Here is a 178,974-nt window from a genome sequence, read left to right on the forward strand (position 1 = left end):
GGCTGCCAACTCCTCGTTACATATATTATAATATGTAACGAGGATAAAGTCAATAAAAAAACCGCTGTATATAAGTGTTTTCGGCAGTTTTAAGTAGGATTATCGTTACACTATATGGGAATGCAGGATTCATACGTGTTCTTTGCTCGATCAACAACCAGACTGTCATGCTCAACCCCACGGTAATATCGTCCGCTGACCCGCTCCAGCGGGTAGCCATTCTGCGCGCAAAAATCGACAATGTCAACGTCCTGAGCGCGCCGAATCGTATCCTTGTCCAATAATGCCATAATGATTCGCTCTCCTTTTTTAACGCAAAAAAAGACCGGCACAAGGCCCGTCTCTTTGTACGATCATTTATTTTTCTGTCACCGATGTTGTTCCATTTCCCACTGCAGCTCTTCATACTTGCGTCGATTCTTCCGGCTCTGCAACTCATTGTCCAGCGCCCGTCGCAGCCGGCGAAGATCGCGTCGGGAAATGCTTCTGGGCGAAGAATAAGAAGCTCCCGAAGCATATCCGCCGCTTTGCCGGCGCTGCTGCCATTCTTCATTCTTCTGCGCTCGTTCCTCCTTCCGGATCGTTTTCATTTCGCGAAGAAGCGCATTGCCCAACTTGCTGTAAAGCTCGTGCTGCCTATTGTCGTAGTAATCCTTATAGCGCTCTGTTTCTTTTGGACCGTCTCCATACAGTGTTTTCCGGTAATTCATTTCGCTTTTCAGCGCTTCGTCCAGCTGTTTCAGCTCTTCCGGATGCTCATGTTCCAAATAGTTTTTCACGGCCTCGTCGATCAATGGACGGATCCCATTCATGGCATTGTTATTATATTTCCACAACCGCATATCACCTGGAAGCTGGGCATAAATCTGATTAAACAGCTGTAAGCTTTCGCGATCATAAGCAAAATTAATCGCGACCTTTGATGGTGCCATGCGCTGTTGGATAAGTTCAGAGATCCGCGCAAGTTCCTGGTCACGATTTAGAAGCGCATTAGCCACCGTGCTTTTCATTTTATCGAGCGTCGACTTCTTTCGGGAGCCGCGGCGCGCTTCATACATCTCTCCAGTTTCCTTATCTTTAAAAACCTGCTTCGGGCGCGTCGGCTGCGGTTCCACCATCGCAACGTGTATATGGATATTATCCGTGTTGTAATGGATCGACGCCGTCCAAATCGCGGAAACTTCAAGTCCCTCCGCATGCATCATCGACCGCATTCCCGAACGTATCGACCGCTGAAGCGCGCCTTTATTCAACCACCCCGTTTGCGAATTGTAAAAACCGTTCGCCGCCAGCCAGGCGTTGTCAAAACTGATCACGTCCTGCCACATGCATGATCCGTTTTTCTGTGCGATTTCAAACTGCTTTTTGATAGCCTGCTTTTCTTTAAAGTTCAGTGCATCTTCGTCTGCAGTAAAAATCCCTTCAGACTTCAAGGGATTGTTCATGTACTGATTGTAGCCGTCGAAGGACAGGGCATTAAACTGCTTAAAATGATCGTTTCGTACAGCTTCACTTCGATCTACATAGTCAATGTAATTCTTAAATTTCGCGGACCCGGCTTGAACAAATTTTGAGACAAGCACAATGCCAGGCCGGGTCACGATTCAACCGCTTTCTGAGCGGACTCGCGCTGCTTCTTTTTCTCCGCACGTTCCTTCATCTTAATTTGCTGTTCTGTGATGACATTGGAAACGGTCGCCGTCGCCTGCTCCAGAATCGACGACTTGAACATCGTCGTTGGGATGAAGTTTTCTTTACCATCTTTCGGTCTCTGTCCCATCAGCTGATTGTTCCAGAGCTCCATCAAAATGCGGACATTTTTATCGACATATCCGCTCCGAATGCGTAACACATCCAAGCTCGTTCTGAACCGATCATAGACCTTTTCAATCCACTCGTCTTGGGACGCAATCTGAGTGCGTAGCCGGTCATGTTCCGCAAGCACTTTCTCAATCGTATCGGACAGGCTCTTGCCGCCAAGACGCTCCTGTTGCGCCTCAAGATAGGCGAGGCCATACCTAGATTCTTTTTCTTCCTTCAGTCGAATGTTTTTTCGGATCATTGACTCACCCCGCTGCTCTCAGTTAAACCATTCAGGTCTTCCTTCATGTCTGAAGAAACGTCTTCTAAAATTCTCTGAGCACCATTTAGAATTGCCGTTGTCTGATCGAAAAGTTCATTTCTTTCTTTCAGCAGACACTCATGTTCTCCTAAAATTATTTCAATTAATTTTGATTGGCTATCGATCATTTCCGCCGACATACCTTCGACAAGATAGCGTTCATGCTGTGCCGATAAATAATCAATCCCCCATCCCTTCTCGCCAGACTCTTTAAAACTAATCTTCTGAGCGATCATCTCAACAAACCCTCCCTTTCTTGTTTTACTAAGCCGCCCACAACTTCCGTATTTTCACGAATGGTCATGGCACAAATTTTCATTGTCTCTTCCATCCTTTCCAGCAAGTCGGTGATTTCCGGCTGGGTCAAATTCAGGACAATCAGGCGACGCAAATATTCTTGCTGAGACATATGATTATGGCTGGCCCGCATACTCAGCGCGGCCAACGTTTCTTTTGAAAGACCATGGATTGTAACGCCTGGCATGATAACCACCTCCGATTATGGCAAATTCTGGGGCAAGAAATTTGTAAGAGCATAAGGGGAATCTGTAACCATTTCATGGTTAAAACCGCAGTGCGGTTTGATTTCTCGTGGTTATGCTTTTACTAAGGAATGTGCCGTTTTTAATCATTTTGGCACGCCATTTTCTGGTATATGGCACGATTTCCCCTCATTTCTGTGTCCCATTATTTCCCTTTAAAAACTAAACAGCCCAAAATGTGCCGTATTCTGCCATTTCAGCACACCATATTTTGGGAGTGTGCCACTTTGGCACGCCATTTTCTTCCTTTTTTAAAGCTCATTGAGCCATTTTTTTGAGCTTTTTTTGTAATAAATCAATCTCCTGACGGTTATCCTTGGCTCTGATCTGGCTCTGCCGGATGTCGTTTTCGAGGCTGACAATCTGCGATTGATAGCTCATAATATTGCTTTCCGTGTCCTGTTTATCGCTGCCGGTCTGATAGCTGGCCTGATCCTTCAGTGCACGAATCTGGCTGTTAAGTGCGCTGATATTTTTCCGGTAGCGGGCTTGTTTCTCTCCCTCTTTTGCCATCGCCCGATTGCAGTCGCCGATCAGCATCCGATAATAGCGGGCGGCGTATGCGGATGCCTGAAGGCTCTGAAAGTGTTTCTTTTTAACTGCGGAAGGCTCAGAAACATAGAGCTTCTGATTCGAAGAAAATGACGATTCACCGGACGAACCTGCGGCATGGACCAGTATGGAAACATTCGTCCATCCGGCCGGCAGGCGGTGAATATAGAGCAGGTAATAGTTATCGACAATCTTAATCAGCTGCGTCTTGTAATGCGCTTTTAGATTCGTTTTTTCGGCGACGTCGACTGAATAACCGGTGGGAATACTATTTGCATTGTTGTCGATCATCAGCCCGACTTCTAGCAAATTCCGGTCGGCATAAAATGTCTTACTGGTCATCTGGACGGTCAAATCGCCGGTATTCACTTTCGCGCGAAGTGCGGTGTTCTCATAATCGTCAGGGACATGCACGAGCAGCCGACTGAGAAACAAAAATGTGTACACTGTGATCAGGATGATCGCGAGTGCGCGATAAATATTCTCTTTGTGATCAAAAAGCTGTTTGAGTTTTTCAAGTAAACGTTTCTCCATTTTGACCTCCTTTCTACTGTGCGAGTTGCACGACGACGCCCTTGAAATGGCTCTTCCAATAGCTGTTTGACAGACTGGAGATCGTAACGCCATGACTATCGTTGCAGTTTAAAAATTGATCACCGCTGCCCATCCAAATGCCGACATGCCCATTCGTTTTGTACGTATCGAAGAAAACCAAATCCCCGGCACGGATCTGGCTGAAGGAAACACGGTGACCTTCTGTGACAAGTTGATCCGTTGTCCAGCCGACATTCACGCCGGCCTGTGCGAAGGCATAATGCACAAAGCTAGAACAGTCAAAACGACCAGCTGCAATGTCACTCTGATTCCGCCCACCGCCAAATACATAAGTACTTCGACCGATGTATGTCTCGCCAGCAGCAATTGCCGCAGCGACCTGCGGTGTGCTGGCTAAGATGGGACTGCCTTGACCAGCCGTGGGAACCAGGTAGCGCTCGACATGAGGCACGTAATCTTGATCCCCGTAAGCATAGGTCCCGTCTTTCCGCATCCGACCGTTGCTATAAATACTGGCGAAGGCAATTGCCGTACTCTTCGAATAGCCCCCGCTTTGTTTGATCGCATAGTCAATAAAGCCGTAGCCAAAGTTGTATGCCTGGAGAGCTGTTTCCAGCCGGTTCTGCTCGGCTTTTTGCGCAGCCTTGTAGTCTTTCGCGTACTCCTTAACACCGTTAATAATCGAGTCTGTTGGATTACTTGCTCCGTCTTGCATCACATCGCTCCTATCTCCGCCGGACTCTTGCATCATGATCGCAAGCACGACATTGACCTGATCGGGAATGCCGTTCTTCTTGCAGTTCTGTTCCACCAGTGCTTTGTAGCGAAGAACATCTGGAGAGACGTTCAATGTGCCGTCTGTCGTTCCAGTATCAGGTGAAGAGAGGATGCCGGTCAGCATTGCGACCAGGGCAAGAACGACCACAAGAATAAATACACCAGAAAAACCGGCACCACCGAGCAACCAGAAAAGCAATTTACGGCTCACGGCTTTTCGGATAGCTCCTGCGGCTGGTGCAGCCATAACACACCCCTCCCTATTCTTCTAAGCTTGACGCGAAGTAGGCCACTTTCAGCGCGCCGTTTTCTTGTTTTAAATCGACGCTGACTGTTTCCGTCTGGCTCCCCGTCGGTTTGTTTTTTGAGTCAAAAGTCTGAACGTTCATCGATGCCTTAACGCTCTCCACGGCATCGTTTTCACTTACCGTTTGGACCGCAATTTTTGAAATTTTCCGGAATCCGTAGGATGGTACATGTGTGTCATTCGTCTGCGACTCGGACAGCTCTTTATAAAAACCGGCGTCCGTAATCGACTGCACATCAGCCAGATGCTGATAGGGATTGGTTCGGTCATAAGCGAAATACTCGCTAATGAATTGCGTGACCAGTGCTTTGGCAGCTTTCGCATCCACAGGAACATGAGCAGCCGAAGATGAGGATTCGGAAGACGCAGCTGACGACTCTGACGCTATACCGGACAGGCTGCTATCGTCCGCAGGCCGCTCTCCGGCAATCGTTACCGATTGGTCAGAGGCCTTAGATGACGTTTGAGCAGGTGCTAAATGTTCCCATACATATACCCCACCAATCAGCAGAAAGCTGGCAAGAAGCAAACAAAACAGGAGCTGGCTACGCCGAAGCTCCTGTTTTGAAGGCTGTGGGTGATTCGCCTTCGGATGTTTGTTGAACACAATTAAGCCCCTCCTTTAAAGAGATCTAATTCGTCCTGGGTGACTTCCACATGAAAGATCAGGTTCTGATCGCCGCTGATCGACAGCAAGCAATCGCCCTTTTCAAACTGCGGTAACATCTGATATTCGTTTTCGGTAATCTGATCGCCGAATAGCCGACGGACGAGATCCATCGACGACTGGTCCATCTTCATGATGAGCTTGTATTGCGTGAGCCCGAAGATCTCGGCGAGCTTATTAGCCGCCTGAACCATCTTCGGATCGCTGACGCCGCTTGCTTTCGGAAACATGCGCTCCAGTCGCTGCGTGGCCAAAACCACGCCGCCGAAAAATTTTCGAGCTTCTGACTCCAGCGTGACAAAAAAGTCCGCTGCAAACGCCTTTTGGATGTTCAGGATGTTGTGGCATTCATCGACCATAATGAGGAAACGGACAATGTCTTCCCAACGTTTTTGATGGTTGTCGTAGGCTTCCTTCTCAGGCCTGCCAATGCGCATCATATCGCCCCAGATCTGTGTCAACGCATTGTAAACCTGAATATCAAAAATCCGGCTGTCAAACTGGCTAAGCACGCCGATGTCGTAGAAAACGACCTGCTGACCGCTGAGATCTGGGATGGTCGTCACGCCTTCAAAAATATCGTTATAGTTAAGCACCAGAACCTTCAGCTGTTTCGCAATGTCGCCGATCCGTCCTTTAAAGCGGACATCTGTTTCTTGAGCATAACGTTTTTCGCAGAAGACCATAAACTGGCCAAGCGTCGGATAGGCCTCAGCACCGAGATCGGTAACATGCGTTTGCCCGTCTCCCCACAGGCCGATTTCCTTGTAAAAGTCATACACCAATTCGTCAAATTGGCTGAGGTCATTGCTGTCGGCTTCCTTGTTCAGGATGCGATAACACATATCCAACTTGGAAACGTGCTGCCGGAATGAGCCGGCTTCATCGATCGCGACATTGTCTTCTCCGGATTGCGTCACAGTTGGAAACACTTGCATGAGATTGATTCGCCCACCGGTGCCGTCCAGGTTAATCGTCTGCCCGCCAAGATCCTCCGTGACGGCCAGGAATTCACCGGACTTGTCAAACCCGCGAATGAAATTACCTTTTGCGGCGTTCTCGCGTAATATTTTTTTGATCGTGGTCGATTTACCACCGCCCATGTCCCCGGTAATAAACACATTGTAGTAAAGCCGCTTTTTTGTTTTATGGAACATGTCCCAATAGACCGTGCCCCGGGTGCGCGTCAGTCCATAAAACGAAGCCGATGGATCGCGCAGGCTCGTCACGTTATGCGCAAAACCAATACCCATCACTTCGGCCGGAATTTCCACCCCTTCCCGGTGCGTTCGCAGAATTTTCTGCGTCGGTGCATCCAAAAACAGCGACTGCCATTCTTCTTTCGCTTCCGAGAGGAAGACCTGGCTCTTGTATCCATCGCTATCGAGCTTCTTCACGATCTCGCTGACTCTTTTTTGCAGATCCACCCGGGTGGCCGCATGAAGAAAGATGCGCGCCTGTACGCGTTTAATGACTTCGCCGTTTTGCCGAACGTCCAGGCCGAGCTGGCGGAGCGTGGTAAGCTCTTCACCAGCGACATCGGCGTCCTGCTGGTGCGCGGCGTCTTTGACCCGTGCGGCCAATTCGTCGGTGGAATATTTGATCTGCGCGCCATAATCAATTTCTGATTCCGTCATCGTATCGACGGTAACAATCGTGTCCGGTAAACTGGTGATGACGTTTAGCCAGTAAGCCGAAAACTGAAAGGGAAAGCGATAAATATGAATGCAGCCTTCATAGCCAGTGCCGCGGCAAATAAACGCCTCGTCCTTGAAAGAAAGCCCGCCCTGAGGCTGCGTATCGTAAACAAACTGCAGTTCCTGTTCAATGGAAGGCATGGCAAATGCCCCCTTTCTTTTCGTCCGTGTCCTGCGAAAACGCAACGTTGTCGCAGGGACTGAATGCATAGGCAATATACTCAAAATAAGCGTTCCGATCGGTAGGCATTTCTCTGGACAACAAAGTAAGAAAATTCGAGAAGGGTGTGCTCTGAAAATCTTCTGCATTATAGACCCGCGGGCTGATGTGCCGGCCTTGTTCTTCGGACTGCCGCAAAACTGCGCAGCGGCAGTCCTTTCCTTGAAGCTCTCGCATGCGTCCGCCGCGTTTTAGGTAACAAAGCCGGACATGGACAGGGTCGAAAAAAACACTACCCAGATTTGCATTCCGCGCATACTGATTCACCACATCGCCGGCCGTTGCTTCAACCGTTTCTACGGGTACTTCGATTTCAAATCCTTCTCGTTCAAAAAAACCGGAAATTCTAAATCGCAAAAATCTCACCTTCCTGGTTTGAGTATTAAAAAAAATGATCCGCCAGCTGCGGATCTCATCACCCCCTTTCCATATGTAAAAAAAGGAACGACCTAAGCCGTTCCTCCATGATCATTAGGTTATTAAAGAACATGTTCTGCCGCGGCTGCCCGGCTATTGCCTAAGGACGAACGAGTGGCCGAGTGCGGTGGCAATGTGTAGGATGGCCCTGCTTTTCGGTCCGGCGTTTGCTGGCCTTTCTCCTGAATCTGTTCACGCAAAACGCGGACATCAGGGGCGCAGTCTCCTAAATCCTGATCGAGAAAAGCTTGGCGCTTCGCTGGTGAGGCAGAAAGGGTATGTCCGTTTTCTTCCAGCGCCGCATCACGTTGAATCAGGTATTGCCGAAACTGCTCTGCCTGCCGATCTTCTGGACGGCCGTGACCAAGAACAGGTCCCTGCTTCAGCCAAGTGCCCAATGCTTCTCGGCGTAATTGAAAACGCGCTTCCGGAGAAAACATCGTGTCACCGGCAGCGAGCGCTGAATTGTTGACTTTGTAATATTTACCGCCGACAAAATCGTTAAAAACAGCCTTTTGATAATTGAGCTTATACGCTGAGGCAATACGCTCATCTCCCGGTAGTAGCGTTTCCTTCGGGACGCTGCGATGCAGAGCCAAGCGTCGCGCCGCCGCATCCGCATGGGCGGAAATCCGCCCATTCAGGCTGACAAAGCCATCAATTACTTTATCTTGCAGTGCTCTCTTTAAGCGCCCAGGTGCGGCTTTGAGTGATCTTATTCGATTGTCTACTTGATTTTTCAAGCTTTCCATTCGGCTGCCCAGGCCTTGTTTGTAATCCCCAAGCCGACTCTTCCAGCTTTTACCTTGAACGGGCATTTCTCGGTCAGCAAAATATTGATCTAAAAGATCATGAACCTGCTTCAGATGATTATCCAGAAGTTGTTTCACGTCCTTTTCTGAAAGTGTCTGGCTCTTGACCTGGTCGATCTTCCTTTCCAAATGACGTTCGAAGTGCCGGTAGACGTTGAGCAGATGACGACTCGTCAGATTCTTTAATGCCAGATCTTCCAGGTGTGGGCTGGGCTCGCGACGCTGCTCTGCGTGCGCGTTCGCTGCCTGACGAGTCTCAGTTGCGTGTTGCTCTTCCTCTTTCGACTCGTGCACTTGTTCACTTTGTTTTTTCTCCGTTTCGGCTTCGGTATGCTCATCTGCATGTTCCTTCGTAGGAAGAGTCATATCCATCTCTTCCCGGGCGGCAAGTTCCTTCTCCGCCTTCTCATTTTTTTCGAGAAATTTCTGCATCTCTTCAATGGAGAAAGAAGGCGTTTCATCTCTGCGCTTATCTGCAGGATAATCTTCGGGTGGCAAATTATCCTGCAGGTTATCAAAATCTGAGCTCATGGGTTCACTCCCTTTATTTGTTTTAAAACAAAATATTTAAGTAGCTGCGTTCTTCACCTCCAGACTCCTGAAATAAAAAAGATCCGGCAATAGTGAGTCTCATCACCTCCCTTTCTTTTCTTGCCAAGCTACAAATCAGCTCGGTTATGTATAAAAAATAGAGACCCTGAGGGTCTCTAAGTAGTTCTTTATGGAGCGCTGGTCAGTTGCCAATTCAACTTTGTAGTATAAGTACCGGCAAAAGCTGATGCCGGCACATTGATCTCCAGTGCATCGGTACTGTCAAGACTGACCGTCGCTGATCCTCCGGTTGGGGTAATTGCCGCAGTCACGCTCGATCCGGTGTCAATCGCCGAATATCCAGAGTGCGGTGTAATGCCGCTTGCACCGGTCAAAGACGGCGTCCCCAGCAGAATGGATCCAGTCGGAAGGCTGTGTCCACCACTCGACAGCGGGCTCGCAGCGATGCTTAAGGACCAGCCGGATGAATTCAGCTGATTATCCTGCACACGAAATGTGCAATTTGCCAAACTTAAGGATTGCCCAACACCAGTCAATGTTGAAGCGACAGCTACAGAGCTGACCGGATTATCATCCCCTGGAGAATCTCCACCACTGCTGATATAGAGCAATGACCCGATATTGCTCACCGTCACGCTACTTGCCATCGTATTTCCGGCGTTGTCTTTCACATGAAATACATACGTCCCGTTAGCGTCCGTCTGATAAGTAGCCGTGCTGCCGTCATGCCACACGCCGTCCGGAGTTTCAACTTGATCAACACCGGAATCTGCATCCATTCCTTTTGCCGTCAGCGTCACCGGGGTATGAACCGTGTTGGTTGGGTTACCTGAAACGCTCAGCGAAGGCGCGGTCGTGTCGATGTTGGATACCGTTTTTGTCACTGTGGCCAGATTGCCTGCATTGTCCGTGACTTTAAATGTGTACGTTCCATTCGCTGACACCGTCTGTGATGCCGATGAACCAGACACAACGCTGCCATTTGGCAGCGTAATTGACTTAACCCCGCTACCGCCGGTATCCGCAGCCGTTGCCGTCAATTTTACTGAACCGTTCGTCCAGGCCGATGTTGAGGGTGTCACGGAAAGCGTCGGGGCCTGAGCGTCCGTAATAATCAACTTTGTCCGGCCGTCCAGGCCATCTGCCGCCTTCGCGCTTGAGCTGAATGTAATTTTGCGCGTGCCGCCGTCAGCAGCTTTGAACGTCACAGTCGGCAACCCTCCGGACGGATAAATCAACTCGTTGTTTGATACGGATGGTGTTCCGTTTGAGCCGCTTACTTCCGTCAGATCATATCGGAACAAATACGACGTGCCGAGCGACAGGTTCTGAAGCGTGGATAGAGGGATTACAATGTTCTTTTTTCCAAAGCTGAAACCATCTGAAACACTGTATTCCGTGCCTGATGACGTCGTATATTTAGTGATATAACTGCTTTGCGCTGAAGCTGACTGAACAACGGATGTCGTCAGCGAAATATTGGATAAATTGCTGACACCGGGTACAAGAGGATTGCCGCTCGTATCCCCCTGATAAAAAGATGTGTTTTTAAGGAGTTCTGAGTCAGATGTTTGATCCGTGTTGGGAACAATAGCAGTCCCATGCATATCCAGATGCAATCCATCCGAAGATATAGTTGCACTGATCTGATTGGCAATAGCCTTTATACTGGCCAATGTCAGCGACACTTTATGATCAGCGTTTGCCGATTGATAGATACGCCCGACCCAGCCATGCGCATTATTTCCAATCGTTACCCACCCCGTATCGCTCACAGACGAATTGGGTGAATTGAAATACGTATTATTCGAGTTTCCGGAAACAACGGCGTTGTGGAAAAACAGATAATGCGTCCCTGCCCCACCGACGGACCAGGAAGCAATCGATCCTTCCCAGGAAAACGACTTATGATCGCTTCCAACATTGGTTGATAGATTTTTATAGAGCGTTGGTGTGTCCGAACTGTGGTTATAAACTGCCAGTTGAAACGTGCTTGGGGCCGGTGGACTCGACGTATAATAATGCTGACCATTGATGTATATATTTTCTGTTCCGTTGACGTTGGCAAAGCCAATACTTGAACTCGACAGCGTCCAGGTTACAGCCAATGCCGGATGTGCTGTCATGCCAAGAATAATCAAACCTGCAAACAGGGCGCCGGCAAAATGTTTCCGACGTGCGCGGATCCATTGCTTGATCATCGTTTTCTCTCCTCTCGTTCTTAGTTTTTAAGTGAGGATTCAGCTGAATCTTTTTCCTCTTCCTCTTTCTTACGCCGTTTAATGAATATAAAAAATATCAGGAAAACGATCAGACCGCCCAACGCAAAAGCGCCGATGAGCCATACCCACCAGTGAATACCCGGAGCAGCGACGGGACGCTCTCCCGTTTCACTTTGATAATTTCTAACGGTCTGATCCGGAACGACAAAATTAAAGGCTTTGCTGAACTTTTTCCCATCGATGGTGCCTTGCATCAAGAGTCTGTACTGGCCAGGAGCAAATGTTTTCGCTCGCCAAGGAATCGAATAATAGACTTCAGAGGAAGGGGCCATTTCCATGTCCGTTGATTGTCCTTTAAAAATAAGCGTACCGTGCGCATCTAATACTTTGTAATTGAAAGAAACATGTTTGACAATGATCGGCGAAACATTTTTAAGCATTGGAAGCACAAGTGGTCCCGACGGCGTGGTTCGAACAGTCGGTTGATTGATCAGGACATTTTCTTTTGGCTGGTTTTTATAAATTCCTTCAATACCAATGACCCGCTGCGGCTGATTGATCAGCAGTTCAGTTAGCTCGCCGTTTTTCACTTTGGTCTTTAATTTACTCGTGGTGCGATCCAGGGGACTGCTAAACCCAAGGGCGCCGACGATCAACCCGTTTTTAATATTCTTGGGTGTTTCGAATGTATAAGTGACAACCTTCCGCTCCTTTCCCTGAAGCTTAATGTTTGCCGGTCCGAAAATGTATTGCGACGCAGCACGATTCATATCAATCAACTTAGAATAGGGTTGCTTCGTCTCTGGCTCATACGCAATTCTGCCGCCATTGCTTGAAGTCAGAGCGTTCAGTTTCTGTACGGTAACAGTCGTTGATTTTGTGCTGCCGTTTTCAAGCAAGAATGAGGCTTTGTACGTGCGGCCAGGGCCAACGCGATATTGATAATAGCCAACCTGATTCGCTTGCTTCGATGCAGGCTCAACGCTGAAACTTGGGCTCTGCGCATGGGCGGAAAATCCCGAACCAACTAAAAAACATCCGGCCGCAATCAGTGTGATAAACTTTTTATGCACAATAAATACATCATCCCTTCTCAATTTTTTTGCCTTTCAATTAATTTAAAAGGCTATGTATGGAGGGCTTTTCAGCCCTCATCAAGAATCAAATCAAGGAGCGGTAGACAGATTGTAGGTCAATGTAGTTGTATAGGTCCCGGCATAAGCAGACGCCGGAATGATCACCGTCAGATTTTTCAGCGCCGCGCTATAGCTGCCCATCCCGTCACCAGCTGCTGCATCAAGCAGAGTCACCGATCCGGTATCCACTGGTGCAACGGAAGATGTGCTAATTGCTGGTGTCGCAGAAGAAGTGGTGTCCACTTTGCTGACGGACTGCACTGGATCGAGTTGCACACTGCCGGCCGGCAATGTTTTGGATCCTGCCGAAACCTGTGGCGCATCAACCGTCACATGCCAACCAGCCCCACTGCCAGACGCATCAACAATTCCCAGATTGCTCAGTGCCAAAGCGGTCGTCTGCTGAGCTCCGTTCAGGGTATCCGCGGGAAGAGTGACATCACCGCCGGAGGTTATCGTACGCGAGCCTGGATTAATCGTAATGGTCGCCTGTTGGCTCGCGGTCGGATCGGCCGCGTGGCTCGTACCCCAGAATCCAACAAAAAGCAAAGCGGCCACAAGTAACGTGACCGCCATTTTAAACCAAGTGTTCGGTTTGGTTAGAGCGTACATGCAAAACACCTCATTTTATTTTTTCACCGGCTGGCCAACGGGAAACGATTCCTCACCTCCTTTAGCGACTCCGTGTCAACGACGTTGATTTTGATAAGCCGGTAGGCTTGAGCGGTCGTGTTGGTAAGGAATAAACAGGCGCGCCCTCAGTTTTAGATAGAGTATCAGTCTGCTGATGTTCACCGGCAAAGCAAGCACCCTTATAAATCCATTCACCGTCTTCTTTTGCAAACGTGATGAACGTGTTTTTGCCGTCCTTCATTCCATAAGGCTCCCCGCACTGCATGACTTGTTCGTTATTCACGCGCGGAGGCAACACGTGCATCAAATGTTTTTTTAACGCATCATCAACGCGATCCCCAACCTGTAAATAGTCAGTCAGACTCCCTTTTTCCCATTGATCAAGTGTCTTCATCGGTTTTTGATCGAGTTTCTCACTTATGTTTCGACCCTCCTCCTTTCCCTTGGCCAGTTCGCTTTCCAAGGTCGTGATAAAGCTCAGTGACGTCTCATGGACTTCGCCGATTAGTCTCTTTTTATCGGCCAATGTTTTATTTTTCGTCCAGCTGGCCAGATAGTGCAGAGACTCATTCTGAGTGTCAATGCCAAAGTGGGCATGCACGACATATGCAGTCATCTCTGCCTGAAACTCTCTTTCTCTAACGGTCGTTTTGACTCTTTTATCCTGTGGATGAAGCGCCGCATGTGCCAGTTCATGAGTTAAGACGGTGGCGTTTTCAAACGACGTGTTCCGAGGGTTCAACTGGATCTTATTAAGTTTTGGAATAAAAACGCCTTTAGCTGCACCAAATGTATAGGGGGTGGTCTCATCAATCGTCACGCCCAGGTTTTTTGCCACCTGGCGCAAACCATGCGACCAAAGATCAAAATTTTTGATTTCCCCTGTGATATGGCGGTTAGGAAAAAGCTCCGGCAACTTCTCAATCGGGCAGGTTGTTTGAGAAATATCAAAAACCGTTCCGATCGTGTAACTTCTGTGCGCCTCAATTTGCCGGAGTGTGCCCTGTTCAAGCGCAACCCGCTCAGTCTCTGTTGCCTGACGGATAGGTTTCCACTCGCCTGTCTTAGTCTGAAATTTGGCCGGCACCTGAATCGGCACCCAAATTTTCTCGCCATGTTCTCCTTTTCTAACGGTGTAGTCCTTGGACTTCCAAAATTGAAATGAACCGACCGCTTTTGCACCAGGAAACTGCTTTTCAATCAGTGCAACATTGGCTGGCGAATAGCGATGAAACTGGCTCATAAACGAAAGATACTGTTTGAGCTTCTCCGGGTCGACAAAATAACTGTCCACAGCCTGATCCATCTGGCTGACCAGAGCTTGAATCTCCGCTTGTTTTTGCTTAAACGTTTTTTGATGGGAACTTTTATTTGGCATCGGAAAGTTCCTCCTCTGCCTTGACCAGTTCCGGAAGCTCGGGCTGGTTCATCCACGCTTCTGGCTGCTCGTACGCGTCAAGTGTCACCGGTGCATCGTGGTCAGGCTGGCTATTCGTCTTCATTGATAAGTCCCCTTTCATAACTGATTGTTGAGACTGGAGAGTACGCGTTTTTTATCGCTTAACGAGAGTGCTTCTTGCCCCAGGTGATCTTTAAAACGTTCCAGATCCTGCAGGCGAGACTTAAGTTCCTCTTCGGTCTTTCCAAAAACGCAAAGATAGACATTGCGCATACGATGCTTCTTTTCAATGTAGCGTAACTTTTCCAATTCAAAATTCTGAACACGCAGCCGGTTCGGATCCGTCGTATGCTCAATCTTATATTTCCAATAGTTCTGCTGCTCCTGATTGTCCTCCGGAAAATTGAGGTAGACCTCTTTAAGCGGCGGCGCATACAGTTTGTTTAGATTCCACTGCCCAGACGTCAGCGCATCATACTGCGCGGCGTCGAGTTTATAAAGATCGTACTGGCGGACTTTTAAGATCTCGAAAAATCCATCAATGAATCCAAGCGCCTTCGTCCGAACAAATCCCTCATCGGTATAACCACAAACCGGGTAAATCCGATTAATTCCGTTCAACTCGGCAAGTGCTTTCTTCTCGCGACGATTCTTCGGTTGTCGCGCCTTCTCGCGCTCTTCGATCGCATTAAACGGCATGATCTCTGCCCCCTTCCGCGGATTCCACTTTGTCCGGCGGTAGGACGGAGCGGTACACCCCGTGATCGCGCAGCAGCACAATCACCATTTCCTGCACCATTGACTTGCCCGCAGCATGCCGGCTGGGCATCAACAGCACGTACAGCGTAATAGGCACTAGGAAAACATAGAGGTACGAAAATCCGGGCAACACGAGAAATTTCGTTAAAAAAGCCATCCCAGCGCTGGCAAAGACAAACAGCCACTGCGGAATCGAAAGCCCATAGAATCCTGGCTTGACCTGCAGATTGTGAGGCGTTTGAATGAATGTGCGCATTTGGCTCACGGTTTATCTCCCCTTTTTCTTATTTTGAGAAAGCCATCCTGGAACGCTCGCAGCGGGCATTGTGGTCTGGCTAATGTCGTAGACTTCACCAGAATCAAACCCTGTGACCTTTCCTGCGGCATCCTTGACAGGTACAGAAACAGAGATCGGCCGCGCATCGGGTTGAATGGCCACACCATGACTGCGCCAAAAACTAGCCGATCCTACCGCCTGCGCGCCAGGATACTGCTCTTGAACACTGTTCCAGTTGGCCTTTGAGTATTGATGCAATTCCTGCGGAACGGACGGAACTGCGGACGACTGGAAATGTGCAACCGAGCGCGACGCATCCGCCATAGCCGGAATTGAGAGAGATGTCGGCATAACCGGTGGACCGGCCGAATGACTGGACGAACCCGCAGAACCTGAAGTGGACGACGAACTACCTGAACTGCCCTCATCTTGCACGGGAACACTCTCCGGCGGCGGTCCCGCGATTGAGTTATACGTTAAATCGCGGCTTTTACGATAGGCCTGAAAGGGCGCAGAATCGGAAACACGCTGGGCCATGCCAGCATAGCCGTCAGTCAGCTTTCTGCGCGCTGCCTGGCCCAGGGTTTCGCGCGTCGTAGGTTTCGGTGCGGAAGCCGCGATTGCTTGCTTGCCCGCAGCGGCGCGTTGAGCAATTGAAGCCGGCAGGTTCGCATGTGTTGGTAACGGTGCGGATCTCATAGACTGGGGCGAAAATGATGAATGACCAAATCCCGCAAACGCCCCTTTTGCTGCTGAAGCTGGTGTCGAGAGGCCATCAGAAGATGAACTACCCGTGGCTGCGTCTGGCGAGGATGTGGGCGCGTCAGATGCCCCCAGGCTTTCATCAGACGACTGATCAGACGGCACCGCACCAGTGGATGGCCCAGCCGAGGATTGATTGCTTCCTTGAGACGCGTCTAAGGCCTGACCGGCGCCACCTCCCGGAACGCCTAATCCCGATCCCTGAACCGCTTTGGCAATCTTGTCTTTCGTTCCCTGTGCTGCTGCTTCGTTGGATAGGGGTGCCTTCATTCCAGACAGGCCTCCAGACGAATCCTGCCCGGAAGACTTGCCAAGTGCACCTCCGAGCTTATCCGCAGCAGTTGAGAAATTGCCGGCATCTCCGGATGCAGTTTTGTCTTTGAAACCATCCAGTGCGCCTTTCCCAGCACCAAGTGCTGCACCACCAGCAGTCGCTGCATGCCCGGCCATTTTTTTGCCGACATCCAACGCCTTTTTACCGGCACTCGCCATACCACCGGCCGCACGGGAAGCCAAGAAACCGGCGCCCATGAGGCCCATTGCTCCTTTGATCGCGCTACCCATGCCGGCATTGACGCCAAAGAGCTCCTCAATGATATTCGGACCGTCAATGACAAAAAAACCAGCCGCCACTGTAAAGATCACGCGTACCAGATCGTTTATACCGCCGACACTGCCGATATAATCCAGAAAAACAAAATAAATCTTCAAGGTCAGTGCCATTAAATAAAGGACAATGAAGATGTTCCGGATCTTAAGGATCAGCTTTTTTGTCCGCTGCCCGCTCTCAATATCCGTAAATGAGCTGCCGATGGCAATCGCTTTGACAAGAGCGAGCTCCATGCTCAGTTGGGCTACCTTGAACATCGTGCTCAGGACCACCACCATTGTCATCAGCAGGCTGATAATCATGAGAAATGGATGCCAGGAATACCGGTAGTACGCTTCGTCTGCAGTAAACCAGTGCGTCTGCATGTCTGCCAACTTTAATTTGCCGGAAGAATTGCTCAATTTTTTGGCAAGGATCTGTTTGCCGTCGTCCGACAGTGGCGAATCACTGCCGGTGTCCACAGCCTCATTGATGTCCATGACTGAAACATCACTGTCGTTTGTGATGTAATTCTTACTGCTCATCTTGTTCGCCTTGAATTTTGCCTTATCCAGCAGATAAAGATCGGTGATATTGGACTTAATCGCCTGCGTCCCGTCACCCATATGGCTGCTCAGGCTTTTGGCTGAACTGAGATCTTTTTGCCCGGCGTCGACCATTTTGTACATTTGCTGCATGCCCCAGGGCATTGCAGCAAAAAATGTGATGACGACCAGGCAATTAACAATCAGACGGTTATAATCCGTCCGGTGCCGGATGATGATCGTCCAGCCCAGATAGGCAATGGCAAGTCCTGCCATCGTAAAAAAAAATCCCATATAGGGATTGATGAAGCTCTTGAATGCAGTTGAATCGTAAAACGCCATCAGTTTATAGGCCATCGTGACCCCGGCACTCAACGTATTATCGACCGTGGCAAGTCCTTTAATGATTTGCCATCCCATCCAGCGCAGAATATCCGTTCCAGGCGAGTTTAGACTCAGAAAGTCTAGGATACTTTTCAGCTTAGAAATAATCTGGTCGTCGCTTAAATCCCCCATAGTCAGGCCTCCTTTCGCTCAGGCAGCAGGCTGAGGATCTGCCGAATGCCGTCCGCCTTACGCAGAGCAGCATTGGCCTCATAACCAAAAAACTGCTCAACCGCCTCGACGGTGTCCAGTCGATTAAAGGTTTCCGCGCGATCAGGATCCAGCCGGGCAAAAGACCGTCGGAGCAGTTCCAACTGATCGCCCGTCAGGACAGTCAGAATGCCGGTTTCCGTCCCAGGGATGCCTTCGATATTTCTGTTTTCCAAAGGATCACCTTCTTTCGTTTTGGAATGGTCTTCGGCAACCGGAGCAGATGAAGGCTCCGCAACCGCTTCCGGATGCTGAAAGTCAATAACCAGTTTGTTAAGATCAATATCCTTGTGCGCTCCCCACAAATCCATTTCCTCAAACGTGCTCGGATGATTGAAGCGGTGCATCAGATACTCGTGTCTGGCCAGCATCTGCGTCCCATTGGCCACATTCGCAAAAACCGGATAGGGCTTAATCCGCCGGCCCTTCAAATTGCGCCGATGTTTTGTACGGATCAGAACCCACTCACCATCCTGAAGTGTCATTAGCTCGTCCGGCATGAGCAAGGGACGCGGGGCCTCGCGTTCGGAGTACACCTTGTCAATCGCGAGCGGATCGCCCTGACGATCAGGAGCAACGACCGTCTGCGTACCAAGCAGTTTGGAGAATTCCTCGGCGTCTTCCTCTCCATCGGACATAATGAAGTACCGATTGCCGCAGGCACCTATAATCGCCGCGGCCAGTTCCTTCCCATACTTATCCTCAAGCTGAGCCCGGCTTTGAATGACCAGATGATAGAGGATATTGCGGCTGAGACCGACATTCATCGCCCTCGAAAGTCCCTCAATCGCTGGGATGTTCGCTGCTTCCTCCAGCACATAGTGAATGCGCCGGGGCAGGCAGCTGTCTTTCGAGAGCGTCGCCTTTTCACTCAATACGGCGTTGGCCTGACTGAGGAAAGTTGAAATCAAACTGTAGTTGGAGTCGTCCCAATCGGGATAGACGATAAAAAGCGCAACGGGTTTCTCTCCATAGGCCATATCTTCAAAGTTCAGATCATTTGCCGAAGTCATGCGCGCGATCGTGTCATAAGCATAGTTTTTCAGCTTGGCCATCGTACCGGTGAAGATACCGGACCGCGTGACGCCCTGGCTGAACTGAACGGTGCCGTATTGCAGCTTCGCCGGATCGTTGACCGGAAGACTGCTGAAGAAGTTATCCAGATCAGTCATGCCATCTTCGTCCGGGTTGCTGCCAAGCTCGTTGAGCATGACGGTCACGGTGTACATCGTGATGCATTCCGGATGGCCGATCTTCTTACAAATGCCGCAGACGGCTAAAATCAGCGCGTTCGTCAGTGAGATGCTCGACTCCTCCCACATCGGATCTTTCGCGTTCGGATTATGGAAAAGCGAATAGGAAAGCGTGTTGCAAAGCATTTGTGCCTTCGCGTAATCGCCCTTCATGTACGCCTTTCTAACGAGCTCCAAAGGGTTATACGCGATCCCCTGATACGGCAGAAGTAGGTTAAATACTTTCACGTCATAACCGTGCGCAACAAACTCCGCGCGGGTGTTTTTCAGAATATCCCCCTTGATGTCCGTAATGAAAACCGAATCTTTTATCTCGGCGCGCATCAAGGCGTCAAGGAAGGGATACGTGAACGATTCCGTCTTGCCGGACTGCGTTGAAGAATCCAGAACAGAATGTGTGTTCATTGTTTCGATGTACAACCTGTGTTCATAATGCAACACAGGATAGCCGGACTTACCGGGATATTCTTTATCATCATCCGCAATCGACGTGTATTGTTCCTTAATCTCCTTTAGCGTCGTCCAGCGCCGAGTGCCCTCCGTACCCAGGTTGATGTCCCGGTAGGCGATTCGCATTTTATACAGCCGAATCGGCAGTAAAATGGCTAAAATAATCGCCACGATCACATAGACAGGAAGGAATGAGGAAATCGGCGTGATCAACCAGGCCGCGCAGCCTTCAAAGAAAGACGGACGATGGGTTGCCTGGTCAGCCGCGGTCTGCAGCGTCGCATGCCAATAGCTTGGTAGGCGAACGATCATGTTCAGAACAAAATTAACAGCCAGAAAAGCGAATACAAACATTCCAATCGCATATGCCGCAAGAAACCACGACGTAGCGAGCACTTTCTTCCATTGCTTGTAGCGCCGATTCATTGTCGCGCACTCCGTTCAATTTGATCGGCGGCACGGCGAAGCCGGTTCAGTATCTTAAGAATAAAGACACCGAGTGCTATGGCAGCCAAGCCATAAGCTGCCCAGATCGACGGATGAGGAGTGATAAGCCAGGAAGGCGTAAAACCTGAAAGTAAATTGGGCAACCCACTCCGTCCCAGTGATCCGCCATGTGTCTGAGTAGTCAGCGTGTGCAGCGTAGCTGGTAGCCGGCCAATCAGCGTCAAACAGAAATTTGCGGCTGCGTAAGCCAGAATTGCGGCAGTCACAGTCCAAAATGGCCACACATAGGGCCGCAACAGAAAAGCGGCCCAGTTCATGACTTTTTTCTTTTTCTCCACTTACCTCGTCCTCCTCTCAATGCAGCCCGAAGTGGCCAAAGAGCTGGTTTTTAAAGGTCAAAATCGTTTCTAGCGTTTGATGAGCCGTAGCCGGATGTTGCCACAGCCATAGACCACCGAAAAGCATCCCGGCAACCATCAAGGTTCCGGCAAATGCCTTTCCATGCCCAGAATGCACGCGCGCACCCCGGGCTTTCTTCAGCTCTTGAGCTAGCCGTTCCTCACGCCGGGCATCTGACTCCACCTGTTTTTTGACCCGGTTCCGGTCCGCCGCCAACTCCTCATAGAGCTTTGCTTTCTGCTTCTCCTGTTCCAGTTGCACGTCCAAGGCCTTGGCCCGACGTTCTTCACGATGCAGTCTTGCCGCCTGATGATGCTGAATCGCACTTTTAATGCCCCGCATCATGAATTGAATGAAATATTTAGCGGCACGCTTCAGCTTCGGTACACTTTTCCGCCAGGAAGCTCGAAAGGATGCGAACACTTTGGCAAGGCTGCCTGTTCGGTTCCATTTTTCCTTACCAGAATCAGAAATACGGGAAGGTTCCCCGCGTTCCTGATTCGGTGCCTGAGAAGCAGCGGGTTCCGGCTGCTGATGTGTCCGTTCGTTTTTAGTCGACCGATCATTTGGATCAGGCGCCGGCTCACTCTTTTTCTCATGGGGACTCTTTGGAGGTCTCGGTTCCTGGACTGTACGCTGAGCACGCATCCAAGATTCACGCTTGAGTACCCGGTAAAAGAAAGGACGCCTTCCTGTCGCGCGCGGCAGGCTGCCCGTTTGTTCCGGTTCATCTGGATCTCGAATCGCTTCAGCCAGCCGCTGAAGCAACCGGTTTTTATCTGCCTCTGGCTCGCTGGCAAACACTGTCGTGAGTGCCTCCTGTACAAGAAACAGCAGATTTGTAGGTTGTCCAGCGCCAATCGGATGACGGTCTTTAAAGAGTGGACGCTCTCCGTCGTAGATCGTGTAGACGACCGCCTCAGTAAATCCAGCAGTTTGCGCACGTTCCTCCATTTCTTTTAAAATATCGCTCGCCCGATGTGCGGAAAATGGCTGATTTTTTTTTGCCAATTTCCGCAAGCGTCGGCTGGCCTCAAAATAAACAGTTATCAACTCAACCCACCTTCTTTTAGAATTTCAGGTTGCCCTGAAGCCACTGCGAGATTGTCAGTGAACTCAGACAAACGGCAAGTCCAATGGCTACGTTGATCATGCCGTCTTTGGCTTCCTGGATCTTCTGTGGATTTTTCTGCATATAGCCAATGGCATAGATGGCCAGTTTTAATGCAGCGTACGTTCCGCTAATTGTGGTGACAAAATTCAAACAAGCAGTGAGCACATTAACAACGCCACTCGGCATAGTCAGTCACGTCCTTTTTTTCTGATTTTCAATGAATAAATTCAGCGCCGCGTCCACCGTCGGCGCACCTTCCTCAATGACGGCGCGGTGCCGCGCGTCCAGCCAGTCCTCATACGCGAGGCCTTGAGCCGCCAAAATTTTAACGGCCATTTCCTTCCGTTTGCGCCGCTCTGCGCGTTCTGTCTTCTCAGACATTTGCTGCCTCCTCTCTTACCACTTCAGGCCAGCTGTAGCTCAATGCCTTCATCCCTGGGTATAAGCCGCAGAAGATGAAAAACGCGGAGCGAATTAATCGCGCCGCAATAAAAAACGACCGGCAAGCACTCCATCTTTTCGCTCGTCGGCAGCTGGTGAACCGGAAAGGTCCGCTGATCAGAATGCCAGAGGAACCGCTTTTCCCGGTCAATCTTTTGATACTCTGTGAAATTGACATCAATCGTCAAAACCGACCTCCTCATTTTATTGTTCCCCCTGACTGATCACCCTTGCCATATCGTATTAAACCACGTCCACATCGACCCAAGCTCAGTTCCTAGATGCCCGGTCATGGATTGATAAACAATGAGGGTCGCAGCAAGACCAACAACGACTGCCGCTACCTCCATTATCCAAGTTCGCATGAAATTCACCTCCTTAAAAGGGATATTTAAAAATCTATAAAAGGCCTTTAAACAGGGCTTTTTATACATGAAAATTAGGAACTCTCGCCACGCACCAGCGAAACAGCCGATCCACGGATCGTGAGTGGAGTCAGTTTAATGTTCAGCAGCGTCAATCGCTCCGGGACCTTAACCTGATAATTGATCACTGTCCCATAGGGTTTTGTTCCGTTTCCGCTCTCACTCTCCAGTTGATAACGGCCGCCATATTTTTGCTGGTTATAGGCGTTAATTTCAGTAAGCGCATCCGCTGTAAGTCCCCCATTACGCTGAATCTGGTAGTCGACATACTGCCGAAAATCATAGGCCTGACTGCGCTGTGCCCAATAAGCTGCGGATGCGGCCAGTGCGGCAATTAAGAGCGCAAAAATAATCAGCGTTGCGATATTAAGTATCCAAGATCGCATAGTTTTCCTCCTTAACCATGAAAGGCCATGATTTTGCTAAAATTCGATAGGTAACTGACGAGCGAACCGGAAAAAGGAATCAGCATGCCAAGGAAAATCGCAAAGGCCAGATAATTAAATTTGGCGATTCTCATCTCACGAATTTTTTTCCGGTTACGAAACAACTCATCGCTGGCTATTCTAGCCAAATTACGTAACACTTTTGGATCCTGGGTATTCTGTTGAAACTCAAAAAGCGCCGTACAGAGTGTACGTGCCTGATCGCTGCCCGCTCCGGCATGCTCACCAAATTCCCAAAATACTTTGATGTCGTTTGGCTGCTCAATCATTCGGTCAACGAGCCGGTGCACGTCATCCCGGATGGGAATTTCCGGATTTTGCTTTAGCGCCTGTTCCAAGGCGTTGGTAAAGGATGTCTGTTCTGCAATCGGCGTGAGTACCCGGAAATACAAGGCAAAGTTCACGCGTCGTTTAATCACTGACAGCTGGGCAAGTTGCCGGATGTTCACATAGTGAAGTTTCCAAATCAGAAAAGCGACGCCCAGTGCAATAATCACCGGAAGTACTGATCGCATAATTAAAGCAAAAAAACAGGCAAGCAGAATCAGTAAAAGTGGCACCAGCAGGCGACGGTTCCTTTCCCGTTGCCGTCCTTGCTCTGATGCATACACCGTTTTCAACAACTCTTCATAATCCGGCTCCGAGAGTTTTCCGGAAAACCAGTTCAAGATGCTCAATAGTTAATCTCCTCCACCTCGTCATTGACGTAATTTTTAAAGAAAATGCGAAAAACAAGGCTAATATAGACGAAGTACAGCGTGTTGCAAAACCACCCTATCGGCTGATGGCTGTACAAATTAATCCAGTTCTGCAGCGTGAATACATAACTGAGTACAAAAAAAGCAAAGAAGGTCATAAAAAGCATGATTAAAAGCTCGCTTCTTGGCCCTCTTTTCTCCTCAATATAAATCTCGCGCTCTACAAGAACTTCATTGTGCTGCCGAGTAATCTGATCAAGCACATCTGTGTTGATTCGGCCAAAGGCAAAGATTGTCGCCACCTGTTCCAGATAGTGCACAAAGGAAATGTCTTTCTTATATTGTTTTTTTAGTCCATCAACCGCTGCGATACCCTCCTTTTCGTTCGCCGATCGCAGCTTAGCCGTGAGCGTCGTCAGCTGCTGACCCAGCTCCCCCAACGTGATGCTCGCAATTTCATGAAGACAGCTAAGAAAGGACCGGGATGGATTTTTAATCATCTGTGTGAATGTGTTTGTGAAGCGGTCTCGCTCGCGATAGGATTGCATCTCATAGATGCGGCGCGCTTCGGCCGGAAGCACCCACAAATATGTGCCCAAGATCCCTATCAGTCCATATATGACAGAAAGCCACCAATAGCGATACAGAATGTAAGACATGATATAGAGTGCAAGAAAGGCAATAACAAACCGGCCCAGAAGCTCACGAGTTCGGATCTTGTGTCCGTACTTCTCGCGCCAGACATTTATTTCCTCAATTGTCCATGTTCGCCGCTTAAACATTGCCAAACACCTCCTTCAGCTCGTCCGTATCCACTTCGTCCACATCCTCAAAGTGCTCCCGAAGCCGGCCGCTGAATGGGTAAAAAGTATCTATGAATTGGTTATTTCGACGTTTTCGTTGAAAAATGGGATGTGCCGTGCAGTCCGGGTAAAACTCAATGAGTTCAGCCAACCAGCGGATCGTCTGTCCGTTTTCCTTCTTTTTTTTCAGGTAGCCGCCAATCGGAAAGGCAGAATAAATATCCTTCAGCATCCTTTCCTCATTCACACTGTGGTACTTGGTGATCATGCTGAGCAGGCGATCGGGGATCATTGGCGCGCTAAGGACGTGCATCGTCGTAAAGACATGCGTGCCCCCAATTGCGCCTTCCACCAGCGTTCCGGTTTCCCGACCGCGAATCTCAGACGGCATGACCCACACGGCGTCGTTCCGAAAGGCGTCTTCAATGCTTTCTTCATAATTTGCGCCCGGGCCGACCAGCCACTCATAAATGTTCAAGTCTGGAAACAACGTCTTAGCATGGGTTTCGTCTTCATCTTCTAGCAGAATGATTTTTTCTTCCGGGTTGGCCTTGGACAAAACTAGTTTTTGAAAAGATGTCTTGCCAGTGCCCATGTCGCCAGCCAGGAGCATATTAACGTGTCCCCACAGGTTAGCGGCACAGAATTTAAAAATTGACGGCGGGCAAAACGCATCTATATTCTTCTCCGTCATGACCAACTCGGGACGTGACAGACGAATAGAGAAGGTCGGACCGCTGACCGTCATCGTCTGATGACGCGATGAGAGACGCATGTTTTCAATCTGCCCGGAGAGTCGTGGCTCTTTCCTGCTGAAGTCTTTTTTTACCCGTGATGCCATCCGCTGAAGCAAACGATTGATATAGTCATCATTGATCCGGGAATCGTCAATATAATGAAGCCCCTCGTTGGTCTTCCGGAACAGACGGGATCCATGATAGCCAATATCCGTATTCTCTGGATCCTGTTGCAATTCCTCAATGATTCCTAGACCGACAATCTCTTGCACAGCATAGGCAGCCTGCGCCTCTGTTTTGACCAAATCAGGAAACCGTTCTTTGATGACCGGTCCAAGAATGGCCCGAGCCTCCGGCCGTGCTACCGGATCGTCGGAGTAGCAAGCGTTCAATAGTTCGGCGTGGGAGGAAAATAGACTCTCCTCAATGGCTTTTATAGTTGTAGGCAGCAATCGCCTGCTCGGTAAATCTTTAACTGTTTCCATTTAAATCTCCTTTCGTTTTAATCGGATGTGGTGATGTTAGGCACATACGTGGTATGGTAATCATTACCTTTACCGTCGTGAATTTTGATTTTAACTGCTTTGACCGCACCGGTTTGGCTGTCATTCCGGAAGTCAAAGGTGTATTGCACATTCGTCAGATGAATCTCCATGTTCCTCTGAAACAACTGCTCAAAATTTTGTTTAAATGTGCCTTCGTCCACGATCATTTGGCCAGAGTCGATGCGCGAGCGCGAATTAGCTGCCAGAACCGATGCAACATTTGCGGATTCAGTCATATCCGCAATGACTTCTTTATGCTTGTCATCGTAGGAGAGCCAGGTGTTGAGCATGACCATCAGTCCGGCCCAGATAATAAACATAAGAAAGAAGCGTGTATAGACATTCACGTTTTTCCCTCACCCCCTTTCTTGTTTTCAAAATAAAAAAAGGCCATTCAAAAAGGGTTGTTTTGAATGGCCTTGTTCATCTTTTATTTAGTTGATTGCGTGCTGCCTCTTAATCATTCTTAATCCATTGCTCATCAGCCTTTGTGAATCCAGCCGGCAGACCGTCCGGAAACGGATTGTCGGTGTTTACCGGTTCCATGAGTAGTTCATCTTTGCTGATTGTCGGGCTGCCCATCCAGGCATACATATAAGCAACCAGCCGCAGCCGATCCTGAATCTTCAGCGTCACTTTATTGACGCCGAGTGGATTCGTAGAATAGTCAACGGCGTAGGTTGCAGGGATTTTCTGAGACTTATCCGGCCAGATGGGCGTATAGAACTGATATTTCCCATCATACAATTTATTCTTAATTCTGCCGTCATGATCGCTTACTTGTTGGTCGGTGAACAGCTTCCCCGTTTTATCTTCCACATTGACATGCGGAAAATTGAAACTTTCACTCTTTTGGTAAACCGAAGCCGAATCGTTTATATTCCGGTGTGACAGCATGGGCACATTAACCTTCCCATTCTTCGTCGGATAGTTCAAATAGGAAGTATCCTGAAGTACCGAAGGAGCCTGGAAAGTAAAGTTGTCTTCAGCGACACCTGTTGCATAATTATAGTCATGGCCAAGTTCATTGCTATAGTTGAGCGTGACATCGGCCGCAAAGCCGTATCCCGTTTTCATTTTTGGTATGGGCCGGGCATAATAGTTAAAAGTCTCGTAATGCGTCTCCATCGGTTGACCAACGGCTATCTCTGTCATAACCACCCGTTTCTGCAAATCTTGATGCGAGGAATTGCTGTTTACATTAAATTCGACCGTTTCTTCACTGCTCGTATACCCCTGAGTCGTCAGCTGGCCGCCAGCCGGAGAAACGTCAAAATCATTGGCGCTGAAACCGTCTAATTTAACGGTATAAGGCTTATTTGTATTTCTCGTAAGCACGCTGTTCGGGATTGTAAAGGTGAGATTGGTCGGTATGCTTTTGGCCGCATACTGATGCGTCGCAATGCGCGTACTCCCTCGGTAAAGCGAAACGCTGATTTTCTTAGTGCTCATATCGTTGATCGAGGTCGCATAATTATAGAGCACTTTGCCCATAGTCACCTTGACCGGCAGCCCTTCGGAAGCCGGTGCCGTGTAAATCTGAAGTTTCTTTAAATTTACTTGGGCAAGGGGAATGTCGTAATAATAGTTGATTACAATGTTTCCCGTACCCACGGTTCCCTTCTGCGTATTCCCAGTGGCTTTGACAAAGCGATAGGCATAGCTTTTCCCGTTCTTGGTAGTCGTGATTCCTGGGTGATTCTCCTGGTAGGAATCACCCTGATGAAGTGTATAAACCTTGCTTGTCTGGATTTTCTTTCCCGTTCGGTTATCGTAATAATTGACCGTGACATTGCGCCTTAAAATATAGAGGAAGGTTTTACTTAAATCTTTGTCTGGCTGCTTGCCGGTATAAGTGTAATTTACGTTTTGAAGGGAACCGTTATTATATAGGTCGTAAGTGTTCCCTCCGGTCGTCACGGATTTGGGAATCGTCCACAAATACGCATTGCCTACTTTTACCTCTTTCGATGCCTGATTGAAAACTTGATGATTCGGATACCTGTTTTGATAGACAACCTTGTTATTCCGGTAACGGTCGTAATAAAACTTGACGTACACGTCCGTACTTCCGGTCTTTCCCGTGACCGTGCTTTTTCCAGTTTCTTTGTATGTGGCCCCCTTGGCCCCTTTTGTTCCGTTTCCCGTAAACCCACTTGTTGAAGCCGTAACGCTGTAATTACTGCCTATCGTTGATTTCCCTTTGGACTCCTGCCACATAACGCTGTTGTCGAACGTATCAATGTATTGGGCGTAAACGTTGACTGTGCGAGGGTAAAAGTCAGCACTGATGCCCTTCTCTTTTGGAGGATCGGTCTTTTGAGCAGTTGCAATAGGCTGATAATCATTATTTACAAATTTTAAAAGCATCGGCTGGTACGTAGGAATACTTCCCTGCAATTTGCCACTAGACCAATTATTACTATAGTCTGCATCAGCCCAAAGATAAAATGAATCTCCACCATGAATAGTTTCTTTGCCAACACCATCTGTTGAACGACTTAAGTTCTTCAAGTGTAGACCCGTCGGAAGATTAATCGTTACATGGTTCCTAGAATCGCCATTGAGAGTCGTTGTCTGAGAAATTTGCTTCCCATCTTTGAAAGAAACTGATAAATTATTATCTGAAAAACTAAATTTATGTTGCGGTGCATTTGCTTGTTGTGCCAAGTTCCACAGTTTACTATACCCTGAAATATTTTCACCACCAGCATCCGCACCATTTCTTAATCTAGATAATACTAAAGTTGTCACGACAATACCCCTACTTCTGTCATTGCCAAAAATATTTTTGGGGCCTGCCCACCCATAATAAAGAGCCGTTCTAATTTTAGCATCACCATAGTCATCGTAGCCTTCTTGGGCTGCTGCACTTGGTGGCGTCGTTCCATCATGCCATACGCAAAAAGCCTGCTGACCACCTATTGTAAAGTCTCCTACAGTGTGTTTGTACCCTAATGAATCATATACAGAAATGGAGCCATTATATGAATAACCGGCTGCGTTAGCAATATTTGTATGGGCTTCCCCATAAAACATACTGACAAGTAATGCAAAAATCAAAGATATTGGCAAAATTATTGAGCCTGATTTATTTTCTTTTAACAAAATTAAACACCTCCTCACTAAATTAAAAAGCCTGTCAATTCTAAACTGCTAGAACTGACAGGCTTCAATTTCACACAATGCTTTAATTTACTTATCACTTATAAGGATTACTTGAATTTTCAGGATCACTCTTACTTGTGGTTCCTTCATAAGTAGATACCCAAGTGTTACCTTCTTTGCTTCCATCACGATTTGTAATGTCACCACTACCCGTAACAGTTCCAGGTTTCATGCTAGACCCCGAACTCTTACCGCTAGAACTCTGCGCCTTTGTCCCAGCGCTTTTTTTCTTTGTTGTACTGCTCGTTTTTAGGGTACTCGACACTGTTGACGCACTTGAATGAACCGAGCTCTTTGGATGACTTGCCGTTGATGAAGAAGCTGTCGATCTGCTCGAATGAGAACTCGTCGAGCTTCTTTTAGTCGGCGTGCTTGATGTCGCTGCTGTTGCTGTAGAACTGCTTGTTGCGCTTGAATGGTCTGTTGAAGAATCTTTTGCTGTCGTTGAACTCGATGCCGAAACAGGTGCAGAACTTGAGCTCGTCGCAGTGCTGGAATCAGAAGCAGGACTCGAACTGCTGGAATCGGATGACGAAGATTGCGCCTGCACATCAGTTCCTGATTGAGATTCATTTTTATGCGCTGCACTGGTCGAAACTTTTTTCAGATGAGTGGGCTGTGAAGCTGCATACGCCAGTGCACCACCGCCAATTCCGATAACGAGCACTGCAGCCAGCACAGACATAAGTACAGGACATCTGATTTTAGTCCTAAGGTTTCTCACCTGATCCACCATCCTTTCTTAGGTTTTTTTATATGTTATGTGTCGGACACTAGGAAGTCTGATTCAGGTCTTTTATAACTGCATTATACCATGATTTTCCTGAGCGCAGACACCTCTCGTGCCTATAATAATCGCCACAATCAGATAGCGAATAGACGTGTGGCGTATGTACGGGTTTCTAGCAGTGGTTTACCCGAAAACTCTATCTCAGTACAGTATCTGATAGCGCCGGAAATCGGCAAAATCACAAATGCGTATCAAATCTGAGAATGCGCAGCCAAACCTGCTTTAACGCTCTTCTTGCCTCCCACCAGGGGGGAGCTGACTCACCCAGACGCGTTGCATGGCCGCATATTACACGTCTAGAGGGACCGCTACGTCCCTGTTATTTGCCCGACGCTTCGCCGGGTTGCCGCTCCATCACCTCCTTAAATATTGATTCATTAATGAATCATTGTGTATTTTTCCTTTGTCAGCCGAGGATAGGCACCCTCAACCGCCCATAGTTTCTCAAAACGTTTGCCAATACGCTTGGCAATGACTCGGCCGTCCTCATCGCGTACATTCCGTATGTCTGGATAAGCACTGGCTATGGATAGAACGGCCCCAGAAGTTAAAAAAACAATATACTTCCCGTCGACTTCTCCGAGATTTCCATTCATCATGCGAACGCTGTGGCCAAAGTGCTCAATTTCTCTTGGTGTAAACACGTGTCGAATTGGTGCTCCTGAACGCATCGTTCTCTACATCCTCCTTATAGCTAATTAAAAAGCCATTCAGATCCTGTTTGCGATCCGAATGGCTCCATCAGTTGCGCGGGCATCTTGCAACAAACTACAACCTCTACTGCTTTATAACCAACCGGTTTTGATTATAGTCAAAATGTCGGTTATAATTTGGTTGCATGGTTTGTACGGCCGTGCACCTGAGGGCGGGTTCGTAAACAGTTGCTGCTGCTTATCGAGCTTTAGCCTCTTCGACGAGTTGGCGCTCACCGAAGGGCTGCCCTCCTATTTTTTTGTCCTCACAAGTCAAGATACACCCACACACGTTCGGTTGTAAAGAGAAAAATGCAATTTAATTTATATTTTTTTCAATTGTCTAATTTTTACTTCGGATAAGTTTTTTTAAGTTTTAATAAGTTTATTTTTCCTATATTACCGGGGAAAAATTGATTTTCAGAATTAGCAGCAAACTAAATGATAAATACAAATAAAGTTGTTTACCCAGAGACGAGTTGTCAACGAGCTTTCATCAAAATAGTAAAAGCTCTGCAGCCATACAGCATTGATAATGAATTTTACGAAATAGATATCATGACATCATTTCTATTCTTAATTTTCACTGGTTCCAGAACCCTGTATTCATTAAGAATATCCTCATACAAATTACCTGTATACTTGGGAACATCAATCGTCACAACTACTGCATAATCCATTCGATCATTACTACCATCTCTTCCAAGGGCGTGTAAGACGAGAAAGGGGTTATGCAAAGATATTGGGCGCATACTCTTCCATCTTTTAACAACAGTATCCCATTTTAACTCTTCTCGTCTTGCAAGTTCAGTCTGATATTTTTCAGGAGTTTTTGATACAGGAAGAGTACTCAATTTGTATCCCTTTTGGATGTATTCTTCTATTGTTGTCGAATCGGTATCAATGTTTACTTCAATTGACTTATTTATTCCAGTATTACTTAATTTATATTTCCTATCATGAGGATAGAAAGTATCCTCAATAGCTGATTCAGTGTAATCTTCAGTATGAGAGTTATTGGTTTTAGATAAAATCGCAATAGTCCAAGAAATCTTTATCGTTGTCGTTATATTCGCATTTAAAGGTAATGGAATTGGAAGTTTTGCAAGACCCTTAGGGTTCATTGAATTTGAGTAAATAATATTTACCCTATTTCTATCACATCTCAAAATATCATCAACACTTTGATTTAAAAACCCATAACCAATTTCTTTATCAACTTTATTTGGGTTTATTGCAGAATTTATCAGTAAAGCTCTTGCAACTAATGGATTAAATCTTGGACATCTCCCCAATAATTCAGCTGCTTTTGCTGCAACTATTGGGGCTGCAAAACTTGTGCCTGCTGCCAACCATTTAAAATTAGAATCGCTCGCATTTAATAGATGGATTGGAAAATGTTGATCCCCGCCAAATGCACATAAATCAGGTTTTACTTTACACCCTTCTCTGCCATCTCCAACACAGCTATAACTTGCCCTTTCCAATTTCGATGAAGTCTGATTAAATGTATAAGCTCCAACACTCAGACCATTTACAATATCCGATGGAGCTTGAATACGATTGAGAGGAGCTGGCCTTTCTCCGTCATTTCCAACTGCTACAACAAACAATTTACGGTCATTCCAAGCTAAGGTGTCCAAAGAGAAAGTAAATCTCGTAATTTCATCATCAAGAATTGGACCAACAGGGCCAAATGATAGATTATAAACATCAATATCATGTCTTTCTGGTACAACTTCCTCAATGAAATCAATTGCTTCATACAAATCAAAATCAGTAGGGTCGCTTACTGGTAATACTCGAAAACTTTCTACATAAACAATCGGATCAATTAGTCTTGATTTTGCTTCATACTGATTTAAATCACCATATAAGGCGACCCCTGCAACTGCAGTTCCATGTTTTATGCCATCCTTGATTGCAAATGAACTGATCGATTTATTTTGATGAGTAAAACCTTTCAAGAAAGGATGGCTCTCATCAATTCCGCCATCAAATATTCCAACTTTGATCTGCGATACTCGTTCAGCTTTAGGGGGATAAAGTAAATTTATATCCGCCACATTGGATCTTAGCTCTGGGAAGAAGTTAACTTTTAATGGATGAACTGTTCTTAGAGGATTGAAGTCTGCTATTCCATTAATTACATTCTTTTTCACCTGTGCGCTTACAAATGTTGGACCTCCAGCATAAGTCTTTATTTTTAATCTATCTGTATCTACTCCAAGTTCTTGTAAATTTAGTTTAAATTTATATATCATTTTATCAGTGTTTTTTCCGTAAGGATGAAGAACAAATTCAACTGTTCCTTCGTCCCATTCTCCACTAAATCCTTGAATAACTTCATTTTTTGAAAGAAGTGAAATTTGTTCTATTTTTCTAATGTCATTTTTAAATTTATCTGAAATTTGACTTTCATTCGTATCAAGTATTTGCTCAAATCGAGTCAAAACATTATTATTTAGCATTAAAAAATGAAGTTTACTATATTTTTTTTCTTCATTTTCCTCAAATACCCAACGCCTCGAACCAATGTTCTCGAATTTTGCTTGTTTGAATAAAGTTTCAGGTACATAGGACTTAGCTAAAAATTTCTCATTCAACCTTAATGTAATTACAAAGTCATCCATTCTCTTTTCCATAGGAACATTAGCTAAACTCCTTCTAACTACGCTCAGTTGAGTTTTAATTCTATTCTTAGCTTCACCATAAGTTCTTGGATATGCAGGTTGTCCTCCAAAGAATGTTTTACTAATGGGCTCAATTAAATTTTCCCCACTACCTATTATTGGTAAGTAATCATTTGTATCATCCGCCATAATACCCCTCTTTTCTAGATGTAATTTTACTTACTCTTTAAATGGTGGCTAACGGTCGATGGACTTATTCCTAACATCTTGGCTATTTTTGCCTGTGATATTTTGGCTTTATATACCTCTTTTAAATTCTTAACCATTATTTTATTGAATAATGTACTGTCTTGCTTACCAAGTTCTTTAAGCTGTGATATCAAATTTTCGATGGGATCTACATTTTCCACCAAAACTTGTCTTAAAACTCGTTCAGAAATTTGCTTAATATCTGACGGGCTTAGTTGTTCAAATGATTTAGCAATTGTAGTTAAGAATAAACTATCTATTTTAATGACATTTTTCTTGTTCAAATAAACGTCCCATAATTTTATTCTTTCCCCTTCATCAGGGTAGGAAATTTCTATTTTAATATCGAAACGTCTCCAAATAGCTTTATCTAAAAATTCTGGGTGATTTGTAGCGGCAATGATAATTGATTGATATGGCCATTCTTCAAGTTCCTTAAGTAACACATTAACAATTCTTTTCAGTTCACCTAAGTCAGAAGGATCATCTCTTCTTTTTGCAACAGCGTCAAATTCGTCCAATAATAACACCGATGGTGCACTCTTTCCATATTCAAGAACTTTTTTAAGATTTTTCCCTGTCGAACCAAGATAACTTGATATAGCTGATGATAAATCTAATGATATTAAAGGTAATCTAAGTTTATGGGCTATATACTTAGATAATAATGTTTTTCCTACTCCTGGAGGACCGTAGAACAAAATACTATTCGGTGGCTTAACATCATTAGCTATTAATTTGGCTATCGCCTCTCTCTCTTTTAGGAAATTCGATATGAGATTATTCAATGCTGGATTAAGCACAACAATCTCATCAAACTCAGACTGATCGCTAATATTTACTAAAGACATAAAAGAGTCCTTATCAACTGGGGGGGGATCTATTCCCATTGATCTTGTCATAGGTGCACCAGCATTATAGGTTGCCAATATTTTTGCCAATTCTGAAGACAATTGTGGCTCTTCTTTTTTTAGTTTTCTTATAATGGACAAGGTAGATAATTCAACAGTTCTTTTTTCTCCATCTAAAGATGCTCTAATTAACGTCGGCAAATGTTTTAAAACTGTGTTCATTCGATGACGTCCTTTCTTTAGTTTCTATCGAACGATATTATTATAGCTATAATAAAGGATTTTAGTCAATGTAATTCGATGCATATATTTTTGTGTGTTTCGTCGAATTTTTACTCAGAAAAATTTATTCTTCATAAATCAAAAAAATTCCCTGTGGGTATTCGGGAACAGGGAAGAAAAATATTAAATGTGCTGATTGGATGATTATCTATATTCCAAATTAAATGTTTTTCAGGTCAACCTCATTAAGAATGTTGTCAAGTTCACTTGACTTTGAACCTGTGCCATCAAAACGTACAGGTGGAGAAGAAGATAGTTTTTCTCTCGACTCTGTCAGATTTTCTGAAGACGACTGCGAAAGATTAAGTACATCTGCATAGAGTTGTTTCTGCACATCATAGTCCATAACATTTTTATTGCCAAACCGATCGGCGAAGTACAGAACAAGCATTTTCAAAGAATTCCTAACATTGCTCTGCTGATCCATCCAGATATTTATGCGTTGCCGGGCATCAGGGTTCCCGTCGTAGCGCCAGAAATAGGTGCTTCGGTCTTTATTTTCCATTCCTGTCTTCGCCCCCTCAAACAACCATTACGGCGACATCTTTATAGAACAGATGCCGATTCAGAATGTCCATGCCTTTTGCATTCATAGTAACGGCGTACTTTTTGGGCACCCACAGCAGATTCGTATTGACACGTTTGGCGAAGATCTTCAGTCTTTCATACAGCGGATCATAAAAAGCAATACTGCCACCGCCGTAGACCATGATATAATCCAACGAGGCCGACAGCTCCATGAACTTTTCCTCTAAATCCTGCTGAATCTGTTCCGCCTGAGTAAGCAAGGTTTCAGAAAAATATTCCTTAGCATCTGAATAATAGTTATTTTCGGGATCTGCAAGGACATCCATGTACTGCTGGCGTGTCAGCTTGACATACCCATCGGTTTGATGAGATAGCATCTTGATCGCCTCTTCAGTCGCATGTCCCACGCCACGACGGGCGCCGCTACATTTATCCGGCACCGGGTTGACACCTTCCGTATAGATGTACTCCGTTGTTCCATCACCAATGTCTACGTGCAGCGCACGTTTATTTTTAAAATCCATAGGTAACTTTTCCGGCCCTTCGTAATCATTAAGAATGTCCTTATCGGCCTGCAACAGGGCATAAAGAGCCGGAATACCTTCCTGAGTGATCTTTACTTGTCTAAAAAAATGAGTCACAGTGACAATCTCATTGAGCACATGGACAGTGACAATATGAGGCGACGCCATGTATTTTTCTTCAAGAGCTCTGGCTATTCTTGGAGTGTATTCGCTGGCCGGAATTGCCCCCGTCATATAATCTTCTACCGTAAGCGTACTGGGCAGCTCATGCATTTGAAAAAAACTCTTCTGAACCGCTTTGGCCGCCGTCATGCCCAGTGTCGTAATCACCGGAATGTCACTCTCGGCTTTCCGGCCGACGTGAATGTTCATGGACTCTGATCGCGTACTTGAAGCTTTCGCTCGTTGACCAATCATATAGAGTCCATTTCTCCTAAGCGCCGGTGATGAGAGATCAACAAGCAGCTGGTTCATTAATCCACCCACCACTTCATTCATTGTACCTTCTGAGCCATTTGGAGTTGAGGGCAGATGTCGAACCGTGGTCGGCTGCTGAAGTAGTTCGCCATTCAAAATCATTTTTGTCGTAGAGTTGCCGTTGTCATCTGCAATCATCATTTTCATTTTCTATCTCTCCTCTATCTAATAGATAGTTTTTTTATATCACGTTATCTTACCTATAGCTTGACCAGCAAATAATCACACATTTTTATATCTCTCAGCTATTTATTTGATATATTCTTGAATTAAAAGCATGAAATAAATCTTTTGAATACCATTTATATATCTTCGGTCGGGATGGCTTAATGACGATATATAAATAGCGTATCTGCTGGACTGTTACTAAATTACAATGCATAATCCGGTGTTCAACGTGACGATTACGCTTGTATCAATCTGGTAGTGTTAAAAAATGCTGTTATGCAAAAGATCAAATCTATATTTCTTCGCCTAATAATTTCATATAAAATAAATAATGTGTCTTAATACATACCCTGAAGGGACTGTCTCAAGTGGCAACTATTCTTTCTATTGTGATGTATTCATTAAACATTGTATTTACCATTCTTCAGATTTTTAAAAGAAATAAGCAGGATCGCCCTACAAACCAAACCAGCATAAATAACTACGTCAATGGAAACGGAAATAATATTTCAAACTACAATCAAACTACATCAAATTATCAAACCACCAACGTTCAAATAGTACCTGCTCAAAATAATGAAAATGACGAATGGTGGAAAGCATTACTTATTTTCATCCTTGTCTTTGCTGTATACGCTCTTTTTTACAAATTTATCCCTCTATTTATGTCAGTGCTCCTCACAATTGTATTAATTGTGACATTTTTTTATAACAAAACGACCTCTGTTAATAGATACGCTTCAATATTTTTTTCTATTTATGCTTTGTGTATTTGCTTTCTCTCCTTTTCCACTCTATCAATGCCTATATCCATTGAACACATGATTGAACAAGTATCTCATTCTTATAACTGGCAGCAGCCCTTTTCTTCCGCAATTCAAAATTATCTTTCGAATGTTGGTGCATTCATCGTCAAAATTATCTTCAATCGCAATCATTTTTTAATTTTCTATATAGTTGCACGTCTTTTTGCCCTTTCATTTATGGCATGGAGATTAATCACTTATCTTTTTCCCCGTACATACAAAGCCGATCTTCTGCATTGGAATAATTTATCGACACCGCAAATGGTTTTTCATTTACTGAAAAATGGTGTGGCATTTGTATTTTTGTTCTTCTTACTGCATCTGACAATAGTCTGGCCATATATTAATTATATCTTAAAAATGATCATGCATCAGTAATAGAGGCCAACGATCCTACTTATTAACACGAATAGCGTTTCTGTTATTAGAGTCAGTAAGCAAAATGCCAACGCATAAGTCATGATCAAACACTTTATTTTGCCGATTTCTTTACGAAAATGAATAGCGTTGCCGATCATTATCTCAATTTTTATCTTCTTTTTGTGCTCACTTTTTTTGTACTTAATTATTTGAGCCACAAAAATTAATAGCATCATGATGTAGAGAGACATCGCAATCATTCCGGCTGCGATCGCAAGTTGTCCCAAAACGTATTTCACACTTTTTCCCGTCCTTTCTGCACAAGCCTATTCGTTATATTCTCTAATGTTTTCACTGAATGATGTGCCGGTTGTTTTCAACCTTTCTTTGATTTAGAACGGCAGATCATCGTCCGAAATATCGATCGGCTGGCCGTCGTTTGCAAATGGATCGTCAGCGGATGCGGAAGAGGCAGCGCCTGGCCCAGCTGTGCCGACATGATTAGAAACAGATCCATCCTGCTCTTGCCCTGCACCATGCCGGGTTCCTTTTGGCTCAAGAAATTCAACTTGACGGGCGACCACCTCTGTCACGTAAACGCGGCGACCTTCGTTATTTTCATAGTTTCGCGTCTGCATTCTCCCTTCAATGCCAGCCAAACTGCCCTTTTTCAAATATTTGGCCGAGCTTTCGGCCGTACCCCGCCAGGCAATTACCGAAATAAAGTCTGCCTGTCGCTCACCATCCTGCCCAGAGAATGGCCGATTCACCGCCAACGTGAATTGAGCCACTGCAATTCCATTCGGCGTGTAGCGCAATTCTGGGGCCTTTGTCAGTCGTCCAACCAGTGTCACATGATTAATCATTTGAATCCTCTCCCTTGCCCTGTTTTTTTAAATGCTCAAATTCCCGATGCTTCTGTTCCAAAATCAGCTCAAACTCGCTGATGCCCTGCCGGATCTCCCGACGTTTTCCCTGATACTTCCTGGCAAATTGTCGATCAGTCATATGCATTTCTCCCTGATGAATGGCAATGAGTGTTTCCGTAATTGGATTCATGAGCTTCTCATCCTACAATTCACTGGTTTTCTGCGGACTTTTTTCTGACGAAATTTGCTCTGGTCAAACTGAAAAACCAATTTCCCCTCCCGGATCGTCAAAACTGCGTCAAAAGATTTGCCGGCTTTGCTTTTAAAGCCTTTCAGTTTGTGTGTTTTTCCACCAGAAAGCAGCGTTCTAATGATTGACGGATCCAAGTCTTTTGAGAGTAATTCTTTCGGCAGCGTAAACTTGCATCCGCTGACATAGCCCGCACAACCGTAGAAATTCCCTTTATCAAGAACTGGCTGGCCACAAAGCGGGCAGCGGCCCATCGACTGCGCGGTTATCAGCTCCTCCAGCTGCTCTGTGGATGCTCGCAGGGCTTTGGGGGCTTCGTCCAGTAAATACCGGATAAACCGCTCAATACCGCTGAGAAAGCGCTCCTGGGTCCCTTCATGAAGTCGGATTTTTTTCAGGTATGTCTCCCATTCAGCCGTAAAAGCAGGACTGGTAAGCTTGCTGCCGGAAAGCACATCGCAGAGCAGCATGCCCTTCTTCGTGACCGCTACCGTGCTCTTCCGAACCACAATGTAATTCTGCCGTTTAAGCGTTTCAATAATGCCGGATCGCGTTGCCTCTGTGCCGAGCCCTTCCGTCTCTGCCAACGTCTTGCGGGCCACTTCGTCGGCTACATCTAACGTGCGCCCTGCGGTTTTCATGAGCGTAATCAGCTGACCTTCCGTATAGGGCTTAGGCGCTGTGGTCACACCCTCTTTCTGCGCAAGCATCGCGGTTACTCCTTGTCCCTTGTTGACCGGGGGCAAGGGCCGATCCTTGTCCGGTTCGGATGAAAAAAGTACCTTCCAACCCGGATCCCGTTCGACTTTCCCTTGAGTTTTGAAGATGAGACCACCAGCGTTCGTCAGAACGATCGTTTCCTCAAAAACATGCGGTGGATAGAACATGGCGGCGGTATTTGCCAGGACGTCCTGGTAAATCGTGCGCTGCGTCGCTGGAAGTGCATCGAGATCCGCCGCAGATGGCAAGTTTCGAGTGGGAATGATCGCGTAATGCTCCTGGACTTTCTTCCCGTCCACGTAGCGTTTTTTTGCATTCATTTCAGGATGCTGCAGCTGCGCCCCGATCACCTGCAAATAGCCTGAAAGATTGGCTGCTAAATAGGCAAACTCACCATCCGTGATGAAGTTACAATCCGTCCGCGGATAGGACAGCAGCTTAGCTTCATAGAGTGCCTGCACCGCGGCCAGCGTACTTGCTGGCCCGATATGATAGATTTTATCAACCCGTGCCTGCAGGTCGCTCAGACTGTAAAGCCGCGGGGAAGCCTCTCGTTTTTCTTTTTTGGCTACCGATTGAACGGTTGCCGGCGTCGGTCGGCCGATTGCTAAACTGTGCTGGTCAAGCAGCGCTTCCGCCTTACCCGCAGAGGGAAAACGTTGATCCAGCTTTCCGGAATAACCCCCAGTATCCGTTTGAAAATCACCATGAATCTCCACAAAATTTTCCGGCTTGAAATTTTCAATCGCCCGCTGACGGGCGGCGATTATGGCTAAAGTCGGCGTCTGAACACGACCAACAGAGTAGGTGCCCTGCAAACCTTTTTGCCGGAGAAGCAGCGTAAATAGCCGGGTGGCGTTCAACCCCACGAGCCAGTCTGCAATTTGCCGGGACTGGGCCTCCCAATAACTGGATACAAATTCCGCACCGTCTTTCAGTTCTGCAAAACCACGGCGAATCTCATCCGTTTCGAGTGAGTTGATCCACAATCGCCGGATGGGCTTATCTGCATTTCCGGACTGGGCGATGATGGATCGGGCAATGTTTTCCCCCTCGCGATCACTGTCCGTAGCAACAATGATCGCGTCTGATCGATCCAGTAACCGTTTGACGATCGCAAACTGCTTCTGCTTGTCCGTCGGTACGCAAAAGCGGTAATGAGACGGCAACATAGGCAACGTGTTCAGCGACCATTTTTCCCAGGCTGGATCATAGACAGCTGGTTCGACGAGTTCCACTAAGTGCCCAAAGCCGTAGGTTAAAAAAACAGGTTCGTTAAAAAGGTCGTCGATGACTTCAAAGTAGCCGTCCTTACGCGAAGCGCGGTCGAACGCCGCTGCATAATGGCGTGCCTGATCTGGTTTTTCCGCTAAAATAGTGATCATGTGATCACCTCCTATCCTCGTTGTTTATCGTTTTAACTTCCCCGCCTTGACCTTTCTTTTCTGACTTTCGACCCAATGATAGCCCCGCGCATAAACCAGGCGTTCGGGATATTTAATCATTCCGGGTAGGCCATACTTACGGTGCACATCCGCCAGTTCAGCCGATGTCAGCTGGTAGGTGATGACTTCACCGCTCGCGGGTTCCTGACTGCATATCTGTTTTTTCCTGGCGAGCGTGTGCCTCGTCAGTGCCTGACCTTGTGCCATTGGCTATCCCTCGCTTTGGTCTTTGCCTGCCCTTCCGCTTCGCAGAAGGCCCACCAGATACTCTGCAAACCGCCGAGCCATCCGAAGGCCTCCAGCACACCTGCGCTAAAACGCTCACGCCGATACTGTGCCCAAGCTTGTCCGGTTAGACGGTCAAGTTCGGAGGCCACCACCTGCTCAAGTACCGCAGCCTGTTTGTGCTGCAAAGCAATCCACTCAGGTTTTTTCGCCTGTCTTGCGGCCACCGGCTGAAAAAGTTTATAAAGAGCCTGAGCCTCATGCGGCAGACTGTAGAGCAACTGCATCATGATTTCTGCCTGCACCGCAGTCATTTTTACCCGAATCCCAGAATCTGTTTGCCTCTTGCCGTTTCTGATTACCTGTGGTGCGCGATTGGGCGCTTTGCCGTGTATCATGACTTAATCCATCTCCCATACGGTCGTGGCTTTTTCCTGTAAAGGTCGAGTCATTCCTCGCTTTTTGTTGAGCCAATTCATAAAGTTGACCGCCTGCCCTAAGGCCTCGGAAAACGAGACGTCTTTTGCCAGGACGGTTATTTTCGAGCTGGCTTTGCGCCCCGGTGGGTAGTTCTCCCGCCAGGCACTCACACTCTCCAATCCTCCCGGTAAAGGAAAGCGTTCGATATACAGGAACGATCCCTTGCCGTATTGCTGTTCATAGAGCATGCCGTGCGCGTAGACGAGAAATCCTGATCGCCGAGCCTCCGCGTTCTCCAGATAGCGCCGCGTGAGATCCTCTCGATTTACGCGAAGGGCTTCTTTGAACGCAAAAGCGAGTTTTTGAGAAGAGAAAAACTGATAGCTTTTATTCTTCTGAATCATTTTGATGTTTTTTTGATACACCTGATCAATAAGAGCAGTATTCATAAACAAACCACTCCCTATTTTTTCTAAAAGTTACTAAGTTACTGAAGTTACCGATTTTCCCCTATTACCTCTATAAAAATTTATATAGAGGTATATAGGTTTTTTGGTAACTTTGGTAACTAAGTAACTCCTGTTTCTTTAAAAAGTTACTAAGTTACTGTTTTTCCCCTATTACCTCTAAAAATTTTATAGAGAGGTATATAGATTTTTTAGTAACTTTGGTAACTAAGTAACTGGAAAAGCTTAAAAGGTTGCACGAAATTAAGAGAACTGACTAACCTGGGCAGGCTCTTCATGGGCTAAGGTGATGCCGAAGAAGAACATCTTATTACCCGATCCCCGGCCCTTCACAAACCCACGCATCTCCATCTTGGTGTTAAACGCACGCTGTTTCATTTGAAATTCGCTGTTCTCTTCTGCCCAGCGGATGTACGCCTTGTGCAATACACCGGCCAGCACTTTGGCCGAATCACTAACCACGCAACAATCTGCGATGAAGTTGTGAAGTAAATCCATCTCTTCCTTGTAGTCGGCTGTGGCCTTTCGCACTTCGTTAGGTGCCTTTAAGCCATCTTTCTGCCATTTCAGACAACCTTCAATTGCCCAGTTCAGAATGCCCGGCAGCTCTTTTATCAGCTTGTCTGGTAGTTCTTTATCCACGTGTTCCGGACTGACCTTATGATCAAAAGGAATCAGCCGGATGCGTCGCCAAATACCGTCGTCGCTGCCCCGAACAATGGGCTTGTAGTTGGTGGCGAAAAAAATCTTAAATTCCGGCGTATACTCAAAGAACTCTTTTCTTAAAAACCGTGCTGTGACCGCCTCGCCACCGGTTAGTTGTTTGACTAACGCTTCAGACAGCTTTTTGCCCTCTTCTGATTCAGTCGCTGAAACAAATCGTGCACCGTTCAGACGGGCAATATCATTATTGATGGCGTTGCCGGTGTCGGCCTTAAACGTAAATGTTTCCGAATTGGTCTGCATGGCGTAATCGCCCAGCATGGCCTTAATAATATTAAGCAGCGTTGACTTCCCGTTATTGCCCTGGCCCCAAAGGAAGAAAATCACCTGTTCCCGCGTGTCACCGGTCAACGCGTACCCAATGGCGCGCTGCAGGAAATCAATCAAAGCCGTTTTCGGGGTTCCGTCTGCCGTGCATAAAATACTTTCTAAAAAAGCAATCCAGGTCGGGCATCGCGCCTGAGCGTCGTAACTGACATGGGTGTTCATTGTCATCAAGTAGCGCCGTTCCGGATTCAATAATTGCCCCGTGCGCAGATCCAATATGCCGTTCTGACAATTAAGCAGAAAATGATCGGTGTTTAGCTGCCGTTGACTGATGGGCAGCATGGCCTCCGCACGGTGGATGCTGTTAAGAAAGACATTGCTTTTCTCGCTTGTCTTCGCCCATTTAAACAGCTCCTGCCGGCGCGTATCATCATGTAATTCCGAAGCTTCTTTATACATTGCCCGAAACGTGCTGAGGGCCACACGTTCGATACGTTTCATTTTGTCTTCAATCCACGTATGCCCGTCCCACAGTAACCAGGCTTCAAATTCGACGCAGTACCGCAAGTTTGGGCCGTTAAAATGCACCAATCGCTCGGCATTACCGACTTCGGTCAGCTTAAAACTTTTGGTTGCTTCCTGATCCACAGCAGCAGTCTGTTTCTCTGGAGGCGATCCGGCATAGATTTTGCCGCTCGCCTGTTTATTCAGTGCACTGTCTATTGAGTGCGCGACTTCATCCGCCGGCAGTGCCGGGGAGAAAAAATAACGATTCATAAAGGTTGTGATCTGCCGAATCTGGTCGGCTGTATAACCAAGTTCCACCAGACGGCAAGCGTGCTTGTAAAGTGCATCATTGCGTCCGCCCTCAGTGATTGGCAACTCAAACGGCCGAGGCTGAGTGTTGACGCTGAATAGCCGGTAAAAATACACCGGTACTTCTGACAAAGGGTCTCTTTCGGTGCGCACCCAGGTTCTGTCCAGTGTTTGCACTGAAGGCAAAACGATTTGTCCACGATCAGCGGTCCGATAATCACCGGCACAACCACAGGCCATGAAAAGCTTAGTGCCTTGCTTGCGGATGGCTGCGGCGCTGTCCTTAAAAATAAACTGACAGCCATGCGGCGTTCGGATCGCATGAAATTTCAGGCCTTCTTCAGTCAAGGCGTGAAGAACCAGTTCGCCCTCATCTTTGTCATCAATATCAATGACAACATATCCGGCAGGGATGACCATTCCGGTCCATCCCTGCTGTTCCAGCCATTTTTGAGCGGCTTCGGGGCTGAGCCCAGGCTTTTGATGATTCGACCAGTCGCGCATGCAGGGCCTTTTTGCGGCCTGATAACGCGCACTGGGAGTCGGGGCCTTGTTCTGTCGCCTGTACCCCATTAGGCGAATGATTTTAATTGACGTTTGCGGAAACATTTCCGCGAGATTAACTCTTTCCACGGGCCCTATTCCTTTCTCTATAAAAGTCTGTTAAAAGAAAAGAAGCAGGCATCGTTTCCGGGATGGAAACCGAAAAATGGCCTCTTGATCGAGCCGGGTCGGTGATATAATTACCGGATTGTATTGTAATAACGCATTCAGCATTTTCTTAATCTGATCGCGTTCCTGCTCAGTAAAGGTTTCTGTTGCTGTTTCACACTTCTGTTTTGCTATCAAGCGATTAAGGGTTTCAACCGTCTCAGCCACTAGAGATTCTGCCGTCTTCAGATCATTGTCCACAATGGCAGTTTGAAAATGGCAGACCGTTTTGATTAAATGAGCTTTCAATTCATCCATGACTTTCAACTCCTCGCCTGGTAAATTTTTAAAGTGATAGACTACCTACAAATAGGCAAACCGATGGATCCTTAGTAATAGCTGTCATCTTTCCAGCTCATGTACGTACGTTGAAAATACCGGTCGGCCAAATCTCGTTCATCACTGCCGTTCGTGCGATTGGCAGTACCTAACAGGTCGTGACAAAAATTCCCGAGGATTTCAGCAGGCGTGCAGTGATAAAGCTTGGCAAAAGCCTTTAGCTTCTCAAATTCATCACGATCAATGTCAACGGACAGCTTCAACCCAATCCCTCCTAATTTATCTGGCTTGTTTCATCTGATGGAAATACCGCGACTTCATCTTCAGGGCAAAACGGGCAGCTCCCTGGCAGTGTTTGGCCACCATTTGTGTTTGAAAATCTGCAAAGAAAAGGAAAAGCTCTTCAGGCGTTTTCATGCCTCTCACCCCCTTTCAGCTGTGTACCGTTATCTGACCTCATGTAGGCCTCTAGATCAGATCTCCAAAATCTTATAAACCGACTACCAATACGTTTGTACGGTATTGCTTCCTGGCGAACGAGACTGTAAACATGACCTTTCTTCATACTTAAAAATTCTGCTGCTTCTTCCACTGTCAGCACTGATTTCCTATCTTTCGTTTTGCGACTTGGCACTGAATTCGCTTCCTTTCGATGATTGCTTATGCGGTTTACAATTAAGGCTAAAGCAATCTATATTTTTTATTAATTCTTTAATTCTAAGAAGTTATCATCAAAAAAATATGAAGTGGGTAACTCAAGAACCTTGCATATTTTTTCATATTCGTCAGTTTTGATAGCTTGCTGGTTAGTCATCATTCTCGAAAATTTGGAGTCATCAATAGATGCCCGCTCAGCAATAAAGCTAAATTTCAAGCCTCTATTCTCAATATATTGGCGGATGCGATTATTGATCTTCATTTTTAACACCTCTTTTTTTCTTAGTAATTAAGAACTTCATGTGAATAATATACTTCTTAAAATCTAAGATGTCAACATATAATTCTAATTATCTAAGAATATTTTCTTTAATATTAGGAATCAGGATATAATCTAAGAAACGAGGTGAAACGAATGTCTGTTCTATCAGAACGGCTGAAAGAAGCAAGAGAATGGAGCAATCTTAAACAAACACAAGTAAAAGAAAGAACGGGAATAAATAATAAAACCTTAAGCGGTTATGAGAATGGGGTAAGTGTACCCGATCCGGATACTCTATCCAGGCTTGCCGATCTATATGATGTATCTGTTGACTATCTTTATGGTCGCACTGACAAAAAACATTATCATGAATTCACTGAAAAAGATGAAAAAGATGTAGCCAAGCGTCTTGAAAAGGTAAAAAAGGATCTTGAAGATGCTGGAGATGGGGATGGATACATGCTACTCGGTGAGCCAATTAGTGAAGAAGCTAAGCAGTCGATCATCGAAGCGATGGAGTTTGCAATTCGGCAATCAAAAAGAATTAATAAAAAATACACTCCAAAGAAGTATCGCAAGGAGTGATTCTATTGAGTAGCCGAATAGACCAAATTGTTGCCGCTCATATCAAGAGATTTAAAACGAACGATCCTTTTAAAATTGCTGCGGCAAATAACATAATGGTGAAATTTTGGACTTTCAGTAACAACGAAGTTTTCGGCATCTACCGATATGAGCGCCGAAATCGTTTCGTATTTATCAACCGCAATCTTCCGATAAGCCAACAAATATTCACATGTGGCCATGAAGTTTTTCATGCGCTCTACCATACAAGAATGAATACACTGTTTTTAAGTAAAAATACCTTGTACCCTGTCGGTAGGTTTGAGCGTGAAGCCAGTGAATACTCCACGAAGTTGCTGCTTTATGGAATCTCAAAAAATAGTGATATGACCAAGGAGAGTGTTTGCAAAGAATACGGCATTCCTTATGAAATGCAACAATACATGTAAATGCCTGTACCCCAAGAACTGGATACTTGTTTATTAATCCGGTATTTTAATTATCAAAATGCAGAACATACGTTCTTTCAGAGAGGATGATCTTAAATGCAATGCGAAGCTCAATGGCTGAGTAAAGGCACTTATAAACTTATTATTTCACTCGGCAATGATGGTTCCGGACGTTATCCACGAAAAACCAAACAAATAGAGGGTATAAAAAATAAAGGACAACTTGAAGAGGCGAAAGCTGGTTTCATCTACGAAGTTTCTCATGGATTAATTGATGATCAAGGAGCGATGCTCTTTCGCGATCTCGTTAAAGATTGGTACACGAATCATCTTAATGATAAGTCACCAAGAACGATTGAAGGCTATGAGTCTAACTTACGCTTGCGAATCATTCCGACCTTTGGATTGATGCGCACTGACAAAATCGAAAAATATCACATCCGGCGATTTTTTGATAAGCTGCAGCAACCTGACTGCGAATTTAACAGCATTTTAATGAATCCGGATATCAAATCCAAAGATCGGACGGGTGATTATTTTACTTCGACAGATCAAAATGACTTTATTATAAAAAAGCAAAAATATAATTTGTCTGCAAAATCAATTGACAATCACAAGATTTGTATGAATAGTATCTTTTCATATGCAGTTTATAAAGGCTGGCGCAAAGACAGTCCTATGAAGGGTGTTAAAACACCAAAAATCAAGAAGATGCGGCCTGAAATTTACGACCGTAAAGACCTTGCGGCACTCTTTCAGGTCCTTGAGAGCGAGCCGCTATTGTGGAGAACTATCGTATGGTTTGCAATTGGTACGGGCGCGCGTGAAGGAGAAATTGCGGGCTTTGATCGACGATACATGAATCTTGATAAGGGCCTTGCCCTTATCTGTCAGGCAGCCATACGCGTGAAAAAACAAGGTGTAAAGATAAAATCAACAAAAAGTGGAAATGAACGCATAAATAATCTGCCATCCTTTGTGATCCAGTTGCTCGAGCTGTATGATGCAGCACATGAAGCGGACAAAGATGCAGCAGGCGATACCTGGATAAAAGAATGGAAAGGAGAGCCGTGTGACTTTCTTTTCACTCCAGACGGCTCCTTTGGCCGTCCAATGCGTCCTGAAAGCATCTCACAATGGTGGCGCCGGTTCTTGAAAAGAAAAAATTTAAAACATATCAAATTTCACGCGCTGCGGCATACCTCCGTTTCCCTGCTGATTGATGAGGGCGACAGCATGAAGGCCATCAGCGAGCGCGTAGGGCACGCAAAGATTGACACGACGATGGACATCTACGGTCAACTTTTCGAGACCGGTAATGAGCGATCAGCACGGCTGCTCGACAAAGCCATCAGCGAAATCAAAAAGGTCCCGATTAAAAAATAAAAATGACCATTTTTGCACCCGATTTGCACTTGACGCTTTTGCTGCTATCTAACCCACAACCAACACCGCTGATTTTTCCTATTATATCAATGTTTTTCTAATGGCCCTGGGGGGAATCGAACCCTCGACGCACGGTTTAGGAAACCGACGCTCTATCCACTGAGCTACAGAGCCAAAATCTTCAGCCGCTTTTTAGGCGACAATAAGTATTATACAAAAAAAACGACCCTTTGAACAGGGGAGCAGCCGGTTCATCTATAATACACCCAACAAAAAAACAAACAGCGCTGCAACAAGGCTGAATCGGCACAAATAAAAAGCAGCCCTTGTTTAGAGAGGACTGCTTCCGCATCAACGGCTATGGCCGAAGAATCACAGCTTCGTAACGTTTGCTGCCTGAGGTCCGCGGTTGCCTTCGACAATGTCGAAGCTAACTTCCTGACCCTCTTCAAGCGTCTTGAAACCGTCACCTTCGATTGCAGAATAGTGTACGAATACATCATTTCCGCCGTCGACTTCAATGAAACCGTAGCCTTTTTCTGCGTTAAACCACTTTACTTTACCACTCTGAGCCATAGTATAGCTGCCTCCCTAAAACCTTGCGCTGCCCGCGCTTGAAATAATACCATTCACCATCTAACAGTTGAATCAGAACATAAAAAGCAAACCCTTCCAGAAGTAAAAACTACTACACTTCAGGGAAGGGTCTTCATTCTTACATCCGAATCATATATTAAGTAGTAAAATGGTTTATTACAATATAGCACACTGAAGTATTTGTGTCAAACTTTCCGCAATTTTTGTAAACGGATACGTTATTGTTCTGACAGCATTCTTATCTCCAAGAGCCGGGTCTGCAGTCCGTCTTTAAGATCCTTCCTGCCCTTTTCAAACGCATGATCCCATGATAGACTTGAAACAATATACATGTTCTTATTTTCGGCCGTCTGAATTATGAGTAACGGCTATTTTTATTTTAGAAGGGCGATTGATTACACGATGAATGACAGCCAGAAATCCTCAAAACGTCTGATTACTATCGCGGGCATGGTCGGTATCGGCAAAACGACCTTCACAAAATCGCTGGCCGAGCGTCTCCATTATCGGACTTCTCTTGAAAAAGTCAGCGGCAATCCCTATCTCGAGTCCTTTTATAAGGATTTCAGCCGCTGGGTTTTCCATCTGCAAATTTATTTTCTCGGTGAACGTTTCAAAGAAACCAAAATCATTGACGCCTCACCGGACGGATTCGTCCAGGATCGCTCGATTTATGAAGATACAGGCATCTTTGCCCGGATGCATTATGAAAAGGGGACAATGTCCGAAGCAGATTACCGGACCTATACCAGTCTGTTCGACGCTATGGTGATGACCCCCTATTTTCATCATCCCGATCTGCTGATCTATCTTCACGGATCGCTGGACGCCACAATCCGCCGCATTAACCGCCGGGGACGTAATATGGAAAAAGAAACCCCTGTCACTTACTGGGAAGAGATGCATGACCGTTATGAACGATGGATCAGCCAATTTAACGCTTGCCCTGTATTGAAAGTTAATATAGATGACTATGATCTGCTGGACGACCCGAACTCTCTTGAACGGCTCATTCCTCTCATTGAGGATAAGCTGTCCGACAAAGTGGAGATCCGATAAATAAATCAGCCGTACGGTGCAAAAGCTTCTGTACCGTACGGCTGATTTATTTTTACTCATTTTTCCGGTTTGTTTCTTTCTGATCAGGCTTTTCTTTCCCCTCTTCTTGTTTTTCAGGTTTAACAGGATTCAGCGTAATACCCATATCTTCAATCATGCGGGTCAGCCTAGCTTCGGTATCAACCTTCTGGTGAAAAGGCATGGCATTTCCCTCCTCAGAAAAAGTTATAACTGCGGCAGTTTTTATTCTGCCGGTGTAATCTTGTCATGATTTCTCATATACGGACGGAGCGCTTCGGGGATGACGACGCTGCCGTCTTCCTGCTGGTAGTTCTCCAAAATCGCAGCGACCGTGCGTCCGACGGCAAGGCCCGATCCATTCAGTGTATGAACGTATTCCGGCTTCGCTTTTGGCGTGCGCCTGAAACGGATATTGGCGCGCCGTGCCTGGAAGTCTTCAAAATTGCTGCACGAGGAAATCTCGCGGTACGTGTTCTGGCTTGGGATCCAGACTTCAAGGTCATATTTCTTAGCCGCGGTGAATCCGAGATCCCCCGTACAAATGCTGACGACCCGGTAAGGAAGATTGAGCAACCGCAGTACTTCTTCAGCGTGACCCGTCAGTTTTTCCAATTCATCGTACGAATCTTCAGGCTTGACGAAGCGGACAAGTTCCACTTTATTAAATTGATGCTGGCGAATGATGCCGCGGGTGTCGCGGCCGGCAGACCCGGCTTCAGAACGGAAGCAGGCGCTGTACGCCGCGTAAGCAATTGGAAGCTGGTCTCCACTGAGAATTTCATCACGATAATAATTCGTTACCGGTACCTCAGCTGTAGGGATCAGGAAGTAATCCCGGTCATCGGCAATTTTAAAAGCATCTTCCTCAAACTTCGGCAACTGGCCTGTCCCTGTCATACTGTCTCGATTGACCATGTAAGGCGGCATAATAGTGGTATAGCCATGCTTTTCCTCATGGAGATCAAGCATGAAACTGATCAGGGCACGTTCCAGACGAACACCGAGTCCTTTGTAAAAGACAAAGCGGCTTCCGGTGACTTTGGCTGCCCGTTCGAAATCCAGAATATCCAGATTTGTCGCAATGTCCCAGTGCGGTTTCGGCTCATCGTCAAATTTTTTCGGTTCGCCCCAGAAACGGATCGGTTTATTATCATTTTCATCCGCACCGACCGGGACGCTCTCGTGAGGAATATTAGGGATTGACAACATCACCTGGCGCAGCTCATCCTCAATCTGATTCAGCTCGCCATCAAGTGTCTTAATGTTCGCGCTGACCTCGCGCATGGATTCGATCAAGTCCTGAGCATCCTCTTTTGCGCGCTTCTTTGCCGCCACGTTTGCCGAGACTTCATTTCGTTTCGCTTTCAGGACTTCGGTTTGACTGATCAGCCCGCGCCTTTTTTCATCAAGTTCCGGAAACCTTTTAAAATCGCTGAGATCTTCACCCCTTTTATTCAGTTTTCCCTTGATTTCATCATAATGATCCCGCAAAAATTTCATGTCAAGCATAATCATTGCCTCCAAATATCTCATAAATAAATAAAATCCCGTCCCTGAAAATAAGGGACGGGATTTAACCCGCGTTGCCACCCAAATTGCCGAAGATCCTTACAGAATCTGCCCGGCCGCTTTGCCATTGATAACGGATTTGATCCGTCTATGTCCGGAACCTGTCCGGTTTTTCTCTCAGGAATGGATTCACCGTATGTCCCTCACCGCTTCCCACCTGCCGCGGCTCTCTGCACAGAGACTTTACGACTACTGTTTTCCATCATCGAACCTACTATTCATTAACTAAAAATGTACAATAATCTTCATCAAAAAGCAAGCGGTCAAATACTTTCCTCAACAAGGTGAACAAAATAGCGGTGCAGGCTCAGATCGTCTGTTAGTTCCGGGTGAAAGGCACAGGTTAAAAACCGCCCCTGCCGGCAGGCCACAATATGATCTTCATAAGTCGATAGAATTTCCACCTCAGGACCGACGCTTTTAATATATGGAGCTCTGATAAAAACTCCGTCATAGTGATCACTGACATGTTTTATTGTCAGGTCTGCTTCAAAGCTGTCCACCTGGCGCCCGTACGCGTTGCGCTTCACATCGATATCGAGAATCCCGAGATGGGGACCTGTTCTTCCTTCAATTTTCTGAGCCATAAGAATCAGACCGGCGCACGTGCCAAAAACCGGTTTTCTTTCCGCAAAAGACTTGATCGCGTCGAATAACTCGTATTTGTCCATCAGCCGGCGCATGGTTGTGCTTTCACCGCCCGGAAGCACAAGTCCGTCAAGATCTTCCAGATCGTCTGTATGCTTCACTTCAGCCGCATCAGCTCCCGAAGCACGGAGTGATTTGACGTGTTCACTGACCGCGCCCTGGAGCGCGAGAACACCTATTTTTACTGTCATGATCTCACCTCCGCCTTATTTCCCGCGATCCTGCATTCGGTCAGCCGGCAGAAGTGTTCCTATATCGATACCTTTCATTGGATGACCAAGACCCTTTGAAAGTTCGGCAATGCGTTCATAGTCTTGGTAATAAGTTGTTGCTTCAACAATCGCGCGCGCAAATTTCGCCGGGTTTTCAGATTTGAAAATACCGGATCCGACAAAAACCCCGTCTGCACCGAGTTCCATCATCAAAGCGGCATCGGCAGGCGTCGCCACACCGCCAGCGGCGAAATTGACGACTGGCAGACGACCGGCTTCTTTGATCTGAAGCAATATTTCATACGGAGCGCCCAGCTCCTTGGCAAATACCATAATTTCATCCGGTGACATGCTCAGTACTTTGCGTACCTGACTGTTCACCAAACGCATATGCCGAACAGCTTCCACAATATTTCCAGTGCCCGGCTCTCCCTTGGTGCGGAGCATCGCCGCACCTTCGCCGATTCTCCTGGCCGCTTCGCCAAGATCCCGGCAACCACAGACAAAAGGTACGGTGAATGTTTTTTTATCTATATGATAAACGTCGTCAGCAGGCGTTAATACTTCACTTTCATCAATATAATCAACTTTCATGGACTCTAGTACGCGCGCCTCAACAATATGTCCGATACGCGCTTTTGCCATAACTGGAATGGTGACCGCATTCTGAACCTGCTCAACAATAGTCGGATCTGCCATTCTTGCGACACCACCGGCTTTTCTTATATCCGACGGCACCCTTTCAAGCGCCATGACAGCCGTAGCGCCGGCTTCTTCAGCAATTTTGGCCTGTTCAGCATTGACCACATCCATGATCACGCCGCCCTTTTGCATCTCGGCCATTCCTCTTTTTACAGTATCCGTACCCTTCTGAGCCACTTCTATCCCTCCAATTTTATCTCAATCCATATTCATGTATTATTGGAATAGCCTTAGTGTACAATAAATCTCAGTAAATAACTATTCTTTTAGGTATATTTATTTTTTTATAAGAAAACCGATCAATCGACTCGCTAATCTTGCAAGGTTTTCGACCCTTCGCGTCCGCATCTTGGGTGGTATGCTTAAAAGCAGGTGAATATGATCGGGCATCATGTGTCCCTCAAGGATTTCGACACCTTTGTATCGGCAAAGGTGTCGGATGATCTCCTGAATACTTGCCCGATATTGATTGTAGATGATTTTTCGTCTATACTTCGGTGTGAATACGATATGGTATTTGCACAACCACTTTGTATGGGCTAAACTGTTTGTTTGATTAGCCATTCTGCTCTTCCCTTCTTTTAGCAATATAGCCTGAACACCTATATTCTATCGAAGGGAAGATCTTTTTGTATAACGGTCTTGGTACTCCCCCCGCATAGCGGGGGGTTTTATGTTTCGCACGCTACGCGTACTCAACGGACTAAAGTCCATAACAAAACCCCGGAATGAGCATTCCGGGGTTTAAGATACTGCTTTATGAAATTATCTTTTCTTAGAATAATCCGGCAATCCAAGAGAAAATTCCGGCAAAAAATCCGCCGATCGCTTTGAACATGCCGATAAACCAGCCTACTCTGTCAACCTGTTCTGCTGCAACAACCGGAATCTGATTTTCATTTGGATTCAAATAGCCATAAACGCCATCCTTTTTAACGACCGTTGCATAACCCACTTTTTCACCTTTTTTGATCGGGGCTTCCAGCGTCCCGTCCTTGTTCAGTTTCGAGCTGTCCAGAGTCACCTTGAAACTTGCATTAACTTTCCCACCGTTCAGCGCCGTAACGACCACCGGCTGACCGAAGGCAAGTTTCACGCTTCCCTGCTTGCCGTTATTCACCGGAACGGCTTTTTGGCCCTGTACCAGCTGATTCTTTTTTGCAACCGTCTTCTCAGAGAACTGCTGATATCCATAATCAAATAATGTCCGCGTCTGTTCAAAACGCTGGCCGTCTGATGACGTTCCCATCACAACACTGATCAAACGATGACCGTTCCGGTTTACTGTGCCGGTGAAGCAATAGCCGGCCAGATCGGTATGTCCTGTTTTCAGACCGTCCACACCATCGTACTTGTAACTGTTCATATTGGCACCGAATCCGGGGAGCATGTAATTCCAGTTAACCATCTGTATCGGGGTAGTCACACCGGCTGTAAAATTCTTCAGCGGTATCTTTGAGATAGTCAACGCTTCAGGGTAATCTTTAATCACATGGTAAGCCAGTTTTGCAAGATCTCTCGCAGACAATTCATTTCTGCCATTTTTGTCGGCATATCCGCCATACGAAGCAAATTTTCCGAGATCGACGTTTTCAAGACCCGTACTGTTGATATAATGCGCACCGGTCATTCCGAACTTTTTGGCTGTCTGGTTCATCAGAACAACAAAGTTCTTTTCTGATCCACCCACTTTTTCAGCCAGAGCAATCGCCGCGCCGTTTGCCGAGTAAATGGCCATAGCTTCATACAGATCCCGTACTGTGTACTGATAATCTTTTCTGAGCGGCACATTGGAGAATCCTCTGTTCTGGGATATCTGATAAGCGTAGTCACTGATTGACACTTTAGTATCCCATGTCAGTCTCTTTGAATGGAGCGCCTGCATGACCAGATATTCTGTCATCATCTTGGTCATGCTTGCCGGCGGATAAACCTGATCCGCATTTTTTTCATACAGAATCTGCCCGCTGTTATAATCGACGAGTATCGCAGACTTTGCCTGTAGACCAAGCGTGTCTGCTGCCTCAGCTTTTGAAGCAAAAGATCCTTGAAAAGTAACTGTCAGAGCCAGTACAAAAGTAAGCCCCGTCACTGCAAAGAGCCGCAGCCTTTTTCTGAAATTCAACCCCTACACCCCCGAATAATTTACTGCGGCCGAAAGAAAAAAACAGCCGCAGACATAGAAAACCGAGGCGAAATGAATCGTCCCGTAAACAAAAAGACTGAAAAATATTGATTCTGGAAAGCCTGAGGCCAATTAATAATTATTTAATAGAATAGTTCGGCGCTTCTTTAGTAATCTGAACGTCATGGGGATGGCTCTCTAGTAATCCTGCATTAGTAATTCTTGTAAATTTTGCATTCTCGCGCAGATCCCTGATTGTCGCTGTTCCGCAATAGCCCATGCCGGACCGGAGACCACCGATCAGCTGGTAAATCGTGTCCGCGAGCTTACCTTTATAAGGTACCCGTCCTTCAATGCCCTCCGGAACCAGTTTCTTCTGATTTTCCTGGAAGTAACGATCCTTGCTGCCATGTTCCATCGCACTAACTGAACCCATGCCACGATAAACCTTGAACTGACGGCCCTGATAGATTTCTTTTTCTCCAGGTGTTTCATCAACTCCGGCAAGCAGTCCTCCAAGCATTACCGCGCTTCCGCCAGCTGCAAGGGCTTTGACAATATCTCCGGAGTACTTAATACCGCCATCAGCAATAATCGCTTTACCATGCTTGTCCGCTTCATTGGCACAGTCGTAGACTGCGGTGATCTGAGGAACCCCAACACCGGCAACAACACGGGTTGTGCAAATTGATCCGGGACCAATTCCGACTTTCACCACATCGACGCCGGCATCAATCAACGCCTTTGTACCTTCAGGTGTCGCCACGTTCCCGGCAATCAGATCGACACCGGAGAACCTGCTTCTGATTTCCGCAACTTTATCCAGAACACCTTTTGAATGGCCATGAGCTGTATCAATCACAATCGCGTCGGCACCGGCGTCAACCAGTTTTTCAACCCGGAGCAGAGCATCCGCGGTCACTCCGACAGCCGCAGCTACCAGCAGTCTGCCATGTTCATCCTTGGCCGAATTCGGAAATTCAACGACTTTTTCAATGTCCTTAGTTGTAATCAAACCTTTCAGCACACCATGATCATCAACAAGCGGCAGCTTTTCGATCCGGTTCCTGTTCAGAATCTCTTCAGCTTCCTTGAGGCTGGTTCCGACCGGAGCTGTGACCAGATTGTCCTTGGTCATCATATCGCCGATTTTTGCTGAATAATCTTTGACGAAACGCATGTCGCGATTCGTGAGAATACCGACAAGATGCTGTTCTTTATCGTTGTCTACGATAGGAACACCGGAAATTCTGTATTTATTCATCAGATGTTCCGCGTCAAAAATCTGGTCTCCCGGTGTCAGGAAAAAGGGATTGGTAATAACGCCGCTTTCAGATCGCTTCACCTTATCAACCTGTTCTGCCTGCTCCTCGATAGACATGTTCTTGTGAATAACGCCCATACCGCCCTGCCTGGCCATAGCGATTGCCATCAAGGCCTCCGTTACCGTGTCCATGCCTGCGCTGATAATCGGAATATTGAGCTTCAGACCGGCAGTCAGTGCGGTCTTAACGGATACGTCACGTGGCAGTACCTCTGAAGCCGCCGGAATCAACAATACATCGTCAAAAGTCAAAGATTCTTTCACAAACTTATCTTCTCTCAACGTTTTTTACCCTCCATTAAAGTTTGTTTATTCGATGATCCGAAAATTTTATTGATAGCGTAACAACTGGACACAGGGCTGTCAAGAAATCGAGCCAAAGTAACACTATTCTAAAAAAAGCCTTCTTTTTTGCCTGAATATTTGATTGGAAAATTCAAGGAATCCGGCAGTCATCCAGTACGTGTTATTTGTCCATTATAAACCGGTTCTTCAGTTTTGGAGAATGAATTGTTTTCCAATTTATAACTGATTTCATGCTTATTTTGTGGCAGCACGATTATAAATTCTGGTGATCTGTATCGCCCGGTTTGACGCCTGCGAAAAAATTTCATTATTTTCTAGTCGGATAACCGGTTTGGTTGGATTTTTCTCCGGAATAAATACGATTGTTCCCGTCAGATTATTTGAAAGGATTACGTCCATGCCAATGAAAAGAGTCATCAACTCATTGCAGAACTTGTCCAATAAATAGTTTGAAAGTTTTCCATAATATTTTTCCCGAATTCGATCCAGTACCTCGATCGGCCAGCGCGCTTCTGAAGACTTGGTGGCATTATGAAGAAAACAGTCACAGATTGCCAGAATCTTCCCAAAGAGACTGAGCCGGTCACCAGTCAGATGCAATGGAAATCCGCTTCCGTCCTCACGTTCATGGTGCTGAATCACAGCAAGCATCGTATCTTCTTTCAAAGTCGGAACGCTTTTAACCATTTTATAGCTGTCGAGAACATGTTTTTCATACAGTGCCCGCTCGCTACCCACATAATTTCCATCTTTATTCATCAGGGAAGGCGGCAGTTTGGCCATACCGCAGTCAGCAAGCATTCCGGCAAGTCCGATCTGATACACATCTCCCTGGGAAAAGTTCATTTTCTTTCCCAAAAAACCGGACAACAGGCCAAGTGTAATATTTCTGTCCGCACGGCTGCGGACCATCGTTTTTTTTAGCAAAAAATCTGTCATCCAGATCGGATCATTAAGGGATTCTTCTAAAATCGGCATCATTTCTTTTCGGAATTCGCCAATGTTCAGCGATGCGCCAGACTGCCAGTGCTCGAAAAAAATTTTATAAGCGTCCACTGCCTGCTGATAAACACTGTTAACAGGACCTGATTCCACTTCCAGACGTATTCCATGATCAGAATGTTCATCCGGGTGCACGGAGGGTTGGGCCTTGATCCGGTGTCCGTCAGCCCGGACTGACTCAATTTCAACTTCTTTGATCAGGAAAGCCTTCAAAAATGCGAGATGTGTTTCATTCAGTATCGTTCCCGATTTTATCAGCGGCCTGACCGCTTTGACGTGAACGTCTTTCTTCAGCACATATCCGGGTTTCAAAGACTGGACTGCAAGCTGCATCGTTTCTTCCCCTCACATTTCTCCGGTACAAATCAGATCAGTGTCACGATTCTTCATCATCACTATCTTCGTCATTGCTCTGAATTCGCGCAACAGCCGCTACACTGTCGCCTTCATCGACACGGATCAGCGTCACACCCATCGTGTTCCTTCCCAGTCTGGAAATTCCAGAAACAGGCATCCGGATAATCACTCCGTTTGCCGTAATGATCATCAGGTCTTCGTCTTCTTCAACTGTACGAAGCGCAATCAATTCGCCATTTTTCTCTGTGATATTGCAGGTTTTCAGCCCCTTGCCGCCACGCGTCTGCCGACGATATTCACTGCTTGGCGTCCGTTTACCGAAACCATTTTCCGTGACAATCAGGACATCGTCCGTGTCTCCGGCAATGCCCATTCCGACTACCTCATCATCCGCGTCCAGAGAGATAGCTTTGACACCCGCTGCTGTCCGCCCCATCGGCCGGACATCGTTTTCATCATAACGGATAGCCATTCCCTTTTTTGTGCCAACGATCAGATCTCTTTTCCCGTCAGTCAGACGGACAGCCATCAGTTCGTCTCCGTCACGTACAGTAATGGCAAACAGGCCGCCTTTTCTGATATTGGAAAAGTCAGTGAGAGGCGAACGTTTTGTGATTCCCTGCCTGGTCAGAAAAACAAGATAATGATCCTCATCAAATGATTCTACCGGGAAGAAAGCAGCAATAAATTCATCTTTTTCTATCTGGATCAGATTAATAATCGGCATACCCTTTGCCGTCCGGCCCAGTTCAGGAATTTCATAGCCCTTCAGCTGGAAGACCCGTCCCTTATTCGTGAAAAAGAGCACATGGTGATGTGTATTTGTCTGAAATAGATGTTCAACAAAATCGTCTTCATTGGTCCCCATGCCCTGAATACCGCGCCCACCGCGATTCTGGCTTCTGTAGGTATTCACAGGCATGCGTTTGACATATCCGTTATGAGAGACCGTAATCACGATATCCTCTTTTTCAATCAGGTCCTCGTCTTCAATCAGATCCAAGCCGACGGTAATTTCTGTCCGCCTCTTGTCATTATATTTTTCTTTTATCTCCCGAAGTTCTTCGCGGATAATGTGCAGTACTTTCTGCTCGTCGGCAAGAATTGCTTTCAGTTCCGCAATGCGTCTGACGAGTTCTTCATATTCCTGCTGGATTTTTTCCCGTTCGAGTCCCGTCAGCCTCTGCAGACGCATATCAAGAATCGCCTGAGCCTGTACTTCTGTCAGCGAGAAGTTTTCCATCAGTCCGCTGCGCGCGATATCCGTCGTTTTGGAATTGCGGATCAGGGTGATGACTTCATCCAGATGGTCAAGTGCGATGCGCAGTCCTTCCAGAATATGGGCCCTTGCTTCCGCCTTTTTAAGCTCGAACGCGGTGCGGCGCCGAATAACGGTTTCCTGATGAGCCAGGTAATAGTGAAGGCACTCTTTCAGGGTAAGTATTCTCGGGCGTCCATCAACGAGCGCCAGCTGGTTGATGCCGAAGCTCGTCTGAAGTCCGGTGTGTTTATATAAATTGTTGAGGAGCACGTTCGCATTTGCGTCCCTGCGGACATCGATAACCATGCGCATACCCCGGCGGTCCGACTCGTCACGCAGGTCGGTAATGCCATCCAGTTTCTTATCCTTTACCAGTTCGGCAATTTTTTCGATCAGCTTCGCTTTGTTGACTTGATAAGGAAGCTCTGTGACAACAATGCTTTGTTTCCCGTTTGCCTGTTCTTCAATCTCTACCCTGGCCCGGACGATAATTGATCCGCGGCCTGTCCGGTAGGCTCTCTTAATCCCTTCGCGGCCGAGAATCAGGCCGCCTGTCGGAAAATCAGGTCCAGGTATGTACTGCATCAGCTCATCAACACTGATCTCTGGATTTTTGCTCAAAGCAAGGACCGCATCAATCACTTCGCCCAGCTGATGTGGAGGGATATTGGTCGCCATTCCGACGGCAATGCCTGAGGCGCCATTGACCAGAAGGTTCGGAAAACGTGATGGCAACACTACCGGTTCCTGTTCTGAGCCATCATAATTATCTGTAAAATCTATGGTATCCTTGCGAATGTCACGAACCATTTCCATTGAAATTTTTGACATTCTAGCTTCGGTATAACGCATGGCAGCCGCCGGATCTCCGTCGACCGAACCAAAGTTTCCGTGTCCGTCAACCAGTTCATAACGGTAACTGAAATCCTGAGCCATGCGCACCATTGATTCGTAAACGGCCGAATCGCCATGCGGATGATATTTACCGATGACTTCACCGACAATTCGTGCCGATTTCTTATAGGCTTTGTCGGCGGTAATTCCAAGCTCATTCATCGCAAAAAGAATGCGACGATGCACAGGCTTCAGGCCGTCACGGACATCGGGAAGCGCCCGGCTGACTATGACACTCATTGCGTAGTCCAAAAAGGAATTACGCATTTCATGCCCGATATCGACCGGTTTGACTCTTGATTCATCTTGCTCTGCCATTTTTTTTCCTCCTTACGGAATAAAACTCATCATTCAAGGCCCAATTAATATCCCTGTTAACTCGATTCAGACATCAAGGTTCTGGACATAGTGGGCGTTTTCCTGAATAAAGTCACGCCGTGGTTCGACACGGTCGCCCATCAGCATTTCAAAAATCTGATCCGCCTCGATGGCGTCTTCCAGGTTAACGTTCAGTACCACGCGATTCCCTGGATCCATAGTTGTTTCCCAGAGCTGTTCAGGATTCATTTCCCCAAGACCCTTATAACGCTGAAGCGCGGGCTTAACATTAGCCGGAAGGCTGCCCTGAATTTTTTCAAGCTCTTTGTCATCGTAGGCATACTGCAGTGTTTTTCCATATTGCACCCGGTAAAGAGGGGGCTGCGCTATATAGACATATCCGTTCTCAAGGAGTGGACGCATAAATCTATAGAAAAACGTTAACAATAACGTCCGAATATGAGCTCCGTCCACATCAGCATCAGTCATGATGATGATCTTATGATATCTTGCTTTTTCCAGTTTGAACTCTTCACCGACGCCGGTGCCGAGAGCGGTAATCATAGCACGGATTTCAGCGTTCGAGAGAATTTTATCCAATCTCGCCTTCTCAACATTCAGGATCTTGCCACGCAGAGGCAGTATGGCCTGATACATTCTGTCGCGTCCCTGTTTGGCCGAACCGCCCGCCGAATCTCCTTCGACAATGTAAAGTTCAGAAATACTGGCATCCTTGGACGTACAATCAGCCAGCTTACCTGGCAGCGATGAGCTTTCAAGACTGCTCTTGCGTCGGGTGAGTTCACGCGCTTTTTTAGCCGCTGAGCGTGCCCGTGAGGCAATCGTTCCTTTTTCAACGATCAGCCTTGCTACATCAGGGTTTTCATAAAGAAATCTGGAAAACGATGCGGAAAACAGATTGTCGGTAATTGTCCGGACTTCCGGGTTTCCCAGTTTCGTTTTTGTCTGGCCTTCAAACTGGGGATCCGGATGCTTGACGGACACAATAGCCGTCAATCCTTCACGCACATCTTCCCCCGAAAGGTTCGGATCCGTATTCTTCATCAGTTGACTCTTCCGCGCATAATCGTTGATCACGCGGGTCAGGGCAACTTTAAAACCGTATTCATGGGTTCCGCCTTCGTGGGTGTGAATATTGTTGGCAAAAGAATAAAGCTGGCTGGCGAAACCATCGTTGTACTGCATCGCAATCTCGACTTTAATGCCGTCCTGTTCCCCTTCAAGATCAATCGGGGAATGAAGGACATCCTTCGAACGATTCAAAAACTCAACGTATTCACGAATTCCGCCCTCATAATGAAAGGACTCTTTTTTATCCTTCTCCCGCTTATCCTCGATTGAGATACGAATATTTTTATTAAGAAAAGCGAGTTCCCGTACGCGAACGCGCAGTGTCTCATAATCGAAATGCGTTGTTTCCCTGAAAATTTCCGGATCAGGTATGAAATGAGTGGTCGTTCCCGTACGGTCCGTGTCCCCAATCACTTTCAGATCCGCCGCCGGTTTTCCACGATGGTACTCTTGATAATAGATGTGTCCGTTTAAGTAAACTTTGACCCACATGGTTGTCGAAAGTGCGTTGACGACTGAAGCGCCGACACCGTGGAGACCGCCCGATACCTTATATCCGCCACCGCCGAATTTTCCACCGGCGTGAAGGACCGTCATAATGACTTCTACAGCTGGCCGGCCGACTTTTTTCTGGATATCAACCGGGATACCGCGGCCGTCATCCATAACGGTAATGCCGCCGTCGTTTTCAATGATGACCTGTATATGGTGAGCAAAACCGGCCAGTGCTTCATCAATTGAGTTGTCGACCACTTCCCAGACAAGATGATGCAGGCCCTTTTCCCCTGTTGTACCAATATACATACCCGGCCTTTTCCTGACCGCCTCCAGCCCTTCAAGCACTTGAATCTGGCTGGCATTATAAGACTGTTTTACTTCTTGTTGATCACTCATCATACCCCACCTAACTTGGTGTCATTCGACACAAAATGTCACTTTGAACCGACATACTTTGGAGATATAGCCCGCTTTTCTTCCCTGGACCGAAACAGCATACGCTTCGTCGCCAGCCTCATTCCTTCACTAATTCTACTTTCCCCTGCTGAATATGAAAAAGGGTTGCGTGGTCGAGTAAATGATGATCCAAGCCGTCCGTAGATGTTGTCGTGACAAACGTCTGCACTTTTTGTTTGAAAACGCCGAGCAGGTGCGTTTTTCTAATATCATCCAGTTCACTCAGTACATCATCCAGGAGAAGAAGCGGATATTCACCCACTTCATGGTGTATCAGTTCAATTTCAGCGAGTTTCACAGAAAGCGCTGCAGTTCTTTGCTGACCCTGTGAACCAAACAGTTGCACTTCCCGTTCATTTACGAAAAACTGAAGATCATCCCTATGCGGTCCGATCAGAGTCGTGCCTCTCTCAATCTCCCGTTGCCTCTGCCGGCTGAAAGCTATTTTATATACTTCTGCTATTTTTGACGGATCACTGCCATCTGATACCTCCCGCACAGAGGATTGATAGGCCAGCAGGAGGCTTTCTCTGCCCTGGCTGATTTCTGAATGGATCGGAGCGGCCCATTGATTGAGCATGGAAACAAACTTCAGTCTCCGATGAACAATTTCCGCAGCAAGCCCTATCAGTTTCTCCGTCAATATATCCAGAAGAGGCTCTAGATTGGCTGATCGGCGCGAAAAATCCCTCAACAGGGCATTTCTCTGCAGCAATACTTTCTGATAGTCGCCCAGAGTATGGATATAGACAGGTGCAATCTGGCCCAGTTCCATATCGGTAAACCGTCTCCGCAAGGCGGGACCGCCTTTGACTAGGCCCAGATCTTCTGGAGCAAACATCACCACGTTGCAGAGTCCTACGTAATCGCTGAGCCGGCGTTTTTCAAGATGGTTTGCTTTCGCTTTTTTTCCTTTTCTGGAAATAATTAGCTCCAGCGGAAGAGGGGTGCCGCGTCTTGATATTCTACCTTTTATTTTACCATAATCCTCATCCCATTTGATTAAATCTTTGTCGTGGGATGTCCGTGATGATTTTGCGATAGCAAGTACATAAATCGCCTCAAGCAAATTAGTTTTTCCCTGGGCATTCTCTCCCATAAAAACGTTGACAGAATCAGAAAAATCCAGAGATAACCGGTCATAATTTCTAAAATTCGTTAACTCGATTGACTCCAGTTTCAAAACCGGGCGCCCCCTTATGAGCGGGTTATTAAAAATTCACCCGTCCCGGCTATTTTTATCTGATCGCCTTCACGCAACTTTTTCCCCCGGCGTGATTCAGACTGATCATTGACAGCTACCTTGGTGCTATTCAGGAAGTATTTGGCTTCCCCGCCTGTCTGGATAATTCCTGCCACTTTAAGGAGCTGGCCGAGTGTGATATAGTCCTCGCCGCTCTTTATTTTAATCTTTTTCATCTGTTTGCCTCGATTCAGCCGTTCTTTTTGATCCTGCGTTTATCAGAATGTCCTGATCGGAAGAATCAGCATCAGGATATTCTCGTCGCCAACCGGCCGGATGATAATCGGACGCATCGGGCCGATGAAATAAATTTTCACATTCTCAGCATCTATTTTACCAAGCGCATCCATCATAAATTTGGCGCTGAAAGAAATGCGCAGTGCGTCGCCTTCAAATTTTTCCGCACGCAGGGTTTCAAAAACCCGTCCAAGCTCAAGTGACTGGGATGAAATTTCAACCTCATCAGCCTCCGCTCGAAGTTTCACGACATTATTCCGCTCTTCTTTTGCAAGCAGAGAAGCGCGTTCGATCGCGTGGTATAGATCTTTTGTGGACAAAGTCAGAACCGTTTTGCTTTCCGTTGGAATCAATCGGCTGGTATCCGGGTAATTTCCATCGAGAAGGCGTGAGTAGAATTGAACATTGCTCGATTTGAACAGGATTTGATTTGAAGTCATGACAATATCAACGACCTGATCGTCGTCGTCATCAAGAATCTTGGAAAGTTCATTCAGGCTCGAGCCTGGAACGACCATCTCCCTTGTATCTTCTGTGTTTCCATTTTCAACCGGAACAGAACGCTCAGACAAGCGATGGCTGTCCGTCGCAACGCATTCCAGTTTACCATCCAACAGTGTCCACTTGACACCTGTAAGAACGGGCCGCGTCTCCGACAGGGATACAGCATATACAGTTTGCCGGATCACGTCTTTCAGGAGGTCCTTCTTGATGCTGAAAACGTCCTTCTCATTGATGACGGGAAGATTAGGATATTCATCCGGATCAAGTCCGTTCAGCGTAAATTCTGAGCGGCCCGATGTTATTTTGGCAATCAGCCGTGCGTCCACTTCAATATTAATGTTTTCATCAGGAAGTTTGCGTACTAATTCAGAAAACAGCCGGGAAGGAAGGATAATGCTGCCTGCAGTCTCAACGACCACATTTTCTCTGTCGTCCTCAAGTTTTGGAATATAAGATTTTATTGAGATGTCAGAGTTGCTGCCGGTCAATGTAAGGCCGTCCATTCCGGCTGTAAGTTTTATTCCTGTTAGGATGGGAATTGTAGTTTTGGTCGAAATGGCTTTCATAACCTGATTTACTGATTCGGCAAGTTTATCCTTTTGAACGCTGCATTTCATTGCGAGCGCTGAGCTGTTTGTGTCTTGCATTTCCTGCATGATTCTTGCCTCCAAATATATATTTATTATTTAAAAAAATAATAATCATAGTAATAGGTCCGGTGAATATGTTAATAAGTTAGTCTCTGCCATGAAAAAACTGGTTGTCCACATGTTCATAACCTGTGAACAAGATTGCACTCTTAAATAATAGTTGTCCACATCCTGTGGAAGGCGGATGATCCTGTCTATCAATTATTGAGTTTTAATTGGTGATTTCAGCTGGTCGATCAGCCCATTGATTTTTTGCTGCAGGCTGCGGTCGGATGCCAGCTGTTTCGTAATTTTCTCATGGGCGTGGATCACGGTTGTATGATCCCGGCCACCGAATTCCTCGCCAATTTTAGGAAGTGAATAGTCCGTCAGTTCCCGGGCAAGATACATCGCGATCTGCCTTGGAAAAGCAATGGATTTGGTGCGCCTTTTTGCTGAGAAATCTTCAAGTCTTAGATTGTATTCTTCGCCTACGGCAACCTGAATATCTTGTATGGTGATGGTTTTAGGCTTGGACGATGGAATGATATCTTTAAGCGCTTCGGATGCGAGATCGACATTTATATCCTGATTATTAAGAGATGAAAATGCGATAACCCGTATTAGAGCGCCTTCAAGTTCACGTATGTTGGTGTCAATCTGGTTGGCAATATAGATCATCACTTCATTCGGAATATCCAACCCCTCCGCTTTCGCCTTCTTGCGGAGAATAGCGATACGTGTTTCAAGATCCGGAGGGGTAATGTCTGTAATCAGACCCCATTCGAAACGGGAACGGAGCCGGTCTTCCAGTGTCGGAATTTCTTTAGGCGGCCGATCGCTTGATATGACGATCTGTTTATACTCTTCGTGGAGAGCGTTAAACGTATGGAAGAACTCTTCCTGTGTCTGTTCTTTTCCAGCAAGAAACTGAATATCGTCAATAAGCAGGACATCGACACTTCGATATTTATTTCGGAATTCAACCGTTTTATTATCTCTGATCGAATTGATGAATTCGTTTGTGAATTTCTCTGAAGACAGATACACGACACGGGCGGCGGGATTGTGCTCGATGACATAATGGCCAATGGCATGCATCAGATGCGTTTTTCCGAGACCGACGCCTCCATAAATGAACAATGGATTGTAAGCTTTTGCCGGCGCTTCAGCGACAGCCAATGACGCTGCATGGGCGAATCGGTTCCCTGAACCGATAACAAATGTTTCAAAAGTATTTTTGGAGTTGAGCATGCTGTTATTGATATCTTCAAGATGTCTCGATTGCGTCTGGTTTGCGCGGGGGGTTTCACTGCCGGGATGATTATATTCTGGATTGAAGTTCATGGGATCACTCTTTCTTGTTTTCTGTGCCGCAGGTCCGCCCGCTCCGCCTGCTTGTTTTTTGGGGATGACAAACTGTGCATTATATCGGACACCGGTTATGTCAAAAAGAATGTCTGATATAAGCCTGGAGTAATGTTCTTCCAGCCAGTCCCGTGAGAATTCATTGGGGACGCTGATGATGACGGTCTGCCCGCTGATCGACAGTGCCTCTGTTTCTTTGAGCCAAGTTTCAAAACTGGGCTTGCTGAGTTTTTTCTTTATTATTGTGAGTGCCTGATCCCACATTTCCTGAAGATTGTTCAATGCTAAGCGGTCCTCCCTTGCTTCTATGCCGCAACATAAAAGAATTTCTGTAAGAAATAAAGTTAATAAAAAAAATAAATACAGCAATATCGACATTTTTCCGTCTCGGATAAATTAAAGAATATAATATTTATCCACAGATAGAAAAAAATCGAAAGCTGTTTGTATCGGGAAAAATGAGGAGTTATCAACAGAAGTTAATAATCTGTGGATAGTCCAGATCACAAAGGTGAGCAACTGTCCACAGACTTATCCACAGCCGGTGGAAAAATGGACTGGAAGTGATGCTTTTTCACTGTTTTGAGCAATATGATCATATCAAAAAAACGTATAATAAGCAATGTATCTCAAACGTTATCCACAGTGGATAACTTATTAACCGCGCGCTTATTCACAGCATGCGGTTTTGTTGGAAACCTGTCGACAATTGGTGGAAAAATGCGGATAGAGACGAAAAACTGTCCACAGTGGATAAGGCTATTTACCAAACGGAGAATAGTTGACTTATTGCCGATAAATTCATATAATTAGTCAGACTGGTTTTTCAAAACAAGTAAATTTTCCGGAATCAGAATCGGCACGGCAATTTTTAGCCGGCAAGGGTTTCTTTTTCGAATTGCTGGGAGGTGTATGACAATTGAAACGTACTTATCAACCGAATAAGCGCAGCAGAAAGAAAGTGCATGGTTTCCGTGCTAGAATGGCAACTGCTAATGGCCGCAAGGTATTGGCGAATCGCCGGCGCAAGGGAAGAAAAGTTCTGTCAGCATAAGGCCACTGCGACAAATGCAGTGGTTTTTTTAGAATGGATTTGGGGTAAAAAATTTCTTGCCAATCACCGGCGTTACTCTATACTTAAATTTGGTTAAACTGTCATTGGCTTTTCTGGGTTTTGTTTGAATGTTTGGTGAGTGGTGTCCCATTGTGGAGGGACAAAATGAGGACATTAAATAGATTAAAGAAAAACAAAGATTTTCAAGTGGTTTTCAAGAAGGGCAGATCTTTTGCCAACCGCCAGTTCGTCGTTTATGTCCTGAAGCAGGAGGGACAGTCGTTTTCGAGGCTTGGCTTGTCAGTCAGTAAAAAAATGGGTAACGCAGTGATGAGAAATCACATTAAAAGGTTCATTAAGGAAATTTTCCGAGACCTTTCGGACAAGCTGGAGCCGGGCATTGACTATATCATTATCTCACGTCGTCCGGTGCGAACGATGACCTATCAACAAATGCAGAACAGCCTGATTCATGTCCTGAGAAAGACAGGTTTGATGACTGAACATAAGGACATTTGATAATGAAGTATCTGTTTATATTTCTCATACGCTTGTATCAGAAATTTATTTCTCCTCTGACTCCGCCGTCGTGCCGGTTTTATCCGACCTGCTCACAATATGCGGTTGAAGCTTTTGAAAGATTTGGCGTTTTCAGAGGGGGATGGCTGACAATAATGCGTCTTTTAAAATGTCAGCCTTTTCATCAGGGCGGATTTGATCCGGTTCCCGAAAAAAAAACCAGAAAGACGAAACGGGCATAATATCACATCGTTCGGACCGATCGAGGAGGTAACGATTTGCGTAAAAAATTTTTTGGCGTCGGGCTATTAATATTCCTGGTGGCTCTTATGTCAGGCTGTTCAAATCTCAATCAGCCGATCAACAGCCAGTCTACCGGATTCTGGAGCCACTATTTCGTGTACCCGCTGTCATGGTTTATCACAACAATCGCCCATTTGTTCTGGGACAGCTACGGGATTGCGATTATTATCACTACGATTATCGTGCGTCTCGTGATTATGCCGCTAATGGCAAAACAGGTAAAGAGCTCCCAGGCGATGCAGGAACTGCAGCCGAAAATTAAGGAACTGCAGCAGAAATACAGTTCCAAGGATCAAAATACACAGAAGAAACTCCAGGAAGCACAAATGAAGCTTTTTCAGGAGAATCATGTCAATCCGCTTGCCGGCTGTCTCCCACTGCTGATTCAGATGCCAGTCCTTTTTGCTTTTTATCAGGCGATTATGAGGACAGAAGCGATTAAGGGTCAGTCCTTTTTATGGTTCCAGCTGGGACATGCCGATCCGTTTTATATACTTCCTGTGATCGCCGGGCTGACGACATTCCTTCAACAGAAGATCATGATGGGACGTATGGGAAACAGCAACCCACAGATGGCGATGATGATGTATGTGTTCCCTGTTATGATCGCAATTCCTGCGTTCTATTTCCCTTCGGCGTTGGCACTTTACTGGGTTATCGGTAACATATTCATGATCTTCCAGACTTATATCATTTATGAGAAACATGAAGATCCCGCTAAGGCCGGTGCCAAGAGCGCCAATAAGAAGTGAGGGAAGTCAGCAAATATGGAAGAACCGTCGCTGAGGCGGTGTCTTTCGCACTCGAAGAATTAAACGCAACCGAAGACCAGGTCGGAACAGAAATTCTGATTCAGCCGCGTTCAGGTTTCCTGGGAATTGGTGCAAGGAAAGCCTTAGTCAGAGTAAAGCTGAATGAAACGTCTTTTGATGAAGGAATCCGTTATCTGGAAAATATTGTTCATGAAATTGGATGTTCCGCGCATATTCAGGTGATGGATAAATCCAAGCGGGTTTGGCGCTGTGTTTTGTTCGGAAAAGATGCTTCCCGTTTGATTGGGAGACATGGAGAGACACTGAATGCACTGCAGTTTCTCGCAAATAGAGTGGTGGCCAGACATTCGGATTTCAGGATGAAGCTGCTGCTTGACGCAGAAAACTATCGTGAAATAAGGAAGAAAGCATTGATCAGTCTTTCTGAAAGGGCTGCCGCTCAGGTTGTTCGGTCGGGAAAAGTGTACCGGTTCAAATCGATGCCTGACTTTGAGCGGAAACTGATACACGTTGAATTGGCGAAAAACGATAAAGTGAAGACCCAATCAGTCGGCGATGAACCGTACCGCTATGTAACGTTGACCCCAAGATCACGTTGATCCGGAAGCCAGTCGGGTCAAAAGTTTTAATGGCACGATTCAATGACTGACTGAAGAAAAAAGCACGCAGGCGGCGCGCTTTTTTCGTATCCGGTGATGAAACATGCGGTAGTGATGAGACTTATCAGAGATGGGGTGATAGAATTGTACTGCGAGGATACAATTGCCGCGATCTCGACACCGGTCGGCGAGGGAGCGATCAGCATTGTCCGCTTGAGTGGTCCGGAAGCCATTCAGGCTGCGGATCGTCTTTTTGCAGGCAAGAGGACATTGTCCGAAGTCCCGAGCCACACCATGCATTATGGTAGAATCGTGGATCCCGGGACAGGCAGGACGATTGAAGAGGCTATGGTTTCGGTGATGAAAAAACCGAAAACATTCACGCGTGAAGACGTGGTTGAAATTAATTGCCATGGTGGTCTAACAAGTGTGAACAGGGTGCTTGAACTTGTGCTGGATCAGAATGTGCGGCTTGCGGAACCCGGGGAGTTTACAAAACGGGCATTCTTGAACGGAAGAATCGATCTTTCTCAGGCGGAAGCTGTTATGGATCTGATCCGGGCGAAAACGGATCAGGCGATGGATGTGGCGATCGGACAGGTGGAGGGTACCTTGTCCAGACTCATTCATCAATTGAGACAACAGTTGTTGGATATTCTTGCGGCTGTTGAAGTGAATATTGATTATCCGGAATATGACGATGCCGAGGTCGTGACAGGCCGTCTGCTTCGCGACCGATCAATTGCCGTCAGGAAACAGGTCGATCATGTGCTTTCAACAGCCCGTCAGGGAAAAATTCTCCGTGAAGGCTTATCAACAGCGATCATTGGCCGGCCTAACGTCGGAAAATCGTCCCTGCTGAATCACCTGATTCATGAAAATAGGGCCATTGTTACGGATGTTCCGGGGACAACGCGTGATATTATTGAGGATTACGTGAATATTCACGGCATTCCGCTGAAACTAATTGATACGGCAGGTATCCGTGAAACAGAAGATACTGTTGAAAAAATCGGCGTAGAGCGGTCACGTACCGCTTTAAAAAAAGCCGACCTGGTTCTCCTTCTGATAAATTATCATGAAGAATTGACTGAAGGAGATCGGCAGCTTTTTACATTGATCGGAGAAACACCGGCAATTATTATTCTGAATAAAACGGATTTGTCCGGAGGCGTTTCCATTGATGCAGTGGAAAAACTCGCGGCAGGACGGCAAATTGTCCGGATCTCTCTCTTGAACGAACAGGGGATTCCTGAACTTGAGGAAAGTATCGCGTCACTTTTCTTCAAGAACGGAGTGACGCAGAATGAAGAGGCCTATGTATCAAATACGCGTCATATTGCTTTACTGAAAAAGGCCAGATCTGCCATTAGCGATGCAATTGAGGCTGCAGATCAGGGACTCCCCGTCGATATGGCCCAGATTGATATCAAAAGGACTTGGGACATTCTGGGTGAAATTGTCGGCGATACGGTATCCGACAGCTTGATTAACGAGCTTTTTTCAAAGTTCTGTCTAGGAAAATAACGACACTGATGTGATTGTTAATATATGGAAAATTTTGATTGAGGAGGATGAAAAATGAAGGGATATCAGGCCGGCACTTATGATGTTATTGTAGTCGGTGCCGGGCACGCCGGGGTTGAAGCCGGCCTTGCGTCGGCAAGGATGGGCGCAAAAACGCTGATGCTGACAATCAGCCTGGAAGGTGTTGCGTTCATGCCGTGCAACCCGTCTGTTGGCGGTCCTGCAAAGGGCGTGGTAGTTCGTGAAATAGACGCGTTGGGTGGAGAAATGGGCCATAATATTGACAAAACGTATATTCAGATGAGAATGCTGAACACACGCAAGGGTCCAGCGGTACGCGCGCTTCGTGCTCAGGCGGACAAACAGTTGTATCAGCGGGCGATGAAGAAAACAATTGAGGATACCGAAAATCTGACCCTTCGCCAGGGGATGGTTGAACGCCTGATTGTGGAAGACGGTGTATGCCGTGGCGTTGTTGTCGCAACGGGCGCGGAATATCGCGCGAAAGCCGTTGTGCTGACAACCGGCGTCTATCTCAAAGGTAAAATTATCATTGGTGAGCTGCAATATGAAAGTGGGCCGAACAATATGCAGGCATCAGTCAGCCTTTCTGAGCATCTGAAGGAACTGGGCTTTGATCTGGTCCGTTTCAAGACAGGAACACCTCCCCGTGTGAACGGCCGGACAATTGACTACTCGAAGACGGAAATACAGCCGGGTGATGAGGAACCTCTTGCTTTTTCATATGACACAAAGGAATTTATTAAGGACCAGATTCCTTGCTGGCTGACTTACACGAATGACGAAACGCACAAAATTATTAATGAAAATCTTGACCGTTCGCCCATCTATTCTGGCGCTATAGTTGGTACCGGACCGAGATATTGTCCGTCTATTGAGACAAAAATTGTACGCTTCAGTGATAAGAGTAGGCATCAGCTTTTTCTTGAACCTGAAGGCAAGGAGACAAAGGAAGTCTATGTTGACGGCCTTTCTACGAGTATGCCGGAAGAAATCCAGCGGAAAATGCTGGCTACGATTCCCGGCCTTGAGCAGGTGGAAATGATGCGTCCAGGCTATGCTATTGAATACGATGCGATGGTGCCGACGCAGCTCTGGCCTTCCCTCGAAACCAAGAAAATAGAAGGTCTTTTTACTGCGGGACAGATCAATGGGACATCAGGTTATGAAGAAGCTGCCGGACAGGGGTTAATGGGCGGTATCAATGCCGCAAGGAAGGCGTTAGGAAAGGAACCGGTTATTCTCGACCGCGCCCAGGCGTACATTGGTGTGTTAATCGATGACCTGGTGACTAAGGGAACGAAAGAGCCTTACAGACTGCTGACTTCGCGTGCTGAATACCGATTGCTGCTGCGGCATGACAATGCAGATCTCAGGCTGACAGAGCTGGGACATAAAATCGGATTGATCCGTGAAGAACGGTATCAGCGGTTTTTGGTTAAGAAACAACTAATCGAACAGGAACGGACAAGGCTAGCTGTAACCACAGTAAAGCCTTCTGAGGAAGCGGCTGAATTACTGGAACAGAGAGGCGCAGCGCCGATTTATGAGCCTCTTAAGGCGGATCGATTGCTCAAAAGGCCAGAATTAAACTATCATGATGTAGCGTCATTGCTTCCGGACAACGGTACCGCTGTGCCTGATGATGTTGGTGAGCAGGTAGAGATACAGGTTAAATATGAAGGTTATATAAACAAGCAGCTGCAGCAGGTTGAAAAAATGAAGCGGATGGAAAAGAAAAAAATTCCTCAGGACCTGGATTACAGTGTGATTGACGGAATTGCAACTGAGGCCCGTCAGAAACTGGACAAGGTCAGGCCGATATCTGTCGGTCAGGCCTCACGGGTTTCCGGAGTTAATCCCAGTGACATCGCCATTCTGCTTGTTTATCTGGAACAGGGCAAACTGGCAAGGAAAACAGGGTGAACATTTTTTCCAGGAGGCAGTCATGAAGATACTTGAGACTCTGTTAAAGGAAAAGGGTATTTATCTTTCCGAGGTCCAGAGCAGGCAATTTGATATTTACTATCACGAATTAATAGACTGGAATCATAAGATCAATCTAACTTCAATCACAGAGGAAAATGAAGTTGCCGTCAAACACTTCTTTGATTCTATAACTCCAGCCTTCCATTTCTCTTTCAGCAAGGGGACGAAGCTGTGCGATGTGGGCTCCGGTGCTGGTTTCCCCGGAATTCCCCTGAAAATTCTTTTTCCTGAGATTGAGCTGACTATTGTTGACTCTTTGCAAAAACGGCTTAACTTTTTACAGTCGCTTGCGGATACACTGGGACTTGATCGGGTCCATCTGTTCCATGACCGCGCAGAATCCTTTGCACACAAACCAGAGGCGCGTGACAAGTTTGATGTTGTTGCTGCCCGGGCCGTGGCAAACTTGTCAGTGCTCAGTGAATTTTGTTTGCCTCTTGTCGCCAAGGGCGGCACATTTATTGCGTTAAAGGGTGCTAATGCGGCTGAGGAAGTGACACAGGCCGGGCGTGCAATAAGTATTTTGGGAGGATCGTTTGCTGGACAGATTGATCTGGATTTGCCGGATCGGATGGGTGCCCGGTCGCTTGTCTTCATCAGGAAAATCAGAAATTCACCTGATAAATATCCTAGAAAACCAGGATTGCCGGCAAAAAATCCGATATAAATGAGCTGACGGGCTTTGCACTTTACTCCACAATGTTGAATCCAAATGTTTCACGTGAAACATCCTGAGGTGCGAATTTGGAGGAGTTGGGACTTTTTAGTCGAAATAATATATTAGTGCATAGTGCAGACAACAAAGGCGGTGGTGCGAAAATGAAGCATTCTTTTTCAAATATTTTCAATCAAGGCGAATCCGAGGAAGTCAAATCAGATCTGGATGACCAGGACAATCGAAAGATACAGGAAATACCTATTTCAAAGATCATTCCAAATCAGTATCAGCCCAGATCTGTATTTAATGAGGAAAAGCTGCATGAGCTTGCTGAGACGATAAAAAGTCATGGCGTGATCCAACCGATCGTCCTGCGCCCACTGGACGACAAATTTGAAATCATTGCCGGTGAACGTCGCTGGCGCGCCTGCACATACCTAGGCTGGGAAAAGATACCTGCAATTGTAAAAAACCTGGATGATGATCAAACAGCTTCCATCGCTTTGATTGAAAATCTGCAGCGTGAGGAGTTAACAGCGATTGAAGAAGCTATGGCTTACTCCCGTCTGATTGATATTCATGGCCTGACACAGGAAGGTCTCGCGCAAAAACTGGGGAGAGGGCAGTCGACGATTGCAAACAAGCTCAGACTGCTTAAACTCCCATCCGCTGTACAAAGCGCCATTCTCGAAAAGAAAATCAGTGAACGTCATGCCCGAGCACTGATTATTTTAAAGGAACCTGAAAAGCAGGAAAAGCTGCTGCATGAAATCGTCGAAAAGCAGTTGAATGTCAAACAGACAGAGTCGCGTGTTAAGAGTATGCTGGAGAGAAAGAGCGGCGCTGATTCCAGAGAAGGAAGTAAAAAAAGACGGATAGCCCTTAACAGGGACACACGGATCGCTGTAAATACAATAAGACAGTCTGTCAGCATGGTCACAGATTCAGGACTCACTATTGATACAAAAGAAGAAGATCTGGGAGACTATTATCAATTTACAATCCGAATTCCAAAAAAAAATTAGTTATGCAATGGTCAGGCTGGTGTCAGTCAAGGAATGGTTCACGATCCGGTATTTATGCGGAAACCGGGAAGTCCGCGTGAATACCGGATTATTTGATTTGAGCTTAAATTTAAGAATATTTTTCTATGATGAATGAATTCATGATAGAATGAAAAATAGCATTGAAGTTTGAGAGCAGGTGAAAGTGTGAGTAAGATATTGGCAATAGCCAACCAGAAGGGCGGCGTCGGTAAAACGACAACGGCCGTCAATCTGAGCGCCTGTATGGCGAATCTGGGCTGCAAAGTTCTGCTGGTGGATATTGATCCTCAGGGGAACGCGACCAGCGGATCAGGTGTAGATAAAGGCGAAGTTGATGAATGTGTTTATGATGTTCTGGTGGAGGAAACAGAAGTTGCAACGGTTGTGAAAAGTTCCGCCATTGAAAATCTCGATGTACTCCCTTCTGCGATTCAGCTGGCCGGTGCTGAAATTGAACTTGTGCCGACGATTTCAAGGGAAGTAAGACTGAAGCGCGCATTGGAAAAAGTAAAAGATACATATGATTATATAATCATAGACTGCCCTCCTTCTCTGGGGCTCCTGACCATAAATGCGTTGACGGCTGCCGATGCGGTGATAATTCCTGTTCAATGTGAGTATTATGCGCTCGAGGGGCTGAGTCAGCTTTTGAATACAGTCAGATTGGTGCAAAAACATTTGAATCATCATCTGGCGATCGAAGGTGTGCTCCTGACAATGCTAGACGCCAGAACAAATCTCGGACTTCAGGTAATACAGGAAGTAAAAAAATACTTTCAGGACCGTGTTTTCCATACAATCATTCCGCGTAATGTCCGGTTAAGCGAAGCGCCGAGCCATGGACAGCCGATCATCCTTTATGATTCAAGATCCAAGGGAGCAGAAGTATATCTTGATTTTGCAAAGGAAGTGATGACAGGTGACTAAAGCATTAGGCAAGGGACTGGATGCCTTTTTCCCGTCTACATTTTCTGATGAACTGGATAATGCGGTGGAGAGTGTCCCACTTGATGAACTTAAACCTAATCCGTATCAGCCCAGACAAAACTTTGATGAGGAGAGCCTGGAAGAACTTGCAGGATCAATCAAAGAGCATGGTATTATCCAACCTTTAGTGGTACGAAAGAGTATCAAGGGATACGATATCGTTGTCGGTGAACGGCGATTCCGCGCCGCGAAACAGGCGGGGCTCGCTAAAGTGCCCGTAGTGATTAAAGAGCTTTCCGATCGTGAAATGATGCAGATCGCGTTAATTGAAAACCTGCAGCGTGAAGATCTTAACCCTATTGAAGAAGCAACAGCCTATAAAAAACTGATGCACGGACTACAGCTGACCCAGGAAGAGCTGGCAAAGAAACTTGGGAAAAGCAGACCACACATTGCAAATCATCTGCGCCTGCTTCAACTGGATCCGGAAGTCCGAACATTGGTTGAGGACGGAAAACTATCGATGGGGCATGCACGCGCACTTGTCGGTCTGAAAAACAAAAAACAGGTCATCCCAATCGTTGACAAAGTGATTAGAGAAGAAATGAATGTCCGACAGCTGGAAACACTCATTCAGAAACTAAATCATCATGTTCCACGTGAAACATTGAAAAAAAAGGAATGGGCAATGCCTCCTGAACTCCGAGAAAGAGTAAACGTGCTGCGGGAAAGGTTGGGCACAGCGGTCAAAATAAAACCGGGTACAAACGAAGGAAAAGGGAAAATAGAACTGGAATATTATTCAGCTGAAGATTTATACAGACTATTGGAACTGCTCGACAATGAATCCTAAAGAAGCCAGCTAATCGCTGGCTTTAAATCTGGATAGAATACTTGGATGTTTTCGTGTAAGAATGGCTCGGCATAGAGATTTACTGATTATTTTGGATAGATTCATCACGATATTCAGTCTGGTACTTTGCAGCACCGAGTACTCCATGAAACCACTGACATTCACAACCCCGGTAATATTAATATCGCCAACTGGATCAAGTTTTTTGTTCACACCTGCTCCGGGAAGAACAGGTCCCTCGGAAACGCAGATTTTCCCGATGTTTTGTTGTTGTCCGAGACAGGCATCCACAGCTATGACAAAAGGATGTTTAAACTTCGCCCTGATCGCTGACAAAGTATCTTGTAGGTTTACTGCGTGCACAGGATGCTCAAGTGTCCCGTAAATCGCTGTTTCTGGTGGTGCGAAGCTTTCAAGATGGCTGCCGACGAGTGGTCCGAGCGAATCGCCGGTGGACCGGTCGGTGCCGATACAAACAACAATAAGTTCGGTTTGGTCGCTTGAAGGAAGATAATACCGGATGGCCTTGACAATAGACAGACACGCGTGCCTGTCTAAGTAATGAACGGGCTGATAAAACTTATGAACAAGCGGTTTTTCTCGATTCAGATTCATAGTTTCCGCTCCTTAAAAAAGTACTATCAGTATATGGCCCTGTCCGAAATTCTATACCTGAAACATAAAATTGTTATAGTGGCTTTCAATGCTCGAAAGATTTCTCATAAAGATATGAAAAACTATCCTTTTTTCAGAAAAAAGGATATACTATTCCAGTGAACAATTAATTGCAATAAAAAGGCATCGCAAAAAACGGCAATGAAGGAAAGAAGTACTCAGAGAAAGTTGCCCCACAGCAAGCCAGGAATGATGAGAGCCCGGCAGGCAGCATTTGAGGAAGGCGTTCCGGAACCGTGATTTTTCCGAAAGCGGGCGCAGTCGCCGACTGTGTCAATTAGGGTGGAACCGCGTGGGCAAACTCAGCTCTCGTCCCTAGGTCTTACAGGCCTGGGTACGGGAGCTTATTTATTTGTGAAAAAGGAGCATATGTTATGACCAAATCAATGGAACAGATCGTCAATCTCGCGAAACAGCGCGGATTTATTTTTCCGGGTTCGGAAATTTACGGGGGCCTGGCCAACACTTGGGATTATGGACCACTCGGAGTGGAATTAAAAAACAATGTAAAAAAAGCCTGGTGGAAGAAATTCGTTCAAGAGTCCCCATACAATGTCGGACTTGACGCCGCAATCTTGATGAACCCTAAAACATGGGAAGCTTCCGGGCACATCACGAACTTCAACGATCCGATGATTGACTGCAAGAAATGTAAATCACGGTTCAGGGCAGATAAACTGATTGAAGCCAACATCCCAAATGAAGAACTGCCCGCACCGGTAGACGGACTTGACTTTGAAACAATGGAAAAACTGATTGAATCGCATGATATCAAGTGTCCGGAATGCGGAGAACATGATTTCACTTCAATCAGACAATTCAACCTGATGTTTAAAACCTATCAGGGTGTGACTGAGACGGCAAAAGACGAGATCTATCTTCGCCCAGAAACGGCTCAGGGGATTTTTGTCAATTTTAAAAACGTTCAACGGACTATGAGAAGAAAAATCCCGTTTGGTATCGGGCAAATCGGAAAATCATTCAGAAATGAAATTACTCCGGGTAACTTTACCTTCAGAACTCGTGAATTTGAACAGCTTGAACTGGAGTTTTTCTGCAAGCCGGGTGAAGATAAGAAATGGTTTGAATACTGGAGATCTTTTGGCTTTGAATGGTTGAAATCGTTGAATATTAAACCTGCAAATCTAAGGCTCCGTGACCATGAAAAAGAAGAGTTGCCGCATTACAGCAACGCGACAACGGATATTGAATATCTCTTCCCATTCGGCTGGGGTGAGCTTTCAAGCCTTTCATCCAGAACGGATTATGATCTGCGAAGACACATGGAGGTGTCCGGCCAGGATTTGCAATATATTGATCAGAATGCGAATGAACGCTATATTCCGTATGTCATTGAACCGTCACTTGGCGCCGATCGCGTGACGCTTGCTTTTCTGGCCGACGCCTATGAAGATCAGGAGCTAAGCGATTCGGATTCGAGAACCGTGCTGCATTTCCATCCAGCTCTTGCTCCATACAAGGCGAGTGTTTTGCCGCTTTCTAAAAAACTGAGTGAAGAAGCGGGGGCTATTTACCAGCAACTGTCCAAAGAATGGATGGTTGACTACGATGAAACAGGGTCAATCGGAAAGAGGTATCGCAGGCAGGATGAAATTGGCACACCATACTGTATTACCTATGACTTTGATTCGAAGGAAGACGGCAAAGTAACCGTCAGGGATCGGGATTCGATGGATCAGGTTCGTCTGCCAATTGATCAGCTGCCGCAGTTCCTAAGGGAACGGACAACGTTTTGAGATAATGTGACCCACTGAGCGCAGGACAGAAGAAAAAAAGCAGGTATATACAGGTATATAAAGGAGAGGGAGAATACAATGGCTAGACCGCACATCGCATTTAACCTGAATGACGTCGTTGAAATGAAAAAAGCACATCCGTGCGGAACAAATCAATGGAAAATCATTCGCATGGGTGCGGATATCCGAATCAAATGTCTCGGATGCGGTCACAGTGTTCTGATGCCGAGAAGTGAATTTCAGAAAAAAATTAAGAAAATCCTTGAGGCAGGAACTTCCGAAGAAATTGAAGAATAACACAAAAAAAGTATTAATTGTAGTTGGCGACACGCAGTACTTTTATTAAAAAGCTAGTAGTTAAATGTAACAAAGGGCGAAAAGTCCGGGGAGTTGAAAAGAATGAGTTTGACAACAGGTATAGTCGGGCTGCCGAATGTCGGAAAGTCCACGCTGTTTAATGCGATCACCCAAGCGGGAGCGGAAATGGCGAATTATCCATTTTGTACTATTGAGCCGAATGTCGGCATCGTCAGTGTTCCGGACAGAAGACTGGATAAACTGACTGAGATGTATCATCCTAAACGCACAGTGCCGACCACATTCGAATTTACAGATATCGCGGGCCTGGTTAAAGGAGCGAGTAAAGGAGAGGGGCTGGGTAACCAGTTCCTCGCGAATATCAGGCAGGTTGATGCTATTTCACACGTTGTCCGCTGTTTTGACGACAAAAACATTACGCATGTATCTGGGAAAATCGATCCTGTAGATGATATCGAAACCATCAATCTTGAATTAATCCTCGCTGATCTGGAACAGGTGAGCAAGCGGATTGACCGTGTTGGGAAACTGGCGAATCAGAAGGACAAACAGGCCATTATTGAATTTTCAGCGCTTCAAAAATTAAAAATGGCCTTTGAAGAAGGGAAACCAGCCCGCCACGTTGACCTGACAGATGAAGAGGAGGCAATCATCCGGCCGTTTAATTTTCTGTCGAAAAAGCCCGTGCTCTATGTTGCCAATATTTCTGAAGATGATGTGGCTTCTCCTGAAGAAAATGAATATGTTCAGGCCGTTAGAAAATTTGCGGAAACGGACGGGGCGGAAGTTGTAGCAATCTCCGCCCGAATCGAATCTGAAATTGCGGAACTCGATGCGGAAGAGAAAAAAGTGTTCCTTCAGGATCTCGGACTGGATTCATCCGGGCTTGACAAGCTGGTTGCAAAATCCTATCAATTACTCGGGCTCGCTACCTATTTCACTGCTGGTGAGAAAGAGGTTCGAGCTTGGACATTCAGAAAGGGAACGAAAGCTCCGCAGGCGGCAGGCATCATTCATTCGGATTTTGAACGGGGATTCATTCGTGCGGAAATTGTTTCGTTTGAGGATCTCATCTCAGCAGGGTCTGAGACCGCAGCTAGAGAACAGGGCAATCTTCGTCTTGAAGGAAAAGACTATATCATGCAGGATGGGGACATTGTAAATTTTAGATTTAATGTCTGAAACGCATTCTTAAAGACTTGCTTTTGACTATGATGAATGGTATCATATTGACTTATGAGTGAGAAGGCTTGCTCTCTGCTCCATTATGGAGCCGTTTAGTCCAAGGGGAGGTGAAAAATCGTGCGCAAATATGAAATTATGTACATTCTCCGTCCAGATCTGGAAGAGGACCAGGAAAAAGCAGTTAAGGAAAAGCTGGCTTCCATTCTGACGGACAATGGCGCCGAAATCAATGAAGTGAAAGAAATGGGTAAGCGTCGCTTAGCCTATGAAATCACGGATTTCAATACCGGCGTGTATGTTGTTTTGTACGTTAATGCGGAAAGCCCGGCGATCAATGAGTTTGACCGTCTTACGAAGATCAATGATGACGTGATCCGCTTCATGGTCATCAAAGATGAACGTAAACCGGAAGAAGTAAAATAATCTCAGAAACGGGGGAATTCTGTTGATTAATCGGGTCGTTCTCGTCGGACGATTAACAAAAAATCCGGAACTTCGCTATACGCCGAATGGGGTTGCCGTTGCAAGCTTCACTATTGCCGTCAATCGCCCATTTTCAAATCAGCAGGGTGATCGCGAAACGGATTTTATTCCTGTAGTTGTCTGGCGCAGACAAGCGGAAAATGCAGCCAACTTCCTGACCAAAGGAAGCTTGGCGGGGGTTGACGGACGGATTCAGACGCGGAATTACGAGAATAATGAAGGTCGCAGGGTATATATTACTGAAGTCATTGCTGACAGTGTGCAATTCCTCGAACCAAAGGGGACAAGACATGCGGATGAAAATGATTTTGGCAACGGAGCCCCCGCACCTTCAAACGGAAATAACGGTTTTGGGTCTCAGTCCGGCAACCGTCCGAACACCAACGCGAACAATAATAACAATCAGAATGCCCCTTCTTTTGAAGATCCTTTTGCAAATGACAGTAAACCAATTGATATCTCGGATGATGATCTGCCGTTCTGATGAACGGGAGAACTAGGTAATTAAGGGGAGGTGCAGTGGAAATGGCAGTACGCCGGTCACGCGGTAAGCGCCGCAAGGTATGCTATTTTACAGTGAACCACATTACTTATATTGATTATAAGGATGTAGATTTGCTGAGACGCTTTATTTCAGAACGCGGGAAGATTTTGCCTCGTCGTGTCACAGGAACGAGTGCGAAATATCAACGCCAGCTGACAAGAGCAATCAAACGTTCACGTCAGATGGCTTTGCTTCCATATACACAGGAATAAAAAGGGCATAACAATCATGCCAGTAGATGAAAAAACTGCAGTAAGAGGAATGCCTCTGCTGCAGTTTTTTATACTATTGGGAGAATAATGATAAGAAGGAACGTCATTAGGCTGATTAAGTAGTATCAGGCATTCCAAGCTTTAAACAGTCCAATATTAAGAGGCTAACAATGATGAAACCGGATCTTTTAAAGAAGGGTGCCAGCTTGCCAGTTAAAGAAAAGAGAATGTTGATCACGGCTATAATCCTGATTGCAATCTATCTGGCACCCCTGTTCCTACTTGGAGAAAATGCACACATCCGGATTGTGGATAATATGGATTCCAATATAGCTTGGTATCAGGTGCTGGCACATAGTGGTGAATTGTTTGGTCCCATCCACTCCCAAATCCCACAGGTTATCAATGGCCAGCTGTCCAGGAATGCGTTTGGCTCACAGTTCAGCATGATCGTACTGCTGAATGTGATCCTGCCGCCTATGCTTGCTTATTCCATATGTCAGCTGATCTCCCGCTTTTTCGCTTTTCTAGGCATGTACTTGCTGTTACGGGATCATTTTGTCAAAAGCAGGGATAGTTTCCCCATCAGAGTGCTTGTGGCACTTGCCTTTGCATTGACACCATTCTGGCCCTCCGGCATGCTGAGTACTCTTGGTATGCCACTTGCACTGTGGGCATTTCTCAATATAAGAGCGCACGTTGCTTCTTGGAAAGAATGGCTGACACTTTGCCTGCTTCCGTTTTATTCCAGTTTTGAACTCGGATTTTTCTTCTTCTTAACGGCGATGGCGATTTTCTGGCTGAGAGACTGGATCGTCAAAAAGAAGTTCAATCTAAAATTTATACTTTCCATTGCTCTTATGACGATCATCTACTTCCTTGTTGAATACAGATTAGTTGCTTCACTGCTTCTGCCCGGGCCATTAACGAACAGAGACGATTTCGTTGAATCAACATCAAGTTTATGGAATGTCCTGATACTCTCAATAAAAAATTTAATTGTTGGTCATGATCAGGCCATGACAGTTCATCAGTATGTCATTCTGCCTTTTAGTTGCATTGTCCTGTGGCAAATAGTCAGGACTGGTAAAGGGGAAATGTTGCTCAAAAAACGTTTTTTGCTGTTGCTTAGTCTGAACGTGATGCTTTCTGTGTGGTTTGCTTTCTGGTTTTACAAGGGGTGGGCACCGCTTAAAGCAAAGATCAGCATTCTTACAACGTTTAATTTTTCAAGATATCACTATCTTCATCCGCTGTTCATTTATCTGATGTTTGCGGTGGGAGCGCTCATCTGTTGGCAAAAGGGGAAGAAATGGGAACGATTTGTTGAAATCGTGCTTGTTTTGCAGATTATTGTGCTGTTTCTCTATAATCCGGAAATTGAATTTCACGAACAGCCGACTTTCAAGCAATTCTATGCGAGTCAGCAGTTCAGCGCGATTGCTAAGTATATAGGAAAGCCCAAATCAAGTTATCGAGTGGCCAGCATTGGCTTACATCCGGCGATCGCTCAATTTAATGGATTTTATACGCTGGATACGTACAATAACTTTTATCCGCTCACATATAAACAAGCCTTCAGGAAGATCATTGCTAAAGAACTCGACAAAAATCCAAGCAATCGAGCCTATTTTGATGATTGGGGCGGCAGGTGTTATCTATTTACCGCAGAATTGGGAAAGAATTATGATTTTCGTAAGAATTCTCATGTTAAAATCCACCATCTGCAGCTTAATATCGGCCAGTTCAAAAAGATGGGCGGAAATTATATTTTTTCTTCGGTTCCGATTATGAATGCAAGGCAGGATGGTTTGCATTTTCTTAAGTCATTTAACAGCAAAGAGTCTGCGTGGAAGATTTACCTGTATGGAACGAATTGAAGGGATGAAAAAAAGACGCCTAATTTCGGGCGCCTTTTTTTCATAGAACTTCATAAAATGCTGACTCGATTTTTAATAATAGGGCGCCATCATTAAATAGACGATAACGCCGGTCAGGCTGACATAAAGCCAGATCGGCATGGTCCAGCGGACAATCCGTTTGTGCTTTCTGATCTGCATGGTCCAGCCCCAGACAAGTGCAAATGGAGCAAGGAAAACAACACTTGCGGCAAGCGCGCTGTGTGTGATCAGAATGAAAAAATAGATGGGCCGGATCAGCCCTGTCCCGCCATAATGGGGGGCAGGAGCGAGATAGTGAAAGGAAAGATAGGAGAGCAAAAAAAGAGCGGTTGTTGAAAAAGCAGCCAAAATAAAACCCCGGTGCAGATTGATTTTTTTCATTTTTATCGAGATCAGGGCAGAGACAAGAAAAATGAACGTGAAGCTGTTAAATACAGCGTTCAGCTTGGGCAGTACATAAACACTGCGGCTGATCTTGCCGTGATAGCCGATAAAAGGGGCGAAAAATAATAACAGGATCACGATATTCGCTAGTATTGCAACTGTGATGATCAGCACGGCATAATTCTTGTCACTTTTTGGTTTCGGTTGACTGTCGCTAAGATTTTTTATCGTTTGACTCATTCGGGCAATAGCTCCTTCAGATGTAAGATTCACAGAAAAGCCATAAGTCTATGATAGGTGACTGCAGTCAATGTGGCAAGAAGAACACAGAGTAAGCACAAAAATCAGCCTTCAGCTGTTTCGGAAAGCAGCTGATTGGTAATAGATTTGATATAAGTGTGTGATTTAGCCTCTTCGTCAATCATTTCCCGGAGGATGACCTGAATAAAGTATCGAACAGAAACCAAATCTTTGAATTTAAGAATGGATTCCAGAGCTTCTCTGTAAATCTGGAAAAACAAGGACTCAGGATTGCCCTTCTGGATTTCGCCATATGCCTCATAAAGCAGATCGATCTTGTCGGCGACGGACAGAATTTTGCCTTCCAGAGAATCATCCTTGCCTTCCTTGAACCGCTCCTCATAAACTTTGCGAAACTCCATTGGAATTTCTTTGTCGAGAAACTCCTGCGTCATTGAGCCTTCCACTTGCGAGAATAGTTCCCGAAGCTTGGGCAGCGCGTATTTAACCGGAGTTTTAATATCACCTGTAAAAAGTTCGGAATAATCATGATTGATCGCCCGTTCATAGACCTTCTTCCAGTCTACCGACTGTCCATTCCTGTCTTCAACAGTTGCCAAGAATTGTGCGATGGTTGCAACTTTGAAGGAGTGGCTGGCTACAGAATGCTCCTGATATTTAAAAACACCTGGACAGCGGTAAATGCCTTCCAGGTCGGATAAACTTTGAAAATATTTGTGGATTCCCATAGATATGGCTCCTTTCCTCATGCGATTGATCCATCCGAATGGATATTTCGAACAGTATAGACCGCGTGAGGAGAAGAGTCAATGATTCTGAATCATCCCCGCTTCACACCGGATACGCTCATTCTGGCGTTGAATATATTCGGCCAATTTTTCGAGATTAAGAAGCGGCAGCTCACCATCCTCGACCTGGATTTTAGAGCTGTAAAAAGACTGCCCCTGATCGGCGGGGGAAGTCTGTTCCGCTTGAAAGGTATAGGTCCCGCCGACTGCATCGATATCAATCGCGATATTTCCGGATTTTGTCACGCCGATAACAAATTTTCTGTCTTCCTTGTTTACAAAGGGATTGCTGCCGGATTCCAGAACTCCTGAAAGCAGGATCAATGGAAGAATGTGATCCCTTAAAGAGATCAACCCTGAAAAAAACGGATGAGTTACAGGGACGGGTGCTGCCGGCACAGGTTCAATGATTTCGCTGACTTCATCGATCAGTATCCCGACCGTAAGATTGCCAGAATAAAGGGCCAGAGCCGTCTGATCTATTGTGTCTGTCGACATATGAATCACCTCATATAATGATTGTGATGCTTTGGATTCAATTTGAAAAAAAGTCTTCCACAACATATATCGGACGAAGAAGAAAGAATGATTATTTTTTAAGATTGGGCACTGAATCCGGCTCAATAATTTCCCGGCCTTCATACCATGGATTGATATGAATCAGGACTTCTTCTACATCAGGGAATCTGGACATCACTTTCTGCCTGATCTCCTCCGTAATATCATCGCCTTCCTGAATATTATAAGAGGCGGGAAGACGAATTTGGGCGTCAATCAGAATTGAATTGCCATGTTCCCTTGCACGCAGAATATCAATCTTTTTAACCTGCGGAAATGAGAGAAATACTTCCTTGTATTCTTCCTGTTTTTTCTCGTCAACACTGCTCTCCATAAGTACATTAGTCGATTTGACCATCATAATGATGGCGATGCGCAGCACGAGCAAAGAGACCACAATTCCGGCGATCGGGTCGCTGAAATGAGAGTAGGGAATATCCAAAACTCTGCCGATCCAACCAATGCTTAATCCGAGAGCGGCTGCTAACGATGCATAAATATCGGCCAGGTGGTCTGAAGCTGTCGCCTGGAGACTTTTGCTGTGGTATCTAATTGCAGCGCGATGTGTATAGACATAAAGCGCCCATTTCCAGGCTGTCGACAGGATCGCGGCCAGAAGTGCCCAGACACTGACTTCAGAGACGGGACCGAACAAGCTGCTGATGGCTTCAAAAATTAGAAAGGCGGCAGCTGCGATCAGAATAATGCCGATAAATGCTGTGGAGATGTCTTCCGCTTTTCCATGTCCGTACGGGTGCTCCCTGTCTGCGGGATGGTTGGACAGCTTCATTGATCCAATCGTTGCAACAGAAGCAATCACATCTCCACCATTGTGCACACCGTCGGCGATCAGGGCGGTACTATGAAAAAGCAGGCCGAAACCGATTTTGATTAGAGTCAGAAAGAAATTGCTGATCAGGCTGATCCAGGCGACGAACAGTGCTTTTGCGCTTTCATAAGCCATAATGGTTCGCTCTCCTCAAATTGTTTGCCTGAGGCAAGTTCATCATTATAAAAGACAATCCGATTCCGGATTGTCTTAAAAACGAACTGTTTTGATTTAGTACGCAATCACTTATCATGGGAACACCAGCTCTCCAGACAGACAAGAGATATTAAAAGTGTATGGTGAATGAACATAAAATAACCCTATTCAATTCAGAAAGGGCGGCCAAATTCACTGTAAAACGCTTTCTTTTCAATTATTTAACTACTCCATTATATAGGGGAAGTTTGAATCGTGCAAGATTGCAGCCTTGTATCCGGCGTTTTACCCTTCCATTACGAACTGCATGTATATTATAATAAATCTTATTAATCAATTGGATGGCCGGAGCGATTCCTGTACTTTGCTATAGAAAGCGAAAACGTCTGAACTTATTAAGGCGTGTCGGCATTCAACGGATCCCTGACCAGAGGTGTCGTTATGAAAGTGAGTAGGGCTCTAGTTGAGAGAATAATGGCAATCATTCTCTTATTCATTTTACTCGGGGTAACTTTTTACATTCCCGCCGTATCCGCGGTATCAGTCTGGCTGATTCCTTTTCCCCTGATGTACGGTGTTTCAAAATTCGGGTGGCAGTTTGGCATCGTGGAGCTGCTTATTGGTTTGGCTTTCATGTTCTTGTCCCGATTGGGACTGTACGTGCTGTTTCCGTTTTTCTTTACCGTTATGGGTTTTTCCATGGGCATAATGATTCGCCTGAAAAAGCCCGCCTTTGCCATTCTTCTTGCCGGCAGTTTGGCGAATATCACAATGCTTATTCTGTACCTGGCCGGTTCAGTGCTCATTTATGGTTTTAATCCGGTTGCCGAGGGAAAAAAGGCAATATGGAAGTCTGTTGAAACGATGCTTGCCCAAGCCGGTCCGCTGCTCCATCAGAATACGGAAACACTGGCAGATCTTTATCAGAACTATATCAATTATTTAGGCGTGCTTGCCCCTTCACTGATTGTTGTGGTCGGAGTCATTAATTCGTTAATTGTCGTGATAATCAGCCTTCCGCTGCTCAGACGTTTTGGTGTCGAAGCACCGGAATGGGTGCCCTTCAGGCGGTGGCGTGTTCCGAAAAGTGTGATCTGGATTTATCTGATTGCGCTTTTGCTGATTCAGACCGGAATTGCGGACAGTGAAACGCCATTGTTCACGATCTCGGTTAACTTTTCTTTTGTGATGCAGCTGCTGCTTGCCATTCAGGGATTGAGCTTTATCTTTTTTTTCGCTGCCCTGCGGCATTTTCCAGGGATTATCCCAATTATGATAGTTGTAGCAGTCGTTATATTCAGCGTTTTACTGCTGCAGCTGGTCACATTATTAGGTATAATTGATCTTGGTTTTGATCTCCGGAAGAGGCTGGCAAAGAAAAATTAGTTGTCCGGATAATCGGAAAGCCCTTGAAAATTGTGCAGCTGCGGGAGCTGAAAAAATTGGCAAATCAATTTAAACATCGATGGCGCAGTGACTTGCTGATCGTTCTGGGTCTGCTGTACCTTCTGTTTATTGTATTTACTGCGTTTCTGAACTGGATGCTCGCTCTTTCCGGCCTGGTGATTCTCGCCTTGTCCGTCACATGGTTTGTATTCAATGAAACACAATTCGATAAAGAACTGGCGGAATATATTGCCGGGCTTTCCTACAGCCTGAATAAAGCAGGCGGTGAGGCGCTGCTCCAAATGCCGATTGGAATTGTTCTGTATAACGAAGCGGAACGGATCGAGTGGTGCAACCCGTATTTCAACCAACTGGCCGGCGGAACTGAGACAAAAATTGGTCTGTTGTTAAATGAAATATCCACGGAATTTGAGAAACTGATTTTATCGGATAAAGAATCAATGATCATTGCAATAAATGAACGACAGTATCGTGTGCGTCTGAGACGTTCGGAGCGTCTTTTATATTTTACCGATATTACGGATGTTCTGCAGATTAAAAAGAATTATTATAACGAGCAGCCCGTGCTTGCTCTGATTTTTCTGGATAATTACGATGAAGTGACACAGGGGCTGGAGGATCAGGTCAGAAGCACAATCAATAATGAGACCACTTCGATTATTAAGGCGTGGGCATCGCGGCACGGCATTTACCTGCGCCGGACAGCATCAGACCGCTTTCTCGCGGTGATGAATGAGAAACTTCTGGCGGCGGTTGAGGAAGAACATTTTTCGATTCTGGATAAAGTGCGTGAAATTACAGTGCCTCTCAGCCATATTCCCTTGACGCTCAGCATCGGAGTCGGGGCGGGGACGGAGACACTGGAGGATCTTGGCACTTATGCCCAGTCCGCCCTCGATCTTGGACTCGGGCGGGGCGGAGACCAGGCTGTCATCAAATGGTCGGATGGCGCCGTTAAATTTTTCGGCGGGAAGTCCAACCCAATAGAAAAAAGGACGCGCGTCCGTGCCAGAGTCATTTCCCATGCGCTGACAGAGCTCATGCTGGAGAGCGACCAGGTGATGATCATGGGACACAAAGCACCAGATCTTGACGCTGTGGGGTCGTGTATTGGTATTCTTAAAATCGCGCATGCCAACGGGAGGAGCGCCAAAATTATTCTGGATCGTGAACATGACGTGACAGGAGTGGCGCGGCTCGTGACCGAGCTCCAGAAGAACAGAAATTTATGGGCGAATTTTATCTCTGCGGAAGAAGCCCGTGAAAAAGTAACAAAACGGACACTGGTGGTGGTTGCCGACACGCACCGCCCATCCATGGTCGTGGATCCGGATCTGCTGGACAGTGTTCACCGGATTGTTGTTATTGATCATCACCGGAGGGCGGAAGAGTTTATTAAAGACCCTGTGCTTGTATATATGGAGCCCTATGCCTCTTCAACCTGTGAGCTCGTGACTGAACTCTTAGAGTATCAGCCTAATGAGCGCCCGCTTGACGTTATTGAAGCGACCGCCATGCTGGGCGGGATTGCGGTTGACACCAAGAACTTTACGCTCAGAACTGGTTTCCGGACCTTTGATGCGGCATCCTATCTGAGGGCGCACGGAGCGGATACCATCCTTGTCCAGAAATTCCTGTGTGATGATCTGGATCAGTTCAATCAGCGGGCCGACCTTATCCGCAGGGCTCAGGTCTACCATTCGAATATTGCTATTGTCAGTGGTGAAGGTGGAAAAACATACGATCAAGTACTACTGGCTCAAACGGCCGACACTCTGCTGATGCTCGAGGGTATTCGGACGTCTTTTGTCATCGGGCTCAGGGACGATGGCCAGGTCGGTGTCAGTGCCCGATCACTTGGCGAAATCAACGTTCAGATTGTCATGGAGAGTCTTGGCGGTGGGGGCCATCTGAACAATGCGGCGACCCAGATGAAAGGCGTTACCGTCGAAACGGCGGTGAATAGGGTTAAGCAGGCGATTGACCAGTATTTTGAAGGAGGTTTGTCATAATGAAAGTTATTTTTGTGAAAGACGTGAAGGGAAAGGGTAGTCAGGGCGATGTTAAAGAGGTTTCCGAAGGCTACGCGAGAAATTATCTGTTCCCTCAGAACCTGGCAGTTCCGGCGAACAAGGGAAGCATGAACCAGCTGGAAGCTCAAAAGAAAAGGAAAAAACAGCTTGAAGAAGAAGAACGCCGGAATGCTGAAGAATTGAAACAGAAAATCGAAAAAATAACAATTGAACTGAAAGCGAAATCCGGAGAGGGCGGACGGCTTTTCGGCTCCATAACAAGCAAACAGATTGCTCAGGCCTTCAGAAAGATGGAAATAACGATAGATAAACGGAAAATCGATCTTCCGGAACCGATTCGGACGCTCGGGTTTACAGATGTTCCACTAAAATTGCACCCGGAAGTCACCGCCAAAGTGAAAGTACATGTCACTGAAGAATAATATCTATTGGCGCTTTTTTCAGTATGAATTGATGAGTGGGATATGATTAACTTGAAGGAGAATGCGTCATGAGTGACTTATTTGCCGATCGAACGCCTCCCTATAATACGGAGGCCGAACAGGCTGTGCTGGGCGCGGTTTTTCTGGAACCTGAAGCAGTGGTCACGGCAACGGAGCTGCTCGTACCCGAAGATTTTTATCGGACAAGCCATCAGCTCATTTTTTCCGTTATGATCCAGTTGTTTGACCGCAACGAGCCGGTTGATGTTGTCACCGTGACGAATGCCCTGCAGTCCGGGAAACATTTGGAGGAGGTAGGCGGTGTTTCCTATCTCGCTGATCTGGCCGGTTCCGCGCCTACCGCTGCCAACATTGAGTTTTACTGCAATATTGTTGCGGAAAAATCGCTCCTTCGCCGCCTGATCCGCACCGCGACCCAGATCGTGTCTGACAGCTATACAAGAGAAGATGAGGCCGAGAGCATTGTCGACGATGCCGAGAGACAGATTCTTGAAGTCGCGGAACGGAAACGGACAGGTGAATTCAGGTCGATTAAGGATGTCCTGATTGAAACCTATGACAATATAGAGGCGCTGCAAAGCCGGAAAGATGACGTCACAGGAACAGCCACCGGATTTCTGGAGCTCGACCGGATGACAGCGGGATTTCAGAAGAGTGATCTGATTATTGTGGCGGCCCGTCCGTCTGTGGGTAAAACGGCTTTCGCACTCAATATCGCGCAGAACGTGGCCACAAAAAATGAGGCAAATGTCGCGATTTTCAGTCTTGAAATGGGTGCCCGTCAGCTGGCCATGCGTATGCTTTGCGCCGAAGGGAACATTGACGCGCAGAAACTGCGTACCGGCCGTCTTGAGGATGATGACTGGCAGAAACTGACGATGGCGATGGGTACCTTATCACGTGCCGGAATCTATATTGACGATTCTCCAGGTATCCGTGTAAATGACATTCGCTCGAAATGCCGGAGATTGAAACAGGAAAAAGGCCTGGATCTCGTTGTTATTGATTATCTGCAGTTAATTATAGGGTCCGGAGGTGGCGGCCGACAGGAAAACCGCCAGCAGGAGGTTTCGGAAATTTCCCGGACGCTGAAAGCGATGGCCCGTGAACTTGATGTGCCGGTCATTGCTCTGTCACAGCTTTCTCGCGGGGTGGAATCCCGTCAGGACAAAAGGCCGATGATGAGTGACATCCGCGAATCCGGAAGTATTGAACAGGATGCGGACATCGTGGCTTTTCTCTATCGCGATGATTATTACAACAAAGAAAGCGAAAAACAGAACATTATCGAGATCATCATTGCCAAACAGCGAAATGGTCCTGTGGGTACGGTTGAACTCGCTTTTATTAAGGAATACAACAAATTTGTCAACATTGACCGGAATCATCAGGAAGATATTCCGCGAGGGGCATAAATCAAAAGCGACACAAAACACGAACAAAAATTATTGATTGGCATAAATTGTTCGTTTATCTACGTTGACTTTTAAATTGATTAACTGTTAGACTTAACAAGGATCTGAGAGAAAATTTCTAACAGGATGAAGTAGGGGGCTGGATGTATGTCTTCTGTAGTTGTAGTGGGCGCCCAGTGGGGCGATGAAGGAAAAGGGAAAATCACAGATTATCTGTCCGAAAATTCGGAAGTGGTGTCCCGTTATCAGGGCGGAGACAACGCGGGCCACACGATTGTCTGGAATGGGAAAACCTATAAACTGAGGCTTATGCCTTCAGGCATTTTATACAAGGATAAAATCTGTGTGCTTGGCAACGGTATGGTGATCAATCCGAAATCGCTCTGCATGGAACTGGACTACATGAAAGAGAGTGGCATCAGCACCGATAACCTGCGGATCAGCAGCCGGGCGCATCTGGTCCTGCCTTACCATTTGAAACTTGACGTCCTTGAAGAGAAAAGCAAGGGTTCTTCCAAGATCGGAACAACACAGAAGGGCATCGGCCCGGCTTATATGGACAAAGCCGCAAGGATCGGCATCCGGATGGCCGATCTCCTCGAACCGGAGACTTTCAAAGAAAAACTGAGTAAAAATCTGGCGCTGAAAAACCGGCTCCTTGAAAAAATGTATGACAGTGAAGGCTTCAATATTGATGACATCTATGGTGAATATCTGGCATACGGAGAACGGATCCGCCATTTAGTCTGTGATACGTCTGCGGTACTGAATGAGGCACTGGATGCCGGCAGAAGGGTTTTGTTTGAAGGCGCTCAAGGCTGCATGCTCGATATTGACCAAGGGACTTACCCCTTCGTCACCTCATCCAACCCCGTGGCCGGAGGTGTGACGATTGGTGCGGGTGTCGGCCCGACGAAGATCAATCATGTGGTCGGCTGCGCGAAATCTTATACAACCCGGGTTGGTGACGGACCTTTCCCGACTGAATTAAATAACGCAATCGGTGATCAGATCCGTGAAACTGGCCATGAATACGGGACAGTGACCGGCCGTCCTCGCCGGGTCGGCTGGTTTGACAGCGTCGTGCTCCGCCATTCGCGCCGCGTCAGCGGGCTGACGGACCTTTCACTCAATTGCGTTGATGTACTGACGGGTCTTGATACAGTAAAGATCTGCAAGGCCTATGAGTATAAGGGCAAAATCATTGAAGAATTTCCTGCGAGCCTGAATATCCTTGCGGAATGCAAACCGATTTATGAAGAAATGCCCGGCTGGTCTGAAGATATCACAGGCGCACGGTCACTATCTGATCTGCCGCAAAATGCCCGCCATTATATTGAACGGATTTCCCAACTAACCGGTGTGACGCTGTCCTTGTTCTCTGTCGGTCCGGACCGCGGCCAGACGATTGAAGTGCGCAGTGTCTTCGCCTGATACTTAAACAGAATAAACATTATAGATGACCGGGGCAAAAAAATTTTTTGTCCCGGTTTTTGTTTCGGTTATAGTGACGGTCTGACTACCGGAAGAAGGTGCAAAACAGAGAAAATTAAATTTTAGAGTTGCCTTTGTCCGCTATCGATGATACAATATTGTCTGTGCCGCAAAAAGGGAGCTTCTGTTAAACCCTTTTGGCCGAACCGAATAATTAATTATCGCGGGGTGGAGCAGTCTGGTAGCTCGTCGGGCTCATAACCCGAAGGCCGCAGGTTCAAATCCTGCCCCCGCAACCAATGGGTCCGTGGTGTAGTGGTTAACATGCCTGCCTGTCACGCAGGAGATCGGCGGTTCAAGTCCGCTCGGACCCGCCATTTTTTTATTGTTTTTTATCAGTATGTTTTAGCTACATAACAGTTTTTCTTTCAAACATGCTGTTTCATATATGTTATGGCTCGATAGCTCAGTCGGTAGAGCAGAGGACTGAAAATCCTCGTGTCGGTGGTTCGATTCCGCCTCGAGCCATGTTTTATCAAAAATGAGCGGGTCATAACGCTGAATAGAGGCAGATGAACAAGGCTCCCGGGATCTCCGGGAGCCTTGTTCATCTGCTGCCGCTATGACAGAGCAAGCGCTGTTATGGTAAAATGAATGGGAAAGGATCCTGTGCGGAAAAGTTTCCAGTACCGGCCAACATAAAATATGAATAAAGATTAATACCCTCATTTCAAATTGAAAAGAACGAATGATAAAACAGATAATCGGATTTTTCCCAAAGGGGGCATTCATGATGGGGAACAAGATTCTTGTTGTTGATGACGAGCAGCCAATTGCTGATATATTGCAGTTTAATCTTGAAAAGGAAGGCTATGACGTAATTTGCGCCTATGACGGCCAGGAAGCACTGGATAAGGTAGAGCAGGAGGATCCGGACATGATTCTGCTGGACGTGATGCTGCCGGTTAAGGATGGCATGGAAGTCTGCCGCGAAGTCCGCAAAACACATAATATGCCGATCATTATGCTCACGGCCAAAGATTCTGAGATCGACAAAGTACTTGGGCTGGAAATGGGTGCCGATGATTATGTGACGAAACCATTCAGTAACCGGGAATTGATCGCAAGGGTCAAAGCCAATCTCAGGCGGCACAAACAGGAATCAAATGAAACTGAAAAAGGGAAAGAAAATGATATTGAAATCGGTGATCTGGTCATCCATCTGGATGCCTACGTTGTAACAAAAAGAGGCAAGGCGGTCGAACTGACGCATCGAGAATTTGAGCTTCTCCACTATTTGGCCGATCACATGGGCCAGGTAATGACCCGGGAAAATCTTCTGCAGACGGTCTGGGGCTACGATTACTTCGGAGATGTCCGGACAGTTGATGTCACAGTGCGCCGCCTGCGCGAGAAAATTGAGGACAATCCAAGCCGCCCGATCTGGATTATTACCCGACGCGGTGTCGGCTATTATTTGAATGCACCGGATCAGGAGCCGGCGGAATGAACAAGGTCGGTTTTTTTAAATCGATTCAATTCAAGATCGTACTTGTCTATACCCTGCTGATTTTGCTTGCGATGCAGCTGATCGGTGTGTATTTTACGGACAGCCTCAAAACCATGCAGCTGAACAGTTTTGAAGAATCGCTCGTCAACCAGAGTAAGCTGATCGCGGTGAACATCGGGGAGGTCCTAAGGGAATCAAGGGACACGAATATTGATGATCCGAGTCAAATGGCGGATCAGATAAGCAGCCAGTTTTCCGAAGTGGACAACATCAGGGAAATTGAAGTAATTGATGAAAACCGCGTGATTGTAGCGGCGGATGATAAGCAGTCAGTTGGGAAAAGCACGACGAACGATCTTATTATCCAGAATTTGTCATCAACAACTGCGAACAAATACAGGCGTACGGACGGTAGCAGCGGCGAGCGCGTGGATATCGTGACGGTTCCGATTATGGTCGACAGTCAACGATATGGCGTGCTTTATGTTGAGAAGAGTTTTGAAGGGGTGTATGCCCAGCTGCAGCTGATCAACAAAATACTGGCTACGGCAACCATCTTCTCCCTTCTTATAACGGCTATTTTGGGCTTCTTTCTTGCCCGGACAATAACCAAGCCCCTTGTTCAGATGCAGCGTCAGGTGCTCGCGGTTTCGCAGGGTAACTTTAACCGGAAAGTCGATATGATTGAAAAGGACGAAATTGGTCAGCTGGCGGCAGCGTTTAACAATATGACGACCAAGCTGCGTGAAGCGACGTCGACGACAGAGTCGGAACGTCGGAAACTGAAATCTGTGCTCACTTATATGACTGACGGTGTTATTGCTACTGACCGCAAGGGAAATGTGATTCTGATGAATAATCGCGCGGAAGAACTGCTGGGCGTTTATCGTAACGACGTCATCGGTAATTCGATTCTTGATCTTCTCAGGATCAGAAATGATTATCGAATCATGGATCTGTATGGCCTGACGGAATCAATTGTTCTCGACTTCAGCAGCGACCAGCAGACGGTACTGCTCCGGGCTAATTTTTCTATTGTGAAAAAGGAGAACGGGTTGGCCAACGGACTCATCGCTGTGATTCATGATGTTACTGAGCAGGAGCAGGTTGACATGGAACGGCGCGAATTTGTGGCGAACGTTTCCCATGAATTACGCACGCCGCTGACAACAATGAAAAGTTATCTGGAGGCGCTGCAGGATGGAGCGGTAGATGATCCGAAACTCGCGGCCAAATTCCTCGACGTGACACAAAAGGAAACGGAACGGATGATCCGGCTGGTCAAGGATCTGCTGCAGCTTTCCCGTCTGGATGCAAAAGAATATAAACTGAATCTTCAGCGAACCAATTATGTCCTATTTTGTGAAGAAATCATTGACCGGTTTGAAATGACCAAAAACCAAAATATACAGTTTAACCGAAGGCTGCCAAAGGGGTCTTTTTATGTCCAGATTGATCGGGACAAACTGACCCAGGTTATTGATAATATACTTTCAAATGCAATGAAATACTCGCCTGAGGGCGGCCTGATTACTTTTCAGGTGACAAGAAGAGGCAACAAAATCCGCACGGCAATCAGTGACCAAGGGGTTGGTATCCCAAAGGAGAATCTGGCCAAAGTGTTCGAACGGTTCTACAGAGTGGACAAGGCCCGCTCGAGGAAGCTTGGAGGCACGGGACTGGGGCTTGCGATTGCCAAGGAAATGATTGAGGCGCAGGGCGGAGAAATCTGGGCGGAAAGTGAGTGGAATCGCGGCACAACGATTCACTTCATCCTTCCGCTTGACCGGGAGAGTGACCAGAGATGAACCGCGAGGTATTTAAATCCATTCTGCTCGGAGTTTTGGTACTGTCAAGCATCGCGATGACCTGGAACATTTGGTTCTACAAATCAGACTTTAAGAATTACGGCGGGACTTCGAATTCAGCAACTCCGGTCGCCATCGCCCAGTCCCAAAAGCTGACCAGCGTGATTCGTCCCTCTCTCATCCTCCAGAAAGAGCCGGAAGGGACCGTAGGGCAAACAGATAACGGCAGGGTTGTGAGCGGATATAAAATTTTCCAGAATGCGGTTTTCAGCAACGTTCTTCCGAGCAACCGCCAGAAGAGTCTGTTAAAAAAGACGGACACCGTATCTTATGAAATCATTTTTCCTGCCCCGCTCATGCAAGGGACCTTGAAGAAAATATTCCGGTTTGGAGACAACAATGTGCAAATTCCGCAGGACACAAGTGTTGACCGTGTGGAAATTTATCTTCCTGTTTCCGGTGGCGGGATGGCCGCGGTTTTCCGGTCTCAGGATAACAGAGACCAGTTTTCTGCTACGGTCTCCAAAGTTAGCCTGAACAGTCTGAACCAGATTTTCTCAGGAGGACAGACAGGACTCTATGGCCCACATCGTCTGAGAAACAAAATGGTTTACCTTCCGCTTGGGCCGACTAAAGTCAATACGGAAATTACCTACATCCAGAAAATTCCGGTTGACGCGTTTATACCGATACTGTTTACAGATCCGAAAAATGTTTTTCATTACCGAGGAAAAACAGCATACACCGATGGAACGCGCCAGCTTGAAAACAACTCTAATATCCTTCAATACGTGAACCCTGGGATCAGCGGTTCAACTGAAATGACCGATCCTATTTTTCACAGCTTTGAATTCATCAATAATTTCAAAGCGTGGACAAATAACTTTGTGTATGACGGTCTGACGCTGTCTTCCAATCAACAGGATACCGTTACATTCCGTCTTCTGATAGGCAACTATATGGTTTATAATACTGAATATTATCCAAGCCCTTATCTGACAGCGATGGAACTGACCTGGAAAAATCAGGACCTGAGCAGTTTTAACAGAACGTTGATCACTTTCAGCAGCATTGATGAACCAGGTTCGGTGACGCTTGATTCCGGAAACGAGGTACTGACGACACTGAAAAAAAACGGGGTTCCGATCGAAGGAATTGAGGATATGGCCATTGGCTATCGGATCGCCAACCCCCAGTCAAACGATAACACATCATTAACGGCGTTGCCGGACTGGTTTTATAAAATAAACAATCGATGGTACTCGGAAGATGCTACACTCGGGTCACGCCGGCCGGGCCAGCAGGGGGCGAACCCGTAATGAACTGGAGCAAAACAAAATCTATTTTTATTGTCTGTTTTCTTCTTCTTGATGCATTTCTGGTCTTTGAACTTTATGTGAGACAGCAGGATCAGGGCGTTGAAAAACTGGACGAAAGTCCCGGTACGCATAATACCTTCCGTATCAGTACAACCATTCCGCCTACGCCTCAGAATGTCACGTTCTTGCGTGGAAGCCGGGTTGATTTTTCAAAAGAAAAAAATACCATTGCTGGCATGATAGCTTCAGGAAATGGTTCACCTGGTCAAAAGATCAGCATTGACGATCAGGGAATGCAGTTGCATGGAACCCTTGCTTCCCCGATCGCGGGAGATATGAACAATGCGGATTTACAGAAGGCCATTCTGTCATTGGTGTATAAAGGCCAGTCCTATACTTATTGGAAAAATGATCCCAAGGCAAGAACCGTTAATTTTGTTCAGCTTTATAATGACCGGCCCGTGTTTATCAGTAAGCGGAGCAATATTCAAATGCTCTCATTTACAATCAGCCAGAAACGTGCGGTTGGTTATCAGCAAAGCTATTTTCAATTTAAAAGATCTAATTATGTCGATATCATCAGTGCGGACAAAGCGATCAGCAATTTAGGGGAAAACACAGATTTACTTGATTCTGAGCGTCCCATTATCAAGACGGTTGAGCTGGGTTATGTGAATCTTGTGAGTGACGCCGGGGCGGATCCGCTGATTTTTATTCCCGCGTGGCACATCGTTGTGCAGACCGGGAAAGGCAGTCAGGAATATTTCGTCAACGCAATGTCGGGGAATGTGCAGACACTTAATTAAACATTAGAGAGACATTCATTGTAACCTGTGGGAGTGGTAGAAATGGCAGTGCGTTATAGTGTTCTCGCAAGCGGGAGCACAGGTAATTCCTTATATATAGAAACGCAGCAACAGAGGCTTCTGATTGATTGCGGTCTGAGCGGGAAAAAGATGATCGATCTGCTAGCACAAATCGGCCGCAAACCTGAAGATGTTGACGCCATCCTGGTGACGCATGAACATAGTGACCACGTGAAGGGACTCGGTGTCTTCGCACGCCGCTTCCGGACCCCAGTATATGCTAATGAAAGAACCTGGCAGGCCATGACATCCGTAACAGGAGATATACCGCTGGAACAGAAATTTGAGTTTCAGGCGAATACAACAAAAAAATTCGGGAATCTTGATATTGAGTCGTTCTCAGTGTCACATGATGCCGCAGATCCGATGTTTTACATCGCGCATGACGGTGACCGGAAGTTAACGTTGCTGACGGATCTCGGCTATGTTTCCGAACACATCAAAGGATTGATCCGTGACTCGGACGCTTATGTGATGGAAGCCAATCATGATACGGAAATGCTGATGATGGGCCGCTATCCGTGGAGTGTGAAGCGGAGAATTCTTGGTGATACCGGGCATATTTCAAACGATGAGTCAGGAATTGCTCTGACGGAAGTCCTGGGTAACCGGACAAAGAAAATATATTTAGCCCATCTGAGCAAGGACAACAATATGAAAGAGCTGGCCAGAATGAGCGTTGGACAGAAGCTAGAAAGTACCGGGCTTAAAATAGGCAGAGATCTCAGTCTTTTTGATACCGATCCGGACCGCGCGACACAGCTAACCGCTATTTAATTTTTGGTTCTGATAAACTTGTCTCTTGCTTTTCGCTCCATGGGCTCGCTGTCCCGCACCTTGTACTCAAATCAACAAAGGAGCAAAATCAACATGAAGCTTTAACAGAGCCTAATTTTTTTACAGGTCTGCAAGTGCGGTCGGAAATTTCGTACATAAACGCTCCTTTTATGATGAGGTGAAGCAGGGCATCCTTATAAAAAAACCTGATGTTGAATTCTTTAATATTGTATATAAATAGTCACATATTTTTATTAAAACGCGTTGCCGGTGTTACATTATGGATAAAGAAAATTCGTCGGCTGATAATCATTTGTGAGAGTTGGCGAGAATGGAATACGAGGAGGAAAACAGGGTATGGAATATTACGACGAGAACCGTACGGAAAACATACCGGAATCCGGGACGCGGCAAAGACGTTCGCCAGGGAACAGAAGCGGCTGGTTTTTTGCCGGTTTCATTGGGGCAATAGTCGGAATCGTCTGCTTTCTTATCTTTGCCCCCATTTTATCCGACCTGGGTATTTTACCTTATTCGGTAACCACAGGGACGCAGGGTACAGGCAATCTTGGAGGTTCGGGGACGACAACTCAGCAGGTTAATGTGAAGGTCAATTCAGGTGTGACGGCTGCAGTGGCCAAGGTTTCTCCCGCGGTTGTCGCGGTCATCAACCTGCAGAAGGCCAACTTTTTTGATAATCAATACACGGAGTCCGGCATCGGATCGGGAATTATTTATAAGCGCGCCGGTCCGTATTCCTATGTCGTGACGAACGATCATGTGGTTTCCGGAGCCGGAAAAGTTGAAGTCCGGATGGGTGACAACCAGAAGGTAGACGCCAAAGTACTTGGAACGGACGCATTGTACGATCTGGCCGTCCTTAGAATTTCTTCAACGGATGTCAAGTCGGTTGCCGAATTCGGAAATTCTGCGATTCTGCAGCGCGGCGAACCGGCGATTGCGATCGGCAATCCGCTCGGATTTTCCGGTTCTGTAACTGAAGGCATTATTAGCTCGACAAATCGGACGATTCCTGTCCAGGCGAACAATGCTTCGATTGAAGCTCAGGTGCTGCAGACGGATGCGGCGATCAATCCAGGAAACAGCGGTGGCGCTCTTGTAAATATCGCTGGGCAGGTTATCGGGATCAACTCGTCCAAGATTGCTTCCACAGGATCGGGAACGGATACAAGTGTTGAAGGAATAGGTTTCGCGATTCCGATTAACGTGGCCAAACCGGTAATTAGCAAGCTGGAGGGCGGCGGAAAAATTGTCCGGCCGATGCTTGGCGTCAGCATTGTTGATTTGTCAATGGTGCCCGCGGATGAAACCAGTCAGCTGCAGCTTCCGAAATCAGTCAAGTCCGGTTTGGTTGTGACCGATGTACAGACCGGAAGTCCGGCCAAGAAGAGCGGCTTGGAAGCCGGCGATGTCATAACGTCCATTAATGGGCAAAAGATCACGAGTTACATTTCTTTTTCAACGTACATGTATACAAACCTTAAGGCTGGCCAGACCGTCCGGATTCAATTCTATCGGATGGGGAAACTGCACACAGCGGCGCTGACGCTTGGCAGTAAAACATTCTCGTAATTAGCGATTGGTTCGCATATAACTTAATGCCAAACAAAAATCCGGCTGATTCTTCAGTCGGATTTTTGTTTGGCAAACTGAACTTAAAGGAGGGCAGAAATCGTTTAAATGTGCACAACCTGTGCCTATTCCTTCCAATTTATGCACAAGTTATCCACATTTCACGAAAAACTGTTGATAACGATAAATAATTTGATCCGCGCCGGGAAATTGAGAAAACAGCCTAATACCTGCGTGAACAAAGGCACACGCATGAAAGGAACGGGGCGCTGAAACTATGCAGGAGCTACTTGTATGGAAAAAGCAGCTAAAAAACAGATAATAAAGCTTATAATAAGAACAGCAGATCAGTGGTTATCCACATTCGACAAAATTTGATATTTTTCGGTATGCAGATATTGTGGCAAACGCCTGATTCCATACAGAATGTGGACACGGGCTGTGGATATGTGCATAAGTTCTGTGTATAACTTATGTATAAGGACGGGATAAGTTGTGAATATCGAAATTTTAACGGTCGGCAAATTGAAAGAAAAATATTTCAGGCAGGGGATTGAGGAGTACATCAAACGTCTCCAGCCCTATGCAAAAGTCTCTATTACCGAGGTAGCTGATGAGAAGGCTCCTGAGAGTCTCTCTGAGGCGGAGATTGAGCAGATAAAGAAAACGGAGGGCGAACGGCTGCTGGGGAAACTGCCGGACAGAGCCTATGTCATCGTGCTCGCTATTTTGGGCAAACAAATGCCTTCCGAAGTTTTTGCCGAAAAAATAAGAGACCTTGCCACCTACGGACACAGCAACATCTCCTTTGTCATCGGCGGATCAAACGGTTTAAGCGACGAAGTCCTGCGGCGGGCGGACTTCCAGCTCTCCTTTTCTAAATTCACCTTCCCTCACCAGCTCATGCGACTGATCTTGGTCGAACAAATTTACCGCGCGTTTAAGATCGTGAGGGGAGAACCTTACCATAAGTAACGGTAAACATATTTCAAAAAGACTAAAATCGTTAATGAGCGAGAAATATTATGAGATTTGTCAATAATTCCAATGCGTCTGCCAAGTCTATTGATTAAACCAATAAGTAACTCCGGAAGAATTTGAATTTTGAGGGGGAAAGTTCAATTCGATCTTTCCACTCTTTTGTCAGCCATTTTGAGTTTCTTGAAAGGATTTATTTATTATATACAGCGCTAATTCATTTATTTTGAAGTCGGCTAACTTACTGTTTGAAAGTGATTCATTAAAAAGGAGTTGATCATTTCGAGAAAGTGTAAAAGGGCATTCTTGATTAGAAAGAATACCCAAATTTACTTTGGAGATAGTAGCAAAATAATTGGAAAAGTAATAATGACCAACCCCGGGCTCCTATGAATTTAAACAATTGCTATATTGAAAATATTTTTGGGAATCGGCATATGCCTGATTTGACAACACAAAAAATTATTGATGTTGTGAGATATATAATAGGATTTTTAGAATATGAATTTGAGGGAAATGCCCTTATTTAACGCTTAGTTAAAAGCTTCTTTCTGCCTGAGAGAATTTACACACAAATTTGGACTTGATCATGCCAGGCTAGGGCTGACGGTTGGGTTAAGTCTTTTCATCTTTAATGTAAAAGAAAGGAGTATAAAATGAAAAAAAAGAACAAGGCAACGGCGTTGAACAGTGTGTTTGATTTAATTGTAGACCCCAAAGTGTCTGATATCGAGCGTCAATCGCTTTTAAAAGCAAAAGAAGCGCTTGAAAAAGGAGAAAACGATAGGGCAGTTGCTTCTCACCTCAAATCTGAGTTGTCTATCTTAGCTGTTAAACAACAGTTATCTCCTAAAATGGTTACTTTTTATACTGAACTTTCCCGTCAATACCTTGGCTATGGTGAAAGAGGTATGATCAATTTTACGAGATAAGAGTCATCTAGGGCACTCTGATGATAGATGTTTTTGACTTCAATTTACCATATGTTTAGTTGAACCTTTCCATAAGTAGGAAAAGCTTTTAAACGGATTCAGTCTTCGTATTTCCTTTTTCAGGGATTTTGGAAACGTGATTTCAAATTGTCCCTTTATAAGTTAGTTAAAAACGCATAGAATGTAGATTTCGAAAGCTGATTATTTTCTAATTTGAAAGATTCAGCCGACCAACAAGAAATTTCCCCACTTGTAAATGCGATCAGTGATTGCTTAGATAGCATATAGAATATAAATTAATAATAGAAGGAGGCGTGTAGGATGGTAACTCCAAATGAAAAATGGCTGTCCATACCTAAGACAGTCAGGGCACAACTGCGACGTAATGTTTGGTGCGGCCATTGTGGTGATACTGTTGAGATTGTTGGTTACGTCATTAAGGAAGATCGCGCTGGCATTTTATTAGAAGGAAAATGTGCAACTTGCGGCCATGATGTTGCAAGATTAATCGAAACGGATGAATGAACATCATTCATTTAAGATGGTGTTTCAAAGAATCCAAAGGAACCATAAGAATTGTTTTAATAGAATAAAAGTGATTTCATGAGCGAAATGTGTGCTTCCGTAGGCGCAATGGCAAAAGTACGCTGTGCGAATCCGGGTTTTTCAATTTTGGTAGCAATAATTCCACATTTGAGGGTGGAACGTCCGCCACGTGACTTCTGTACCTGTTGTGTATCCAGACATACCTCAGGTTAAAGAGACACCAAAGAATGCGCATTTCTATATGTCGGCGAGGTTGGACAATACCCGAATCAATCGTGATGTCAGCCGTCTGGTTGATGAAATCATCAGCCGTCTGGCTTCGATCGATGGCAGTGACGTAGAAATATCGCTTGACGTGAATGCAACTGTCAAGAAGGGCATTCCCCAAAACACAGTCAGAACAGTTAGTGAGAATTGCCGCACACTTAAAGTGACAGACTTTGGCTTTGATGAATGAGAGATTTATCTGTTTCGCAGTTTTCATAATAAAACAAGAAAACATGCACTACAGTAATACATTGCTTTTTTGAAATCAGTATACCGTATTAAACATTATTTCCAAATTTATATTATTCTTTTGAAAAAGGATTGAGCGCGTATCAGTTGCTCAATCCTTTTTTATTTTATTTTTTTGAAGGGAGTAATGATATGGATACATTATACGAGTCTCAACCATCAATCAGAATGAAACATGCAAAAGGTGCGAAGCGGATCAGTGTCATTTCGTTAAGGGTGGTTAAAGAGAAAAACATGCTGTACAGCAATCGATTCATCCGTTCTCCAGAGGACGGTTATCAATGCATTAAACCTCTTTTGGAGTGTAGAGATCGAGAGTATTTCGTTGTTGTTACGCTGGACACAAAAAATCAGCCAACATCGATAAACATTTGCCATATTGGCAACCTGAATTCCTCAATTGTTCATCCCCGCGAAGTAAATAGTTACAGAAATTTGAAACCGCAAGACTATAAATCAGAGACAGTTGGTTATCCAGACCACACCATTTTGACAGCAACAATAGAATTTGACGATGACAATGAGATAGAAGAAAAATAACAGTTTTGCTCAGCTTGCTCAAATTGATACGGGAAATTGTTCAGACGAATAATCTCCCGTTTCTCGGCTTGATTTCATGCATTTTGATGTTTTGTCGTTTTGATGAGGCGGTACGGGTGTGGGCTTCTCACAAACCGGATATTTACTTGATACTTCTCGTTTCACTTCTGCAAAACGATGGGAACATGCGTGAACAGGATCTCTACAAACGGTCTGTTTCAGACGAGATTTAAGAAAATCAAGTATGACGCCGGCTTTTGTGATATTCATCCTGCTATTTGCAAAGCGTGCTGTATTTTTAATCTGTTTTATCATATGCATGATTTTAAATGTGGCACCGCCTGATTAACGGCCAATATTAAAACACGGAGCGCAGACTGTGGGCAGAAAAAGAACCGGAAAAATAAATCCATTTCCGGTTCTTAATCATCTATTTCGTTTAAAAAACGCATTATAATTTGGCGTATTTCTCAAGCGTGCGAATCATCTGGCAGGTAAAACCGTATTCATTGTCATACCAGGAGACGACCTTGACGAGATTAATGCCATCAACAGTGGAGGTTTCCGTCTGAGTGGCATCAAACAACGAGCCGAAATGGGTGCCGATGATGTCCGAAGAAACGATTTCCTTGTCTGTAAAACCGAAAGACTCGTTATTTACAGTCGCTTCTTTGATCGCTGCGTTGACGGTTTCGTTAGTGGCTTCTTTGGAGACGACAGCGACCAGTTCGGTAACCGATCCGTCTTTTACCGGAACGCGCTGGGCATGTCCCTTTAATTTGCCGTTTAATTCCGGGATGACCAGCCCGATTGCTTTGGCAGCTCCGGTTGAATGCGGAATAGTGTTCTCCGCGGCGGCACGGGCTGCTCTCAGATTACCGCCTCTGACCGGTCCGTCGAGCAGCATCTGCGTGCCTGTGTATGCGTGAACGGTCGTCATCGTTCCGACTTTTATGTCGAATGCGTCGTTTAACGCTTTGGCCATCGGAGCGAGACAATTTGTTGTGCAGGAACCTACCGAAATAATCTGGTCCTCGCCGTTCAGGATGTCATCGTTAACGTTGTAGACAACTGTTTTTATCTGCCCCGATGGTGCGGAAATAAGCACCTTTTTTGCTCCGGCTCTTAAATGAGCGGCTGATTTTTCAGCCGATGTGTAGAATCCCGTTGATTCAATTACGACATCGACATCTTCTTTGGCCCACGGGATATTTTCAGCATTGGGCTCTGCATAAATATGGATATGCTTTCCATCTACGGTGATGCTGTCTTCTCCGGCGCTGACCGTTCCGTTGTATTTTCCAAATGTTGTATCAAATTCTAATAAATGGGCAAGCATTTCGGGATTGGTAAGATCGTTAATCGCGACAACTTCAAGATCCGATTTAATTTCTTTGATTCTTCTGAATGCCAGTCTGCCAATTCTGCCAAATCCATTAATACCGACTTTTACAGTCATTGTGAACCCTCCATGTCCTAATTATTGAATTCTGAACAAAAAAATCACATTCTAACGAAAGAGCGGTCCCAGCCATTGGTATGCTTCAACGATATAAGTTTACCACTTTCGCCATAATAATCCGATTATCTTGATTTACTGTTTCTGTTTCATCTCTCAACTCACTGAACATTCTGGGATAGGGTAACCGGAATAGCGCAAATCAGCGATTTGCCGTGTCTAATGGAGCACGCTTCGATTTTTTGTCCCTGAATAATAAAAACCGGTGAATTGATTTTTTGATAATCAATTGATTCTCCTCCATATATTTTTTCCCTTCAGAAGGGTTTTTAAAGCCTTGATTACATTTTGTGTATCTAGTCTATTTGCGCACCCCCCTGTACTTTTTAAGCAACAACAAAATAGCCTGATCCCCTTAATATGAAAAAATCAGGTTAGATTATTGGTATGAATGTGCGGTAATGCACGTTATTTAGGCGAAAATAAATCCAGTATTCAAGACAATGAACTCGCTTACTTTTTTGACTTGTGATACACTAGCGACACACAATATAGTTAAAAAAGAAGGGCATATAATGACACGGCGTGAAAAAATTTTAACCTATCTGGAAAAGCGCACATTTAGTATGTCTGAAGGTGTTACAACGAACGAAATATCCGAAGCGACCGGTGTGCTTCGCTCGAATGTGAGCAGGGAGTTAAATCAGCTTGTCCGAGAGGGAAGGATTAAGAAGACAAATGGTCGACCGGTTCACTATGTCGTGAATCATGCAGCCGGGAAACGTAAAGGTAAGATGCAGCAGAAGCCCAACATCGGGTTTGCAGGGGATGCTCGTATCAGTGATCAAAACATTGAAGAGAACTATACTGCAAATAGGAACGAAGTGGATGTTTTTGAGAACATGATTGGCAGTCGCGATAGCCTAAGGAATCAAGTCGAGCAGGCCAAAGCAGCATTACTTTATCCGCCGCACGGACTGAATACACTGATCATTGGGCCGACAGGATCCGGTAAGACGTATTTTGCTAATAAGATGTACCATTTTGCACTGGATCGGGAGATCATCTCCAAAAAGGGATTTACCACATTCAATTGTGCGGATTACGCACACAATCCGCAGTTATTGATGTCGCATCTATTTGGCTACGTCAAGGGGGCTTTTACTGGTGCCAACGATAATAAAGATGGCCTGATTCAGGAAGCTGATGGCGGGATGCTTTTTCTTGATGAGGTACATCGTCTACCGCCTGAGGGGCAAGAAATGATTTTTTATTTTATGGATCATGGAACATACAGCCGTTTAGGCGAAACGACCAAAGTTCATCATGCGGACGTCAGACTTGTTTACGCAACGACTGAAGATCCGGAGAGTTCATTGCTGCAGACTTTTGTCCGTCGTATCCCGATCATCATTCAGCTGCCGGGCTTTAACCAAAGAAATGCACGTGAAAAGTTGCAATTATTAGAACAACTATTAACGCTTGAAGCGAATCGTATCCATAAAAATATTCGTTTAAGTGAAGATGTCGTTCAAGCTTTGCTGGGAAGTGTAACATACGGCAATGTTGGGCAGTTGAAATCTAATATTCAATTAGTGTGTGCTCAAGGTTTTTTGAACAGCATGCATAATAAAAATGAAATAACTCTGCTTTTTAGTCAGTTGCCACCTAATATTAAAGATGGACTTTCCAACTTGGCTAATAATCGGCAAGAACTGGGTAATTTAAGCCGTTTGTTGGAACCAACGATGGTGATCAAGCCCGATGCTAAACGCGGTCTGCCTGACATTGACAGTTATGAACTGCCTTATAATTTGTATGAAATCATCGGCGATAAAGCTGCGCTGCTGAAAGAAGAAGGATTGGATCAAGCAGCGATCAATAACTTCATTATGACCGATATCAATTTGCATTTAAAGTCTTTTTATCATCAGGGGAAATTGGAAAAAACGGTCAACAGTCTGAATGAGATCGTTGATCAAGAAATTATTGACTTAACAAAGCAGATCCAGCAACTGCTTCAAGAAAGAGAAAATTATCCAGTCAGGGATAATTTCATCTACGCGATGAGTTTACACATCAGTTCTTTTATTAAACGGATCCAGTCAGGAAAACCGTTGCGCACTATTTCGTCTGATTTGATTTCAATGGTCCACGACTATCCAGCTGAACTCAAGATTGCTGAGCGAGTTAAAGATTTGATCGAGGATCATTATCATTTTCCTATTCCTGAATCTGAAATGTATTACATGGCGATTCTTTTAGTATCTTTAAAATCAGAACCAAAAACCGGAAAAGTTGGAATCGTTGTGGCAGCCCATGGGAACAGTACCGCATCCTCAATGGTGCAAGTTGTTTCGCAACTGCTGTCGGTCGATAATATCGCTGCCTATGATATGCCGCTTGAAATGAGTCCTAAAGTCGCATTGGATGGCATTGCATCACAAGTTAAAAGTATTGATCAGGACAACGGGGTTTTACTATTGGTCGATATGGGGTCTCTTAGTACATTTAGCAGTAAATTGACAGAGAAAACGAATGTTCATGTTAAAACGATCGATATGGTGACTACAGCGATGGTATTGGAAGCAGCCCGTAAAACAGCACTGATCGATAGTGATCTGGAAACAGTATATCGGGAATTGCGTGAATTTAATGGCTATTCACGAACGATTGAAAGGGTCCAGAAAAAAAAGAACGATGTACAGAAAAGATCAAATCAAAGACAGAAGGCTATTATTGCGATTTGCTCGACTGGCGAAGGAACAGCTCGGAGAATTAAGGATCTGTTAGATAAGATATTAGTCGACAATCTAATTGATGATATTACAGTGATCACCGTTTCGGTCGTGAATATGAAAGAACAGATTGCTGAGATCCAGCAAAACTATCAAATCGTGGCCACGACCGGTGTTGTGAAACCCCAGGTTGCTGCTCCATTTGTTTCATTAGAAAATTTATTTCAGGGGGGAGGCGAGAGTTTTGTCGGTTTGATCGAAGAAATAAACAATCATACTGCACGTGAAACAGAGGCTCTGGAACAGTCAGAATTATTAACTGAAGAAATGAGTCAGAAATATTTGGGACAGTACTTTACATTCATTAATCCTGTAAAAATTGCAAAAATATTGTGGAATTATTGCGGCTTTATTCAGCAGCGCAGTAAAGCTAAAATGTCAAATGCTTTCAAAATTAGTTTGATCATGCATATGGCAGGAGCACTTGAGCGTTATCTGACACGCTCAGAAATGAGTGTTGATGAGCAAAGACTATCTCGTGTCAGAACGGAAAAAATGTATCCCATCGTTAAACAGGCGAATGAGGTTCTGCATAAGACGCTTAATGTCAATCTTTCGGATCCAGAAGTGTATTTTATCGTCGAATTATTTAACACAGAAAAAGAAAAAAATGATACACAAAGCAACTGACACACTTATTGTAGTGTGTCAGTTGCTTTTTTTAATTAGTCGATAAACCTGCTGCACCAACTTTTTTATATGATACACAAAAATTGGCATGTAATTTGCTTATACTTTAGTGTAAACGTTTTCTGATGAGCTTTGCCCTTGTCGCTTGAGTCCTAAATCATGAAAAGGCTATGACACATTTTTTAAACTACGAATACGTGATTTGCGTAGATTATTTTATTAAAAAAAGTGGAGGGTGGTATTAAATGTTTTAGTCGGACTAGAGATGATGGTGGATCGTCATGACAATGGATATTCGCTTATTACGTATTGACAGTCGCTTGATTCATGGGCAGGTTACTACTAATTGGGCAAAAGCCATTAAGGTTAATCGTATCTTAGTTGTATCAGACCGTGTGGCTAAGGATCTGACACGCCGAACATTGATCATACAAGCTACACCTCCTGGAATCAGAGCGAATGTTGTTACGGTGGAAAAAATGATAAGACTCTATCATGATCCGCGTTTTAGCTTTTTAAAACCGATGATTCTTGTTGAGGACGCAGTTGATGCACGATGTCTTGTCGAAGGGGGTGTCAGGATTGATTCGGTCAACATTGGTGCGATCAGTTTTGACACGACGCGGGTTATGGTTACCGATGCGATAGCTGTCAATGAGGACGATGTGGCAGCTTTCAAGTGGTTCCATGAGCGCGGGATTAAGCTTGATGTCCGCAAGGTTTCCAACGATAGCTCAAAAAATCTCTGGAAATCTCTTTCCGAAAAGGGCTTGGTGTAGATCAAACGATTTTTATTTTTTCTACTCTGTTCCTTTGTACTTGCCTGAACATGAAGGGGGGTGAGAAGCGTTTCAATTTAATGAAAACGGTAACATAATTGGATGCTTTAGTAAGGTATAAATATTTATAGTAGGAGGTATAAACAATGGTTGGTATTATCCTGGCAAGCCACGGTGGTTTTGCTGAAGGCATTTTCCAATCCGGCTCAATGATTTTTGGAGAGCAGGAAAATGTCAGAGCCGTTACCTTAATGCCAAATGAAGGTCCCAATGACATTAAAGCAAAGTTGAAAGAAGCCATCGCCTCTTTCAGCGATCAAGAAGAAGTGCTGTTTTTAGTCGACCTCTGGGGCGGTACCCCTTTCAACCAAGTCAACAGCTTGTTTGAAGAGCACAAAGATAAATGGGCCATCGTTGCTGGTATGAATTTACCGATGTTGATCGAAGCATATGCTTCACGCTCATCAGTGAAAACAGCACATGAAATTGCAGCACATATTCAAGAAGCAGCTAAAGAAGGGGTCAAAGTAAAACCTGAAGAATTAGCACCGGCAGAAGCAACTCATGTAACTCATGCACAACAGTCAAAGAAGGGTACTCCAGGGAAATTCAAATATGTACTGGCACGTGTCGACTCTCGTTTACTTCACGGGCAAGTCGCGACTGCTTGGGCAAAAACGACACAACCTACGCGTATTATTGTCGTATCTGACGCAGTAGCTAAGGATGAGCTTCGTAAGAAATTGATCCAGCAGGCTGCACCGCCAGGCGTCAAAGCACATGTTATTCCTGTCGCTCAAATGATCAAACTTGCGAAAGATGATCAACACTTCGGTGGTGAAAGCGTGTTACTTCTTTTCGAAAGTCCACAAGATGCGCTCAGAGCAGTTGAAGGTGGCGTTCCATTGAAGACGATCAACGTTGGTTCTATGGCGCACTCAACTGGTAAAGTTCAACCGAACAAGGTGCTAGCCTTTGACCAAGAGGATATTGATACTTTCCTTAAGTTGAAAAAGGCTGGACTGGACTTCGATGTACGTAAGGTACCAAACGATTCTAAAGCGAACATGGACGAAATTATCAAGAAAGCTCAGGAAGAGCTAAATAAATTAAAGTATTCTTAATTATCAGCAGAAAGGGAGGATTAATAATCATGGATCTGAATATTATTCAAGTGATATTAGTCGTTATCGTCGCATTTCTAGCTGGTATGGAAGGAATCCTGGATGAATTTCACTTCCACCAGCCCGTAATTGCATGCACGTTGATCGGCTTAGTTACAGGAGATGTAATACCTTGCATTATCTTAGGTGGTACCCTTGAAATGATTGCTCTTGGCTGGGCAAATATCGGGGCTGCTGTAGCGCCGGATGCTGCATTGGCATCCGTTGCATCTGCAATTATTTTAGTTCTTGGCGGACAGGGGAACGCTGGTGTCCCTTCTGCAATCGCGATCGCTGTTCCGCTTGCCGTTGCCGGTTTATTATTAACAATCATCTGCCGTACGATTGCCACAGCATTTGTACACTTTATGGATGCTGCGGCCAGAGAAGGAAGTATCAAAAAGGTTGAACTCTGGCACATCATTGCTATCTGTATGCAAGGGGTACGTATCGCAATCCCGGCTGCATTAATTTTGGCGATTGGTGCCGGGCCAGTTAGAGGCCTGCTTGCAGCTATGCCGACTTGGCTGACAGCCGGGTTAGCAATCGGTGGGGGAATGGTGGTCGCCGTTGGTTATGCAATGGTTATCAACATGATGGCTACCAAAGAGGTATGGCCATTCTTCGCCATTGGTTTCGTCTTAGCGACGGTTACACAAATCACACTTATCGGTCTTGGTGCCATCGGTGTGGCCCTTGCACTTATCTATTTGGCACTTTCCAAACAAGGCGGCTCAGGTAATGGTGGAAATACCGGTGATCCTTTAGACGATATTATTGATAACTACTGAGAAGGAGGCGGAAATAAAAATGGTACAAGAATTAAAATTAACAAAAAAAGATCGTATTTCTGTTTGGTGGCGTTCAACTTTCCTCCAAGGTTCCTGGAACTATGAACGTATGCAAAACGGTGGTTGGGCTTATACAATGATTCCCGCAATCAAAAGATTATACAAGTCTAAGGAAGACCGTTCTGCAGCATTGAAACGTCACTTGGAATTCTTTAATACTCACCCATACGTCGCTTCACCGATTATTGGTGTCACTCTGGCACTTGAAGAAGAACGTGCCAATGGTGCACCGGTTGACGACGTAGCCATTCAGGGTGTTAAAGTTGGTATGATGGGGCCCTTGGCAGGTATCGGGGATCCGGCTTTCTGGTTCACCGTTAAACCAATTATTGGTGCATTGGCGGCTTCCCTTGCTATATCTGGTAATATACTTGGACCAATTATTTACTTCGTTGCATGGAATATCATTCGTATGGCATTCATGTGGTATACACAAGAGGCAGGTTACAAAGCAGGATCAAGAATTACTGAAGACTTGTCAGGCGGATTGCTTCAGGATATTACAAGAGGTGCATCAATCCTTGGTATGTTCATCCTTGGTGCATTAGTTAACCGTTGGGTATCTGTAAAATTCACGCCAATTGTCTCTCAAGTTAAACTTTCCAAAGGTGCTTATATTGATTGGAGTCAGGTGCCTTCAGGAGCGCAAGGAATCAAATCTGTTTTGGAACAGCAAGCTTCCGGTCTTTCATTGGAGGCAACTAAAATAACGACTTTACAAAACAACCTGGACAGCCTGATTCCTGGTTTGGCTGCACTGGCATTAACACTTCTTTGCATGTGGCTGCTGAAGAAGAAGGTTTCTCCAATCATTATGATTCTTGGTTTGTTCGTGGTTGGTATCGCCTTACACTTACTCAACGTAATGTAATATCGAAGATTTTTTGCCTGGGCATAATTGTGCAATTTAATTTTGGCCCGGGCATTTTTATATAATTATGAAGTGAATAATATGTCAACACTAATCTATTTGATCGCTCGGGAATGCACGAGCGATATTGTTGGATCAGTGGAGAAAAAGTATAATTGGTAGTGAAACGAAAGGGAATGGGGCAAAGAAAATGGTTCAATCAATTAACACAAAAGTCGATTTTGTAACCGATGCCACTTCTCACATGGGACTTGCTGATTACGGCAAAATCATGATTGGCGACAGAGGGTTTGAGTTTTACAATGACCGAGATGCTCTAAAATACATCCAAATTCCTTGGGATGAAGTCGATTATGTCGTTGCTTCAGTGATGTTCAAGGGAAAGTGGATTCCTCGCTATGCATTAAGAACCAAGAAAAATGGAACTTACACTTTTTCTTCCAAGCATCCGAAGAAAGTTTTGCGTGAAATACGTAAATACGTTAAACCGGAACGAATGGTGAGGTCGCTCACGTTCTTTCAAGTTGTCAAGCGAGGCCTAATAGCCAAGTTCGGTCGAAAAAGAAGTAATTAGGGGTTACGCAGGGGCCTCTAATTATCTGTAGAAATGGCTTTGTATTGCTTAAGCAAGAAGGGCAAGTTTGAAATTATTTAAATCAAAATAACATGGGAAACAGTGTGAATGACTTCGCCTAGCAGTTACCATACACAGAATCCGGGTATTCAGGATATTCTCTACATGGCGAACGATGAATGACATATTTCAAGCCGTTAAAGAAGATCTCAATATTGTGAAGCCTTGTCACCAAATTCACAGTCAGCGTGATTGATTGCCATTTGGGCTGTCTACTAACCAGTGCATTATGGGGATTTGAGGGATTCAATTGAGTAAAACGGAAAAGGCAACTTTCGCCGGTGGGTGCTTCTGGTGCATGGTTAAACCCTTTGATCAGGAGCCGGGAATTATCCAGGTGCTGTGTGGCTATACCGGCGGCGAGACCTTGAACCCGACTTACAATGAGGTTTGTTACGGGAAAACAGGCCATGCAGAAGCTGTGCAGATTACTTTTGATCCTGAGATTTACCCCTATCGGAAATTACTTGAACTGTACTGGCAGCAGATTGATCCGACTGATCGCCGAGGACAGTTTCACGACCGGGGCAGCCAATACAGAACGAGTATCTTTTACCATACAGATCAACAAAAAAAGCTTGCAGAAGCTTCAAAAGAAGAACTTGAGAACAGTGGCCGTTACCGAAAATCGATCGTGACGCCCATTGTTCCTGCCGGCCCTTTCTATCCCGCGGAAGAGATTCATCAGAATTATTACCGGAAGAATCCTTTTGGTTACAAGCTTTATTATCAAAGATCGGGCCGTGAAAATTTCATTAGGAAGCATTGGGGTGTTAAAAAAAATAAAAAGCAATTGAAAGAAACGCTGACTGAACTTCAGTATCAGGTAACACAGAAAAATCGGACAGAGCCCGCTTTTAATAACGCCTATTGGAACAATAAGAAACAGGGCATTTACGTTGATGTTGTCTCCGGGGAGCCCTTGTTTTCAACCACGGATCAGTACGACGCAGGCAACGGCCGACCAAGTTTTACTCGTCCTCTGAGTGATAGCCGTATCGTTACGGAACCGGATAACACGTACTCTGTGCTTCGTGACGAAGTGCGCAGCAAGTTGGGCGACTCGCATTTGGGCCATGTATTCAATGATGATTCCGTGCCGGGCGGACGGCGCTATAGTATAAACTCAGCCGCGCTGCGATTTGTACCTGAAGAAGACCTGGATTCAGAGGGCCTTGGCGAATATGTGTATTTGTTTAAAAAATCTGACTAGCCGTTTCATGAAGCGGTCATTTATTTTATCATTGAATCAAAAAACCGAACTATAGAATAGAAAAAAAGCTGCCTTATTAGCCGCAATATCTGGCGAAAAGGCAGCTTTTTTCTATAAGCATAAGCATTGTAGAATGAAAGTTTTAACGCAAGAAAATGAAATATAAAAAGGAGTTTAAAAATGAATCTTCCGAAAACTTTTACTTTCACATCCTTTGAATTTACTCATCTTAATGGCAAGGTAGTTATGTCTCTGCGAACCCCAAAGGTAGAGCGGTGAATTTCACTTGTAGAAAAAAGGAAGAACGATGAATAACAGTATCGTCATCGCGAGAATAAAAACCACTGTAGCGATTGAAAGAACGTTTTGCAGGCCGTTATTTACGTATTTTCCCATGATTCGTTTGTTGTTCACAAGGAGTGTCATAAAAATTAAGATAACCGGACAAAGCATGCCGGCCAGCTGTTGTGTAAATAACGTCAGGCTGACAAGCGAAAGCCCGGGAATGAGGACGACCGCTGCACCAAGTATAATCATCAGTGTGTAGATACCATAAAATATAGAGGCATCTCTCGCTTTTGTGTTAACACCACTTTCGAAGCCAAAAGCCTCACAAACCGCGTAAGACGTAGAGAGTGGAATTACGGCACAAGCCAGTACCGATGCGCCCAGGAGGCCAGCGCCAAAAAGGATAGACGCGAAATGTCCGGCAAGTGGAGTGAGTGCCATTGCCGCCTGGTGAGCAGAGGTCACACTTACTTTTTCCTTATACAGGGTAGCCGCCGTGCAGACAATGATAAAAAAAGCAATCGCATTTCCCCAAACAGCACCGAAACAGGCATCGGTCTGGGCATTGCCCAGCTCCGAAAGCTTCATTCGTTTATCGACAATAGACGATTGCAGATAAAACTGCATATATGGAGTAATTGTCGTCCCAATCATTCCGATAAAGGTGAGCAGGAAGTCCCGGTTCATATCCAGGGTTGGAATGACTGACTGATGAAATACCGTTCCCCAGTCCGGACGGACGAGAAAACAGGTGATGATATAGCTGAAAAATACAAATGTGAATATAAGGAAAACGTTCTCCACATGTCTATAGGATCCTTTGGAAACCAGTAGCCCGATGGCAATAGCAAAGACCGGGACTGAGATATATTTACTGATACCAAATAATTCGAGACTGACAGCAATACCGGCAAAATCTGCAATTGAGACACCAAAATTGGCGATGACCAAGACGAGCATAGCGATGAAAGTCAGTTTGACCCCAAAGTTTTCACGAATCAGACTGGCCAGCCCTTTGCCGGTCACAATGGCCATACGTGCATTCATTTCCTGAACGACGGCCAGACTCACTGTAATAAAGATCAGCCCCCAGATCATCCGGTATCCGAAGGAAGCTCCAACTGAAGCATAAGTAAAAATACCGCCTGCGTCATTGCCGGCGTTTGCACTGATCAGCCCCGGTCCAAGAATGCTGAAAAGCAAAAAAATATTTAATGTTTTTCTTTTTGAATGCTGCATCATTGTTTCCCCTCTACTATCGGTTCCTTGCAAAGAAGTGTCGTCTCAAGTGCTGTCAATTATAGTGGCCCGCGCGGGAGCCATAGTTGGATCACATGGCAGATAACTCAGTGCTTATGAAGCAGATAGTAAAGAACATCGCTAGCAATCACCGTGCCGGACAATTTATGATCATCATCAACAACCGCTACAGCAGGCAAATTGTATTTTGAAATCATTTGGATCAGATCCGGAAGGCTGTCATGATCACAAATGGTATGAACGTCTGTATTCATGATTTCGTGAATCGGCAGTGCCGGTTCTGCTACCGTGAGATCGCGCAATGAGACCGTCCCTATTAATTGGTTCGCCATATTTACGACGTAAAGAAAAAATACGGTATCCATCTCTGGTTTTTCACTGCGCAGCCGCACAAAGCAATCTTCTACCGTCATTTTTTCATCAATTGAAACAAGGTCGGTAGACATAAGACTTCCCACTGTATTGTCCGGGTATTCCATTAATTCTTGAACTTCTTCTGAGGTTTCCTTAGTCATCACTTTTAATAAATTCTGTACAATATCCTGATCCAGTACGCCGAAAATATCGGCAACTTCATCAGAAGGCATTTTCTCTAATACACCCGCCGCTTTCGTAATCGAAAGGTTGTCGATCAATTTTACCTGGGATTCAGGCTCCATCTCTTCCAGAACATCCGCCGCTTTTTCTTCGTCCAGAGCAATAAACATGGACATCTGCTTATCTTTATCAAGGTCCTCGATAATGTCGGCCACATCAGAAGGATGCAGCATTGAAATTTTCTTCACCTGGGCCGCAAGTTTTAATCCGTTTTCTCCGGATTCCATTGTTTGCACATCATCCCATAAGATCAGTCTGCCCGGAAGATTTCTGTGAAACATCTGAAAAACTTTTTTCATGGGTTTTGCCATGTCAAGGCGTCTCATAAGGCCTTCCAGACCGATATCAACAGCAATCAAAAACAGGCCTTCAGGAACAACCGCGAACCGCAAATCATTCACCCGGACCACCTTTCGCCCATCCAGATCAATGATTTGCTTATCAAGCATTGTTTCTACAAGTGAAAGATAGTTTCCTTCGTCAGTAATTTCTTTTCCAATCAGACTGTTACATAAAAAATAATATTTGGAACCGTTTTGTTTAATGCGGATGGTAGTACTGTCCAGCGTCACGCCACCACGCAGTTTGATTGCTGTCACTTTAGGCTGTTTATAATTTGTATCTACATATAAATCAGCAATCCGGCCAAGCCTGTGACCCTGTTTTGATTGATAAACCGGACGGCCAATGATGCGGCTGAAGTAAAATTTGGAAATCAAATGGATTCCCTCCCTGACGATTTAGTGGTGGTTTTGAAGAGTAAAAAGGGATCTCTTTCATCATAGAACATTTCGCCATTAATATTTGAAAAAGTTTAGAAAATAAATCTGAAAAAGATTTGCCTGCGGTCTATTAATAAGAGAGCCCTTCTATGCGAAAGTAGATGGAGAGAATCAACGCTTCGATATGACTGCGAATAGCTATCATATCCTATTTTACTCTTCTTACAGAAGATGGGTCATGAACCTTAATTCTGGAAAATAAGGATAACAGGAATCATGGCAGCAGGAAACTCCGCCAAGAGGGGATGCTGTTCTAACCTGGAATGTCGGGGTCAAAGAAGTGACATACATCAGGGAGATTTCCTAATTGGAGGGATCTCCTTTTAGTGTGGAAAATCGCAGGCTTATTATTGTAAATTAAATGTAAATATTGTTTTTATTATGTAAATAAATATTAATTTTATATTTCAATTGTCAATTTATAGACATAATTTGGAACTGAATCTCTTTTTATTTATGTTAATATTTTACATATTGAATAAATGAACAGAAAATTCACAGATTCTGTGGGATAAAAAGTTAACAGGCGTTTTGTTTATTCGAAAATTTCTAAACAAAGGAAATGATTGCATGTCTGGAAAAAGTTTAAAAAGCAGGATTTCAACGTTAGTTCTTGCCGGAATTCTCGGAGGTATTGTTTCCGGCTTTGTTAAACTGGGGTGGGAAATTCTTCTTCCCCCGAGAACGGTAGCAAGAGGTTTGACCAATCCCCCACAGGAACTCTTGCAGCAAATGGGGATACCGGCACATATTACACACCTGACTTTTTTGTATTCTGGAATTGGTGTACAATGGGTGAGCTTAATTGTTCATTTTTCTTTTTCGATCGTATTCGGTATCATTTATTGCGTTTTGGCTGAGCGATTTCCTAAAATCACAATTGGGCAAGGTACCGTTTTCGGCTTAGTTGTCTGGGTTGCCTTCCATCTCATTATCATGCCTGCTATGGGTACAACACCTCCGACATGGAAGCTTCCGTTTGCTGAAGATTTTTCTGAAGCTTTAGGACATGCGCTATGGATGTGGGTTATTGATATTTTCAGAAGAGAAGCAAAATCCGGAAAGCGTGTTGCAGAAATTAATGCTGAAGCTTCAGTTGCTAAATAATTTCTGCCCGGTTGATCATTCAATCATTCGGTAAAAAAGAGTCAGAACATAAGAAAAGTGTACCCCATAGCGCAGCTAGCTAAAAGGCTTGCGCTATGGGGTACTTTTTAATCAGAAAATAATGGTTTTAACGGGTTCAGATCCTGATTATGGAAAATTCAATACGAAACAGAACTGTATGCCGATCTTCTAAACTCTTAAATTTTGATCACAAAATATTTTCCGGAACAGGAAGGCCGAGCCCTTCTGCCACACGTTTTCCGTATTCCGAATCTGCTCTGAAGAAGTGGCGGATCTGGCGCTCTTTGATTTCTTCTTTTTCAACCGGCTTTAGCCAGTTGACGAGATTTCGCACCAGTCGTGTCCGTTCGTCCTCACTCATCAGGCGGTACAGGTCACCCGCCTGTGTATAAAAATCATCATCTTCGTAAGGACGATTCGACGCCATACCGCTGATTTCGAATTCGGCTTGTTTGTCTTTGGGAGATTCGTGCGGTCCGCCAAAGCTGTTCGGTTCATAGTAAACGGAACGGCCGCCGTTCCCATCAAAGCGCATGTTACCGTCGCGATAGTTGTTGTTGGTACCGTTTAGCGGACGATTGATCGGTAAACTCTGATAATTGGCTCCGATGCGGTGTCGCTGCGTGTCCGCATAGGAGAAGAGCCGCCCCTGCAGCATTTTATCCGGAGACACATCAATGCCGGGTACAAGCGTAGCCGGAGAGAAAGCCGCTTGTTCCACTTCCGCAAAATAATTTTCAGGATTTTTATTCAGGACCATACGTCCCACTTCAATCAGCGGATAGTCTTTCTGAGAGATGACTTTGGTGACGTCAAAGGGATTGAAACGATAGGTTTTCGCGTCTTCCAGTGGCATGATCTGGACATATAACGTCCATGATGGGTAGTCGCCTTTTTCGATGGCGTTAAATAAATCTTCAGTATGATAATCCGGGTTTTCTCCGGCTAGTTTTTCCGCAAGGGCAACATCAAGATTTTTAACTCCCTGATCTGTCTTCCAGTGATATTTTACCCACACACTCTTGCCTTCCGCGTTTGTCCATTTAAATGTGTGGCTGCCGTACCCGTGCATATGACGGAGGGTTGCAGGGATGCCGCGGTCAGATGCCAGGATGGTCACCTGGTGAAGCGATTCAGGAGACAATGACCAGAAATCCCAGACAGCGGTTGGATTCTTCAGATGAGTTCTCGGATCCCTCTTTTGTGTATGGATAAAATCCGGAAACTTAATCGCATCACGGATGAAGAACACTGGTGTATTGTTGCCGACTAAATCATAATTCCCATCATTCGTATAAAACTTAACGGCAAATCCTCTTGGATCACGAACGGTGTCAGCAGATCCGAGTTCACCAGCAACGGTTGAAAAACGGACAAACACTGGTGTGCGTTTTCCGACTTCAGATAGAAAGTCGGCTTTTGTATAGTTTGAGAGATCGTTTGTGACTTCAAAATAACCATGTGCTCCGGCACCTTTCGCATGCACCACGCGCTCCGGAACACGCTCGCGGTCGAAATGCGCCAGTTTATCAAGAAGCGCTACATCTTGAATGAGTGTAGGTCCTGAAGAACCTGCAGTCATCGAATTTTGATTATCACCGACAGGTGCACCCCAGCTGGTTGTCAGTTTGTTTTTATTTTCACCCATGTTGTCCCCTCTTCCTATTGAGTATGGTTAGAGGATAACATATACTGTTTAAAATTAAAACTAATTAATACTTATTTTAATTAAAATGATTTTTGATTTTAAAGCAAAATATCATACAATTCCTTTATTTAAAAGGAAAATAGAATGATTAATTCCCCTGAAAATCAAATCCTAGAAATGCGAAAATTTTTACTTGTTGAGATTTCAAAGATTGATTTGTTTGAACGCATTGATCTATCTGAGTGCAGCAGTGAATTCACCAAGCGTCTCCTTACCCCAAAGTAATGCAAAGGCATCGCCGTCCGAAACTTTACCGACGCCGGCGGGGGTACCTGTGAAGAGGATGTCACCGGCGCCCAAGCCATAATGCTTGGCACAGAATTCAATCAGAGTCTGCGGATCGAAAATCATTTGACCGATATTTCCACGTTGTACCTCTTTTCCGTTGATCTCCAGAGAGAAATCGGTTTTCAGGCAGGCTTTGATACCTGGAAATGGGATAAACGGCGTCAGTACGGCAGAATTCAGAAATCCTTTCGCAAGCAGCCAGGGATGGCCTTTCTTTTTAAGTTCACTCTGGACATCACGCAAAGTGAAGTCAATGCCGAGGGACATTCCGTCAACCAGATCATTGGCCTGCATCCCCGGCTGATAGGTATGTGAGATATGAATCACCCATTCAGCTTCGTAGTGAACATCTCCTTGATCTCCGGGCAGTTCAATGGTCTGTCCCTGTGCTTCTACAACAGCCGCATGTGTCGGCTTCGAGAAGAACATCGGTGAAGTGGGGACGGCATTGTTCAATTCTTTGGCATGGAGGGCATAGTTTCTGCCTACACAAAAAATATTGGCGATATCTGTCATGAAATGATCCTCCTTCTCAATTATCAGAACACAGTAAGTCTATCGTTATAAGGTATTTTTCTCAGTCGCTTGTCAAACATAGCTTTAGTTTACTCTGTCGGACTGTTCGGTGTCCAAAAAAAGAGGGTCAAAAGAGCTCCACTATCAGTTAACAATAGATGACTGGCCATCTATTTTGGGCTTACAATCCGTTGAAGATGGAGGTGATTGTGAATGGGAACGAGGGAGAACTTAAAGGCAGAAGTATTGCGTTATTACATTCTTGCGGCGCAAAGGCTTGGCAATCGGGTGCTCAATGACCGTCTGAAAGAGATCGGCCTGACTGCCTAGCAGGCGGAAGTGTTACGCATTTTAGGTGAAAGAAAAGGGATCTCTCTGAAGGAACTCGGAAGTTTATTAATTTGTGAATCCGGAAGTCCGTCAAGGCTTGTCGAACGATTGGTCCGGGACGGGCTGGCCGAGAAAATCGCGCACGAAAAGGATTCAAGGTATGTCTATGAAGGATTGGTGTCCAAAGGACTCTTGACCGGCAAATCCGCGTGGGTGATTTACACGATTGACTCCCCGGGATGGTTCATCCGATTGATTCGCCAAAATGTCGAGTGGACCGTAGTGAAAAAAGCCATTCTTCAGTTTTGTGGCATTCGGCCTGTGAAGAGGATGATGCTGGCCGGAATAAAGGGAAGCAGCGCCAGGAAGAGGAAGCGGTGGCTGGATTACGTGTATCAGCAGGCACGTCAGCTTCGCAAATAGTTTATGGATGAGCGAGTCATTTCATAACAATGATTCGCCTAGTGACCGTCGTAGATAAATCCGCCCTCAGACGGAGAACATTCCCGACGTGAGCTCATTTTAAGAAGAGCAAATTCAGATTATAGTAATACTCAAGAAGGAGGAGATGAAATGGAACACGTAGATAGAACAGCGCCGGACAGTGGCGATTGGGCCGTTGAAGCGCGCGGACTCGTCAAAACTTTTGGTGACAATCGTGCGGTTGACGGTGTCAGCCTAAACGTGCGTGCCGGAACGATCTACGGCGTGCTTGGTCCGAATGGGGCGGGCAAGACGACAACGATCAGAATGCTCGCAACTTTACTGCGGCCGGACGCAGGTTTGGCGCACATCTTCGGGCACGATGTGGTGAAGGAGCCACAGATCGTTCGTCAATTGATCGGGGTGACCGGTCAGTACGCGTCCGTCGACGAGTCACTCAGCGCTACCGAGAACCTGGTCATTTTCTCCCGACTGCTGGGGCTGGGGCGTAAAGAAGCACGGCATAAAGCAGCGGAGTTGCTAGAAGAATTTAGTTTAACGGAAGCCGCAAAACGACCGCTGAAAAATTTCTCCGGGGGTATGCGTCGCCGGCTGGATCTGGCGGCGAGTCTCATTGCTCAGCCGCCGCTCATTTTTCTGGATGAGCCGACGACGGGACTGGATCCGCGTACGCGTAATCAAATGTGGGATACCATCCGTCGGTTGGTGAGAACAGGATCAACCGTCCTATTAACCACGCAGTACCTGCAGGAAGCAGATGAACTGGCTGACCGGATCGCGGTGATTGATCGTGGGCGGGTTGTCGCGGAGGGCACTGCGGATGAGCTGAAAGCTTCGGTTGGCCGCTCGTCGTTACAATTGAGGATCGAAAATCCACAGAAAATCGAGACAGCCCGTAAAGCTGTGGAACAGGTACTTAAGGTACAGTCCGCTGTTTCACCGGAAGGCGCTAAGATTACCGCGCCATTGGCGGATGCCGATCGGGTGACTGATTTGCTGATCGCGCTTCGTGGGGCGGGAATTCAACTGACCGAATTGAGTGTGCAGAAGCCGACGCTCGATGAGGTCTTTCTGACGATCACCGGTCATGGCGCGGGTGAGGACGAATCAAAAGAGACCGATAAATCGGACCGGGCAGGGGAGGTTAGACGATGAAGGGTACTTCGATTCATCCGGCTGGCAGCCAGCTGAAAAACAACACGAGTTTCGGTCAGACCGTTCGTAACTCGTTCACAATGGCCTACCGGGGTCTGCTGAAAATCCGGCGCACGCCCGAGCAATTGTTCGATGTCACGTTCCAGCCTATCATCTTCACACTAATGTTTACCTACATTTTTGGTGGAGCCATCTCCGGGAATGTGCAGAGTTATTTGCCGGTTATCATTCCCGGTATTCTCGTACAGACCGTGATCACGACCTCAATTGTCACCGGAGTTCAGCTGCGTGAGGATATGGAAAAAGGAGTATTCGACCGATTCAAGTCGCTGCCTATCGCGCGCATTGCTCCGCTCGCAGGAGCGCTTCTGGCAGATACCATCCGGTACACCATTGCGACCGTGCTCACCTTCGCCATGGGATACATCATGGGCTACCGGCCGGGTGGAGGCTTGGGCTATGTCGTCATCGCCGGACTTCTCGTGATTGTGTGTTCCTGGGCAATCAGCTGGATCTTCGCTTTCTTCGGCGTCATTGCGCGTACGGCTTCAAGTGTTCAGGGGATCTCGATGATCGTACTGTTCCCTCTGACGTTTCTTTCCAATGCTTTTGTACCGGTCAAGACAATGCCCGGCTGGCTCCAATGGTTTGTGACCATCAACCCGATCTCGCATTTGGTCACTGCTGTCCGTGAGCTGGCAAACCACGGTACTATAGGCTGGGATCCCGCCATTTCTCTTATCGGAGCTGCGGTCATCGTCGTGATCTTTGCGCCAATCACAGTGCGCGCTTATATGCGTCGGACGTGAACTTGATCGAGATACAGATTTTCTCGGGCACGGATCAGTTCAGGATGTCCTGAATGTAAACTAAAAGGCGACATGCAAAAAATTAATTTTCAAGAAATAACTGTGTTTCTTTTCCGAAACAGGGGTATATCAAATTCATTCGATAATCTCTCTTTTAGTTGACAATATAGTGCAGTATATGATGGAGAAGATGGGCAGGTGCCTGATATTGACATGTGGTGCATTGCGGAAAACACCAGTTGTAAAATAGTTGTTTTCCTCAATTTTTGTGGCATAATAATAAATAATTAGTGCTATGAAGGGATGACATTACGATGGCCGTTTCACTTGACAACAGTTTGCTCCAGCTCTTACAGCCGCAGGGTGCTTCTTCATCAGCCGGTACTCAGAACAACCAGACGGATAAGCTCGCCCCTTTGTTTGCCGACCTGCTCGAATCATTACTGATGAACAACTCAAACGCACAGTTGTTAGGCGGTTTGTCGTCCGACACAGGTGCGACGGATACGACGGACACCTCCGATTTGAATGCTCTCAGCGGAATTACGTCAAATTCTGATTCACTGGACAGCCAGCTTCTGAACGCTTTATCTTCATCGGCACTGGATCCGACCGCTCTGCAGGCTACTGCTTCAGTCACTGATCCACTGTCAACCGCAGACCAATCGACAAACAACGCACAGCAAGATAGCGGTATCTACTCTATTTTGTAATGGCTGAAAATGGTTCCTGAATAAAGAAGAGCGTCAGTCGCAATTTATGGGCTGGCGCTCTTTAACCTTCACCGGAGCATTTCTTTCTCTAAAAATGACACCGATTATTTCCTATTTATTTTACATGACCTATTTTAAAGTCCGCTGATAGAGTTTCAGAAAATTTCCGTCCAGGATCAAACCGATCTGATGATCCGTATAGCCTCTTCGTATTAGTTCTTCTGTATCCGGTGATGATCATTAAATCAAGCACGATGTATTGACGATCATTAAACTAAAGGTATCACAGCGGGATAGAGAAAGCTATGGGAGACTTTCGAAGCCTAGGGAAGACAGGTATAATGACATTAATGGATGACATGAAAGAAGAAATGGGCAGGAGGATATCAGACGATGATTGCTGAAGAATATAAAAAAATGCTGGGGGAGAAGTCGGTTATCCGGCAGCTTTCCGAATACGCCGCTGAGCGGGCAGAAGAAATCGGTTATGAGAATGTTTTTGACTATAGCTTAGGAAATCCGTCAGTTCCGGTCCCTCAGGTGTTCACGGACGTTCTGGTTGAACTTGCCACAAGAGATGATCCAGGCTCCGTACATGGCTACAGCCCAAGCCTTGGCATCGCCTCGGTCCGTGAAAAAATTGCGGCTTCGCTGAAAGAGCGTTTTGGGCTTGATTACGAAAAGGAGCATATTTTTATGACCTCCGGGGCGGCGGGGGCAATTGCGCACGCACTGAGGGCGGTGACGGTTTCCGGTGACGAGGTGATCACTTTTGCTCCTTATTTCCCGGAGTATAATCCATACGTCAATAAAACGGGAGCGGTTCTGAAGATTGTTCCGCCGGATACGGAAGGATTTCAGATTAATTTTGCCGCATTTGAGAAGATGTTTTCATCCAAGGTGATGGCTGTGATTGTCAATACACCGAACAATCCCACGGGTATCGCCTACTCATCAGCGACGATTAAAAAATTGGCGAGATTCCTTGAAGAAAAGGAACGCGAATACGGGCATGACATCCATCTAATCTCTGACGAACCTTATCGGGAGATTGTCTTTGAAAATGTGGACGCGCCTTATGTTGCCGGTTATTATCATAACGCGATCACCTGCTACTCCTTCAGTAAATCCCTGTCTCTGCCAGGCGAACGCATCGGCTATGTTGCTGTTAATCCGGCCTGCAGGGACGCAAAGCTGATTATCGAAATGTGCGGGCAGATATCCAGAGGCATCGGGCACAATTGCCCGCCATCGATTATCCAGCTGGCTGTGGCAGAGGTTGCCGATCTCACGGCGGATCTGTCTGTCTATGAAACGAACATGAACATTTTGTACAGGGAACTGACCGGCCTTGGGTTTTCGTGTGTGAAGCCCGGCGGGACATTCTACATGTTTCCAAAAGCTTTAGAAGAAGACGCGGTTGCCTTTTGCAAGCGGGCACTGAAATATGATCTGATTCTCGTCCCGGCAGACAGCTTTGGCTGCCCCGGTTATTTCAGGATGGCCTACTGCATACCGACAGAAAAAGTTGAGCGGTCGCTTGCCGCCTTCAGGAAACTGGCGGCAGACTATAAGTAACAGTATATCATTCATTGATCGCGGGCTATTTTAAGACCCGGGGGATCCTTAAATCGACGCCAGAGGGATGATCGGGCATGGACGTTTATGTCGCGCGCCAACCCATTTTTGACAGCGAACTGAGACTTTACGGATACGAATTATTGTACCGTGAGAGTAAAAATAACTTTTTTGAGGGTAAGGATGACCAGACGGCCACAGCGACATTGCTTGCCAATTCGGTGCTTGTGGGTCACTTTAATGAATTGATTGACAGAAAACGCGGATTCATCAATTTTCCTGGGGACTTCCTGACTGCCGGGCTGCCTCGTCTGCTGCCCAGGCAGAAGATTGTCATTGAAATCCTGGAGCGTGTTCAGGCCACGGACGCGGTGATCATGGCCTGTAGACAACTGAAAAAGGATGGCTATACCCTCGCTCTGGATGATTTTAATATAAACAACAGCAGAGAGGTCCGCGCCCTGATCGAACTCGCTGACATCATTAAAATAGAATTTTCAAAAATTCGGCTTGTGGATCAGCTGAAGTTCATTCGCAGCCGACAAGGGAAAACGATTTTTCTTGCTGAAAAAATAGAGACGGAGAAAGAATTCCAGCTCGCAAAAAAAATGGGATACCAGCTTTTTCAGGGCTATTTTTTCAGCAAGCCCTCTCTGATCAATGCGAAGGATATCGGAACGCTTAATGGCAGCCTGATCCGTATCATTAAGGCGCTTGGCCGGGAAGAGCCGGATTTCCCTGGTATTGCGAAAGTCATTGAACAGGATCTGGGTCTTTCCTATAAGATTCTGAGGCTGGCGAATACAGTCAACTATGGCACCCAATATCCGGTTCGGTCCATTCAGCAGGCACTGGTGCGTATCGGTACCATGCATCTGATTCAGTGGATGCATCTCTTTCTGCTGAACGGAGTGCGTAATATAGAGAACAGCGAGCTGGTCAAAGAATCCATGATCCGCGGGAAGATGATGGCTCTTCTCTGTAAGGAAACCGGACAGGATGACAAGGAATCCGACTATTTCATTGCGGGAATTTTTTCTTCAATCGATCATATTTTGGATGATTCAATGGAGCATATAATCGACGAGCTTCCGCTTGATGATGAAGTGAAAAATGCGCTGCTGGGTGCACCCAACGCCATTCGCCAGACGCTTGATTCTGTGATCGCCTTTGAAGAAGCGAGATGGGACGATCTCTTTGAATTTACATCTCTGCATCAGATCCGGTCGGAAAAGTATATGTCCCTTTATTTAAAGGCGCTCAAGTGGAGGAAATTAATCCCGAAAGCACCTCATGCGGAATCGTAAGTTTTGATAAAACCGGAATTTTTTTGGAGTCTGCTCCAATGAAACCCGGGAAATGTTAAGATAGACGAAAAGTTTAATAATAAGGCTATGTTTAAATTCAATGTTGTTTTTACCCCTCCGTTGATTGGAGCGGAAGGCGCGAGACTCCTGCGGGATCAGCGAGCCAAGTGAGACCCCACAGCGAGGGCAACGAGCGAGGAGGCTCACGGATCGCCCGCGGAAAGCGAGCGTCTGGAGCGAAAAACAACAGAAAAGTTTAACAAAGCCAATAATAAAGCAGATCGGAGGTTCAGTATGAAAAAAATCATTGCAGCACTCGCCGTCTTGGTTCTGGTTCTCGGAGCCTGCGGGAATCAGTCGGATCAGGCTTTTGAGAAAGACATGAAACAGGGAAGGGCAGCGATCCAGTCCGAAAACTATGATGCCGCTGTTAAATATTTTAACGAAGCGTTGAGCATCAAAAAAGGAGATCGTACAGCGGAAGCCCTGCTGGCTCAGGTTTCTCATGTCAGGGATGCCGCCAGCAGCCTGAAAAACGGGAATCCGGATGCCGCAGTTAAAGCGGCAAATGCAGTTCTCCTACAAAAGGGCGGCTCAGGTGTTCTGATTAAAAGAGCCAGGGAACTGAAAGCATTTGCTGAAGGGGCGAAGCAAATGCAAACAGCTTCCGGCCAGAACTCAGCCTCAGCGGGAGAAAACAGCACGGCATCTTCCTCCGACACTCAGACGGGCAGCTCATCGGCTGTCTCCGGTGCGTCCGGGACATCAGACAGTTCCTCGGATTCCTCGAACGGGGCTTCATCACAGCCGTCATCAAGTGGAACGTCGGAACCGGCGGCTCAGCAGCAGGCCGAGGCCGCTGTCGCTAAAGCGGCCGGATACACGCTGAATCAAGTCTACGTTGACACTACGGACAAGGGCACTTACTATTCGATTGAATTGCGTGAAAATCACTCGAGCGACAGCGCCGCGGATCCGGACACCGCCCCATCGATTGGTTTTTTCCGATATTACAAGGACTCCGGTCGAATTACCAAATTGGATATTATCAGCAATCAGTATCAGGATGTTAAGAACTGATACCTGGAAGAAAAACCACCGGATTCATTTTTGTTTTTTCAGCTCTATAGCAATCTTTTGGACAGGTCACTTATTTTGCGGCGCAAGCGTAATGGGTGATTCTGTCCATTCTTTATAAGTTTCAGGATCCAGCGCTTTGACTTGCTCCAGAAATGAATGAAGCAGACCCCGCTCTTTGAGATTGACAAACAATTCAAGAGGTTTGTCTTGATCCCGTGAAAAAGAATAGACATAGTCGACTAATTTGAAACCGTCTTTGGTGATGATGATGTGGCGCAGCGGGGCGTCTATCTGTCTGAAGCCGGCTTTTTTCATTGCGGTCAGGATGCCAAGCAGCCTCTTTGTGATATCCTCCGAAAGGCGGGACTGCATTTTCAGATACGTGTTTAAATCCGGGCCAGCCAGATATTCCATGATCACGTAATTGGAATGGGCACTGAAGACTTTCGGTATAAAAGATAAATCCTGACAGGATAGAAGCACTTCTTTTTCCTGAACGGCATGGTTCACTTTACCGTATACTTTAACGCATCGGTCTTCGGACAGCCGATACACTGTTCCTTGGGATCCCTCCCCGATAAATGGCCGTACAATCGAGCGATCTACATTTATGATTTTTTCGTCTTGATCAGGGTCTGCGTCAATCTGACTGAAATCTGGTTTACTGTTAAAATAATTCTCCCACTCCCTATAGGTTTCAGGTTCCAGTCTTTTGACCTGCATTAAAAATGAGTCTTTTAACAGGATTATTTGTAAATCCCGCAGTAATTTTAAGGGCACCGGATGCTTTTTTTGAAAAGAGTTGACATGATCCACAACTTTGAGCACTTCGTTTTCCAGGACAAAAATATGGCGAAGTGGAGCGTCAATCATCGTAAAATGAGCTGCTTTTAATCCCTTGAGCAAAGAGAGGAGCTTTTTGACGATGAATTCGGGCAGAAACGTACAGCCCTTGAGATATTCTTTTAAATTCGGTGCATTGATATAGTCCATGACGACATAGCAGGGACCATGTTCATAGATCCTCGGAATGAAGGGCAGATCCCTGCCAGCTTCGAGTGCGGCGGCTTCCGTCTTCGCATGTTCCTCATCAAGATATATTTTGACACATTGATCCTCGGATAGTTTAAATACCGCGCCCTGAGAACCGCAGCCGATCAGTGGATAAGATGTGGGATTATGAACCACGAGCGATTTCCCACCATCGGTTACAATGATTCGTTTAAAGTCTTCCATAATCATCCTCCCAGCAGTTCGTCATAATACTCAGCCTGTTTCTGAAGCTGTTTCTGAAGATTAAATTTCTGCTCGATTTTCAAACGTGCGGCTGTCGCATATGTTTTCCATTTATTTCTGTTGCTGAGCATAAATTCGAGCGCGTCTGCAAGCTCATCTACATTATTTTCTTTGACCAAAACACCTTCTTTATTGTGAGTGATCAGTTCAGGAATTCCGGCATGAAAAGTTGAGATCACGGGCAGGCCAGTTGCCATGGCTTCTTTGATGGTATTCGGAATGCCTTCCACATCTCCGTTGGATGCTTCCATACTGGGGGCGCAGAATAAGTCCGCACGGGCCATTTCCTGTTGTAATCGGTCTTTTGGGACCTGTTCCAGAAGCCGGAAGGAATCACCAAGCTCAAGCTGGGCGGCCAAGGCTCTGATCGGTTCTTCAAGCATACCGCTCCCAATTATGGTCAGGGAGGCCTTTGGAAATTTATCCAGTATTTTATGAAAAGCCTGGATTAAGATTGAATGGCCCTTTTTTTCTACGAGTCTTCCGGCGGATAAAATGTTTTGAGAGTCCCCTTGAAGGGGTATCCGGTAGACAAATTGATTCAGGTCGACGCCGCCATACAATACTCTGATTTTCTCCAGCGGGCAGCCCCACTCCGCTACTTTTTCCGCTAAATAATGGCAGACAGGGAAAAAACGCTCACCCCGATCAAAAAGCATCTTTATGTTGTCTGAATAGCCGACGGGCTGGTTGGCAAGTGTTGCATCCCTTCCCCGAATGCTTGTAACCAGCGGAATTTTCGTCTTATCTTTAATCGGAAGGAGCAATAAGCCCAATTGCCCATGGTGCGCATGCATCAGGGAGATATGCTTTTTTTTAACATAATCCTCTGGTGAAAAAATTTCGCTGAGGTAATAAACCTTATCATTAAGTAGGGTGATATCCGTCATATATTCAGGCTTTCGGACCAAATGCACGTAGTCATATCCGGGTACTTGACGGATCTGGGGGATATATTGAGTCTGATCAACCCTTAAATTCAAATGCATCACTGTAGCCAAATGAACCTTCACCTTTCGATTTTGTATCGCTTACTCATAAAGTATGCGATTAGGCAAAAGTTCGTTTGCACGGGTCCAGCCATTTAGTCACCCTACCATTATGCATATGGGTCACGGACATTCAGAAACTGCAGGAAAGAAAAAAGGCTGTCTCATTCGCCAGTCATCCGGCGAAAAGATAACCTTTTCTTTTTGTGTTCGTTCTATTGCATGTTTTTACTGTAAAGTGAACCACATCGGCACTAAAGTGCCGAGCTTCTGGGAACGTGGCACACGTGCCTGAAAAATCCAAGTAGAGGGCACCACTTTTTACCAAGGCTCATCCCAAGCCCATGCGAGTTTTTTTAACAACTTGGTTATCGTTGTCGATTTTGTTGAGACTTGGTTTTCGCCTTAACAATTAGATTATAGAACATATGATCGCTTTTGTCGATGGATTAGATTGTCCGTGCCACTGATTTATCTCGGCCATGAATGTGAGAGTTTTCTCAGTTGGTAACCTGTATAAAAATTTTTTTACTCATTCATAGACTGAATGATAGAAAACTAAATATTCATGGGCTTCTTCTGTAACTGTTCTTACCTTTTCTTTGTTTATATTTTCCTTTATTCCATTTAAAAGTTCGGGTTCCTTTATTATCTTGCTTAATATTTTGGTTAGCTTTTCTGAATGACTTCTTGGAAAGATAAACCCATTCCGTCCATGATCAATGATTTCTGTTATGCCCCCGACATCCGAAGCAATGACGGGTAATCCGCAAGCTAATGCTTCGTAAACCACAAATGGACAATTTTCATGCCAAATTGAAGGAACAATAAGGACATCAACCTCACCGAAAATTTTCCCAATATCCAATTCGTCGTAAACACCACAAAACTCAATATTCCCATTTTTAGAGGCAGATTCTCTAATCTGATGATTATAGGATTCATCATTTCCGGATCCATAGATTTTCAACTTAGCTTTTTTTACCTTGGAATTTAAAAATGCTTTGATTAAAACATGGAGTCCTTTGTGATAATAATGGCTTCCCGCATAGCAGAATGTCAGCTTTTGGTTTTTAGTATAAAAGGCCTTTTTCTGTATGAAATTTTCTTTATTGATTCCGTAATGAATCACGTTAATATCTATTTCAGGAAATTCCTTCTGAAACATTCTTGCCAAAAAGAAGGATGGGGCAATGACCTTTTTTGCAGACAACAATATATTTTTAGATTGGTTGTAACGGTATTTGACAAATTCATTATTGATCTCCGGGCACAGCGTTCTGCAAGCATCACCTTGTTTCGCACCAGAACAAGGTGAGCCAGCACTTGTCATTAATATACCTTTAGGGCACATCATGAAATAATCGGTAAGGGTTATAAAATAGGGGATGCCCCTTTTTATTGATACATTAATGAACTCACCCATTCGAATGGGATGCGCAACATGAACAATATCCGGCTGCTCTTTTTGAAAGATCATGTCAGCAAACCTGGTTAATTCAGAGTCTTCAAGTGATTGATAAAGCGTTTGGGGACCGGGGTCATTCAAGTGTTTATAGGCAATAATAGGGATATCTTTATAGAGAAATTCTTTGTATAGGATGTTTTCATAGGTATGTTCGAAATATGAGTCGGGTTGGAAACTATGAGTAATCACTTTTACGTCGTGTCCATCAGTCTTTACTTGCCTGGAAAGATTGAGCAAGAAATTTTCAGTACCTGTATATGTTTCCGGGTAGAATTGATGGATCAGATAAAGAATTTTTATGGTAAACACCCCTTATTCTTTACTTGCCTTTTTCCATATTTTCTTAACTGGATGTTATCATCAAGTTAAACAGGCAAAGAAGGATCTCCTCTATTTACACATCAGAATACAAGCTGCATCAATGATTCATAAAAGCATTTTATAATTTGGCTTTGTTAAACCTGTCTGTTGTTTTTCGCCCCAGGCGCTCGTTTTCCGCGGGCGATCCGTGAGCTTCCTCGCTTGGTACCCTTGCTAGGCCAGAAGGTTCGCTGATCCCGCAGGAGTCTCGCACCTTTCGCCCCAATCAACGAAGGGCAAAAACAACATTGAATTTAAACATATTGTGACCAGCAGAAAATGCGTGAAAAGAAACAGACTGCATTAATAAAAATCCAATCACAATATTATGTACGTTACTTTGGCTTTATGCATGAAAATGAGTTTAATTAGTTGATTGTTAAAGCCCTACATAAATTAGGCTGTTTGACAGCTTCTTATGTCAAACAGCTTGCCGCATTCGTACTTCACCATATATTTACAATGAATATCACGTTGTGAGACATATCGATTTGTGGATGAGATGAGGGTGATTCTTTCCATTCTTTATAAGTTTCCGGATCCATCACCTTGACTTGTTCCAGAAAGGAGTCCAGGAAGTTTCTTTCCCGAAGATTCTCAAATAGTTCAAGAGGTTGGGCTTGATCATGCGAGTATGAGTAAACATGATCGATCATTTTAAAACCGTCTTTTGTTATAAAGACATGGCGCAACGGGGCGTCAATTTGCTTGAAACCGGACTGTTTCATCTTTTTTAGTATATCCAGCAGCTGTCTCGTAATGTCTTCAGAGAGGCTTTGCTGTTTTTTAAGATAGCTGTTTAAATCAGGTCCGATCAGATATTCCATAATCGTATAATTTGTCGCTGTTTTATAAACCCTTGGTATGAAGGATAGGGATTGGTTTGATAAGAGGACTTCTTGTTCTAGCTGGGCGTATCTTGTTTTTCCGTAAAATTTAATACATTGATCTTCAGATATTCTGAAAACGGCGCCTTGGTGCCCTTTTCCCATAAACATTTGCATTATTGTACTATCTACCTTTACACGATTCCCTTTTCCCCCGGAGGTCACCATGACTTGATCAAAGTCTATTTTGTCATGCATATAAGTGTCCCATTCGTTAAAAGTAACGGGATCCAGTTTTTTAACTTGCGATAAAAATGAATCTTTTAAGAGGATCATTTTTAAATCTCTTAACAATTTAAGTGGTACGGGATGTTGTCTTTTGAAGGAGTTGACATGGTCTATAACTTTCATCTCCCCATTCTTCAGGACGAATATATGGCGAAGCGGTGCATCAATCATAGTAAAGTTTGCACGTTTTAATTCGTTTAGTATATTGAGAAGCTTTTTGACAATAGATTCAGGGATATACGTGGAGTTTATGAGGTATTCTTTTAAAGTGGGCGCGTTAAAATATTCCATCACGACATAATTTGAACCCGACTCATAGAATTTAGGAAAGAAGGGGAGATGCTGACCGGATTCCAAAGCAAATGCCTCCATTTTAGCTTGCTCCTCTTCTGCATAAACTTTGACACATTGATCCTCTGAAAGCTTAAAAACAGCGCCCTGAGTACCGTACCCAATCAGCGGATAGATTGTGGGGTTATGAATCTCTAAGGATCGTTCGCCTTTTGTCACAATGATCGATTTAAAATCCTCCATAATCAGTCTCCTAACACTTCATCATAATATTTAGCCTGCTGCAAAAGCTGCTTGTTAAGGTCGAAATTCTGTTCGATTTTTTGACGGGCTGCAAGAGTATAGGTTTCCCATTTCTGTCTGTTATTCAACATAAATTCAATAGCATCTGCAAGTTCGTCCACGTTATTCTCCTGGACTAAAATACCCTCTTTATCATGAGTGATCAGCTCGGGGATACCCGCATGAAAGGTCGAAATCACTGGCACCCCTGTTGCCATGGCTTCTTTTATTGTATTTGGGATTCCCTCTACATCGCCGTTAGAGGCTTCCATGCTAGGAGCACAAAATAAATCTGCATGAGTCAGTTCTTCTTGCACTTGATCTTTTGGAATTTGTTTGAGAAAGCGGAAAGAATGACCGAGGTTAAGCTCGGTTGCCAAAGAGTTGATGGAATTTTCAAGCGGCCCACTTCCGATAATGGTCAGAGTGGCATTAGGGAATTGATGCCTTATTTTATGAAAAGCCCGGATTAATATCAGATGTCCTTTTTTTTCAACGAGCCTTCCAAAAGATATTATGTTTTGAGAATCTCTCTGATTGGGAGATCGATAGACGAATTGGTTAAGATCGACTCCGCCATACAATACCCTTATTTTGTCTGATGGACAGCCTAAGTCCGTAATTTTCTCCGCAAGAAATTGACAGACCGGGAAAAACAGCTCACCTTGGTCAAATAGCATCTTGATGTGCTCCAAATAGCCAATCGGCTGGTCGGCAAGTGTTGCATCACGCCCTCGAATGCTCGTCACGAGCGGAAGGTTCATTTCTTCTTTAAAAGGAAGTAATAAAATTCCTAATTGAGCATGGTGTGCATGTAATAGAGTAATATGATTGTTTTTTACATATTCTGCGGGAGAGAAAATTTCATTTAGGTAATATACCTTTTTGTTAAAAAGTGAGAGATCCGTCATGTACTTAGCCTGTCGGACCATATGAATGTATTCGTAACCAGGGACCTGGCGGATCTGTTCAATGTATTGGGCCCTATCAACCCTTAAGTTTAAATGCATAACTGTATCCAACGCTACCTTCACCTTTCGAATTTTATCAGTTATGAATACAGTATGCGTGGCTGATTCGCTTAGATTGGACCATTTAATAGGGTTTTAGATAAACAGATGAATCGCCTTATGATGCATTAGATTATTCTGTATTTTCACTCAGTCTTCAACCATTATGTAGGTCTTTGATGAAGCACATCTATGTTTCAAATGCTGCCTATTCATTTCTTAATCAAAAATCATCTTTAAAGATATCTATAAATGCCCTTATTCTATTGGACAACTTACTCTTAGTCCACTTATGAATACATTGTTAACAGAGAAAGGGGGCTTAAACTTGGTCAGAAAAGCGATTATTCCTGCAGCAGGGTATGGAACTAGAGGCCTGCCGATTACAAAAGTTCTTCCAAAAGAAATGCTGCCCATTTGCGGTCGACCCGCTATTGAGTATATCGTCCAGGAAGCGATTGATTCAGGAATTGAACAGATTTTAATTGTCGTATCTAAAAATAAGGATATGATTTTGGACTATTTTGATAGATCTCTGGAGCTTGAAGCCTATTTAGAAAAGAAAAATAAAACAGATTTATTGAAGAAGCTGGATCAGCCCAAAGTCCATATTCAATACATCCGTCAGCCCTATCCTGCAGGATTGGGAGACGCTGTTCGATTAGGCAAGTTTTTTGTTGGTCAGGAACCTTTTGCCGTTTTGCTTCCTGATGAAATTGTGGTTTCAAAGGATAAAACAGCATTACGTCAATTAATTGAAAAGCACAGTACCCTAAAAGGAAATGTGCTTGGATTAAAGCGTGTGGATCCATCCGAACTTAAAAGTTATGGAGTGGTTGATCCTCAGAAGCTGGACGACAGGACTTTTAAACTAAAAAACATTATTGAAAAAGCACAGCATTCTTTTCCATCGAATCTGGCAGTTGTAGGAAGATACGTTCTTGAACCTGCTATATTTAACTATTTAGATCGACAGAAGCCCGGAGTTGGGTCAGAAATTCAATTAACAGATGCAATCAAAGAGATGTTAAGCGATGGACCTGGTTATGGTATCGAAATTTCCGGGCAGCGGTTTGATATTTCAAAGATGCCAGAGTATGTGTCGCTTATAAATTTGTTATGTAGTTCGGCTCCAGGGTAAGGGAAACATTTTGGAGGTGGTTTGCCATAAAAATTTTAATTGTTGGAACAGGTTATGTTGGAACAACTACAGCGCTTGTTTTTTGTGAAAAAGGTCATCAGGTAACAGGCCTTGATGTTGATGAAGAGAAAATAAAGAAATTGCAATCCGGAGAGCTTCACTTTTTTGAACCTGGTTTAGGTGAATTATTAAAAAAGCATTTAAGAGAAGGAAATCTTTCTTTTACTCAAGATGAATCGAAAGCCATTGAAGAAAACGATGTCATTTTTATTTGTGTAGGCACGCCGCAGGATAAAGATGGCAGTGCTGATCTTAGATATGTTCAAAAAGTGGCTGAACGAATTGGAGAAAATCTGAATACCTATAAAGTGATTGTGGATAAAAGTACCGTTCCTGTAGGCACAGCCGATAAGGTTGCCCGATGGATCTTGGAACATCGGAAGAATGCCATTCCGTTTGATGTGGTTTCCAATCCAGAATTTCTTCGTGAAGGATCGGCACTCCAAGATGCCTTGAATCCTGATCGTATTGTCATAGGATACTCAAGTGAGAAAGCTCTGCATTCAATGCGGGAACTCTATAAGGACTTCGCATGTCCGTTCGTTGAGACAACACCGAAAACAGCTGAGATGATCAAGTATGCCGCCAATTCCTTCCTGGCTTTAAAAATATCTTATATTAATGAACTCGCACGATTATGCGATCTCTTAGGAATTAAGATTGATGATCTGTCAAAGGGAATCGGTCTGGATCATCGAATTGGCGAGGCTTTTCTAAAAGCGGGTGTTGGTTATGGCGGATCCTGCTTTCCAAAAGATGTCAGTGCCTTGCTTAAAACCGCTGAAACAAACCATCAAACGTTATCCATCTTAGAAGCAGCTGTGAAGGTCAACCAGACACAGCCAAAATATTTTGTTGAAAAACTTCAGGCTGCTCTCGGCAGCTTGGAAAATAAAGTAATTGCCGTTCTCGGATTGGCCTTTAAATCCAACACCGATGATATACGGGAATCGCCAAGTTTTAAAATCATTGATCATCTTGTTCAGGCGGGAGCTAAAATAAAAGCTCATGATCCGACTGTAAAAATGGGATCAAGCCCATCTTTTAAACAAGTCTCCACAGTTGAAGAATGTGTTTCGGATACCGACGCTATTATCTTATGCACGGATTGGGAGCAGTATAAAAACATTGACTGGATGTCCGTCAGAAAAAGCGTACGGTTCCCCTTTATCGTTGACGGTAAAAACATGCTGAATGCAAATGAAGTAAAGCATGCAGGCTATGGTTATTATGCACTCGGAAAAAGTTAACTGTTTATAAAACGTGAGACCCGATGTAACGATTGAAAAGGATTGGGGGAACGATCCATGATTCTGGTAACAGGCGGAGCAGGTTATATAGGGAGCCATGTTACAAGAGAATTAATCAACCAGGGCTATGAAGTCATCGTGTTGGATAATTTATCAACGGGACATCAGTCGGCCATTGACCGGAGAGCTGTTTTTAAATTAGGGGATATTGGTGATCGTCAGACACTGGATGACTTATTTAATCAATATGACATCAAAGCGGTGATGCATTTTGCGGCCAACTGTCTGGTCGGCGAATCCGTCCAGAATCCGTTAAAGTATTACGATAACAATGTGGGAAAAACAACGCGACTGATCCAAAGCATGGTAGAGAATAACGTTAAAAAGCTTATTTTTTCGTCAACTTGTGCCATCTATGGGAATCCTGAACAGGATATCATAACAGAGCAAATTCCGAAAAAACCGATTAACCCATATGGAAGATCTAAGCTTATGATCGAGACGATTTTAAGTGATACCTTGAAAAGCGATGAGTTAAGCTATATTTCGCTCAGATATTTTAATGCGGCAGGCGCTTATCCCTCCGGTGAAATCGGAGAAGATCATGATCCGGAAACACATTTAATTCCGAATATCCTGAAGCACTTGCAGGGAGCTGTCGAAAATATCGAAGTTTTCGGCAACGATTATGATACTCCTGATGGCACCTGTATCAGAGATTATATCCACGTTCAGGATTTAACGAATGCGCACATTCTCGCTTTAAAGCACCTTTTATCGCAACCTAAAATAGGGTTTCAGTATAATCTAGGCAATGGAAAAGGCTATTCTGTAAAAGAGGTTATCGGTGAATGCGAGCGGATAACAAATAAAAAAGCAAAGGTTCGATATGCGCCCAGAAGGCCAGGAGATCCGCCTGTCTTAGTCGCGTCATCCTCGAAAATAAAGAATGAATTAGGATGGTTTCCGGTTTATACCTTAACGGATAGTGTTCGTTCAGCCTGGCAATGGCACATCAAACATCCACATGGTTATCAATGAAATTAATATGAATGATTTAGAGTACACAATGGGGGGCTGACCCCCATTTTTATTTATTGTTTCGATTAACATGGTTCTTTAACAAAGCCTTTTTTGATGAATAGTCTAATAGGAAGAATTGATAAGGAGTGAGCAGCGATCAGTCACTCAGAACTTTTGATACCTGAAGTCAATCTGAAAGTGTATCCAAAGAATCAAATGATAATCTGCAGTAGTGCCACCGGAAAAGTGCACGAAACAGAATTGAGAATCATGAGACCCACGGTTGAAGCCTATGCAAAAAAGTATAACATGGATACGATTTTCTTTAAGGAACGCTTCGATTCAAGCAGGCCTGCGTCATGGGATAAAATTATCATTCTATATAACTTATTAAAGAATTACGATAGGGTCATGTGGATCGATTCAGATGCCATATTTTTAGATACTCGTTTAGATATACGAACAGAATTAGATGAAGATCATGTCATGTTTATGGTCACGCATTACGGAAGGTCGCCAATCTGGCCTAATGCCGGACTCATTGTTGCGAAAAAGGATGAGAAGACCTTTGATTTATTGAACAAAATATGGAATGAAACAGATGCCATCAATCATCCATGGTGGGAGCAGCAAGCTTTTTTTAGTGTACTCGGATATGAAAATTCCTATCATCACATCATTGCTTATCATCCCAATCAATACAGTAACCTTATTGGTTCTTTAGATCTTAAATGGAACAGCAGACCAATAGATGGTGATATAAGTGAAGATCCAATGATTATGCATTATGGCGGTCTTCCACATGAAAAGAGGATCAGCGGAATGGCAGCCTGCTATCGTATCTTTAAAATAAGAACGAGGAGGGATAAGTATAGAAGAAAAAACTAAGTATCGTCACTTTGTCAGCTAATCGAAGCGTGCCATTTGTTGCAGGCTTGTCCACTATTGGGACAGCGTGCCAGGCACGCTCTTTCGCCTGTTCTAGGGTTTATGCTGTTCCGTTACAGACGCATTCTTTTTAAGCAGGCTGCAAACTTGGGAATGTTTAGGGTGACATCATCCGCTCCCGGCCATCTACTCTGTATTTGTTCTCCTTTTTCACCAATAAAGTAATAATACTTTAAGTTCCCCAATGCACTGATTCCATAAAAATGAGCGATAACATAATTTGGAAGGAAAATCTCCAGAATCTTTGTTCCAGGGCTGCAGAAAGTCAAATTGGTTAATGCTGCCCCATGTACACCCACTATGGCCTCTGCAGAGGAAAAAAGTTGAACCTGCTCGGCCACCGATAACGATTCCAATTCCACTTTTACAAAATCATATTTTCTTAGTATGTCCATGACCTGATCTTCATTCGTGATTTTTCGCGACCATTTTCTACTGATGTAAATTCGCTTTTTATCAGAGGCATGGAACGCAGCCCCTTTTAAAAACGTTTTGCGGAGAAAATCATGTCCCCATTTTGTAGGAAATGTTGGTTGTGTCGAAATGATTAAATGATCAGCCTGAACATGGAAACCGACGTGAGTCCTTAATAATTGTCCATGATTCAGCCCTATTTGATTCAAGGTTTCGGTTTGGTAAGGCTGCTCAGGCTCAGTGTTCACGATATACTGATTAACCGCCAGACCGCTTTGCTGAATGAGATGAATCCGGGGAAGCACCTCATACATCCAATGATAATAATTCCTGCTAAAAACATGTGTCAGGTCTGCCGCATTTTTGACAAAAGAAACGGCAGGCAACGTCTTCTCTTTAAAAATAGAATGGTTCTCGGGTGTAATATCAACCCCCTCAAAGGATGCGTCCCATAGGAGTTGATTATCAGGGGTAATGATGGCTCCGTTTAATCCCCATACACGTCCGTGCGGGAGAACCGCGACATACCCCCCCTGTGATTTTAATTGATTGGGAAACCATGAAGAAGGCCAGGGGGGACGATGTCTCGTCTTGCTTAAAATAGGCGTTTCAGGGTAGATTTCTTTAATAGCTACTCCCGTTGATAAGGCTCCATCCTTTGCAGTGGCCCATTCTTTTATAGAATGAATGACTCCGATAGGCGGCAGTAATGAATTCAAAGTGACACCCCTGTTCATTATCGTTTTCTTCAGTCAGTATCTTTGTTCCCTTTCATTTACCAGTTTAGTCGCTCTCTATAGTAGTCATATTCTTCTTTAAGATAGGGCTCGCCGTTCCACGGTTTGATATCCGTGTTGAAATGAATAATTTTTGGCTGAATCTGTAAATGTCCCATTCTGAATACCTGATAGTTCCATTTGTAATCGAGTTGAAACCATTTGTCATACAATATGGCGTTAAGCGCATCCTGATCCCACCACATAATTTTTGAAGAATATTTCCTGATAAATTGAAAAACCTTTTTCGAAATATTGTTTTTCCGCCACTTGTCAAGATTCATTAACATAACGCCTGAATTAAAATATTTATACTGTTTGGGTATTTGGATTCCGGCAATATCAACCGGGTCCTCTACAGCACCCAAAAAATAGTGATCTAATTGTTTATTGTTCCATAATTCAAGGAGATCATCTTTAATGATCAGATCACTGTCCAGGTACAATGCTTTTTTGATCTTCTTGTCTAAGAGATCCGGAATCGAGATCCGGTAAAATGCTTCCCGGCTCACATGTCCCCAGCCTTTGCAGTATTTGAATAGCCTCTGATCGACATTCAGGAAAGTAAGAGAGGAGTTGAAGGTTTTAAGGAGCCTCTGTAACTTGAATTTATGGTCCTCCGACAAGTCTCCATCGATAATATAAATTTGATAGCGCGTTTCCGGCGCTTTATTTTCAAATAAAGAAAGGAGCATCGTAGCTAAATGAACGGCATAGTTGTCATTGCAAAGTGTAATTATTGAGACATCGTCCATTTATGATCCCTCGCGTCGCTGTTTGTCCAGTTGCCTATAGTTGTCGGCTAAGGACTCGCAATAGTTTAGTAGGTTGACAATAGCATTGACTTCGTGATCTGTGGTGTACTTTAAATCCAATGAATGGCAGAAGGAAACGTTCATTGGAACATGTCTTTCCTGATGATCCGATATCGCTTCAACGTTTAGATCAAAGTTATTTTTTTTAAGTTCATCAAAGAGGGTATGCCAATGATAATTAAAGCCTTCGCTATAGTTGTAAGAAGCAAGCGTGTTAATCCATCCTACAGTTATTTTGGATTTTAATTGTTCTATAGATCGATAAGGAAAATGTCTTAACTTCAGGTTCTGCAAGATCTGAGTTTGTATATTTTTTTTATCAAATAGTAGATCATGGTTGCCTCCAGATATTGAGGGGGAATAAGTATCCATTATTTCTTTCGAAACGATGACTTTCGGCCAATAATCTTTGATAGGACTCGCGAAAGTCAGTCTGTTCGGGATAAACAAATCGTCTTCATTAAGATTAATTGGGAAGTAAGTATATTCTCTTTCAAGGTAATAAATTTTGCTCGTTGATAAATTGTTTACCAGTTTTCGAGGATTTCCAGAATAATTCGGCGATATTAAAAATTCATCGACGTCTAAAGGGAAGATTAAATCGGGACCAAACTGATCAAAGGTATATCTGATTAAATCGGTTGTTTTGTCTCCCTGGATATATTCCAGACTGACATCATGTTTTAAATGGACGGGTAGACCCTCTCCCTGCAAGCTGTAGATAATTTCCAAAGATCGATCCGTACTTCCATTATCTAAAAGAACCATGCCGTCAAAAATGTTCAGATGGTATCTAATGTAAGACTCAATAATGTCGGCCTCATTCTTTAACATGCCGACACAAAACACTTTTTTCATAGCGATCCCCCTTAGGTTTTTCATGTCCGGTCGATATAGTTTATTCACTTTATTTTTTTATGTATAGATGATTCCACAATTTCTCATTGAGCATAGTATGAACCAAACGGTTGGGGGGAGTTTATCTATGGAGTTGTCTGTGGTAACAGCTGTGTATAATGGTGAAGCACATCTTGAAGAAGCTGTTCATAGCATACTGAATCAAACATTAAATGATTTTGAATATATTATTGTGAATGACGGCTCCAATGATCGGACAAGAGAAATATTAGACCGTTTAACCGACCCTAGAGTAAAGGTCATTCATTCGGAGATGAACAATGGTGCTGCCAATGCCTTAAATACAGGCATTCACGAAGCCAGAGGCGAATGGATTGCTCTTCAAGATGCCGATGATGTAAGTATTGAACACCGCTTGCAAAGACAATTAGACTATATAAAGTCCCATCCGGAGTTTGCGGCTGTCGGTGCCCTCATTCAGTGTATATCTGGAGAAGAAAGTATCGATCCGGATTTTCTGAAGATGGAAAGCTTTTTTTTCAACGCTAAAGATCCGGAACGGTTCAGGGATGAACAGTTTTACAGTACGCCCATTTGTCATGGTACGGGCTTTTTCTCAAAAAGTGCCTTTCAAAATATTGGAGGATACGATCCCAACTTTAAAATTGCCTATGATTACGATCTTTGGTCGAGAATGTTTGAAGAGGGAGAGATTGGAAGAGTACCGGAAATTTTATACCAATACAGAGTTCGGACCCATTCTCTTGCACACACGAATCGAATAGAGACAACATGCGAAGTTCTCCTGAGCACGTTTAAATCTATAGTAAAGGTAAAGTTCGGCCATTTAAACAGAATACCCAAACTGCTTTTACTCGGTTCACAAAAAGAGATTGCCTTTTATAAAGAAAAAATAGCATCCAGAAACCGTTATTCCGAGATGCTGTTTCTTGAACAAAAAATGAGCGCTATTAAAAAGGCATACTCCTTATACCGATTTCACAAAATCGACGGGATTGTTCTGGCTTCAAATTCTCAAGCTGATCGGAGTTTTCGTTATTTTGTCAGCAAGGGTTTATCATTCGGAAGTCAAGTGTTTAAAGTCTGGATACCCGACGAGTTATCGTAAAAAGTGCAACCGTCACTGTTTGTTTTGTAAAAACAGGTTATAACTCTCTTGCATGCTGGTCAATCTTTCCTCAAGGGGAACCCCGCAGTGATGGACAATAACAGGATTACTGGATGCACCTAAAAATCCGCCCCACGACATCATGCTGTTGTATTTTATATCCAAAGTTTTAATACAATGCGTATATTCAGTCGGTCCCACATAGTAAAAGAAGTCACGCGGATTGGGATAACCTAAAAGCTTAAAGAGGGCACCTTGTTCCCAAGGATGATTGGGAATATAATCCGTTTGATTCCATATATCTTCTAATATTTGTATGGATCGAGCCGTTTTTTTAACGACCCACACCCCTGTATTCGGGCAACAGGGTTCTACGCCCTTGTGTGTGCAAAGATGCATATCATAGTTTGAATCAAGGTCGTCTTTAATATTTTGACGAGGATTTACAATCATGGTGTCGGCATCCATCCAGATGACCAACGAGTAGTCATCCAAGAGTTTGCGTATTAAAACGACTTTATCCCAGGCAACGGGTCTGTTCGTCAATGGGTAGGTGACAAAGACGGTATCAAATCCATGTGTGTTTGCGTAAAGGTCGACCGTTGGTTTCATTAAGTTCAACAAGTTTTGATGCTCACCGATTGCGAGTGAACAAATGACGGTATCACTTGAAGGATGGAGATTAAGATCAACTTTGGGAATCAATACTATGACCTCTTCTCGCTTCAAATCTTATCTTTATAAGCTTTTATTGTCGCTTTAAGTCCTTCGTCCAGAGAAACGGTCGGTTCCCAGTTTAAAAGTCTTTTAGCCTTCTCTAGATCCGGTTTTCGAATCGTGGGATCATCGACTGGCAGCGGTTGAAAAACAATTCTGCTACTGGATTGTGTCACGTGCTTTATTTTTTTTGCCAGATCAAGAATCGTTATTTCAGCAGGATTGCCAATATTAATGATTTCTCCAGTGGCATCTTCTTTTTCCATCAGCAGTTTTAATCCGTGAATGGTATCGGTGACGTAACAAAAGGATCGGGTTTGGGTCCCGTCACCATATACCGTTATATCTTTACCCGTTAAAGCTTCCGTCACAAAATTTGAAATGACACGGCCATCATCATTTGCGAGACCTGCCGAATACGTATTAAAAATGCGTGCAACCTTCACTTTGACATCATATAAAGCGTGGTAGAGGTAACAATACACTTCACCAAGCCGTTTGGATTCGTCATAACAGGCTCTTGGACCCCAAGTGTTGACATTTCCACGATACGTTTCCGGCTGGGGGGTAATCTTTGGATCACCGTAAGCCTCACTTGTACTTGTATACACTATTTTTGCATCGCTTTTCCTGGCTAATTCAAGCATGTTTTTTGTACCTAGTGTGTTCACTTCAATGGTTTTTAGCGGGTATGCCTGATAGCTCTTAGGAGAAGCCGGTGACGCCAGATGATAGATTTCATCTACTCCGTTTAAATGGGGATGACTGAGCAGTTCAGAAGAACAAATGTCCATGTCGATAAAAGTAAACTTTTCGCTGTTCCTATCAATCAAATTTTTGGATTTTCCGGTTAACAAGTTATCGATACCGATGACTAGGTTCCCCTCATCGATCAGTTCTTTTGTCAAATGAGATCCTAAGAAGCCTGCCGCCCCGGTTACGACAATTTTTTTTCCCATTTCTGCACCTCTTTTATCTTTCGATTCACGTTGATAACATATTATGAAGAGGGGACATGAACGGTTTGGACATTAAACTCGATTGGAGTGATTTTGTGATAACCGTGATGACGAGTACGATGCGACAGGAAATGTCCGATCATATTCTAAAGAATTTCTTGAGGCAGGATTTTAATCCAAAAGAATTAATCATTCTTTTAAATAAAAAAGAGTTAAATGCGGGCCAATGGAAGGAAGAAACGGCAAATTATAACAATATCCACATTTTTCAATTGGGCGAAGAAAAGACATTGGGAGAATGCCTGAATTTTGGCGGGCAACAAGCACGCTACAATGTGATTGCCAAGTTTGATGATGATGATTATTATTCACCGGCCTATTTAACCAATATGGTCAGCCGATTAAAGGGAAAAAATGTCGATGTCATTGGCAAGTCTTCGATATTTGTTTATTTTAAAAGCGAGAAAAAACTAAGTTTATTCAGAAGAAGTAAAAGCCCTTTCTATATAAAAAAAGAAAGGGATTTAAAAAGGGCGCTGGCGGGAGGAACACTTATTTTTAAAAAAGATGTTTTAAAAAAGGTGCCCTTTGCACCTTTGAATAAAGGAGAAGATCTTCAATTTCAAAAGGATTGTCTCAGGCAGGGCTTATCTCTGTTCTCAAGCGACCCTTATGATTACGCTCTTCTTCGATACGATTCAAAGCATCATCAGCATTCCTGGGATACAGATAATCAAATTTTTCAGAAGCACTGTCAGTTGATCGCTGTAACGGATTCTTTTGCGGGTCTGATCAAGCATCCTCAAACAAAGGGTGGTGCTCCGTGATCTCCGTTGTCGTTTCGACTCATCGCCCGCAATTTATCGACACGATTATTGAAAACTTCTCAAGGCAAACACTTGTAGAAAAAGAACTGATCCTGATCCTTAACACATGGGATATCGACCTTTTACGCATTAGAAAAAAGCTTGCCATTCGCGGTGTCCGTGCTGATATCTTTCTCTTACCACCTCATATAAGTCTCGGTGAGTGTCTCAATCAGGGGGTGAAAAGAGCAAGTTATTCTACGATCGCTAAATTTGATGATGATGATTATTATGGAAAATATTATTTAGAGGAAGCCCAGCATGTACTAAGCGAGACAGGTGCTGAAGTCATTGGAAAACGGTCTTTTTTCATTTATTTTAAAAACACAAACGAGCTTCGATTATATCATCCTGGCTATGAGAACATCTGGATCCCGAACCATGGCATGGCCGCCTATAAAAATACCTACTTTTTCAGTGGAGCGACATTAGTGACTAAAAAGAGTATTGCTGAAACTTTCCCTTTTCCTAACACGAACATTGGGGAAGACAGCTGGTTTCAAAAAAACTGTTTTCTTAATGGGATCAGGATGTATGCTGCATCTAGAAAGAACTATGCTTATTTAAGATATCCCTCAAGGTATCATCATACTTCTAATAGTTCAGACTCTTTGCTAAAGAAGAATAGTGATTGGGTAGCCAATACTTTGGCATTGAGTCACTATGTCGATCAGACAGTCCCTCAATATTAATTTTTTTAATTAAGCTATAGTGAAGGCGGAAATTAGGCTGCCCCACTATTTTCAGCCGGACTAGGCTTGAGCACTACCCAATGATTCGCCTACAGCATATGGTACAAGTGAGAAAATAGCAAGGGGTGAAAAGGTTGGGCGATGATAAAAAGTTCGATGACCAAAAGGAAAGTCGCGATAACAAAGAGGATTGCAGAGCTCCAAAAAAAGAAAATCATGATAAAGATGAGAGTAAGTGCTCTAAAAAAGAAGATCATCATCAAAATAGCAAAAAGGATTGCAAGTGCTCTAAAAAGGAACATCGTAATCATTGTCAGAGTTGTATCTGCCTTCTGTTAAAGAAGGCAGGGCCGGGGAAATTGGTCAGAGTGGTTACAGATTCAGGAGACATCATTGAAGGAAAGTTTCTTGGGTTTAGTGAGGAGACATGCTGCGCTCTTATAGAGGTTAATGAGATCGTTTCGCCACCCATTCCATGTGAAGTCGTCTTTGTTGATTGTCTGAAAATCGAAAGTGTTGTTTTCATTAACTAGGCTATTAAATTCAGTGTAGTTTTTGCCCCTCCGTTGTTTGGAGCGAAAAACAACAGGCAAGTTTAATAAAGCCATTAATTAAAGCAATCAGTGATAGGAATTAGATTATTGCCCAAGGGGCATCCTTCCTGTTACGGATCAACCAATGGTTTGACCCTTTTGAGCGAGTATTAACTTAACAATTAAATCTATTAATCATAACAGGTGATGTGTAGATTTTAATCATTTGATAAATGATATTTTAAGAAGATGGCGTGAGAAGTGGCGATAAATGGATCGTCACTTTTTCAGCTTGAGGTAACGTAATTGAAAGACTTTCCAAAATTAATCTTTGATCAAAAACTGGATGATATTTGTATTTCGAGGATTTCTATAATGTATGCACTCGATGACGATTGGGTTCAAATAGCTTGGTGAACGAAGTGAGTGTTATTACAATGTTTTTTTTGAATGCCTAAATATGTTCACAGGTATGCGAATAATTAAAAAAGTGGATTTGCTGTCGGCAGTGGCACTGTATTCACAAAAAAATCACTTTTTCAACACATTGTCTGATTGTAGCAGGTGGATCACAATGTTATAATTTTTTACGTAAAAAGATTTCATGATATTTTTTCTCCTGAGGGGAAAAGATAGGCACAACGGGTCTTTTGTCTGTGGAATCAGGAATTTAGGGCAAGGTCTTAGCAATCTTGTGAAAGCAATCACGAAAATAGTTTTCACAGATGAATCGGGTTACAGCCCGGTGTTCAGAAACGCCGGGTCAAGAATAAAATTTTTAGGAGGATGTTTAGGCATGGCTTTTAAAATCATTGCGTATGGTGTTGAACCTTACGAAGAGCATTTGTATGGCGAATTGAACAAGTACGGTTACGAAGTGAAACTGGTTAATGATCTGCTGACTGCGGACAACGGCGACTTGGCAAAGGGCTTCGACGGTGTTCTGCTGTTCGTCAACTGCCTGGCTGATCGTGCCAACCTGAAGAAATTCAGTGACTTCGGCATCAAATATGTATTTACACGCACTGCCGGATTCAACCACATTGATCTGCAGGCTGCCGCAGACTTTGGCCAGAAGGTTGCCCGTGTACCTGCATATTCACCGAATGCGATCGCAGAACTGGCTGTTTCACTCGGAACGTCGCTGTCACGCTCTACGGTTTATACAACCGGCAGAACAGCTCAATTGAACTTCCAGGTTACTGAAACCATGTTCAGCCATGAAATCCGCAAGAGCACAGTCGGTATTGTCGGCACAGGCCACATCGGCTGCGTTGAAGCTGAACTTTATAAGGGCCTTGGCGCGAAACTCCTTGGCTATGATATTTTCCAGAGTGACTTCGCCAAGAAACTAGTTGAATTCAAGGAACTGGATGAACTGCTTGCTGAATCGGATATCGTCAGCCTGCACCTCCCTTATTTCCCTGGCAAGAACGAAAACTTCGTTGGCGAAGATTTCATCAGCAAGATGAAGGACGGCGCTATTCTGGTCAACACCGCACGTGGTGAAATTGTTGATGAAGCAGCTGTTGCTAAAGCCATCAAGAGCGGCAAGCTTGGCGGATTCGGCGCCGATGTGCTGACTGACGAAGCGCGCTTCTTCGGCAAAGATTTCTCGAACGGCCAGGAATTCCCTGACGCAACGATCAAGGAACTCATTGAACTGTATCCGAAGGTACTGATCACACCGCACGTTGCCGCTATGACTGACGAAGCGGTTTCCAACATGATTTCCACAAGCTATGACAACTTCAATACCGCGATCAAGGGCGAAGATCTTGGCAGAGCTGAAGTTCAGCTGCCTGAACCGGCCGCGAAATAAGCTGGTTATTAAATAAGTTACCTTAGAAACAGTCGTACCTGCATAGGTGCGGCTGTTTCTGTATGGACTTTTTTTACGTTTTTGTGGAATATTTCAGAATTCTTAATTTTTATATTGACACGAAAGAGTAGATCATATAAACTTAACAACTAACCACAATCTTTGTCTTATCGAGAGGATACTAATTATGATCTCAGCACAGATAAGCGGACAGCGAGTCATTATTTTGATTAGCTAGGACTCTGGCAAACGGCAGTCGGAAAAACCGATAATGTTTGCTTGAGTCCTGTTCGCGTCTGTGCGGGACTCGGGAAGAGCTCCACTCAGAACGATCTGAGTGGAGCTTTTTGCATCTTCAGAAACAAGTTGTGATTAACAAGAAATTTCAAAGAAAAAAAGGAGACGAAAGCAGAATGAAAATTGTTGTTGTTGGGGCCGGAGCCATGGGGTTGAGGTATGGTGTCCTGTTTCAGGAAGTGGGGAACGATGTACAGTTTGTGGACACGTGGGTACCGAATGTAGAAGCGATTCATCGAAATCACGGCGTTGAAGTGACGCGTGACGGAGAAAATCCGCACTTGGTTGATGTGGCTGTCTGTTACCCGGAAGAATATCACGGCGAGCCGGATCTGGTTATTGTGTTTGTCAAAGATATGCATACCGTTGAAGTGATGGAAAGGTGTAAACATTTCCTTAGGGAAAATACGTATGTGCTGACCAATCAGAATGGGTATGGCGGTGCTGAAATGATTGCTCAGTTTGTTGACAGGAAGAAAATCATTGCCGGCACAGCGATGGTTGCGACTGTTATGAAGGGACCAGGTAAAGTGGATTTTGTCGGCAAGCGGGGTGCAGGGCATGTCCATATTGTAAAAGTGGAGGGTGAACCGGATCCATTCATCTACAAAGTGGCGGATGAAATGGAAAAGGCACTGATGCACCCGACAGTCTGCACGGATTATATGGGAACGGTCTGGACCAAGCTTGTTTTCAATTCTGTTGTTAATACACTGTGTACCTTAATGAACATTCGGATGGGTGAATTTGCCGCTTATAAAAATGCAGAGGAAATGTCACGGAAACTAATTTATGAGGCCTACGATGCGTTCGACGCCGAAGGGATCAATATGGAAGTTGGCCGTGATGAACTGGTGAAGCAGATCATGTACGTATCTGAAGTTTCCAATCCGCTCCACTATCCGTCCATGCATCAGGATATGACGACGAATCGGCCGACGGAAGTGGATTATATTAATGGAGCCATTGTCCGGCTAGCTGAAAAGCATGGCCTTAAAGCACCGTACCATTCAATGCTTGTGGATCTCGTACATCTGAAAGAAGCGTCACGCAAATATGAGGAGCCTGTGAAACAGGTATAAGCAGGTTCAGGACTCCGGGTAACCGAAGGGGGCGGTTATCCGGAGTTTTTTGCGGCTTTTTTTAAGTTAGGTTAAAATATCAGTGGATTGGTTTTTGCGCAAGACGCAAAATGAAGTCAGAAAAACTGTGGACTTAAATCGGGGGATATCATGGGAGAAACTTTTAAAAGAATCCATGTCATTGTGATGGATTCCGTAGGGATTGGGGAAGCATCCGATGCTGCGAAATATAATGACGAAGGCTGCGACACACTTGGCCATACGGCGGAAGCAATGGACGGGCTGCACGTTCCGAACCTGGAAAAACTGGGGCTGTCGAATATCCGGCCGGAAAAACCAATTCAGGGTGTGGCTGTGCAGGAACATCCGGAAGCTTTTTATACGAAAATGCATGAAGTGTCCGCTGGCAAAGACAGTATGGACGGTCACTGGGAAATGATGGGTCTTCCAGTTATGACACCGCTGCACACCTTCCCAAACGGATTTCCGGACGAGCTGATTCAAAAGATAGAAAATTTCAGCGGGCGGAAGGTGATCTGGAATAAGCCGGCCAGTGGTACGGAGATTATCAAGAAATTCGGAGAACGGCAGATGAAAACCGGAGAATTGATTGTTTACACCTCGGGTGATTCCGTGCTGCAGATCGCCGCTCATAAAAAAGTGATTCCGCTTAAGGAGTTATACGCGATCTGCGAATACGCCCGGAAGCTGACGATTGATGAACCCTATCACCTGGGCCGGATTATCGCACGCCCCTATGTTGGCGACCGTGCGGATCATTTTGAACGGACGGCGAACCGGCGGGATCTGACCCTGGTGCCGCCTGAAAAAACAGTCATGGACAGCCTGGTTGAGGCAGGGCTGGAATCGCTCGCCATCGGGAAAATCAATGATATTTTCAGCGGCCATGGAATTACGGAAGGCTGGCACACGGTCAGCAACGAAGACGGAATGAATCGGCTGATCGAAGTGTTGGATCACGATTTTCATGGGCTGAGCTTTACTAACCTGGTCGATTTTGATGCAAAGTATGGCCACCGGCGGGAACCCGTTCTTTTTGGAAAAGCTCTTGAAGCTTTTGACAGCCAACTTGGTGAGGCGCTTGAGAAGTTGACGGATCAGGATTTGCTGCTGATTACAGCGGATCATGGCAACGATCCGGGATTCAAAGGGACAGACCATACGCGTGAATATGTGCCGCTGCTGGTCTATTCTCCGCGCTTCACGGAAGGAAAAGCACTGCCCGTCCGCGGAACTTTTTCGGATATTGGCGCGACCATAGCGGAAAACTTTGGCGTGAGCCTGCCCAAAGTGGGAACAGGTTTTCTTGGCGAATTAAACTGAAGCGGGGTGTGGCCGAATGCGAATGGTTGATATCATCACAAAAAAACGCGATGGGCACGAACTTTCTCCTGAGGAAATTCATTTCTTTATCGACGGTTATGTCAAAGGGACAATCCCCGATTATCAGGCGAGTGCGCTGACGATGGCGATTTTTTTCCGGGATATGACTGACCGGGAAATCGCCGAGCTGACCCGGGCGATGGTCAACTCCGGAGAAACGGTTGATCTGTCCGGCATCAAAGGAGTCAAAGTAGACAAGCACTCGACCGGAGGGGTCGGTGATACGACGACACTTGTTCTGGCGCCGCTTGTTGCTTCGGTCGGAGTGCCTGTTGCGAAGATGACCGGTCGCGGGCTAGGCTTTACAGGCGGAACCATCGACAAGTTGGAGTCGATCGCGGGTTTCCATGTAGAACTGACTCCGGAACGGTTTATTGAACTTGTCAACCGAGACAGGATTGCCGTGATCGGGCAGAGTGGCGAACTTGTGCCCGCCGACAAAAAACTGTACGCGCTTCGGGATGTGAGCGGGTCGGTTGAATCCATCCCGTTGATCGCGAGTTCAATCATGAGCAAGAAGATTGCCGCCGGGGCAGACGCGATCGTCCTGGAGGTGACGACCGGGGCGGGTGCTTTTATGAAGAATGAAAAAGATGCTGTGCGTCTTGCAGAAACAATGGTGCGGATCGGACAGCATGTCGGCCGGAAGACGGCCGCAGTGATCACGGATATGTCCCAGCCGCTTGGCTTTGCTGTTGGAAATGCGCTCGAAGTCAAAGAGGCGATTGACACCCTGAAAGGCAACGGCCCCGCCGATCTGAAAGAACTGGTCCTGACACTGGGCAGCCTGATGGTGCTGTCGGCCGGGAAAGCGGAGTCGGTTGAAGAAGCGAGAAGGCTGCTTAAGAATGCGCTCCAAAATGGCCAGGCGCTGGCGAAGTTCCGCCAGTTTATTGCCAATCAGGGCGGCGATCCGGAGGTAGCGGATCACCCTGAAAAATTGCCTCAGGCCAAGTTCAGAATCGAACTTCCGGCGAAAAGTTCAGGCTTTTTGACAGCGATGGCTGCGGATGAAATCGGGCTTGCCGCCATGCTGCTCGGGGCAGGCCGGGCGACAAAAGAAGACAGTGTCAATTTCGCGGCGGGCATCGTGCTGCATAAAAAAGTCGGCGATCCGGTCAAAGAGGGGGAGCCTCTCCTGACGATTCACTCGGATCGTGCGGATGTGGAAGATGTGAAGAGCAAGCTTTACCAAAGCATCAAAATTGGCAGCCACTTGGAAAAACCGCGACTAATCCACCAAATCATTACTGAATAAGATAAGGAAGCGATCATAATGACCAATCTAGCAAAATATATCGATCATACGGCTCTAAAACCGAACGCCGCAAAAGAGGATATTTTGAAACTGACGGATGAGGCTAAGAAATTCGGCTTTGCTTCGGTCTGTATTAATCCGTATTGGGTGAGGCTGGCAGCGGAGCAGCTGAAAGACTCAGAAGTAAAAGTATGCACCGTTATAGGCTTTCCTCTTGGTGCGAACACGGCCGCGGTCAAAGCCGCCGAAACACGGGACGCGATTCAGAATGGTGCTGATGAAGTGGATATGGTGATCAATATCGGTGCGTTGAAAAGCGGTCTTGAAGACGTCGTTGAAGAAGATATTCATGCAGTTGTCGGAGCGGCGGAAGGAAAGGCGCTTGTGAAAGTGATCATAGAAGCTTGTCTTCTCACTGACGAAGAAAAAGTATTAGCCTGCCAGTTAGCGGTTAAGGCCGGAACGGATTATGTCAAGACGTCGACTGGATTTTCAACCGGTGGGGCCACACCTGAAGATGTTGCACTGATGCGCCGGACGGTTGGAGCGGATATCGGTGTCAAAGCGGCAGGCGGTATTCATTCGAAAGCTGAAGCTGAAGCGATGATCGCCGCAGGAGCTTCTAGGATCGGAGCAAGCTCAGGCGTGAAGATCATAGCAGAGTAAAAATTGGCCTAATCGGATCTTTACGGTTCCGGTTCCAGACCATAGAGTTCAGACACTTGAAATATGATCATTAGTTATGTTATAATTTTTCTCGTGCTCAATAAGGGCATTAGTACGATAGGGCGTTGGGCAAGTGGTTAAGCCAATGGATTCTCATTCCATGATCACGGGTTCAATTCCCGTACGCCTTATTACATTTTAAGAGAAGCCACCCGCACTGATCAGTGCCGGGTGGTTTTTTGTTTGTATAGATAACCTCAGGAATGTGGCCTGCCCTGACTCAATAAGGGTAACTAAGTAGCTTTTTTCAGCAGAGACAAAGGAATGAGAAAAGCACTTTTTGCAGATAAGAGAAAGCTTTTTCTGGGAGAATTCATAAAAACGGTAAAGATACAATTAATTTTCTTTACGTATTGAAAGCGTTTACAATAAAAGTTACAATAGAAATGGAAATATTGTGAACAAATTGTGACAGGAAGCCTCTGCGGCAGTTTTTCGTATGCTATAAATGAAGGGGATGAACCAATTTGAGGCGGAACAGAATTGTCATTCTTGGCGCGGGATATGGCGGACTCAGAGCGTTGAAAAAGCTACAGGATCTGCATCTGAATGCAGAACTCATACTGATAAACCGAAATGATTATCATTGCGAAACAACGCTTCTTCATGAGGTGGCAGCGGGGACGACGGAAGCTGAGGGCATCTGCTATCCGATTGAATATGTGATTGACAAAAAACAGACTGTTTTTATTAAGGATGCCGTTCTTGCCGTTAATCAGAATGCCAAAACAGTGATTCTAGAGCAGCATGAACCTGTAAATTATGATTATTTGCTGATCGCTCTTGGTTTTGAATCTGAATCATTCGGGATCGAGGGAATCCGTGAATTCGGGCTTTCTATTTCGGATATACCGTCCGTTGAGCGTATCAGGCGCCATGTGGAGCTTCAGCTTGCCGCATGGCATGAAGATGATTGTGATGAACATCTGACCGTCGTTGTCGGAGGGGCGGGATTCACAAGTTTTGAATTTTTAGGTGAGCTGACCAACCATTTGCCAAAGCTGGCGAAACGCCATCATATCGATCAGAAAAAAATACGCGTCGTCTGTATTGAGCCCACACCTCATGTGCTGCCCATGTTCGATCGCAAATTAGCCGAGTATGGAAGCCGAAAATTGGAAAGCAGAGGGGTCGAATTTGTTGTGGGGCGCGTCAACCGAATAGCCCCGGGACATGTCTATTATAAAAACGGCGAAGACCTTAACGTAATTCATGCAGGAACCTTTATATGGACAGGAGGGGTGAGAGGCAGCTCAGTGATTGAGGATTCCGGTTTTTTGCAGCGCCGAGGAAGAGTCCGGGTAAATACGGATCTGACTGTGCCCGGTGCTCGTGAGATTATGATTATCGGGGACTGTTCCGAGGTCATAGATCCCGAGAACGGACGACCGTTCCCGACAACAGCACAGATTGCCATGCAACAGGCTGACTGTGCCGCTTACAATCTGAATGCCAGGGTCACGGGCCAGCCTCTGAAGCCATTTGCTTACAAGTGTATGGGCACAGTATGCTCACTTGGAAAAAATGATGCGATGGGGCAGCTCCTGGGTAAAAACATTAAGGGGTATCCGGCATCAATTATGAAAAAAGTCATCGAAAATCGATCACTCGTGAAAATCGGCGGTGTCGAGACGATGCTGAAAAAAGGACGCTTTGATTTCAGCAGATAACGAATTATGACATTAAAAAGAGGAACCCTCTGGCAGTTCGCCAGAGAGCTCCTCTCATCTATTACGTGACCCCATTGAGCTCTTTCATTCACTCTTTATCTATTATTTGCTTGCCACTGGTTCAGGAATCTTAGCAAGCGCCTGATCAAGATCCCAGATGATGTCATCGATGCTTTCAATACCGATGGATACACGGATCAGGTCAGGTGTGACACCGGCAACGGCCTGTTCTTCCGGAGTCAGTTCGGCATGCGTTGTGCTTGCCGGATGGATGATCAGTGATTTTGCATCGGCCACGTTGGCGAGCAGTGAGAACAACTTAACGTTGTTGATCAGTGTTTTACCAGCTTGCAGGCCGCCCTTTATTCCGAAAGTAAAGATAGAACCGGCACCCTTCGGCAGGTATTTCTTTGCCAGTTCGCGATATGGGCTGCCTTCAAGTTCAGGGTAGTTGACCCAGGTAACTTTCGGGTGGTTGTTGAGGAATTGGGCCACTTTGCGCGCGTTCTGGACATGACGTTCCACGCGTACCGACAAAGATTCAAGCCCCTGCAGGAAGTAAAATGCGTTCTGCGGGCTGATCGTCGCGCCGGTGTTACGGAGCAGCTGGACACGGGCTTTTGCGGCGAAGGAAGCAGGTGCCAGGTCCGCGTAGACCAGTCCGCCATAGCTTTTATCAGGTTCGGTGAAGTCAGGGAATTTGCCGCTGGCCCTCCAGTCAAATTTACCGCCATCGACGATGACACCGCCGATCGCTGTGCCGTGGCCGCCGATAAACTTTGTAGCTGAGTGGACAACAACGTCTGCACCGAAGTCGATCGGACGGATCAGATAAGGTGTTCCGAATGTATTGTCAATAATGAATGGAATCTTGTTTTCGTGGGCAATCGCCGCAACCTTTTCAATATCGAGGACGTTGATTTTCGGGTTGCCGATCGTTTCACCGTAGAGGGCTTTGGTTTTGTCATTGATTGCCGCGCGGAAGTTTTCAGGATCATCCGGGTCAACGAATGTAACGTCAATGCCCAGCTTCTTCAGGGTTACGGCAAATAGCTCGTAGGTTCCGCCGTAAAGTGTGCTTGCGGCAACAATATTGTCACCGCTGTTGGCGACGTTCAGAATGGCGTAAGTGATCGCGGCCAAACCGGAAGAAGTGGCCAGGCCGGCAACGCCGCCTTCAAGAGCCGCAATGCGTTTTTCGAAAACGTCTTCCGTAGGGTTCATGATACGTGCGTACACGTTACCTGGTTTTTTCAGCTGGAAAAAGTCGGCCGCTTCATCCGCATCTTTGAAAACGAAAGATGTCGTCTGATAAATCGGAACCGCGCGCGCTCCGGTCGCTGGATCAGGCACCTGTCCGGCATGCACCTGCAAAGTTTCAAAACCAAATTTTCTTTCTTCTTCAGCCATTTCGATCTCTCCCTATACCCTGATTTTTTAATTAAATAGAATCTTAGATTGGAAAGAGTTACAGATTGGAAAGAGCTGCCATTAAAAAAGCTGCTTCCCGCAGAAAAAAGAGGGAAACAGCTTCTTCGCCGATTCTTTTCTTATCTGCCAGAATTTAATCTGCTGGAATTAACACCATACACCTTTGTGCTGGTTGTCGGGCTTCGCAGGGCCAGTCCCTCCGCCACTCTTGATAAGATTTATTTAATTGAGATTAGTTTATAACCATCAAAGGGCTTTGTCAATACTTAAATGCAAGTAATTCGGTATCTTTAATAAAGTATTACATATTTTTATGAGTATTTCACCAGAGGGCTTTTTACTGAACTTTACCAACAATATAGCCCCATTTGTTGAACGCGACTACTCTTAAGTGATGAGTATCAAGAAATTTTTTCGAATAAAATTGCTTCTGCACGAGAAGCAGTCCCCGATCAGACCTCAGGAAGGCATTGAAATTTCCATCATCGATATGAAGATCAGCTGCCAGTTCAGCCGTTAAAACGATTTTCTGAGGCCACTCTTTTTTCCTTTTATAATCAAACAGACTCCTTCCCTTCATCTCATATTTCCCCGTCAGTTGCTGAATGAGGGTCTGCTCGGGATCCGGATAATCGTGATGCACATATCTGTAAATGTTCAGTTCGTACGCCCCTGAAGCCATTAATATGGCGCCGATCAGGAAAATTTTCATTGCCCGTTTTCCGTCTCTGATGACCCTGCTGGCTAGAACACCGATAATGACCGAGAAGGCCGGATAGACAGGCATGATATACCATCTGATTTTGGTTTTGGCAACTGAAAAAATCAGAATCGGAATAATGACCCACGCACAGATTCCGATCAAATAAGCCTTTTTATCGGGCGTCAGCAATTGATATTGTTTGAACGAAATATTTTTGTTTAAATAGACGAGCACAGCCCCGAAGAGGATAGAAAACCATAGGATGTAGAACTGAAAAAAAATTCTGAGATAAAAAAGCTTGCCTCCTACATGACCTTCGATCGTATTTGACGATCGTCTCAGCAGATCGTAGGCAACCATATCTTTAAAGAATGTCGCTCCGTCGTACTGGTAGCGGATAATGCCCCAGATCATGATCGGCAGGAACATGCAGGAAATCAGAAGGATCCATTGCTTGAACCTGAATGATCTGAACTTGTTCGAAAGAATAAGATATATACCAATAATGCCGACAATGCTGAAAGCGTGCCAACTTTTTGTTAAAAAAGCCAGTGAAAAGGCAAGTCCGGAAATATAGATCCATTTATTGTTTTTTCCGGAAAGCAGCAAAGCAAGAACGGATGCTGTAAAAAAGAAAACATAGAGGGAATCGGGATTGCCCGTTCTTACGCCATGATTCGTCAGGTACTGAAAGGTTGTTGTCAGAACCAGTGCTGAAATGGCTGAGGCAAGCTTTCCGTGCTTTTTCAGCATAAAAAAGGCGACCATCATAATTGTCAGGAGACCGAACACTGCGGCAATCAATCTCAGCCCCAGTGCGTTGTAGCCCACAATCTTATACCCGAGAATGACGCTCCAGAAACTGAGCGGGGGTTTGAGGTTCCAATAATCGGGCAGGTATCTGTATGTATTGACGATATAATTTCCATTCTGCAGCATTTCATAGGCGCTGACCCCGTGCCTGGCCTCATCATAGTTAGCGATCTGGAAATTACCCAAATTGTAGAACAGATTATAAACCGCTAAAGCGAAAATCAGAGCTATAGCAGTTGAATAAATGGCATTAGCTTTGTTGCTCATGAAACGCTTCATAAGAACAGATCTCCCTAATCGGTAATAAGCTCACAGATTATTTTATAGTATGGCCTGATATTTGAATGTGTAGAATGTGTCAAATATTTGTAAAGGAAGAGATACAAATCTCATTAATAAAAAGGCTCTGTTAAAAAATTCAATGTTTCTTTTGCTGCTCTGTTGATTGGAGCGCAAAAGAGCAGACACGCTTAATAAAGCAAATAAAAAAGAAGAGCGCTGTTTCCGCTCTTCTTCCGGTATAAAAATAAGTTCCTGAAGTGTCTTGTCAGAGAAACGGCTTGAATTAATACAATCCGTCAACCGTTTCTTTCGTGCTGATGTAAATGTTTTTTGTCTGGGTATAGGCATCAAGAATGCTCTTGTAGGTTTCACGGCCAATGCCGGATTTTTTGTATCCACCGAACGGTGCGCCTGCAGGGAGCTGGTTGTATGTGTTAACCCACACGCGCCCAGTCTGTACGCCACGCGCAACTTTAAGGGCGGTGTTCAGGTTGCTTGTCCAGACCGCTCCGCCCAGACCGTAATCCGACTGGTTGGCCAGCTTGATCACTTCATCGGCATCCTTGAATTTGATGACGGTCGCAACCGGCCCAAAGATTTCTTCCTGGGCGATGCGCATCGTGTTTGTTGCGTTGGCGAGAATCGTCGGTGCCATGAATACGCCGTTTTCAAGGCCGCCATTCGTCAGTTTCTTGCCTCCTGTAACGAGTTCAGCACCTTCATCTTCACCAATCTTGACGTAATCCAGAATCTTCTCAAGCTGGCGCTCGTTGACCTGGGCGCCCATCTGAACGCCGTCTTCCCACGGAAGGCCGACTTTGACTTTTTCAAAAGCGTCCTTCAAAGCACCGACAAATTTGTCATAAATGCCTTCCTGAACAAAAATTCGTGAGCCCGCGCAGCACACCTGGCCCTGATTGAACAGGATGCCCAGCTGAGCCCCTTCGATCGCTCTGTCCCATTGCGCATCATCGAAGAAGATGTTCGCTGATTTGCCGCCCAGTTCAAGTGTCGCTGGGATCAGACGTTTTGCGGCAGCGTCGGCTACTTCATAACCGACCTGAGTCGAGCCGGTAAATGCCAGCTTCGCGAAGCCGGGATGATGCAGCATATAGTCGCCGGAATCGGATCCGCGGCCGGTAACCACATTGACAACACCTGCGGGAAGAACCTTATCCAGAATCTTCGCCAGTTCAAGAAGGCTGAGCGAAGTGGACGAAGAAGGATGAATGACAACGGTATTGCCGGCAGCAATAGCTGGTGCGATCTTCCAGGCTGCCATCAGCAGAGGGAAGTTCCAGGGAACAATCTGGCCGACAACACCAAGTGGCTCTTTGAGATTAATCGTCAGTGTATTTTCATCAAGCGCTTTTGCGGTGCCTTCTTCTGAACGGATGACCCCTGCGAAGTAGCGGAAATGATCGGAGCTTGCAGGAACATCAACTGTACTTGTTTCTCTGAAAGGTTTTCCGTTATCCAGCGTTTCAACGAGTGCGAGATGATCGGCATTTTCGTCAATCAAATCAGCAATTTTCAGAAGGAGCGTGCTTTTTTCCTGAACGCTGACATCTTTCCATGTTTCAAATGCTTCTGTAGCCGCTTTCACAGCCGCGTCGACATCTTCATGGCTCGCATTGACGAATTCGGCCAGTTTCTCACCGGTGCTAGGATTATAGCTTGCGAGTTTTCGACCATCGGAACCTTCAACAAATTTGCCACCAATGTAAAGCTTGTACTCTGCGTCAACAGTTTGGCTCAATACAGATTCTGAAATACTCATGAATGGTTCTTCCTTTCTGAAGAGAAATGTATTTTTTGATACGCTTTCATTATAATGCAATGAGCTGAAAACAAAATGAAAATGCTCATCCATCTAAAAAAGCCTGATATCTAAAGTACATTACTATAAATTAAGATTCTCAGCTCAGTCACTCAAAAGGATACCGGATGCCCCATTGCTTCCTGACATGAGTCATGATTTTAACGACATCGGAGGTCAGGTGCAAAGTCTCTTCGCGGCGATCCCCAAGGACGGCCGCGTTCATGTCCTCAAATTCATAGGCCATCGCTTTGGCCGTGTCTCCGGCTTCAATCGTTTCTGTCCGTCCGTCGGGATAAGTCAGTGTCGCCTTGTCGGCCCTTGGGAAGTTGTCAACAGTGATGTACGCTTTGTCTCCGGTAACAATGCCGCGCTTCGGCAGCTTCGCCCGCATGGTCAGTGTAACGACGGCCATCTGGTCATCGGTATTTTTCAGGATAATGCCTGATGATTCGTCAACGCCGGTTTCAAAGGTTTTAACGGTTGTCAATATCTCATCGGGCTGGCTTGACAGGAAAAACCGGGCGAAAGACAGGGCGTATGTGCCGATGTCCAGAAGCGCGCCGCCGGCCAGATCTTTATTGAAGAACCGGCTTTTTACATCGTAAGGTTTCAGACTGCCGAAAGAAACCTGCACCATCTTCAGTTTACCGATCTTTCCAGCGTTGACCACTTCTTTCAGCTTTTGATAGAGCGGCATATGGTAGATGGTCATCGCTTCAGCAACAATCAGATTCTTTTCTTTGGCGAGGCGGATCACCGGGTCCAGCTGCTCGCTGCTGACGGTGATCGCTTTTTCACAGAGTACGTGCTTACCGTTCTCCAGACACTTAAGAAGGTATTCATAGTGGTTGGAGTGGGGGGTAGAAAGGTAGACAATATCGATTTTGGAGTCCTTAAGCATCTCATCGTAATTCCCGTAGGCTTTTTCAATATGATGCTCATCCGCGAACACCTGCGCGCGTTCTAAATTGCGGGATCCGACGGCGTAAATTTTTCCGCCTGACTCATGAACGGCAGCGGCAAATTCCGATGCGATTGTTCCGGGACCGATAATAGCCCAGTTCAGTTCCTTCAACAGAGTCACCTTCCTGATTCATTCTTCGAAACCCATCTCATGCCGCCGTTCCCGGCAACGAGTGCCCTGGTGACGACTCCGGAAAAAAGGGAAGTATCGATCACGCCGCTGATTGATCTCAGGTCACGGTCGAGGCCGTCAATGTCAGTGACATCAGTAAAGAAGACATCCATTAGGGGATGACCATTATCGCTGACCGTAAAGCCGTCTTTTGCCGCACTCTGGCGCATGACAGGCTTTCCTCCCAGATTTTCCGCTTTTCTTTTCACATAAGAAACCGCATCTCCAAGCACTTCAAGGACGACTGGAAGTTCAAATGTCAGTTTCTTGACGAACTTAGATTCATCGACGAGGAGGATGTAATCATCCGCCATAGACGCGATCAGTTTTTCTTTAGTGTGAATGCCGCCTCCACTCTTTAACGCGTGAAGCTGTTCGTCCACCTGATCACAGCCGTCGAATGCCAGATCGACATGGTCAACCGTCTCAGTATAGAGGACATTAAGTCCGCCGGCCAGGCACAGCAATTTCGTCTTTTTGGAAGGGGTCACAATTTTAAGGTCAAGACTTTTATTTTCTTTAATGAAATCAATCAGATAACTGATCGTGCTTCCGCCGCCAAGGCCGACAATTGAATGCTGCGGAATGATTTTTAAGGCTTCCCGTGCGCAATCCTGCTTAATATTGCCCGTGCCCATCATCTCCCTTAATCAGCACATATGTGCCAAAATATATAATATGTGCAACTTAATGACTTAAGTATAGCTTCAGTATTTTTGCCTGTCAAATATATTTCACTGCAAACATGCCTGAAATGAAAAGAAGGACGATCCCTGTTCTTCCAAGGGTCACACATTTTACAGATGCAGCTCCGGCAGGTATAATAATTTAAAAAATAATGCACAAAAGATCATAAGAGAAACATATGTGCAGGGAGAGGATCCCGTGGGCAGCAAGGACGATAGAAAATTAATGATAAAAATTGCTCAGATGTACTATGAGCAGAATATGACTCAAAGCCAGATTGCCGAAGAACTTGACATTTACCGGACAACAATCAGCCGCTTACTGAAAAATGCGCGTGAAGACGGTATTGTGACCATTAAAATTAATTATGATTCGGATCATGATTTCACAATGGAAGAAAAATTGAAGAAACGTTTCGGGCTGAAGGAAGCGATTGTCGTTCCTGTTGAAAAAAAACAGACACAGGACATGAAGCTAACGGCTGTCGGGCAGGCCTGCGCGCGTTTGCTACAGCGAAGTATCCGTGACGGGGATATCATCGGCTTTTCATGGGGCAGCAGTCTGGCCAAGATGGTCGACACGCTGGATCCTGAAGCCAAAAAGGACGTCATCTGCGTTCCTCTGGTCGGTGGTTCTTCAGGCAGACTTGAGAGTAGATTTCATTCGAATACAATCTGCTACCAGGCTGCTTTGAAACTCGGGGCCAAGTCTCTAATGTTTGATTTTCCGGCCATTGTCGAGAAAAATGAAACAAGGGATGACATTTCCCGATCCCGTCATTTTAAAGAAATCGCGGTTTTATGGGACCGACTGACCGTCGCCGTTTTTGGTATCGGGTCGATGAAACTGGCCGAACAGTCCAACTGGCATGCGTTTTATGGCGATGAAACCGTGAAGGAGCTTGGGGACCGGAGAGCAGTCGGCGATATCTGTTCCCGGTTTTTTGATCGTGCCGGAAATCAGGTCTACACCAGCCTGTCAGACCGGACGGTGACAATTGACCTTAATGCATTAAAAAAAGCGCGCGTCGCGATTGGGGTCGCTGAATCACTGAAAAAGGTCTCCGCTATTATCGGGGCGCTGCGCGGGGGGTTCATGAACGTACTCGTCACCACAACTGAAACCGCGGAACAGATTCTGAAGAGAACAGATCCGTGAGTGGAATCATGAAAAAAGCCCGCCATTGTGGCGGACTTTTTTCATTAGAAAATAAGTATAAAAATGGCTGTTTTCACAAAAAATCAGAGAAAGAATCAGACCCTTTTTGCAACAACTTCCTGAGCGATCTCCTGTTCCAGATGAGTATTGGACTCATTAATTAATCCTGGAATCAGAAAAAGGTCGACCAAGGTCCAGATGCCGGTAATTGCAAGCAGAAAAATACCGATAACAAGAACAAATGTCAGATAGCCCAAAATGCCGAGTACCAGCATAGCAACTGCGGATCCCGTTCTGCCAAGATAAAAGCGATGAATGCCCAGCGACCCCAGAATAATAGCGAGAATATAAGCAACAACTATGTTTTTCCCGCGTTTCTGGACTTCGCTGTTAACAAGCAACTGTTCTTCATTTGTTAAATTCAATGCCACAATTTATTCCTCCCTTGTTTTTTCAGCCTCAATTCACAACTAAATAATCAAAACTTTTTTCCTACTTAACTGACTGAACAATTCGATTATACACAATATGGAAGAAAATACAAAGGCATACTTTTTCAGGAATACCCGAATGATTCTTGTTTGTGGGAACGAAGAGTGGTGAATTACTCGCCATTGAAATGGCGAGCTTCTGGGAACACCGTTCGCTTACTTTGAGAAAACCAAAGCAGTGGCCACGGCTGTTAACCAGGGCTCATCCCGAGCCCACAGACGTCTTGCTTAACCAAAAGCGAGATGTTCAATATTTTTGGCCGCATTGACGTCCCGGTCGTGGTGTGTGCCGCATTGCGGGCAGGTCCATTCCCGGATAGCCAGCGCTTTCTTTCCATCGTCATACCCGCACGTGGAACAGAGCTGCGACGTTTTGTACGGATTGACAAGCACGAGCTCTTTGCTGTACCACGCACACTTATAGGTGAGCTGCCGCCGAAGCTCACCCCATGCCTGGTTGGCGATCGCCCGGGCGAGGGTATGATTCCGAAGCAGATTTTTGGTTTTTAAGTTCTCCATGGCGATCCGGTCATACGTTTTCACGAGTTGGGCCGTCAATTTATGGAGCTTGTCCGCCCGCTGGTTCGCTATTTTTTCATGAATTAGAGCGACTTGAAGGCGGGCTTTGGCTACGTTTTTAAAGTCCGCCAAGGTACGGGGTACGGGCAGCTTTTGGTGGTGGTCCCAGGCAATGGCTTTTTTCGCCAATCGCTGCCGTCGAGCCAGTTTTCGCTGCCAGAGCCGGAGCTTGCAGGCTAAACCGTGATCAAAACGAGTGGTTGGCCATCGGAGACCCTCCGCGGAACCCACGAGCAGGTCTTTTACGCCTAAATCATAGCCGACGGTTTTGCTGGTTTTCGGGAAGGCTTGGTTTTCGCCTTCCACGATTAAGACGGCAAAGTATTTCCCTGTCGGCGTGCGGCTCAGGGTGACTTGTTTGATCGTTTCAGGGATCCGTTGTCCTGCTTTAAAGCGAAGGATCCCCAGTTTCGGCAGACGAATCCCCAGTTTCGGCAGACGAATCCCATGATCGCCGACGGGCTGGATGTTGCCATGCACAAATTTCGAGGTATAGCTTTGCTTGAAGGCGTGTTTGGTTTTGAACTTGGGATGCCCTTTTTCTTTTCTAAAGAACGCGTGAAAGGCGGCTATTAAATGCTGATTGGTGACCTGCAGGCTGGTGCTCTCCGCTTCTTTAAGAAAGGGATGTTCCTTTTTCAGCAAGGGAAGTAAATTATTCAGAGCATAAGCATTTAAAAAAGAGGACTTGGGATTATTTTCTTGCCGCTCATTGAGCATCGCGAGCATCTGATTCCAGACAAAGCGGGTGCAGCCAAAGTTTTGAGCCAATTGCTGGCGTTGCTGTTTGTTGGGATAGATTCTCAATTTCAAGCCCTTCGTGACCATGGGATTCACCTCCTTCTGAGATGATTATAGCACGTTTGTTCTCATTTTAACACGGGATTGAGAGGTTGTCTCTTGTCAGTACGGGATTGTCCAAGACGCAGAGAAAACTCGTCATTAAAATGACGAGTTTTCTCTGCTGGCAACCCTTAATAAAAAACGGGATATTTGACACGTGACGGGGGATTTATTCTGCAAAGATAGGTTGTGAAAATAGATTTCAGAAAATAAAATAATTTGTAAATATTATTTAATCTATGTATAATCGCTCTATATTCATCGAAGGGGGACAAGATATTGGTTAAGAAAAAAAATACGGCTTTGAACGTGGCCATGGGAGCAGCGTTTCTGATGGCGATGTCCGCGGTTGGCCCGGGGTTCCTGACCCAAACCGCTACGTTTACCGGCCAATTGGGGGCGGACTTCGGCTTCGCCATATTAATCTGTATTCTCGTAGATATCGGTGTTCAGCTGAACATCTGGCGAATTATTTGTGTATCCGGTAAAAAGGCCCAGACCATTGCCAATGAACTGCTTCCGGGACTAGGCTATCTGCTGACCGCCTTGATTGTCATGGGCGGCCTAACTTTTAACATCGGAAATATCGGTGGTGTCGGACTTGGATTTAATGTCCTCTTTGGTATTTCTCCACAGAATGGCGCTCTTATCGGTGGGGCAATCGCCCTGATTATTTTCCTCGTCCGCAACGCTTTGATGGTGATGGACCGCACCGTTCAGATCCTTGCCGCTGTTAAAGTGCTCCTCATTATTTTTATTGTGGCCATCAGCGCACCTCCTGTCGGACAGGCAGCACTACATACCTTTGTCCCTTCGCAGATTGACTTTTATTCGATCGTTACGATTGTTGGCGGAACGGTCGGCGGATATATTTCGTTCGCCGGCGGCCACAGACTGCTCGAAGGCGGCCTCAAGGGAACAAAAAGCATACCTTATATTAATGGAGGGGCGCTGACCGGTATCGGTGTTGCTTCAATTATACGTATCCTGCTTTTTCTTGCGGCACTGGCAGTCATTGCGGAAGGATTTAAACTTGATCCTCTGAACCCTGCGGCAAGCATTTTCAAGTCCGCAGCAGGTGATTTTGGATATAAATTCTTCGGATTAATCTTATTTGCGGCCGGGATGACGTCGACTTTAGGCTCAACCTTTACATCGGTATCATTTTTGGACTATTCTAAATCTGAAGGGGATAACAATCTGTATCACAAAATCCGCCCTTATCTGATTATCTTTTTTATTGTTTTTTCAACTGCGATTTTCTATTTTATCGGCAGTCCGGCCAAGGTTCTTGTTGTTGTCGGCGCCATTAACGGACTGATTCTTCCAATCGCTCTGGCCATTCTGCTGGTCGCGGTGACGAAGAAAAAGATTATGGGCGAAATGTACAAACATCCGCTCTGGCTATCTATTTTCGGATGGATTATCGTTGTATTTATGGCATACGCGGGTGTTCAGTCTGTGTATAAAGGAATATTAGCGGTTCTGTAATCGTCAGGGAGGTAAGGTTCGTCAATGACTCAAATTGATCTTAACTGTGACCTGGGGGAGAGTTTCGGGCACTATGTCATCGGGAACGATGCGGAAGTTCTGCCCCTGATCTCCTCAGCGAATGTAGCCTGCGGATTTCATGCCGGTGACTTTTCTGAAATGCACCGTACGGTAGCCCGTGCGAAGGAGAATCACGTATCTGTCGGCGTGCATCCGGGATTGCCAGATCTCGAAGGTTTTGGACGTCGGGAAATGAAAGTTTCCCCCTTAGAGGTTTACGATATGACTGTTTATCAGATCGGCGCGTTGCGCGCAGTGGCCGCGGCACAGAAGGTCAGGCTGAATCATGTCAAGCCGCATGGCGCCCTCTATCATATGGCTTCTGAAAATGAAAAAATTGCAGAAGCGGTGGTGCAAGCGATCAATGACGTGGATCGCGATCTGATTCTTTTCGGCATGGACGGTACCTGGCTGACAAGAGCCGGTGAATCAGCCGGTCTCCATGTCATCTATGAAGCATTCGCCGACCGTACCTATCAGGAGGATGGTTCACTGACGCCGCGTTCCAGGCCCGATGCGTTGATCAAGGACATAGATCAGGCACTGGGTCAGGTTCTTCAGATGATTCAGGAAGGGAAAGTCAAGACGGCGGCCGGAGGAGCAGCTTCGGTCCGTGCTGAAACGATCTGTGTCCATGGCGATGGGGCTGCGGCTCTGGCTTTCGCCGGGACAATCAGGAGTGAGTTACAGAAACGCGGGATAACCATAGCGGCTTGGCATTAATCGAACGGAGGATGAGCCCAATTGATTGATTACGTTGCGCTTTCAGGAGAAAAGCCCTCTACGGTCAGGAAACTGATCCGTGAAGGCAAATGGAAACTACCGACAAGCGGTCTGTCTAATGGTTACACGCAGGCGAATCTGGTGATACTGCCCGAAAAATATGCTTACGATTTCCTGCTTTTTTGCCAGCGGAACCCACGCCCCTGCCCGTTGCTTGAAGTCCTCGATACCGGAAATCCGTTTGTGGAATTAACAGCGACTCATGCGGATATCCGGACGGACATTCCAAAATACCGTATTTACAAAAAGGGTATCCTGGGTGAGGAAGTGGCGGATATCGGTCCGGTCTGGCAAAGTGACTTTGTTTCCTTCCTGATCGGCTGCAGTTTCAGTTTTGAACAGGCCCTTCTGGATAACGATGTTCCTGTTCGCCAGATTGAGGAAAAATGCAATGTGCCGATGTTCCGGACCAATATCCCCTGCAAACCCGCCGGAATTTTTGAGGGCCCGCTGGTGGTAAGTATGCGTCCCATGACGGAACAACAGGCCATACGGGCGATTCAGGTGACGAGCCGCTTCCCTTCTGTTCACGGCGCGCCCATTCATTTCGGTAATCCGGAAAAACTGGGAATTCGTGATCTGTCACATCCGGATTTTGGAGACGCGGTCACGGTTCGTGACGGGGAAATTCCGGTATTCTGGGCGTGTGGGGTTACCCCGCAGGCTGCGGTGATGGCTTCGCATCCTGATATTGCGATCACACACGCGCCGGGTCACATGTTTATTACCGATCGTAAAGACACAGCATTCAGTATCTTATAATTGATTGTTTGATCAGGAACTTGCCTTTTGGCAAGTTCCTTCACTAAATTAAAAAAGGCTATGTTACTATTGAATGTTGATTTTGCTGCTCTACTGACCGAGCGGATCGCACGCGGAAAGCGAGCGCCTGAAGCGAAAAACAACAGACACATCTAATAAAGCCTAAAAAAGAAGTGGGGGTATCAGGGTGACCATCGAACCCTTTGGTGATCAGGCGGTTCGTGTCATTTTCGGTGACCGGATCGCTCCTTCTGTACAGCAGGAAATTAGCAGGTTTATACGGCTGTTTGATCAGAAATCATTCAATGGATTTATTGAATATGTGCCGTCTTATACAAATATCGTCTTTTATTATAATCCTCTGGAAGTCATAGAGGGCGGGCGAAAAGATACATCGGCTCAAAGTCAGGTGATCGATTTTCTGACGGGACTGTCACGCTGCACTTTTGAAAGCGTGGATCAGGGATCCCCAAGAAGAGTGATACATATTCCGGTATGCTACGGAGGCGACTTCGGGCCTGATCTTGATGAAGTGGCAGATCTTCATCATTTGAGCGCGAGTGAGCTGATTCATAGACACTCGGCTCCGGAATACCTTGTGTACATGCTTGGTTTCGCTCCGGGTTTTCCTTTTCTGGGCGGACTTCCGGAAGAACTGGCGACTCCGCGGCGAGCAACACCACGATTGAAAATCGCAGCGGGTTCAGTTGGTATCGCGGGCAGGCAAACAGGTGCCTATCCGCTCGATTCTCCCGGAGGATGGCAGATCATCGGCCGAACACCCGTCCCTCTTTTTACTCCTGAAACAGACCCTCCGACCTTACTTCAGGCGGGAGATCTGGTAAAATTTGATCCGATTTCTGAACGGGAATTCGAACGGATAAAGGGGACTCGCTGATGGCACTTACCATACTTGAAAAAGGGTTCGCCGCAACAGTCCAGGATCTTGGCCGGTCCGGATATCAGAGATTCGGCATTATTGTCGGGGGCGTGATGGATCCGCCAGCCGCAAAATTGGCGAATTGGCTGGTGGCAAACCCTGAAACGGCAGCACTGATCGAGTTTTCGTTTATGGGGCCAAGTGTGCTTTTTACTGATGATACACTTTTTGCCGTAACGGGAGCGGACTGTTGCCCTGAACTGAACGGGCGTAAGATTCATACAGGAAAGCCATATCTGGCGAGGGTCGGTCAGATCCTTGCAATCAGAGGGCTGGTTTCCGGGAGCCGCGGTTATCTTGCTGTTTCCGGCGGCGTGGATACGCCGGTATGGTTCGGGAGCCGCTCGACTTATATGAGAGCCGGCATGGGCGGATACAAAGGGCGTCTGCTGGTAGAACATGACCGGATTCCTGTTGGGAAACCATCCCGCCTGGCTGAAAAACTGATGGGGAGCATCACTGGATCAGATTTCGGTGAACGCTGGTTTTTCTCCCTACGCCGGATATATCACGGAATACATACAATTCGGGTCATGCCCGACACACTATGGGCTCGATTTACAGAACAAAGCAGGACGGCGTTCCTGAACGAAGAGTATCAGGTGACCGCATCTTCCGACCGGATGGGCTACAGGCTTGAAGGGGAGGCCCTTGCACTCAGCGAACCGCTTGAAATGTACTCGGAGGCGGTAACGAATGGTTCCATCCAGGTTCCGCCCGGCGGCCAGCCCATTATTCTGATGACGGATCACCAGTCCACTGGAGGTTATCCCCGGATCGCCCAGGTGGCATCGGTTGACCTGCCGCTTCTTGCCCAACTGCCTCCGAACAGCAGAATCATTTTTCAAAAAATATCCGTTGAGGAAGCGGAGAATCTTCTGCTCCGGAAGCAGGATTATCTGAAAGTCCTTCGAAAAAGAGTGACTCAAAAGTTAGAGAGTCTCGTTCCTTGAAATGAAATGATGTTAATCAAAGAGACGTGAGTATAATGTGCTCAAGTTTCCCAATGTACTTCTCAGGCGGTTGATATAGGAGAGTGCTCTTGCCTTCCTCACACCCTTATTCAGAAACGATAAGAATTCTGCGTCATCTCTTATACATATGGACCCCAAAATGGAACCGTTTACAAATTTATACGGTAAAAAAGACAGGGTTATACCTGTCGAATGGTGTAGAAACGTCGGTAGCAGCCGGTATTTTTCAGATTTTTTTAGGCAGAAAGGTCGTGTTTATACGCTGGGCATTTTTATATAATAATGAAAAAGTTCAACGGGCTCACTATTCCTTACGGACAGGAGGCGCATGCCGGATGAGAGCCATGACGAAAGGCGGGGGCGGTGAAATCTCGCTGAACCCGGGTGAGCTGGAACGGTTTGCGGTGCGCGCGCAGGCGATTTCAGAGATTTTTCAAAATAAAATCGAACCGGAGATCGGGAAGCTCGCCCGTCTCGGCTATTACGCAGACGGAGAGGCCGCCGACACGTTCACCAAGTATCGGCAGGCGCTTGAAAAAATGCGGGATGTCGGTGACTTTTATGCCCGCGCCGCGCAGCTGCTGATGTTCGTGGCTGAATCCATGGCCAGCCAGGACGAGGCACTGGCCCAGGCCTACGATGAAGGGGCGGTGCAATGATGGGACGCGATGTTTCTTATAAACAGAGTTCCTGGGAGGATATGGGCCAAGCGATCAGCCATGTATCCACCTGGGGCGGGACGCTGGACCAAATGCGCCGTGCAGATCAGGCGTTCCAGCAGATCCGGGATGCGGTGGACAGCCTAGATGAGGACCACCGGATCTCTTTTTCCTATAGAAGTATGTCGGGCGCGCTCGACAAACTCAGCAGCGACTATCAGAAGCTCTACACATTCACGGGGGAGGCGGGGGACGCCGTCAATCGCCACATCGACCACCCCTTCTACACGGAGATCGATGCGTTTGTGTCTGCGATGGCGCAGCTGTCGATCAGTCAGTTTCACACGAAAAACACACTGAATGTCACCGAAATGCAGGCGACCAGTACGATGGCCAATGTGGCCACTTATGAGAAAGTGACCAAAAAGGACATTACGCTGGACGATCTTTTCAACACGAGTAGCCTGATGAAGGCGTCACTCCGGAGCGAATACGAGAACTTCAAGGCGTTGTCTACGTCCGACCAGGCGGAGAAGGTCACCTTTGACCAGTACAAAGAAGCGATCCAGTACAACTATTGCTTTGACTACAAGTCGATCAAGGACAAGCAAATCGACAAGGAGTTTTGGGTAAACCTTGGCATTGGGGCAGCCATTGTCGTCCTGACCATCGCCTGCCCGCCGGCCGGGGCGGTAGCCGGTGTCGCCTATGGTGCGATACAGATGAGCGACGCCGTCACCGGAAAAAGCTGGATCTCTGGGCGTGAGCTCAGCACCGGTGAGCGCGTCTCCTCGGCGGCGTTTGGCGCACTGGATGCGATTCCCGGGGCGGAAGCAGCCGGAGCATTCGGGACGATCGGCCGGACCAGTATGAGAAGTGCAGAAAAAGTCGCCGATCTCACGAAGACGCTGGGACAGGCGTCAAAAGGACGTCTGGTCCAGCTGAGACAGATCAGCCGAGCGGGGGTAACGAGCATCAAACAGGCTGGGGCTGATCTGGGTGACCGGCTCTCTTTGAAAGGCCTGCAGCCGGAATTTGCCGGTGCTCCGAGGGTTAGTAGAGGAGAGGGCTTCATCCAGAATGTGAAAAACCCATTCCGGCAGATGGCTTCCAAAGAAGGTGTTAGTCATCCAAGTAGTTATAGTAAAATAGAGAAAATACAAAATGAGTCTAATGGTTTTGATAAGATAGATGGAATAAATATTGTGGATGGAAAAGTAGGAGGAAAGATACCGATAGAAGACTTTTATAAAATAAGAAAAGCTTCTATTCATAATGAGGATGGAGATACAATGACATTAGGTAAATACACTCCATCAATCGAAAATGGCGTTGAGAATTGGGGGAAGCCTGGCCCTGATTCGTATATAGTTAAAGCGGGCGGGGATTCGACATATTTTGATTTAGGAAGTAAATGGAATGAGATTCAGAACAAATATCATTTGACCAATGATGAGATGTTTACCTACTTTAATGTCCCAGCGTTAGAGGCTTCCATTAAAAGCGGGAAAATAATAAAATTCACACATGACCCTCGTTTGTATCCGGATTCATACTTATCTCAAGAATGGCAGCATTTAAAAGATGCTCATGGATTTCGAAAACTAAAAAAAGAAGGAGATGTTTGGATTGCAAACTAAAAACAGCGATATTTTATCAGATGAGATAATCGATAAACTAAGTAATTATTTTTCAAATAAAATTGACGATTTTATGGTTTCCGACACAACAGATACACCCTATACAATGTTCAAAATTGAGTTTGTAATGTATAAGTTTTTTAATATTGTTTTGAACTATGACCGTGGTAGATTTGGATGCAGCATCATTAATGGTAGCCGTTTTATAACTTTAGATAATAGCCAAAAATGGTACGATAAAGCGGATATGGACATATTTCTTAAAGAATTGGAGGAACAATTAAAACTAAGAATTCCTGATAAATTTCTCGAACACTACGGGTGGAAATGATTCTAAAGATTTGTTTAGGAGCCTTGATCGTTTGCAATACCCTCAAGGCTTCTTTTTTTGATGGCTAAGATTGGCAAATTCGTTTATACAATTTGAACTAGTACAATGACAGCTTTGATTATAAATCGATCAGGGACAAACAGATCAACAAGGAATTCTGGGTGAATCTCGGCATCGGGGCGGCCATTGTCGTCCCGACCATCGCCTGCCCGCCGGCGGGGACAGATTAAGGCCCTGTGCTGTCTGGGATAATCCTCGCGAAAGATTGATCGGGAAGTGGGCTCTCTTCACCAGTATACTCAACGAGCTTCATTGGGGTACCGTCATACAGGTTAAGCCGAATTATAAGCGGTTTGAGACCTACATCCCTTTTTTGTCGGATTTTTTTATGTCAGAAAATATGACAGTATGGTGTGCTTTCCGTGCGTTTGCCTTTGCCTAGGGTCCACATTAGGCATATAATGAGGGCTGGAGTTATGAGCAGAGGAGGAAACGGAATTGGCTAAAGAAATAGCAGCATCCATGGTGGAAAAATATTCCGAGAAAATTCAGGCGAAACCGAAGAACAAAATCATTAAAGACGCAATAATGAAAAACGGTATCAATGCCGCTACATTAAATAATGATTCTGTAGCTTCTATGAATCCTGTATTCTCAGAAGAAATTGAAACAGGCAAGGTAACGGACCAGAAAATGAGCGGAAGATGCTGGATGTTCGCAGCGCTGAACACATTCCGCCACAAACTGAACAAGGCGTTTGATCTGAAGGATTTCGAGCTGTCGCAGAACTACACACTATTCTGGGACAAATTCGAGAAATCGAATTATTTCCTTGAAAGCATCATCGAAACTGCAGATGAACCGCTAGAAGGACGTCTGGTTTCCTGGCTGATGGAAACACCGCAGCAGGACGGTGGCCAGTGGGATATGCTGGTAGCCATTATTGAAAAATATGGTATTGTTCCGAAACAGGTCATGCCGGAAACATTCCAGAGCAGCCGTACGGTGGAACTTAACCGAATTCTGAACGGGAAACTGCGCGAAGATGCCGGTGCACTAAGAAAGCTTCATGAAAAAGGAGAATCGCATTCGGATCTTGAAGCAGCTAAAGATGAAATGCTTGAAGCTATTTACCGGATTCTCGTATTCTCGCTTGGCGAGCCGCCGAAAAAATTCGATTTTGAATATCGTGATGAAGAGAAGAAAGAGTTTCATAGAGAAACCGGCATCACGCCGCAGGAATTCTTTAAGAAATACGTGGACATTGATCTGAACGATTATGTCAGCATTATCAACGCGCCGACGAAGGACAAGCCGTTCAACAAGACGTACACCGTTCAATACCTTGGCACAGTGGTCGGCGGGCACAAAATTAAGTATCTGAACGTCGACATGGAAACGCTCAAGAAACTGGCGATCAGCCAGATCAAAGAGAAACAAACTGTCTGGTTTGGCTGCGATGTCGTCCTCTATACGGAACCGAAGCTCGGTGTTATGGACAAAGACGTTTTTGATTACGACACGGCGTTCAGCACTGAATTCGGCCTGACAAAGGCGGATCGTTTGGACTATCATGAAAGCTGCCTGACCCATGCTATGGTTCTGACCGGCGTCAATCTCGTCGACGGCAAGCCGAACCGCTGGAAGGTAGAGAACAGCTGGGGCGAAGACCGCGGCAATAAAGGATACTTTGTTGCGAGCGACAAGTGGATGGATGAATTCACTTATCAAGTCGTCATTAATAAAAAATATCTGTCTGATGAACTGAAGGCTGCTTTTGAACAGAAACCGACCGAACTGAAGCCATGGGATCCGATGGGTGCTCTGGCAGTCTTGAACTGACATTCTTTTATGGTAAAAGCCGCTCTCCTTTATTTTGGGGAGGCGGCTTTTTTGGTATTTCCTTAAAAAAAGTCTAATTAAGGAAATATGAACTAAATCTATTGTTCTACCTGAAGTCATTGGATTATACTAGTGTGAGTATTAAAAAAGAAAACCTCGCAAGTTTCCGGAATGCAGTTCTTATGCATTTAAATGCCTCTGCTTTCAGCTGAATCATGATTCACAATTGGATATAATGCACATGCACAGGAAGGAGATCATCAGCAATTGGAACATAATCATCATGTTCTTTTCAAAATTTTCACAGTATTAGCAACTGTTTTTCTGGTTGTAGGATTACTACCATCCCTTTTCGCAGAGGCAAAGACATCCTATACATATTATTATGTTCATAAGGTATCCAAACTGTATACGAGTTACAAGGGATCTAAGAGAATGATCCGCTATTTGCCAATTAATGCCCGGCTGAAAACGTATAGCAAGAGCTCCAGTACGATGTACAAAGTATATTACACCGCAGCGAATGGCACGATTTCAGGCTATGTCTATCGGGCGAATTTATCGGGCAGGCTGACAACCGTTTACCTGTATATTAAAAAACCGGCTAATTTGTATACAAGTACAAGTTCTTCAAAAAAAAGAAAAACAACGATCAGTATCAACAGTACCATTTCGACGACAAGTAATTTGAACAGTTCGATGTATTATGTTCACTACTATGGATCGACTGGTTATGTCTATGCCGGCAATCTTTCGACCGGCAAAACAGCAGTAACGAAATATGTAAAAAGCAGTTCAAGGCAATATAAGAATTATGGACATACCTCGTACTATTCAGGCTATATACCTGTTGATACGAAACTGACGACCACGAGCCCTCAGTCAAACAGATTATACTGGGTTGATTATAACCACCGTGGAACTTATGTCTATGCAGCCAATTTGTCTGATCAGCCAACAGTTGTGACCAAGTATACGAAAAATTATTCCAAATTGTACCGGCAATACGGTCAGTCAAGAGGCTTCAGCACTGCCATTCCTGCCGGTGTCAAATTGACCACGACGAGTCCGCAGTATGACCCGTTATTCTGGGTCAGCTATGATAATCAAAGCGGGTATGTTTATGCAAGCAATCTGACAAGCAGTGAAGTTCCGCTACAGATTCCGACATGGCAGTATAAGACTGTGAGCAACGGTTCCGGTTATATTTATAATCAGCCGATGGATGATGGGAATCAGCGTATTATAAGCGGGGATGGAAAACCTGAGCAATTAAGCGTATTTAACGGAATCCGGTTGTATGTCGATAAAACGGCGACATTGAACGGTGAAACCTGGTATGAGATTAGAAAACCGGTCGGCAACTATATCGGCTGGGCCAAAAGCAGTGATCTTACGGATGCAGCACAACCTAACCCTAATACAGCTTCTTTGTTTAATTATTTGACGTATGCGACTGTAACTAAGACTGGGTATCCAATCTTTGATTTGAACCCGGATCAACCCGCCAGCTTTAAAGGTTATTCGGATGCCTATTATGGGCAAAACGTGCTTATTACCAAGTCCGAGGCTGTTGAGGGTTATACAATGTATTATCTTGACGGGATCGGCTGGATCGATGGAGACGCTGTTGATGTGCCAGGAGTCAGACCGATTAGTTTTAAGACAGTAAAAAATCCGAACCAGGGAATTTTCCAATCGTCAGATCTTCAAAACAGGAGTGGCAGTCTGAGTGATTATCAGAATAATATGCTCGAAGTCATCAATCAGAAAGACGGCCAGGATCTGATTAAGATTAATTACTGGTATGATCAGCCCGAACGTGATATTTTTCTTGGCTGGGTTAATAACAGTGATCTGAATGATATTCAGGATGTTTCCGGAGATTTTTCACAGATCTTTCAGGCGGATACTTCTATGAACCAGCAGGGGCTGGCATACGGTGATGGTTATTACTATGTCGGTTACGATACGGGCGGCAACTATGGCAGAATTCTCAAATATGACAGTAATGGGCGGTACGCAGGAGAATCAGGAACACTGCCGCTCGGACATGCCTGTTCGATAAGCTACTATAACGGAACGCTCTATGAGGCGGCTGTTATCAATAATCAGACCATCATTAATAAGATTGATCCTAATACCCTTACCAGTAATCCTAATGATCAAATTAAGCCTGGTATTGGCGGCACTTATATGATGGCTGTCAAAGACAGTGGTGATCCAAACCATGATCCGGAATTCATCCTGCTGAAAGAGGGATCAAGTGATACATTTCTATATATCAAGAATGACGGCAGCCTTGATCAGTCAGCGTCAATCCCCCAGATGGGTGTCGCTCAGGGCATGCAGTACGACAACGGCAAAATTTATTATTTGGCTAATAATTATCTGACAGAGATCAATGAAGCCACACTGCTGAAACCGGACAACAGCGGCGCGATTGAGCAAAGTTATCATTTTGGACTTCCGCAGGAATCTCCATCTGAAGCGGAGGGACTGACGATGAACACCATTAATAGAAATCATTGGCTTGTCATTGGTGTCGGTCATCATCAGATATTCCAGCAAATTAACCCGTTTAATTGATGGATAAACATTTTACTTAAATAAAGTGATGTGCTAATGTCCCGGATCTGTAAGATCCGAGGCATTTCTTGTGCGCCCGGCATGGACGACAGCTTGGCGGTGAAAGTCCGCTACAGGCTTGGCAGTAGGAACTGTTAGCTGAAGGCAAGGGTGTCCATCGTGAGGTGGAATCTGAAGGAAGCCGGAGGCAAAATTCCGAGCCGATGAATAAGAACTGCATACTAAGGCTGAACAGAGGTGGATGAGCCTGCAAGACAAGGTGAAGTCCAATACTGCCCGAACCCCATTCAGTAAATGCAGCGGCTACATGGAAGGAAAGCGGTCGTTCTTACCCGGGGAGATCTTACAGGGGTTCCCGACAAGAGGGAAGACATTTCCCACAGGAACAATCCAGACAGTGATGCCCGGATGAACTGTAAGAAGTCAGCAGATGCCATAGTAGTCCATCAGGACGAAGGGCTGAACAATAGTACTCTCGAAAACAGAGGAGGTGTGAGCGATGCGACAATCACAGACAACATCAAACGATGACTCTC

General features: G+C 45.4%; 170 protein-coding genes, 5 tRNA genes, 1 pseudogene, 1 riboswitch and 1 other annotated feature. Of the genes and pseudogenes, 84 read left to right on the plus strand and 92 right to left on the minus strand.

What is annotated here, in order from left to right:
- Positions 1 to 110 precede the first annotated feature (110 nt).
- From E4665_RS06915 to E4665_RS07060, 32 genes are all read right to left on the minus strand, one after another.
- Positions 111 to 290 carry a hypothetical protein gene (locus E4665_RS06915; protein WP_135348067.1) on the minus strand — a complete coding sequence of 60 codons (180 nt, stop codon included), beginning with the start codon at positions 288 to 290 and terminating at the stop codon, positions 111 to 113.
- A gap of 78 nt (positions 291 to 368) precedes the next feature.
- Positions 369 to 1,601 (minus strand): MobP2 family relaxase, encoded by a 1,233-nt coding sequence (gene mobP2 / locus E4665_RS06920; protein ID WP_135348068.1) that lies wholly within the window; start codon positions 1,599 to 1,601, stop codon positions 369 to 371.
- Positions 1,598 to 2,062, minus strand: a complete 465-nt coding sequence (locus tag E4665_RS06925) for a hypothetical protein (protein ID WP_135348069.1) — start codon at positions 2,060 to 2,062, stop codon at positions 1,598 to 1,600. Before E4665_RS06925 ends, mobP2 begins: the two co-directional genes overlap by 4 nt.
- Positions 2,059 to 2,358, minus strand: a complete 300-nt coding sequence (locus E4665_RS06930; protein WP_135348070.1) for a hypothetical protein — start codon at positions 2,356 to 2,358, stop codon at positions 2,059 to 2,061. Before E4665_RS06930 ends, E4665_RS06925 begins: the two co-directional genes overlap by 4 nt.
- Positions 2,355 to 2,606, minus strand: a complete 252-nt coding sequence (locus E4665_RS06935; RefSeq protein ID WP_135348071.1) for a hypothetical protein — start codon at positions 2,604 to 2,606, stop codon at positions 2,355 to 2,357. Before E4665_RS06935 ends, E4665_RS06930 begins: the two co-directional genes overlap by 4 nt.
- Before the next feature lie 316 nt (positions 2,607 to 2,922).
- On the minus strand, positions 2,923 to 3,750 hold the full coding sequence (locus tag E4665_RS06940) for a hypothetical protein (RefSeq protein WP_135348072.1): 828 nt from the start codon (positions 3,748 to 3,750) through the stop codon (positions 2,923 to 2,925).
- Between the two features lie 13 nt (positions 3,751 to 3,763).
- Positions 3,764 to 4,795 (minus strand): bifunctional lytic transglycosylase/C40 family peptidase, encoded by a 1,032-nt coding sequence (locus E4665_RS06945; protein ID WP_135348073.1) that lies wholly within the window; start codon positions 4,793 to 4,795, stop codon positions 3,764 to 3,766.
- A gap of 13 nt (positions 4,796 to 4,808) precedes the next feature.
- Positions 4,809 to 5,462: a hypothetical protein gene (locus E4665_RS06950; protein WP_135348074.1), complete on the minus strand. Its 654-nt coding sequence runs from the start codon at positions 5,460 to 5,462 to the stop codon at positions 4,809 to 4,811.
- Positions 5,463 to 5,464: 2 nt separating this feature from the next.
- Entirely contained in the window at positions 5,465 to 7,360 is a 1,896-nt protein-coding gene (locus E4665_RS06955) for a TraC family protein (RefSeq protein WP_135348075.1), read from the minus strand.
- Positions 7,347 to 7,796: a hypothetical protein gene (locus E4665_RS06960; protein ID WP_135348076.1), complete on the minus strand. Its 450-nt coding sequence runs from the start codon at positions 7,794 to 7,796 to the stop codon at positions 7,347 to 7,349. The genes E4665_RS06955 and E4665_RS06960 overlap by 14 nt, the downstream gene beginning before the upstream one ends.
- A gap of 122 nt (positions 7,797 to 7,918) precedes the next feature.
- Complete coding sequence (locus tag E4665_RS06965; protein WP_135348077.1) at positions 7,919 to 9,199, minus strand: hypothetical protein; 1,281 nt, start codon at positions 9,197 to 9,199, stop codon at positions 7,919 to 7,921.
- 188 nt (positions 9,200 to 9,387) lie between these two features.
- On the minus strand, positions 9,388 to 11,421 hold the full coding sequence (locus E4665_RS06970; protein ID WP_135348078.1) for a WxL domain-containing protein: 2,034 nt from the start codon (positions 11,419 to 11,421) through the stop codon (positions 9,388 to 9,390).
- Between the two features lie 20 nt (positions 11,422 to 11,441).
- Positions 11,442 to 12,515 (minus strand): WxL protein host-binding domain-containing protein, encoded by a 1,074-nt coding sequence (locus E4665_RS06975; RefSeq protein WP_167815141.1) that lies wholly within the window; start codon positions 12,513 to 12,515, stop codon positions 11,442 to 11,444.
- Positions 12,516 to 12,608: 93 nt separating this feature from the next.
- On the minus strand, positions 12,609 to 13,190 hold the full coding sequence (locus tag E4665_RS06980) for a WxL domain-containing protein (protein ID WP_135348080.1): 582 nt from the start codon (positions 13,188 to 13,190) through the stop codon (positions 12,609 to 12,611).
- A gap of 61 nt (positions 13,191 to 13,251) precedes the next feature.
- Positions 13,252 to 14,589: an ArdC-like ssDNA-binding domain-containing protein gene (locus tag E4665_RS06985; protein WP_135348081.1), complete on the minus strand. Its 1,338-nt coding sequence runs from the start codon at positions 14,587 to 14,589 to the stop codon at positions 13,252 to 13,254.
- Positions 14,579 to 14,713 (minus strand): hypothetical protein, encoded by a 135-nt coding sequence (locus E4665_RS18675; protein WP_277752212.1) that lies wholly within the window; start codon positions 14,711 to 14,713, stop codon positions 14,579 to 14,581. The genes E4665_RS06985 and E4665_RS18675 overlap by 11 nt, the downstream gene beginning before the upstream one ends.
- A 14-nt stretch (positions 14,714 to 14,727) precedes the next feature.
- Positions 14,728 to 15,309 (minus strand): hypothetical protein, encoded by a 582-nt coding sequence (locus tag E4665_RS06990; RefSeq protein ID WP_135348082.1) that lies wholly within the window; start codon positions 15,307 to 15,309, stop codon positions 14,728 to 14,730.
- On the minus strand, positions 15,299 to 15,634 hold the full coding sequence (locus E4665_RS06995; protein ID WP_135348083.1) for a hypothetical protein: 336 nt from the start codon (positions 15,632 to 15,634) through the stop codon (positions 15,299 to 15,301). The genes E4665_RS06990 and E4665_RS06995 overlap by 11 nt, the downstream gene beginning before the upstream one ends.
- 3 nt (positions 15,635 to 15,637) lie before the next feature.
- Entirely contained in the window at positions 15,638 to 18,058 is a 2,421-nt protein-coding gene (locus tag E4665_RS07000; protein WP_135348084.1) for a pLS20_p028 family conjugation system transmembrane protein, read from the minus strand.
- A 2-nt stretch (positions 18,059 to 18,060) separates the two neighbouring features.
- On the minus strand, positions 18,061 to 20,265 hold the full coding sequence (locus tag E4665_RS07005) for a VirD4-like conjugal transfer protein, CD1115 family (protein WP_135348085.1): 2,205 nt from the start codon (positions 20,263 to 20,265) through the stop codon (positions 18,061 to 18,063).
- Positions 20,262 to 20,624: a heme exporter protein CcmD gene (locus E4665_RS07010; RefSeq protein WP_135348086.1), complete on the minus strand. Its 363-nt coding sequence runs from the start codon at positions 20,622 to 20,624 to the stop codon at positions 20,262 to 20,264. Before E4665_RS07010 ends, E4665_RS07005 begins: the two co-directional genes overlap by 4 nt.
- Positions 20,625 to 20,640: 16 nt before the next feature.
- Complete coding sequence (locus tag E4665_RS07015) at positions 20,641 to 21,738, minus strand: hypothetical protein (RefSeq protein WP_135348087.1); 1,098 nt, start codon at positions 21,736 to 21,738, stop codon at positions 20,641 to 20,643.
- A 16-nt stretch (positions 21,739 to 21,754) separates the two neighbouring features.
- Positions 21,755 to 21,985: a pilin gene (locus E4665_RS07020; protein ID WP_135348088.1), complete on the minus strand. Its 231-nt coding sequence runs from the start codon at positions 21,983 to 21,985 to the stop codon at positions 21,755 to 21,757.
- 6 nt (positions 21,986 to 21,991) lie between these two features.
- Positions 21,992 to 22,180, minus strand: coding sequence for a hypothetical protein (locus tag E4665_RS07025; RefSeq protein ID WP_135348089.1), 189 nt, complete (start codon positions 22,178 to 22,180; stop codon positions 21,992 to 21,994).
- 23 nt (positions 22,181 to 22,203) lie between these two features.
- Positions 22,204 to 22,443: a hypothetical protein gene (locus tag E4665_RS07030; RefSeq protein ID WP_135348090.1), complete on the minus strand. Its 240-nt coding sequence runs from the start codon at positions 22,441 to 22,443 to the stop codon at positions 22,204 to 22,206.
- A 21-nt stretch (positions 22,444 to 22,464) separates the two neighbouring features.
- Positions 22,465 to 22,605, minus strand: coding sequence for a hypothetical protein (locus E4665_RS18100; protein ID WP_167815142.1), 141 nt, complete (start codon positions 22,603 to 22,605; stop codon positions 22,465 to 22,467).
- Positions 22,606 to 22,679: 74 nt separating this feature from the next.
- Positions 22,680 to 23,051: a hypothetical protein gene (locus E4665_RS07035; protein ID WP_135348091.1), complete on the minus strand. Its 372-nt coding sequence runs from the start codon at positions 23,049 to 23,051 to the stop codon at positions 22,680 to 22,682.
- An 11-nt stretch (positions 23,052 to 23,062) separates the two neighbouring features.
- Positions 23,063 to 23,788, minus strand: coding sequence for a hypothetical protein (locus tag E4665_RS07040; protein ID WP_135348092.1), 726 nt, complete (start codon positions 23,786 to 23,788; stop codon positions 23,063 to 23,065).
- Positions 23,785 to 24,591, minus strand: coding sequence for a hypothetical protein (locus tag E4665_RS07045; RefSeq protein WP_135348093.1), 807 nt, complete (start codon positions 24,589 to 24,591; stop codon positions 23,785 to 23,787). The genes E4665_RS07040 and E4665_RS07045 overlap by 4 nt, the downstream gene beginning before the upstream one ends.
- Entirely contained in the window at positions 24,584 to 25,834 is a 1,251-nt protein-coding gene (locus E4665_RS07050; RefSeq protein WP_135348094.1) for an ATPase, T2SS/T4P/T4SS family, read from the minus strand. The genes E4665_RS07045 and E4665_RS07050 overlap by 8 nt, the downstream gene beginning before the upstream one ends.
- A gap of 17 nt (positions 25,835 to 25,851) precedes the next feature.
- A complete protein-coding gene (locus tag E4665_RS07055; RefSeq protein ID WP_135348095.1) occupies positions 25,852 to 26,241 on the minus strand; it encodes a hypothetical protein in 390 nt (129 codons plus the stop codon).
- Positions 26,242 to 26,350: 109 nt separating this feature from the next.
- Positions 26,351 to 29,002 carry a MucBP domain-containing protein gene (locus E4665_RS07060; protein WP_135348096.1) on the minus strand — a complete coding sequence of 884 codons (2,652 nt, stop codon included), beginning with the start codon at positions 29,000 to 29,002 and terminating at the stop codon, positions 26,351 to 26,353.
- A 428-nt stretch (positions 29,003 to 29,430) separates the two neighbouring features.
- On the opposite strand from E4665_RS07060, the gene E4665_RS07065 reads away from it, so the two are divergent.
- Positions 29,431 to 29,628, plus strand: coding sequence for a hypothetical protein (locus tag E4665_RS07065; protein ID WP_135348097.1), 198 nt, complete (start codon positions 29,431 to 29,433; stop codon positions 29,626 to 29,628).
- Positions 29,629 to 30,229: 601 nt separating this feature from the next.
- Here the strand turns inward: E4665_RS07065 and E4665_RS07070 are convergent.
- The 5 genes from E4665_RS07070 to E4665_RS07090 all read right to left on the minus strand — a co-directional run bounded on the left by E4665_RS07070 (position 30,230) and on the right by E4665_RS07090 (position 36,235).
- Positions 30,230 to 30,523 carry a hypothetical protein gene (locus E4665_RS07070; protein WP_135348098.1) on the minus strand — a complete coding sequence of 98 codons (294 nt, stop codon included), beginning with the start codon at positions 30,521 to 30,523 and terminating at the stop codon, positions 30,230 to 30,232.
- Between the two features lie 563 nt (positions 30,524 to 31,086).
- Positions 31,087 to 33,366: a S8 family peptidase gene (locus E4665_RS07075; protein ID WP_135348099.1), complete on the minus strand. Its 2,280-nt coding sequence runs from the start codon at positions 33,364 to 33,366 to the stop codon at positions 31,087 to 31,089.
- 26 nt (positions 33,367 to 33,392) lie between these two features.
- Positions 33,393 to 34,499: an AAA family ATPase gene (locus tag E4665_RS07080; RefSeq protein ID WP_135348100.1), complete on the minus strand. Its 1,107-nt coding sequence runs from the start codon at positions 34,497 to 34,499 to the stop codon at positions 33,393 to 33,395.
- A 220-nt stretch (positions 34,500 to 34,719) separates the two neighbouring features.
- Complete coding sequence (locus E4665_RS07085; protein WP_135348101.1) at positions 34,720 to 35,064, minus strand: hypothetical protein; 345 nt, start codon at positions 35,062 to 35,064, stop codon at positions 34,720 to 34,722.
- 16 nt (positions 35,065 to 35,080) lie between these two features.
- Positions 35,081 to 36,235 carry a ParM/StbA family protein gene (locus E4665_RS07090; RefSeq protein WP_135348102.1) on the minus strand — a complete coding sequence of 385 codons (1,155 nt, stop codon included), beginning with the start codon at positions 36,233 to 36,235 and terminating at the stop codon, positions 35,081 to 35,083.
- Positions 36,236 to 36,624: 389 nt separating this feature from the next.
- Between E4665_RS07090 and E4665_RS07095 the strand changes: the two genes are divergently transcribed.
- On the plus strand, positions 36,625 to 37,440 hold the full coding sequence (locus tag E4665_RS07095) for a hypothetical protein (RefSeq protein WP_135348103.1): 816 nt from the start codon (positions 36,625 to 36,627) through the stop codon (positions 37,438 to 37,440).
- A gap of 374 nt (positions 37,441 to 37,814) precedes the next feature.
- Here E4665_RS07095 and ssb (E4665_RS07100) read toward each other — a convergent pair whose 3' ends face one another.
- From ssb (E4665_RS07100) to E4665_RS07150, 12 genes are all read right to left on the minus strand, one after another.
- The gene (gene ssb / locus E4665_RS07100) at positions 37,815 to 38,288 is read right to left on the minus strand and encodes a single-stranded DNA-binding protein (RefSeq protein ID WP_135348104.1); all 474 of its coding nucleotides are present in this window, start codon (positions 38,286 to 38,288) and stop codon (positions 37,815 to 37,817) included.
- Positions 38,281 to 38,481 carry a hypothetical protein gene (locus E4665_RS07105; protein WP_135348105.1) on the minus strand — a complete coding sequence of 67 codons (201 nt, stop codon included), beginning with the start codon at positions 38,479 to 38,481 and terminating at the stop codon, positions 38,281 to 38,283. The genes ssb (E4665_RS07100) and E4665_RS07105 overlap by 8 nt, the downstream gene beginning before the upstream one ends.
- On the minus strand, positions 38,478 to 40,646 hold the full coding sequence (locus E4665_RS07110; protein ID WP_135348106.1) for a type IA DNA topoisomerase: 2,169 nt from the start codon (positions 40,644 to 40,646) through the stop codon (positions 38,478 to 38,480). The genes E4665_RS07105 and E4665_RS07110 overlap by 4 nt, the downstream gene beginning before the upstream one ends.
- A gap of 24 nt (positions 40,647 to 40,670) precedes the next feature.
- Positions 40,671 to 40,913, minus strand: a complete 243-nt coding sequence (locus E4665_RS07115) for a hypothetical protein (protein WP_135348107.1) — start codon at positions 40,911 to 40,913, stop codon at positions 40,671 to 40,673.
- Entirely contained in the window at positions 40,892 to 41,329 is a 438-nt protein-coding gene (locus E4665_RS07120; RefSeq protein ID WP_135348108.1) for a hypothetical protein, read from the minus strand. The genes E4665_RS07115 and E4665_RS07120 overlap by 22 nt, the downstream gene beginning before the upstream one ends.
- 3 nt (positions 41,330 to 41,332) lie before the next feature.
- Entirely contained in the window at positions 41,333 to 41,800 is a 468-nt protein-coding gene (locus E4665_RS07125) for a hypothetical protein (RefSeq protein ID WP_135348109.1), read from the minus strand.
- A gap of 261 nt (positions 41,801 to 42,061) precedes the next feature.
- Positions 42,062 to 44,233, minus strand: a complete 2,172-nt coding sequence (locus E4665_RS07130) for a phage/plasmid primase, P4 family (RefSeq protein WP_338325999.1) — start codon at positions 44,231 to 44,233, stop codon at positions 42,062 to 42,064.
- A 54-nt stretch (positions 44,234 to 44,287) separates the two neighbouring features.
- Positions 44,288 to 44,593 (minus strand): hypothetical protein, encoded by a 306-nt coding sequence (locus E4665_RS07135; protein ID WP_135348111.1) that lies wholly within the window; start codon positions 44,591 to 44,593, stop codon positions 44,288 to 44,290.
- Positions 44,594 to 44,664: 71 nt separating this feature from the next.
- Positions 44,665 to 44,877, minus strand: coding sequence for a hypothetical protein (locus E4665_RS07140; protein WP_135348112.1), 213 nt, complete (start codon positions 44,875 to 44,877; stop codon positions 44,665 to 44,667).
- A 16-nt stretch (positions 44,878 to 44,893) separates the two neighbouring features.
- Positions 44,894 to 45,031, minus strand: a complete 138-nt coding sequence (locus E4665_RS18105) for a hypothetical protein (protein WP_167815144.1) — start codon at positions 45,029 to 45,031, stop codon at positions 44,894 to 44,896.
- Entirely contained in the window at positions 45,018 to 45,248 is a 231-nt protein-coding gene (locus E4665_RS18815) for a helix-turn-helix domain-containing protein (protein WP_135348113.1), read from the minus strand. The genes E4665_RS18105 and E4665_RS18815 overlap by 14 nt, the downstream gene beginning before the upstream one ends.
- Before the next feature lie 69 nt (positions 45,249 to 45,317).
- The gene (locus tag E4665_RS07150) at positions 45,318 to 45,533 is read right to left on the minus strand and encodes a helix-turn-helix domain-containing protein (protein WP_135348114.1); all 216 of its coding nucleotides are present in this window, start codon (positions 45,531 to 45,533) and stop codon (positions 45,318 to 45,320) included.
- A 153-nt stretch (positions 45,534 to 45,686) separates the two neighbouring features.
- Here E4665_RS07150 and E4665_RS07155 point away from each other — a divergent pair, with 153 nt between their 5' ends.
- The 3 genes from E4665_RS07155 (at position 45,687) to E4665_RS07165 (ending at position 47,932) form a co-directional block, all read left to right on the plus strand.
- Complete coding sequence (locus E4665_RS07155) at positions 45,687 to 46,118, plus strand: helix-turn-helix domain-containing protein (protein WP_135348115.1); 432 nt, start codon at positions 45,687 to 45,689, stop codon at positions 46,116 to 46,118.
- Between the two features lie 5 nt (positions 46,119 to 46,123).
- The gene (locus tag E4665_RS07160; protein WP_135348116.1) at positions 46,124 to 46,546 is read left to right on the plus strand and encodes an ImmA/IrrE family metallo-endopeptidase; all 423 of its coding nucleotides are present in this window, start codon (positions 46,124 to 46,126) and stop codon (positions 46,544 to 46,546) included.
- Positions 46,547 to 46,642: 96 nt separating this feature from the next.
- Entirely contained in the window at positions 46,643 to 47,932 is a 1,290-nt protein-coding gene (locus tag E4665_RS07165; RefSeq protein ID WP_135348117.1) for a site-specific integrase, read from the plus strand.
- A gap of 101 nt (positions 47,933 to 48,033) precedes the next feature.
- On the opposite strand, the gene E4665_RS07170 is transcribed toward E4665_RS07165, so the two are convergent.
- A tRNA-Arg gene (locus E4665_RS07170) sits at positions 48,034 to 48,106 on the minus strand.
- A gap of 198 nt (positions 48,107 to 48,304) precedes the next feature.
- Positions 48,305 to 48,508 carry a cold-shock protein CspD gene (cspD, locus tag E4665_RS07175; RefSeq protein ID WP_135348118.1) on the minus strand — a complete coding sequence of 68 codons (204 nt, stop codon included), beginning with the start codon at positions 48,506 to 48,508 and terminating at the stop codon, positions 48,305 to 48,307.
- Positions 48,509 to 48,931: 423 nt separating this feature from the next.
- On the opposite strand from cspD, the gene E4665_RS07180 reads away from it, so the two are divergent.
- The gene (locus E4665_RS07180) at positions 48,932 to 49,588 is read left to right on the plus strand and encodes a deoxynucleoside kinase (protein ID WP_135348220.1); all 657 of its coding nucleotides are present in this window, start codon (positions 48,932 to 48,934) and stop codon (positions 49,586 to 49,588) included.
- A gap of 52 nt (positions 49,589 to 49,640) precedes the next feature.
- Here E4665_RS07180 and E4665_RS18110 read toward each other — a convergent pair whose 3' ends face one another.
- From E4665_RS18110 to dnaA, 14 genes and pseudogenes are all read right to left on the minus strand, one after another.
- Positions 49,641 to 49,790 (minus strand): hypothetical protein, encoded by a 150-nt coding sequence (locus E4665_RS18110; protein ID WP_167815145.1) that lies wholly within the window; start codon positions 49,788 to 49,790, stop codon positions 49,641 to 49,643.
- Positions 49,791 to 49,831: 41 nt separating this feature from the next.
- Positions 49,832 to 51,118, minus strand: a complete 1,287-nt coding sequence (serS, locus tag E4665_RS07185; protein ID WP_135348119.1) for a serine--tRNA ligase — start codon at positions 51,116 to 51,118, stop codon at positions 49,832 to 49,834.
- 50 nt (positions 51,119 to 51,168) lie between these two features.
- Positions 51,169 to 51,393 (minus strand) — a binding site (T-box leader).
- Positions 51,394 to 51,441: 48 nt separating this feature from the next.
- The gene (gene pdxT / locus E4665_RS07190; RefSeq protein ID WP_135348120.1) at positions 51,442 to 52,017 is read right to left on the minus strand and encodes a pyridoxal 5'-phosphate synthase glutaminase subunit PdxT; all 576 of its coding nucleotides are present in this window, start codon (positions 52,015 to 52,017) and stop codon (positions 51,442 to 51,444) included.
- 15 nt (positions 52,018 to 52,032) lie between these two features.
- Positions 52,033 to 52,917 carry a pyridoxal 5'-phosphate synthase lyase subunit PdxS gene (gene pdxS / locus E4665_RS07195; protein ID WP_135348121.1) on the minus strand — a complete coding sequence of 295 codons (885 nt, stop codon included), beginning with the start codon at positions 52,915 to 52,917 and terminating at the stop codon, positions 52,033 to 52,035.
- A 114-nt stretch (positions 52,918 to 53,031) separates the two neighbouring features.
- Positions 53,032 to 53,304, minus strand: a pseudogene (gene tnpA, locus E4665_RS07200) (IS200/IS605 family transposase); the annotation flags it as partial.
- 211 nt (positions 53,305 to 53,515) lie between these two features.
- Positions 53,516 to 54,865: a serine hydrolase gene (locus tag E4665_RS07205; RefSeq protein ID WP_135348122.1), complete on the minus strand. Its 1,350-nt coding sequence runs from the start codon at positions 54,863 to 54,865 to the stop codon at positions 53,516 to 53,518.
- A gap of 139 nt (positions 54,866 to 55,004) precedes the next feature.
- Positions 55,005 to 56,471, minus strand: coding sequence for an IMP dehydrogenase (gene guaB / locus E4665_RS07210; protein ID WP_135348123.1), 1,467 nt, complete (start codon positions 56,469 to 56,471; stop codon positions 55,005 to 55,007).
- A gap of 258 nt (positions 56,472 to 56,729) precedes the next feature.
- Positions 56,730 to 57,830, minus strand: coding sequence for an HD-GYP domain-containing protein (locus E4665_RS07215; protein ID WP_135348124.1), 1,101 nt, complete (start codon positions 57,828 to 57,830; stop codon positions 56,730 to 56,732).
- Positions 57,831 to 57,873: 43 nt separating this feature from the next.
- Positions 57,874 to 60,327, minus strand: coding sequence for a DNA gyrase subunit A (gene gyrA / locus E4665_RS07220; protein WP_135348125.1), 2,454 nt, complete (start codon positions 60,325 to 60,327; stop codon positions 57,874 to 57,876).
- Positions 60,328 to 60,393: 66 nt separating this feature from the next.
- A complete protein-coding gene (gene gyrB / locus E4665_RS07225) occupies positions 60,394 to 62,313 on the minus strand; it encodes a DNA topoisomerase (ATP-hydrolyzing) subunit B (protein WP_135348126.1) in 1,920 nt (639 codons plus the stop codon).
- Positions 62,314 to 62,431: 118 nt separating this feature from the next.
- Positions 62,432 to 63,556 (minus strand): DNA replication/repair protein RecF, encoded by a 1,125-nt coding sequence (recF, locus tag E4665_RS07230; protein ID WP_135348127.1) that lies wholly within the window; start codon positions 63,554 to 63,556, stop codon positions 62,432 to 62,434.
- Positions 63,557 to 63,570: 14 nt separating this feature from the next.
- Positions 63,571 to 63,792 (minus strand): S4 domain-containing protein YaaA, encoded by a 222-nt coding sequence (gene yaaA, locus E4665_RS07235; RefSeq protein ID WP_135348128.1) that lies wholly within the window; start codon positions 63,790 to 63,792, stop codon positions 63,571 to 63,573.
- A gap of 42 nt (positions 63,793 to 63,834) precedes the next feature.
- Positions 63,835 to 64,974, minus strand: coding sequence for a DNA polymerase III subunit beta (dnaN, locus tag E4665_RS07240; RefSeq protein WP_135348221.1), 1,140 nt, complete (start codon positions 64,972 to 64,974; stop codon positions 63,835 to 63,837).
- Positions 64,975 to 65,208: 234 nt separating this feature from the next.
- Entirely contained in the window at positions 65,209 to 66,636 is a 1,428-nt protein-coding gene (gene dnaA / locus E4665_RS07245) for a chromosomal replication initiator protein DnaA (protein ID WP_135348129.1), read from the minus strand.
- A 637-nt stretch (positions 66,637 to 67,273) separates the two neighbouring features.
- Between dnaA and rpmH the strand changes: the two genes are divergently transcribed.
- From rpmH to E4665_RS07300, 11 genes are all read left to right on the plus strand, one after another.
- Entirely contained in the window at positions 67,274 to 67,408 is a 135-nt protein-coding gene (gene rpmH, locus E4665_RS07250; protein WP_010630846.1) for a 50S ribosomal protein L34, read from the plus strand.
- Positions 67,409 to 67,573: 165 nt separating this feature from the next.
- Positions 67,574 to 67,927, plus strand: coding sequence for a ribonuclease P protein component (gene rnpA / locus E4665_RS07255; protein WP_135348130.1), 354 nt, complete (start codon positions 67,574 to 67,576; stop codon positions 67,925 to 67,927).
- Positions 67,928 to 67,929: 2 nt separating this feature from the next.
- Positions 67,930 to 68,169 (plus strand): membrane protein insertion efficiency factor YidD, encoded by a 240-nt coding sequence (gene yidD, locus E4665_RS07260; RefSeq protein WP_135348131.1) that lies wholly within the window; start codon positions 67,930 to 67,932, stop codon positions 68,167 to 68,169.
- Between the two features lie 36 nt (positions 68,170 to 68,205).
- Complete coding sequence (gene yidC / locus E4665_RS07265) at positions 68,206 to 68,982, plus strand: membrane protein insertase YidC (RefSeq protein WP_135348132.1); 777 nt, start codon at positions 68,206 to 68,208, stop codon at positions 68,980 to 68,982.
- The gene (jag, locus tag E4665_RS07270; protein WP_135348133.1) at positions 68,979 to 69,602 is read left to right on the plus strand and encodes an RNA-binding cell elongation regulator Jag/EloR; all 624 of its coding nucleotides are present in this window, start codon (positions 68,979 to 68,981) and stop codon (positions 69,600 to 69,602) included. The genes yidC and jag overlap by 4 nt, the downstream gene beginning before the upstream one ends.
- Before the next feature lie 144 nt (positions 69,603 to 69,746).
- A complete protein-coding gene (gene mnmE / locus E4665_RS07275) occupies positions 69,747 to 71,129 on the plus strand; it encodes a tRNA uridine-5-carboxymethylaminomethyl(34) synthesis GTPase MnmE (RefSeq protein ID WP_135348134.1) in 1,383 nt (460 codons plus the stop codon).
- Between the two features lie 54 nt (positions 71,130 to 71,183).
- Entirely contained in the window at positions 71,184 to 73,076 is a 1,893-nt protein-coding gene (gene mnmG, locus E4665_RS07280; protein WP_135348135.1) for a tRNA uridine-5-carboxymethylaminomethyl(34) synthesis enzyme MnmG, read from the plus strand.
- A gap of 22 nt (positions 73,077 to 73,098) precedes the next feature.
- Positions 73,099 to 73,806 (plus strand): 16S rRNA (guanine(527)-N(7))-methyltransferase RsmG, encoded by a 708-nt coding sequence (rsmG, locus tag E4665_RS07285; protein ID WP_135348136.1) that lies wholly within the window; start codon positions 73,099 to 73,101, stop codon positions 73,804 to 73,806.
- A gap of 152 nt (positions 73,807 to 73,958) precedes the next feature.
- A complete protein-coding gene (noc, locus tag E4665_RS07290; protein ID WP_135348137.1) occupies positions 73,959 to 74,822 on the plus strand; it encodes a nucleoid occlusion protein in 864 nt (287 codons plus the stop codon).
- Between the two features lie 186 nt (positions 74,823 to 75,008).
- Entirely contained in the window at positions 75,009 to 75,770 is a 762-nt protein-coding gene (locus E4665_RS07295; RefSeq protein WP_135348138.1) for a ParA family protein, read from the plus strand.
- Complete coding sequence (locus E4665_RS07300; RefSeq protein WP_135348139.1) at positions 75,763 to 76,623, plus strand: ParB/RepB/Spo0J family partition protein; 861 nt, start codon at positions 75,763 to 75,765, stop codon at positions 76,621 to 76,623. Before E4665_RS07295 ends, E4665_RS07300 begins: the two co-directional genes overlap by 8 nt.
- A gap of 9 nt (positions 76,624 to 76,632) precedes the next feature.
- Here the strand turns inward: E4665_RS07300 and yyaC are convergent, their stop codons facing one another.
- The gene (gene yyaC, locus E4665_RS07305) at positions 76,633 to 77,238 is read right to left on the minus strand and encodes a spore protease YyaC (RefSeq protein WP_135348140.1); all 606 of its coding nucleotides are present in this window, start codon (positions 77,236 to 77,238) and stop codon (positions 76,633 to 76,635) included.
- A 434-nt stretch (positions 77,239 to 77,672) separates the two neighbouring features.
- On the opposite strand from yyaC, the gene E4665_RS07310 reads away from it, so the two are divergent.
- From E4665_RS07310 to E4665_RS07340, 7 genes are all read left to right on the plus strand, one after another.
- Positions 77,673 to 79,055 carry a glycine--tRNA ligase gene (locus tag E4665_RS07310; RefSeq protein WP_135348141.1) on the plus strand — a complete coding sequence of 461 codons (1,383 nt, stop codon included), beginning with the start codon at positions 77,673 to 77,675 and terminating at the stop codon, positions 79,053 to 79,055.
- A gap of 78 nt (positions 79,056 to 79,133) precedes the next feature.
- Positions 79,134 to 79,352: a DUF951 domain-containing protein gene (locus E4665_RS07315; RefSeq protein ID WP_135348142.1), complete on the plus strand. Its 219-nt coding sequence runs from the start codon at positions 79,134 to 79,136 to the stop codon at positions 79,350 to 79,352.
- A gap of 102 nt (positions 79,353 to 79,454) precedes the next feature.
- Positions 79,455 to 80,555 carry a redox-regulated ATPase YchF gene (ychF, locus tag E4665_RS07320; protein ID WP_135348143.1) on the plus strand — a complete coding sequence of 367 codons (1,101 nt, stop codon included), beginning with the start codon at positions 79,455 to 79,457 and terminating at the stop codon, positions 80,553 to 80,555.
- Between the two features lie 120 nt (positions 80,556 to 80,675).
- Positions 80,676 to 80,981, plus strand: coding sequence for a 30S ribosomal protein S6 (gene rpsF / locus E4665_RS07325; RefSeq protein WP_135348144.1), 306 nt, complete (start codon positions 80,676 to 80,678; stop codon positions 80,979 to 80,981).
- Between the two features lie 22 nt (positions 80,982 to 81,003).
- Complete coding sequence (gene ssb, locus E4665_RS07330; protein ID WP_135348145.1) at positions 81,004 to 81,525, plus strand: single-stranded DNA-binding protein; 522 nt, start codon at positions 81,004 to 81,006, stop codon at positions 81,523 to 81,525.
- Positions 81,526 to 81,566: 41 nt separating this feature from the next.
- Positions 81,567 to 81,797 carry a 30S ribosomal protein S18 gene (gene rpsR / locus E4665_RS07335; RefSeq protein ID WP_100486591.1) on the plus strand — a complete coding sequence of 77 codons (231 nt, stop codon included), beginning with the start codon at positions 81,567 to 81,569 and terminating at the stop codon, positions 81,795 to 81,797.
- A 173-nt stretch (positions 81,798 to 81,970) separates the two neighbouring features.
- The gene (locus tag E4665_RS07340) at positions 81,971 to 83,677 is read left to right on the plus strand and encodes a DUF6044 family protein (RefSeq protein ID WP_135348146.1); all 1,707 of its coding nucleotides are present in this window, start codon (positions 81,971 to 81,973) and stop codon (positions 83,675 to 83,677) included.
- Between the two features lie 72 nt (positions 83,678 to 83,749).
- Here E4665_RS07340 and E4665_RS07345 read toward each other — a convergent pair whose 3' ends face one another.
- The 4 genes from E4665_RS07345 to E4665_RS07360 all read right to left on the minus strand — a co-directional run bounded on the left by E4665_RS07345 (position 83,750) and on the right by E4665_RS07360 (position 86,653).
- Positions 83,750 to 84,322 (minus strand): DUF420 domain-containing protein, encoded by a 573-nt coding sequence (locus tag E4665_RS07345; RefSeq protein WP_135348147.1) that lies wholly within the window; start codon positions 84,320 to 84,322, stop codon positions 83,750 to 83,752.
- Between the two features lie 104 nt (positions 84,323 to 84,426).
- Positions 84,427 to 85,071, minus strand: a complete 645-nt coding sequence (locus E4665_RS07350; RefSeq protein WP_135348148.1) for an HD domain-containing protein — start codon at positions 85,069 to 85,071, stop codon at positions 84,427 to 84,429.
- A gap of 78 nt (positions 85,072 to 85,149) precedes the next feature.
- Positions 85,150 to 85,629 carry a chemotaxis protein CheW gene (locus E4665_RS07355; RefSeq protein ID WP_167815146.1) on the minus strand — a complete coding sequence of 160 codons (480 nt, stop codon included), beginning with the start codon at positions 85,627 to 85,629 and terminating at the stop codon, positions 85,150 to 85,152.
- Positions 85,630 to 85,720: 91 nt separating this feature from the next.
- Entirely contained in the window at positions 85,721 to 86,653 is a 933-nt protein-coding gene (locus tag E4665_RS07360; protein ID WP_135348150.1) for a cation diffusion facilitator family transporter, read from the minus strand.
- Between the two features lie 462 nt (positions 86,654 to 87,115).
- On the opposite strand from E4665_RS07360, the gene E4665_RS07365 reads away from it, so the two are divergent.
- The 19 genes from E4665_RS07365 to E4665_RS07455 all read left to right on the plus strand — a co-directional run bounded on the left by E4665_RS07365 (position 87,116) and on the right by E4665_RS07455 (position 104,791).
- Complete coding sequence (locus tag E4665_RS07365) at positions 87,116 to 88,060, plus strand: YybS family protein (RefSeq protein ID WP_135348151.1); 945 nt, start codon at positions 87,116 to 87,118, stop codon at positions 88,058 to 88,060.
- Positions 88,061 to 88,116: 56 nt separating this feature from the next.
- Entirely contained in the window at positions 88,117 to 90,093 is a 1,977-nt protein-coding gene (locus tag E4665_RS07370; RefSeq protein WP_135348152.1) for a DHH family phosphoesterase, read from the plus strand.
- Positions 90,093 to 90,536, plus strand: a complete 444-nt coding sequence (gene rplI / locus E4665_RS07375; protein WP_135348153.1) for a 50S ribosomal protein L9 — start codon at positions 90,093 to 90,095, stop codon at positions 90,534 to 90,536. The genes E4665_RS07370 and rplI overlap by 1 nt, the downstream gene beginning before the upstream one ends.
- 68 nt (positions 90,537 to 90,604) lie before the next feature.
- Positions 90,605 to 91,972 (plus strand): replicative DNA helicase, encoded by a 1,368-nt coding sequence (gene dnaB / locus E4665_RS07380; protein ID WP_135348154.1) that lies wholly within the window; start codon positions 90,605 to 90,607, stop codon positions 91,970 to 91,972.
- A gap of 147 nt (positions 91,973 to 92,119) precedes the next feature.
- Complete coding sequence (locus E4665_RS07385; protein ID WP_135348155.1) at positions 92,120 to 93,406, plus strand: adenylosuccinate synthase; 1,287 nt, start codon at positions 92,120 to 92,122, stop codon at positions 93,404 to 93,406.
- Between the two features lie 222 nt (positions 93,407 to 93,628).
- Positions 93,629 to 93,705 (plus strand) — tRNA-Met (locus E4665_RS07390).
- Positions 93,706 to 93,707: 2 nt separating this feature from the next.
- A tRNA-Asp gene (locus tag E4665_RS07395) sits at positions 93,708 to 93,783 on the plus strand.
- Between the two features lie 78 nt (positions 93,784 to 93,861).
- Positions 93,862 to 93,934: transfer RNA gene (locus E4665_RS07400), tRNA-Phe, on the plus strand.
- A 265-nt stretch (positions 93,935 to 94,199) separates the two neighbouring features.
- The gene (gene yycF, locus E4665_RS07405; protein WP_135348156.1) at positions 94,200 to 94,916 is read left to right on the plus strand and encodes a response regulator YycF; all 717 of its coding nucleotides are present in this window, start codon (positions 94,200 to 94,202) and stop codon (positions 94,914 to 94,916) included.
- The gene (gene walK / locus E4665_RS07410) at positions 94,913 to 96,724 is read left to right on the plus strand and encodes a cell wall metabolism sensor histidine kinase WalK (protein ID WP_135348157.1); all 1,812 of its coding nucleotides are present in this window, start codon (positions 94,913 to 94,915) and stop codon (positions 96,722 to 96,724) included. Before yycF ends, walK begins: the two co-directional genes overlap by 4 nt.
- Entirely contained in the window at positions 96,721 to 98,043 is a 1,323-nt protein-coding gene (locus E4665_RS07415; RefSeq protein ID WP_135348158.1) for a YycH family regulatory protein, read from the plus strand. The genes walK and E4665_RS07415 overlap by 4 nt, the downstream gene beginning before the upstream one ends.
- Entirely contained in the window at positions 98,043 to 98,849 is an 807-nt protein-coding gene (locus tag E4665_RS07420) for a two-component system regulatory protein YycI (RefSeq protein WP_135348159.1), read from the plus strand. The genes E4665_RS07415 and E4665_RS07420 overlap by 1 nt, the downstream gene beginning before the upstream one ends.
- Before the next feature lie 42 nt (positions 98,850 to 98,891).
- Positions 98,892 to 99,686: an MBL fold metallo-hydrolase gene (locus E4665_RS07425; RefSeq protein WP_135348160.1), complete on the plus strand. Its 795-nt coding sequence runs from the start codon at positions 98,892 to 98,894 to the stop codon at positions 99,684 to 99,686.
- Between the two features lie 357 nt (positions 99,687 to 100,043).
- Positions 100,044 to 101,279 carry a S1C family serine protease gene (locus E4665_RS07430; RefSeq protein WP_135348161.1) on the plus strand — a complete coding sequence of 412 codons (1,236 nt, stop codon included), beginning with the start codon at positions 100,044 to 100,046 and terminating at the stop codon, positions 101,277 to 101,279.
- 495 nt (positions 101,280 to 101,774) lie between these two features.
- Positions 101,775 to 102,254, plus strand: a complete 480-nt coding sequence (gene rlmH, locus E4665_RS07435; protein WP_135348162.1) for a 23S rRNA (pseudouridine(1915)-N(3))-methyltransferase RlmH — start codon at positions 101,775 to 101,777, stop codon at positions 102,252 to 102,254.
- 659 nt (positions 102,255 to 102,913) lie between these two features.
- Positions 102,914 to 103,189: a bacteriocin immunity family protein gene (locus E4665_RS07440; RefSeq protein ID WP_135348163.1), complete on the plus strand. Its 276-nt coding sequence runs from the start codon at positions 102,914 to 102,916 to the stop codon at positions 103,187 to 103,189.
- A gap of 321 nt (positions 103,190 to 103,510) precedes the next feature.
- Complete coding sequence (locus tag E4665_RS07445) at positions 103,511 to 103,714, plus strand: hypothetical protein (RefSeq protein ID WP_135348164.1); 204 nt, start codon at positions 103,511 to 103,513, stop codon at positions 103,712 to 103,714.
- Between the two features lie 190 nt (positions 103,715 to 103,904).
- The gene (locus E4665_RS07450) at positions 103,905 to 104,192 is read left to right on the plus strand and encodes a hypothetical protein (protein ID WP_135348165.1); all 288 of its coding nucleotides are present in this window, start codon (positions 103,905 to 103,907) and stop codon (positions 104,190 to 104,192) included.
- Positions 104,193 to 104,383: 191 nt separating this feature from the next.
- Positions 104,384 to 104,791, plus strand: a complete 408-nt coding sequence (locus E4665_RS07455; RefSeq protein ID WP_241654728.1) for a JAB domain-containing protein — start codon at positions 104,384 to 104,386, stop codon at positions 104,789 to 104,791.
- Between the two features lie 451 nt (positions 104,792 to 105,242).
- Here E4665_RS07455 and gap read toward each other — a convergent pair whose 3' ends face one another.
- Positions 105,243 to 106,250 carry a type I glyceraldehyde-3-phosphate dehydrogenase gene (gene gap / locus E4665_RS07460; protein ID WP_135348166.1) on the minus strand — a complete coding sequence of 336 codons (1,008 nt, stop codon included), beginning with the start codon at positions 106,248 to 106,250 and terminating at the stop codon, positions 105,243 to 105,245.
- 575 nt (positions 106,251 to 106,825) lie between these two features.
- On the opposite strand from gap, the gene E4665_RS07465 reads away from it, so the two are divergent.
- The 7 genes from E4665_RS07465 to msrA all read left to right on the plus strand — a co-directional run bounded on the left by E4665_RS07465 (position 106,826) and on the right by msrA (position 115,189).
- The gene (locus tag E4665_RS07465; RefSeq protein WP_167815147.1) at positions 106,826 to 109,678 is read left to right on the plus strand and encodes a sigma 54-interacting transcriptional regulator; all 2,853 of its coding nucleotides are present in this window, start codon (positions 106,826 to 106,828) and stop codon (positions 109,676 to 109,678) included.
- 281 nt (positions 109,679 to 109,959) lie between these two features.
- Positions 109,960 to 110,457 carry a PTS sugar transporter subunit IIB gene (locus E4665_RS07470; RefSeq protein WP_135348167.1) on the plus strand — a complete coding sequence of 166 codons (498 nt, stop codon included), beginning with the start codon at positions 109,960 to 109,962 and terminating at the stop codon, positions 110,455 to 110,457.
- A 146-nt stretch (positions 110,458 to 110,603) separates the two neighbouring features.
- Complete coding sequence (locus E4665_RS07475) at positions 110,604 to 111,581, plus strand: mannose/fructose/sorbose PTS transporter subunit IIA (RefSeq protein ID WP_135348168.1); 978 nt, start codon at positions 110,604 to 110,606, stop codon at positions 111,579 to 111,581.
- 29 nt (positions 111,582 to 111,610) lie between these two features.
- Positions 111,611 to 112,411, plus strand: a complete 801-nt coding sequence (locus E4665_RS07480; RefSeq protein WP_135348169.1) for a PTS mannose/fructose/sorbose transporter subunit IIC — start codon at positions 111,611 to 111,613, stop codon at positions 112,409 to 112,411.
- Between the two features lie 19 nt (positions 112,412 to 112,430).
- Positions 112,431 to 113,342, plus strand: coding sequence for a PTS system mannose/fructose/sorbose family transporter subunit IID (locus tag E4665_RS07485; RefSeq protein WP_135348170.1), 912 nt, complete (start codon positions 112,431 to 112,433; stop codon positions 113,340 to 113,342).
- Between the two features lie 190 nt (positions 113,343 to 113,532).
- Positions 113,533 to 113,916, plus strand: coding sequence for a DUF956 family protein (locus E4665_RS07490; RefSeq protein ID WP_135348224.1), 384 nt, complete (start codon positions 113,533 to 113,535; stop codon positions 113,914 to 113,916).
- Positions 113,917 to 114,220: 304 nt separating this feature from the next.
- Complete coding sequence (msrA, locus tag E4665_RS07495; RefSeq protein WP_422067245.1) at positions 114,221 to 115,189, plus strand: peptide-methionine (S)-S-oxide reductase MsrA; 969 nt, start codon at positions 114,221 to 114,223, stop codon at positions 115,187 to 115,189.
- Positions 115,190 to 115,471: 282 nt separating this feature from the next.
- Here msrA and E4665_RS07500 read toward each other — a convergent pair whose 3' ends face one another.
- Positions 115,472 to 116,716, minus strand: coding sequence for an Nramp family divalent metal transporter (locus E4665_RS07500; RefSeq protein WP_241654729.1), 1,245 nt, complete (start codon positions 116,714 to 116,716; stop codon positions 115,472 to 115,474).
- Positions 116,717 to 116,823: 107 nt separating this feature from the next.
- Positions 116,824 to 118,053: a magnesium transporter MgtE N-terminal domain-containing protein gene (locus tag E4665_RS07505; protein WP_135348172.1), complete on the minus strand. Its 1,230-nt coding sequence runs from the start codon at positions 118,051 to 118,053 to the stop codon at positions 116,824 to 116,826.
- A gap of 633 nt (positions 118,054 to 118,686) precedes the next feature.
- Between E4665_RS07505 and E4665_RS07510 the strand changes: the two genes are divergently transcribed.
- Positions 118,687 to 119,223 carry a YagU family protein gene (locus tag E4665_RS07510; protein WP_135348173.1) on the plus strand — a complete coding sequence of 179 codons (537 nt, stop codon included), beginning with the start codon at positions 118,687 to 118,689 and terminating at the stop codon, positions 119,221 to 119,223.
- A 208-nt stretch (positions 119,224 to 119,431) separates the two neighbouring features.
- Here E4665_RS07510 and katA read toward each other — a convergent pair whose 3' ends face one another.
- Positions 119,432 to 120,892 carry a catalase KatA gene (gene katA, locus E4665_RS07515; RefSeq protein WP_135348174.1) on the minus strand — a complete coding sequence of 487 codons (1,461 nt, stop codon included), beginning with the start codon at positions 120,890 to 120,892 and terminating at the stop codon, positions 119,432 to 119,434.
- 234 nt (positions 120,893 to 121,126) lie between these two features.
- Positions 121,127 to 121,756 (minus strand): fumarylacetoacetate hydrolase family protein, encoded by a 630-nt coding sequence (locus tag E4665_RS07520; protein WP_135348175.1) that lies wholly within the window; start codon positions 121,754 to 121,756, stop codon positions 121,127 to 121,129.
- 339 nt (positions 121,757 to 122,095) lie between these two features.
- On the opposite strand from E4665_RS07520, the gene E4665_RS18345 reads away from it, so the two are divergent.
- From E4665_RS18345 to E4665_RS07555, 7 genes are all read left to right on the plus strand, one after another.
- Complete coding sequence (locus tag E4665_RS18345; protein ID WP_135348176.1) at positions 122,096 to 122,509, plus strand: winged helix DNA-binding protein; 414 nt, start codon at positions 122,096 to 122,098, stop codon at positions 122,507 to 122,509.
- Between the two features lie 150 nt (positions 122,510 to 122,659).
- Complete coding sequence (locus E4665_RS07530) at positions 122,660 to 123,685, plus strand: ATP-binding cassette domain-containing protein (protein ID WP_135348177.1); 1,026 nt, start codon at positions 122,660 to 122,662, stop codon at positions 123,683 to 123,685.
- On the plus strand, positions 123,682 to 124,494 hold the full coding sequence (locus tag E4665_RS07535; RefSeq protein WP_135348178.1) for an ABC transporter permease: 813 nt from the start codon (positions 123,682 to 123,684) through the stop codon (positions 124,492 to 124,494). The genes E4665_RS07530 and E4665_RS07535 overlap by 4 nt, the downstream gene beginning before the upstream one ends.
- A gap of 314 nt (positions 124,495 to 124,808) precedes the next feature.
- Positions 124,809 to 125,207, plus strand: coding sequence for a hypothetical protein (locus E4665_RS07540; RefSeq protein ID WP_135348179.1), 399 nt, complete (start codon positions 124,809 to 124,811; stop codon positions 125,205 to 125,207).
- 393 nt (positions 125,208 to 125,600) lie between these two features.
- The gene (locus E4665_RS07545; protein WP_135348180.1) at positions 125,601 to 126,785 is read left to right on the plus strand and encodes a pyridoxal phosphate-dependent aminotransferase; all 1,185 of its coding nucleotides are present in this window, start codon (positions 125,601 to 125,603) and stop codon (positions 126,783 to 126,785) included.
- Positions 126,786 to 126,862: 77 nt separating this feature from the next.
- A complete protein-coding gene (locus tag E4665_RS07550) occupies positions 126,863 to 128,092 on the plus strand; it encodes an EAL and HDOD domain-containing protein (RefSeq protein ID WP_135348181.1) in 1,230 nt (409 codons plus the stop codon).
- 294 nt (positions 128,093 to 128,386) lie between these two features.
- Positions 128,387 to 129,172, plus strand: coding sequence for a tetratricopeptide repeat protein (locus E4665_RS07555; protein ID WP_135348182.1), 786 nt, complete (start codon positions 128,387 to 128,389; stop codon positions 129,170 to 129,172).
- 66 nt (positions 129,173 to 129,238) lie between these two features.
- Here the strand turns inward: E4665_RS07555 and E4665_RS07560 are convergent, their stop codons facing one another.
- The 5 genes from E4665_RS07560 to E4665_RS07580 form a co-directional block, all read right to left on the minus strand.
- Positions 129,239 to 130,408, minus strand: coding sequence for a serine/threonine-protein kinase (locus tag E4665_RS07560; protein WP_135348183.1), 1,170 nt, complete (start codon positions 130,406 to 130,408; stop codon positions 129,239 to 129,241).
- Between the two features lie 2 nt (positions 130,409 to 130,410).
- The gene (locus tag E4665_RS07565; protein WP_241654739.1) at positions 130,411 to 131,460 is read right to left on the minus strand and encodes a glycosyltransferase; all 1,050 of its coding nucleotides are present in this window, start codon (positions 131,458 to 131,460) and stop codon (positions 130,411 to 130,413) included.
- Positions 131,461 to 131,989: 529 nt separating this feature from the next.
- Entirely contained in the window at positions 131,990 to 133,234 is a 1,245-nt protein-coding gene (locus tag E4665_RS07570) for a glycosyltransferase (protein ID WP_241654730.1), read from the minus strand.
- A 497-nt stretch (positions 133,235 to 133,731) separates the two neighbouring features.
- On the minus strand, positions 133,732 to 134,910 hold the full coding sequence (locus E4665_RS07575; protein WP_241654731.1) for a hypothetical protein: 1,179 nt from the start codon (positions 134,908 to 134,910) through the stop codon (positions 133,732 to 133,734).
- A 26-nt stretch (positions 134,911 to 134,936) separates the two neighbouring features.
- The gene (locus E4665_RS07580; RefSeq protein ID WP_135348186.1) at positions 134,937 to 135,995 is read right to left on the minus strand and encodes a glycosyltransferase; all 1,059 of its coding nucleotides are present in this window, start codon (positions 135,993 to 135,995) and stop codon (positions 134,937 to 134,939) included.
- A gap of 316 nt (positions 135,996 to 136,311) precedes the next feature.
- On the opposite strand from E4665_RS07580, the gene E4665_RS07585 reads away from it, so the two are divergent.
- The 4 genes from E4665_RS07585 (at position 136,312) to E4665_RS07600 (ending at position 140,345) form a co-directional block, all read left to right on the plus strand.
- Complete coding sequence (locus tag E4665_RS07585; RefSeq protein ID WP_135348187.1) at positions 136,312 to 137,124, plus strand: UTP--glucose-1-phosphate uridylyltransferase; 813 nt, start codon at positions 136,312 to 136,314, stop codon at positions 137,122 to 137,124.
- A 26-nt stretch (positions 137,125 to 137,150) separates the two neighbouring features.
- A complete protein-coding gene (locus E4665_RS07590) occupies positions 137,151 to 138,434 on the plus strand; it encodes a UDP-glucose dehydrogenase family protein (RefSeq protein WP_135348188.1) in 1,284 nt (427 codons plus the stop codon).
- A gap of 57 nt (positions 138,435 to 138,491) precedes the next feature.
- The gene (gene galE, locus E4665_RS07595) at positions 138,492 to 139,475 is read left to right on the plus strand and encodes a UDP-glucose 4-epimerase GalE (RefSeq protein WP_135348189.1); all 984 of its coding nucleotides are present in this window, start codon (positions 138,492 to 138,494) and stop codon (positions 139,473 to 139,475) included.
- 252 nt (positions 139,476 to 139,727) lie between these two features.
- Entirely contained in the window at positions 139,728 to 140,345 is a 618-nt protein-coding gene (locus tag E4665_RS07600) for a putative nucleotide-diphospho-sugar transferase (protein ID WP_241654732.1), read from the plus strand.
- 113 nt (positions 140,346 to 140,458) lie between these two features.
- Here E4665_RS07600 and E4665_RS07605 read toward each other — a convergent pair whose 3' ends face one another.
- The 3 genes from E4665_RS07605 to E4665_RS07615 are packed head-to-tail and all read right to left on the minus strand — an operon-like array spanning position 140,459 to position 143,268.
- Positions 140,459 to 141,538 carry a glycosyltransferase family 61 protein gene (locus E4665_RS07605; RefSeq protein ID WP_135348190.1) on the minus strand — a complete coding sequence of 360 codons (1,080 nt, stop codon included), beginning with the start codon at positions 141,536 to 141,538 and terminating at the stop codon, positions 140,459 to 140,461.
- A gap of 56 nt (positions 141,539 to 141,594) precedes the next feature.
- On the minus strand, positions 141,595 to 142,350 hold the full coding sequence (locus E4665_RS07610) for a glycosyltransferase family 8 protein (RefSeq protein ID WP_135348191.1): 756 nt from the start codon (positions 142,348 to 142,350) through the stop codon (positions 141,595 to 141,597).
- Positions 142,351 to 143,268 carry a glycosyltransferase family 2 protein gene (locus tag E4665_RS07615; RefSeq protein ID WP_135348192.1) on the minus strand — a complete coding sequence of 306 codons (918 nt, stop codon included), beginning with the start codon at positions 143,266 to 143,268 and terminating at the stop codon, positions 142,351 to 142,353. It abuts the gene before it with no gap.
- Between the two features lie 97 nt (positions 143,269 to 143,365).
- On the opposite strand from E4665_RS07615, the gene E4665_RS07620 reads away from it, so the two are divergent.
- On the plus strand, positions 143,366 to 144,397 hold the full coding sequence (locus tag E4665_RS07620; RefSeq protein WP_241654733.1) for a glycosyltransferase: 1,032 nt from the start codon (positions 143,366 to 143,368) through the stop codon (positions 144,395 to 144,397).
- 12 nt (positions 144,398 to 144,409) lie between these two features.
- Here the strand turns inward: E4665_RS07620 and E4665_RS07625 are convergent, their stop codons facing one another.
- Both E4665_RS07625 and E4665_RS07630 read right to left on the minus strand, forming a co-directional pair.
- A complete protein-coding gene (locus E4665_RS07625; RefSeq protein ID WP_135348193.1) occupies positions 144,410 to 145,102 on the minus strand; it encodes a DUF273 domain-containing protein in 693 nt (230 codons plus the stop codon).
- 20 nt (positions 145,103 to 145,122) lie between these two features.
- Positions 145,123 to 146,073, minus strand: a complete 951-nt coding sequence (locus E4665_RS07630; RefSeq protein WP_135348194.1) for an NAD-dependent epimerase/dehydratase family protein — start codon at positions 146,071 to 146,073, stop codon at positions 145,123 to 145,125.
- A 56-nt stretch (positions 146,074 to 146,129) separates the two neighbouring features.
- Here E4665_RS07630 and E4665_RS07635 point away from each other — a divergent pair, with 56 nt between their 5' ends.
- From E4665_RS07635 to E4665_RS07680, 10 genes are all read left to right on the plus strand, one after another.
- Entirely contained in the window at positions 146,130 to 146,900 is a 771-nt protein-coding gene (locus E4665_RS07635; protein ID WP_135348195.1) for a glycosyltransferase family 2 protein, read from the plus strand.
- A complete protein-coding gene (locus tag E4665_RS07640) occupies positions 146,897 to 147,631 on the plus strand; it encodes a glycosyltransferase (protein ID WP_167815148.1) in 735 nt (244 codons plus the stop codon). The genes E4665_RS07635 and E4665_RS07640 overlap by 4 nt, the downstream gene beginning before the upstream one ends.
- Before the next feature lie 134 nt (positions 147,632 to 147,765).
- Positions 147,766 to 148,164 (plus strand): hypothetical protein, encoded by a 399-nt coding sequence (locus tag E4665_RS07645; RefSeq protein ID WP_135348197.1) that lies wholly within the window; start codon positions 147,766 to 147,768, stop codon positions 148,162 to 148,164.
- A 796-nt stretch (positions 148,165 to 148,960) separates the two neighbouring features.
- The gene (locus E4665_RS07650; protein WP_135348198.1) at positions 148,961 to 149,986 is read left to right on the plus strand and encodes an NAD(P)-dependent oxidoreductase; all 1,026 of its coding nucleotides are present in this window, start codon (positions 148,961 to 148,963) and stop codon (positions 149,984 to 149,986) included.
- A gap of 413 nt (positions 149,987 to 150,399) precedes the next feature.
- Positions 150,400 to 151,365, plus strand: a complete 966-nt coding sequence (locus E4665_RS07655) for a ketopantoate reductase family protein (RefSeq protein WP_135348199.1) — start codon at positions 150,400 to 150,402, stop codon at positions 151,363 to 151,365.
- A 150-nt stretch (positions 151,366 to 151,515) separates the two neighbouring features.
- Entirely contained in the window at positions 151,516 to 152,709 is a 1,194-nt protein-coding gene (gene deoB / locus E4665_RS07660) for a phosphopentomutase (protein ID WP_135348200.1), read from the plus strand.
- 16 nt (positions 152,710 to 152,725) lie between these two features.
- On the plus strand, positions 152,726 to 154,027 hold the full coding sequence (locus E4665_RS07665) for a pyrimidine-nucleoside phosphorylase (protein WP_135348201.1): 1,302 nt from the start codon (positions 152,726 to 152,728) through the stop codon (positions 154,025 to 154,027).
- Between the two features lie 18 nt (positions 154,028 to 154,045).
- Positions 154,046 to 154,693 carry a deoxyribose-phosphate aldolase gene (gene deoC / locus E4665_RS07670; RefSeq protein ID WP_135348202.1) on the plus strand — a complete coding sequence of 216 codons (648 nt, stop codon included), beginning with the start codon at positions 154,046 to 154,048 and terminating at the stop codon, positions 154,691 to 154,693.
- A gap of 119 nt (positions 154,694 to 154,812) precedes the next feature.
- Positions 154,813 to 154,884, plus strand: a tRNA-Glu gene (locus E4665_RS07675).
- A gap of 336 nt (positions 154,885 to 155,220) precedes the next feature.
- Positions 155,221 to 156,423 (plus strand): NAD(P)/FAD-dependent oxidoreductase, encoded by a 1,203-nt coding sequence (locus E4665_RS07680; RefSeq protein WP_135348203.1) that lies wholly within the window; start codon positions 155,221 to 155,223, stop codon positions 156,421 to 156,423.
- Positions 156,424 to 156,525: 102 nt separating this feature from the next.
- Here the strand turns inward: E4665_RS07680 and E4665_RS07685 are convergent, their stop codons facing one another.
- From E4665_RS07685 to rpiA, 5 genes are all read right to left on the minus strand, one after another.
- Entirely contained in the window at positions 156,526 to 157,833 is a 1,308-nt protein-coding gene (locus tag E4665_RS07685; protein WP_135348204.1) for an O-acetylhomoserine aminocarboxypropyltransferase/cysteine synthase family protein, read from the minus strand.
- A 137-nt stretch (positions 157,834 to 157,970) separates the two neighbouring features.
- Positions 157,971 to 158,072: riboswitch (SAM riboswitch) on the minus strand.
- Positions 158,073 to 158,191: 119 nt separating this feature from the next.
- Entirely contained in the window at positions 158,192 to 159,649 is a 1,458-nt protein-coding gene (locus tag E4665_RS07690; protein ID WP_241654734.1) for an ArnT family glycosyltransferase, read from the minus strand.
- A 286-nt stretch (positions 159,650 to 159,935) separates the two neighbouring features.
- Positions 159,936 to 161,432 carry an aldehyde dehydrogenase family protein gene (locus E4665_RS07695; protein WP_135348205.1) on the minus strand — a complete coding sequence of 499 codons (1,497 nt, stop codon included), beginning with the start codon at positions 161,430 to 161,432 and terminating at the stop codon, positions 159,936 to 159,938.
- A 148-nt stretch (positions 161,433 to 161,580) separates the two neighbouring features.
- Positions 161,581 to 162,549 carry a Gfo/Idh/MocA family protein gene (locus E4665_RS07700; RefSeq protein WP_135348206.1) on the minus strand — a complete coding sequence of 323 codons (969 nt, stop codon included), beginning with the start codon at positions 162,547 to 162,549 and terminating at the stop codon, positions 161,581 to 161,583.
- A gap of 5 nt (positions 162,550 to 162,554) precedes the next feature.
- Positions 162,555 to 163,247, minus strand: coding sequence for a ribose 5-phosphate isomerase A (gene rpiA, locus E4665_RS07705; RefSeq protein ID WP_135348207.1), 693 nt, complete (start codon positions 163,245 to 163,247; stop codon positions 162,555 to 162,557).
- A gap of 247 nt (positions 163,248 to 163,494) precedes the next feature.
- Between rpiA and E4665_RS07710 the strand changes: the two genes are divergently transcribed.
- Entirely contained in the window at positions 163,495 to 164,454 is a 960-nt protein-coding gene (locus E4665_RS07710; RefSeq protein ID WP_135348208.1) for a sugar-binding transcriptional regulator, read from the plus strand.
- A 95-nt stretch (positions 164,455 to 164,549) separates the two neighbouring features.
- Here the strand turns inward: E4665_RS07710 and E4665_RS07715 are convergent, their stop codons facing one another.
- Both E4665_RS07715 and E4665_RS07720 read right to left on the minus strand, forming a co-directional pair.
- Complete coding sequence (locus tag E4665_RS07715) at positions 164,550 to 164,885, minus strand: TM2 domain-containing protein (protein ID WP_241654736.1); 336 nt, start codon at positions 164,883 to 164,885, stop codon at positions 164,550 to 164,552.
- 288 nt (positions 164,886 to 165,173) lie between these two features.
- Positions 165,174 to 166,352 (minus strand): RNA-guided endonuclease TnpB family protein, encoded by a 1,179-nt coding sequence (locus E4665_RS07720; protein ID WP_135348209.1) that lies wholly within the window; start codon positions 166,350 to 166,352, stop codon positions 165,174 to 165,176.
- 294 nt (positions 166,353 to 166,646) lie between these two features.
- On the opposite strand from E4665_RS07720, the gene E4665_RS07725 reads away from it, so the two are divergent.
- The 10 genes from E4665_RS07725 (at position 166,647) to E4665_RS07770 (ending at position 178,438) form a co-directional block, all read left to right on the plus strand.
- The gene (locus tag E4665_RS07725) at positions 166,647 to 167,858 is read left to right on the plus strand and encodes an NRAMP family divalent metal transporter (protein WP_135348210.1); all 1,212 of its coding nucleotides are present in this window, start codon (positions 166,647 to 166,649) and stop codon (positions 167,856 to 167,858) included.
- 24 nt (positions 167,859 to 167,882) lie between these two features.
- Complete coding sequence (locus E4665_RS07730) at positions 167,883 to 168,641, plus strand: LamB/YcsF family protein (protein WP_135348211.1); 759 nt, start codon at positions 167,883 to 167,885, stop codon at positions 168,639 to 168,641.
- A gap of 24 nt (positions 168,642 to 168,665) precedes the next feature.
- Positions 168,666 to 169,463, plus strand: a complete 798-nt coding sequence (locus E4665_RS07735) for a putative hydro-lyase (protein ID WP_135348231.1) — start codon at positions 168,666 to 168,668, stop codon at positions 169,461 to 169,463.
- A 187-nt stretch (positions 169,464 to 169,650) separates the two neighbouring features.
- Positions 169,651 to 170,361, plus strand: a complete 711-nt coding sequence (gene pxpB, locus E4665_RS07740) for a 5-oxoprolinase subunit PxpB (RefSeq protein ID WP_135348212.1) — start codon at positions 169,651 to 169,653, stop codon at positions 170,359 to 170,361.
- On the plus strand, positions 170,361 to 171,356 hold the full coding sequence (locus tag E4665_RS07745) for a 5-oxoprolinase subunit C family protein (RefSeq protein ID WP_135348213.1): 996 nt from the start codon (positions 170,361 to 170,363) through the stop codon (positions 171,354 to 171,356). Before pxpB ends, E4665_RS07745 begins: the two co-directional genes overlap by 1 nt.
- An 89-nt stretch (positions 171,357 to 171,445) precedes the next feature.
- A complete protein-coding gene (locus E4665_RS07750; RefSeq protein ID WP_135348214.1) occupies positions 171,446 to 172,036 on the plus strand; it encodes a hypothetical protein in 591 nt (196 codons plus the stop codon).
- Complete coding sequence (locus E4665_RS18350) at positions 172,033 to 173,676, plus strand: hypothetical protein (protein WP_135348215.1); 1,644 nt, start codon at positions 172,033 to 172,035, stop codon at positions 173,674 to 173,676. Before E4665_RS07750 ends, E4665_RS18350 begins: the two co-directional genes overlap by 4 nt.
- Positions 173,657 to 174,007: a hypothetical protein gene (locus tag E4665_RS07760; RefSeq protein ID WP_241654737.1), complete on the plus strand. Its 351-nt coding sequence runs from the start codon at positions 173,657 to 173,659 to the stop codon at positions 174,005 to 174,007. The genes E4665_RS18350 and E4665_RS07760 overlap by 20 nt, the downstream gene beginning before the upstream one ends.
- 498 nt (positions 174,008 to 174,505) lie before the next feature.
- Entirely contained in the window at positions 174,506 to 175,849 is a 1,344-nt protein-coding gene (locus E4665_RS07765; protein WP_135348217.1) for a C1 family peptidase, read from the plus strand.
- 267 nt (positions 175,850 to 176,116) lie between these two features.
- On the plus strand, positions 176,117 to 178,438 hold the full coding sequence (locus E4665_RS07770) for an alpha amylase catalytic subunit (protein ID WP_135348218.1): 2,322 nt from the start codon (positions 176,117 to 176,119) through the stop codon (positions 178,436 to 178,438).
- The last annotated feature ends 536 nt before the right edge of the window (positions 178,439 to 178,974 follow it).

It is taken from the genome of Sporolactobacillus shoreae (assembly GCF_004684935.1).
Lineage (GTDB): Bacteria > Bacillota > Bacilli > Bacillales > Sporolactobacillaceae > Sporolactobacillus > Sporolactobacillus shoreae.

Excerpts from the sequence above, each read along its gene's own strand:
- E4665_RS06915 (WP_135348067.1), bottom strand. The coding sequence starts at position 290 with ATGGCATTATTGGACAAGGATACGATTCGGCGCGCTCAGGACGTTGAC.
- E4665_RS06925 (WP_135348069.1), bottom strand. The coding sequence starts at position 2,062 with ATGATCCGAAAAAACATTCGACTGAAGGAAGAAAAAGAATCTAGGTAT.
- E4665_RS06930 (WP_135348070.1), bottom strand. The coding sequence starts at position 2,358 with ATGATCGCTCAGAAGATTAGTTTTAAAGAGTCTGGCGAGAAGGGATGG.
- E4665_RS06935 (WP_135348071.1), bottom strand. The coding sequence starts at position 2,606 with ATGCCAGGCGTTACAATCCATGGTCTTTCAAAAGAAACGTTGGCCGCG.
- E4665_RS06940 (WP_135348072.1), bottom strand. The coding sequence starts at position 3,750 with ATGGAGAAACGTTTACTTGAAAAACTCAAACAGCTTTTTGATCACAAA.
- E4665_RS06945 (WP_135348073.1), bottom strand. The coding sequence starts at position 4,795 with ATGGCTGCACCAGCCGCAGGAGCTATCCGAAAAGCCGTGAGCCGTAAA.
- E4665_RS06955 (WP_135348075.1), bottom strand. The coding sequence starts at position 7,360 with ATGCCTTCCATTGAACAGGAACTGCAGTTTGTTTACGATACGCAGCCT.
- E4665_RS06965 (WP_135348077.1), bottom strand. The coding sequence starts at position 9,199 with ATGAGCTCAGATTTTGATAACCTGCAGGATAATTTGCCACCCGAAGAT.
- E4665_RS06970 (WP_135348078.1), bottom strand. The coding sequence starts at position 11,421 with ATGATCAAGCAATGGATCCGCGCACGTCGGAAACATTTTGCCGGCGCC.
- E4665_RS06980 (WP_135348080.1), bottom strand. The coding sequence starts at position 13,190 with ATGTACGCTCTAACCAAACCGAACACTTGGTTTAAAATGGCGGTCACG.
- E4665_RS06985 (WP_135348081.1), bottom strand. The coding sequence starts at position 14,589 with ATGCCAAATAAAAGTTCCCATCAAAAAACGTTTAAGCAAAAACAAGCG.
- E4665_RS18675 (WP_277752212.1), bottom strand. The coding sequence starts at position 14,713 with ATGAAGACGAATAGCCAGCCTGACCACGATGCACCGGTGACACTTGAC.
- E4665_RS06990 (WP_135348082.1), bottom strand. The coding sequence starts at position 15,309 with ATGCCGTTTAATGCGATCGAAGAGCGCGAGAAGGCGCGACAACCGAAG.
- E4665_RS07000 (WP_135348084.1), bottom strand. The coding sequence starts at position 18,058 with ATGGGGGATTTAAGCGACGACCAGATTATTTCTAAGCTGAAAAGTATC.
- E4665_RS07005 (WP_135348085.1), bottom strand. The coding sequence starts at position 20,265 with ATGAATCGGCGCTACAAGCAATGGAAGAAAGTGCTCGCTACGTCGTGG.
- E4665_RS07020 (WP_135348088.1), bottom strand. The coding sequence starts at position 21,985 with ATGCCGAGTGGCGTTGTTAATGTGCTCACTGCTTGTTTGAATTTTGTC.
- E4665_RS07025 (WP_135348089.1), bottom strand. The coding sequence starts at position 22,180 with ATGTCTGAGAAGACAGAACGCGCAGAGCGGCGCAAACGGAAGGAAATG.
- E4665_RS07030 (WP_135348090.1), bottom strand. The coding sequence starts at position 22,443 with ATGAGGAGGTCGGTTTTGACGATTGATGTCAATTTCACAGAGTATCAA.
- E4665_RS18100 (WP_167815142.1), bottom strand. The coding sequence starts at position 22,605 with ATGCGAACTTGGATAATGGAGGTAGCGGCAGTCGTTGTTGGTCTTGCT.
- E4665_RS07035 (WP_135348091.1), bottom strand. The coding sequence starts at position 23,051 with ATGCGATCTTGGATACTTAATATCGCAACGCTGATTATTTTTGCGCTC.
- E4665_RS07045 (WP_135348093.1), bottom strand. The coding sequence starts at position 24,591 with ATGTTTAAGCGGCGAACATGGACAATTGAGGAAATAAATGTCTGGCGC.
- E4665_RS07050 (WP_135348094.1), bottom strand. The coding sequence starts at position 25,834 with ATGGAAACAGTTAAAGATTTACCGAGCAGGCGATTGCTGCCTACAACT.
- E4665_RS07070 (WP_135348098.1), bottom strand. The coding sequence starts at position 30,523 with ATGCGTTCAGGAGCACCAATTCGACACGTGTTTACACCAAGAGAAATT.
- E4665_RS07075 (WP_135348099.1), bottom strand. The coding sequence starts at position 33,366 with ATGGCGGATGATACAAATGATTACTTACCAATAATAGGTAGTGGGGAA.
- E4665_RS07080 (WP_135348100.1), bottom strand. The coding sequence starts at position 34,499 with ATGAACACAGTTTTAAAACATTTGCCGACGTTAATTAGAGCATCTTTA.
- E4665_RS07085 (WP_135348101.1), bottom strand. The coding sequence starts at position 35,064 with ATGGAAAATAAAGACCGAAGCACCTATTTCTGGCGCTACGACGGGAAC.
- E4665_RS07090 (WP_135348102.1), bottom strand. The coding sequence starts at position 36,235 with ATGAAAATGATGATTGCAGATGACAACGGCAACTCTACGACAAAAATG.
- ssb (WP_135348104.1), bottom strand. The coding sequence starts at position 38,288 with ATGATTAATCATGTGACACTGGTTGGACGACTGACAAAGGCCCCAGAA.
- E4665_RS07105 (WP_135348105.1), bottom strand. The coding sequence starts at position 38,481 with ATGAATCCAATTACGGAAACACTCATTGCCATTCATCAGGGAGAAATG.
- E4665_RS07110 (WP_135348106.1), bottom strand. The coding sequence starts at position 40,646 with ATGATCACTATTTTAGCGGAAAAACCAGATCAGGCACGCCATTATGCA.
- E4665_RS07115 (WP_135348107.1), bottom strand. The coding sequence starts at position 40,913 with ATGGCACAAGGTCAGGCACTGACGAGGCACACGCTCGCCAGGAAAAAA.
- E4665_RS07120 (WP_135348108.1), bottom strand. The coding sequence starts at position 41,329 with ATGATACACGGCAAAGCGCCCAATCGCGCACCACAGGTAATCAGAAAC.
- E4665_RS07125 (WP_135348109.1), bottom strand. The coding sequence starts at position 41,800 with ATGAATACTGCTCTTATTGATCAGGTGTATCAAAAAAACATCAAAATG.
- E4665_RS07130 (WP_338325999.1), bottom strand. The coding sequence starts at position 44,233 with ATGTTTCCGCAAACGTCAATTAAAATCATTCGCCTAATGGGGTACAGG.
- E4665_RS07135 (WP_135348111.1), bottom strand. The coding sequence starts at position 44,593 with ATGGATGAATTGAAAGCTCATTTAATCAAAACGGTCTGCCATTTTCAA.
- E4665_RS18105 (WP_167815144.1), bottom strand. The coding sequence starts at position 45,031 with ATGAAAACGCCTGAAGAGCTTTTCCTTTTCTTTGCAGATTTTCAAACA.
- E4665_RS07150 (WP_135348114.1), bottom strand. The coding sequence starts at position 45,533 with ATGAAGATCAATAATCGCATCCGCCAATATATTGAGAATAGAGGCTTG.
- E4665_RS07155 (WP_135348115.1), top strand. The coding sequence starts at position 45,687 with ATGTCTGTTCTATCAGAACGGCTGAAAGAAGCAAGAGAATGGAGCAAT.
- E4665_RS07165 (WP_135348117.1), top strand. The coding sequence starts at position 46,643 with ATGCAATGCGAAGCTCAATGGCTGAGTAAAGGCACTTATAAACTTATT.
- cspD (WP_135348118.1), bottom strand. The coding sequence starts at position 48,508 with ATGGCTCAGAGTGGTAAAGTAAAGTGGTTTAACGCAGAAAAAGGCTAC.
- E4665_RS07180 (WP_135348220.1), top strand. The coding sequence starts at position 48,932 with ATGAATGACAGCCAGAAATCCTCAAAACGTCTGATTACTATCGCGGGC.
- E4665_RS18110 (WP_167815145.1), bottom strand. The coding sequence starts at position 49,790 with ATGCCTTTTCACCAGAAGGTTGATACCGAAGCTAGGCTGACCCGCATG.
- serS (WP_135348119.1), bottom strand. The coding sequence starts at position 51,118 with ATGCTTGACATGAAATTTTTGCGGGATCATTATGATGAAATCAAGGGA.
- pdxT (WP_135348120.1), bottom strand. The coding sequence starts at position 52,017 with ATGACAGTAAAAATAGGTGTTCTCGCGCTCCAGGGCGCGGTCAGTGAA.
- E4665_RS07215 (WP_135348124.1), bottom strand. The coding sequence starts at position 57,830 with ATGCAGCTTGCAGTCCAGTCTTTGAAACCCGGATATGTGCTGAAGAAA.
- gyrA (WP_135348125.1), bottom strand. The coding sequence starts at position 60,327 with ATGGCAGAGCAAGATGAATCAAGAGTCAAACCGGTCGATATCGGGCAT.
- gyrB (WP_135348126.1), bottom strand. The coding sequence starts at position 62,313 with ATGAGTGATCAACAAGAAGTAAAACAGTCTTATAATGCCAGCCAGATT.
- yaaA (WP_135348128.1), bottom strand. The coding sequence starts at position 63,792 with ATGAAAAAGATTAAAATAAAGAGCGGCGAGGACTATATCACACTCGGC.
- dnaN (WP_135348221.1), bottom strand. The coding sequence starts at position 64,974 with ATGAAATGCAGCGTTCAAAAGGATAAACTTGCCGAATCAGTAAATCAG.
- rnpA (WP_135348130.1), top strand. The coding sequence starts at position 67,574 with ATGAGGACATTAAATAGATTAAAGAAAAACAAAGATTTTCAAGTGGTT.
- yidD (WP_135348131.1), top strand. The coding sequence starts at position 67,930 with ATGAAGTATCTGTTTATATTTCTCATACGCTTGTATCAGAAATTTATT.
- mnmG (WP_135348135.1), top strand. The coding sequence starts at position 71,184 with ATGAAGGGATATCAGGCCGGCACTTATGATGTTATTGTAGTCGGTGCC.
- rsmG (WP_135348136.1), top strand. The coding sequence starts at position 73,099 with ATGAAGATACTTGAGACTCTGTTAAAGGAAAAGGGTATTTATCTTTCC.
- noc (WP_135348137.1), top strand. The coding sequence starts at position 73,959 with ATGAAGCATTCTTTTTCAAATATTTTCAATCAAGGCGAATCCGAGGAA.
- yyaC (WP_135348140.1), bottom strand. The coding sequence starts at position 77,238 with ATGAATCTGAATCGAGAAAAACCGCTTGTTCATAAGTTTTATCAGCCC.
- E4665_RS07310 (WP_135348141.1), top strand. The coding sequence starts at position 77,673 with ATGACCAAATCAATGGAACAGATCGTCAATCTCGCGAAACAGCGCGGA.
- E4665_RS07315 (WP_135348142.1), top strand. The coding sequence starts at position 79,134 with ATGGCTAGACCGCACATCGCATTTAACCTGAATGACGTCGTTGAAATG.
- ychF (WP_135348143.1), top strand. The coding sequence starts at position 79,455 with ATGAGTTTGACAACAGGTATAGTCGGGCTGCCGAATGTCGGAAAGTCC.
- rpsR (WP_100486591.1), top strand. The coding sequence starts at position 81,567 with ATGGCAGTACGCCGGTCACGCGGTAAGCGCCGCAAGGTATGCTATTTT.
- E4665_RS07340 (WP_135348146.1), top strand. The coding sequence starts at position 81,971 with ATGAAACCGGATCTTTTAAAGAAGGGTGCCAGCTTGCCAGTTAAAGAA.
- E4665_RS07345 (WP_135348147.1), bottom strand. The coding sequence starts at position 84,322 with ATGAGTCAAACGATAAAAAATCTTAGCGACAGTCAACCGAAACCAAAA.
- E4665_RS07350 (WP_135348148.1), bottom strand. The coding sequence starts at position 85,071 with ATGGGAATCCACAAATATTTTCAAAGTTTATCCGACCTGGAAGGCATT.
- E4665_RS07355 (WP_167815146.1), bottom strand. The coding sequence starts at position 85,629 with ATGTCGACAGACACAATAGATCAGACGGCTCTGGCCCTTTATTCTGGC.
- E4665_RS07360 (WP_135348150.1), bottom strand. The coding sequence starts at position 86,653 with ATGGCTTATGAAAGCGCAAAAGCACTGTTCGTCGCCTGGATCAGCCTG.
- E4665_RS07365 (WP_135348151.1), top strand. The coding sequence starts at position 87,116 with ATGAAAGTGAGTAGGGCTCTAGTTGAGAGAATAATGGCAATCATTCTC.
- rplI (WP_135348153.1), top strand. The coding sequence starts at position 90,093 with ATGAAAGTTATTTTTGTGAAAGACGTGAAGGGAAAGGGTAGTCAGGGC.
- dnaB (WP_135348154.1), top strand. The coding sequence starts at position 90,605 with ATGAGTGACTTATTTGCCGATCGAACGCCTCCCTATAATACGGAGGCC.
- E4665_RS07385 (WP_135348155.1), top strand. The coding sequence starts at position 92,120 with ATGTCTTCTGTAGTTGTAGTGGGCGCCCAGTGGGGCGATGAAGGAAAA.
- yycF (WP_135348156.1), top strand. The coding sequence starts at position 94,200 with ATGGGGAACAAGATTCTTGTTGTTGATGACGAGCAGCCAATTGCTGAT.
- walK (WP_135348157.1), top strand. The coding sequence starts at position 94,913 with ATGAACAAGGTCGGTTTTTTTAAATCGATTCAATTCAAGATCGTACTT.
- E4665_RS07415 (WP_135348158.1), top strand. The coding sequence starts at position 96,721 with ATGAACCGCGAGGTATTTAAATCCATTCTGCTCGGAGTTTTGGTACTG.
- E4665_RS07420 (WP_135348159.1), top strand. The coding sequence starts at position 98,043 with ATGAACTGGAGCAAAACAAAATCTATTTTTATTGTCTGTTTTCTTCTT.
- E4665_RS07425 (WP_135348160.1), top strand. The coding sequence starts at position 98,892 with ATGGCAGTGCGTTATAGTGTTCTCGCAAGCGGGAGCACAGGTAATTCC.
- E4665_RS07430 (WP_135348161.1), top strand. The coding sequence starts at position 100,044 with ATGGAATATTACGACGAGAACCGTACGGAAAACATACCGGAATCCGGG.
- E4665_RS07440 (WP_135348163.1), top strand. The coding sequence starts at position 102,914 with ATGAAAAAAAAGAACAAGGCAACGGCGTTGAACAGTGTGTTTGATTTA.
- E4665_RS07445 (WP_135348164.1), top strand. The coding sequence starts at position 103,511 with ATGGTAACTCCAAATGAAAAATGGCTGTCCATACCTAAGACAGTCAGG.
- E4665_RS07455 (WP_241654728.1), top strand. The coding sequence starts at position 104,384 with ATGGATACATTATACGAGTCTCAACCATCAATCAGAATGAAACATGCA.
- gap (WP_135348166.1), bottom strand. The coding sequence starts at position 106,250 with ATGACTGTAAAAGTCGGTATTAATGGATTTGGCAGAATTGGCAGACTG.
- E4665_RS07465 (WP_167815147.1), top strand. The coding sequence starts at position 106,826 with ATGACACGGCGTGAAAAAATTTTAACCTATCTGGAAAAGCGCACATTT.
- E4665_RS07470 (WP_135348167.1), top strand. The coding sequence starts at position 109,960 with ATGACAATGGATATTCGCTTATTACGTATTGACAGTCGCTTGATTCAT.
- E4665_RS07475 (WP_135348168.1), top strand. The coding sequence starts at position 110,604 with ATGGTTGGTATTATCCTGGCAAGCCACGGTGGTTTTGCTGAAGGCATT.
- E4665_RS07480 (WP_135348169.1), top strand. The coding sequence starts at position 111,611 with ATGGATCTGAATATTATTCAAGTGATATTAGTCGTTATCGTCGCATTT.
- E4665_RS07485 (WP_135348170.1), top strand. The coding sequence starts at position 112,431 with ATGGTACAAGAATTAAAATTAACAAAAAAAGATCGTATTTCTGTTTGG.
- E4665_RS07490 (WP_135348224.1), top strand. The coding sequence starts at position 113,533 with ATGGTTCAATCAATTAACACAAAAGTCGATTTTGTAACCGATGCCACT.
- E4665_RS07500 (WP_241654729.1), bottom strand. The coding sequence starts at position 116,716 with ATGCAGCATTCAAAAAGAAAAACATTAAATATTTTTTTGCTTTTCAGC.
- E4665_RS07510 (WP_135348173.1), top strand. The coding sequence starts at position 118,687 with ATGTCTGGAAAAAGTTTAAAAAGCAGGATTTCAACGTTAGTTCTTGCC.
- katA (WP_135348174.1), bottom strand. The coding sequence starts at position 120,892 with ATGGGTGAAAATAAAAACAAACTGACAACCAGCTGGGGTGCACCTGTC.
- E4665_RS07520 (WP_135348175.1), bottom strand. The coding sequence starts at position 121,756 with ATGACAGATATCGCCAATATTTTTTGTGTAGGCAGAAACTATGCCCTC.
- E4665_RS07530 (WP_135348177.1), top strand. The coding sequence starts at position 122,660 with ATGGAACACGTAGATAGAACAGCGCCGGACAGTGGCGATTGGGCCGTT.
- E4665_RS07535 (WP_135348178.1), top strand. The coding sequence starts at position 123,682 with ATGAAGGGTACTTCGATTCATCCGGCTGGCAGCCAGCTGAAAAACAAC.
- E4665_RS07540 (WP_135348179.1), top strand. The coding sequence starts at position 124,809 with ATGGCCGTTTCACTTGACAACAGTTTGCTCCAGCTCTTACAGCCGCAG.
- E4665_RS07545 (WP_135348180.1), top strand. The coding sequence starts at position 125,601 with ATGATTGCTGAAGAATATAAAAAAATGCTGGGGGAGAAGTCGGTTATC.
- E4665_RS07550 (WP_135348181.1), top strand. The coding sequence starts at position 126,863 with ATGGACGTTTATGTCGCGCGCCAACCCATTTTTGACAGCGAACTGAGA.
- E4665_RS07555 (WP_135348182.1), top strand. The coding sequence starts at position 128,387 with ATGAAAAAAATCATTGCAGCACTCGCCGTCTTGGTTCTGGTTCTCGGA.
- E4665_RS07560 (WP_135348183.1), bottom strand. The coding sequence starts at position 130,408 with ATGGAAGACTTTAAACGAATCATTGTAACCGATGGTGGGAAATCGCTC.
- galE (WP_135348189.1), top strand. The coding sequence starts at position 138,492 with ATGATTCTGGTAACAGGCGGAGCAGGTTATATAGGGAGCCATGTTACA.
- E4665_RS07600 (WP_241654732.1), top strand. The coding sequence starts at position 139,728 with ATGAGACCCACGGTTGAAGCCTATGCAAAAAAGTATAACATGGATACG.
- E4665_RS07610 (WP_135348191.1), bottom strand. The coding sequence starts at position 142,350 with ATGGACGATGTCTCAATAATTACACTTTGCAATGACAACTATGCCGTT.
- E4665_RS07615 (WP_135348192.1), bottom strand. The coding sequence starts at position 143,268 with ATGAAAAAAGTGTTTTGTGTCGGCATGTTAAAGAATGAGGCCGACATT.
- E4665_RS07620 (WP_241654733.1), top strand. The coding sequence starts at position 143,366 with ATGAACCAAACGGTTGGGGGGAGTTTATCTATGGAGTTGTCTGTGGTA.
- E4665_RS07630 (WP_135348194.1), bottom strand. The coding sequence starts at position 146,073 with ATGGGAAAAAAAATTGTCGTAACCGGGGCGGCAGGCTTCTTAGGATCT.
- E4665_RS07635 (WP_135348195.1), top strand. The coding sequence starts at position 146,130 with ATGAACGGTTTGGACATTAAACTCGATTGGAGTGATTTTGTGATAACC.
- E4665_RS07650 (WP_135348198.1), top strand. The coding sequence starts at position 148,961 with ATGGCTTTTAAAATCATTGCGTATGGTGTTGAACCTTACGAAGAGCAT.
- E4665_RS07655 (WP_135348199.1), top strand. The coding sequence starts at position 150,400 with ATGAAAATTGTTGTTGTTGGGGCCGGAGCCATGGGGTTGAGGTATGGT.
- deoB (WP_135348200.1), top strand. The coding sequence starts at position 151,516 with ATGGGAGAAACTTTTAAAAGAATCCATGTCATTGTGATGGATTCCGTA.
- E4665_RS07665 (WP_135348201.1), top strand. The coding sequence starts at position 152,726 with ATGCGAATGGTTGATATCATCACAAAAAAACGCGATGGGCACGAACTT.
- deoC (WP_135348202.1), top strand. The coding sequence starts at position 154,046 with ATGACCAATCTAGCAAAATATATCGATCATACGGCTCTAAAACCGAAC.
- E4665_RS07685 (WP_135348204.1), bottom strand. The coding sequence starts at position 157,833 with ATGGCTGAAGAAGAAAGAAAATTTGGTTTTGAAACTTTGCAGGTGCAT.
- E4665_RS07690 (WP_241654734.1), bottom strand. The coding sequence starts at position 159,649 with ATGAAGCGTTTCATGAGCAACAAAGCTAATGCCATTTATTCAACTGCT.
- E4665_RS07695 (WP_135348205.1), bottom strand. The coding sequence starts at position 161,432 with ATGAGTATTTCAGAATCTGTATTGAGCCAAACTGTTGACGCAGAGTAC.
- rpiA (WP_135348207.1), bottom strand. The coding sequence starts at position 163,247 with ATGGGCACGGGCAATATTAAGCAGGATTGCGCACGGGAAGCCTTAAAA.
- E4665_RS07720 (WP_135348209.1), bottom strand. The coding sequence starts at position 166,352 with ATGGTCACGAAGGGCTTGAAATTGAGAATCTATCCCAACAAACAGCAA.
- E4665_RS07730 (WP_135348211.1), top strand. The coding sequence starts at position 167,883 with ATGACTCAAATTGATCTTAACTGTGACCTGGGGGAGAGTTTCGGGCAC.
- E4665_RS07745 (WP_135348213.1), top strand. The coding sequence starts at position 170,361 with ATGGCACTTACCATACTTGAAAAAGGGTTCGCCGCAACAGTCCAGGAT.
- E4665_RS18350 (WP_135348215.1), top strand. The coding sequence starts at position 172,033 with ATGATGGGACGCGATGTTTCTTATAAACAGAGTTCCTGGGAGGATATG.
- E4665_RS07760 (WP_241654737.1), top strand. The coding sequence starts at position 173,657 with ATGTTTGGATTGCAAACTAAAAACAGCGATATTTTATCAGATGAGATA.